Below are 168851 nucleotides of genomic sequence, written 5' to 3' on the forward strand. Positions count from 1 at the left end.
CCCCCCGCTTCCTGCCCGACCGCTGGCTTCCGATTCAGCGTCCGGTGTCCTGGGGCGTCAGCCGAGCCGCGCCTTCAGGTCGTCGAGCTCGACCCTCAGCGAGGCCGGCACGGTGTCGCCGAGCTTGGCGAACCACTCCTCGATCAGCGGGATCTCGGCCTTCCACTCCTCGGCGTCGACGGCGAGCGCGATGTCGAGCTCGTCGGCGGTCAGGTCGAGCCCGGACACATCCAGCGAGTCCGGCGTCGGGACCCGGCCGATCGGGGTCTCGACCGCGTCGGCCTGGCCCTCGATCCGGTCGATCACCCACTTCAGCACCCGGCCGTTCTCGCCGAAGCCGGGCCAGACGAACTTGCCCGCGTCGTCCTTGCGGAACCAGTTCACGTAGAAGATCTTCGGCAGCTGCGCCGCGTCGTGCTCCTTGCCGACGGTCAGCCAGTGGTCGAAGTACTTGCCCGCGTCGTAGCCGAGGAACGGCAGCATCGCCATCGGGTCCCGCCGTACGACGCCGACCTGGCCGACCGCGGCCGCAGTGGTCTCCGACGAGAGCGTCGCGCCCATGAAGACACCGTGCGCCCAGTCCCGGGACTCGGTCACCAGCGGCACCGTGGTGGCGCGGCGGCCGCCGAAGATGATCGCCGAGATCGGTACGCCGTTCGGGTCCTCGTACTCGTCGGCGAGGATCGGGCACTGCTTGATCGGGGTGCAGAACCGGCTGTTCGGGTGGCTGGACAGCTCGTCCGAGTCCGGCGTCCACTCCCGGCCCTTCCAGTCGGTCAGGTGGTTCGGCGGGGTCGGCGAGTAGCCCTCCCACCAGACGTCGCCGTCATCGGTGAGCGCGACGTTGGTGAAGACCGAGTTGCCCTTCTCGATCGTGCGCATCGCGTTCGGGTTCGTCTTCCAGCCGGTGCCGGGGGCCACGCCGAACAGGCCGAACTCCGGGTTCACGGCGTACAGCCGACCGTCCTTGCCGAACCGCATCCAGGCGATGTCGTCGCCGAGCGTCTCGACCTCCCAGCCCTCCAGGGTCGGGTCGAGCATCGCCAGGTTGGTCTTGCCGCACGCGCTCGGGAACGCGGCCGCGACGTAGTGAACCTTCTTGTCCGGCGAGATCAGCTTGAGGATCAGCATGTGCTCGGCCAGCCAGCCCTCGTCCCGCGCGATCGCCGACGCGATCCGCAGCGAGTAGCACTTCTTGCCCAGCAGCGAGTTGCCGCCGTACCCGGAACCGTACGACCAGATCGTCCGCTCCTCCGGGAACTGCACGATGTACTTCTCGTCGTTGCACGGCCACGGGACGTCTTTCTGACCGGGAGCGAGCGGAGCGCCGACCGAGTGCAGACAGGGCACGAAGAACGCGTCCGTGCCCAGCTTCTCCAGTACGGCGGAACCGGTGCGGGCCATGATCCGCATCGACGCGACCACGTACGCCGAGTCGGTGATCTCGACGCCGAACATCGGCTGGTCCGCGGTCAGCGGTCCCATGCAGAACGGGACGACGTACATCGTCCGGCCGCGCATCGAGCCGCGGTACAGCTCGGTCATCAGCGCCTTCATCTCGGCCGGCGCCATCCAGTTGTTGGTCGGGCCGGCGTCGGCCTCGTCGACCGAGCAGATGAACGTCCGCTGCTCGACCCGCGCCACGTCCGAGGGGTCGGTGCGCACCCAGAACGAGTTCGGCTTCTTCTCCTCGTTCAGCCGGACCATGGTGCCGGCCTCGATCAGCTCCGCGGTGAGTCCGGCGTACTCCTCGTCCGAGCCGTCCACCCAGTGGATCCGGTCGGGCTGCGTCAGTTCGGCGACCTCGGCGACCCAGGCCAGCAGGCCGGAGTGGCGGGTCGGGGCGTCGGTCAGGGGGTACGGCGCGGGGGCTGCGGCTGGGAGGGGGTCCGTGGTGGCTGCTGGGGTGGCGGTCTCGGTATGGGTCGGGCTGGCGGTTGTCGTCATCGGCGGCTCATTCCCTCTCGGCTGTCGGGCCCGGCGGCCGACCGATCCCTCGACACTGAGGGGGGTACGGCTCCGGCCGCCGGGGTCTCCGGCGGTTCGATTCAGCTGGCTGGCGGTGTGATCTCTCGCATACCAGTGCGTCCAGTGGACGTATACCAGTGTGCAAGTGGTACTACGGTACGCGAACGACCCGAGTGCTGAGAACCCCTAGAACGTGAACCCGGTCACAAAGTTTTGGCGACAATCGCTTTCCGGCGAACCTTGTGAAAATGAGAACGGCCCGCGCTGCTCGCGCGGGCCGTTCCTGCAGATCTTGCGGTGGATCAGCTGGTCTGCCGCCAGATGTCGTTCACAATGCGTTGCACGTCCGCTTCCTCGCCGGGCGCGCCGGTGACCGCTGAGCCGACCAGCCACCACTGGCCGCCGCTCACATAAGCCCTGGTCATCGTCACGGCATACGGCGTTGTCCGCACCGTCAGCCACGTCCGCGCGTCCTTCGCCGTCGTGGGTGCCGTCGCCTTGTAGACCTTCGCCCACTGCTTGTCGAACGCGGCCCGGTCGGCCCGGCAGGCGGCGAGGCTCGCGCACGGGTGCAAGGCGATCCGAGCGTCGAGCGAGTTCTTCAGTCCGCCGTTGGAGTAGTCGGACCGCGTCACGATCCGCCGGTAGACGACCGAGGTGGACTCGCGGAGGAACGTCACCTGCGGCGGCCGCGGCCAGCCGAGCGCGAACGGCAGCTCGGCCGTCGTGATCACCTGCAGGTCCGTGCCGGCGGCGTACGTGGCGCCGAACACGCCGGCGGATCCGTCCGGCCGCTTGTACGGCGCGGTGGTGATCTTCGGGATCGCGGGCAGCAGGACCGGCGACGGGTACGCCTCCGGGCTCACCGCGGCCTGGGGAGCGGCGTCGACCGGCTGGTCGGATTTCACCGAACTGCCGACGGCGGCGCCGATGGAGTAGGTGACCGTGAAGACGAGCAGCACGACGAAGGCGACGACCGCGTAGATCCAGCCACCGATCTTCCGCTTGTACTCGCGGGCGACCTCGATCGTGGACTGCGGTTGGGTGGTTGGTTGTGGGGCTTGCCCGGGCTCGGCGGTTGCTTGCGGGTGGTCGGCGTACGACGGGATCGTCGTGTCGGCCGTCGGCGTCGTGTCGGCCGTTGGCGGCCTGGCGCCGTACTGGCTGAGCTGGGCGCGGACCGCCCGCAGCGACTCGTCGTCGTTGCCGATGACACCGTCGAGTGGGTCGATCAGGCGTTCGGCGCCGGACTGGCCGGGGATCAGTTGCGTGACCGCGTACGGGCGGTCGGAGCTGAAGTTGGCCGCCCACAGTGGCGTCTCGAGCCGCGCGGGTTCGAGCGCGGCGCCGCGGCCGGCCCGGACAAGCCGGTCCCGCACGGTCGCGTCGCGCGCGCCGGCCTCGCTGAGCACCAGCGCGACGATCTCCATCCCGGTGAAGCTGCGGCCGTGCCAGAGCTCCGCCAGCGGGTGCTGCAACAGTCGCTGGTCGAACTGGTAGCCGGGGATCTCCGGCGTACTGTTGCTCACTTCGTCTCCCAGATCGCCCGGTCCGCGAGCGCGACAGCTGCCTTCTCCGCCGTGTCCGCATCGATCGGATTGGCCGTGTAGTCCACCTGTACGACAATGTCCGCGCGCTGGACGAGCGCGCGGACGACCCACGACTCACCGGCCACGCCGTTCGTGCTCCGGCTGGTCTTGGTCGGGTACGTGCTGTTCGGCAGCGCTTTCATCGGCGAACGGGTGAAGGTCTTCTTCGCGACCTGCTCGGGCGTGAACGGCGGAGTGCCGGCGCCGGCGTCCTGCCCGGGGCTCGGGGTGATCGTCACCTTCAGCGTCGCCGCGGAGTAGGCGGCGACCCTGGCGCGGCTGCTGCCCGCCTCGCAGGTGATCGACGTACTGCCACCCTGGACCAGCGTGACCGGCGCCGTACTGCTCGATGCCTTGGGCAACAGGCTGGACACGTCGCCGAGCCGCGCACACAGATCGGCCGGCATCGACCGCGCCGGCAGAATGTCCTCCGGCTGCACCGGCTCGCCGACAGCGAACCCGATCCCAGCCCCCGCGATCGCGGCCACACCACACCCGATCGCCGTACCGCGCACCAGTCGACTTGCCATGCCCGCGACCTTAACCACGCGGAGGTCCTCCCTTACCGGTCAGCTGACACCCGCCTCCGACGCACCCCAACCCCCACCCGGTTCCAGAGACTGTGGTCCACCCACGCGTCCGCTACGCGCGCTCCTACGTCGGCCGCTCCCACCACCCTGTTCGTGCGCGTGGCTCCTCCGTCGCCGCCCCGTGGTTGCCGCTCGCACGTCATCCCAGCCTGCCAAGGGGGGTGGATTCGCGGACTGGGCATGTCGAACCGCCCTGGTTGTGCGTGCTGCTGCACACGTTCACCGCGCGTGCCGCGGATGCTAGAGCCCCCACCCAGGAGCCGATTGGCACACACCCGCCCCCGCCATGTATCGTTACTCGACGTTGTCCAGCGCTCGTAGCTCAACGGATAGAGCATCTGACTACGGATCAGAAGGTTGGGGGTTCGAATCCCTCCGAGCGCGCAAACAAAACCCCAGGTCACGAGGTGGATGACCTGGGGTTTCGCTCTGTCCGGGGCTGTTTTTGCTAACGCCTCTGCTAACACGGCACCACCGCTGACGGGTCTCCCCCGTCGTCTTCGTCGTCCTGGTCCTCGTCGACGTGGTCAGCAGCAGCGGCGAACACATCAGCGATACCAGCCGCGTGGCGACGGATCACATGGGCGTACACCCGGAGCGTGATCGACGGATCAGCGTGCCCCAGCCGGTCCGCGACGACATGCACTGGGACACCCGCGACCAGGAGCAAGGTCGCGTGCACATGCCTCAGGTCGTGCAGCCAAGCATGCGGCAACGGGACCTCTGGAGCATCCTCGTCGTCGGCTGGCTCGTTGTAGGCCTTGATCGTCTTGGCCATGAGCTGGCTCACGGTGTCGGGGTAGATCGGCTGCCCGAACCCAGTCGTGAAGACGTGCCCGGTATCGACCCATGACTCCCGCCGATCCTCTGATCCGCCAACAGATCCACGACACAGTTCCGTCAACTGATGTGCGACAGGCTAGGCGCCTGGCGACCAACTGGGGCGGCCGGCCAACGCACGGATCTGCCGATGAGCGGTCGTGTCACTTCGGTCGCCCAGATTGACGCAATCTTTGTATCGAGGCTGCCGCGTGGCGGGAACGGTTCCTAGGCAGCGCCGACCTTCCTGGGCATCAGAACCAGCCGTACCCCGGTCACCAGCAGCCACACGAGCCAGGCGGCGTAGCCGAGTAGCCCCACGAACAGGATCGGCGAGCCGTCAGCGATCGCGAGGTTGGCCACCCCGGCGGCGATCAGCAGGCCTCCCCCGGCCACGCCGAGCACACGCTGCCACGGCGCCGCCAGCCGACTCGCATGCGCCGCCAGCGCAGCGCCGATGAAGGTGGTGCCGAGCGCCGGCAGCGCCAGAGCGAATGCTCCTGCATGCAGCTGCCAGACGAGCTTGAACAGCGGGCTCGGCTCGGCGAGCTCGCCGGCGGACAATACGACTCCGTTCCACAGAACCGCGTAGAGCGCGAAGACCGCCGCGAGAGTCGCGCCCGCAGCCACCGCGAGGCGCGACCAGTCGGCGCCCGCACCCCCGCGACGCCCGACCAGCCCGTGGAAACCGGTCACGAACACGAGCAGCAGCGGCAGGTTCAGCGCCTCTGAGCCGACCGCGATCGCGACCGCGCCGCGGTTCTCCGCGTGGAAGGCGAGCACCTTCTCGATCGGGTCGCCGAAGCCGGGCGCTCCGGCCCAGACCAGCACCGCATTCTGGATGACCAACGACGCTACCAACGCGATCGCCGCCGCGCCCACGACCCGCTCCCCGAACACCGGGGTCGGCGCCGTCAGCGAAACCTTGTTCACGGCCACAGCATGCGCTTGTGTAGCCGCAATCATCAACGGGGATCACCCCGATCTACGCCCTGGCCCACCCTGGCGCTGCTGTGGCGCTACTAAACGCTGACTCGGGAAACGCACTCATCTGCCGCGATCCGCGCATTCGGCTGTCGCACATCACCTGGCGGACGAGTGTCGCGGATCTGTCAACGGAGGACAAACTCCCGCCGATCCCTCTTGCCGAATTTGGCTCTTATGGATCAAGGCGCGCCTTCGGCGCGCGGCGCGGGCGTGCGCATGCGGCCTCCGGCCGTTCACCGCCCGCGCCCGCTCTCGGTGTCTTCCTCAGTACCAAGGGCATTGCCTCCGGCGGGGGGCCTCACGACTCCGGGATGACGGGTCGATTTGGCCGGCTAGGCGGAGTCGGGGCGGGTGCGTCTTCCCGTCTGCCGCTCAGCCCAGTCAGAGACCATCAGCAGCCACCAGAGGGTCAAGGTCGTTCGTCCAGCGGGGCGCTCCACCTTGACCCCTCTGGTGGCTGCTGATCGCGCTACGCGTGGGCTGAACGGCAGACGGGAAGACGCCAGGCAGGAGTTGTGCGCGGAGGTGCTTTGCTAACGGGCTTGCTAACAGCGGCCACGGATCGGAGCGGACACCCCTGGACAATCCACTAAACCGGTGTGTGTCGTCACGCGTGCTGTGGTCAACGATGGACGCCTCGAACTCGACTACGGATCAGAGGGTCGGGGGTTCGAATCCGTCCGAGCTCGCACGTCCGAGCTCGCAAACTGAAGGCCAGGCAGACCTGGCCTTTCATGTTCCGGGGACATGCGGCAAATGCGTCCGGTTGCTCCGCCACATCTCCGCAGATCCGATCACCAGCAGGGTGCGGATGCACAGTCACCGCCGCATCGCTGAGTTCGTCCGACTAGTGCCGCGTCAAGCAAGGTTCCGGAGTGACCACCACCCCGAAGCCCGCCGCGGCGGCCAGTTGCGGGGTTCACCCCTGATCTGGTCCCTTCACAACGGGAATACGGTGGGTAGAAGGGTGCAGCTGCGAGGTTCACCCCTGAAATTGACCCGGCGGAAGGCAAGTGCGGTAACGACCTCGACGTTTCTTGGCGAGGCACCAGCTCCGCTCGCGGGAGGTCGTGCGGTAGGTCATGTGCAGACCGGGTGCGTCACTGCGTGCAATGCGCCTTGCGCCAGCGGGGGCAGCCACGGGCCGCTCGGGAGTTCAGCCTTGCGTGCGTCGGTCATGCAGTCACCAAGTCGCGAGCAGGGACAAAGATGTTGGCCCGCGCCAGGTAGTCCGGAGTTTGCTCGATGATCTCGTCGCGCTCCAGGAACGGATGCTCGGGAACCCATGGATCCGAGAGAGCCTTCACCTTGCTCCATTCGGGTGGATCTTCGCCTGCGGCCTTGAATTCGTGCGCAGTCAGGACGGCGAGCAAGGTATCGAAGCTCGCGTGACCAGCCGTAGTTGGCGCTGCCTCCCAAGCAGCTTCGGATCCATCGTGACGCTGTAGCAGCAAGCACAGGTGGTCACGGCCCTGAAGCAGCATCCGCCACGCCCAATCCTCATCACTCGCTTCGCGAATAGCCATCGCGGTACCCGGGGCAGTCATGATCCGATACTCACGCGCTGCATGAAGGGCATGAGCAATCCGCTCAGCCCGCAGGAAGAACTGCGCCGTCGGCTTGGTCCTGCCAGAACGGTAGGTGGAGAAGCGGGAAGCAGAAGTGCCGAGGGCAGCGGCGAACGCAGCCTGAGACAGCCCGCTCTCCGCGAGGGCGCGGTTGAGCCGCTCACTGACCGCCTGACTCTCCTGGTCCATCGCGGCACTCCTAGATCCGTTAAGCCAATGCCGAGGAGTTCCCGCCGCGGGCGGAGCGATCGTGTCGCAGAGGTGGTGGCAGCGGTAGCTGGAGCCGGAGAGGAGGTCGGCCGACAGGGCGTGCACCTCGGGGTCGTTAAAGGGTACGGGCCACACCTGATCGGCGATAGTCCGGCTCAGCACACAACGAACCGGGACGGTTGCTCACTCTCCCCAAGGGGAGGATCTGGCGGCTAGTTCGAGGGTGGTTGTGCCGTTGGTGTGGCGTTCGCGGACGAGTTCTCCGGCGAGGGAGTAGCCGGGGGGCTGCGGCAGGGGATCGGGCGGCTTGTCGCACGATGGCGTCGGTCAAGGAGTGGACCATCGCGAGGCGCGGGTATGCGTGATGGATTTCCTTCTCCCGATCGGCGACGAGGTCTGTGTTGAGGCCGAAGTCGATGCTGATGCCTCCGCGGGTCAGGTATGCGAGCAATCCGCGGCGTTCGGCAATGCCGGGTGAGGTGTGGAGGGCGATCGCTTCCCATACTCGGTCTACGTCGGCTGTGTCGACTCCGTGATCGGTCAGCACGGCGGCGGCAAGGTCCGCGCCCTCCACCTCGAACCGCGTCTCGCCGGGCGCGAGGTCGCCGACCCCCAGGTCGTGCATAACGGTCGCCGCAAAGAGCAGATCATGGTCGTACGCGACGCCTTCGTGCTCGGCGAGGAGCTGGGCGAAGAAGAAGCTTCGCACGCTGTGATTCGCGATCGAGGCGCTCAGTGAGGACTGAACCGTGTGCAGCGCGGCGTCGGCCAGGGGCCCGGTCGGCAGTTCAAGAGTGACGGTCATGCCGCGACGCTATGAAGCAGCCCATCCGGCTCACCAGCCACCCAAAGGTCATCCATCGGAAGGATCGGGCCACGCGGCCGGCGGGGACAGACCGCTTGGCAACACTCCCTGTCGAAGGAGCTGGGGTCTCAGTCGAGGGGGTCGAACTCGTTGAGTTTCCAGGTTTGGTCGAACCAGGCTTGGAGGGGGCCGTAGAGCCTGAAGAGCTGGAACCAGGACTTGCCGGGGATTGTCTCGACCCAGTTCGACTCCTTGCCCGGTGGGGCGGTGGGGCCGAAGTACAGGTCGTAGGAGCCGTCGTCGTTGGCCTGGAGGGTGCCGGTGTTGCTGGCCAGGGCGGGCCAGATTGTGGAAGGCACCTGCAGCAGGGACCGGGTCTGGGTGTCGTAGACGTCGATGGCCCAGAAGTTCTTCGCCGGTGGGTTCGGGTCGATGTGGAGCCGGTAGGTCCGGGATCCGTCGAGGAGGTCGCCGTTGCTGTCGTGGATCGTGTAGGCGTAGGCGGAACCCGCACCGACCTGGGCGTGTGCCATCGCGGGAGTCACGACCGTGGCGAGGTAATGGAATTGGGTGCGCGCATCGAGGAGGCGGGCGCCGTTGCGGAGGAACTCGTAGCTCCCGCCGACGAACGCGACCTTCCACGACCCGTAAAGCAAGGCGTCGGGGTCACGAGGCGCATAGGCGAGAGTGCGCGCCAGCCCGGCGCCGATCCCAGCGGCCCGGGAGAGGATGGCGCGCATCCGGTCGTCGGGCGCGAACGGCTGACCGTGGACAAGACCGATGGCCGCGAGCTGTCCGGCGCGCTCCGCATCGAGCGCCTCGTCGGTTCCTCCTGCACGAGCTCGTCGAGCTCCTCGAAGAAGGAGAAGTCGTTGCCATGCACCGTGTTGAAGATCGCCTCCGCCAGGTTGACGAACTCGTTGTCGTCCGGCGCCGCGGCCTCCGAGAGCGGGTAGATCCGGGTCTGCTTCATGGCAGGGACGCCGCCGAGCGCGCGGAGTACGACCCAGTTGGTGTACGTCGGGCACCCGTAGGCGAAGTACCCGTCCGGGACCTCACCGTCGTACCCGGGTGGCAGGAACAGGTACTTCCCGCCCTGGCCCCGATCGGGACCGGCGATGCCCATGTCGGCGACGTAGCGGAACCAGAAGTCGTCGACGACACAGAGCGACTCCGCTGGCGCCTCGATCACGGTCGGGCCCCACGCCTTGAGGTTCAGGAACGTGGTTCCGTAGATGGTTTCGGTGTTCGGCGTCAGAAAGAGACTCCGGGAGTTGGCGCGAGGGTCGGTGAAGCCGATGATGCGTGCCGAGGTGACGCCTGCTGACCGCAGGCCACGACGCATCGCCACCAGGGAGGCGCCGGGGACCGCGTTGAGGAACACGTCGATGCCGCGCATCAGGTCGAGCGCGTCGTACGCCGTCGACACCGTGTCCAGTCGCGGCACCCCGTCGAAGAATTCGAGCCGGCCGAACGGCGAGTCCACCGTGGCGGCCGACGAGACCTGGGCGATCGCCGCGGCCATCTGCTCCGCCGACAACCCTGACCCGACTGGGCTCGTACTCATCATCGCGTGCCCCACTCGCAATCGACGCTCTTGATCAGCCAATCTCGCAAGGTGTCGACAGCGCCGTCCTCATCCGCGAGGGGTGAGCTCAAGGAGGAGTTAGCGCTGACGAGTCAGCACGTGCCCAAGGGATTCCAGATCGGGGGTTTCGTAGTGCACGTGCGTTTGGGGTGGGGTGGTCTTGGCCTTTCGGTTCACCCAGGCGACTGGGATGCCGAGGGCGTTGGCTCCCCGTACGTCGGCCGTCAGTGAGTCACCGACATGCAGTACTTGAGCCGGGCGCTAGCCCGAGAAGCTCTAGGGCTAGGTGGAAGGGTTCTGGGCGGGGTTTGTAGGCGCGCGTTTGAGCCGAAATACTCGATGGTGCCCTGAAGAGACCGTCGTTCCAGTTCCCGCTGGGTGGCGAAGGTTTGGCCCGCGGAGGTCGCGCACAGGTCGGAGAAGAGCGCCCACCAGTAGGCGCCGACCGCCTTGGGATCTGCGGGGTCGTTGGCTGTGGCGGACGCGTAGATCGTCTGGCGTACGGACGCGATGACGGGATCGTCCTCTTCCACAACGGTCCCGTAGAAATCCAGCAGAATCGCCTCCGGCCTGTCCACACCTGCATCCTTTCGCGTGCGATGCCGTCGTCACCACCGGGGCCTGGACTGAACCTCGAAGGGGGGAGCCGTCGTATTCAGGTTGGTTGCGGTGGGGGGAGATGTGTCTAGGCTCGTCGAGGGAGGGCGATGGTGCGGATTCGGTTGCTTGGGGGGTTCGGGGTCGATCGCGCAGGGCTGCCTGTCGACGGGCGAGCCTGGCGGCTGCGGAAGGCGCGGACGCTGGTGAAGATGCTGGCGTTGACGCGGAGTCAGCGGCTGCATCGCGACGTACTGCTCGAGGCGTTGTGGCCTGATCGGGCTCCGGTGTCCGCGGTGAACAATCTGCATCAGGCGCTGCACGTTGCGCGGCGGGTGCTTGCCGGCGATGAGCCGAGCAACGGGTTGCTCGAGTTGCGCGACGACTTCGTGGTGCTGCTCGCGGACGGGCTCGTCGAGGTCGACGTACGGACCTTCGAGAGGTTGGCCGCCCTCGGCCGGACCAGCGGTGATCTCGCCGACCTGCGCACCGCTGTCGCTGCGTACGCCGGTGACCTCCTCCCCGAGGATCGCTTCGAGGACTGGGCCGTCGGGCCGCGGGAGGAACTCCGGGCGAGCTTCTGCGACGTCCTCGTCGACCTCGCGGATGCGGCCGGCGACAGCGGGCACGACGTCGAGGCGCTGGATGCCCTGCAGCGCGCGCTCGCCATCGACCCGCGCCACGAGCGCGCCGTCCGGAGCCTGATGCGGCGACACGCGGCGATGGGCCGATCGTCGGAGGCACTGGCGCAGTACGAACGACTACGCCAAGAGCTGCGTACGACGTACGGCACCGATCCGGACCCGGAGACACAACGGGTCTACCGCGACCTCTTGACCGGCAGCATTGAGGTCGAGGAGCCACCAGCCCAGCCCCGCCATAACCTCGTTCCAGCGCTGACGAGCTTCGTCGGGCGCGAACGGGAGATCGCCGACGTCCACAAATTGCTGGAGCGAGGCCGCCTGGTCACGCTGACCGGGGTCGGCGGTGCCGGCAAGACCCGGCTGGCCGAGGAGGCCGCTCGCCGTCTGCTCGACGCGTACGCCGACGGGATCTGGATCGCCGACCTGGTACCGGTGGCGGACGCACGTCTCGTCCCCGACACGGTCGCCGCCGCACTGGGACTGGACCCCGCCGCAGGCTCGGACTCGTTGCGCACACTGATCACCCGCCTGGCCCCACGCAACCTGCTCCTCGTCCTCGACAGCTGTGAACACCTGCTCGCCGCCTGTGCGGGTCTCGCCAGCGCAGTACTGCGAAGTTGCCCCGGAGTCACCGTGCTCGCGACAAGCCGCGAACCCCTGCACACTCCAGGCGAGGTGACGTTCCGGGTGCCCTCACTCGAGCTCCCCGAGCCGGAGGATGCCGGCGACCTGGGCCGGCTAGGGACTCTGGCTTCGGTACGGCTTTTCGTCGACCGGGCGCAGGACGTCCGGCCCGGATTCGTCCTCGATCCGGACAACGCCGCGCCGATAGTGGAGATCTGCCGCCGTCTCGACGGCATCCCGCTCGCCCTGGAGCTGGCCGCCGCGCGCGCGTCGCACCTCGAGTCGGCGGAGATCGCCGAGCGGTTGAGCGAGGCACTCCCCCTGCTCGGCCGGCACGGTGAGATCACTCGGCATGCGACGTTGCGAGCCGCGCTCGAGTGGAGCCATGCCTTGCTGTCGGACGACGAACAGGTCCTGCTGAGGCGGCTCGCTGTCTTCGCCGGCAGCTTCTCGCTCCCGTCGGCCGAGCAAGTGTGCGCGGACGAGCGGATTCCCGCCGCGGACGTGCTGGACTGCCTCGGTCGGCTGGTCGACAAGTCCCTGTTGCTCGTCGACCACGACGGTCCTCGTTCCCGCTACCGCCTCCTGGAGACCATCCGGCAGTTCGCGCGGGAGCGGCTCGTCGCCGCGCACGAGGTCGAGCAGCTGGAGACAGCTCACTTCCAGCACTTCCTCGACTTGGCCTGCGACCAGGATCCGGAGCGGGCCAGCGTTACCGTCGAACGCCCGCAGTCGCTCGACCTCGACCACGACAACCTCCGCGCCGCGCTCGGATGGGCCGTCCGCCACGATCACCAACGGGCCTTGCTGCTCGGCGTGAACCTCTCGCAGTACTGGCTGGCGCGAGGTCATTTCGTCGAAGGAGCCGCCTGGCTCGAACGCATTCTCAAAGTGGCCGTCGCGCCGTCCCGGGATCGGGTTCGGGCGATCTTCGCACTGGCGGTCCTCGACGCCCGCAGCGGCCTGAGCGACCGACTCCCAGGGCTCGGCGACGAGGGTGTCGCCGTCGCCGAGCAGTCCGACGACCCGGCCGACATCGTGTCCGCTCGGGTACTGCGCGGCACTCTGCTACTCGGGAGCGGAGACCTCTACGAGATCGACCGGACCGCCACGGAAACGCTCGCCCAAGCTGACTCACTGGGAGCGGCACCCGTGGCCGCCGCCGCTCAGCAACTGGCCGCGATGGCCGCGTTGTTCCGTGAAGACGTCGAGACCGCACAGCAGCGATTCGCCCTATGCCTCGAGCGGCTGAGCCTGATCGACTCGAAGGCCGCCCCGTTCTTCCCTGCCGTGACCGCGTGTCTGCCGCTCGCGCCCGTCGACGGTTCGATGGTGCCGGTATTCGAGGAGACCTTCCTGCTCGGCCGCCGTGTCGGCGCCGTACGCGGTCGTGGTTATGCCTTATCGGCGTACGCCGATGCCCATCGGCTGGCGGGAGATCTGGACAGCGCGCTCGACGCCGTACGGCGTTCTGTCGCGGTGTTCGAGCGTGTCGACGACGCGGCGGGTCTCGGCCACGCGCTCAACCATCTGGGCTGCATCGAGCGCGACCAGGGACTGTTCGAGCAGGCCGAGAAGCATCTCCGCGACGCGCTGCGGATCCGGGAGCAACTGGGCGATCGTCGCGGCGGGAACCTGACCCTTGCCAACCTCGGGCTGCTGTCCGCGGCGGCCGGCGACCCCGCGGCCGGACGGCGGCTCACCCGTGAAGCCTTCGACCGCGGCGAGGCGGTCGACGATGTGCCCGGCGCGGCGGGCGCGCTGCTGAACCTCGTCGTCGTCGAGCTCTTCGCCGGCCAACGCCAAGCCGCGCGGGCGCTGGCCGAGCAGGCGGTGGAGGCCTTTCACCCGCAGGGCTATCTGCGAATCGAGGCGTGGGCGCGGCTCCTCGCCGCCGAACTCGCGCGCGACGACGGTGACACGGAGACGCTCTTCCGGCACGGCCAGATAGCGTCCGAGATCTTCGCGCGGCTGGGCTGCCGCATCGGTGCGGCGCGGGCTGCCGCCCTGCCACATCGCCCCTGACGGCCCGCGCCCGCACGAACGCTAAGTCACGCTAAGTCATTGCGAAGGCAGTCTTCCTAATGTCGTGTCCGTCCAGGGAAACCCCTGGTCACGACGAATCAGGAGCAGAGAATGACAACGACGCAAGCGCGGCAGGACACGCTCGGGGAGGCCACGCTCGGTGAACTGGCCGAGGGACTTCGTGGCGAGCTGGTCCGCCCGTCCGACCCGTCGTACGACGAGGCGCGGTCGATCTGGAACGCCGCGCATGACAAGAGACCCGCACTGATCGTGCGGTGTCGCGGGGTGGCCGACGTCATCCGGGCCGTGGAGTTCGCCCGGAGCGAGGGGTTGACGCTGGCCGTGCGGGGCGGGGGCCACAGCATCCCCGGCTTCTCGACCACGGACGGCGGCCTGGTGATCGACCTGTCGCCGATGAACGCGGTTCGGGTCGATCCGGACCGGCGCCGGATCGTTGCGCAAGGCGGCTGCGTCTGGGGGGACGTCGACGCCGAGGCACAGGCGTTCGGGCTGGCGGTCACCGGCGGGCTGGTGTCCACGACGGGCGTTGCGGGCTTCACGCTCGGGGGTGGCATCGGCTGGCTCGTCCGTCGGGCCGGACTCGCCTGCGACAACCTCGTCGGGGCCGACATCGTCACTGCGGACGGGCGATACCTGCACACGAGCGAGACCGAGAACCCGGAGCTCCTCTGGGCGTTGCGTGGCGGTGGCGGCAACTTCGGCGTCGTCACGTCGTTCGAGTTCAAGGCTCACGAGGTCGGCCCGACGGTCTTCGCCGGTCTCGTCTTCTACCCGGGCGACCAGGCGGCGAACGTCCTTCGCGGCTTCAGTACGGCGGCGGCCGGCGCACCCGACGACTTGTCGCTGGCCATCAACCTGACGACCGCACCGCCGTTGCCGTTCCTGCCGGAAGAGGTACACGGGAGGCCGATCGTCGCCGTACTCGGCATGTGGTCAGGGCAGACCGAGGAGGGCGATGCGGCGACCAAGCCGTTCCGCGAACTCGCGCCGGTCGTGGCCGACCTGTTCGGTCCGATGCCGTACGTCGCGATGCAGACGTTGCTGGATCCGCTGTTCCCGCGCGGGATGCGGAACTACTTCCGCTCGGCGTTCTTCGACGACCTCGGCGATGCCGCGACCGTCGACGCGATCGTCTCGGCGCACGCCCAGGTGCCGAACGGTGTGTCCGAGCTCCATGTCCACCACCTCGGGGGTGCGATGGGCAGGGTGCCGGCCGACGCCACCGCGTTCGGGACCCGTGACCGCGAGTTCATCCTCAACGTGGTCGCGCGGACTCCCGACGCGGATGGCTTCGACACCGCCGTCCAGTGGGCCCGGGCGTCCGGGGCCGCGCTCGGACCCAACTCGGCGTCGTACGTGAACTTCACCGGCGAGACGAACGAGGACATCGTCCGGGCGTCGTACCCGGCAGCGACCTACGAGCGGCTGGTCGCGGTGAAGAACACCTACGACCCGACCAACCTGTTCCAGCTCAACCAGAACATCCGTCCAACCACTCCGGAGCGGCACGCCTGACGCCTCTTCGGTAACACAAGCAGCAGAGGCCCAGATCGCTCACCAGCCGACCTGGGCCTCTGCCCTGCCTACCGGTCAGCAGGTTGTGGTGGTGGGTTGGTTGGCGAAGCGGGCGGTGGTCCAGGTGAGGATGTCGGGCATGGCGCCGTCGTCGATGCCTTGCACCCACGGGTAGGTGTCGTGCTCCAGGCCCGGGTAGGTCCGGTACTCCAGGCGCGTGCCGAGCCGGCACAGTGAAGCGACGATCTGATCGGTGACGCTCACCGGTACGACGGTGTCAGCGTCACCCTGGAGCAGCAGGACCGGTCCACCGAGCGGCAGGTGGCCGGTCGAGTTGGTCCGCAGATACCGCACAAAGGCGGGATCGGTCGCGTACGCCGGACTGACCAGTTGCGATCCGGTCAGATCGCCGTACGCCGCCGACACCGCACCAAGACATCCGATGGCAGTGATCCCCAGTCGGGAGTACGCCGCTGGAGTGAGCAGCCGGTCCGGTCGGATCCGCGGATCGCTGGTGTGCGCGCCCTGCGACAGCAAGGCCGCGAACGCGCCGTACCCAGGAGTGTCGACCACGTGGGCGGCGAGGGTCGGCAAGTCGGCGACCGGGGACGTGACGACAGTGCCGAGGTAGCCGGGCTGCGGTACGACGCGCTGCCGCTCAGCGACGGCCAGCCCGGCCCCGCCACCTTGCGAGTGTGCCCACAGGACCCACCGCGGGGAGAGATCCGGCCGGGCTCGCCGAGCGGCACGCTGAGCAAAGATGACGTCGTTGGACTCGGCCGTCTTGTTCACGATCTCCTGCCGACCGTCGGTACCCAGCCCGGCATAGTCCGGCGCGACGATCGCGAACCCACGCTCGACGAAGCGCAGCATCTGGTTCCCGTGGTAGAGGTCGCGCATCAGCGACGGCGCACAGTCCCGGCCGATCCCACTCGCGCCGTGTGCGTCCACCACGACCGGCCATCCCCCGGTCGGCGCCTTCCCTGCCGGGACGATGACAACAGCCGACGCAGCCACGTCGCGGCCGGCCGACGTCCGCGAGTGATACAGGATCCGGGTCGCCGGGACGGCGTAGTCAGCCGTCGCCTGTTCCCGGATCACCGCGCCCGCAGGGGCCCAGGGCAACGGAACCGGCGCATCGTAGAACGCCGTCCGCGGTACGGCGTTCTGCCGCTGCAGATCGAGTTGGCACTGGACATCGCAATCAGCCGCCCGAGCGGGCAAGGCCAGCCCGCCGACAGCCGTGGCCGCGGCGACCAGGGTGATGAGGTATCGCACGTCACTTCTCCAGAGAGCTGAGGCCGCCCCCATTGGGCGGGCCAACGCACCCCAGGACACGGACCACCTCGCCGCTGTGACCCGCCCAGCTCGTGATCTACCTCTCAGGAGCCGGCGAGGGCTGCCTCGATGGCGGCGACCAGGAGCTGCTCGTCGCCGGTTCGCCACTGGTGGGCGGCGGGGCAGCACCACTGGTCGGGTTCGGCCGACATGACGCAGCCCGCGAGCTTGACGCGTCCGGCCGAGGCCGCGCGCCGAGCCTTGGCGGTCGGCAGACCGTAGAGGATCGGCACTCCCCGATCCCCGCAGATCGGACAGGCTGGCGCAATCACAGCGACTCCCATACAGCCAAAGTACTCGCCGATCGATCCCGCCGAGGCGTTCGGCTGATGGTGGTCAAGTAGCTCCGCAGTACCCACCCAGGGGACCTTGATGGCCGGTGAGTACTGCGCAGCCGCCTAGTTGGCCTCTTTCGTAGCCCAGTAGTGCCATTGGGGGGACGCGACTGGGGAGCGGGTCAGGCCGTCCGGCCAGGTTGCCGGGAGGTCGTGACTTCGCGCCGCGTAGAGGATCACCTCCGATGCGATGCGGTCGCCGCGAACGGCGACACGGGCAGCGGTCTCGGCACGCATGTCGGTGAGGTAGTGGATCGCGGGCAGGAACTCGGCGCTCAGCCGTGGACTGAGCCGGCCGACAGGTTCGTCGTCCAGCCGGATCTCGACCACGATCCGGTGCCGGTCCTGGAAGCTGTCCTCCTCCTCGATCGCGTGCATGGTGGCGTACGCCCAGCACTCGCCTTCCGCCCGGAAGAACGGCGCCAGGACATCCGGGCGAACCTCACTGCCCGGTACGACGATGCCGCTGCCGGGCGGTAGCAGGTGATAGCTGCCGGGTGGCGGCAGATTCACCGGGACGAGCATGTGCGGCTGGCCGAGGGCCACCGCCACGCTGGCGTGGAACTCGGTGCCCTGGTCGCGCTTGCCGTCCCAGTCCGCCGGTTCCCACTCACTGACCCACAGGTGACAGGGCACCTGCGGTTGCAGGCCTTGTGCCACCAGTTCTGACAACACCGGGTGGTACCGGTGCGCGTCGTCCCTCGGCAGGTAGCCGACAACCTTCCCCTGCACCCGTACGGCGATCGATCGGGGGTCGAAACGGTTGTGCGGTTCCGGGACGAGGTCCGCATCGGTGTCCAGGTCTGCGCCGCGCGCCGGGATGGGGTCGGGAAACAGGCTTCGGATCGCCTGCTCGTGCGGCGTCTCCCGCACGACTTCCTGACCGCACCACAAGGCGTCGCCCCACAGACTGAACGGAATCAGTTCCATCCTGCCCTCCAGTCCTTCTGACCGGCTTTACTCGGCTCATCCCGTCCAGACCCCTGGCCGTTACACCGAGTGAGCGTATGAAAACTAGAATCCCCATCGAAGGGCCGTTTCACGCATCGTGCAAGAGTCTGATGCGCAAAGGATTTCCGCGCGTCCGCAGTGTGGACGCGGATCGTCTTGTGCTGCGAACGAAACTGCGAGGATCGTGCAAATGCACGGGAAGGAACGTCATGCAGGGCAGTAGTTCAGTCGCTCGATCCACCCCGCAATCCCTTGACGCGGAAGCCATCGAGGCGGCAGTCAAGCGACTCGACGGCGTCGCCGTACGGACGCCGTTGCAACGCAACCTCCGGCTCTCCGAACGGACCGGCGCGCAGGTCTGGCTGAAGCGCGAGGATCTGCAGATCGGCCGCTCCTACAAGCTCCGCGGCGCTTACAACCTGATCGCCCAGCTCGACGACGCGGCCAAGTCGGCCGGCGTCGTCTGCGCGAGTGCGGGCAACCACGGCCAGGGGCTGGCGTACTCGTGCCACATCCTCGGTGTCCAGGGCAAGGTCTACGTCCCGCGGACGACGCCGCGCCAGAAGCGGGACCGGATCGCGGCGCTCGGCGGCAAGCAGATCAAGGTGATCGTCACCGGCGACACGTACGACGACGCGGCCGCCGCGGCGCACGCGGAAGGCGAGGCCACCGGGGCGACGATGGTCCCGGCGTTCGACGACCTCAGAACCGTTGCAGGGCAAGGGACCGTAGCCGTCGAGCTGGTCGAGCAGCTCGGTCAGGCGCCCGACGTCCTGGTGGTTCCGGTCGGCGGTGGCGGGCTGGTGGCAGGTGTCGCGACCTGGCTGACTCAGCGGCATCCCGGCGTACGCATCGTCGGTGTCGAGCCGGCGGGCGCGGCGAGCATGGCCGCAGCGTTGGCCGTCGGTGAGCCGGTGACGTTGCCGCACCTGGACAGCTTCGTGGACGGCGCCGCCGTACGGCGGGTCGGTGAGGTGACGCTGCCGTTGGTCGAGCGGACCGGCGTCGAGATGATGTCGGTGCCCGAGGGTCTGGTGTGCTCGGAGATGCTCGAGCTCTACCAGACGGACGGTTTGATCGCCGAGCCGGCGGGCGCACTCGCGACAGGTGCCTTGGGCAACGGTCTGACCGTGCGACCCGGCGAGACCGTGGTCTGCCTACTGTCCGGTGGGAACAACGACGTCAGCCGGTACGGCGAGATCCTCGAGCGATCGCTCGTCCACGAAGGGCTGAAGCACTACTTCCTGGTGACGTTCCCGCAGGAGCCCGGCGCCCTCCGCCAGTTCCTCGACGAGGCCCTCGGCCCGGACGACGACATCACGCTCTTCGAATACGTCAAACGCAACAACCGCGAAACCGGCGTCGCCCTGGTCGGCATCGAGATCAGCCGGCCCGACGACCTCGAGGGTTTGCTGGCCCGCATGGACGCCGCACCGCTCGAGATCGAACGCATCCACCCGAACTCACCAGAATTCAGGTACCTGATCTGAGCAGCAGCCGACCACCTCAATGGTCAGCGGCTGCCAACAGCTCACACCAGGCCGCGGCGGGCGGCCCAGACTATGGCTTCGATGGCGGTGCTGAAGCCCAGGCGGTCGCAGACCAGGCGGGTACGGCGGCGGACGGTGCGTTCGGAGAGGTCGAGACGCCGGGCTACGCCGTCGACCGGGAGGCCGGTGGCGAGGAGGCGGAGGAGCTGCAGTTCGTCGTGGCTGATCTCGCGGGGTGGGACCCGGCGAGCGAGGGGGCGGAGTTCCTGGGGGAGGACGGTCATGCGGATCACCCTGTTCCGAACATCCGGGACTCGGCGGCGTCCCAGTCGGCCGGTTTGCCCTGCGGCTCGTAGCGCCGCAGGTGATGCGTGGACCGGACCAGCGCGCGCATCGCGCCCAAGTCCGGCAACGGCTCGCCCAGCGCGCGAGCCTGAACCAGAATGTTGCCCAGCGCCGAGGCCTCGACCGGCCCGGCGAGCACAGGCAAGCCACACGCGTCGGCGGTCAACTGGCAGAGCAGTTCGTTCTGCGAGCCGCCACCGATGACATGCAGTACGTCGACCTGCCGGTCCGCGATCGTCTGCGCCTGACGCAACGTCCGGCGGTAGGCGAGCGCGAGACTCTCCAGCACACACCGGACGAGGGCGGCGCGCGACGACGGCGGTTCCTGCCCGGCCGCCCGGCAGTGCTCCTCGATCCGCCGCGGCATGTTGCCGGGGGCAAGGAATTCCGCTGCGTCCGGATCGATCAGTACGGCGAACGGCGGCACCTCGGCCGCCTCACGCAGCAACCGCGGCAGTTTGGTGGTGCCCCAGACCCGCAGGCACTCCTGCAGGATCCACAGGCCCATCACGTTCCGCAGGAACCGGATCCGCCCGTCGACACCACCCTCGTGCGTGAAGTTGGCCGCCCGGGCCTCGTCCGTCAGCACCGGCTGGTCCAGCTCCAGCCCGACCAGCGACCAAGTGCCCGACGAGATGTACGCGAAGTGCTCGCCCTCCGCAGGCACAGCCACGACAGCCGAAGCCGTGTCATGCGACCCGACCGCGATCACCGGCGTCGCGGGATCGAGCCCAGTCTCCTCCGCCACCGCCGGCAACAACGTGCCGATCACATCCCCCGGCTCCCGCAACTGCGGCAGGACCCCCGGCGGCACCCCGACCCGCGCCGCCAGTTGCTCACTCCACTCCCGAGCGCGCACGTCGTACAACTGCGTGGTGGACGCGTTCGTCCGCTCGGCCCCGATCTCCCCGGTCAGCCAGTACCCGAGGAGGTCCGGGATCATCAGCAAGGTTTTTGCCTGGCTGAGGAAGGGCTCGACCACCAATTGGCAGATGGTGTTGAACGGTAGTTGCTGAAGGCCTGTGATGTCGTACAGATCGGCGGCCGGGACCGACGACAGGACGCGTTCCATCACGCCGTCGGTGCGGGCGTCGCGGTAGTGGACCGGGTTGCCCAGGAGGCGACCGGCGTTGTCGAGCAAGCCGTAGTCGACGGCCCACGAGTCGATCCCGACACCGTCCACCGGGCCGGTCGAGCGCAGGCCGTCGAGCATCGAGCGGTGGAGATGCAGGATGTCCCAGTGCAAGGTGTCCCGCACCCGGACCGGGCCGTTCCAGAAGCGATGGACCTCGGTCAGGTGGAGGCGGCCGTCGCCGACCGCGCCCAGCATCACCCGCCCGCTGGACGCGCCCAGATCGACTGCGGCAACACGCTTCATCGGGACACCTGGCGGACATCCAACTCGGTCATGCGACTCCTATCGCAGGAACGCGGCGGCCACGCCGGCATCGACAGGCACGTGCAGACCGGTCGTGTGGGTCAGCTCTCCACCAGTCAGCGCGAATACAGCGGCCGCCACGTGTTCCGGCAGCACCTCCCGCTTGAGCAGCGTCCGCTGCGCGTAGTACGCGCCGAGCTCCGACTCCGGTACGCCGTACACCGCGGCTCGCTGCGCACCCCAGCCCTTCGCGAAGATCCCGGAGCCCCGGACGACGCCGTCCGGGTTCACCCCGTTGACGCGTATCCCGTACCCGCCGAGCTCGGCCGCGAGCAGCCGGACCTGGTGTGCCTGGTCCGCCTTGGCCGCGCCGTACGCGACGTTGTTCGGGCCGGCGAACACCGAGTTCTTACTGGAGATGTAGACGATGTCGCCGCCGAGGCCCTGGTCGATCAGCACCTTCGCGGCCGCCCGGGACACCAGGAACGAGCCCTTCGCCATCACGTCGTGCTGCAGATCCCAGTCGTGCTCGGTGGTCTCCAGCAACGACTTCGAGATCGACAATCCGGCATTGTTGACAATCAGATCGACGCCGCCGAAGGCGAGTACGGCCTCGCGCAGGGCCGCCTCCACCGCCTCGCCCGACGAGACATCGGCGCCCACGGCAACGGCCACGTCGGACGACCCGATCTCCTTCGCCACCGCCTCGGCCGCGGCCAGATCCAGGTCCGCCACCACGACACAGGCGCCCTCGGCCGCCAGCCGCTGAGCGATCGCCTTCCCGATCCCCGACCCGCCACCGGTGACGAACGCGACCCGCGTCGCCAGCGGCTTCGCCTTGGGCATCCGCTGCAGCTTCGCCTCTTCCAGCGCCCAGTACTCGATCCGGAACTTCTCCCGCTCGTCGATCGGCGCGTACGTCGACACGGCCTCAGCGCCCCGCATCACGTCGATCGCGTTGACGTAGAACTCGCCGGCCACCCGCGCGGTCTGCTTGTCCTTGCCGAAACTGAACATCCCGACCCCGGGCACCAGCACGATCGCCGGATCCGCACCCCGCATCGCCGGGCTGTCGGGTTCCGCGTGCCGGTTGTAGTAGGCGGCGTAGTCCTCGCGATAGGCCGCGTGCAGCTCGCGGAGCCGCGCCACCGCATCCTCCAGCGGCGCCGTCGCAGGCAGGTCCAGCACCAACGGCCGGACCTTGGTGCGCAGGAAGTGATCCGGGCAGGAGGTGCCCAACGCGGCCAGCTCGGCCAGCTTCTCCCGCGCGGTGAACTCCAGAACGACCTCAGAGTCGGTGTAGTGACCGACCTGCGGCTTGTCGGTGGATGCCAGGCCCCGGATCACCGGGGAGAGGGCGGCAGCGCGCAGACGGCGCTCTTCCGGAGGTAGTGCCTCGAAGCCTTCGACCACAGCACCGAAGGGTTCGGCGACACCACGGTTGGCCAGGAAGGCTTCCGCCGTACGGATGATCTCCAGCGAGTTGGCCTCGCACTCCGCCGAGGTGTTGCCCCACGCGGTGATGCCGTGACCGCCGAGGACGCAGCCGATCGCCTCCGGGTTCTCCCGCTTGACGGTCGCAATGTCGAGACCGAGCTGGAATCCGGGCCGCCGCCAGGGCACCCAGACCACCCGCTCGCCGAAACACTCCGCGGTCAGCTTCTCGCCGTCGGCCGCGGTCGCCAGCGCGATCCCGGAGTCCGGGTGCAGGTGGTCGACATGCGGAGCGTCGACCAGACCGTGCATCGCGGTGTCGATCGACGGAGCCGCGCCGCCTTTGCCGTGCAGGCAATAGTCGAACGCGGCAACCATCTCGTCCTCGCGGTCGACGCCGGGGTACACGTCGACCAGCGAGTTCAGCCGGTCCAGCCGCAGTACGGCGAGACCCTTCGCCGTCAGCGTGCCGAGGTCGCCACCGGAACCCTTCACCCAGACCAGGTCGACGGGTTGCTGCGTCACCGGGTCGGTCGCCGTCCCCTTCGCCGACGTGTTCCCGCCGGCGTAGTTGGTGTTGCGCGGATCGGCACCGAGTCGGTTGCTCCGCGCAACAAGTTCGGCTGCAGTGTCGGTCATGGTTGTTCAGGCTCCCCATCCGGCTTGCTGACCGTCGGCGCGGTCCTTGACGATCTGTTCGTAATACCCGCTGCGCTGGTAGGCGGCGACCGGATTCGGATCCAGGCCCTGCGACTCGCGCAGGTCGGCGAGCAGCGGACGCACGTCGGTGTTGTAGGCATCCATCAGCGCGGCGTTGGCCTCGAGCACGTCACCCGATCGCTGGGCCGCGCGCAACGCGTCCCGGTCGACCAGCAGCGCCTTCGCGGTGGCCTCCTGGACGTTCATCACCGAGCGGATGATGGCCGGGATCTTCGCCTCGATGTTGTGGCACTGGTCGAGCATGAAGGCGATCCCGCGGTCCGGGTCGAGCGCGTCGCCACGGACGATCTCGTTCATGATCCGGAACAGCTGGAACGGGTCCGCCGCCCCGACCATCAGGTCGTCGTCGGCGTAGAACCGGCTGTTGAAGTCGAACGCGCCCAGCTTCTCGACCCGGAGCAGGAAGGCGACGATGAACTCGATGTTGGTGCCCGGCGCGTGGTGCCCGGTGTCGATGCAGACCGTTGCCTTCGGCCCCAGTTCGAGACAGTGCGCGTACGACGTACCCCAGTCCGGCACGTCCGTGGTGTAGAAGGCCGGCTCGAACAGCTTGTACTCCAGCAGCATCCGCTGGTCGTCGCCGAGCCGGTCGTACACCTCCTTCAGCGCGGTCGCGAGCCGGTCCTGCCGGTCCTGGATGTCGTCCTGGCCCGGGTAGTTGGTGCCGTCGGAGAACCACAGCTTCAAGTCCCTCGACCCGGTCGCGTCCATGATGTCGACACACTCGAGCAGGTGGTCGGTCGCCTTCCGCCGGACCGCGGGGTCCGGGTTGGTGACGCTGCCCAGCTTGTAGTCGTCGTCCTGGAAGACGTTGCTGTTGATCGCGCCGAGCCGGACACCCTGCTCCTTCGCGTACGCCGAGAGCCGCGCGTAGTCGTCCACCTTGTCCCACGGGATGTGCAGCGCGACGCTCGGCGCGACGCCGGTGTACTTGTGCACGACCGCGGCGTCGGCGATCTTCTCCTCCGGTGAGCGCGGCACCCCCGGCTGGCTGAACACCTTGAACCGGGTGCCGGAGTTCCCGAACGCCCACGAGGGCAGTTCGATCTCCTGGCGGCTGAGGGCGGCCTTCACGGCTTCGGTCGTCATGGTTCAGTCCCCTTCAATATCCAACGCAGTCAGGTGGAAGATCTCGGGCAGCAGCAGGAACGACTCGTCCGGCGGGCGGCCGTCAATACCGCTGAAGAACTCGGTCATCTGGGCTTGCCAGCGGGTGTTGACCTCGGTCGCCGCCATCGCCTTCTGCGCGGCCTCCAGGTCGGCGGACTCGACGTACCCGATCAGCAGGCCGTCGTCGCGGAGGAACAGCGAGTAGTTGTGCCAGCCGGAGTCCCGCAGCGCGGTCTGCATGTCCGGCCAGACGTTCCGGTGGCGTTCGACGTACTCGTCCAGGCGGTCGGGTCTGACCTGGAGGCAGAAGCAGTAGCGATTCACAAGGTCGGCCATAGTCACCTCCAACTCGGGGCGGCAGTAGCTGAAAGGTTTCAAGAGGACTGCACGAACGTAAGCGCGGGCCCCTCCAGCCGTCAAGACCTCGCCCACCTGTCGGCGTCCGATCCCGGACCGTTACTGCGGAAACCACCCGAGAACCAGGTAGGCTTCGCCAGCTAAGACGTTTCAAACCGGTCCGTCGCAGGACTCTTGATGCGGGGAGGACGAGCATGCCAGCAGACAGCGCGCCGGAGCAGACCTCCGGCCCCTCCCCTTCCTCCGCTCCCCCCTCCTCCGCAGGAGGAGGTCGGCGGCGGCGCGCCGCTAAGAGGCATGCGGCCGGCGTGAAGGCAGTCGCCGCGGCTGCGGGGGTTTCCCTCGGAACTGTTTCCAATGTGCTCAACCGGCCCGAGGTGGTCAGTCCGTTGACGCGGGCCAAGGTCGAGGCGGCGATGGCCTCGCTGGGGTTCGTGCGGAACGAGTCGGCGCGGCAGCTCCGCGCCGGCAGCAGCCGGATCCTCGCCTACCTGATGCTCGACGCCGGGAACCCGTTCTTCACCGACGTCGCGAAGGGCGTCGAGGAGGCGGCCCGCGCGGCCGGCCTGTCGGTCTTCCTGTGCAACAGCAACGAGGACGCCGACCGCGAGGCCGACTACCTCGACCTGCTCGAACAGCAACGCGTGCAGGGCATCCTGATCACCCCGATCGACCAGAACTCCTCCCGCCTGCGCAAACTCCCCGCCCGCGGTACGCCGGTGGTCGTGGTGGACCGCGCCATCGACGGCGGCGAGCACTGCTCGGTCGCGGTGAACGACGTACTCGGCGGTGAGCTCGCCATCGCCCACCTGCTCGAGCTCGGCCACGAACGGATCGCGTACGTCGGCGGCCCGAACACGATCGGCCAGGTCATCGACCGCCGCGACGGCGCCCGCAGTGCACTGCGCAAGGCCGGCAAACCACCGGAGAACCTGATCGAACTGACCACCGGCGCCCTCACCGTCGCCGAAGGCAGGGGCGCAGGGCAACGACTCGCCGGGCTCCCGGCGGCCCGCCGCCCGACCGCCGCGTTCTGCGCGAACGACCTGCTCGCCCTCGGCCTGCTGCAGCAGTGCGTCAGCCTCGGCCTGCGCGTTCCCGAGGACCTCGCCATCGTCGGGTACGACGACATCGAGTTCGCCGAGGCGGCCGCCGTACCGCTGACGTCGGTCCGTCAGCCGCGGCAGCTACTCGGCCGGACCGCCGCGGAGCTGCTGCTGGACGAGTCGTCCAACCCGGACCACGAACACCAGCGGGTCACGTTCACCCCCGAGCTCGTCGTACGGACCTCGACCCGGGGCACCCTCTGAGCCGCAGATCCACCGACCGGTGGGATGTGTGAGCTTGCGGCGGGTGGTCGACTCCACTGGTCGCGCTATGGTGGCGAGGCGAGTGGTCCACTGGGCGAGGTGAGACATGCGCGTCGCTGGCGGGGGTTTGGTGCGGCGATGGGGCGGCCGCGCTGTCGGCCTGGCGATTACCGGCGTCGGCCTGTACATCGTGGCGCCGAGCCTGCTGTCCCTCTTCGGAACCTGGCCACGCCTCGCGGACGTGGAACCCTGGTGGTTCCCGGTCCTCGCAGTACTGGAGGCCTGCAGCTTCGCCGCACTGTGGTGGCTCGCGAGACTGGCCTTGGCCCAGGAGGCCGGGGACGAGGGGTTACAACCGGTCCATGCGGGGTGGGGCACGATCGCGACGGCGCAACTGGCCGGGAACGCGGCCAGTAAGGTCGTCCCCGGCGGCGCGGCCACCGGCGGTGTCCTCCAAGCGAGGCTCTTGATCCAAGCCGGGCAGCCGGCGGCCGTCGTCGCGTCCGCCTTGACCGCTATCGGCTTGATCACCACCGGCGTGCTGTTGCTGTTGCCCGTGCTCACGGTGCCCGCCGTGCTGATCGGTCCACCGCCCGCTCGGCAGCTCGAGCTCGGCCTCCTGGTCTCGCTGATCATGGCGATCGTCATCGTCGGTCTCGGGCTCACAGCGCTCACCTGGGGCCGGTTCGTTGTGCTGGTCGGTCGTGCGGTCGGTCGCGTTATCCACATCGTCAAGCGCAGTGTGACCGCCGACAGTTGCGCCGCGCTGCTGGTCACGCAGCGGGACCGGGTCGCCGCTGCGTTCAAGGGTCATTGGTGGGTTGCGGCCTTCGCGGCGGCGGCGAACCGCATGTTCGACTACGCCGCGCTCGTGGCAGCGCTGGCGGCGCTCAATGCGCATGCCCGCCCCTCCATGGTGCTCCTGGCCTACGTCGTCGCCCAGGCCCTCGCACTGGTCCCGATCACACCGGGCGGCCTCGGCTTCGTCGACGCAGGTCTCACAGCGCTGCTCGTCCTGATCGGAATCAGCCCGGACACCGCACTCATCGGGACGCTCCTGTACCGGCTCGTCTCCTTCTGGCTGCCGATCCCGTTGGGCCTTCTGGCCTGGACGGGCTGGCGGATCCACCGGCATGTCACCGATCCGTCGAGATCAGAGGCGCCACCTTCCGGGGAAGACGCTTAGAGGTCAGGCGCCGTAGGCGGCGAGGAAGACCTCGGTGGCCTGATCGGCGAGCTTGTCGAGCTCGCCCGGGGCCGGGCGCTCCCGGGTGCCGGCGAACATCGCCCGGTTCATCGGCTTGTACATGACCAGCCCGGCGAACTGGTACGCCGCGAGCGTCGGGTCCTCGAGCTCACGCAGCAAGCCGCGTTCGGTCAGCCGGGTGAGCGCTTCGCCCAGCGCCTCCAGTGACTTCTCGAAACCGCTGGTGAACCAGGCTCCGCACACCTCGGGGAACCGATCGGCTTCGGCGATCACGAGCCGGCGCAACTGGAGGACGCTGGCTGCGGTGAGGCTGTCGAGCAGTCGGCGAGCCAGCGCCTGCAGGCCTTCACGCGCGTCCGCGGCGCCGTCGAGAGTCTCGGCGTACGCCTGGACCAGTCCGTCCATCAGCTGATCGCTGGTGCCGAGGACGATCTCGGCGAACAGGCGTTCCTTGTTCTCGAACTGCTTGTAGACGGTCTGCTTGGAGACGCCGGCCTTCGCGGCGACCTCGTCCATGCTCGCGCCGAGGTACCCGTGCTGGAGGAAGACCTCGGTCGCCGCGGCCAGGATCGCCCGGCGCTTGCGCGGCGTCCGGCCCTCGCCCTCGATCGTGACGGCCTGCTCCGGCTGCCAGACGGCGGCCCGCTGTCGATACTCCACGACGTCCTCCTCTGCGGTCACGGAAATCATACTAGACAGTCCAGTTCTTTTCTGAGTACTGTACGGTCCAGTTCCCACGACCACAGAGGAGAGGACGATGAGCACACTGAAGTCCGCCGACGGCACGACGATCGCCTTCGAGGCGTGGGGCGAGGGGCGGCCGCTGATCATGGTCGACGGCGCCACCGCCTACCGCGCGGTCAACCCGGCGAATGCCGAGGTGGCGAAGCTGCTGAGCGACGAGTTCCGGGTCTACGCCTACGACCGGCGCGGACGTGGTGAGAGCACCGACACCGCGCCGTACACGATCCAGCGGGAGATCGAGGATCTCGCCGCGCTGATCGAGGACGCCGGGCAGCCGGCCATCGTGTTCGGCTGGTCCTCCGGTTCACTCCTGGCCTTGGACGCGGCGGCGGCCGTGCTGCCGATCTCCGCCCTGGCCCTGTTCGAGCCGCCGGTGGTGGTCGACGACTCGCGTCCGCCGCTGCCGTCCGACTACGTCGAGCAACTCGACGCGTTCGTCGCGGCCGGTCAGCGGGACAAGGCGGCGGAGCTGTTCATGACAGCCGCGGCCGGGATGCCATCCGAGTTCGTTGCCGGGATCCGGCAGAGTCCGTACTGGGCGCCGGTCGAGGACGTCGCGCCCACGATCTCGTACGACGGCCGCATCATGGGGACCACGATGTCCGGCAACCCACTGCCCGCGGACCGCTGGGCGGCGATCGACGTACCCGTCCTGGTCATGCACGGCGACAAGACGGCGCCGTGGCTGATCTCGGGTGCGGAAGCGATGGCCGCTCACCTCCGGACCGCGACACTGAAGCCTGTCCCCGGTGAGAACCACAGCACGGAGCCGTCCGTACTCGCTCCCGCCCTGCGCCAGTTCGCACACGAGGTGTGACGGCGCGACCTGTCGTAAATCATCTGCGATCAGCGCTCCCGTTTGGCCTAGGGGTGGTGAGACGCTTTGGGGGTGGACAGGGATGGATTCTGGGGGCTGGTTGAGGATGCGCGCGGTGGGGTGGACGACACCGTGGCGGATCCGGACGGGGTTGCGGACGCGCTGACCAAGGTGCTGGGTGGGCTGGAGGCCGAGGAGATCGCGGGGTTCGGGGTCGAGCTCGCGCGGTTGCAGGTCGAGTCTTTCCGGTGGGATCTGTGGGCGGCGGCGTACCTGATCAACTCGGGGGCCTCGGAGGACGGGTTCGACTCGTTCCGGGGCTGGCTGGTCGCGCAGGGGCGGGAGGTCTGGGAGGCCGCGCTGGCCGAGCCGGACTCGCTCGCCGACGTGGTCGACGAGGACCGGCCGGAAGGCTTCGAGGGATTCGACGGTGAAGGCCTGCTGCATGTCGGCAGTCACGCGTACAAGAACGTGACCGGCGACGAGGCGGCGTACTGGAAGGCGGTCGACGCGGAGGCGCCGGACACGCCGGACCTGCCGGCCGGCAAGGAGATCGACTTCGACGACGAGGACGACCTGGAGACCCACCTGCCCCGGCTGGCCGCGCTCTACCTCGACGCGTAGCGGTTAGGCGGGCTCACCTGACAGGCGTTCAAGCGGGCTCGCCGGACAGGCGTTCGATGGCGGCGCGGAGCCGGCGTCGCCAGCCCGGCTGACCGGCGTCCTGGTCGGCCGCGGCCAGGCTGACCAGATGCTGCGCCATCTCGAACCCCTCCGTGGTGGTCTGTGGTTCCACGTCGGTCAGCGCGGCCTGCGGCTCGTCGTGGTCGAGCTCGATCCGCCGGCTCGTCCACCCGAACCCGTCCGGCACCAGCAACTCCGGCACGAGCGTCTCGTGGCTGAGCGAGGTCAGCTCCTCGTCCCCGTTCCCGATGCTGAAGATCGTCGTACCTCGGCGCCGTACGTCGCTGATCCGCTCGAGCAGCGTCTCCGCCGGATCCTCCTCGGCCACCACGAGCAGCGACTCGCCGCGGCCCGCGTCGCGCAACCGGTCCAGTCCGATCGCCAGGTGCGGCGGTGCGTCCGGCGGCGGCGCCCAGCGGACCAGCGACGGCCGGACGTCGTCGACCCCGGCCCGGTGCAGCTCGTCGTCCAGGTGCGCGGTCAGGTGCCACGGCTCGTCGTCGACCGGCCCGAAGAGCATCAGTCCACCGTTCCGGGTGGTGAACCGCCGCAGTGAGTGCGCGAACTCGGTCGTCCGGCTTCCCAGCTCAGTACCGGTCAGCATCTCCCGGAGGAGTGAGGCCCTGGTCAGATCCACGGCTCAAACCTGACACATGTCCGGGAGCACCGCGAGTCAGGTCAGCCGGTCCGCCTTCGACTGCAGGTAGTTGCGTTCCGGGACACTCGTCGTACGGCGGGCCGCCAGCAGGTAACTCTCGCGCGCGGCGGCCAGATCGCCCGACATCTCCAGCAGGTGCGCGCGGACCGCCTCCAGCCGGTGGTGATCGGTCATGCGATCGTCGGACTCGAGTGGTTCGAGTACGGCGAGACCCTCCTTCGGACCAACGGCCATGGCCACTGCGACCGCGTGATTGAGCTTCACCATCGGGTTGTCGACCATCTGCTCGAGTACGTCGTACAGCGCGACGATCTGCCGCCAGTCCGTGTCATCAGCCCGCTCGGCGGTGTCATGTACCGCGGCGATCGCGGCCTGCACCTGATACGGCCCCAACTGCGTACGGGACAGCGCATCCGTCACCAGCGCCTCACCCTCGACGATGACTGTCTTGTTCCACTTGGACCGGTCCTGCTCGGCCAGCGGGATCAGGGAACCTTCCGCACCGGTCCGAGCCGGCCGACGCGCATCGGTGAGCAGCATGAGCGCCAGCAATCCCGCCACCTCGCCGTCGTCGGGCAGCAGTTTGCGCACGCCCCGCACCAGCCGGATCGCCTCGGTGGTGAGCTCCGCACTGTGCAACGACGTACCGGACGAGGCGGTGTAGCCCTCGTTGAAGATCAGGTAGAGGACGTGCAGTACGGCGCCCATCCGCTCGTCCCGCTCCGCCTCGGGCGGCAGCTCGAACGTACTGCCCGCCTGCTTGATACTGCGCTTCGCCCGGCTGATCCGCTGCGCCATGGTTGCCTCTGGCACCAAGAACGCGGCCGCGATCTGCGCAGTGGTGAGACCGCCGACCGCGCGCAGCGTCAGCGCGATCTGCGAGGCCGGCGACAGCGCCGGGTGGCAGCACAGGAACAGTAGCGTCAGCGTGTCGTCCCGGCCGCCCGGATCGTCGATTTCCGGGCCTCCGGCAACGAATTCCTCGGGCGGGGCGAGCTGGGCCACGTTCTCCTCGCGCCGTCGGCGGGCCGACTCGCTGCGCAGCAGATCGGTCAGCCGGCGCGACCCGACCCGGATCAGCCAGCCGCGCGGGTTGTCCGGCACACCCTCACTCGGCCACTGCTGAGCCGCCGCGAGCAGCGCCTCCTGGACCGCTTCCTCGGCCAGGTCGAAGTGCCCGTAGTGCCGGACCAGCGCGCTCAGCACCTGCGGCGCCTGCTCACGCAGCAGCAGCTCGAAGTCGCCGGACTCGGACCGGCCGGCGGGGTCGCTCACATCTCCAGCCCGGACGCGTCCATCACCGGCCGCACTTCCACGGCGACGTACTCCGCGTCCGGCATCCGGGCCGCGTAGCCGATCGCCTGGTCGATGTCGTCGCACTCGACCAGGTAGAACCCGGCCAGGTGCTCCTTGGCCTCGGCGTACGGTCCGTCGGTGGTGGTTGCGGTGTCGTCACGCACCTGCACGGTCCGGGTGGTGATGGGATCCGCCAGTCCGGCCGCGCTGACCAGAAGGCCCTGCTCAGTGAGCTCACGCGACAGTGATTCGTGCGCCCGGGACAGACCCTCGCGTTGCTCGGCGGACAGGCTCGCCCAGCTCTCGGCGTTGCTGTAGATCAGCAGCATGTACTTCACAGGCACCATCCTGTCCCTCGCGGAGGCCGCTGTGACCCCCTGTCATCCAGTACGTCGGAACAGGGGTGCACAAGTTCGACAGTCCGAGATGTCGAAGTGGTCCCAGTGAACCCGACGTCTCCACCGAGTGACGCTCAGCCCGGGCGTCCCCGCCGTACTGGAGATGTCAGATGGTTACCGAATCGAAGCGCTGGTTCGCACTGGCGCTGCTCTGCCTGACCGGGTTCATGATCATCCTGGACGCGTCGATCGTGCTGGTCGCCGTACCGTCCATCGAGCGTGAGCTGACCTTCTCGACCGGTGGCGTGCAGTGGGTGCCGAGCGGCTATGCGCTGATGTTCGGCGGCCTGCTTCTACTCGGGGGCCGTATCTCCGACCTGCTGGGTAGGCGGCGGGTGTTCATCACCGGACTGCTGCTGTTCGCGGGGTCCTCGCTGCTCTGCGGGTTCGCGTGGAGCGGTGACGCACTGGTCCTCGCGCGGGGGCTGCAGGGCGCGGCGGCCGCCGTGCTGGCGCCGAGTGCGCTGTCGATCGTGATGACCACGTTCCCCGAGGGTCCGGATCGCAACAAGGCGCTCGGGATCTGGGGAGCGACCAGTGGTGTCGGCGGTACGGCGGGGTCCCTCATCGGAGGGCCCGTCACGGACGGACTTGGGTGGCAGTGGATCTTCTTCATCAACGTGCCGGTCTGCCTGCTGGTCGCCGCACTGGCTCCCGTTCTGCTGCTGGACAGCCGTGGAGCGGGCCGCCGCGGTTTCGACGTGGCCGGCGCTGTCACGGTGACCAGCGCGCTCATCGTGCTCGTGTACGCCGTCATCGAAGCGCCCGACTCGGCGATCGGGTGGACTGTCTTGCTGGTGCTGTTGTCGGTCGGTCTGTTCGGGCTGTTCGTGGTCGTGGAGAAGCGGTCCGCCGCACCTCTCGTACCGCTGCGGATCTTCCGCTCGCGCGCGCTGGTCGGCGGCAACCTCATCACGATCGCTTGGGGGCTGGCGGCGTTCGGGCTGAACTTCATCTACACGCAGTACGCCCAACTGGCGCTGGGCGTCTCCGCGATCCGCTACGGCCTCATGTCCGCCGTACTCGCGGCTGCCGCAGTAGTCGGCTCCATGGTCGGACAGCACCTCGTTACCCGAGTGGGGATGCGCAGGGTCGCGTTCGTCTCGCTAGTGCTCGCCGGGGTCGGCACCACCGTGATGACTCAGCTCACCGTGGACTCCGGGTATTTCGAGCTGGCCTTCTGGGGTCTGACGATCTTCGGCGCCGGACTGGGTGCCGGAACGGTCGCAGGGGCCATCGCCGCCCTCAGCGACGTGGCCGGCCCAGACTCCGGGATTGCCTCCGGTCTGCAGAACGCCAGCTTCCAGATCGGTGGTGCAGTAGGCATCGCCGTACTCTCCGCGGTCGCCACAGCCAGTACGACGGGCGCCACGGCGACCGCGCTCACCCACGGCTACCGAGTGGCGTTCATGGCGGTGTGGTTGTTCATCGCGCTGGGTCTGGCGGGCTGCGCACTCCTCCTCGATCGGAAGCGCTCACCGCGGCTCGAGCCAGTGGCGTCGTGACATCAAACGATTGTTGGAGATTCGGAGCCATGCGACTGGGGCACCGGAGTCCCGTGGCTGCCAGCGACCGCCCGGCAGCTCTTAGAAGGAGGCTCCATGCTCATCCTCGGTTTGATCCTGCTGATTCTGGGATTCTTGCTGAGTATTCCGATCCTGTGGACCATCGGCATCGTGTTGCTGGTGGTCGGAGCGGTGCTCTTCCTGCTCGGATCGACAGGCCGGGCCGTCGGCGGACGCCGGCACTGGTACTGATCCACCGCTAGTCCGACCTGACACCAGAACCCCGTGGGCCACTCCGGCCCGCGGGGTTCTGTCGGTCCGGGTCGCTACGGTGAGGCCCATGAAGTACGTCGTGATGATCTTCCGGAGCATCGATCGCACCTGGACCGACGAGGACCAGCAGGCGCTCGGCCGGCTGATGCGGCTCGAGAGCGAGCTCGCGGCCAGCGGCGAGCTGGTCAGTTCCGAGGGCCTGCTGCCGCCCGAGGAGGGCCGGATCGTGCAGATCCGCGACGGCGCGCAAGTCGTCACCGACGGGCCGTTCGGCGAGGCAAAGGAGCAGCTCGCGGGCTTCTACCTGGTCGACGTCGCCGACGACGCGCACGCCCAGGCGATCGCGGCCCGGGTCTCGGCCGCGGTCGGCGATCGGGTCGAGCTCCGCGGCACCCTGGTCTCAGCCTGAGTGCCACGGGAAGTCGGGCGAGCGCTTCCGGGCGAACGCCTCGATTCCCTCCGCGAGCTCACCGGAGGCGATCGTCTCCCGATACCGCGATCGGGCCGCGGCGTCCGCGTCCGCGCCGGCCAGCAGCGCGTTGACCGTCTCCTTGGCCGAGCGGATCGTCAGCTGCGAGCGCGACACCATCGTCTCCGCGAACGCCTCGGCCTCCGCCGCTGGGTCGTCGACGACACGATCCACCAGGCCTTTCAGCTCGGCCTGTTCCGCGGTCAGCAGGTCACCGCTGAAGAGCAGGTACTTCGTTGTCGCGGGACCGACGAGGTCCAGCAGCACCTTGATCGCGGCCGGCGGATAGACCACCCCGATCCGGGCCGGCGTCACCCCGAACGTCGCGTCCCGCGCGGCGAACCGGAAGTCGCAGTTCACCGCGATCTCGAGTCCGCCGCCGATGCAGTGGCCCCGCACCACCGCGATCGTCGGCTTCGGGAACTCCCGTAGCGCGGACTGCGCGCGCAGGTTGAAGGCGCGCAGCTCCGCCATCGGATCGGCCGGATCGTCGCCGGAGATCAGTTCGTGGATGTCCGCTCCGGCCGAGAAGCTCGGTCCTTCGCCGGTGACGAGCAGCACCTTCACCTGGTCGTCGGCGGCCAGCTCCGCGAGCAGTCCGGGCAGCGCCTCCCACATCGCGCGGGTCAACGCGTTCCGCTTCGCGACCCGATCGATCACCAGCCGGGCCACGACTCCACGCTCGACCCGCAACCCCAGCTCATTCACGCCCGCAGTCAACCAGGCAGCCACCCCTCCGCGCCGCCACCTGGATCACACAACCCCACCTTGTGCACCACATCCGCACGCCACGCCCCTCGCCGTACGGACGTGGTGCACCAAGTCGACGCGAGGTATCGGTCGACGTGCGACGGCCGGCGCGAGTGGGCCTGGGATCACGGACGCGCTGTGTCGACCAAGCGTTTGATCTCGGGGTGATCACATCCGGATAGCGGCCTGATCACGACTCAGCCGAGGCTGGTGGACGTTCGTAATGCGTTAAGACTGGGGGGCGATTCGAACCCGCGTCGCGATGTGTGCTTGACTCCTCCGGTCGATAACGTTTTGGTCTCGGCAGATTGGGTTTCCAGAAGTGACTGCAGGACGGCATAGACAGGCGCGGCACCGTCAACCTCGCCCGCAGGTGATCCGCCCAGGTATTGCAAAGGTGGCGATTCCCGGCGCAGCAGTGGCCCTGGTGGCCACCGGTTCGGCGGCCGCGCTCCCCGACCACCACGTCACCTTCGACCCGTCGATCGCCAGCTCGTCCCTGCAGCTGTCGCGCGACACCCAGGTCAGCCGGGACGCGCTGCGACCCCCGTTGAACGTCACCCCGTCGACAGCGGCTCCCAAGCCGAAGACGACCCCGGCGCCCAAGCATCTGAAGAAGCAGGCGCCGATCCCGAAGCCAACCTCGACGCCGACCCGCACCGCGACGCCGCCGAAGGCAACGGGCACGAAGTACACCACCACCGACGTGAACCTCTGGTCCCTCCCGCTGACCGGCGTGCTGCTGGACGTGTTGCCGAAGGGCACCAAGGTCTCCGTCACCGGCAAGGTCGACGGCATCTGGGCCGAGGTCGTCAGCGACAACAAGTCCCGCTGGGTGAAGGCGGTGTACCTGTCCGCCACCAAGCCGGTCGCAACCACCGCTGCCTCAGCCGGCGGAGCGATCTCCCAGGCCGCCTGCAAGGCCGGTTCCTCGGTGGAGAGCGGCTTGACCGAGGACGCGATCCGCGTCCACCGGGCGATCTGCGCCAAGTTCCCGGACATCACGTCGTACGGCGGTCTGCGCTCGGGTGACAGTGGTTCGGAGCACTCGAGCGGGCACGCACTGGACATCATGGTCAGCGGCTCGGAGGGCCAGGAGGTCGCCGACTGGCTGCACGCGAACTACAAGAAGCTCGGTGTCAGCCAGCTGATCTGGCAGCAGCACATCTGGACGGTCCAGCGCAGCAGCGAAGGCTGGCGCGCGATGGAGGACCGCGGCAGCACCACCGCGAACCACTACGACCACGTGCACGTCACCGTCTACGGCAACTCAGGCACGGTCTGAGCAAACCCCGAGACGCCCTGAGCTATCCGGTCCCCTGCCCTCCTGGGGACCGGGTCGCTTGTTCATGGCCGGATGTTCGCGTTGAGGTGGAAGAAGTTCGTCGGGTCGTAGGCCCGCTTGACCTCGCGCAGCCGACGCAGATCCTCCGGCGCGTACGCCGTGTCCGCGCGGCCGGGATCACCGAGGAAGTTCACGAACGTGCGACCCGAGTCCGGTAGCAGACCGTGCATCTCCCGGTCCACGATCAGCGAGTACGACGCTCCGCGGTGACCGACCGGTCCCGCGCCGGGACCCGGATGCGCCATCGCGCCACCCCAGTGCCTGATCTCGACGGTCGGCGCGTCCTCGTCGTCGAAGCCGGTGACCACGTCGATCACGTCGTCGGTCAGGGTGTCGAGGAAGTCGAGGTGCCGGGCGGGTGTGCCGCCCATCGCGGCGTCGCCGTACTCGATCGTGGTCAGCTCGCCGGCCAGCCTGGGACCGGCGACCGCGAACAGTGGCTTCAGCAGGTGCTCGGCCAGCTCGGCGGCACCGGCGTACAGGACCTTGATCGCGACGGCGCGCTGTTCGGTGCCGGGGACCCGGGTCAGGAGGACGGCGGTGCTGAGCTCGTTGGGGATCGTGGTGGTCCAGTCGCGGTAGCGGCGCAGGATCGCGGCCGCTCGGTCGATGCCGTAGTACACGATGCCGGCGTGGACCTGGCGGACCGGGTACAGCCGGAACTCGAGCGAGGTCACGATGCCGAAGTTGCCGGTGCCGCCGCGGATCGCCCAGAACAGGTCGGCGTGGCGCTCGGCGCTCGCCGTGACGAGGCGTCCGTCCGCGGTGACGACCTCGGCGCGGATCACGCTGTCGGCCGCGAACCCGTACTTCCGCGCGAGCCAGCCGACTCCGCCGCCGAGCGTGTACCCGGTGACGCCGACGTCGCGGTGCGAGCCCGACAGCGGCGCCAGGCCGAACTGACCGGCTGCGTCCAGGACCGCACCCCAGCGCGCGCCCGGCGCGACCTTGGCGATCCGACGCTCCGGGTCGACCAGTACGGACGTCATCGGCGTCGTCTTCAGCAGGATCCCGCCGTCGGCCGGAACGCGAGTCCCGTGACCCGTGGCCTGCACCGCGACCGGTACGCCGTACTCCCGTGCCGTCCGCACCGCCGCCTGCACGTCGGTCCGGCTGTAGGCCTCGGCGACCACCAGCGGCCGCGAGTCGACCGTCGGGATCACGGATTTCCGCTGCGCGTCGTACTCCGCCTCACCGGGCAGCCGGACGGCACCGTTGAACCCAGCCCCGAGCAGCCCCGCCACCACGTCACATGCACCCGGTGCAACCGCCTGCGTCGTCATCCGAACCCACTCCCTCACGTATCCGCTCCTGCCCATACGTCGAAGGAAAGAGGCCCCAATCGACACACCCCGGCAAACTTCTCCAGATGACTCACACTGTCGAGGTCACCGACGAGGTCCTCACGAAGCACTACGCCTCGTGGTCCCGCGACGAGCCGGGTCGCGAATGGGCCGCCCTCAACCTGCTCTCTCAGCACGCGCCGAGCTTGGCGCCGATCCCCCTGGACCGGTCCCAACCCGCTTCCCCTGGTCCGTGGTTCTCGATGTCGGTCCTCCCCGGCCAACCCCTCTCCGGGGCGCTCACCCCCAGCCAGCTCGATGCCTTGGGCGACGCCCTCACCACCCTGTGGTCGGTCGATCCCCACGACCTGCCCCCGATCGACACAGCAGCTCTGGTCGACCGCACGCGCACCGCGCTCGCGGTCCTCCGCACAGGCGCCGGTGTGATCGCTGGTGCGGCGACGGCCGCGGCGGTCTGGCTGGACAGCTTTGCCGGGTTCGACCTGCGCGACCCGGTGGTCGGCCATGGCGATCCGAACCTGGCCAACTACCTCTGGGACGGCAGCCGGATCCGCATCGTCGATTTCGAGGACGCGGGACTGGGTGACCGCACGGTCGAGCTCGCCAATCTCATCGAGCATCTGTCCGGACGCGCGACCGACTGGAGTTCCGTCGTACGACGCTTCGACGTCGATCGGGACCGCCTCCGCGAAGCCCGCTGCGTGTGGGCGGCGTTCTGGCTGACGCTGATCGGTCCGGGCGGACCCAGCGCCGACCGGAACCCGCCCGGTACGGCGGAGGCGCAAGCGCGACGGGTGCTCGGGCTGATCAGGCCGGGAGCGGGAGCTCCTTGAGCCGGTCGAGGTCGGCGAGGATGTCCATCTGGGTGATCTTGCCGTCGACGACCGTGACGCCCATGACGCCCATCAGGCGGCCGTTGACGACGGTGATCGCGCCGGGCGTGCCGTTGACCACGGCGACCTCCGTGTACGGCGCCATCCGGGTGAAGAGCAGCGCCTGCTCGACCACCGCCAGGGCACCGCGGACCAGCTTCGACACCGCCGGACCGGAGAAGTCCTCGGTCGCATCCCCGGCGTCGGCCCGCAGTACGACGTCCGGATCGAGCAGCGCGAGCAAAGCCTCGAAGTCACCGCTCCGCGACGCCGCCATGAACGCCTCCACGACCGCCCGCTGCCGCCCCGTGTCGCCGTCACTCACCGGCGCGCCCTGCACCCGCCGCCGGGCCCGGCTGGCCAGCTGCCGCGTCGCGGCCGGCGACTTGTCCACGATCATCGCGATCTCGTCGAAGCTCACCCCGAACATGTCATGCAGGACGAACGCCAGCCGCTCCGCCGGCGACAGCGTCTCCAGTACGACGAGCAGCGCCAGACCGACCGCATCCGCCTGCAGCGCCTCGTCCTCCGGCCCGACCTCCCGACTGACGATCGGGTCCGGGACGAACGTGTCCAGTGAATCCTCCCGCCGCGACTTGCGGCTCCGCAGCATGTCCAGGCAGACCCGCGAGACCACAGTGGTCAGCCACCCGGACAGATTGCCGACGTCACTCACGTCGGACCGGCTCAGCCGCAACCACGCCTCCTGTACGGCGTCCTCGGCCTCGGCGACCGACCCGAGCATCCGGTAGGCGACCGCGCGCAACTGCCCGCGGTTCTGCTCGAACTGGCGCGCTAGCTGATCGTGCTCGTCCACGGGTGCCTTCTCCTGGTCGCGGTCCATCACTACCTAGACGGATCGAAGCACCATGATGTGACAGCCGCCGGCATCGCCCATCATGGGGTCATGAGCGCGACCCGCGGTGACCTGGTGTTCGAGGACGACTTCGAAGCGTCCTCGCTCGACCAATCCGCCTGGTCGCCGTACTACCTGCCGCAGTGGAGTTCCCGTGCGGCGTCAGCTGCGACGTACCGGCTGAGTGACTCCTGTCTGACGCTCAGCATCCCGCCTGACCAGGGACTCTGGTGCTCCGGCGACCACAAACCGGATCTCCGGGTGTCCGGGATCCAATCCGGCAACTACTCCGGTCCGGTCGGCAGCACGATCGGTCAGCAGCCGTACCGAGAGGGTCTCGTCGTCCGCGAGGAGCAGGAAGCGTTCTGGGGCTGGACTCCGAACGGCGGGTACGTCGAACTGCGCGCACGCGCCGACATCAGTCCGCGCTCGATGGTGTCGTTGTGGATGGTCGGGCTCGAGGACCAGCCGGAGCGGTGCGGCGAGATCTGTGTGATGGAGGTGTTCGGCGACACGGTGGTCCCGGGCTCGGCGGCCGTCGGGATGGGCCTGAAGACCATCCGCAACCCGGCCGTGCCGCAGGACTTCGAGGCGGTCCGCCTCCCGTTGGACCTGGCCGACTTCCACACGTACGCCGTCCAGTGGGCCTCGGGTGAGGCGACGTTCTTCGTCGACGGCGCGCCGATCCGCAGTTGCTCAGGCGCCCCGTCGTACCCGGTGCAGTTGATGCTTGCGGTGTTCGACTTCCCCGAGCGGAGCGTCGGTGATGACGGCCGGCTCGTCCCCACCTTCACCGTCGACTACATCCGCGGATGGAACGTTGCGGAGCAGTTGGTCGCGTGACTACAGTTCTGACCATGTTCCTGCGCGCGGGTATGTGGTGGGCCGTCGACTAGACGGCTGCTTCCGCGCGTAACCCACCCGGCCGTCTCCTTCGAGGCGGCCGTTGTGATGTCTCCTCTTGGGCGGCCCAGCACCCTGAGGATTGCCGATGGCAACAACACTCCGGACCTGGTCCGGACTCATCTCCGCGCTCCTGGCCGGCTCCGACCTGACTGCGGCGGACACCGGTTGGGCGATGGACCAACTGGTGCTGGGAGACGCCTCACCGGCCCAGATCTCCGGCTTCCTGATCGCTCTGCGGGCGAAGGGGGAGACCGCCGACGAAATCGCCGGACTGGCCTCGGTACTGCGTTCGCACGCGACGCCGGTGCGGATCGCCGGACCGTTCGTGGACATCGTCGGGACGGGCGGTGATCGGACCGGTGCGGTCAATGTCTCCACCATGGCCGCGGTGGTGGCAGCATCCACCGGCGTCACCGTGGTCAAACACGGCGGTCGGGCTGCATCGTCATCAGCGGGCGGCTCTGCCGACTTGGTGGAGCACCTCGGCGTCTCACTCGACCTGTCGGCGTCTGACGCGGTTCGGGTGGCTGCCGAGGTCGGACTGACCTATCTGTTCGCCCCACGCTTCAACCCGGTCTTGCACCAGGTCGCGGTGGTACGCCGCGAGCTGGCAGTCCCCACCGCGTTCAACGTCCTGGCACCGTTGCTCAACCCCGCCGACCCGAAGCATCAACTAGTAGGCGTCGCCAACCCCCGCATGCTCCCGGTGATCGCACATGCGCTCGCCCAGCAAGGAAAATCCGCCCTCGTGGCCCGAGGTGACGACGGCCTCGACAAGCTGACCACCACCGGGCTTTCGCGGATGTGGGTGGTGTCTGGAGGCTCCGCTCGCGACACGGTCTTCGACCCGCGCTCACTGGGGCTGCGGCCGTCCTCACTGGCCGAGTTGCGTGGTGGCGACGCTGCCTTCAACGCCGGCGTGCTGCGCGGTCTGGTCGACGGTGAGCCCGGGCCGGTGCGGGACGTCGTACTGCTGAATGCTGCGGCTGCACTGGCCACCCTGGAGTTGGAAAACGGCCTGTTGCTTGAACAGTTGGCGGACTGTCTGGAGCGGTGCCGGCAGGCTGTGGACAGTGGCCGGGCCGCGGCGACACTGGAGCGCTGGGCCAGCCATTCGTTAGCGTGCAGGTGATGCGAGAGCTGTTGGACGCCGCACGCGCCGGTGACGAGCACGCCTTCGGACAGCTGGTTGAGCCGTGGCGTGGTGAGCTCCACGCGCACTGCTACCGGATGCTCGGATCCGATGCCGATGCGGAGGACGCCGTACAGGAGACGCTGGTCCGCGCGTGGAGCGGTCTCAGCGGATACGTGGACCGCGGCTCGATCCGGCCATGGCTCTACAAGATCGCCACGAACCGCTGCCTCACGCTGATCGAACGCCGCGGCCGCCGGGAGCTGCCTGTCGACGTGGACGGCTCAGCCGAGGTCCTGTGGCTGGAGCCGTACCCGATGAGTCGGCTGTCGTGGACTGCGTCGCTGAGCCCGGAAGCTCGGGTGCTGGCGTTGGAGTCCGTGGAGCTCGCGTTTGTGGCGTCACTACAACACCTGTCGGCGTTGCAGCGTGCGGTGCTGCTTCTGCGCGAGGTGCTGGCGTTCACTGCTCGTGAGGTGGCGGAACTCCTGGAGACGTCGGTTGCCGCAGTCAACAGTGCACTGCAACGAGCCCGGGCCGTAGTGAGCTCGGTGCCGAGCCAGCAGACCACGCTGCACGCGCTGGGGGAATCCGGTGAACGGGAGCTGGTCCGGCGGTACATGGCCGCGTGGGAGGCGCGTGACGTCGACGCGATCGTCGCGATGCTGGCAGAGGACGCGAAGTACTCGATGCCGCCGCTGCCGGAGTGGTTCGCCGGCCGCGCTGCGATCCGGTCGTTCTTGCTGGACGGGCCGTTGCAGTCGGAGTGGCGCTTCCTGCCGGCCCGTGCGAACGGTCAGCTCGCCTTCGGTACCTACCTGTGGGACGGCTCGCGCTATGTCCCGGGAGGGCTCGACGTGGTCGTGCTCCGCGGGACGGAGATCGCCGAGGTCGTCTCCTACCTGGAGGCGGACTTCCCGTCGTTCGGACTGCCGTCGTCGCTGCCGCGATGAGTTCGCGTCCGGCGCCGGGTTGTAGGGGTGACAGAGCCTCTAATGGATGGACCAGAGATGACTGACGAGCAGGAGATCCGCACGCTGATCGAGGACTGGGTCACTGCGGTGCACACCGGTGACCTGGCCACGGTCCTGGCCGACCACGCGCCGGACATCGTGATGTTCGACGTACCCCCGCCGTACGACGGAGTGCGCGGCCTGGACGCCTACCGCGAGACGTGGCCTGGTTTCTTCGAGTGGCAACGCTCTGGCGCGACGTTCGCCTTGGAGTCGCTGGAGGTGACAGCCGGCTCGGACGTCGCCTTCGCTTTCGCCCTACTCCGCTGCGGCACCCCGGACGAGAATCCTTCGCTGCGGCTGCGCCTCACCATCGGTCTCCGCAGGACCGACGACCGCTGGACCGTCACCCACGAACATCACTCGTTCCCCCACGACGACGTACCACCCGCCGTCGCCACCGCGGACATCCGCCGCATCCTCGACCGCTGGACCGCCGACACCGCGACCCGCGACCTCGACGCCCTGATGGACCCGATCGCGGAGGACGTCGTCTCCTACGAAGTCAACGGCAACTACACCGGCAAGGCAGCAGTCCGCGAAGTCTGCAAGTCCGGGCTGGAATCGACCACCGACCCCATCACCTTCACCACCCCCGACGCGGTGGTGAAAGCCTCCGGCACCCTCGCCATCGCCTGGGGCATTGACCACGTCACCACCGCCGGCGTCGACACCGAGTCCCGCTCCACCCGAGTCTTCACCCACACCCCCCAAGGCTGGCAACTGATCCACCAGCACCTGTCCTACCCGTCAACGAGCTAGCCGCAGGATGGTGTCGAGCACTTTGGCCGGGTCGCGGAGGCTTGGGAGGTGGTCGGCGCCGGGCATCCAGATGAACTCGGCGCCGGGGATCCGGGCGGCTGTCGCGCCGGCGACGGCGGCCAGGATAGGGCGGTCCTTGTCGCCGACCATGACCGCGGTCGGCACCTGAAGCTCGTGCAGGCGGTCGTAGACGGGCGGATCCTCCTTCAGATACTGCCGCTGCTCGAACCACGCCGGTACGGCGGACCGCAGCTGAGCGACCGCGGCGTCGTCATCCCCCGCCGCGGCCCACAACCGTAACCCGAGACGCACCATCCCGTCGACATCCCGAGCCTCCCTCAGAGCGTCGGCCTCGGCGTCGAGCTCCGGCTCGTCGGGCCAGGGGAACCCGGGCACTCCCGGACACAGCAGCGCCAGCCCGACGACCCGTTCGGGCTGCTTGAGCGCCAGTCCGAACGCCGTACCCCCGCCCATCGAGCACCCGGCCAGCTGCACGCGCTCCAGCCCGAGCTGATCCAATACGGCGACCAAGTCCCCGAGCAGCGAGAACTCGGTCGTCGGCGGTGCGGACCGGCCGTAACCGCGGACGTCGTACCGCACCACCCGGTGGCCGGTCAGCCCGGGCATCACGAGATCCCAGACGCGCGAGTCGCCGATCCCGGGGTGCAGCAACACCACAGGCACCCCGTCACCCGCCAGATGCTCTGCCCAGACCTCATCCCGACCGACCGGAATCCTCAGCTCCATACGTCCAGCCTGCCAGCCCGAAGCGCGCCAGGCAGTGCCAGACCCGCTTCAGCGCCTGCTCGTCGTACTCACCAGCCACGTCACCGATCACCCGCGGCGTCAGCACCCCACCGACCGCGATCCGCTCACCCAGCTCGACATACTGCGAACCGCGGAAGTCAGCGTGCTCCCGCAGTACGTCGACCGCGAGCCGGAGCCGCCGACGAGTGCACCCGACGACAGCGCCGCCACATGTTTCAGCGCCCGTTCCGTCAACCCCACGCGAGCTCCAAGCGGAGGATGCCGGTGCGCGTGTGCCAGTGCCGGCCAGCGCGCAGATGAGTCACGAATGCGCGCTGCAAGCTCGCGCCCGACACTCCGCAGGACCCCAGGAGACGCTCGGCGTCATCGGGAAGCCGCACGCCGTCAGGCAACCCACGCACCCAGGCCCGCGCCGCCCCGGTGAACCCCAACCGCTCCGCAGCATCGTCGACATCCACACCCATGTCCCTTCGCCATAGTTCGCCTTCAGTGGGCGGTGATGAGGCGGGCGGCGAGTGCTCCGTAGATGGTTCCGGTGATCTTGTTGAGGATCTGCCGGAAGATGCGGCTGCGGAGCAGAACCCCGCGTAGCCGGCCGGCCAGCAGTCCGATCTGCAGGTCGACCATGAGCCCGACGAGCAGCATCGTTCCACCCAGGACGAACAATTGGCGGGTCACGTTACCAACTGCCGGATCCACGAACTGGGGCAGAAAGACGACGTAGAACACAACAATCTTCGGATTGGCCAGGTTGTTGAGTGCCCCGCGGCCGAACAGGCTCCAGAACCGCTTTCCCTGTCGAACGGGTTCGGTGGCCACGGATTGCTGGCGCGCCCGGAATGCCTGAAGAGCAAGCCACAGCAGATACAGCCCGCCGATCACCTTGATCACCACCAACGCTTGTGGCGCTGCATTAAGCAGTGCAGCAAGCCCGAGTGCCGTCAGAGTCGTGTGGACCAGCATCCCAGCGGCCGCTCCGCAGGCCACCGCCACGCCGGCGCGGGCCCCGCCGGCGACTCCGTTGGCAAGGAGGAAGAGCATTCCGGGACCGGGGATCACCTGCATGACCAGCACGGCCACGAGAAAGCTACTGAACATCGCGATATTCATCGGACGGCTTCGTCCCTGGCGACGCGGTACCGCAAGTGAGTAGCGGCTCCCGCGACCGGCTTTCCGTCTGCGATCAGTTCGGCCCGTATCCCATCGAACAGCCGCGTGCCCTCCCCCATCAGCCGGGGGACGAGATGGATCCACACCTCGTCGAGCAGACCGGCCGTGATCAGCTGCCCACCGACGTCCGCACCCAGCACCACAACGTCCTTGTCCCCCGCGGCAGCTTTGGCACGCCGGGCCGCGGCCTCCAGCCCATCGAAGGCGAACGTCCCTCCGTTGTCGCCGAGAAGGTCCTCCCTGGTCCGGTGGGTGACGACGAAGCTCGGTACGCCGGGCCACGGCGTACCGCCCCACGGAGCCAGACCGAGGTCGAAAGTACGCCGTCCAATGATGGTGGCGCCAACCATCGCGTCCAGCTCCCGGCGGATGGCGCCGTCGATCTCGCCGTCCGGCCCCTCTCCGGAGAAAGCCCATTCGTGCAGCCGTTCGCCGCCGTCCCCCATCGGCTCCTCCGGCCGGATGTTCGGTCCGGCCGAGAATCCGTCCAGGGACATCGATACATCCATGAATACCTTGCTCATCTCGGGTTCCTTTCGCCTTGTCGGGCCTTCTGGCCCTGTTGTGAGAAAGTCGGAGCCCATTGACCCGACTTGACGACTGTGGCCGGGGCAACGCGAGACGGCGATACTTTTAGCCTGACCTAAAACACGCAGCGGAACGCCGGCGAGGAGGCTCGAGTGATCGAGTGGCGGCTACGACCCGAGGACGTGGCCCGGATCAGGTTCGCGTTCTCACCGCTGATGGAGTTGGTGTTCAGCACGGTCGCGCTGCGGGCGCCCGGCGAACATTCGCTGCACCTTTCCTGGGTGCGCGCAACCCGGCCCTTGGTCGCCGATCTCGACCTGACCGAGGTGTTCACGCTCGCTCCGGTGCGCGGATGGATTGCCGACTTCATTTCCTTCACACCATCCGAACCGCAGCCCGACATCGCCGGCGAGTTCGACCGAATCCGGCGTACCGAAGCGCAGCAAGTCATCACCGACATCGGCGACGTGGCGGACGTGCCCGAGGAACTGGCGGACCGGATCCGTGCGGACCCCGAGGCCGCGGCCCTCCGCATCGTCGACACGCTCCAGGCCTACTGGGATGTGGCGCTGGCCCGGCATTGGCCCAGCATCCTGCGACTTCTCGAGGCCGACGTGCTGTGGCGATCACAACGACTGGCCACCGGCGGCTTGCAAGCGCTGTTCGACGACCTGCACGAGACCGTCACCCTCGACGGCGACCGCTTGTCCGTAGCGGATCCCTACGACTGGAGCGGAGAGCTATCGGGGACCGGGCTGACCCTGGTGCCGCTCGCGATGGGATGGCCGTGGGTACGCACGATGACCGGTCGCTTGAAGCCGGGGTACGTCGGCGCGCGCTACCAACCGATGATCGCCTACCCGGTCCGCGGCGTCGCCACCCTGTGGGAGACCACTCCACCGCCCCCGCCCGACGCACTGGCCGCCCTGATCGGCCGAACCCGCGCCGGCATCCTGACCACGCTCGCCGAGCCCGCCACCACCACCGCACTCGCCCGCCGGCTGCGACTCACCCCCGGAGCCATCAGCCAGCACCTGTCGGTCCTGAACGCGAGCGGACTCGTCACCCGGACCCGAGTCGCAGGCACCGTCCTCTACCGCAGAACCACCCGAGGCGACGCCCTCACCGAGTAGCGCCGAGAGCTGAGACGCTCGGCGATTGGTGTCGTATCACCATTAGGGTTGGTGAGATGACGTCAAACGCTGAGGAGTACGCGCCGAGTCCGACCGCGTGGGTCCGGGAAGAGGTCGACAAGGTCACCGAGGCCGGGACCACCGACGTGATCGATGTGCGCGGCCTGAAGGTGGTGCTGCTGACCACACGCGGCGCGAAGTCGGGCAAGATCCGCAAGTCCCCGCTGATGCGCGTCGAGCACGACAGTGTGTACCTCGCCGTCGGGTCGAACAGCGGCGGCCCGAAGAATCCGGTCTGGTACTACAACCTCAAGGCCGACCCGAAGGCCACGGTGCAAGACGGCGAAGTCACCAAGGAGTACGTCGCCCGCGAGCTCGAGGGCGCCGAGTACGAGCTGTGGTGGGACCGGGCCGTCGCCGCGTTCCCCGGCTACGCCGACTACCAGACCATGACCCCCCGCAAGATCCCCCTCTTCGTCCTCGAGCCGCTCGAATAGCCCCTTCCACCTGCCCAGGACGTCTCGACACATCACAAGGCGGAGGGTGTGGGATTCGAACCCACGATGACGGTCACCCGCCATACCGGTTTTCAAGACCGGACAGCATCGGGCCACCGAAGACGCTCCTGACCAGCGCATATGTCCCACATGACATGCAGGAAGCGGGACATGCGGGCACGTATAGGGCAAACACCTTGGTTCGGGTCCGCTAGACCTTCGGCTCATGCTCTTCAGAATCGACAGCACGAGACCGGCCTCAGCGAGGTCGGCACCGCTCTTCGTCGCGTTGCACACTCCGCAGACAAGGCGCAGGACGTGGCCCCACGAGTCGGTTGTCCGGACCTCTGTCAACGGAGCGCCCCTCATTCCTCCCGAAAGATATTCAACAGGCCACCCCACTTGCCCATGTCTGGCGCCAAGAACGGCCAATCGCCGTAAGGGCAGTCCTCGGCGCCGCAGGTGCCGCCGAAGAGCGGCTGGACCCCGGCCCCTACGAGTTCGTCCGCCAATACTGATCTGCCGGGGACTGAACCGCAACCAGCGGCGGCAGCTCCGGCCGACGTCACCCAACGGCGTGCCGGACCGGATCTGGAGCGCCTCATCGCCGACCTGCGAGCGCTCAGCTGACCAGTTCATGAATACCTGGTAAACAAGTGGGTATGCCCCCGAGCGAGCAGCTGGAGATCGAGACCAAGTACGACGTCGGTGACGACACGAGTCTTCCGGCGCTGACCGAGCTGCCGGGAGTCGCGAAGGTGGCGCGACCGGTCAAGCTCAACCTGGAGGCGGTGTACTTCGACACCGCCGGCCTGGACCTGACCGCGAACAAGGTGACATTGCGCCGCCGGACCGGCGGCGAGGACGACGGCTGGCACGTGAAGTTCCCCGTGTCAGGCGGCGAGCGGCTGGAGGTCCATTACCCACTCGGGCGAGCGGTTCGCAAGGTGCCGGTCGCGATCGTCCGCTCGGTGCGGGTGCACGTCCGGGACCACGAGCTGATCCCCGTCGTGACGCTCAACACCAAGCGCACCGTGCATCGCCTCCTGGACGAGAACGGCAAGGTGCTCGCCGAGCTCGCCGACGACCGCGTCACCGCGACCGTCGAGGGTGGCGAGCCGCAGAGCTGGCGGGAGTGGGAGGTCGAGCTCGTCGGTGGGGACCAGGAGTTGCTGGCGGCCGCGGGCGAGGTACTGCGGTCCGCAGGCGCCAAGCCGGCCGCGGCCCCGAGCAAGCTCGCGCGGGCGCTGGGCGACCGGGTCCCGGTGGTTGACTCCTGGGAGCTGCCGAAGAAACCGAAGACCTCGGACGTGTTCCGCGCCTACGCCGGTGCCCAGCTGCAGGCGATCCGCGAGCGAGACCCCGAGGTACGGCGTGATGTCCCGGACTCGATCCACAAGTTCCGGGTGGCGACCCGGCGGCTGCGGTCCGCACTGGCGACGTACCGGCCGGTCGTGGACCGCGCGGCCGGGCACCTGATCCGGGCGGAGCTGAAGTGGCTGGCCGGCGAGCTCGGCGTGGCGCGGGACGCCGAGGTGCAGCGCGAGCACTTCGCCGAGGAGGTCGCGGAGCAGCCGGTCGAACTGGTGATGGGCCGCGTCGCCGGCCGGATCGACGACCATCTGCGCGCGGTTTACAAGGCCGGCCGAGCGGGTGCGCTGGCCGCGCTGGAGAGCGAGCGCTACTTCCGGCTGCTCGAGGCGCTGGACGAGCTGATCGCCAAGCCGCCGCTGACCGATGACGACCGCAAGGCCGCCAAGCAGCTCCCCGAGCTGCTCGACCACGACTGGCGCCGGATGAGCAAGGCCGTCCGTCGCGCCGAGTCGGCCGAGGACAGCGCCGAGCAGGATCATCAGCTCCACGAGGTGCGCAAGGCCGCCAAACGGCTCCGGTACGCCGCCGAGTCCGCCGCACCGGTCCTGGGTGACGAAGCCGCCGGGTTGGCCGCCCGGGCCGAAGAGGTCCAGGAAGTCCTCGGCGAACACCAGGACAGCGTCGTGTCTCGCGACCTCCTCCGCCAACTCGCGATCGAGGTCCACCTCGACGGCGGCAACTCCTTCACCTTCGGCCGTCTCCACGCCGCCGAGGAACTCCGCGGCATCCGCTCCCGCGACGCCTTCTTCGAACTCTGGCCCACCTTGCAGTCCGGCTGAACGACAGACGGACCCGGCAAAGGTGCCGGGCCCGTCTCTCGGGGTGGGGCTGTCAGGCAGGATCGCGTCGATTCCGCAGAGCCTGCCTGACAGGTCTAGTGCTGGACTGTTGCCGCTCACCTTGTGCGACACGAAGGTGATCGAGCGCATTCCACCCACGGCGACGTTGATCACCACGATCACCGCGACGATCGCAGCACCCACGTATGGCGGGGCGCCGGTGGCCGTTTGCACGGCCAGGCCGGCGCCATGCAGTTGGGGGAGCAGGTAGAGCGTGCCGATGCCGACGACCAGGCCGGAGCAGATCCGGCGGACCAGCGGGACTCGAAGCGGGTCTCGGCGAAGTCGGGCAGGGTGTAGGCGCCCGACCGGCGCAGCGGGGCCGCGACCAGGACGAGCAGCATCAGACAGCCGACGATGTAGCCGACCGAGACTGCGCGCGTCGACAGGAGCCGTCTCTGGCCGCCGTCGTGGTCAACGCCACCACGGGCGAGGTGGGCAGCGACTTCGGTGGCGACCCGGTGGCCGAACGTCTCCACCTGTACGCGCACTGGAACTGAGGTCCGGACTGCCAGCATCCCCCTAGCTGACCGCATCTGTGGCTTGTCGGTCCTGCCGAGCAGTCACCAATTCACAAGCCCAAACAGCATCACGCCACCGGTCGTGAGTCGTCGCGAAAGGGGGCGACCAGACCCGCGTACGCACCATGCCTCAGACCCTACGAAGCCGCTAACGCGACGAGCCAATCACTGCTCGATCGCAGCTTCGCCAGCTAGCGATTTGCGAACTTGGTCCTTGCGAGTGCGTACGACCTCACAAACGCGCCGAGCCGCAACGACGGGGTCCTCGTGTTCCCACACGCGTACGACCTCCCACCCAGCTTCACCTAAGGCCGCGTCGGCCCGTCGATCGCGTAGGACGTTGTGCACAAGCTTCTCTCGCCACCATTTGCTGTTCGACTTGGGTTTGAGCCCGTGGTCGGGACAGCTGTGCCAGAAACAGCCGTCGACGTACACCGCGACCCGGAGGCCAACAAAGGCAACGTCGACCTTCCAGCGGTGCTGTCGCAGGGGTCGGTAGTCGACCCTATAGCGGAGGCCCTGCCGATAGAGCTGCCGTCTAAGCGCCACCTCTGGCGCGGTGTCGCGCGTACGTTGGCGTCGGAACCGGTCACGAACCGCCGCGGACGATGGGGCAGGTGGCAGATCCACGGGGCAAGCCTTGCTTCTAACCTCGGATCAGGCAAGCTATGGGCGTGCCGGTACAGGATGACGAACGCGAGCGACAGCTTCTCCAGCTATTCAACTTGCATGTGCCGCCCGACCGCTCACGGGCAGACATCGACGCCTACTTGAAGATGGGCGACGAGCTGATCCCCTTCGAGCTGAAGTCGACCACGTCAGGCTCGGTGTCGACGGTGCGGGATTTCGGACCCGATCACATCATCAAGTGGAAGGATCAGCACTGGATCTTCGGTGTGTACTCGCCCGGCGGCGCAGAGCTCCTCTACTGCCTCTACGCATCGCCTGCAGACATGGCGCCGTGGATCCGGGACAAGGAAAATTACGTGCGCCCAGACGCCATCTTGGAACACTCCGCCTCACGTCTGGTAACCCATGGGGTGTTGGCCGAGATTCTCGGGGTGAAGGACAGTTACACGCTGGACGAGGCTAAATGGATCATGAAGCGCCAATGGTCGGCCAAGCAATACAAGGAAGCGCAAGACCTTCCTGGCGGGCTCTACTCGCCGGACAGGATGCTGGGCATCTTGCAGGCACGTTGCGCCTACGTAATCCGTCGCGGCGCGACCCTCAACAATCCTCACATCGAGAAGTCCTATTTCGATGGTTGGCCGAGAATCGTCGAGGATCACGCGGCGACTCTGCGTCAGATGGTTAGCGACTACTTGGCATCCAAGGCGGCTCCGACCGACGAGGCTACGGCGTAGGCCAACGGGGGCGGCACTGCGTTGCCGATCTGGCCAAGTGCCATGTACGTCGGTCCGACGAATGGCCAGTCCTCGGGGAAACCCTGCATCAGCGCCACGTCACGCACAGACAAGCGGAAGTGGCCGTTGGCCGCCGGGAAGATACGGGCCTTTTCCCTCGTGGCGGCGACGCCGTTCGGCCATATTTCTAGACGCTCGAATCGACGCTGTGCCGAAACACTGTTCAGAATCGACGTCGTATTCCTAGGCCCATTTAGAGTGCTCCGAATAGTGGGACTCAGATCATCGAACCCAATGTCAGGTAATCCGAGTGCTTGACGGATACCCATGCACGCCTGTAACTGACCGGCGTCCGATTCCGGCCAGCAATGCGTAGGGGCCGGCGGCTCGAACTTGGCGGCTGCACGTTTACTGCGGAAGCCAATGAAGAACACTCTCCGCCGAACCTGCGGGACGCCATAGTCCTGTGCCCTTAGCACCATTTGAAAGACTGTGTAGTCCTTCTCCAAGGGCTCGGTGATTTGCTCGCGCACATAAGCGGAGAACTTGGCGCCAGCGAGCGCCGGAACGTTCTCTGCTATGAAGGCGGTTGGCCGGGTGCCTTTGACGGCCCGGACGAACTCGGGCCACATGTCCCGAGGGTCGAGCTTCCCACGTTGCCGTCCGGCATGGGAGAAGGGCTGGCAGGGCGGCCCTCCGTGTAGAACGTCGACCTGGTCCCGCCAGTCCTGCCACCGGACACCGCGGACGTCTCCATCGTCGCCGCCGTACACGTCCCAGTCGGGCTTGGCCTTGACGAGGGTCGCGGCCGCATCTTCAAGGATCTCGAACGAGGCAACATGTCCAAACCCAGCCCGAGCGAAGCCGAGATCGAGGCCCCCTCCGCCACTAAAGAGGGAGAGGGTGTTTACCTCGCGTGCAGGCTGCTCAGGCATCAGCAACTCTGGGTCATAATTCGGCACGTTCACCTGATGTTTGGGCTCAGGTCCGTCACCCCTCAGGCCTGCTGACTTGGCATCGCGGGCCTGTCGAGCGCGGGCCCTGAAGACCTCCCGCTGCTCTTCCGTGAGCTCCCATGGCTCGTGTAATGGGTGCGTAGACGGGATGCGACTGGGGACGACTGCGGGACGCTCAGCCCTACTCACACACATCAGCTCCTACATCGCAACGCTTGGCTAGGGACACAGTATTGGAGGCGTCAGACGTTCTTGTTTATTTCGACTTGAGCCACGCGGACATGGTTGCTCGGAACTCCTTCTTGGGCCGGGCTCGACGAGGCACGCTCACGACATGGCGCTGGAATCTCACTGCTGGTGAGCTCCGAGAGCCGCCTCGATTCGGCTCCGGGCGAGGTCCTCCTGCCCGTCCAGACACTTGGCATAGACGCGCAAGAGCATCTCCAAACTGGATCAGGTCTTCAGAGCCGCCTCGATCCGCTTCCTGGCAACCTCCTCCTGACCGTCCAGGCACTTCGCATAGACCCGCAGGAGCACATCAACGCTGTGCCCTGCCCACTCGGCTACTCGCGGCGGCTCCACGCCGCTCGCCAGCCAGGTGGAGACAGCAGCGTGCCGAAGGTCGTATGGGCGCTTGGCGAGCGGAGATTGCCGGGCGACCTCGACACCGAATACGCGCTCCCGGACTTTGCGCCACATCGTCTGGTAGGTGACCGCCGGTAGCTCGCCTCCTCGTTCAGCCCAGAACAGCCGGCCATCGGTATCTGTGCCGCGCTCGACAAGGTGCCGATGCAGAATCTCGGTCAGTTCGGGAGGGCAAGGCACCGGCCGACTTTCACCCACAGCGCGGTGCTTGAGCTGCCGCTGATCCCGATCCTTCCCAGAGTCTGTCCACCGTGCACCCGCGTACGGGTTTGATTCTTCGATGTGCAGCACTCCCCACCCGGTCGCTGGTAGCGACAGGTTCGACTTCCGAAGGTCAACGGCTTCACCGGGTCGCAGCGCAGAGAAGTACATCACCGCAAAGAAAGCCACCATTCGCGGCCCGCTTCGTGGCATCTCACCGACCGCCTTCAGTAACGCCCTGGCTTGTGTGGGGTTGACGACTGATCGCGGATCGACGGCGCCGGTCGTCTGCTTCGGCGCTGACCACTTGATGGAGCCGATCGGATTGCGTTCGAGGAGCTTTAGTTCGACGGCATAGTCAAGGGCGTTCGACAGGACGGCGCGCTTTCTCGCGGTGACAGTGGCCGCCGCCGGCTTGCCGTCCAACCGGCTGGCCAGCGCATCGAGTGCCGCCCGAATCACTTCCGGCTTGCCGAGAGTCGAGACAGGTTTGCAGTTCTTCTCGACCCACACCAGAACGACCTTCACATCCTTCGGTAGTTCAGCGTTGCGCCGCGTCGTGTTGAATGCCCAGCCATGTAGTGCGGCACGGATTACCTTGTCGTCGGGCTTTCCCCGGCCGCCAGCGAGCATCGCGGCGGTCACTGACACCAACGCGTCGCTCGTGCTGCGTCGAGTCGTTGCGGCAGCCCTCGACCACTTCAGATCGACGTACTTGCAGGCGAAGGTGTACCAACTCACCTCGTCGCGGATTCTGGACTCAGAGACAGGCCGACCGGTGTCGAGGTCGAAAGCCTCACCATCGCGAACCGCGCTAACCAGCTTCGAACGATCGCTGTCTGCGAGGGTGCGCACCTGGAAGTTCTTCTTGAACGGCTGCCCTCCCACTCGCCAGCGGACGGTGTAGCTGAATTTGCCTTTGGCGAGCTTGTTCTTCTGGATTTTTGCGGAGATCCGCACGTCAAAGCTGGTCGCCATCAGGCCGCCTCCTCCCGGCTGTCGAGCCAGCTTTCGAGTTCAGTGCGGCGGACACGGATCTCGCCATTCGGCAGCTTGATGCAGCGCGGTCCGGTGCCCTTGGTGCGCCATTCGTAGAAGGTCGAGCGGGAGATGCCCAGGTCATCGCAAACCTCAGCGACGGTCATCCGGGTCCGGCCGGTAATCGGGGTGGTGGTCATCTGTGAATCTCCTTCGATCAGAGCATCGGTTCGGTCGGTTGGTGGGACAGGTGAGACAGGCTGGCGTGAGCGCTGTCCCACCTCTTCGGGGGTAAAACCGCAGGTCAGAGCGTTGCCAGGACAGGTGGGACAGGTGGGACACATCACGGCAGATCATCTGTCCCGTCCTCTGGGGGTGCGGCGTATCTGCCGTCGCCGACGCGGAGCAGGTGGCCGCGTTTCTCCATCCGTGCACAGGTGCGCCGTACGTTCTGAGCGTCAAGCTCGACAGCGTCAGCGATCTCTTTCGGGCTGGCGCCTTGGTGACCTCGGACGTAGCGCAGGATGGTTGCGCTTGTGTCGTGCACGGTGTGGTCGAGCGCGGGGCCGTCGAGCAGGGTCCAGGCCTGTGTCGTCGGGTCTTGGTGGAGTGCGCGCTTGGTTTCTTCTACGTCGCGGCCGGTGGTGGCCAAGGTGCCGTCGGCTTCGTAGCGTTCGCGTCTGAGGACGTGGACGGTGTCTGCGGCCCCGGCGATGCCGTTGGTGCCGGAGAGTTCTTCGAGGAAGTCTTCGGCGCCCATTTTGCGTACGTGGTGCACCAGGACCACGGCGACTTCGTATCGGTCGGCGATGGTCTTGGCGAGGCCGGTGGCGCGGTAGTCGTCGGCGTAGGCGTTGGACCCGGCGACCTGGCCGCGCACCTTGGCGAACACGTCGATAACGACCATGCGGGCAGTGGGGAAGTAGTCCAGCCATCCCGCGATGTCGGCGCTGCCACCCGCTCCCAGCGCCGGGCAGTCCGTGGCCAGGTGCAGCCCGGACGGTGCAGGCGCGCCGTCGAGGACGGTGCGGATGCGTCGCTGCAGTCGGCGCGGGTTGTCTTCCAGCGCGAGGTACAGCACGGGGCCTACGTCGCACTGGAGAGACCCAAGCGCGAGACCACCGGCGGCGACGGACAGCGCCCAGCACAAGGCGAGCCAGGACTTGCCGACTTTCGGCGCCCCCGCGAGCACCGAGAGTCCTTCGGGCACGATGCCGGGGATCGCCCACGCCGGTTCGGGAAACTCGGTGTCGAGCAGCCGATCAGCGGTCCAAGCGTCGGCGAACGGATGCAGCATCCGTACGTTGTCCTGGCCTGGCTGGACGGGGTTGGCGGTCATCAGGCAGCCACCGCCTGCCCGCCGGTGAGGTCGCCTACGTCGTAGCCGAGCGCTTCGGCGGTCGCGGCGATCAGGTCGCGCGCGGCGGGTGGGGTGACGGCGTTGCCGAGCTGGCGGACTCGTTCGCGCTTGTTGCCGAGCACGACATAGCCGGGGGTGAACGCCATCCCGGCAGCGATCTCGTGCGGCTCCAACATCCGGAACAGGCAGTCCTCGACGGCCGGGGTCGCGTACTCGAGGACCGACTGATGCCCCGCGGTCGTCAGGGTCCGCAGCGCCTCCCCGGCCGGGGTGCACATCTCGGCACCGCCGGTGTTGTGACGCATCACAAGGGCGAACCGGTCGCGGGTGGTGAAAGTGCCGTGCGGGTCGTTTGTCGTCCGGGCGGTCGCGTTGCCGTAGTACGGCATCAACAGGCCGTGGTGGTTGCCTGAGGCAGCGAACGTGTCGAACACCTGCCCGATGCCCTTGGCGGTGTTGTTGGCCCGCAGCGGCACAACGAGCGCTTCGGACTCGGTCGCGGTCCGGGTCCGCATCACGTCCATGACCCCGGTCGCGGCGTCGTTCCAGGTCCCCCCGGCGGGCACCAGCAGGGCGTTCTCGTTGCGCGTCGTCTGGGTCCGCAGTACTGCGGTGACGGGCATGGCCTGTTTGCCGTCGCGGCCTTCCATCGGCACGACCAGCGGCGCTCCCATCCGGGCTTGCCGTTCAAGCGCGTCGGCGATCCGCTGCATCGTCTTGTCGGCTAGTGGGCGGGTCTTGTCGCCGATCCGCTCACCGGGCAGGGTCCAGTCGATCGCGGATGCGGCGGGCAGCCAGCCCGGCTCGACCACGGTGTTGCGGCACGTGACGTGCGGGCAGCGCCACACGTACTGCGCGCGGTAGCGGCCCCACACCTTGTCGGGCTTCTTCCAGGCCTGCATCGCGCGGACCAGCTCGTCACATCCGGGGCAGTACGCCAGCGGCCGGGTCCAGCGGTTCAGGTCTGGGCAGCGGGTCTTCTTCAGGTGCGCCACGACGTACAGGCGGTCGCGGGATTGCGGCGCGGGCTGCCCGCCGGCCTGGGCGTGCATCGAGTTCAGGTAGACGACGTGCAGGCAGTAGCCGAGCGCGTCGAACCCTGCCCGCCACGACGGCCACAGCACCCACTTGGCCGCGTCCACGACGTTCTCCACGATCACGACCGGGTAGCGGTGGTACTCGGTGAACCGCAAAACGTCCCACATCGTCGCCCGCGACCGCTCGGCAGCCTCGTCCGGCAGCGTCTCGCCGAACAGGTCAGGCGTGGCGTCGATGTTGCGTTTGCGGGCCTTGGCGATCGAGTGGTTCGTACACTCCGGTGAGATCCACAGTCCCTGCGTGGACGGGTAGCGGCTCGGCTCGACCTGCGACAGGTCGGCGCAGTCGTGGTCGGTCGTCGGGTGGTTGGTGTTGTGGGTGTCCACTGCGAGCCGCCAATGGTTGGCGGCCATCCGCACGGTCACCCCGGGCACCTGGATCGCGCCGGTGCTCGATCCCCCGGCACCGCAGAACAGGTCGGTCCAGCTCATCGCGAAACTCATCAGGCAGCTACCTTCCGGGGTCGTTTCGCACCGGCACTCAGACCGGAGGTGATTGTCTTGTCGGCTTGGGTTTCGGTGTAGGCGCCTGCCGCGATCTGGGTGGCGGCAGCGGCCGTCAGCGCGGCGCGTATGTCGTCGGCGCTGAGCGCGCCTCCTGCGGCGAGCTGGCCCAGGTTCTGAGCCGCGATGAACAACGCCTTGTTCCGTTCGCCCTCAGGCGCCGTGGCGACGTGGCCGCATTCGGCCGCGATCGCACGATCGAGGTAGGTCGAGTGGCGGCCGGTGCGCAGCTGCACGGGCCCGGCCAGATTGACCGGGGTCGGCGATGGGGTGAGCAGGTGTGTGAGCCAGCCGGCCAGTGGCGCGGGCGTCTCGTCGTACACCAGGTCGTAGCGGTTGCCGTTGACAACCGTCCCGGCGGCCACGACATAGCCACCAGCCGCGCGGGTGTCGACTAGCCAGCCGAGTCCCCGGCCACGCTCACCGTCGGTGTTGCGCAGCTCGACCCCGGACGGAGCCTCGTAGTACAGGTGGAACCCACCACGCCCCGTTCGCACTGTGTAGGTGTCCAGGACCAGCCCTTGACCGGCTTCAGCGGCCACGGTGGCGAACACGTCGTATCCGTGGGTGATCCCCGGCAGGTTCCATCGTTCCGGCGGGGTCTGGCCGGGCTTGGGCTTGTCGAGATCGATCACGACCAGACCTGCGGGTCCGCAGGCGATTGCTACGCCGTGGCGGGCGTGACCGGGCCAGGTCCACCAGCGCGTCAGCCGGTCTTCGTCGGTGGTCGCGGCGCTCTCCCACGCGGGGATGGCGGGCACCTTCGCGCCGGGCGCGAGTGGGAACACCGGCCAGCCGCGCCGGGCCGCGTCGAGCGCTGTGGACAGGTTCGGGATCACGGTTCCTCCAAGTCGTGTGAGGGCGATGCGCGTCGGGTTCGGAGTGGTGTCGGCGGCCGGGCCGGTCAGGTGGTCCACGGCCCGGCCGCCGGGCTAGATGGGTCGGGCGGGGTCAGAAGGGCGGTTCGTCCATGCCCCGGCTCGCCCACGGGTCGCTCGCGCCGGCCCCGTCACCGGCGGGCGCTCCGGCGGTGACGGGCTGGCGGTTCGCGTTGGTGAACGGGTCGTCGGGATTCCCGCTGGTCTTGCTGGCGCGGGTGGTCTTTGTGACCTTGGCGGTCGCGAACGTGAGCGACGGGCCGATCTCGTCAACCTCCAGGTCGATCGAGGTCCGCTTGTCACCTTCGGGGGTCTCCCAGTTCGACTGCCGCAGCCGCCCGGTCGCGATGACGCGCTGGCCGCGCTGGAGAGATTCGGCGGCGTTCTCGGCGACCTGACGCCATGCGGTGGCCCGCAGGAACAGGGTGTCTCCGTCCACGTACTCCCCCGACGCCTTGTCGAAGCGGCGCGGGGTCGAGGCGATCGAGAACCGGGCCAGCGCGGCACCGGACGGGGTGAACCGGAGTTCGGGGTCATCGGTCAGGTTGCCGACGATGGTGATGATCGTTTCGTTGCTCATGGCTCCTACTTGCCTTCCGGTCGAGTGACGGTGCGGGGTTTGCGGGTGGTGTCGAGGGCGTCGAGCCAGGCCGTGACCACGGCCAGGACGTCGATCAGTTCGGCGCGGGTGCGGTGGCTCGGGCCGTCGTAGGTGAGGGTGTTGGCGATCTCGCCGACTTCCTCGACCAGGACCGGCAGCCAGCGCGGCGAGTCCGGCGACAGTGCCTCGATGCTGTTCGGGCCGTGCTTGGCGTGGGCCGCGGCCCGCGCCCGGTACGCCTCGGTCATCAGCTGGAGCGGCTGGTGGCCGGCGAATGCCGTGCGGGTGACGGTGGTGGTCATCGGTGCCACCACCGCACGCGCCCGGCGGCCTTCTCGAACCGCTGCCGGGCCTTGAGCGCGCCGGTGGTTTCGTTGTTGTCGGAGTAGCGGTTCAGGTCGGCCAGCGCGGCGTCGTACTGCTCGCGCGGGCTGAGCTTCTTCTTGGTCTTGGCCATGTCGGTCGGGTCCTCTCGGTATCGCGGGTTGGGCTAGATGGCGTTGCGTTTGGCGCGTTCGGCGTGGTTCCACAGGCGTCGCCCGATGCGGAGTCGGCGGCCGGTGCCTTTGCAGCGGGGGCAGTCGCGCCAGGCCTTGCCGTTGGGGGCGCGCAGCCTGCCGAGTCCCTTGCAGCGTCGGCATCCCCGGAATGGCCAGATGCGGCAGGTGACCAGGTACAGGAAGCTGATCGAGGCGCCGACGACGATCAGCAGGAACGCGCCACCGGCGGTGATCAACGCGGTCAGCGAGACCGCGTCCGGCACGAGGGGGTACAGGGCGGGTCTCACCGGCGACCCCCGCGCGAGTTGGCGGCCAGCGCGTCGCCGGTGAGCCGGTTCTCGCGGCGCCGGGTGCGGGCCAGCCGCTGGCAGTCGGCCTTGAACAGGTACGGGTCGGTGGCGTAGATCTGCGCCTGTCGGTAGGCCGTGGGTTCGGCCGCGCCGGCGGGGTTGTCGGCGATCCAGCAGACCCCGCGGGCACTGTCGCCCAGGTCGGTCGCGTCGGCCCCGGTGTCCCGGGCGGTGGGTCCCAGGACCCGGTCGGCGTGCTCGGGGTCGCGCAACCGGAGCGCGACCCGGGTTTCCATCGCGTCGATCAGGTCGATCGGCAGATAGCCCAGGTACGGGGAACGGACCCCCAGCACGAGACTGACACCGGCCGCGCGACCACGGATGGCTACCCGGACCAGTGCGTCGGTGAACGCCTGGCCGTCGTCGTCGCTGTGCACCCAGCGGATCGCGTCGCCGATCACGACGACGTGGCGCGCCAGCCCGGTCAGGTCCACGTCGATCCCGGCCGCGAGCAGCTTGCGAGGCAGCGCGGTCGGCAAGAGCCTGTGCAGCGCGGGGATGCTGGCGATGTGCAGCAGGTCGAGGCCGGCGGCGGCGATGTCGGCGTTCAGCTTGGCGAGCACCTTCGCGCGCCGGTCGATCTCTGCGGCCAGCTCGGTCAGGTCATCGATCACGACTCGCGCCGTCCGGCCGCCGTGGCCGGCGGTGGTGATGAAGCGGTGCGCCAAGCCCTGCATCGCGGCCAGTTCCCAGTACCCGTCCGGTTCGTAGATGTGGAAGCGGGTGGCGGGGAACCGGGCGTGGTGGAGCGCGACGGTGCGTACGGCGGTGGTGACCAGGGTGCGCGGGTCGCCCACGATCATGGTGTGGCCACGCGGGATGTGCACCGCCCGGCCGGTGGCGTCCACACCGATCGCCACGTCGTCGGTCGGGACGTGGCGCGGCCCGACCTTCGGCGGCAGGGTCCGGCCGAACGGCCCGAACCCGCTCATCGGTTGCGGAGAGTCACTATAGAGGCGATTAAGGATAGCGCGGACGGTGGTGGTGAGAGTGCGCATGAGCGGTCTCCTGTGGCCCTGTGCGGGTCGATCGGGGGTTGGGCTAGCACTAGCGGTTGCGAGGGGGGTCAAAGCGGCTCCTAGGGCCTGTTTTGGGCTGTTTTCGGCATGGCTTCGCGGACCCGTTAGACCCGGCGTTACCGCAGGTCACGGGTGGTTTCGGGTCGCTAGCGGAGGTGCTAGGTCTAGCGGGCCCAGGTGCTAGGAATCCCCGTGATTCCCCGGCCCCGCTAGGCCGTCGCGGGCGTCAGCCGAACGTGGCTGTTGTCAGGGAGTTGTCAGGGCGTTAGGCGCCCACCTCGCCCTCACCAGAGCCATCACGCTGTGTGACCTTTCTGGCTTGTTCGGCGGTGCGGGCCTTGGCCAGGTCGGCGCGGGCGAAGCCGCGCTTGTTGGCGCCCTTGCCGGACTCGTCGGTCAGCCACACCTGCGCGGTCGGGACGCTGTGCGGCTTGAGTGCCGCGGCCAGCTGGGTTGCGTCCCAGCCGCGGTACACCTCGGGTCGCAGGTCGCCCAGCCGGGCGCACACGGTCTCTGACCACACCTTGTCCTCGCCCGGGGCGAGCACGGCGGCGATGTCGTCCAGCAGCGAGAACTGCGGTCTCGCCTCGATGTCCGGGGTCTCGCCGGCCGCGTGCCCGGTGATGGTCCCGGCCTTCTCCCGCAGCGCGCGGGCGCGCTTGATGATCTGCTCAGCGGCGGGACCGTCGATGTAGTAGGACCGGGCCACCTGGTGGGCGTCGGCGTGACCCTTGAGGATGCCGATTCCCTTGTCCTTAAGGGTGAACGCGGCGGCGTTGAGCCCGTTCTTGTACGACGACGTGCCCAGGACCATGTCGTTCTCGGTCTGGCCCATCACCCGCAGGCAGTACCGGATACCCGCGTTCGCCGACACCCCGGTCGGCAGCGAGTCCTTGTCCGGGCGCTGCGTGGCCAGGACCAGCATGATCCCGAGGGCGGGACCCCGCTTGATGATGTCCAGGCACAAGTCCTCGGCTTCGGCGCCGTGGGTCTTGTCGGAGAACAGTTCCTGGCACTCATCGATCGCGACCACGATCGGGTACAGACCCAGGGACCGCTTCGCGGCGATCTCGGGCGTGACCTTGTTCTCCTTGCGCAGATCGACCGGGAGCCGCTTGAGAGCGTGGGCGCGGGACTCCAGTTCCTTGTGTACCTCGCGCAGTCCCGCCATCGTCGCGTCCAGGGACTTGTCGTCACCGGGACCGGAGTGGAACCGGTGCGCGACCTGCTCCAGCGCGTCCAGGTCGCCGGTGCCCTTCAGTTCGTAGACGTACATCTCGACGGTCGGGTCCAGCGCGGCGGCGAGCAGGACCACCCGCAGCGCGAACGTCTTGCCGAACCGCGGCATCGCACCGATCAGCATGTTGCCGAACATCAGCAACAGGTGGACCGGGCGGCCTCGCTGGTCGGTCGCGAACGGGAACGGCTCGAACATCGAGGCCTTGCCCGCCTTGGCCAGCGGCCACGCCACCGGCGGGGTCTTGGCCATGTCCTTGTCCCCCACCCACAAGATGAGGCGGCCCTCGTGCTGGTCCGGGTCCGGGTCGGGCCACACGCAGCCCAGCGGCCGGCGCAGCGCCGACGCGACCGCGGACCGCTTCTCCATGATGTCGGCCGCCGTCACGCCGTGCGGAAGGTCGATGTCGGCCCGCCATCCCGGACCGTCGCGGTGGATCGGGTTCGGGAACGTGATCCCGCGACCGGACTTGACCGCCGCGTTGAGCAGCGAGTTGTTCAGGCTGCCGAGTGCGCGGATGATCATGTCGCTGGTCAGTTCCGGGACCTTGCCCGTGACCACGGCACGACCGATCAGCGGCTTGTCGGCAGTCCCGCCCCGGACCCCCAGCCAGGACGCGGCACCCAGAGCGAGCAGGACCGCGACCGGGACCGGGGCGGCGAAACAGACCACCGCGAGTCCCGCCAGGACCGGGACCGCCGCACCCGCCGACAGCATCAGCCGTGCCTTCTGCCGCTCGGCGGTCCGCTGGGCCAGTTTCATGTGCTCGATCGCGTCGGCCTTGCGGACCGCCTCGGCCCGCAGCGGCCGGGTCTCGGCATCGGTGACCCAGCGGGTGTAGTCGCGCAGCACCCGCGCCCCGCCGCGCGGCACCCGCACCGCGACCCTGCCCGCATACAGCGGTGTCCGGGCCGCGTGGTACTTCGCCTTGTGCTTGGCCATCTCCTTGGCCCACGCGATGGCCGCCGTGCGGGTCGCGGCGTCGGTCAGCCACAGCGGCAGCACGTCGCGGCGGTTGTCGGTGCGGTCCCACGGGAAAAGCCCCGGGACCGTGCCCGGCGCCGGGTCCACCGGCAGCACCGCCGGGGCTTCCTCGCCGTCGTCATCGATCTCGTAGTCGGCAGGCCGCGCGGATGGGACCTCGCGGGCCACCACGTCCTGCACCCGCGGCTCGTCCTGCACCCGCTCGTCCCGTTCCGGCTCGTCCTGGTCCGGGCTGTGGTCGGGCGCGGGCACATCGCGGTGCAGCGGGACGACCTCACCCATGGCGGTGTGCTCGTTGTCGTCGTTGGGCCGCTCGTCGCGGTCCTGGTTTCTGCTGCCGATGAATCGCATCAGGCGGCCTCCTCGCTCGTCTCGTTTTCGCTGTCGGTCTGCGGGTTCTCGGTCGTCGCGGCCGGTGTGATGTCGGCCGCCGCGGTTGGGGTGTTCTCGGTCTTCCAGTCGCGTGCCCACCGGCGCCCCAACGACGGGTCAACATCGGCGACCCGGGCCAGCTCGCCGCCGCTCGGCTCCCGCCCGCCCGCCAGCTCGGCATCCCAGTGCGCGCGGGCCTTGTCCTTGCCGGTCGTCTTGCCGGTCCGCTTCCCGGCCGGGCGCTGTGCGGGCTTCCGCGCGGGCCGCCTGGTCGCCGGGTTCGGCTTCGGGGCGGGCGCCGGCGCAGTGGCCGCGGGTTCGACCGGCGCCGGGTTCGGCGACTCGAGTAGCGGGGTGGCCGGGTCGGTGAGCGGTTCGGTGGCCCGGGTGGGGTTGGCCAGCGCGGCGGCCTGTTCGGCGCGCAGAACGGCTTCGGTGAGCCGGTCGCGCAGCACCGGGCCGGTTTCGGCGGCGCAGTACACCAGCAGTGGCGGCACCGAGTGCAGCACGATCCCGGCCAGGTCGACCCTGTGCAACGACGCCCAGGTGTTCATCGCGTACGTCGCGGCGAACGCGAACCGCTTCGTCCGGCTGATCCACTTGCCAGCGTCGCGGACCTGGTAGCGGGCGGTGACCTGTTCGGCGCGAAGGACCGCGATCAGCACCAGCGACACCATCGGGTCCAGCAGCCAGGCCGCGAACCACGGCAGCGACAACACCGCCGCACCCTGGGCGGCGAACGCCTGGACGTTGACCATCGTGAACGCCAGACCAAGCACGATGCCCAGCCACATCAACACGTCCACCTGCTTGCGGATCGACTCGACCCGCAGCGCGACCACGTCAGGGTGAGTGGACAGCGCCCGGACCTGCGACGCGCTCGCAGCGGTCGCGCGCAACTTGTCCACCCCGGACGGCTTCGCGTTGCTGGGGGCAACCAGTGCCGTGCTCATCGCTGGTCCTCCTCGTGCTCGTCGGTGTCGGTGAGGTTGTAGCCCTGGGCGTTGATGGCCGACTGTGCGGCGGCCAGCAGTTCGGCACCGCCACGGGCACGCTCGGCGGCCTGCATTAGTGCCTCGTGGGCCATCGCGACGCTGGCGGCCGGGTCGCGGTTGCGGTCGTATACGTCGTACTCGGTCAGTGACACCCGCAGCCCTCTGGCAAGCTGTCCGGCCAACTGTGCAAGGCCGAACCCCATGGCTTGCAGGTTGCCGAGAACGTCGTAGGCCAGCGGGGCGGGGATCGTGCGGTAGGTGCCGTGGTTGAGGGCGCGGATCGCCTCGTAGGCATCGTCGGCGTGCTGGATCAGCTTCGCGTCGTTCATCGGTTGCTCCTGGTTCTGCGCGGGCATCAGGCCGTGTCCTCGAAGTCGGCTCGGTCGCAGGTCGAGTCAGCGCCGTCGCGGGCCGGCAGGATTGCCATCACCGGCACCGGGGCGCACGACTCGCAGACCGCGAACACCACACCGGCCACGTCCATTCGGCGGCGGGTCCGGCGCACCGCGCACGCCTCACAGCGGCGCTCGGTGCCCTCGGCAACCCGCATTACGAGGTCTCGTGCCGCGGTGACGTTGTAGCGCTTGCGGTTCATCAGCGTCTCCAGATCGGTTCGGGGTCAGGCCGCGTCCGGGGCGGCGCCGGCGCGGCGGGCTACCTCGTCTTTGCGAGCGTGGCTGGCGGCACGGTGCTCGATCGCGTCGGTGCTGTGAGGGATGAAGCGACCGGCGACGATCCCGCACACCGGCGGCCGGGTCGCCAGGAAGGCGTTGCACTGTTCGAACACCGGGCACGCGGTCCGGCACAGCCGCGCGGCCCGCGTGATGTCGGCAGCGCACGGGTTGTCGTCCGCGTCCCACGTGTGGGGGTCGGTCAGGCACGGCACCGTTACTCCGTCGTCGTAGGCGGCGCGGATCGCGGCGTGCAGCGTACGCTCGGCGCGAGCCTGGGCTTGGCTGTACTCGGGGCCGGGCAGGCCGACCAGGTCGAGGCTGCCGAACTCCTGCCGCACAACGGCCTTCACGTCGTCGCCGTCCGGGGCCGGACCCGGCTCAGGGGCGGGGACCGGCGGACCGGGCAGCACCCGAAGGTGTGGGCGGACAGTGGTGTTGGCGGTGTCGGTGGTGGTCATGCGGCGTCGCCTCCGGTCAGGTCGAACAGACCGAGTTGGTCTGTCGTGGGGTTCGTCGCTTCATCGCTGGCGGCCTCAGCGAGGCGCTTGGCGCCGGTCGCACAGGCAGGGCACATCGCGACCAGCTCGGCGCCGGTGACGGCCTTGGTCAGGGTCACGGTCGGGTCGCTCGGAACCACCGACAGGCGATGCTTCAGGCCGTGATCGACCGGGCAGCGGTGCTCGGACTTGGTGTGCGGCCTACCGCAGTCACCGGTGCACTCGCAGCGCCATCCGGCCTCGCCCAGTACGCGGGACCAGGTGTCGGCACCGACCAGCGGCGGCCAGAACGGGTCATGGATCGGGAACGTCATGCCGCCTCGCCCCCGAAGTCACCAGCGGCCACCAGGACGGCCGGGCGACGGAACGCGGCCAGCTCGATCACCGGGGCCAGCACCGCGGGCTGCGGTGCCGGGTGAGCCGTCGTCAGGTGAGAGTCGGCCGCAGCCAGAGCGGCATCGAAGGTGGCTTCCCGGCCCGTGCACGGCCACACCGCAGGCGAACACAGACAGGTCCACTCCCAGCGTCCAGTTCCGGCACGACGTACCTGGCAGGGACGGTCGATATGCAGCGCGGTCATGACTGCACCGCCTGACTTGCAGACCGGTCGGCGAACCTGATCGCCAACGTCGCCGCCAGGACCGACGACACAGAGCCGCCGATCGCCACCGCGAGGCCGGTGTGGTCGGTGTGGGCTGCGACCGCCATCGGGACGCCGGCCGCGAGCATCAGCGCGGGCAGGTACGACAGCAGCCGCTCGCCGTCCTCGGCGGCCCAGACGAACCGCCACGCGGTCTCGCCGATCTGCATCGTCACCACCAGCAGCGCCAGCAGCCGGAACACGGCGTGACGCGCGCCGAGGTCGATACCCGCGACCATGGCCAGCGGCAGTCCGGCGCATAGCGCGAACAGCACCGCCAGCACCCTGGCCACCACCGGGGCACCCATCACGCCACGCTCCTGCGAACGCGGCGCGCGGTTTCGGCGGTCTGGTCGTGGGACGCACGCGGCGGCGGGGACCAGCTCACGTCGGCCACGGTCACTCGGCCTGGGGTTCGAGCCGAACGCCTCGACGCGGCGCTGAGCCTCCAACCACGCCCGTGCATCCAGGCGGTACCGGCGAGCACCCCACGCACCCTGGCGAACCTCCCAGCCACGGGCGCGGTGCGAGGCGTCAGACGCGGCGTACAGCGCGTCGATCAGGCGGGCGAACACACCGCCGGCCCGGCTCACTGGCCACCGCCACGGTTGAACAGGGCGTCCCCGAGCTTGCCGATCGTGGTTCGCGTGCCGTTCGTGAAGTCCTGCGACGGCTGCTCCAACAGGCCACCGCTGTTCGCGATCGTGATGCCCAGCATCAGGGCAATCAGCGCGACCAGTCCGGCAACGAAGTTCTTCCAACACATCAAGACCAGCGCCGCCAGCAGCACAAGTCCAAAAATCGCCAGCTCCATCAGGTCCTCCGTCCGTCGAGCCCCATAGAGGGGTAGATTTGAATACTGACTGAGTCAGTACTCGATGTCAACGGGTACTGCTGTGGTGACACCGAGTGCTGTTGGGAACTGACTGCAAGACTGCCGTCCGCGTTACCCTCGTGACAGTGCGCACATGGGGGCGCAAATGTGCACACCCCCGACCCCGGCGAGAGGAGGGATCTTGAGGGAGGCTCAACCGAACGAGCGGTTGGCGAGCGTGATGCAAGAGGCCCGCGTCTCGAACAAGGCCCTAGCTCGCGCCATTCGGGAGCTGTCGACCCAGCGCCGACAGCCGCTGGGCACCGACCACACAGCGGTTAGCCGATGGCTCAGCGGCATGACTCCAAGGGGTGCAACGGCGGCCCTCGTCGCCGAAGTACTTGGAGCCAAGTTGGGTCGGAGGTTAGCGCCAGCAGACCTCGGTTTCGCTGGCAGTGTCGCTGTCGATCCCAATCTCGGAATCCAGTACGGAGAGCAGCCCCACGAGGCGGTGACTGCGCTCTCTGCACTTTGGCGAGCAGACCTGGACGAAGCGCGCAGCATTGTTGAGGCGCCTGCCAATTCAGGTGCGTGGTCTGAAGCCTCATTGAACTGGTTGCTTCGCAATGGCACCAATGCCTTGCCCCATCAGGAATCCGGACGCCAGATCGGCGCATCTGATGTTGCGGCGATTAGGGCAACGACAGAGGCCTTCTCACTACTCGACAACAACTTCGGCGGCGGCCATGCGCGACGCGCGCTAATTCAGTACCTGAGGTCGGATGCGGCCCGGATGCTCGTCGGGAAGTATTCCGAGCAAATAGGACGACACCTATTCGATGCCATTGCAGAGGCCACCCTATTGGCCGCTTGGATGTCATATGACGCGGGTATGCACGGCCTCGCTCAGCGGTACTTCATTCAGGCCCTGCGTTTGGCTCAGACGGCCGAGAATACGCTGCTTGCTAGCAGCATCCTGGACGCTATGAGCCATCAGGCAACTTTCCTCGGGCGCGGGAGGGAAGCTGCAAACCTGGCCCGGGCCGCGCGCAACGGCAGCCGGGGGCACGCGACGTCGACTCTGACCGCGCATTTCCATGCGATGGAAGCGAGGGCCTTGGCGATTGGCGGCGATGCGGTCGGCGCACAGCGCTCACTCGGCGAAGCGGTCCGCGTATTCGAGAAACGCCGACCCGGCGACGACCCCGAATGGATCAGCTACTTCAACGACGTGGAGCTAAGCGCAGAATTTAGTCACTGCTTTCGGGACCTACAGCGCTCGTCGGACGCCATCACATATGCCGAGCGGGGGATATCTGGAAGCTCAGCCCGCAGCGACTTTTTCGTGACGATGGTTCTCGCCGCCGGCCACCTGGACGGCGGTGGCAGAAATGCTGACATCGAGGAAGCCTGCCGGGTCGCTAAGTCTGCACTGGAGCTCGGGACACAGGTCCGATCGGCTCGGTGCGCTGAGTACGTGCGGCAGTTCCGATCAGCCCTGAAGCCGTTCGCCACGCACCGCGCCGTTGTTGAACTCAGAGAGGAAGCCGCAGAGCATCCTCTGTGGAATGCGTCTCAGAGCTAGAGCGGCTGCCAGTCACGACGGCTAGCCCCAGTCCTCAGAGCAGCGACTCGCTTAGCTAGCTCACCCGCGGCATGACCATCGGTTTCGGCGTTTCGGGCTAGCCAGGTGACCATCAGGAATTCCCTGGTGTCGCACAAAGTCTCATAACCTGACCAGCCACGTACGTCGTACCCGTACCGAGAAACAAACGAATCGTATTCCTCGCTTGTGTGCCAGCCGTAGCGCTCGAAGAACATCGCCGTTAGGATCAAATCCCATTCCCGAGCGCCAACAGCGAACCCATCCAGATCCGCTAACATCGCGGTCCCCTGGTCATCTACTAGAACATTTCCCACATTCGCGTCACCGTGTATCACGCCAAATGGCAACTCATAGTCCAGTTTGACGTAGGCATCGGATAGCTCTTGACAGCGATTCAGCAGGAACTGCTGATCCGCTAGACTCAGATGCTCTAGCACAGCAAGTCTTTCTTTCGCCCGATCGAATGGGTCATGGGCTGGAAGATCAAGATCTACAGGCGTCGACAATCCATGCAGTGCACGCAGCAAGTCTGCCAGGTCGCTCGTGGTTCCAAACCTAGTTTCGTCGGACGTGGATTCCCAGAACGTCACAACACGATCAGCGGTGATAATCGGCTGTTCAATGCTCAGCGCGCGAACAGCGGGCACAGCATGCTGGGCTAGCCAGCGCGACACGGCTACTTCCCGACGAGCGATGTCCTCCAGCTGATGACTCCGAGCCACCCGCGCGATGATCCCATTTCGGAGACGGTATATCGCATTCGAGCCGATCCGAATCAGCTCCGCGTCCGCGCAGTCGAATCTGGCAATTGCACATGCTTCCCGCAGAGTCACCTCAGCGCTGATCTCGTCGAGAGGCAATGACTTCGCTTTCACCACTACGCCGGCTCCATTCGTTGTCACTCCGACTGTTCGGCGCTCCCAGGCGCCGGCCGTCCGCCAATGCCTGGCCGCGGGCGGGCTTCGTGCCATTCAATGATCCGAGCAGGCTTCCAAATATGGGTCCTGCCGACCGTCATGTCAGGCTCTGGCATTTGGCCACGCAACCGATACGAACTCACTGTGCCAACCCGCAGCCCCAGATACGCGGCAACGTCACTCGTTGTCCACCACTCGGCATCTGGGTCCGGTCCTGACTCTGTCACGTCGCCCATTGTGTCGGACGGGGCTCCCCGAAGCCGAATACGGCAGGCCGCTTTCGAGACGCCCCAGGGCCAGACTCCGGCCTACTGCGAGGTTCGTGGCGGGTCAGTCGAGGGGCCGCAGTCGGTCCGCTGGGGACCAGTACCAGGCGTGGGGTTCGTTCCGCTTAATCCGGAATTCCAGTCCATACCAGCCGCTGGGTTCTCGCACCCACGGCGTACAGCAGTCCTTCTTCAGTGCGGCGGGCGATGATACGAATCTCTACCCGCCGGGGAGGATCGAGCCGTCGGACGTGGGCCGCCGGTCGCGGACCAGACTCGGTGTAGAAGATCGATAGCTCTGCCGCGTGTTTGACGGCGTCGGTCGGGTCGAGGCCCGTCACCACCCATGTGCCGTCGAGGTTGTCCCAGATCCCTCGATCGCGGTCAGCCAGCTCCACAGACCGATCCTCGAAGCGCATCGCTGTCACCTGTCGCTGTCACCTGCCGTTCGAACACATGTTCGCACGGCGCTGCAGTCACGACTAGCCGGGGGATAGGTCCGGACAGCTGTCCCATCTGTCCCAGCTGTCCCGGCAACGCTCTGACCTGCGGTTTTGTCGCTGATCGGGTGGGACACACCAGGTGTGGGCTGTCCCACCTGTCCCAGGTCCCAACGCTCACCAGTCTTGCCCCCCACCCCGACCCGGTATGTTCCAGCCCTCCCGACGACGCGAGGCCAGACAGAGAAGGCGCTACGTTCAGGTTTGGGCATTTGGGCGGGCAGTGGGCGCTGCCGGGAACAGTCGCCGATGTGTCCGGTGACTACGGCGTAGCACCACCGCGATCAAGTTTATGTGTCAAGGAAATCCCACTCTTCGCCTAGCACCCAGCGGAGGGCGGAGAGCTTGCCATTGACGAATCCCCACTCCCAGTCGCCCCAAGGACCCAGGTTCTCGCGACCGCGTCGGTCCTCAACCCTGAGCATCGCATCGCGCATCGCCTGTTCAATCTCGGGCTGTAGCGGCTCGCGTCTACCTTCCTCGACCCTCTCTTCCAAGATGAGCTTGCGGACGTACCAGACCTTGTCAAAGAACTCCTCCTCAGCGGCGAGAATCTCCGCTGTCGTTCGCATGTGCTCCGGAATGATGCCATGGGAGGCCATGAGTTCTGGATTGTCGATCAGCATTCGCTTTAGCTGAGGCTTCTCCCAGTGTCGAATGCGAAACGGTGGCCGCCGATTGCGTGTGTACTGGCTCAGCCAGTCCTTCGCGGGGTTAGAGAGATAGCCTGACGCGATCACTAACACAACCGCGGGTTTCTCAGCCTCGGCCCAGGTCAGCAGACCTTGGAGAGCCTCCGGAGGAACTCCGCGCTTGTAATGCTTGCAGTCCACGAACCACGTTTCTAGGTACGTGTGGCCATCCACGTCGTTGCGCTCAAGCTGTGCCACAAGATCGCGGCCGCGGTCGGCAGGACTGGCCTTCTTGTCGGTGCCCTTGCGCCAGTCGACGTTCACGAAGCCAAGCTCACCGAGGAGATCGAAGCAGAACTCCTCGAAGTCGGTCGGGTCGAGGTTGTCGAACGAGATCGAACCCACCGGTGAACTAGGTGCGGCTCCTTCATCTTCGAGGAACTGTGAGTCGGTCATGCTGGACATGCTGCCGCCGGTGCCATGGCAACGGTAGGTCCAGCACCACCCATTTCCCACTATCGCGGGGCTAGCTCTGGGCTGCTTGGACGATGTCGCCTATGGCACCCAAAGCCACGCCCGCGAGGATGAAGAGCCACCCCCAGATCTGCTCCACCAGGCCGCCAACCGCGATGTTCTCTGACTTACCTGCTACCTCCGTGATGCGCGCTTGCGTGCGGCGATCCAGCGCCGACACCGACTCAACTCGCGCCTCTCGCTCGTCCGCGATCGCCTCTTGGGCGTCTTGTCCAGTTGCATGGGCTCGTTGGAGCCGGCGGTGTACCTCTTCAGCGAACCCTTGCGGATCGTCCACGATCGAGGGGAGGGGGCCGAAGGACACCCTGCCAGTGGCCCGGGAGGTCATTCTCATTGAACTCATAGCCACGCCCTGGACGACTTTCGCCCTGCCCTTGATGTGCAGCACCTGGCGGCCCCATCGATCTGCAGCGGCAGCGGAACGACGAACTGCCAATAGCGACGACCGACGGAACGCAGAACCGAGGGTCTCATCGTGCACGAACTCTTTCCACGTTCGATCAAAACCATGAAAAGCGAGCGCGAGGCCGACTAACTCGAACAATCCAGCAAGGCAATATAGAACGATCACATGCACCAGCCTGCCTCACAGCAGCTGGTCCAACCAGAGCTTGCGGAACACTGTCCGGCTGTCCCGGCTGTCCCGGCAACTCTCTGACCTGCGGTTTTATCGTGGGTCAGCCGGGACACCTACCGAGCCAGGGTGTCCCGGCTGTCCCGGGCGTCGTACTACACGAACTCCTCGGGCACCATGCCTACATGAACACTGCGAACGCTGTCGGCCTCATACTGTCTGTCTGCGGCGGACGCTGGAACTGGTGGCCATCGCAATTGCTGGTCTCTCAGTTGCGCGCGCCTTCGGTCGGATTAACCACCGGGTAGAGCTGGTGCGTTCTACAGCAGCCGACCACCAGCGCGCGATCGCAACTCTGGCAGACAACGACACAGATGGCCGACGAGCTGCCGAAAACAGTCTGAAGGATGCTCGGCGACTGGCCGGCGTCGGGCCGGACACGTCCTGGGACGACATCGCCTACATGAAGACCTTGATCACTCACGCCATTGCAGAGGACGCTCGGTCTGGGCTCATCGCAACCGTCTGGTTGATCGGGCTTGGCGTCCTGCTGAGCACTGCAGGATCGGCTGTAAGCGCGTTCGGTTAGGCCGAGCGAGCCGACTCGGCTAGCGGCGGCGCTGTTACATGGCCGATGACCTTAGCCAGGGCCTCCGTGGATCCTCGGAAGCCAGCGGGCTGAACCGAACGAGTTCTTCGGGGTTGCGAAGCGCCTAGAGAATCCCAGCCGCAAGCGGTCCGCTACCCGGGACGCGGCCTCAGGAACGGTCAACGAACTCACTCCGAATTTGTCGTCAACGAATACGCGGACCGGACGATCCGGTTGAACCCACAAGTCCGATAGACCATCTAGGTCCGCCCGGGACGTGCGACGGTACGGCTCAAGGTTCCAGCGAGCGTTGGGCAGCGCGAACGCGATGGTTGGCACCACGTCATCCTTTGCGAATCGGGTGCGCGATGGGTTTGACGGATGCCTGTGGTAAAGGACAACCTCTTGACCAAGGTCGTCGGTTACCAGAGCGCTGAGTATGTTGAACTGTCGCCCATGTCGGAGGTCGTCGAACACGTCCTGGGAGAGTTCGTCCAGCATCCTGAGTTGGAGACCGGCCAACTCCAATTCGGAACGGAGTCGAGTCATGAAGTCGCCGAGGCAATTGCGATACCAATCAAAGTAGTTGTCGCCGCGACGCGCTACCAACTGGTCGAACAATTGCTTGAAGGTCTTCGGATGCTGCAGTTCGGCTACATAGCGCTCGATGGTCTCCAAAAAGAGACCAGTGAGGGGCATGATGTCACCGCCCTCGTCACTGTGCGCTAAAGCCGCGATGTATCGGCTCCTCTGCGAACGTGCCTTCACGATCGCCGGTGGCAGGCCGTCTTGGCCAAGCATCACGTTCGCGATCAGCCGGGCTACCCGACCGTTCCCATCCTGGAATGGGTGCACGTGCGTGAACCAGGCGTGCCCGACGGCCGCGCGCAGGACCGCAAGGTCATCGTCGACTGCCTGCTGACTCCAGTCCGCGAATTGTGACATCGCAAAGTCGATGTCGTAGGTCGGAAACGGGATGTGTTCAGCCCCGGCGATACGAGCGTCGAACTGTCGGTACCGACCGGCGAACCAAGAACCAGCCATGACGACGCCGTGCAGCGATCGAACATCCGACTGGGACAGGCCACGGACCGCGCCACCGATATAGCGCAGAGCCAGAACTCGGGCGGTCTCAAGGCCGACCGCTGCGAACACTCGTTCGTCCTGCCGGAGCAATTCCGGCAAGAGATTGACATTGAGGTCCCGGAGCACGTCCTGTCCCGCGGTCGACTCAATCGCCTCGACAGTGCCGGCCAGGTCAGGTCCCTCGAACTCAATACTGTTGCTCTCGAACACAGACCAGTAGCCGTGTGCACGGTCCATCTCGCGGACGAGTCCAATTCGGTGCGCCTGCTCAAGTGCGACACGCAGCCCGTCGCGGGCTTTGCGAAGCCGCATGCGCATCTCATCGAGCGAATCGTTTGCTTCGCTCGGCAACGAGTAGGGAGTGCCCTTCAGCACTGATACGTCGCTCACGGACTCCCCTCCGGTCAGTCGGTCAAGCCAGCGGGATCCGGTGGCCTTCCGAGGCGGGCCGTCCCATACCGTCAGGCTGGGCCAGGGTCCGCGAGGGTGACCTCACCGGATCTAGAAAGGAGTCTGACACGAAGCGGCTTCACCAGGCGGCCGCTATCCACAAGCCGCCTACCGAGTCGGCAGCCCGAAGGATTGGCGGGCGGCCTGCCGTTCGGAGAACGCATCGATTTCGGCGCGCGTCAGCGGCCGCAGGGCTGAAGCCGGCGCCCAGCGACCACCGTCGCTGGGATCCCGCTCAAGGTAGGTCACGAGGCCGTGCCAGCCGTCAGCCTCGCGTGCCCACATGTTCAACAAGGAGTCTCTGCCCGCCTGGCGGTCACATGCAGCTCCACGGGCGTAGGCGTGTCCAGATAGCGTGCACACGCGTCCGGCCGCTCGGCATCGCCCTCATACCGCAGGCTCAGGATGGCGGCATGCGAGCTCGCGGCTGGATCCGCCAGGCGCTGCGCTACCCATTGCCCGGCGAGGCTGTCCCAGACCCCGTGGCCGAACTGCGGTAGCGGCGCGTCAGTGTCGAACCTTTCCTCGTAGCGCATCCGAACCTCCCGATCGCTCATCTGTTTGAATCTAATGCTGTCGGAGATCGGCGATCGAGGGATCCTGGGCTGGCTCTTCGTCGCAACCCTGGTCACAGCCCGACGCCTAACGCTCTTCGCACACTTGCGGCATCGTCACCCCCGTATGTTCCAGCCATCCGACCGCGGGAGCGGCTGGAACATACGGGGATTTTGGTGCTGCCAAGTGCCCAAGGCGCGGGCACGTATAGGGCACGCTCCCGGCGGCGCGGGCACGTATAGGGCACGAATGGCCGGTCAGAACCGGTAGCGGCCGGATACACCCGGACACGCTCGGACAGTCGCCGGTGGCGCCTGTCGCCCACGTTTCCGCAGGTCAGAGGGTTGTTTCGAGAGTCTGGAGGCGGAGGGTGTGGGATTCGAACCCACGATGACGGTCACCCGCCATACCGGTTTTCAAGACCAGCGCACTCGGCCACTATGCGAACCCTCCAGGCGACGTGGTCGCCGATCGTCGAGGATAGCGCAGCCGGTCGGGCCGGAACTGGAGTGCGGGGGCGGGTGCCGGCCGGTAGGGTCTGGGCAGGCGGACGGGCCGCCTGGGGTACGGACGGAGGTGAGAGCAATGTCTCGGTCGTTCGAGGACATGGCACACACCGTCCGGTCGGCGCGCTGACCAGCAGCTGACCGGACCATCCGGCCGGTTGCCGAGCAGCCGACCGGGTCTACCGCCGGCGTAGCGCCGGCAGTTCCGGTTGTTCCGTCATGCCCTCTGGAGCTCTCGCATGCCTTCCTTCGGTACGTTCCTGCTGCCGTCCGATCTCGGATCCGACTTCCGCAAGATCTGGCCGGCCTCGATCATCTCCAACCTCGGCGACGGCGCCATGCTCGCCGCCGGCCCGTTGCTCGTCGCCTCGATCACGAGTGAACCGGCCGCGGTCGGCGCCGCCGCGTTCGTCCAGCAATTGCCCTGGCTGCTGTTCGCCCTGTTCAGCGGCGCCCTCGTCGACCGGCTCGATCGCCGGCTGATGATCGTTGCCGCCGACACCTTTCGCGCAGTGGTGCTCGCCGGACTCGGCGCCGCCGTACTGCTCGGGTCGTCGCCACTCTGGGCGATCTACCTGGCCCTGTTCTTGTTGGGTACGGCGGAAACCCTCGCCGACAACGCATCCGGCGCGTTGCTGGTGAGCGCCGTACCCAAGGCCCACCTCGGCAAGGCCAACGCGCGGCTGTTCGCCAGTGGGACCGTTCTGCAACAGCTTGGCGGCCCACCGCTCGGCGCACTGCTGTTCGCGGTCGGGGCCGGGGTCCCACTGGTCTTCGACGCAGTCACGTTCGCCGCCGCGGCCGCCCTGGTCGCGCGGGTCGCCGTACGGCCGCCACTGCCGGAGTCATCGGGTACGGCGATCTGGAGCGAAGTACGCGAGGGAGTGCGCTGGCTGTGGCACCACGCCGGCGTACGAACGCTCGCGTGCTCGATCCTGGTCATGAACATCACCTTCTGCGCGGCCTTCGCAACCTGGGTGCTGTTCGCCCGGGAGCGGCTCGGTCTGAGTGAGACGCAGTTCGGACTGCTCATGTCAGTCGGCGCAATCGGAGCCGTCTTCGGCATGCCGGCGTACCACCTGCTGGAGCCGCGTGTCGGCTCACTGACTCTGCTGCGCGCCGGTCTGGTGATCGAGACGACGGTCCATCTAGTACTCGCGCTCACCCGGAGCCCGTGGGTCGCAGCACTGACCATGGCTGTGTTTGGCGTCCATGCGGTGGTGTGGGGCATCGTGTCGACCACTGCACGGCAACTGGCGACACCAGAGCCGCTAATGGGCCGAGTGAACAGCGTCTACCTGCTGGCCTCAGTCGGTGGCGCCGCGATCGGTTCGGCGCTGGGCGGCGTACTGGCCCAGCGGTTCGGACTGGCCGCGCCGTTCGGCATAGCGTTCGTCGCAATGGTGCTGATGACGGCCGTCGCCTGGCGGCCGCTACGGCATGTCTCGGTACGGCGGGTGCCCGCAGCGGACTGAAATCCGCTGGAGGCTATCGGCAACCGCTTGCTATGTTCGTGGTCGCCGAGTCGATGCGATGGGAGCGCTGAGTCATGCCCGCAGCCACATCCCTCGGCCTCCCGAACGTCCGTGGGCGCCAACCGCTGCTGGTCGCGCTGGCCATCGACTCGTTCGGTGGCGGCTGCGCGGGTCCGCTCCTGCTCCTCTACTTCATCAAGGTCGCCGACATCCCGCTCGGAACAGCCGGACTGCTGCTGACCGTCGCGACGCTCTTCTCGATCACCGCACCGGCCGCAGTAGGGATGGTGATCGACAGAGTCGGGCCGCGGAACCTGGTGATCGGCGCTCAGTACGCGCAGGGCCTCGCGTTCACCGGCTTCTTCTTCGGGCGATCGGAGTGGTTGCTGTTTCTCTGCGCACTCGTCATGACGACCGGTCAGCGAACGTTCTGGTCGGCGATCTTCAGTCTGCTGGCGGACATCGCGGACGAGGGCGACCGCGACAGGTGGTTCGGTCTGGGCGGCATGATGCAGGCGGGAGGGTTCGCCCTCGGTGGACTGGCGGCCGGTGCCCTGCTGGCCATAGGCGGCGACGCGCCGTTCCTGGTCGCCATGGCAATCAACGCGGTGACCTTCTTCGTGGCCGGTCTGCTCCTGCTGCGGCTGCACCCGTCGCACCACAAAGAGGCCGCCAAGGACACCGGTCCAGCACCACTCCTGCGCAAGGACAAGCCGTTCCTGGTCCTCATCGGTGCCAACACCCTGCTGGCGCTGTGCATGATGACGATGGGTGTCGGACTACCCGTTTACATCGCTGAGGCACTGCCTGTGCCCAAGTGGCTGGTCGGCGTCCTGCTGGCCGCGACTTCCGTCGTACTGGCGACCGGTCAGACGCTCGTAGTACGGCACACCGAGCGGCGACGCCGTACCTATGTCATGGTCGTGGCCGGCGTGGCCTGGGCGGCGTGGGGCTTGCTGATGGCATCGCTGCTGCACATCCCTGACGGATTCGTGGTGCCCGTGCTAGTCCTGGCCACGGCGTGCTTCGCGTTCGGCGACGTACTGCACGCAGCGACCAACAACGCAGTGTCGGCGGCAGTGGCGCCGGTGGTCGGGCGCGGGAAGTACCTGTCCTACTGGCAGTACTCCTTCACCTTCGCCAGCGTTCTGGCTCCGGCCTTCTTCGCTCAGCTCTTCGAGCTCCATCACGAGCTGCCCTGGCTGGCGGTGTCCGTCGTCGCCCTCGTCGCCGGCGCTGCCATCTTCGCCCTCGACCGCGCGGTCCCCCACCTCGCAACCCAGCGCGCCTAGCTGCGCAGGTGGACGCAGACCGGAGCTAGCGTTGCGGTGTGATGCCGGAGTGGACCACTGTGGCGATCGTCGGCGGCGGGCCGGCCGGTCTGATGCTCGGCGCCCTCTTGGCCCGGCAGGGCGTGAGCGTCACCGTGCTCGAGAAGCACGCCGACTTCCTCCGCGACTTCCGCGGCGACACAGTGCACCCGTCGACCATCGAACTGATGCACGAACTCGGCTGGGCCGACGAATTCCTCGCCCTGCCGCATCGACGCATGGACCGAGTCACCATGGGCACGCCGGACGGCCCAGTGACCATCGCCGACTTCCGCCACCTCCCCGTCCGATCGCCGTACGTCGCGTTCATGCCCCAATGGGACTTTCTCAACTTCCTCGCCCGGAAGGCCTGTGAGTACGACGCCTTCCACCTACTCCGGCGTACCACCGCGACCGACCTGATCACCGTGGCCGGCCAGGTGATCGGCGTACGCGCGGAAACGGCAGCAGGCCCACTCAAGCTGCGTGCCGAACTAGTCGTGTCCGCGGAAGGCCGCGACTCCGTCCTGCGAGACATCGCCGGGTTGACGTCGGTCGCGGTAGCGCCGGGTGTCGACGTGTTCTGGTTCCGCGTCTCACGCCGTACCGATGAGTCGGTGCCGTTCTTCCAGAGTGGTCGCGGCGGATCACTGGTGGCCGTAGACCGCGGCACCTATTGGCAGTTGGCGTACGCATTCCCCAAGGGCCGAGCCGACGCCATCAGAGCCGACGGCATCCAGCCCTTCCGCGACCGCATCGCCGCACTCCTGCCGTTGCTAGCCAACCGCCTGGACGAGGTGAGGAGTTTCGACGACGTCCACCTGCTCAGCGTCCGAATGGACCGCCTGACGCAGTGGTACCGCCCAGGCCTCCTCTTCATCGGCGACGCCGCCCACGCCATGTCACCAGCCGGCGGAGTAGGCATCAACCTGGCAATCCAGGACGCCGTAGCCAGCGCCAACCTCCTCGCCCCCGCACTACACCGCGGCCGTGTCACCACCCACACCCTCCGCAGGATCCAACGCCGCCGCACCCTCCCGACGCTCGCAACCCAACGCTTCCAAGCCGCCGCCACGAAAGCCCTGTACGCCGCCTCCACGTCAGCCGATCGCACGACACCAAAGTTCCTCGGGGCAGTCCGGTCACTCCCACCCCTAACCCGCCTGACCGGCCGCTTCATCGGCCTAGGCATCCGCCCAGAACACGTGAAGTAGCCCTCCTCACCCCACCCCGCGCAGCCCCGCACGCGCGACCGCCGGGCGGCCAACTTGTCGGGGTATTTGACTCGTCAGGATGGATTGCATCTGATCGAACATCTGTTCTAATGTTTGCAGCGTTCGCGGTTCTCCACCCCGGATCGTCCGGTTGACCGAGCCTCCCACCTCCGATGTGGACGGCCGCCGGACGCCGCCGCCCGGGTTGTGAGGACCCGGGCAGTGGAGAATCCGCTCACCAACCGGGATACAGCTGAGGAAGATGAGGTGATGCTCAACGGAAGGACAGCTGATGCTGCTCGAAGACCGCGGCCGCCGACCGGTCGTGCCCGAATCCGCTTATGTCGCCCCATCGGCCGTGCTCTGTGGAGCCGTCGTGCTGGCCGAGGGCAGCAGAGTTCTGCACGGTGCGGTGCTGACGGCGGAGAACGGCGAGGTCCGTCTCGGTGAGAACAGTGTGGTGATGGAGAACGCCCTGGTACGCGGCCGGGCAGACCATCCCGCCCTGCTCGGCGACGCGGTCCTGGTAGGTCCCCATGCACACGTCAACGGCGCCACGGTCGAGGACGAAGTCTTCATCGCCACGGGCGCCGCGTTGTTCCCTGGTTCCGTCGCCGGCGCGGGCGCGGAGCTCCGGATCAACAGCGTGCTGCACGTGAACTCGCGCCTGGAACCGGGCACGGTCCTCCCGATCGGCTGGATCGCGGCCGGCAACCCAGCCCAGCTCTTCTCACCCGACCGGCACGAGGAGCTCTGGGAAATCCAACGCGACCTGGACTTCCCCGGCACCGTCTACGGCGTCCCCCGCGGCACCCCCATGCGCGACATCATGTCCCGCCAATCCACCTACTACGGCGCCCACAAATCCGACCATCCCATCGACCCGTAACCTCGCCGACAAAGCAGAAATCAATCAATCCGTCAGGTCGCGCAGTACCTTCACAAACGCATCGGTGACATCGGCCGGCCGTACGGCGATCCGCAGCCAATCCGGCCCGAGCCCGGGAAACGTATCGCCGCGCCGGATCGCAAACCCCTTGTCCCGCAGGGATTCCCGCAGTACGGCGCCCCCTTCGACATGCACGAGTACGAACGGTCCCCGCGCCACGCCGTACGTCGACAGCCCACTCACCGAACGAAGATTGTCAAGCAGATGGACACGTTGCCGATCGATGTCCAACGCCGCGTTTGTCGCCTCGGACAAGGCACGCTCGTTGCTGCAGGCAATCGCCGCCGAAAGTGCAGGAGTGGACACCGGCCAGTGCGGCTGGACGGCGGCCAGTTGCTCGATCAATCCGGGTGCCGCGAGGACGTACCCGATGCGCAGCCCCGCCAGTCCCCAGGTCTTGGTCAGGCTGCGGATCACCACGAGGCCCGGGATCGACGCGCCGGCGAGCGACTCGGGCTCGCCCGGTACGGCGTCGATGAACGCCTCGTCGACGACAAGGATCCGGTCGGGCCGCGCGAGTTCGCGCAGGTCGTCCGCCCGGTGGAGTACGGACGTCGGGTTGGTCGGATTGCCGATGACAACGAGATCGGCGTCGGCCGGCACCGCGCGTGGATCGAGCACGAACCCGTCTTTTGGCCGCAGGATCACCCGGTCGACCAGATGCCCGGCGGATCGCAACGCCGCCTCGGGTTCGGTGAACTGTGGATGAACCACCACCGCATGCCGCGGCCGGAACGCCCGTGCGATCAGCACGAACGCCTCGGCGGCCCCCGCGGTCAGCAGGACCCGATCCGGCGCTACGCCGTGCCGTACGGCGACCGCCGCCACCGCCGCGTCCTGCCGCGGGTACGACGCGAGGTCGCTCAGACTGCTCGTGATCTCGTCGACCAACCACGCCGGCGGTGTCCCCGCCCGCACGTTGACCGCGAGATCGACCAGCCCGTCGCCGACCTCGAGGTCGCCGTGATGCTCCAGATCAAACCCATCCAGCACCCCTGGAGGCTAACCGCTCGGCCGCGATCAGATACGGCCTAGTCCGCGCCTCGGGCGTCAGCGCGGGGTGACTGTGTAGCGGCGGTTCTGGAGCGAGGGGTTCCGCTTGCGTACGTCGGCCAGCCGCTCAGCCGAGACCTCCGCGACCGCATGCCCATCCGACTCGCCTACTGACACCACCGCGATGCCCTGTGGATCGATGACCTGGCTGAGGCCGCAGTACTTCTTCCCGTTCTGCGCGGCGGCCGCCACATAACAGGTGTTCTCCACAGCCCGCGCCGTAAGCAGAGTGGTCCAGTGGTGCTCCTTCAACGGGCCACGGACCCAGGCGGCTGGTACGACGAGCACCTGAGCGCCGGCGTCGACCAGAGCGCGGGACAGCTCGGGGAAGCGCAGGTCGTAGCAAGTCATCAGGCCCAGGGACATGCCGCCGACGCGAACTACCACCGGTGCGACATCACCCGCGGTCAGCTGATCCGATTCCTTGTAGCCGAACGCGTCGTACAGGTGGATCTTCCGGTAGGCGCCGAGCAGCGATCCGTCCGCACCGACCGCCAGAAGCGTGTTGTAGGGACGGTGCTGGTCGCAGCTGCGTTCGAACATGCCCGCCACGATCGCCACACCGTGTTCGAGCGCACACTTCCGCAGCGTGTCCACGAATTCCCCGTCCAAGGCCTCCGCGGCCTGGGCCACCGAGCCGCCTTCGACCGCGAAGTCGGACATCATCGCTTCCGGGAGGACGACGAGATCCGGCCGACCCTGGGCCGCGTCGGCGACGACGCGGGTCACCCGGTCGCGATTGGCGGCCTTGTCGTTGCTGCTGGCGGTCTGCACCACGGCGATCTTCACCCCTCCATGGTGCCGCAGATCCGGGCTTGAACCTCGCGCGACGTCAGGACCTAGTGCCTCGCCAAGAAACGTCGAGGTCGTTACCGCACTTGCCTTCCGCCCGGGTCAATTTCAGGGGTGAACCTCGCAGCTGCACCCTTCTACCCACCGCATCCCGGGGGTGAAGGGACCAGATCAGGGGTGAACCCCGCACCTGGCCGCCGGGTCCGGCTTCGGGGTGGTGGTCACTCCGGACTACCTCCCCAACCTGGCTTGACGCGGCACTAGTGTCGAGGGAGGGCGCAAGCGGCGAGAAGAGTTGGTCCAGAAGGACTGACCCGGCGAGACTGCTGTCGTGGAGTTCGACGCGGTGGTGCTTGCTGGGGGCGGGTCGACGCGGTTCGGCGGCGTGGACAAGGCGATGTTGGTGCTGGACGGAGTCACACTGCTCGATCGGGTGCTGACGGCAACTGCCGACGCGGTGTCGACCGTGGTGGTCGGCCCGGTCCGCACCACCTGCCGCCCGGTCGACTGGACTCTTGAGGATCCACCGTCCGGTGGTCCGGTGGCAGGGATCGCGGCCGGGCTGAGCCACGGCACCGCTCCGGTCGTTGTCCTGTTGAGCTGCGACCTCCCCTGGCTGACAAAGGACGACGTCGCTCAACTCGTATCCGGACTAGGCGACCACGACGGCTACGGCCTACGCGACACAGACGCCCGCGAGCAGCAACTCGCGGCCGTTTACCGCCGCGCCGCGCTGACCGACGCGATCACGCGGATCGGAGACCCTCGTGACAAGTCGGTACGGCGAACGCTCGCCGGCCTCGACCTCGCCTGGTCCGACCCGACCCGGGCCGGCGACGATGTCGACACCTGGGCAGACTTCGACGACTGAAAGACGACTGAAAACCGCTGGACGCGGCTCCTAGCGTGAGGCTGTGGATATCGCAGCGATGGTCGCCAAAGCCGGCCCGGACAGCGAGGTCGCCGAAGTCGTCCAGCGAACCGGTGGACAGCTGAGCACAGTCTTCGAGGTACGACGAACCAACGCCGACCCCCTGATCGTCAAGGTCTACGCACCCGAGTGGGCCTGGAAGCAGTCCAAGGAAGTACACGTCTACGGCCTGCTGGCCGACGATCTGGACGGCTCGATCCCACGGGTCGTCCACGCCGAGCCGGCCGGTGAACACGACGCCTTCACCATCCTGACCAAGCTCGATGGCATACCACTGTCCGAGACCGATCCGCCCGACTGGCGAGCGACGTACGTCGAACTCGGCCAACTGCTCGCCCGTGTCCACCGCATCCCGCAGCCGGCGTACGGATATGTCACCGACCGGATCCTCGATCCACTGCCGGACAACGACCAGTACATGCGGAGGCAGTTCACCAAGAAGCTCGACGAGTTCGCCGGGGATCCAGGATTGCACGAAGCAATCCGCGCGTACGTCGACGAGCACAGCGGACTGTTCGCCGCGAACCACGCCGCAGTCCTGTGCCACAACGACTTCCACGAGGGCAACATCCTCGTGGATCCGGAGACCTGGCGCGTCACCGGCTTCATCGACGTCGAGAACGTGATCGCGGCCGACCCACTCATCGACCTCGCGAAGACGGCGTCGTACTCGATCCGCGGCAACGCCGACAAGCTCACCGGTCTGATCGACGGGTACGGCGCGCTGCCGCAGGACTGGGAGGACCGGATCCTGCTGTACCGGGTCTACCACTCGCTCGAACTGTGGGACTGGTTCAAGTCCATCGGCGAGACCACTCATCTCGACAGCATCGCCGCCGAGCTTGCTGAGCTGGTGAATCGCTGAGGGTACGGTGTGCAGCATGCGAGCTGTCGTGTGTGAGGGTGCCGGCGGGATCGAGGTCCTGACGGTCGGCGAGATCGAGGATCCGCAGCCGGCCGTGGACGAGGTTGTCATCGACGTGGCCGCGGCCGGTGTGAACCGGGCCGATCTGATGCAGCGGCAGGGGTTCTATCCACCCCCGCCCGGCGCGCCGGGGACGATCGGGCTCGAGGTGTCCGGCACGATCTCCGCGGTCGGCGCGGACGTCGAGGGCTGGTCGGTCGGCGACGAGTGCTGCGCGCTGCTCGCGGGTGGTGGGTACGCCGAGAAGGTCGCCGTACCGGTGCCACAGGTGATGCCCGTGCCCGACGGGCTCGACCTGGTCAGTGCCGCCGCACTGCCAGAGGTGGTCGCGACGGTCTGGTCGAACGTGTTCATGACCGCGCACCTCAAGTCCGGCGAGACGCTGCTGGTGCACGGGGGTTCGTCCGGCATCGGCTCGATGGCGATCCAGCTCGGGGTCGCGCACGGCGCGCGGGTGCTGACCACGGTCGGCAGCAAGGACAAGATGGAGTTCTGCGCCCAGCTCGGCGCGGACGTCGCGATCAACTACAAGGAAGCCGAGTGGGCGTCGGTCGTCCAGGAGGCGACCGGCAACGCCGGGGCCGACGTGATCCTCGACATCGTGGGCGCGAAGTACCTGACCGACAACGTCAAGACCCTCGCGTACGACGGGCGCCTGGTGGTGATCGGGATGCAGGGCGGCACCAAGGGCGAACTGGACCTCGGCCGGCTGATGAGCCGCCGCGGCTCAATCACCGGCACCGGCCTCCGCGTCCGTTCGGTGGCGGAGAAGGGGCGCATCCTCGCCGAGGTCGTCGGCCACGTCTGGCCTCTGATCGCCGAGAAGAAGGTCCGCCCCATCATCCACGCCATCTACCCGCTGGCCGAGGTCGCCCGCGCCCACCAAGACCTCGAACAGTCCAATCACCTGGGCAAGATCCTGCTGACGCTCTAGCTCGTCGGCAGGTTGGTGGCCAGCCAGGCTGGGTCGGGCTCGACCAGTTGAATGACGTCGAGCCAGGTGCCTTCGGGGTCGCGGACGAAGAAGTGCCGCTGGCCGAAGACCTCGGTCACCGGCTCGGTCTCCAACCGAACACCGGCCTCGGTGAGCGCGGCGGCGATCTTGTCCACGTCGTCGACGATGAAGCCGAAGAAGCTCGTGCTCTCGGGGGCTATCAGAGCCCGGCCCGGCTGTTCCTGATCGGGATTCTCGCGGCGGCGACGGTGGTCACACTGCTCGGCGTGGCGATCTCGGTGTCGTTGTCGGCCGCCGAGGGCCGTGCGGATCTCGCGACCCTCGCCGCGATCGGTGCGCAACCGCGCCGGCGGCGGTCCCTGGCGGCGGCCCAGGCGTGGGTGCTCGGGCAGCTCGGTTGCGTGCTGGGCGTCGGCGTCGGCGCGCTCTACGGTTACACAGCCCACGCGGCCTTCGGATCACCGCATTTCATGGTGCCGTGGACCGAGATCGCAGGCATCGTGATCGTCGTACCGCTGTTCGCCGGGCTGCTGGCCTGGCTGATGACGCGATCGCGCCTGCCGATGGTCAGCCGGATCGACTAGCTCGTGCGGGCGATGTCCGGGTAGGCCACGGCGTACGGCGGTGTGCTGGTGACTCTCCACTGACCGCAGGCACACCGCTGGTATACGACCAGGCCTTCACTGACCTGATGGGAGGACACCGCACTCCAGCGGTGCCGATGGACGTCGAGGTCGGCTGTCATGGGATCCATCGTGATGTAATGCCATTATGCATCTCAACCCTTACGGCGCCGACGCGGTTCTGCTCGCGGTCAACCTGGTCACCCGGCCGGCGACCACCCCCGAGGAACTGGCCGAGCGCTGTGAGGAAAGCGGGGTCGAGAGCCGCCTGGTCCGTGAGCGACGCGTCACCGCCGCGGACCTGGCGGCCGTTCGCGTCGCGCTCGACGAGTGGCTCGCGGTCGTGGACGCGAAGGACGAGCAGACCCGCGTCGATCTGATCAACGCGATGCTGGCCAAGTACACCGAGCATCCGCGCCTGACCAACCACGCCGGCGACGGCTGGCACATGCACTACCGGCCCGACAAGGTCCCGGTCGGCCGGCTCGTCGCGACACTGATCAGCACGGGTACGGCGCTCCACCTGGCGGGCCGTGGCATCAGCCGGCTCGGCCGCTGCGCCGCGGAGGGCTGCGGCAAGGTGTACGCCGACCTTTCACGAACCGGCCGTCAGCGCTATTGCAGCCCCGCCTGCGCCAACCGGGATGCCGTCCGACGGCATCGCGCCCGCGCATCCTAGGGCCACCAGGCGGGTCGTAGGTTCAGTCGACCGGCCTAGGATGGGCAGATGACCGAGAGCAGCAACGAGGGCCAGGGAGTTCCGATGACCGGGGCGCGGACCGAGGACGGCAAGGTGCTGATCGTCGGGCCGGACGGAATGGCTGTCGAGGGGCCGCCGCGCTCCAACCGTGGCGACGACGACGAGCACGACGAACCGCGGTCGGTGACCGAACTGGTCGAGCAGCCGGCCAAGGTGATGCGGGTCGCGAACATGATCCGCAACCTGCTCGAGGAGGTGAAGTCCGCCCCTCTCGACGAGGCATCGCGGCAGCGGCTGAAGGCGATCCACGAGGCGTCCATCAAGGAGCTCGAGTCCGGCCTGGCGCCGGAGCTGGTCGAGGAGCTCGAGCGACTCAGCCTCGACTTCACCGACGACAGCACGCCGACCGACGCCGAGCTCCGGATCGCGCAGGCGCAGCTGGTCGGCTGGCTGGAAGGTTTGTTCCACGGCATCCAGACGGCGCTGTTCGCCCAGCAGATGGCGGCTCGCCAGCAGCTGGAGCAGATGCGGCGCGCACTGCCCGGTGGCCAGCAGCTGCCGCCCGAAGACGGCCCCAGCTTCCCGGGTGCGCCGCAGGCGGGCACCACCGACGGCCCGGGCAGCGGCGGGATGTATCTGTAAACGCCTTATTTCAAAGGCTGAAACAACTCTTCGAGGACGGCGGCGACGCCGTCCTCGTCGTTTGCCGGGCACACCACGTCGACGACGGCCAGTACCTCGGCATGCGCGTTGGCCACGCCGTACGACGTACCGGCCCAGGCGAGCATCGGCAGATCGTTGATCGAGTCGCCGAAGGCGATCGTCGCAGCGGCCGGGATCCCTTGTTCGGCAGCGAAATCGGCCAGCATCGCGGCCTTCGAGACACCGGTGGCGGAGATCTCCACCAACCCGTGACCACCGCTGTGACTCGCGGTCACCCGATCGCCCACCACCGGACCGATCCGGGCGAGCAGTTCGTCGGACTGCCAGCTCGGATGGCGGACCAGCAGCTTCGCAGCCGGCTCGGACAGCAGCACCTCGACAGCAGCGACCAGTGTGTCTTCGGGCTTCGGCCAGCGATTGAGGTAGTCCGGTTCCTGTCCGTAGCGGTTCGATCGCTCGATGGCGAACTGTACGTCGGGGATCTCCGACCGGATCGCCCGCGCGACGTCGAGCGCGACGCCCGGCTCGATCAACCGGGTCCGGATCGCCTTGCGGCGCACGACGTCGTACAGAATGGCGCCGTTGGCAACTATTGCGACACCGTGATCGCCGACCAGGTCGGACAGGTCGTGCAACCAGCGGGGTGGCCTGGCAGTGACCATCACGAAGACACTTCCGGCGCGCTGCGCGGCGAGCACCGCCGCGCGGGTACGCGCCGAGATGGTTCCGTCACTGCGGACAAGCGTTCCGTCGAGGTCGGTGGCGATCAGGCGAGGGAGTTCGGCGGCGGTCACACAGCTACCGTATCCAGCGGGCCCCACTACTCCTGCGACCACGTCCGGCGCAACCCATCTGACCACGGTTTCAGACGTTTCTGACCTTTCTGATTGAGCTTTTGACAACGTCATCAGACCGTTACGGCAGGATGCTGCAAAGGCAGCAAGTTCCCCTGCGCAGCGCAGGGAGCACATGATTTCATGCGGTGGTCTGGCGGGGAACCGTGGGCGATTCGGCCGCGTCGTAAGCCTGTTCTGGATCAGCGCGACTGATGCAGCCCCACCACCGGAAGCACACAGAAACGTCGAAGAACTGATGCGGAATTGGCTGCAACCAAAACCGCAGCAGCGGCGTCAACAGTTATGGATCGGTGCGTCCCGCGCCCGGGACGACACGGTGGGTCGGCAACAAAGTTCGCCGATCCATCAGCTAGTGGATTCGTATGGCCGAACGTCGTTCACCGTTCGTTCACTCGGGTCCTAATACTTGGGGAGCCTTGATGATCGTCAACAGCGCCCAATCTAGCGGGGCCGGGGGGCAGCAGCTCCCGAGCGGCTGTCGACACGGCTTCCATCAGGGAAGGGGCGATGACCGGCTGCATCGCCCGACCGGAGATTTTCCAGCACCGCCTGATGGAAGAGCCGCCGCCCGCGTCCGCCACCCGTCGCACCCGGGAGCGGTACGAACAGCTCGTCCGCGAGGCAAAGGCCTTGTGTGCCTCGTGCCCGTTGTTCACCGACTGCTTGTACAGCGCCGTTGCTGAGCACGACGTGAGCGGGTTCGTCGCCGGAACCACTGCCGCACAACGGCGTTCGATCCGCAACCTGCTCGACGTCGAGGTCCAGGCCGACGACTTCGACCAGCTCGCCGGGGCCCGTGGCACCCGCCGGCCGGTCAGCCACGAAGAGGTGCTGCGGCTGCGGACCCAGTACCCGAACGACAGCCTGGAGTCCCTGGCCATGCGGCTGGGTTGCTCGCTGTCGACGGTGAAGCGTCACCTGCGCCGCGCCCGCCGCGGGCAGAGCCCGGCCGCCAAGACGCCACGGCCGCGGCCGAAGGTCGGCGCCGTGCTCGACGCATTCGACACGGTCATCGACCACCAGCACAGCCAGCCACGCCGGACCGGCAGCAGCCGCGTCGCCTGATCCGATACTCGGCCCGCCAGCGGACTATCGGATACTGACAGCAAAGGCCCGGAATCCCTGAGTAGACAGGGGTTCCGGGCCTTTCGGTTGCTCTGGGCATCTGTCAAGACTTTCGGGGCTGATCGAAAGGCTTGCCCGCGGCAGGCCCTCGGGCGGATCGTCGATGCTGTGGGTCAGAACCAGCGGTTGAGTACGGCGGCGACGCCGTCGTCCTGCACCGACTTGGTCACCTCGTCGGCCGCGGCCTTGACCTCGTCCGGTGCGGACCCCATCGAGATGCCGCGACCGGCGTACGTCAGCATCTCGATGTCGTTGCGTCCGTCCCCGATCGCGACCAGGCCGGACGGATCGAGATCGTACTGCGCCAGCGCCACCTTCAGCCCGGTCGATTTGTCGACACCCTCGGGTGCGATGTCCAGCCACGCCGTCCAGCCGACGAAGTAGCTCACACCGTGCAGACCAAGGCGTTCCGCCAGGTGGACGAAGTCCGCTTCGGACTGCTCCGGGTCGCGGATGATCAACCGAGTCACGGGCTCCGGTGCGAGCTGGTCGTCGCTGACCACGCGGATCCTGGCCCCGACGCCGAGATCGCCCTCCGGGAAGGGCTCGGTGACCAGGTAGCTGCCGTCGTACTCCTCGACCGCCATCCGGGCGTTCGGCGCGTACTTGCGAACCGAGGCGATCACGGTCGTCGGATCGAAGGTCCGCTCGTCCACGACCTTCCCGTCCGGGAACCGCAGCGTGCGCGCACCGTTGCTACAGACAACGAATCCGCCGGCCGGCAGGCCGAACCGCTCGGCCACGGGCTTGGTGGTCGACCAGGCCCGGCCGGTCGCCAGGATCACCGGCACCTGGGCGGCAGTCCGGCGTACGGCGTCGACGACCGCGGGCGACAGCCCTTCGTCGTGGTCGATCAGCGTGCCATCGATGTCCAGGGCAACGGCCGTCGGCCGCGGGCCCTGTGTCATTTGGCAACCGGTTCGAGAACCTCGCGGCCGCCGACGTACGGGCGCAGTGCGGTTGGCACGCGGACCGAGCCGTCGGCCAGCTGGTGCGTCTCCAGGATGGCGACGATCCAGCGGGTGGTGGCCAGCGTGCCGTTCAGCGTCGCGACCGGCTGCGTCTTGCCGTCGGCGTCGCGGTGCCGGATGTTCAGCCGGCGGGCCTGGAAGTCCGTGCAGTTCGACGTCGAGGTGAGCTCGCGGTAGCGCCCCTGCGTCGGCACCCACGCCTCGCAGTCGAACTTCCGGTACGCCGAGACGCCGAGGTCACCGGTCGCGGTGTCGATCACCCGGTAGCACAGCTCCATCTTGTCGAGCATCTCCTTCTCCCAGCCGAGCAGCCGCTGGTGTTCGGCGTCCGCCTCGTCCAGGCTGCAGTAGGAGAACATCTCGACCTTGTCGAACTGGTGGACACGGATGATCCCGCGGGTGTCCTTCCCGTGCGACCCGGCCTCCTTGCGGTAGCAGGACGACCAGCCGGCGTACCGGATCGGGCCGCCGGACAGGTCGAGGATCTCGTCCATGTGGTAGCCGGCCAGGGCGACCTCCGACGTACCGGTCAGGTACAGCTCGGGGTCCTCGAGCCGGTAGACGTCGTCGTGCGCCGACAGGTAGCCGGTGCCGCCCATCACCTCGGGCTTGACCAATGTCGGCGTGATCATCGGGGTGAAGCCGTACTCGACCGCCTGCTGGATCGCCAGCTGCAGCATGCCGAGCTGGAGCAGCATGCCGGCGCCCTTGAGGAAGTAGAACCGCGAGCCGGAGATCTTCGCGCCGCGTTCCATGTCGATCGCGCCGAGCAGTTCGCCCAGCTCGAGGTGGTCGCGGGGCTCGAAGCCCTCGGCGGCGAAGTCGCGCGGCTTGCCGATCTCCTCGACCAGGACGAAGTCGTCCTCGCCGCCGACGGGGGCCTGGTCCGAGACCAGGTTCGGCAGGGCGCGGGAGAGGTCGTCGAAGCGGTTCCCGGCCTCGTTCGCGGCGGCTTCGTTGGCCTTCACCTCGGCGGCCAGCGCCTTGGTCCGCTCCAGCAGCGCGGTCCGCTCGTCGCCCTTGGCCTGGGCGACCTGCTTGCCGAGCGTCTTCTGCTCGGCCCGGAGCGCCTCGAAGGCGGAGATGGACGATCGACGCTCACTGTCGGCCACCAGGATCTGGTCGACCAGGTCCGTACTTTCGCCGCGCTTGGTCAGGGCCGCACGCACGATATCTGGGTTCTCACGGAGCAGTTTCGCGTCAATCACACCCTGAGGGTATCGGGGCGTGTCAGAACCGGCGAAGCCTATTCGGGATGATGTGGTGGCAGGACGCGATCATCGAGGGGGATCGGAGCGGGCCATGAACCACCATCCACCCAGTTCGCTAGGCCGTGCGCTGACGGTCGTCCTGGGTGCGCTGCCGTTCACCGTGATCACGCTGCTCGTCTTCAAGGACTGGCCTCCGCTGCAGCGCTGGGACCAGTCCGTCGCCGCCCGGGCCGCCGCGTACGGCGCCGGCCACGAGACCGTGATCGACTTCTGGCAGGTCGTCGGCGCGGTGGTTCTGCCCTGGACCTCACGGGCGGTGATCGTGGTGGTCGCGGCGTACCTGTGGCGCCGCCGGGCTCGCGTGCTGGCCTTCTGGCTGCTGGTGTCCGCCGGCGCGGAGCTCGTCCTGGTTCAGTCGGTCGAGTACATCTTCGAGCGGCCCCGGCCGGCCCAGATACTGGTCGAGAGCGACGGCTGGTCGTACGTCTCGGGCCACGCGACCGCTGCGTTCGTGATGGCGGGCGCGCTGGGCGTCGTTCTGCCGTCGGTCCGGGGCTGGCGGCGCCGGTTCCGCCTGCTGGTGATGCTGCCGGCGATCGCGGTGGTGTGGATCGCGTCCGCCGACCAGATCGCTCTGAACGCGCACTACGTGTCGGACGTGCTCGGTGGATGGGCGCTCGGCCTGGCGATCCTGACCGCCACGTCGATCGGATTCGGTCTCCGGCCCGGGTTGCGGCGACGGCGTCGTCGTACGCCCTCGGACGGCAGCGGTACGACGATCCCGCCCCGGGCGGCCGTGATCGTGAACCCGATCAAGGTCGGCGACGGCGTGGCGTTCCGGCGGAAGGTGACCCGGGCGCTGTCGGTTCGCGGGTACGACGACCCGCTGTGGCTGGAGACGCGCGAGGACGACGCCGGGAACGCGATGGCCAAGCGCGCGATCGAGAACGAGTCGGATCTGGTGCTGATCGCCGGCGGCGACGGTACGGTCCGCGTGGTCTGCGCGGCGCTGGCCTACACCGGGATCCCGGTCGGGGTGATCCCGGCCGGCACCGGCAACCTGCTGGCCCGGAACCTGCACATCCCGCTCGACCTGGACGACGCGCTGGAGCGGATCCTGGACGGCCGTGACCGCAGGATCGACCTGGTCAGTGTGCGCGGCGACGAACTGGACACCGACCGGTTCGCGGTGATGGCCGGGCTCGGGCTGGACGCGGCGATCATCTCCGATGCGCCTCCGCACCTCAAGAAGCAGATCGGCTGGACCGCCTACCTGGTGTCGGCGGCGAAGAACATCAACCATCCGTCGGTGCGGGTGAAGCTGACGATCGACGACGCGGAGCCGATCGAGCGGCGGGTGCGGACGGTCGTGATCGGGAACGTCGGCATGCTGCAGGCGAACATCCCGCTGCTGCCGGACGCGCGGCCGGACGACGGGCTGCTCGACGTCGTGGTGATCGCCCCACGCCGGGTGACGCAGTGGCCGATCGTCGTCTGGCGGCTGATGACGCGGACGAACCGGACGGACATGTATCTGGAGCGGTTCACCGGGCGGAGAGTGGAGATCACCGCCGCTGTCGACGTACAGCGCCAACTGGACGGGGACCCGATCGGGCCCGGGCGTTTCCTGTCCGCCGAGATCGAACCGGGCGCGCTGACCGCCCGAGTGCCCAAGCGTCGTTAGTCAGTCTGCTCGGATTCCTTGCGCAGGTTCTCGATCGCCTCTTCCTCCTCGGGCGACAGCTTGGCCTCGCTCGCGAACGCCCTGACCTCCTTGGCGTACGTGCGCGCATCGGCCCGGCTGTTGATCGACGTCAGGACGACCCCGTCGCCCTTGTCGTCCAGCAGTGCCATCGACCAGGACAACTTCCCGCCGGTGTCGCCGAACGCGTCGTACCGGACCACCGCCAGATGCTTCAGGGTCTCGCGCAGTTCGCCGCGGGTGACCTCGATCTCCTTGCCCAGCTTGCGGAGCTCGGACCTGACCGTCCCCGGCTTGGACTCCGGCTGTTGCGGCTCCGGCTCGGGTGCCGGGGCCGAGTCGACCTTGGCCGGCTTGGACGCACCGGACTGAGTTCGCAGGGCCTGGATGGCGAACACCAGGGCGAGCACCGCCACGAACAGGGCGGCGATCCCGAATGCACCGGCTAACGTCGAAGACACGCACTGCAGCCTAAGGCATCGGACGGTATGCCTGAGTATTCAGGCGGTTGCACAGCGTGTGCGTCTGGACCGGAGGAAGTGTTGTCCGCGCAGGCCACGTAGATTCTCGGCGTGACTCATTTGCCAGACCAAGGTCCCCAGCCGGGCGTCCACGACTTGGGATACGCCAGGCTCGACACCGATCGGCTGGAGCGGACCGGCGACGCCGAGGTGGTCTACGGCGCCGGTAAGACGCCCTCCCAGGTCGTCGAACTGCTGCGGACTCTGCACGCCACGCATCCCGATCACGCCGTACTGGCCACCCGGCTGACGGTCGAGGCCCAGGAGGCAGTTGCCGCCGCTCTGCCGGCCGCCGTGATCGATCCGGTCGGTCGTACGGCGGTCCTCGGTGAGCCGCCTGTCCTGCGCGGGACTGTCGCCGTGGTGTCGGCCGGTACGTCGGACGCCCCGGTGGCAGCCGAGGCGGCGACGACGGCTCGGGTCTTCGGCGCCGAGGTCGACCTGGTGACCGACGTGGGTGTCGCGGGGCTGCACCGGATCATGGGGGTGCGGGAGCGTCTCGACGCCGCGGACTGCCTGATCGTCGTCGCGGGCATGGAGGGTGCGCTGCCCAGCGTGGTCGGCGGACTCGTCGGCGTACCGTTGGTCGCAGTACCGACCTCAGTCGGATACGGCGCCTCGTTCGGTGGGCTGGCGGCTTTGCTCGGGATGCTCAACTCGTGTGCGCCCGGTGTGACAGTGGTGAACATCGACAACGGCTTCGGCGCCGGGGTCTTCGCCGCTCGCGTCGCCCGCCGTTCCGCACCTCACGAGTCCAAGGAGACCGAGTGAGAATCGCCTGGATCGACTGTTCGGCGGGTGCCTCGGGCGACATGCTGCTCGGGGCGTTCCTGGACGCGGGCGCTGATCTCGCGGTGGTCAACGCCGCGGTGGCCGCCGTCGACGCGTCCCTGTCGGTGACCGTCGCCCCGACGGCCCGGCACCAGATCGCCGCGACCAAGGCGACGGTCCAGGTCAACGGCACCCCGCACCCGGAGAACATCCCGGACGCCGGCCACGGACATGGTCACGGCCATGGAGATGAGGCTGGACACGGGCATGGGCACGAGGCTGGGGATGAGGCAGGACGCGGGCATCAGGTGACTCGGGCGTGGGCTGACGTTCGGCAACTGCTCGAGCAGGCCGCACTGAGCGACGCCGTTCGGGCCCGCGCCCTGGACACCTTCGCCCGGCTGGCCCGGGCCGAGGGTGCCGCGCACGGCGTGACACCCGACGAGGTGCACTTCCACGAGGTCGGCGCGCTCGACGCGATCGCGGACATCGTCGGCGTCGCGGCCGCGTCGATTTCGCTCGACCTCGACCGGATCGTGGTCTCGACCATCTCCCTCGGCGGCGGTGGCCAGGTTCGCGGTCAGCACGGCGGGATTCCGGTGCCCGGGCCCGCGGTCCTGGCCCTGCTGTCCGAGGCCGAAGCACCGGTCGTCGGCGGCGCAGCGCCGTACGAGATGACTACGCCGACCGGCGCGGCCCTGCTGGCCGCGATGGCGAACGAGTTCGGCCAGCTGCCGTCGATGCGGATCGAGCGGACCGGCGTCGGCGCGGGCGGCCGCGATCCGGTCGAGGTGCCGAACGTCGTCCGCGTGGTGGTGGGCGAGTCGGTCGAGCATCCGGCCACCGAACTCGTCTACGAGACCAACGTCGACGACCTCGACCCGCGGATCTGGCCGCAGGTCCTCGCCCGGCTGATGGAGGCCGGCGCGGCCGACGCGTGGCTGACACCGATCCTGATGAAGAAGGGACGGCCGGCCCACACGCTGTCGGTCCTCGTCGGCAGCGCGAACGCCGAGGTGGTCCGCTCGGTGATCCTGGCCGAGACGTCGGCGATCGGCCTGCGGGAGTTCAGCATTCGCAAGCACGCCGCGGATCGCGAGTTCGCCAGCGTCGACGTCGACGGCCAGCGCATCCACGTCAAGATCGCCCGGTACGGCGGCCAGGTGGTCAACGTCCAGCCCGAGTACGACGACGTGGCCGCAGCCGCGGCAGTCCTGAAGAAGCCCGTCAAAACCGTTCTGGCCAAGGCGATCGCCGCCGGCCACGACCTCTGGAGCTGACGCCGGCTAGTGGGCTTCGGCCTTCTCCTGGAGGGCTTTCTGTTTGCGGCGGGGCCAGTCGTACGGCCACCACTGCGCTCCGCCGCGGCGCGCCCAGACGATCAGGCCGATCAGGACCGCCAGCTCGACGGCCGGGCAGATCGTGTCGCGCAGCCGTGCGCTGAACCACTCGAGGGAGTCGGACAGGCTCGCGGCCACCTGGCGTGCGTTCGGATCCCGGCCGGGGACATAGGCGATCGCGAGCATCGTCGTCCGGATCACCATCAGCCCGTCCACCTTGGACGCGGCGACCGCGGCCAGCGCGACCCAGGCGATCAAGTCGTACCAGGGCAGTGAGTACATCGCGGTGAGGATCCACGCAATGGCGTAGATCGCGGTGTAACGGATCGCGGCCGGAGTCGGATCGTCCGGATGCGTCTGCGGCACGATCGACTTCGGAAAGACCTGCGTCAGCAGGATCGCGACCACGATCAGCCCAACCCACGCGAGGATCGCGAGGACCGTCCGGACCAGCCCGTTCGGCAGGAACAGGGTGAAGAAGCTCAGCAGGACCTTGTGTGGCGTGCCGGTCGAGATGAACGACGTCTGCGAGCGCGCCTGCTGGAACGCCTGCAGCCCGACGATCGCGTACAGACCACCCATCGCGAGCGCACCGCCGCCACAGAAGATCAGAGCCTTCCGCCGATCGGCCCGCAGCGACCACAGCATCGCGACCCCGACCAGTCCGATGGACAGCTTCGTGCAGCCGGCCACCCCAAGCAGGATGCCCGCCCAGAACACGTGCCGCCGGAACAGCACCAGCGCGATCACCGCGAACATCACCGCGATCGCGTCGTTGTGCGCGCCGGCCAGGACCGTCCACAGGATCAGCGGGTTCGCCAGGCCGAGCATGATCACGCGGCGGCGGTTCGGCAGGTTGGGGCCGACCAGCTTGAGCAGCAGCAGTCCGGTGACGATCAGGCTGATCGCGACGGACAACTGCAGCATCCACACGGTCAGCTGCATCGAGTCGCCGCCGATCAGCGACGCGATCCACTGGATCCAGGTCGCGATCGGGCCGTACACGCTCTTCGCGCCCTGCCAGGGCCGCTCGGTCGCCGCGATGACAGGGTCGTAGCCGAGCCGGATCGTGTCTGCCGGCGCGGTCGTGTACGGGTTGCCGCCGAGCGACATGATCCGCCCGTACGCCGCGTAGATCAGCACGTCGCCGGAGGCCATCGGCGGGACCAGGGTGATGGCCGCCGTCGTACCGATGCCTAGGGCAACCAATCGGTCGACCCGCGGGGACCAGCCGTGTTTCAGGGCCCTGGTGGCGAGGAAGACGCCGTACCCGCCGAGCAGGATGGCGACGTAGATCATCACCGTGACGAGCCAGTCGTTCGGCTTCGAGTTGAACCAGTACGACGGAAGCCAGGCGTGCCGGTTGGTCAGGGTCAGCACGACCACCGACGGACCGAGCAGGCCGGCCGCGACGATCAGCGCCGCACAGGCCAGGTAGAGCGCGACGGCGCGACGGCCGTAGCGGTTCGCCAACTGCGGATCGGCAGTGGGGGTGTCGGGCGTGTCGCCAGTGCTCATTGCACTGTCTTCCGCGGGAACAGGCTGCGCAGCGACGGGCCGCCGCCGTCCGCGGGCAGAGCGCTGCGCGCGGCGAGGGCACGACGGACGTGCAGGTATTGCTTCGCGCGATGGAGCTGCCCGCGCAGATCCGTCCCGGTGGCCCGGTGCCGGACCTCGATCGGAACCTCGAGAATGCGGAAACCCTTGCGGCCGAGATCGATGCTCAGCGCGGTCTCGACCCCGAACCCGGCGGCCAGCGGTACGGCGGAGTCGAACGCGGCCCGGGTCAGGCAGCGTTGCCCCGACAGTGGCTGCTCCGGAGCCCAGCCGGTCGCTTCCTCGATGCCGGCCCGGGCCAGCTTGACGACGAACCCGTGGCCGCCGGCCTTGGACCCGTCGGCGCGCAACTGCACCGGCAGCGTACCGATGGTCATGTCGGCTTGGCCGGTCTGGACCGGCTCGATCAGCGGCGCCGCCGCGGTCGCGGAGTCGGTCAGGTCGGCGTCGAGGAACAACAGGTGCCGCGGCCGGGCACCGTCGCGCTCCGCGGCCGCCGCCGCTCCGGTCTCCATCGCCGCTGCCTTCCCCCGGTTCCGCTCGTGCCGGACGACGACTGCTCCGGCCCGCTCGGCGGCTTGCCCCGTACCGTCGGCCGAGCCGTCGTCCACGACCACGACCAGGTCGACCCCGATGATCTTGTGCACCGCATCCACGGTCGCCGCGATCCGCGCCGCCTCGTCCTTCGCCGGGATCACACAGGCGACGGCACGCTGATAAGGCTCGGAAGGCAGATCATGACCGGACACAGCACGTCAGCCTAGTTCCTCCACAGCCGATCGACCTCGTCAGCGCCCACCCGCTGTGGATATCTCGTTCTTTCGAACGACCCTGTGGAAAACCGTCGGGGGTGGGCGCCGATCGCGGCATCTTCTCTGGCGACAGCTTTCATCGCCGATCGGAGGGGTTCGGATGACCAGTTCAGGTGCTTCAGGAGCGCACGCGGTCGAAGAGCAGGCACACAGCGCCCGACTCGGTCGGCGTCGAGTCGGCCAGTCGCCACGACGAGCCCGGCAGCCCGTCCTCGAACAGGCGGGCCCCGCCGCCGACCAGCTCGGGCGCGAGCGTGATGCTCAGCTGGTCGACCTCGTCGGCGGCCAGCAGCGCCTTGATCACGCTGCCGCTGGCCAGCACGATGATGTCCCCGCCCTCCTCGGCCCGCAGTTGCTTGACGACGTCGGCCGGGTCGGCGTCGACGACCCGCGAGTTCTGCCACGGCGCCTCGGTCAGCGTCGTCGAGAAGACGACCTTCTCCGTCTCGTTCATCCACTTGGACACCGCCCGGTCCTGCGGCGCCGCGTTCTCGTCGTCGGCCACCGCCGGCCAGAAGCCGCCGAAGCATTCGTAGTTCTTCCGGCCGAGCAGGATCGTGGTCGCCGGCGACGTCACCCGGATCATGTGATCGCGGGACGCCTCGGTGATCGCGTGCGGGACGATCCAGCTCATGTCGTAATCGCCACCGGCGCCGTTCACCCGTCCGTCGAGCGAGAGCGTGGTGTTGGCGGTCACCTTGCGGGTCATCTCGGTTCCTCTTCCGATCCGGTCGCCCTGATGGCGTCCTCACACCAGAAATCCTGTCGCCACACCCCGCCCCGAACATCTGCCACCTGGCCGATATCCCCGTCCGCCGGGCCGATCCACCTTCGTCACCCACTCCACCCTGGGCGATCCCGGCTCCATCGGCCACCACCTGGCGAGAAGTTGGCGGTTGGCGCATATTGTCGGACAATCAGACAGGTCGAGCGACATTCCGCCTACGCGCGGCGGGCTGCCGTAGCGTGGTTGGCACGACCGGACGAAAGGGCAGGCGCATGACCGAGGCTCGAGCAGTCGACAGGGCGTACGGCGTCGACAGTGAGGTCGGACCGCTGCGGACGGTGATGCTGCACCGCCCCGGGAACGAGCTCCGCCGGCTCACCCCGCGGAACAACGACAAACTGCTGTTCGACGGCATCCCGTGGGTCGGCCGGGCGCAGGAGGAGCACGACGCCTTCGCCCAGGCGCTGCGAGACCGCGACGTCGAGGTGCTGTACCTCGGCGAGCTGCTCACCGAGGCACTCACGGATCCGGAGGCGCGAGTACGAGCGGTGACCGGCACCACCGAGGACCTCCGGCTCGGCGACACCCTGCGCGACTACCTCCGGGCGTCGCTGGCCGGCCTGGACCCGGCACAGCTCGCCGAGGCTCTGATGGCCGGCGTCCGCAACGACGAAGTCCGCGTGGGCGGGCTGGTCACGTCGTTGCTGGCCCACGAGGACTTCCTGATCGACCCGCTGCCGAACCTGCTCTTCACCCGCGACTCCAGCGTCTGGATCCGGGACTCGGTCGCCGTAACCTCGCTCGCAATGCCGGCCCGGGCGCGCGAGACGCAGCTGACCGAGTTGATCTACGCGTTCCATCCGCGGTTCGCAGGCGCCGACAAGGTGTACGACCACCAGCTCGAGCACGTCGAGGGCGGTGATGTCCTCGCTCTTGGGCCTGGCGTACTCGCGGTCGGGGTCGGGGAGCGGACCACGCCGGCGGGTGTGGAGCGGCTGGCCCGGCGGGTGTTCGCGAAGGATCTGGCCCATACGGTGCTCGCGGTGCCGATCGCTCAGCAGCGGGCCACGATGCACCTCGACACCGTCTGCACGATGGTCGACGTCGACGCCGTACTGATGTACCCGAACATGGCCGAGGAGATGCGTGCGCTCGCGGTCACAACCGATGGCGATGAGCTGCACGTTGCGGAGCCCGAGCCGTTCCTGGTGGCGGCGGCGAAGGCACTCGGGATCGACACGCTCCGGCGGATCGACACCGGTCTGGACCCGGTCACCGCCGAACGCGAGCAGTGGGACGACGGGAACAACACCCTCGCGCTGGCGCCGCGCGTGTGCATCGCCTACGAGCGGACAGTGGAGACCAACGCGCGCCTGGAACAGTCCGGGATCGAGGTCATCCGCATCTCCGGCTCCGAGCTGGGCTCCGGCCGCGGCGGACCCCGCTGCATGTCATGCCCCGTCCTCCGCGCCTCACTCGGCGGCTCCTGACCTGCACCTGAACGTTTGCTCCACCACCCAAGTGAGCCCTACGACACGCGCAGTGAAATCGGGGCTTGTGGCCGACACCCATCCTGAGTACTCTTCATGGCTAGGCCCAGGCCCTGTTGCTCCCCCGTCAGCAGGACTTGGGCCGTCCACGTTCCTAGCCCGGCTCGCAGGTGCACACCCCCTCCCGGCCTAGACCACTCTCAGTAACTCCCCACCCGACTGCCCCAAGGCACCGGGTGTTCGTGTCGCCACCACGCCGACACCCACCACACCCACTCGGACCCCACCCGGCGCCCCCAGCCACCCCGTGCGCACGCGCCTCCACCACGCCCACCCCCGGCCCACCCGGCGCCCCCAGCCACCCCGTGTGCACGCGCCTCCACCACGCCCACCCCCGGCCCACCCGGCGCCCCCAGCCACCCCGTGTGCACGCGCCTCCACCACGCCCACCCCCGGCCCACCCGGCTCGCAAGCCGGTGCGGGAGTGCCTCCACCACGCCCACTCGGGGCCAAACCCACCCCACCTTCAGGCCGGCGCTAGTGGGAGCAGCCGGCGTGTGGTGGAGCAGCCGACGAGCTCCCGGGCGCGTGGTACGGCGAGTCGTGGATTGAGGTCTGTTGGAGGCGAGATTTCTCGCCGATTTTCACGACTCCACGACTCCACGCCTCTGGCGCGCATCGCCGGTGGCCGGGCGGGCGGGATCGGGCGGGCTGCTCGCATGTGGGCGGGGTCGGGGCGGGCGCTCGTACGTCGGCGGGATCGCGGGCGGGCGCTCGTACGTGGGCGGGGTTGGGGGGATCGTGCGTGGGCGGGGTTGGGGAGCAGTTGATGCGCGAACACCCGGGTGCTTGGGGCACCCGGGTGTTCGAGGTGGTGGAAGGCGCCGCCGGCGCCGGGGGTCAGCGGATGGTTAGTTGGCGGCTGGAGAGGCCGGCTCGGGCTGCGCGTTCCTCGGTGGTGAGGGGGGCCTCGGTGGTGAGGGCCTTCTCCAGGGCTACGGCGAAGTCGGCGGCGGGCTTTTCGACGTCGGCGGCTTCGGTGTCGGCGGGGAGTTCCCAGACGGGCGCGAGGACGCCGAGAGCGCGGAAGGAACCGATCAGGCGGCTGCCTTCGGTGAGGGCGGAGGAGCCGGCCGCGTGCAGGCGGGCAAGGGCGTCGAGCAGGGTGTCCTCGCTGTGGGGCATCACCCAGCGCAGGTACCGGCGGTCACCGATCTGCGTCCAGTACGCCGCCTCGACCGACTCCAGCCGTACGGTCGGGGCAGCGGCCGCGTTGGCCCGCTCCAGCCCCGCGGCGACCTCGCCGGTCGGGTCCTCGACGTTCTCGCCGACCCAGAAGTCGAAGCCTTCGTGCACCTTGACCTCGATCGGCTTCGAGGTGTCGATCAGGTCCTGCAGCCGTGGGCCGTCCGTCATCAGGTCGCCGAGCTGGATCGGGTTGCCCGGCTCGGTGTCCAGCGCGGCGGTGATCGCGTGGCCGAGGTCGCGGGACGGATCACCCGACGATGCGTGCGTCTGCAGGCCGATCCAGATCGTCTCGTCGTCACGGACCAGGCCCGGCATCGCCATCGGCAGCAGGGTGACCAGGTTGACCACCTTGCCCGCGTGGTCCCCGGTCAGCTCGATCTCCGCCGTGCCGGAGGGGACGATCTCGCGGAACGCGATCAGGTCACACTCCGACGGCAGTCCCTCGAACGGCCGCACCACGAAGGTGTCCGCCGCCTGCGCGCGGTCCTTGCCGTGGCACTGCTTGAACCGCTTGCCCGAACCACACGGGCACGGTTCCCGCGGCCCGACATCCACCAGGTCGGCCGGGTCGAGGGTGACGGTCGTCGTGTTCTTCGCGCGCTGCCGCGACTTCTTTCCCATAGGCGCAGTCTTGCAGCCCACCGCACCAGACAGCCAACCCGATCAGGTCAGGACGATCGCGCGGACGATCAGTTCGGGATGATCGCGTGGACGGTGCGGTGATTGGCGGCGGTGCGCACGTCCCAGCTCGACGTGAGCACGTCGACGATCCGCAGGCCGCGGCCGCCGACCGACTCGGGGTGGGTGTCGCTGATGGCCTGCGGTTCGGTGTCGCCACGGCCGTCGGTCACCTCGACGTGGATGCCCGCCTTGTCGATCCACCAGGCCGCGCGGACCTCGCCGGGGGGCAGCGCCGGGGCGTACCGGATCGCGTTGGACAGCAGTTCGGACAGCACCAATTGAGCGTCGTCAGAGAGGGTTTCGGCGACCCGGTACCGCTCCAGGTAAGCGGCCAGACGGCGGCGGGCATCCGCGACTGCGGATACTTTGTGCGGCAAGACGACGTCCACGATGCTGACGTCGGCAGGCAAGGTCGCTGAGGACAAGCAGGGTCTCCTCGATGATCGGATCAGCCACACTGACATCTGCCCACGTTGCCGCCCTGGAAAACCACCGCAGGTATTCCGTTACATAGTCACAGCGCACGCCACGCCTAAACCCCAAGAAACCGTGACGAAATCGACGGAAATGAACGTTGCAATAACCCCCCGCATTCACACAACTACGTATCTGGATCTGCGTGACACACGCCACACAACACACAGCCGATGTGTAACAAACTTCGTGTGCACCTGCGACGTCCTACCTCGTCACGCCGCCGGGGCGCGGCGTCAGGACTGACGGCGATCGCGGCGTCTCGGTGGGTAGGTGTACGTCGGAACCGGAGCCTTGGCGGGTTCCGCGAGGGTCTTCAGCGTGGCCTCGGGCCGGTCGGTGATGATCGCGTCGACCTCGATATCGCGGCAGTGCCGGACGTCCGCGTCGGCGTTGACGGTCCACACGTGGACCTGATGCCCGTGCTTGTGCGCGCGATCGACGTACTCGGGGTGTGCGGTGACGATCTCCAGGCTGGGACCGGCGTACGAGACCCCGGTCGGGAGGGAGCCGTCGCGGAAGCGCAGCGGAACGCGGTCCATCAGCAGGACCGTCCGCAGACCGGGCGCCAGCACCCGCATCCGGCGCAGGGACAGCCAGGAGAAGCTCATCACCCGGACCGGGGACTCCGTGCCGATCTTCGGATGCGCCCACCCGTAGCGGTCAAGGGCCTCGATCAGCCGGCGCTCGACCAGACCGGCGTACCGGGTCGGGTGCTTGGTCTCGATGGCCAGCTCGAGTGGTCGGCCGGCGTCCCGGACGGTGGCGAGGAGCTCGTCGAGGGTGAGCACCTTCCGCATGTCAGGACTCGGCAGCTCGGCCTCGTCGTCGAGCTCCGCCCACGGGTTCTTCCAGGAGCCCCAGTCGAACGCCTCGAGCTCCTCGAGACTCATCGTGGACAGCACGCCGCGACCGTTGGACGTGCGCTCGATGCGGCGGTCGTGGACACAGACCAGATATCCGTCGGCGGTGAGCCGAACGTCGCATTCGAGACCGTCTGCTCCCGCGTCGACCGCCCGGCGGTACGCCGCGAGCGTGTGTTCGGGACTGACATCACTAGCGCCACGATGGGCCACCACGCTTGGGCCGCTCCCACCGAGGAAGTTCTGTCCCATGTGGACAACTCTGTCACGCGCCCAAGTGAGGAAGTCACGGAGGCTCGCCGAATAATGGAAAACGGTTACTCGTCGCAGGCCCACGAGCGAGGATGGATCGCATGGAGATGCGCGCGATCGTACTGGACGGGCCCGGTGAGCCCGAGGGCATGCGGGTACGGCGGATCGCCGTACCCGAGCCTGAGACCGGGTGGGTGCGGATCAAGGTGGAGGCGTTCGGGCTGAACCGGTCCGAGTACCACCTGCGGGCCGGGCTGGCGACGAACGCGCGGTTCCCGGTGATCCCGGGGATCGAGGCGACCGGGACGGTGGACGCGGCGCCGGGCGGTGAGTTCGAGCCTGGGCAGCAGGTAGTGGCGATGATGGGCGGGATGGGCCGCCGGTTCGACGGTGGGTACGCCGAGTACACCGTCGTACCGGCGTCGTCCGTCATCCCGGTGACGACGGGCCTCGACTGGGCCACGCTCGGCGCGTTGCCGGAGATGCTGCAGACGGCACACGGTTCGCTGCACACCGGGCTGGCGATCGAGCCCGGGCAGACGCTGCTCGTGCGCGGCGGTACGTCGTCCGTCGGGGTGGCGGCCGCCGTACTGGCGAAGGAGCACGGGCTGACCGTGTTCTCGACGACGCGGAATCCGGACCGCGCACAGGTGTTGCGCGATCTCGGCGTCGATCACCCGATTGTTGACGATGGCAACGTTGCGGAGAAGGTCCGGGAAATCCTGCCCGGCGGGGTGAACGCGGCCCTCGAACTCGTCGGGACAAATGTCCTGCCGGACACCCTGAAGGCGATCGCGGTGCACGGCACAGTGTGTTTCACCGGAATGCTCAGCGACAACTGGACGGTCCCCGACTTCTACCCGATCGGCTATCTACCGAACGGGGTCCGGCTGACGGCGTACGGCGGCGAGAGCAGCGACCTGCCGCCCGCGGTCTTCCAGCGGTACGTCGATCTGGTGGCGGAGGGGAAGCTGCCGATCCGCATCGATCGGGTGTTCGGCATGGAGGAGATCGGCGAGGCGCACCGCATCATGCAGGACGGCAAAGCCGTTGGGAAGCTGGTGGTCCGGGTCAACTGAGCCGGGAGTGGTGCTGGGGCCTGCCACCTGACAGGCCCCAGCACCGGATCAAGCGGTGGCCTCCTGCAACGCGGCCCGGCTGGCGGGACGGGCCAGGCCGTAGTGGTCGCGCAACGTGGTGCCCGTGTACTCGGTCCGGAAGAGCCCGCGGGCCTGGAGGATCGGGATCACCTGGTCCACGAAGGTGCTGAGCCCGGACGGCAGGACGGGCGGCATGATGTTGAAGCCGTCGGCGGCGCCGGCCTCGAACCAGTCCTGGATGGCGTCCGCCACCTGTTCCGGCGTACCGCTGAAGGTACGGTGACCGCGGCCGCCGCCCAGCCGGCCGATCAGCTCGCGGACCGTCAGCTTCTCGCGCCGGGCCAGCGTGACGATCAGCGTGTACCGGCTCTTCGCGCCCTCGATCTCGTCCTCGTCGGGGAGATCGGCGGGCAGTTGCTCGTCGAACGGCAGGTCCTCCGGCTTGACCTTCAACGTCTTCGCCAGCGTCAGCCGGGCGTAGTCGGGCCGGATCAGCGAGTCCAGCTCACGCTCCAGCCGCTGCGCCTCCTCGACCGTCCCACCGATCACCGGCACGATCCCCGGCAGGATCTTGATCGTCGACGGATCACGCCCGAGCGCGGCCGTCCGTGCCTTCAGATCCTGGTAGAACGCCTGCGCGTCCTCGAGCGTCTGCTGCGCGGTGAAGACCGCCTCGGCGTACCGCGCCGCCAGGCCCTTGCCGTCCTCCGACGATCCGGCCTGCACGATCAGCGGATGCCCCTGCGGCGACCGCGGCAGGTTCAGCGGACCGCGCACCTGGAAGTACCGCCCGACATGGTCGATCGGCACCACGCGGTCGTTCACAGCCCACACGCCGGTCGACTTGTCCGCGATCGCCGCGTCGTCCTGCCACGAGTCCCACAGCTGGTAGGCGACCTCGAGGAACTCCGCCGCACGCTCGTACCGCTCCGCATGCGCCGGCTGGTCAGCCAGATTGAAGTTGCGAGCCGCGTCGGGACCGGCCGTGGTCACCACGTTCCACCCCGCCCGGCCGCCACTCACGTGGTCGACGCTGGCGAACCGGCGGGCCAGGTTGTACGGCTCGTTGTACGTCGTCGACGCGGTGGCGATCAGCCCGATCCGTGAGGTCACGGCGGCGAGCGCGGTCAACACCACAGTGGGCTCCAGCGATCCGGCCGGACGACGGCCCACGTCACCGAGGAGCACTGGCGAGTCCGCGAAGAACACCGAGTCGAAGAGACCTCGCTCCGCGATCCGCGCCAGCTCCTGATAGTGCTCCACGGACGTGTTCGCGAACGGGTTGCTCTCCGGTAACCGCCACGACGCCTCGTGATGCCCGGTGCTCATCAGGAACGCGTTCAGATGCAACTGCCTGCTCACAGCGAAACCCCCAATGCGTCGAGAAGCCGCGACCGGACCGCGGCGAATCCTGGATCGGCCGGACTGCGCGGCGTGCTCAGCGAGATCAGTTCCTCGGCGACGAGCTTGCCCTCGTCGAGCACGATCACCCGGTCGGCCAGCACGATCGCCTCGTCGACGTCGTGCGTGACCAGCAGTACGGCGGGCTGATGCGCGGCGCACAGCTTCCGGAGCAGCACATGCATCTTCAGCCGGGTCAGCGCGTCCAGCGCCCCGAACGGCTCGTCCGCGAGCAGCAACTCCGGCTCCCGCACCAGCGACCGCGCCAACGCGACCCTCTGCTGCTCACCACCGGACAACTCATTGGGCCACGCCTTCTCACGGCCGGCGAGCCCAACCTCCGACAGACTTTCCCGGCCCCGCGCAGCAGCCCCGGACAGCCCGAGTACGACATTCTCCAACACCCTTGCCCAGGGCAACAACCGGGAATCCTGGAAGACAACCGACACCTGCGCCGGTACGACGACCTCGCCCGAGCCGGCCACATCCGGGTCCAGCCCGGCCAGCGCCCGCAGCAACGTGCTCTTCCCGGACCCGCTCTTTCCCAGCAAGGCAACGAACTCACCCGGCGCGATGTCCAGGTCGACCCCGTCCAGTACGGCGCGATCGTCGTACCGGCGGACCAGATCCCGGACCTGGACGGCGGCAGTTAGGAGGCTAGGGTGCGGCGCCATGTCAGGGCCCTCCTCTGGATCAGGCGGACGGCCGCGTCGGACAGCAGGCCGAGGGTGCCGTACAGGACCAGGCCGACGATGATGATGTCGGTCTGTCCGTACGTCCGGGCCAGCTCCATCATGTAGCCGATACCGCTGGTGGAATTGATCTGCTCGACGACGACCAGCGACAGCCACGCGCCGGTGACCGCGAACCGCAGCCCGAGCAGGAACCCGGGCAGCGCGCCCGGCAGGACCACCCGCCGGATGAAGTCCCAGCGCGACAGCCCGACGGTCTGCGCGAGTTCGACGTACCGGCTGTCGATCGTTCGGAGGCCGTTGTGGGTGTGGATGTAGATCGGCACGAACACCCCGAGCAGGATGGTGACGACCTTCATCGACTCACCGATACCGAGCCAGAGGATCAGCAGCGGCAGCAACGCCAGCGACGGGATGGCTCGCTTGATCTGAATCGGACCGTCCAGCAGTGCCTCGCCGAGACGGGACAGTCCGGAGAGCAGCGCGAGTGCGACGCCCAGCACGATGCCGAGAGCGAGTCCGATCAGCGCGCGCTGGGTGGACGTCCACAGGTTCGACTGGAGGCGACCGTCGGCGATCAGGTCGCCGGCCGTGGTCACCACGGTCCACGGCGCGGACAGCACCCGCTGATCGATCCAGCCTGTCGCCGACCCGATGCTCCAGATCACCAGCAGCAGCACCGGTCCGATGGCCCCACCGAACCTGATCGGCTTGCCCAGTCCGAGGCGACGACGCCGTACGACGGGCGCGACCGAATCGGCTGTACGCAGTCCAGGTAGTGTCGTGGCACTCATTTGGTGGCTCCCTTGATCGCATCGGCCGCGACACTCTGGAACCGCAGGTCATAGAGGTCCTTGGCCTGGATCACCGGGTTGCCGGTCTCCTTGGCGAGCAACTCGATGGTCTCCTGCTGCCGCTGGATCGCGTCACTCCAGTCCGCGCTGATGTCCGGGTGACCGGCGTTGTCGACCAGCCACTGACCGTCGGACTCGGTGAGTCCCTGGTCCTTCACGTAGTACCCCTGGATCCACTCCTTGGGGTGTTTGTCGATCCAGTCCTGCGCGACGCCCCAGGCCGCGACGTACGCGCGGATCGCGGCCGCCTTCGCCGGGTTCTCGAGCGACTCGGTCACCACGTACAGGTGGCCGGCGTCGTCGCGGAGGCCGTGCGGGATCGTGGTCCCGCCGTCCTTTCCGTACTTGGCCAGGTAGCGCTTGATCTGGACGCCGCCGATCGGGGCGACGTCGACCTGCTTCGCGGCCAGGGCGTTCGTGTACACGTCGCCGGTGCTGGGTAGCTCGACCAGCTTCACATCGTCCTTTGTCAGGCCGGCCTTCTTGAGCACCTTGAGGACGAGCGCGCCCTGCGCCTGGCCCGGGCTGTACGCGATCTTCTTGCCCCGCAGGTCCGGCAGCGTCTTCACGTTCGCGCCGGGCGCGATCCCCAGCTGGTAGATCGGATGGTTGAGTGGGTCCTGGCGGAACTTGGAGGCGACGATCTTGACGTGCAGCCCGGTCCAGGTCGCGTGGATCGACGGGATCTCCGCGACCGAGCCGACGTCCAGCGCGTGTGCGCGGAACGCCTCGGTGGTCTGCGGACCGCCGCTCAGGTTGGCGAACTGGACGAACTTCGACACCTTGTCGAGCTGTCCGGACAGCTTCAGGGCCACCTCGGTGGCCGGGTCGCCGACGACGATCTTGGTGCCGTCCGGCACGGTGCTCGGCAGCGCGGCGTCGAGCGCGAGCTTCGCGCCGCCGTCGTTGCCGGCCTGGGCGGCGCCGCCGCAGCCGGTGACCAAGGCGGCAATCGCGGCGGCCGCGGCCAGAACCTTGTGGGTCTTAAGCATGATGTGCCTTCGAATGGGTCGTGACGTAGCGGCCGTCGTGGTACAGCAACGGGTCGTGCTCACGTCGTTCGGTATGGGTGGCGAGGCGGGCGACGACCAGGTGATGGTCGCCCACGGCGAAGCGGTGCTCGACCTGCGCGCGCAGGTAGCTGGGCGCCTCGTCGAGCACCGGTTCGCCGGTGTGCAGCCGGGACCAGCGGGTCGGCTCGGCGAAGCGGTCGATGCCACTGGTGGCGAACCGGCCGGCGATCGCCTGCTGGTCGGCGGACAGGAAGTTGATCACCAGGCTGTCGGCGGTGCTGACGGTCGGCCAGCTGGACGCGCTGGTGGCGATCGCGAACGACACCAGCGGTGGCAGCAGGCTGACCGAGACCAGTGAGGTCGCGGTGAACCCGGCCGGGCCGTGGCCGGCGTCCGCGGTGATCACCACGACACCGGCGGCGTGGCGACGGAACACGGACCGGAACACGTCGGCGTCGACGATCCGCTCCTCGAGGCGGTCCGGGACGACGGACAGCGGCGGACGATCGGACGGGTTGATCGCATGGACTGACATGTCTCTCCCTCGGATACGGGGGCAGGGACGACCGGCAGCGGGCAGCAGGAAGCACCACGACCGGGCGGGGTGTGGGAGGCGCAGGCTCAGACAGGCCTCGTACGGCGGGAGTCCGCCGGGGCAACGCGGGCAGCAGCGGTCACCGACAGGTGGCGCTCGCCGTCCGCAGAAGATCGATGACGCGACGGCGGGTGAGGAGTGTCGTCGTCATGTCAGCTACCTTCTCATCAATGTCTACTGGAGAACTAGACAATCTCGCGATCCGGGACAGCCGTCCGAAACTGACCATCCGCTGGGACGACACGCCGCCAGGTTGCCCTCACACTCCCGGCCGTGCCTGCGTTCTACTTGCGTGATGGCTCGGGAGAAGGTCGTACTGCCGCCGTTCCAGGCGCTGATCGACGCGCACTGGCGCGACGTGGCCCGGCTGGCGCGTGCGATGGCCGGGCCGGTGGACGGCGACGACGCGGCCCAACGCGCCTGGGAGAAGGCGTACGCCGCCTACCCCGACCTCACGTCGGCGAAGAACCTCCGCAGCTGGCTCCTCACCATCACGGCCCGGTGCGCGACCGACGTACACCGTGCACGCAAACCGCAGCGCCCCTTGGACGAGGCTGCACCGGTCGCCGTCGACGGCCCGGAGGCCGCGGACTGGCCGGACCCCGACCTCTGGCGCGCGGTCAACGAGCTGCCGGAGCGGCAACGCTTCGCGATCACGCTCAAATACGTCGGCGACCTGGACCACCACGGCGTGGCCGCCGCCCTCGACACCACGCCTGCCGCGTCGCGCCGACTCGTCAGCGACGCCCTCGCGGCACTGCGCAGCAAACTCGGAGTAAACGATGACTGACCTCGAGAGCCGGCTGACCCGGCTCACCACCCCAGACCTGACCCCACCGATCCTTCCGGACGCCGACGTCGCCTACACCCTGCACGACACCCCGATCGGCACGATGCTGCTCGCCGTCGCACACGGCCGGGTGGTGGCCAGCTCTTTCGGCGACGAGGAGACCATGACCACCCGTCTCGCCCGGGCGGTGTCCCCGCGCGTACTCCGCCAGCCCCGTGCGCTGGACGACGTACGACGGCAACTCGACGAATACCTGGACGGCCGTCGGCACGCCTTCGACCTGAAGGTCGATCTGGCACTGGCGACTCCGTTCCAGCGACTCGTGCTCACCGATCTGCCGAAGCACACCCGCTACGGCACGACGACGACGTACGGCGCGGTCGCCGGGGAGATCCACAAGCCCAAGGCGGCTCGGGCGGTGGGTACCGCACTCGGCGCGAACCCGGTCTGCGTCGTCCTGCCCTGCCACCGGGTGATCGGCTCGAACGGCGCGCTCACCGGGTACGCCGGCGGACTGGACGCGAAGCGTTTTTTGCTGAATCTCGAAGCAAAAGACTGAGTTTTCTTCAGCCGGCCAGGAAGCATTTACACTCGACAGCCAAAGGAGCAGATCCCCAGTGTGGAGTGGGGATCTGCTTCTTGTTTCCCTTACCTGCAAAGGCTGCTTCTGACGCGTCAGTCAGTGGCGGGCTGGTGGATCTCCAGAATGAGCCGGCGACGGCCGCCCCAGTCCCGCTTGTAGACCTTGTAGTCCTCGATTCCAGCCGCAGCGCAGAGCCGGCCGTAACTGATCTCGTCGTGGATGAAGTGCACGCTGCTGGTGCCGAAGTGCTCGGTGGTGACGATCCGGTGCTCCGGGCCCTGACGCATCCCGTTCGCGATCTCCGCCGCCGTCGCCGGTCCCCAGGCCGGGCCTTCGATGATCGCGATGCCGCCCGGCTTCAGCACCCGGGAGATCTCACAGATGGTGGACACCTGCTCGTCCTCGGCGAACAGCTCGTGGAACGCGGTCCACAGGCAGATCACCGCGTCGAACGCGTCCCACTTGTACGGCAGGTCCGTCATCGACCCGACCGCCCAGTCGATCGACAGCTCCTCCTCGGTCGCCTTCGCCCGGCCGGCCTCGATCAGGTTCGGCGAGATGTCCAGCGCGCGGACGACCTTGCCGGCCTTGCGCAGCGGCACCGCGATCCGGCCGTAGCCGCAGCACAGGTCGAGCACCGATTCGCGCCCGGCCAGCAGTTCCTCGACAGCCTTGACGGTCGCCGCGTCCCGCTCGGGCGTGGTCCGCGCGGCCAGGCCGTCGGCCCCGAGTTCGGCGTACTCGGCCCGGCTGCGCAGTGCGGAGTTCAGCATGGGCGCAAGTATCCCGGTTACTCCGGGTCAGTTGTCCAGCGGTCGGCGCCCTACCCGGCCGAGCACGACCGCAGCCAGCATCGAGACGACGATCGAGGTGACCGTCGCACCCAGCCAGGTCGGCACCGGCTGGTGGTTGAACACCCACTGCTGGACGTCGGTCCAGAACGGCGACCAACGGCTCACTGTGCCGGGGTTGACCACCTGGTAGGCGACGAATCCGATCAGCCACGCCACGGCCGGTTGCCACCGGAAGCGCGCCGTACCCGAGACGTCCCAGTTCATCTTGCTGACCAGGAAGAAGTCCGCGATCGCGGCCGCGAACAGTGGGACGAAGACCGAGCCGATCAGGAAGAGGAACTGCGTGTAGTTGCCTAGGTCAACCATCAGTGCGAGGCCGGTGGCGAGTACGCCGATCGCGACCGAGATCCAGCGCCGGTCGACGTGGCCGATCAGGTTGTGCGTTGCCATCGTGGTCGAGTAGACGTTCGCATACGCCTCGTCGACCTCGTCCACCAATAGGACCAACAGTGCGATCGCGCCGGCGGGCAGGACGACGAGCGCGGTGATCACGTCCTCGCTGTTGGTCTGCAAAGTCGCGACCGCGAACACACCGAGTGCGTAGTACGCGATCGCCGCCAGGCCGTAGCCGAGCGACGAGCCGGCGAACGCGGCCTTGTTGGTGCGCGAGTGCCGGGTGTAGTCGGCGGCCAGCGGGGCGAACGAGACCACGCCCGCGGCGGCCAGGTCGACGGCCGGCCAGAAGCCCAAGACGTTGTCCTGCGGCAGGTCGTGCACCGGCTTGCTGAGCACCTGCACGAACAGGTACACCGACGCGATCAGCACCAGCCAGACCATGAACTTCCGCAGCAGCTTCACACTGCCGAGCGGCCGGACCGCCATCGTCGTCGCGATCACCCCGGCCAGCAGGACGAACACCCAGCGCCAGCGCTCACTCGTCACCGCGACCGCGGCCTGCGAGATGATGATGATCTCCATCGTGGCCCAGCCGACGTTCTGCGCGATGTTCAGCACGGTCGGCGCCATCGAACCGCGTCGGCCGAACACACCGCGCAGGCACGTCATCGCCGGCGCCCCGGTCTGCGAACCGAACACCGCCGCCCCACCGAGCACCAACGCGCCGATCCCACAGCCGACGACGACCGCGAGCAGGCCCTGCCACAGCGAGCCCGTGGACGCCGCCACCAGCGCACCGGTGACCGGCCCGAACAAGGAGATGCCGAAGTTCCCCCAGAGGGCGAACTGGTCGAGGAATCCGAGCGTCCGCGGGGCGTCCGTGGTCAGGACGAGCGGCGCCTCGATATCGCTAGCAGGACGAACAGCAGTATTGGTCATGATGACCCGCTCCCTACGCCGGCATTACCCGGTCAGGTTCAGGCGGTCGGCGACCCAGCTGTCGCCCTCTCAGCCCGCGCGTACGGTGCGAGCTCCCGCAAAGGTTGTTAGCGCGTCAACGATAGCGCTTCACTCACTTTCGGGCAGGGTGGCGGCTCGCTGGATGAGAGCGGCCACCTCGGGACCGTTGGTCAGCACCGGCATGTGCGAGCCGGACTCCAGGGTGCGAGCCTCGCCGTGGCTCAGCTCCGCCAGCCGCTCGACCCACTCGGCCGGCGAGATCAGATCGTGCTTGCCGCGCACGATGACCACCGGCACCCGCACCTGGGTGATGATCGCGGCCAGGTCGTGGTGCCGGGCGGCTTCCGCGGCGCGGGCGATCGAGGAGAGCGTCGTACGCGCGTACTGCGGGGTGACAACCCGAATCAGGCGGGGTGCTTCCGGCACGGCCGACCCCAGCCAGCGGACCGTCCGGTCAACCCAGCTCGACATCCGGGCGTCTCCTGTCGGCGCCACGAGCACCAGCGCATGGACGAGCTCGGGGTCGATGATCGCGGTCTCGACCACGATCTGGCAGCTCGCCGAGTGTCCGACCAGGACCGACCGCTCGCGGATCTTGTCGGCCAGTGCCACGCCGAGCGCGCGTGGATGCAGATCTTCGCGGGCTCCGGCCGGTTCGCCGTACCCGGGAAGAGTGACGACGAGGTACGGCGTGGTCAGGTGCTCGACCGTTTTGGCGTACGACTCCGGCCCGAGACCGAGGCCCGGGACCAGGACGACGGGTGCGCTCACTCCCAGGGCGCTTTGACCGGCGGGCCCTGGACGACCGGGTTGCTGACCTCGGGCTTCAGCTCGCGGTACCCGATGGCCAGACCGGCCGCGAGGATCAGCAGACCGGTGCCGCCCCAGCCGTACGCCTTGGGCAGCCGGTCGATCGTCTCGTCGATGGCGCCCAGGCCGGTGGACAGGACGATGATCAGCCAGATCAGGATCGGGATCGCGGACACCGCGACCAGCAGGAGACCACCGAGCTCGACCGGGTCGGGCTGGCGCCCGGCCTTGCGGCGGGCGAGCACATCCCGGATCCACATCCCGAGCGCGACGCCGCCGACCACGATCAGCAGCAGCTGGCCGATGGTGTCGATCACGTCGGTGCGGAGCGGGTGGTTCAGCGGTGAGCCGGGAGCCTGGGAGATCTCGCGCAGGGCGACCCGCTGGACGGACACGACGAGCAGTCCGTAGACGGCCGCGATCAGTGCGGCCAGTCCGACCACCCGGGCGGCACGCGGGTCGCGGGGCGCGACCGGCTCCTCCCGTCCGTACGTCGGGAGCTCGTGCTGCTGCGGATGCGCCGCGGGACCGTAGGGGCTCCCGGGGCGGAAGTTCGGTGGCTGGGTGTACGTCGGGCCCTGGCTCTGCGGCGGACCGGCGTACTGCGGCTGGCTCTGTTGTTGATCGGGCCGGCCTTGTGGCTGGCCCGGCTGGCCTTGAGGTTGGCCGGGCTGGGAGCCGTAGGGCTGCGGCTGGGCGTAGGGGCCGGGCTGCGGGTCCGTGTATGGGCCCACGCCGTAGGTCCCACCGCCGTACGGCGTGGGACGGGCGTAGTGGTGCTCCTCACCGGACTGGTCGGGCTCGTCGCCCCGGCCGTACGTCGGGAAATCCTGTGACGACATCGCTGCTCCCTCCCCTCCGACTCAGCTTCTCACGAACGGATGCTTCGCTCAGGTCGCTTTGATCGTGGGCCAGGCGTTCGGCAGGCAGCCGGCCAGGCCCTTGGTCTGCTGCATCATCACCGGCGCGGGGGTCTTCGCCTTGGTGCAGGTCGAGTGGCCGTGGCCGAGCGCGTGCCCGACCTCGTGGTTGACCAGGTAGCTGCGGTACAGCGAGACGTCGCCGTTGTACGCCGGGATCGCGTACATCCACCGTTTGGCGTTCAGCACGACCCGGTCCTCGACCCGGCAGGACACCTCACCGCCGGTGTCGAGCGGCAGACAGAGCTTGTCGGTCAGCGCCGGCGTGGCCAGGATGATGCGCAGGTCGGCGTCGACCTTGTCGGTCCGCTCGAAGCTGACCGGGTGAACCGCCTGCCAGCCGCGTGGATCGGTCAGCGTCTTGTGGATGATCGCCGCAACCACGGCACCGTTGACCGACAGTCCCTGCTCGATCTCGACCCGATAGGTCAGCTTGTCCCGGACCCCGGTCGCCTTGTTGAACCCGGGCACCACGGCAAGCTTGCCGCTGGACACGGTGACATTCGGCTTCGCGCCCTTGGGCTGCCGCGTCAAACTCGGTGCCGGCCGCAACGGAGTGGTGAACTTCTGCGTAGGCGTCGGAACCGGCGTGGGCGTGCTGACCGGCACCTCGGTCACAGGCGCACTCACCCCGGACACCACATCAGCCGCCAGACTCCGCCGGTTGGCCACATCCGGATGCATCACCACCACAGTCCCCAGCACGGCCAACGCAGTCACCGAAAACCACTGCACCTTGTGGGACTTCCGCCGGCTGTGCCGCCCACCCCGCTGACGCACAGACGCGTCGCCGCGCTGGCCAGTCCGCCGGGTGGTCATGACAATCGACCCTACCGACTCACCGGTCCCCCACGATAGGTCAGTTTCGTAAACGACCGGCTAGGGCGTCACGACAAGCTTCCCGATGGCTTCGTTGCTTTCCATGTAGTGGTGAGCCTCAACAATCTCGTCCAGGCCGAAGACCCGGTCGACGTTGGGTCGATAGACGCCGGCCTCGATCTCATGCACGACCCGCTGCAGCACGGTCGCGCCCGCCTCGCCCTTCACGTTGTCGCTGTGGAAAGCCGTGAGCTTGGTCCCGGACGGAATCATCGCTATGGCTTCGAAGTCCGGGATCAACCACCCACTGAGCGAGCCCGCGACACACACCGTCCCGCCGCGACGGACCAGGTGCAGCGAGTCGACCGCAGTACTCGCTCCGACGAGGTCCAGAACATAGTCCGGACCCTCCGGCCAAACCGCGTGCATGGTCGCCAGCGATCCACCGCCGTCGACGAGTACGTGGTCGACACCGGCCGCAGTCAACGCCTCGACCTTGTCTTGCCGCCGGGTCGTCGCCGCGGTCTCGACACCGTAGCCGGACGCGATCGACGCGGCCGCCATCCCGACGGACGAGGTCCCGCCGCGGATCAGCAGCTTGCCGCCGGACTCGATCCCCAACGTGTCCAGTGAGCCATGTGCGGTCAGGTACGTCTCGGGAAGCGCGGCAAAGACGTCCCACGGCAATGCGGTGGTGACTGGCATCAGCAGGGAGTTCGGCAACAGTGCGTACTCCGCGTAGCCGCCGTCGAACTGCCGGCCCATCTCACCCATCACCGCCGCGACAGTCGTCCCATCCGGCAACCTGGGATCGGTCGAGGCCGCCACGACTCCCACACATTCGATCCCGAGCACCCGCGGGAACGTCACGCTCGGGGAGTGCCCCTGCCGGGTCCGGAGCTCCGACCGGTTCAAGCCCGCGCCCATCACCCGCACCAGACTCCAGCCCTCCCGGACTGCTGGCACCGGCAGCTCACGGATCTCCAGGACCTCCGGGCCACCCGCCCTGACACAGACCGCCGCGCGCATCGTCGTACTCATGCATTCACTGTCGCCAGCAGGCAGTGTGGCGGGCCACCGATAGAATGCCATCCGATGCCCGTTCGTCGCCAAGTCGCCCGATCCTCCCAGCTGTGGCCGTCCGGAGGCGTGCACCTCTGGCCGTCCGGGGGAACGAGCTCCGTGCAGTCCCATTCGCGCGGACATCTGGTGTACGCCGCCCGCGGCGTGCTCTCGGTGCACACAGATCGTGGCACCTCGATCGTGCCGGCCAATCGAGTCGCCTGGACTCCCGCTGGTTTCACGCACTACCACCGCGCCCACGGCAACACCGACATGCGGATCCTGTTCCTCCCGGCATCTCTGGCCCGGCTCGTACCAGCCCATCCCGCCGTGTTCACGGTCTCCGACCTCGCCCGCGAGATCCTGCTGAACCTCACCGGTCCACGCAACTACGACCCCGCCGTACCCGCCTACGACCGGGCCGCGCGCGCCCGCGTCCGCCGCGTCCTGGTCGACGAGCTCCACGAAGCACAGGAGCAGCCACTACACCTGCCGGAACCACAAGACGATCGACTGCAGGCGCTCGCCCAACTGCTGTACGACGACCCCGCGGACAACACCCCGCTTGCCGAGCTCGGCCGAACCATCGGAGCCAGCCCCCGCACCCTCAGCCGCCTCCTCCACAACGAACTCGGCATGACCTTCTACGAATGGCGCACCCAACTACGCATCCACCAGGCCCTCGTCCTCCTCGCCGACGGCCACAGCACCACCCACGTAGCCCACGCCTGCGGCTGGTCCAACCCCAGCACCTTCATCACCGCCTTCACCACCCTCCTAGGCACCACCCCAGGCCGCTACCAAACCAACCCCCGGCACCCCACCTAGGCGGTGCGGGTGCGGAGGAATTTGCCGAAGTGGGGGACGGTGAAGGCCACCGTGCCGCGTTCGGCGGAGAAGACCAGGCCTTTCTTGATGAGGCCGTCGCGGGCGGGGGAGAGGGATTGGGGTTTGCGGTTGAGGGTGCTGGCTACTTCGGCGGTGGGGACGGAGCCGTCGTCGACGCCGATGCCTAGTTCGGCCATGGCGCGCATGTACTCGCGTTCCGCGGGCGTCGCGCGTTCGTAGCGGGAGCCGAAGAAGCCGACGGTGAGTTCGGCGGAGGCCTCGGGGGCGGCGACCGCGACGTCCTTGATCGTGATCGGGGAGGTCGGGGCGTGGTCCCAGGTGGAGTGGGCGAAGGCCTGGACGAAGTAGGGGTACCCGTCGGTCTGGGCGTACAGCTCGTCCAGCGCCTCCTCATCGTACAGAACACCCTCGCTCTCCGCCGGCACCATCAGCGCCCGGTCGCACGCTTCCCGCGCCAACCGGTCCACGCGGATGTATCGGAAGAGCCGCTCGGAGTACGACTTGCTGGCGGACAGTACGGCGGGCAGATGCGGCAACCCGGCGCCCACGACGACCAACGGCGCACTCTGCTGCGAGATCTCGTGACAAGCGGCGCACAGCGCGGACAGGTCGTCCGCACTGATGTCCTGCATCTCGTCGATGAACAGCCCGACCCCCACCGACAGATCACCGGCCAGATCGGCCGCATCGGTGAAGAGCTCGATCAGGTCCATCTCGAGATCACCCGAATCGGCTCGCCCCTTCGCCGCGGCCACGTCGACCGGCGGGTGCCAGCGGATCCCCTTCCGGTCGTTCGCCGCCGTCCGCAGCGCGAAGGCCTTCAGTACGGCGCTGAACTGGTCGACCCGCTCGTCATCACGGTGCCGGTGTCCCAGCTCCCGCATCGCGGTGTGCAGCGCCTGCGCGATCGGCAGCCGGACGCTCTGGTCCGGCCGGGCCTCGATCTTCCCCGTGCCCCACGCGCGCTTGATGGCCTGGCTGCGCAAAGTGTTGAGCAGCACGGTCTTACCCACGCCACGGAGCCCGCTCAGGACCAGACTCCGCTCCGGCCTGCCTGCCGCGACCCGTTCGAGCACCACCTCGAACTGCCGCACCTCGGTGTCGCGTCCGGCCAGCTCAGGCGGCCGCTGACCGGCGCCGGGCGCATAGGGATTCCGGATCGGATCCATGCTGTCACTGTATGAGCCCGTCTAGCGTTTTCCTTAGATTTCGCTAGCCACCGCGAGAGCGTGTCGCGAGCCTTGTCTACGGCTTTCTAGTGAAAGAACTAGATTTCGATAGACGCGTCCAGAGAGCGCGTCAGCTGTCGGCACACTAGGGTGCGGCCATGGAGTGGGCTGGTCAGGCGGGCGCGTTGTACGAGCGCGTGCATCAGCAGTACGTCGGTGGTGCGCGCAAACTCGAGGCCCTGATCGACGAGCTGATCGGCGAAGAGGAAGGCATCAACTACCTGAGCGCGACCGCCCGCGCGAAGGATCCGGAGTCGTTCCTGGCGAAGGCGGCCAAACCGCATCCCGACGACCCGACCAGGCCGAAGTACGACGACCCGCTGAACCAGATCACCGACCTGGTGGCGGCCCGGGTGATCACGTTCCTGGTCGAGGCCGTGGACCGGGTGTGCGAGGTGATCGAGGCCGAGTTCGAGATCGTCGAGCACACCGACATGGGCGCGCACACCCGCGCGCAGGGGGTGTTCGGGTACGCGAGCAAGCACTACCTGGTCCGGCTGAACGCGCATCGCCGGGAGCTGCCGGAGTACGCCGTACTGAAGAACCTGACCATGGAGATCCAGGTCCGGACCGCGGTTCAGCACGCGTGGGCCGAGTTCGAGCACGACATCCGGTACAAGCTGGACATCCCGGCGGAGCGCAAGGCGGAGTTCGACCGGCGGTTCCTGCTGGCGGCGGCGTTGATGGAACTGGTCGACAACGAGTTCACCGAGATCGACCGGCTCTACCGCGAACTCGCGGCCGCCGAGCCGGACAAGACCCCGCGTGACCTCACCACGGCGACCCTGACGTCGTACCTGACCCGTCGCTACCCGGACGCGCCGCACGCCAAGACGAACCACTACGCCTGGATGCTCGGCATCCTCGGCCGGCTCGGCGTCGCCACCGAGGAGCAACTGACCGACCTCCTCACCGGCATCGACAGCGCCGCGGTGCAGGTAGCGATGACCCACCGCTTCCCCGCCGGCACGGTACGACGCCTCGACGACGACCTGCTCGCCGCCGAAGGAACGGCGTACGTCGAGCTGTTCCCCGACGAGGAGCGCCGGCAGAAGATCCTCCGCGGCCGGCTCAAAGCCCTCGGCCGCGCCGGACTCATCGAGCCCTGACGAGGTCCTCCGCAACAGCTTCCGCCGTACGACGGGCCCACTTGCCGGTCGTGATCAGTCCGAGCACGAGGACCAGGAAGCCGCAGCCCGCGATGATGTACCAGCACAGCACAGCGGCATCGACGAAGCCGGTCTCGAGCGGGCCGACCAGCCGAGCGGTCAGGACCGTGCCGGCGATCGCGACGCCGAGGGACGCGCCGACCTGGCGACTCGTGGAGGCGATCGCGGCCGCGACGCCGGCCTGGGAGAGCGGCATCCCGGAGACCGCGGCGTTCGTGATCGGCGCGTTCAGCATCCCGAAACCGAGGCCGAAGATCAGATAGCCGGCCAGCAGCACGACGGTCGAGGTGGTGAGGTCGAGCCGCGACAGCAGCAGCCCGGAGACCGTGAGCCCGATCCCGGCAACGACCAGCGGCAGCCGCGGTCCTCGATGTCCGACCAGCCAGCCGGACAGCGGCGCGAACACCACCGTCATCGCCGCCATCGGCAGCGTCAGCAAGCCGGCGTGCAACGCGGAGAACCCGCGCACCGACTGCAGATACAGCGAGTTCAGGAACAGGAACCCGGACAACGCCGAGAACCCGCAGACCGCGATCAGCGTCGCGCCCGAGAACGGCGCGCTCCGGAAGAACCGCGGCTCGAGCAGCGGTTCCTCCCGGCGACGCTCGTACAAGACCAGCGACACCAACGCCGCCACGCAGAGGACGAAGCACCCGATGATCAGCGCCGAGCCCCACCCGGCCGACTGCCCCTCGATGATCCCGTACACCAGGCTGCCGAGCACCACGACGACGAGCACCTGCCCGACCGGATCGATCGGCCGCGGCACCGCCGCCCTCGACTCGGGCACGAAGAACGCAGTCATCAGTACGGCGGCCACTGTGACCGGCACGTTGATCCAGAAGATGTACCGCCAGCCCGCCGCGTCGACGAGGGCACCACCGACCAACGGGCCGACCGCCAGGCTCAGCCCGACCACGCCGCCCCAGACCCCGATCGCCTGAGCGCGCTCACGCGGGTTGGTGAACGTGTTGGTGATGATCGACATCGCGACCGGGTTCAGCATCGATCCGCCGACCGCCTGCACCATCCGGAACACGATCAGCAGGTCGACGGTCGGCGCGAATCCGCACAGCAGCGACCCGATCCCGAAGATCACCAGCCCGGCCTGGAACGTCCGCCGCCGTCCGACCCGGTCCGCGGTCGAACCGGACACCAACAGCAGGCAGGCGATCACCAGCGTGTAGGCGTCGATGGTCCACTGCAGCTCGGTCACCGACGCGCCCAGCTCGACCCGGATGGACGGCAGCGCCAGGTTCACGATGGTGGAGTCCAGCCCGACGATGAACAGGCTGGAGCAACAGATGCCGAGAATCAACAGCCGCCGCCCTCGCGTCAGCTCCGCCACCCGGCTCCCTCCGATCATCTGTTGAAGACTTTACTACCGCCGCCGGAAACGATTCCCCCGGCGTCCGACCACTGGTGAAAAGGGTTGGCGGACTGTCGGCGGGCCCGCCTAGGCTTGATCCATACGCCTGGTCAGGTGCCTCTTTCTCAACCCTTCTACGCCTCTTGCGAGACGTCATGTCCCTGCGCCTCATTCCATTCGCCGACCCGGGTGTGCCGGACACCCGGTCGGGTCTCCGACTCATTCTCTGGCTGGAGCACCAGCAACTGCGCGGGCAGGCCCTCGCAGTGTTCTGGGGACTCCTGTATTTCGGCGGAATCGCCGCCGCTCCGGTCGCCGTCGGTCTCGCCGTCCAGGCGGTGATCGACCTGTCCTGGCCGAAGCTGATCCTGGCCGGCGTGCTGCTGCTCGCGTTCGGCGCGGCCAAGGCCGGTGCCGACTCGTTCTTCCACCGCGCCGTGGTGACCAACTGGATCAGTACGGCGTCGCGCCTGCAGCAACTGCTGTTCCGCAAGGCCGCGGAGCTGGGCTCGCTGCTGACCCGCCGGATCGCCGCCGGCGAGGTGGTCGCCGTGAGTAGCGGCGACGTCGAGAAGATCGGCTGGTTCGTCGAGGTGCTCGGCCGGTTCGCGGCCGCTCTGCTGACCTGCTTCGCCGTCGTGATCGGTCTGCTGTTCTACGAACCGTCGCTCGGTCTCGTGGTCGCCGTCGCCGTACCGGTGCTGGCGTTCTCGATCGTGCCGCTGATGGGTCCGGCCGAGCGTCGTGCGGACGCGCAGCGGGCCAAGGGCGGCCGGGCCACCGAGCTGGCCGCCGACACCGTCGCCGGTCTGCGTGTGCTGCGGGGTATCGGTGGTGAGCAGCTGTTCCTGGACCGCTACCGCACCGCATCGCAGGACTACCGGGCCAGTGCGGTCCGCAGTGCCCGGATGTGGTCGCTGATCGCGGCTCTCCAGGTGCTGCTGTTCGGGATCTTCCTGGTGGTCGTCGTGTGGCTGGGCGTCCGGCTGGTGATGTCCGGACAGATCTCGGTCGGCGAGCTCGTCACGACGTACGGGTTCGTCACCTTCATGCTGGTGCCGCTGCACACGTTCGAGGAGACAGCGAGCGCGTTCATCTTCTCGAAGGTGTCGGCCCGCCGGGCCGCGCGCGTGCTGTCGCTGCAGCGGACCGACGAGACCAAGGGCACTGGCGAGGCCCAGCTGCCCGACGGTGACCTGCTCGACCCGGTGTCCGGTCTGCACGTCCCGACCGGCAGCTTCACCGCGGTCGTCTGTGGCGACCCGGACGCGGGCGGCCGGCTGGCGGACCGTCTGGGTGGTCACAGCCCGACGGCCGAGGACGGCGAGGCCTCTGTGCTGCTCGACGGGGTCGCGCTGGACGACCTCCCGTTGGAGTCCGCGCGGACCGTCGTACTCGTGCAGGACAAGGACCCGGTGCTGCTGTCGGGGACGGTGCGCGAGCTGTTCGACGTGCCGGCGAGTGGCGCGGTCTCTCCGGAGATTGCGCTCGACGCAGCGCAGTGCACGGACATTCTCGACGTACTGCGGCAGACGCTGCCGGCCGGTGAGTCGGACGCGATGAAGGCCCTGCTGACCGAGCGTGGACGGTCCCTGTCCGGTGGGCAGCGGCAGCGGGTCGCTCTGGCCCGCTCGCTGTACGTCGACCCGCCGGTGCTGGTGCTGGACGAGCCGACCAGTGCGGTGGACGCGCACACCGAGGCCCGGATCGCCGACGGCCTGCGGCTGCTGCGCGCCGGCCGGACCACTGTGGTGTTTACCTCCAGCCCGCTGATGCTGGACCGCGCGGAGCGAGTGGTCTTCGTTCCGGAGGGCCGTGTCGACGCGGTCGGCACCCACCACGAGCTGGTGCTCACCAACCCGCGCTACCGCGCGGTTGTGACCCGTGAAGACGAACCAACCTTCGAGGAGTTGGCGTGAGGAGCCGGATTCTGAACTCGCTTCGCTCGTCCAGGAGCCCTCTGTACGACCCGGCGGCGCCGCAGGAAGCGGCCCGGCTGCCGGTGGCGGGCAGCGCGACCGTGCGCGCCTACCTGAAGACACTGTTCCGCCGGCACCGCCGCGCGTTCGGCTGGCTGACACTGGTGAACGCGGTGGCGGCGCTGAGCGGGATGGTCGGGCCCTGGCTGCTCGGCAACGTGGTGGAGAAGCTGTCGCAGGGCAGCACCGATGTTCAGCTGCCGTCCGTGGTGCTCGGGTTCGTCATCGCCCTGCTGGTGCAGACGGTGTTCGTCCGGCTCACCCGGCTGCGCGGCGCGGTGCTCGGCGAGGAGATGCTCGCCGACCTGCGTGAGGACTTCCTGGTCCGCGCGGTCGGGCTGCCGCCTGGTGTCCTGGAGCGGGCCGGCACCGGCGACCTGCTGTCCCGGATCACCACCGACATCGACCGGCTCTCGCACGCGATGCGGGACGCAGTGCCGCAGCTGACCATCGCGGTGATCTGGGGGTCGCTGCTGATCGGCGCGCTGATCGTGACCGCGCCCGTGTTGGCGGTGGCCGTGGTGATCGCGGCGCCCATCCTGATCATCGGTGGCCGCTGGTACTTCCGCCGCGCGCCATCGGGGTACCGGTCGGAAGCCGCCGGGTACGCCGCGGTGGCCTCGGGGCTGGCCGAGACCGTCGACGCCGGCCGGACCGTGGAGTCGCACCGGCTCGGCGACCGCCGGATCAAGCTGGGCGACACCCGCATCGGTCAGTGGGTCGCCTGGGAGCGGTACACGCTCTACCTGCGGATGATCCTGTTCCCGGTGATCAACATGACCCACACGGTCGCGCTGGCCGCCGTACTGGTCATCGGTGGCGGGTTCGCCATCCAGGGCTGGCTCACCGTCGGCGCACTCACCACTGGTGCGCTGTACGTCCAGATGCTGGTCGAGCCGGTCAACATGATGATCCGCTGGTACGACGAACTCCAGGTGGCGCAGGTGTCACTGGCCCGGCTGGTCGGGGTCCGTGAGATCGAAGCGGCCGCCGCCGAGGGAGACGCCGAGCCGGAGGGCCGGACTGTGCTGGCCGACGACGTGCGGTTCGGCTATCTGGAGGGCCGGGACGTGCTGCACGGTGTGACGCTGACTGTGCAGCCGGGCGCGCGGGTTGCGCTCGTAGGCCCTTCTGGAGCAGGGAAATCGACGCTGGGCCGGTTGCTGGCAGGCATCTACTCGCCACGGCTCGGTGACATCACCTTGGGTGGCGCCGCCCTGGACCAGATGTCGGCCGAGCAGGTCCGGAGTCACGTTGCTCTGGTCAACCAGGAGCACCACGTGTTCGTGGGCAGTGTCCGGGACAACCTGCGGTTGGCCCGGCCGGAGTCCACCGATGCCGACCTGTGGGCCGCGCTGCGCTCGGTCGACGCCGACGGATGGGTCGCCGGGTTCGACGACGGGCTGGACACCGAGGTGGGATCCGGTGGGATCTCGCTGACTCCGGCTCAGGCACAGCAGGTCGCCCTGGCCCGGCTGGTGCTGGCCGACCCGCACACGCTGGTCCTGGACGAGGCGACCTCGTTGATGGACCCGCGGGCCGCCCGGCACCTGGAGCGGTCGTTGGCCGGCGTGCTGGCCGGCCGGACCGTGGTGGCGATCGCGCACCGGTTGCACACCGCCCACGACGCGGACGTGATCGCGGTCGTGGAGGACGGCCGGATCGTCGAGCTGGGCGGACACGACGAACTGGTCGATGCCCAGGGCCCGTACGCGGCGCTCTGGCATTCCTGGCACGGCGAGCGCTGACGCGGCGCCGGGGGCAGACCGCAGGGGCTGCCCCCGGTGACCGCCACCCATGTGAGGATGGGACGGTGCTGACAACGCTGTTCTCGCTGACGTCCACGATGGCACTCGACGTGAACGACGAGGGACGCCTGCTCGTCCTCTACGACGGCACCGGCGTCCGCCAGGTCAACGAGATCGCTCCCGACGGGACGTGGCGAGCGCTCACTGACCTCGGCGACACCTGCCGCAGGGCGCGGTTCGTGCCCGGCAGCCGGCAGGTGGTCGTCGAGCACGACAGCGGCGGCGACGAACGTGGCCAGCTGTCGATACTCGACCTCGACGACCCCGGCCTGCCTACACTCACGCCACTCGTCCACGACCCGGCGTACAACCACCATCTGGTGGACGCCAAGCCCGACCGGATCCTGTTCACCACGAACCGGCGCAACGGCGTCGACTTCGACCTGGTCGGCCGCGACCTGTCGACCGGTACGGAGAAGGCCCTGTACGACGGCGGTGGCTGGGTGATGGCGGTCAGCCCTTCTCCGGATGACCAATGGGTCGTGCTGTCCCTGGCCAGCGCACCGGCGAACTCCATGCAGCTGCTGCTGGTCGACACGGCCACGCAGGCCGTCACCGAGCTGACCCCGGCCGACGCCCACAACGACCAGACGGCGGTCTCGTGGCTGCCGGACTCCAGCGCGTTCCTGGTATCGAGCAACGCAGACCGGGACCGGATGGCGGTACGCCGCTATGACCTGGCCGACGCTGTGTGGAGCGACGTACTCGTGGATGACGCCCGCGACCTGGCCGGCTGGGTCTCACCTGACGGCGAGCACCTGTTGGTCGGCGTACTGGAGGACGGCGAGGTTTCGCTGGCGCTGCACCGGCTGGACGGCTCGGCGACCGCGCCACTGGACCTGCCCTCGGGCGGCTGCGCCGCGTTGACGATGGCGACGCCGGATCCGCTCTGGTCCGCGGACGGCTCGTTCGCGGCGATCACCTACAACTCACCGGTCACGCCGCCCACGGTGTTCCGGTACACCCCGTCGACCGGCGAGGTCGTGGAGCTGCGGTCGCCGGGTCAGGCGGAGCCTCCGGCCGAGCTCGAGCACCCGGAGAGCCTGCGGGTGCCGTCGTTCGACGGGGAGCAGGTGCCGGTGTTCGTGTTCCGGCCGACCGGTCCGGACCTGGGTTCCACCGTGGTCCACGTGCACGGTGGTCCGGAGGGCGCGGCGATGCGCCTGTGGAGCCCGATCATCTCGTCGCTCGCCGCCGACGGCCACACGGTCGTCGTACCGAATGTCCGCGGCTCGGCGGGATACGGCAAGCGCTGGTACTCCCTCGACGATCGGGAGCTGCGGCTCGACTCGGTGAAGGACCTGGCCGCGATCCACAGCTGGCTCCCGACGATCGGCGCCGACCCGCAGCACGCCGCGTTGTGGGGTGGTTCGTACGGCGGCTACATGGTGCTGGCCGGGGTCGCGTTCCAGCCGGACCTGTGGGCGGCCGGTGTGGACATCGTCGGGATCGCCTCACTGGTGACCTTTCTGGAGAACACCTCGGACTACCGCCGGGCCATGCGGGAGCGCGAGTACGGCTATCTCGCGACCGACCGGGACTTCCTGGAGTCCGCGAGCCCACTGAGCCGGGTCGACGACATCCGGGCGCCGCTGTTCGTCATCCACGGCGCCAACGACCCACGGGTGCCGCTATCGGAGGCTGAGCAGATCACCGAGGCGCTGACCAAGCGCGACGTACCGTGCAAGCTCCTGGTCTACCCGGATGAGGGCCACGGCCTCGCCAAGCTGAAGAACCGGCTGGACGCCTACCCGCAGGCCTTCACCTTCCTGCGAGACCACTTGGGGTGAGTGTCCCCGCGGTCGCGTCCAGCCGCACGGGCAGTCCGAGCGGTACGGCGAGGTTCAACGCCTCATGCCCGATCGCCGCACCCTCCACGATCGGTACGCCGAGTGGCTCGAGCCGCTCGTGGACCACGTCGTCGATCGGATCGGCCGCTTCACTGAAGTCCCCGAGCACCACACCGGTGACCTCGTCGAACCACCCGGACCGCAGCAACTGGGTGAGCAACCGGTCCACCCGATACCCCTCCTCGTTGACGTCCTCCAGGACGACGACACCCGCCGGCGCCGCGTAGGTCGGCGTACCGAGGCTCGACGCCAGCAACGCCAGATTGCCGCCCCGCAGCCGCCCTTCGGCCACGCCATCGACCACCGTGCGGGCTCCAACAGGCGCGAGCAGGTCAGTCACACTCTCCGGCTCGAACAGCAACGCACGCAGCCGCTCCCGTCCCTCCGGAACACCCAACTGCTCCACTCCGGCGGCCATCGGTCCGTGGATCGTGACCAGGCCCCGGGCGTTCAGCGGCTCGTGCAGTGCGCTGATGTCGCTGAATCCGATGAACCACTTCGGCACCGCCGCCAACTCGTCGAAGTCGACGTACTCGAGCATCCGCTGCACGCCGTACCCACCCCGCGCACAGAACACCGCGGTGAAGCGGGAGTCCAGCCAGGCGGTCCGCAAGTCCTCGGCCCGGGCCTTGTCCTCCGCCGCGAGGTAGCTCAACCGCTCGTGCCCTGCCAGCACCGAAGGCATCACCTCGACCTCGAGCCCCCACCCCTTCAGGTGCTCGACCCCGATGTCGAGCCGTTGCGCATCCACCCGTCCGGACGGCGCCACCACAGCAACCCGATCACCACTCCGCAGCCGCTGCGGCACCACCACGTCAGTCACGCCGCAGAACGCTACCAATCGACCTTGATGGTGGTGGTCTTGGAGACTCCGTTGACGGTGACGCCGAGCTGGGCGGTGCCGGGACGGAGTGCGGTCAGCTGACCGGTCGCCGGGTCGTACGACGCGACCGCCCAGAACGGCGCGGTCCCGGCCGGGCCGATGTGGAGCTGCTGCGAGCCCCACCAGTCCGAGGAGACCGGGAACGCCACCGGGACCCGGCGGTTGTCCTGGACGACGGTCGCCGAGGCGGCTGCCGTCTGACCGCGCTGGAGGGACGCCGGAGCGGTGAGCTCGAGCGAGTCCACGTGCGGCCGTAGCTCGACCTGGAACCAGGACCGCTCGGGTGCCGACCACTTGCGCTCGCCGGCCGGGGCCGCGGTCGCCTTGGGGTCGATCCCGACCAGGGCCCAGCCGGTGAAGCCGCCGGCGTCCGGAGCAGCGGCCGGGCTCTTACCCGAGTTGCCGGTCAGCGGCAGCAGGACGCCGTCCGTCCGGGTGGCCGCGAACGTCCCGGCATGCGCCGCCATGTACGCCGCACCCTTGCCGGTCGAGGCCCGGAACCCGGCCAGCCACTGGACGATCATGGCGGCTTCCTTGCGGTCGCCGAGCTGCGAGTTCTGCGTCGGCGACGGATCGTCGATCGGGTGATGCGCCATCACCACCACGTTGCGGATCGTCTTGTTCGTCGCCGCGTCGTCCAGCTGCTTGCGCAGGTCGAGGATCTGGTCGAACCCGCCCGCCCGGAGCGATCCCAGCGACGAGTCGCGCAGGATGAACCGCGTGCCCTTGTGATCGAACGTGCTGGTCGGCGACCCGAACACCTTGGTCCACTCGGACAGGTCACCCGGCCCGTAGGTCTCGTGGTTGCCCGGCACGTAGTGCACCGGCACCTTGCCGGCGACCTCCTCGTCGATGATCTGCTTGGCCAGCGCGATGTCCGGCCCGAACGCGCGGTCGACGAAGTCGCCGTTGATGACCAGGAAGTCCGGGTTCTGCGCGAGCGCCTCGCGGATCGTCCGCCGGGCTTGCTTGACGTAGTCCGAGTTCGGGTCGTCGGAGGTGAACTGCGCGTCCGACATCACCGCGAACCGCCACCGGCCGCCGCCGGTCGCCGTCCCGTCGGTCACCACCATCGGGTCGATCACCTTCGCGGGCGGCTCCATCGTCACGGGCGGCGCGCTGCGCACGGTCAGGTCGTCGATGATGATCCGGCCCGAGTACTGCCGGGTCGGCACGGTCTCCACCACATAGATCCGCCAGAACCGCAGCGGCATCGTCAGCCCGGGCGGGATGTCGGCCTCGACGTACTTCCAGCCGGTCCAGTCGACCGCGGCCGCGAGGTTGAGCGTCTGGGCGGTGCCGCCGGCGGCGTCGTACGCGTTCGCCCGCAGCCACGCGCCCTTGCCGTCGCCGTACACCCATGCGCCGAGCTTCTGCGGCTGCCCCGGCAGCGTCTGCTGCGGAGTCTGCGAGAGGTACGCCGCCCGCGTCGCCGTACTGCCCGTGAGTGAGTAGTCGAGCGCGATCGCCTGGCCACCGTCATGACCCTCGGCCGCCGACCGCGACGCCGTCGCCGCCCCGACCGGTACGGCGTTCGCCGCCCACTTGCTCAGGTCGTCGACCTCGTCCACGACCGTACTGGCCAGCCCCGCCGTGACACTGAGCTGCGTCGACAGGTTGCCGACCGTTGCGGTGATCACGGTCGAGACCGCTTCGTTGCTCAGGGCATTCACGTCAAACCCGTTGCCGCGCGCAACCACATTCACGACCGCGGGGTCGTAGGTCAGCTTGACGTCGCGCGGTTCGATCCAGGTCGAGAAGCCGTCGGCGTCGTACCCGTCAACCTCGAAGAAGCCCTTGGCCGTTGCGTCGGACAACGACACCTGCCGGGTCGACGGCGCCAAGCGGGTCGGCGGACCGAGCACTGTCATCGGGAACCTTCCGTTCGCCGTACCGCGGGCTGCCGTGATCACCGCGTCGCCTGCCTTCCGACCGACCACCACACCATGCTGGTCGACCCGGACATTGCTCCCACCGAACCAGTACGGCGTACCCGTCGCCGGCGCGTACGTCTCGTCGTGACCGGTGGCGGTGAGGACCCGGCTGAGGCCGGTGAGGACGCGGGAGCTGCGGGAGATGTCGGTGTCCGGCTCCTCGGCCGCGGTGCCCACCGCCTCGACGCGGAAGCCCTTCAGCTTGCCGGAACCCTTCACCGGCAGCAGGCCGAGGCCGTTCGGGATCAGCCGCTCGCCACCGTCGGACGGGTCGTTCACGACCTGCGGCGCCGCCTTGCCGGGCGTCCGGGCCAGCATCGTCGACGAGCCGCCGCCGTCCAGGTTGAGCGCGTCGTCGGCCCCGAGGCCGATCATCAGCTGACCCATCTCCTTCAGCGACAGGCCGCGAGAGCCGGTCGCCCGGCCATCGACGGTGAGCAGGATCATCCGGCTGCCGTCGGCGTCGAACCCGATCGCGGTCCGCGGCGCGAGGTCGGCGTCCGGCACGTCGTCGGGAACCTTGCCGTCCTTCGCGAGCTGGGTGTTGCCGCTGATGCCGACCGCGACATCCGCCGCGTCGGGGCGCAGGCCGTATTGCACGTCGACCTTGTCGCCCACCTCGAACGCGGTCAGCGCGTCGGCGCCGGCCTCGCGGCCGATCAGCGCCTGCTCGTTCGCGGCCAGCGGGGTGGTGCCCGGAGTGGTGGCCGACGAGACGACCACACCGTCGCGAAGGATCACCTCGCGGACGGTCGGCAGGCCGTCCACGGTCCTGGTCCGGGCCGCGTCGCCCCACTCCGGGGTGTAGAGGCCGATGCCGCCTTCAGAGACGGCCGGCGAATTGAGGTTGGTCAACTCGAGCTTGCTCGCGTCGTCGTCGGTCGCCGTACCTTGCAGGAAGAGCTGGGCGATCGTGCCGAGTCCGTCCTTGCCGATCACCGCGGTGTCGTTGTGGCCGGCGGCCGGGGCGTTGATCAGCCGGCCGGACCGCTCGACCCCGACGCCGAGCGGCGCGGTGGTGTCGTTGATGTCGAAGAAGTCGCCGTTGACCCCGGCGATCGCGCCCTTGCGGGCCAGCTGTTGGCTCAGCGGCGTACCGCCGGAGACCTTGCCGGTGTTGACGTAGTCGACGGTGACGCCGTGCTTGTCCAGGTCGGTGGCGAGAATGTCGCCGCGCAACCAGCCGCGGGCGTCGAGGCGCTCGAAGGCGGTGTAGTTGACGCCGGGCGCGACCGGGCTGTCCTGCCGGCTGGTCACCAGCCCTTCGCCGGCCGGGGCGATCGCGAGGTCGGAGATGTCCGAGCTCGACGACGAAGGCCGCTGCGCCTCGACCGGCTGCGGGCCGGGCACAGGCTGCGCGAACGCCGGGTTCAGCGCGGCGCCGGCGAGCAGACCGCCGATGCCGAGCGTGGTGGCGAGTGGACGGAAGAGCGACACGACAGCCTCCCCAGCGTGGACGGACGCGGCCATCCGACGCTGTGCGCTCTACCGCCGCATGAGACACAGGTGTACGCCGGTCAACCGACCGGTGACAAAGTAACGCCTCCAGGGCCTGATCGGAAGGTTTTCTCCTCGAACGATCAGCGCCGGGTGACGAACCCGGTCTCGTACGCGACCACCACCGCCTGGACGCGATCGCGGACGCCAAGCTTGGTCAGGACCCGGGCGACGTGGGTCTTCACGGTCGTCTCGGCCACCACCAGCTCGGCCGCGATCTCCGCGTTCGACAGCCCGCGGGCGATGAGCCGCAGTACGTCGAGCTCGCGGTCGGTCAGCGCGGCCAGCTCCGGGGGCAGCTCTTGCGGCTGGACCGGCTCGACGAAGCGCTCGACCAGCCGCTGGGTGATCGCCGGCTCGATCAGCGAGTCGCCGGTGGCCGCGGCGCGCACAGCCGCGATCAGCCGCGTCGACGGGGAGTCCTTGAGCAGGAAGCCGGCCGCGCCGGCCCGCAACGCCCGGTAGATGTACTCGTTCTGGTCGAACGTGGTGAGGACGATGATCGTCGGCGCGTTCGGGTGCCGCCGGATCTCCTCGGTGGCCGACAGGCCGTCGAGTCCGGGCATCCGGATGTCCATCAGGATCACGTCGGGCTCGACCAGTTGGGCCTGCCGGATCGCCTCGGTTCCGGTGTCGGCCTCTGCCACCACCTCGATGTCGCCCTCGGCCTCCAGGATCACCCGGAAGCCGGTGCGAACCAGGGTCTGGTCGTCGGCGACGAGCACGCGGATCTTTTCGGGCACACCGAGATTGTGCCCGACCGTTCGGGCGGGTCATCCCTGCGGTGCGTGGGTCATCCCTGCGGAGGACAGCGGCGCCTGACAATCGTCCTCGCGCCAGACGTGGACGACGGATGCCGGGACCTACCGTCGCGGCATCAGGGTCAATCAGGGTGGCCCGGAACGAAGGGAAGACCAATGAACGGAATCTTCAGGGGAATCCGGCCGCTCGACTATGTCCTGGCCGGCCTCATGACCGCCGCCGGTGTGTTCATCATGCTCGAGAACGTCACGGCGTCGAGCTCGGACGGCCTGCCGCACCCCTTGTCGTCGACCTCGTGGCTGATGGTGCCGGCCTTCCTGCTCGTCACGCTGCCGATCCTGTGGCGTCGGCGCAATATCCTCGCGGTCGTCGCAGTCACCGCGGTCGCCACTCTCGCCCACGTGCTCGCGTTCGGCTGGATCACTCGCTGCGGCGTCGAGCTCCCGCTGGCGTTCGCCCTGGCGTACGCCGTCGCCCGGTTCGCCGGCTCCTGGCGGAACCAGGCGCTCGGCCTCGTCGGCATCGTCGTCACGCAGCTCGTCATGCTCGCCAGGGACGCGTCGATCGACACCATCGCGGGCGGTCTGGCGGTGGCGCTTCCGCTCACCGCGCTCTTCTACGGCATCGGCCTCTTCGTGCAGAATCGGGTCACCAGGCAGTCTGCGGGCGTCGCGCCGGTCACCGAGCGTTCGGCCGCCTGAGCGGGTCTGCTGCGAGTAGGAGTTTGCGATGGATGAGGTCTTCCGCGGCATCAAGGTCCGGGACTGGGTCCTGGCGGGAGGCCTCACCGCGCTCGGCGTCCTCCTGATGTGGGAGGACGTCCGGATGACCGGCGACCAGGTCCGTGCAGCCATCGCGGAGGGGTCGATGGTTCACCTGACGAGTTCTCGGTCGCCCTGGATGATCGTGGTGTTCCTGGGCGCCACGATTCCGGTGCTCTGGTGGCGGCGCAACATCATCGCCGTCACCACCACCGCCGTCGTGGTAATGGCGCTGCACGACGTCGTCTTCGGCTGGGTGACCCGCTGCGGCGCCGGTCTCCCGCTGGCCTTCGTACTGGCGTTCCTCGGGGCACTCGGGTCCGAGCGCACGACGGCGTGGATCGTCGGCGCACTCGGTGCCTTGCTGACCGTGCTCGTGTTGGTCGTGGACGCCACCACCGGTCCGAGCGCCATACTGCTGGCTCTACCGGTTCTGCTGGTTGTCTTCGGCGTCGGCCTGGCCGCCCGGCACCGAACCGCTTTGAACCGGGAGCTCGAGATTCGTGAAGCGGAGCTGCGTCAGTTGCGCGACGAGCGTGCCGCGCTCGACGTCGCGGACGACCGGGCGCGGCTGTCCCAGCAGCTCGATGGGTTGCTGCAAGAGCGGCTCAGTCAGCTGACGACGGCTGCTGAGTCCGCCGACAGCCTCCCGCCCGCCGAGGCGAAGGTCGTGCTCGAGTCCATCGAGTCGCGCAGCCGGCAGACCCTGGACGATATGCGTGAGATCGTCGGTCTGCTGCGCGGCGATGACGTTGCGCTGGCGCCCGTACCGACCGTCGCTCATCTCGACACGCTGCTCGCCCGGCTTCGCACCACACACTCGCGGCTGACCGTGACGGGAGACCCCCGAGTGCTGCCGGCAACGGTCGAGCTGTCGGCGTACCGGATCGTCGAGCACCTGATCACCGCGCTCGCCGACCATGCCGACGCCCCGATCGAGGTCGGGGTGAGATTCGAGACCGACGCCCTCGAGATCCGCGTGAACGGGCTGGTGGACAAGAGCGCGGACCTGAAGGCGGCCGTCGCCCGGGCCAGGGAGCGCGCCAAGCTGCTCGGTGGCTCGGTCGACGTGAAGGTCGCCCGTGGCCGGGCGGGCGCCGTGGCCCAGTTGCCCGTCCTCGGCTGATCCGAAGGGGCGGGCGTGCACAGACTCGAGCAGGTGGGGATCGTCGTCCTCGACGCCATCGTGGTCGCGCTGCCGACGGCGTTGCACGGCTGGCCGACCACGGTCGCGGGGAACGTGTTCACCGCCGTGCTGCTGGCGAGTGGACTCACGCTGCTGTGGTGGCGTGACCACCCTCGTCTGGTCGCCATCTCAGGTGGCGCGATGTGGCTGTTCCTCGCGCTGCTCGGCGACTACGGCTGGTTCCCCGACACCGCCTTCGCGATCATGGTGCTGCTTGCGACGGTGACAGCACTGGCCTGGTCCGGCCGGGCCGCCTGGGTGGCCGGGGGCGCGTTGGCGGCGTACCTGTTCGTGCTCTGGCTTGTCCTCGGCAGCACCAGTTGGGTCGCGTTGGGGATGTTCAGTGTGCCCGGCTTCTTCGCCGGCACCATCCTGCGGCTTCGCCAGGAGGCCGCGGACGAGCTTGCCCAGCGCGGCCGGGAGCTGGAGGAGGAGCGCGAACTCTTCGCCGAGCTGGCCGTCCGCCACGAGCGGGCGCGCATCGCGTCGGAGCTGCACGACATCGTCGGCCACGCGATCAGCGTCATGGTCATCCAGGCCGCGGCCGGGCAGCGACTGCTCGAACAGGATCCGGTCCGGGCCAAGCAGGCCTTCTCCGCCATCGCGGAGTCGGCGCGGCGGGGCCATGACGACCTGCAGCGGCTCGTCGAGCTGCTCGGCGGAACCGAGGTCGCCGAGCCGGATCTGTCCCTGATCGAGGAGGTGGTGACGCGGGCCGCTCGGGGTGGGCTGGACGTGTCCTGCCGGTTCGAGGGCGAACGCGACGGCTTGGCCGCCCCGACCGCCCATGTCGCCTTCCGTGTCGTCCAGGAGAGCTTGACGAACGCTCTCCGCTACGCACCGGGCGCCGCCGTACGCGTGCTGGTCAACGGGTCAGGTCGCGAGGTGACCGTGAGCATCGAGAACGACCACTCGATCCAGGAGCGGCCGGGTCTGGCCGGTACGGGTCGCGGGCTGGTCGGCCTGCGGGAACGGGTGCAGGAGCTGGGTGGCCGGCTGGTCACCGGACCGATCCCCGGCGGCGGGTGGCTGGTCGAGGCCACCCTGCCGGACGGTCGCCGCGGTGGCGATCGCGGGAGCTGACCGGCCGGCGCTCGGGTTCTGGATCGCCCTGGATGACCGGGCGGCCGCCGAACCCGACGCCGATGCCGGGAGTCGTCAGGAGGTGCTGACCGGGCGGCCCATGGTCTGCCAGGCGTGCATGCCACCGTCGAGGTTGATCGCCTCGCGGCCGAGCTGGTTCAGGAACTGGGTCGCCATCCCGGACCGGCCGCCGACCGCGCAGACGCAGAGCACCTTCTGGTCCAGCGGCACCTCGCCGACCCGCTCCTGCAGTTCCCCGAGCGGGATGTGGTTGGCACCCTCGATGTGCCCGCGGTCCCACTCGTCCGGCTCGCGCACATCGAGCACGAACGCCTCCGCCAGCAACACGTCGTCGAGATCGGCGACGACGACCGAGGGAATCTCCTGGTTCTGGAACATGCGACCAAGCATGTCAGATCAGCAGCCTCCCTCCGTAGGTTCCGCCGAGGAGGATGGGGAATGCGATTGCCCGCTGTGCGGGATATCGCATTGACACCGGCCGCCGGATTGCGGACCGTGGCTCGAAGGAGGCGCGGCCGTGGCACTGATACAGGGGATCCCGGGGGAATTCGAGCCGCAGCCCTGGGGCGAGGCAATTCTGCGGAGTCGCGAACTGCTGCTGCTCCGGATCGCCCGCCGGCCACCCGACCACGAGGTCCGCCTGCCCGGCCTGGCCACCACCCCGCTGCACGTCGTCGAGGACCGCACCGGCAAGGCTTTGACCTGGCGGCACGACGGCGACGACCTGATCGTCCGGCTGCCCGACTCAGGCGAACCGCCGCTCGTCCGGGTCGCCCTGCAGGGCAAGCTCCGCATCGTCCCGCCGGACACCGTCACCGCCAACGCCGACGGCGTCTGGGACGTCACCCCGACCGGCACCACGGCCCACCTGGTCGCCCGCCGCTCCGCGGACGTCGCCGTACGCTTCCTCGGCCCGATGGACCCGGACGCCCAGCAGCACATCCGGCTGGCCGGCCGGAGGTACGTCGTCTCCGGTCATCAACTGCTGCGGTCGACGATCGGCCCGTTCCCGATGCCGGCCCGACGCGTGCTTCCACTCCTTGTCCCCACCGGCGTACGACGGATGCTCGTCGCGCCGGTCGGCACCGTGCTGGCCTCGATCCACCCGGGGACCGCCGGCGAGCTCACCGTCCTGGTGACGAACTTCGGCCGCGGGCGGGCGCGTGGTGAGGTCGTGCTCCCGCTGCCGCCCGGGTGGACCGCCACCGACCGCGCGTGGACGTTCGACGATCTCGCCGCGGGCCGGTCGATCGGCTGGGCGACTCGCCTCGCCGGACCGCCAGGTGCCCACGAACTGCAGCTCCGCCTCGAGGCCGGCCGCCGCTCGGCGTCGTCACCATACGTCATCCACCTGTGACTGATTGAACTCTCGGCCCGCTCACCAAGAGTCATGGGTCGGACAGGACTAACGGCCCTGTTGGCGGTCACGGCAGAGTCTCAGCACCACCCACCCAACGCACAACAGGTACCGCAAAGCCCGCCGCCAGGTGGATATCCGCCGCCACCGAAGAAGACGCACAAGTTCCGGAACTTCGTCGTCTTCCCGTTTCTCGGGCTGATCGCCCTGATCGTCATCATGGCAGCCGCCGGCGGCGGGGGTGACAGCACGAACCCGAACACCGCGACCGGTGGCGAGGCGACCGGCACGGCGACCACCAAGCCGTCCGCCCAGCCGTCCACAACGGAGCAGTCCGAGCCCGAGGACCGCAACGCACCGCGGGTGGTGACTCCGGGCAAGGCGTTCGTGCTCGGCAACCACCGGCTGAACACCGGCTGGAAGCTCACCTACCAGGAGTACCTCGGGACACAGCTCGTCGGATCGTTGACCAACGTCGGCGACGACACCAGTACTGCCTTCTTCCACGTGAAGTTCCTGAAGGGCAGCACCGTGCTCGCCAATTTCCAGTGCGCGAGCGACGATCTCGAGGTCGGCCAGGCCGAGCAGATCGAGTGCTACAACTCGGTGACCAGCACCAAGCGCCTGACTGGCTGGGACAAGGTCACGGCCGAGGCCGACTTCTGACCGGCCGCCGGCGTTGGTGAAACTACTTGAGCAGCTTGGACAGGCGGCGGTCGGCCAGCGGCTTGCCGCCTGTCTGGCAGGTGGCGCAGTACTGCAGCGAGGAGTCGGCGAAGCTCACCTCGCGGACGATGTCACCGCAGACCGGGCACTTCTCGCCCTTGCGTCCGTGCACCCGCAGACCGGACTTCTTCTCCGACTTCAGATCCTGTACGGCGAGGCCGGCGGAGCGATCCACCGCGTCCTGGAGGGTCTCGCGCATCGCGTCGTACAGGGTCTTCAGCTCGTCCTCGGAGAGGTTGGAGGCCGGCTTGAACGGGCTCATCTTCGCGACGTGCAGGATCTCGTCGGAGTACGCGTTGCCGATGCCGGCGATGACCGACTGGTTCCGCAGGACGCCCTTCAGCTGGACCCGGCCCTCCCGCTTCAGGATGGCGCCGAAGTCCTCCAGCGACAGCGTGAACGGATCCGGCCCGAGCCGCGCGATCCCCGGCACCTCGGCCGGGTCGCGGACGACGTACACCGCGAGCTTCTTCTGCGTGCCCGCCTCGGTCAGGTCGAAACCGGAGCCGTCGTCCAGCACCGTCCGCAGCGCGATCGGGCCCTTCCCGGGCCGGATCAGCGTCGTCGACTGCTCCTCTTTCCACCGCAGCCATCCGGCCCGCGCCAGGTGGATCACCAGGTGCACGCCCTGCGCGGAGATGTCCAGGAACTTCCCGTGCCGCTGCACGTCGTCGATCAGCAACCCGACCAGCGCCGAGATCGGCGGATCGTAGGTTTTCAGCGCGCTGATCGCCGTGATGTCGGCGCGCACGAACGCCTGCCCGACGGCTCGCTCCCGCAGGAACCCCGCCAGCGACTCGACCTCCGGCAACTCAGGCACCACCCCAGTGTGCCAAAAGCCAGGGACACTTTCCCGGGTTTCTCCGGCGGATCACCTATGGAACTGGGTTGGGCCGGGCGGATACCGTCGGTGGCAACAGAGCAGGGAGGTCCCCCATGGGATTCGTGAAGACGCTGGTGAAGGGTGCCGTCGTCGCCAAGCTGGTGCAGGTCGCGCAGCGTGAGCTGAGCAAGCCGGAGAACCAGCAGAAGATCAAGGAAGCCTTCCAGAAGGTTCAGCAGAAGCGCGCTCACTGAGCGGGTTTGTGCGCCTGCAGGGTGTAGGTGGCGGCGAGACGATTCGGGTTCTCCGTCAGCCGCCACTCGCCCGCGGCGTCCTCGGTCATCAGGCCGGGCAGGGCGTTCCAGGGCGCACTGTCGTGCTCGGTGAGTGAGTCGAACGTCAGCCCGGCGCCCTGGACCGCGGTGATGATCTCGGCCAGGCCGTGGTTCCACTCGTGCGTCAGGTTCGCGGTGAACACCGCGTCGGTTGCGACGTACGTCCCGCCCTCGTCCCAGACGATCGGCTCGGGCGTCTCGAAGTACGGGTGCCTCAGCACGGGCTCCTCGAGGCCTTCACCGGCCAGCGCCCACAGCATCGGGTGGCCCTCGCGGACGAAAAGCCGCCCACCGGGCTCGAGCAGTCCGGCGACCGTGTCCGCCCAGCGCTGGATGTCGGGGAGCCAGCACAGCGCGCCGATCCCGGTGTAGACCAGGTCGTACGACGACGCGCCGAGCACCTCGACCGCGTCGTACACATCAGCCACGTGGAAGTCCGCGGTCAGCCCGAGTCGATCGGCCAGTGACTGCGCCTGCTCGACCGCGGGCGCCGAGAAGTCGAGTCCGCTCATCCGCGCCCCGAGCCGCGCGAGGGACACCGTGTCAGTGCCGATGTGGCACTGCAGATGCACCCCGCGCAGCCCGGCGATATCGCCCAGCCGGGGGACGTCGAACCGGACCACCCCGCTGAGGTACGACGGATCCTGCTCGAACGACGCCACCCGGTAGTCCGGCGACGCCACATGCGCCGGGACCCGCTCGTCCCAGCTGGCCCGATTCACGTCCCGGTAGTCGGTCACGGTTCGAACTGTCGCACACCGCGACCGCGGCCCAGAACAGATTTACTGGAACGCCGTGGTCCAGATCCGCGCCTTGTAGAACTGCGCCCCCGACCGGGTCCGGTCCGGCGAGGCGGAGAAGCGGACCGTCTTGTTCGCCCAGTCCCTCGGCTGCGTGCCGTCACCGCGGATCGACACGACCTCCCCAGAGGAATGCTTCACGTACGACTTCACCCGCGACTCCGACGAGATCTTCCGGGTCCGGAACGACCCGCCGTCGGTCAGCAGCTCGTACACACCCTTGGTCGACGTGATCAGCATCTTCTGGTGGTTGGTGTAGTCCGGCTGCAGGTCGTGGCCCAGGTTTCCACTGCCCAGGCTGAAGTGGGCGGCGTACTTGAGCCGGGTGTTCCGCTTGCTGCCCATCACGGCGTAGTGGCTGAACCGGTTCTTCCCCACCACCCAGAGCAGCTCGTACGTCGGGTCCCACAGCACGCCGTGCGCACCTGGGTAATCCACGGTCTGCACCTTGGCCAGACTGCCTAGGCTGCCGACACTGCTCGGCGCGTACAGCGTCAGCTTGCCGTCGGAGCTTGCCACGATCACCGAGCCGTTCCCCGGCACGCGCTCGATCGCGTGCGGATTCCCGCCCGGCGTCGCACTCCAGGCCACGTCGTTCAGCTCGGTGTTCTTCTCACTTCCGATGTTCACGATCCCGGCCTTGCCGCCGGACGCGGCCATCAGCGCGATCCAGCCCTGCGCCGCGGTCTCGCGGATCTTGACGTCGGACAGGTTCGACCAGGCTCCGCCGCCAGGGCTGAAGCTCCAGTGCACATTGGCGTCCGAGAACGCCTTGTTCTTGGGGAAGACGAGGACCTTGTTCTTGGTCTGCTCGGTAGTCGCGACGTAGTAGTTCGCTGCCACCGCCGCCTGTGCGTCCTGCTGCCCCAGTAGCGTGATCGCCGGCGCGCCTACGGCCGCCGCGGCCAGCCCCTGCAGGAACGTCCTCCGGTGCATTCAGATCCTCCTCAGGTTGGTAAGCCCTTTCAGTCGGTACTGACGCCACCGACGGTCCCGGGGTTCCCTCCCACAAGGAGACCGCCCGGGGCAGGAGCCCCGGGCGGTCTTGGTATGACTCAGGCCGCGTGGCGGCCGTGGTGGGTGGTGAGGCGAGCGCGACGGATCGCGGGCACGGTCCCCGCGGTCGAGGCGGGCTTGTGGTTGAAGGGCTCGGCTGCGCCACCGAGGGCGAGCAGGTCGAGCTTGGTCCGGGCCTTGTCGCGGTCGTCAGCGATCCAGGTGCCCTCCGCACCGGCGGTCAGACCGGTGGAGTGGCGCTTGTTGCTGATCTCCAGAGCCGCGATCACGGCCAGCACGAGTACTGCGAGAACGATGTATCCGGTCATGGCAGTAATCATGCTACCAACTAGATCCAGCCACCATTGGCACTATTGACATACTTCCACAAATTACTGCCATACTGGCTGCATGCTCCGAAAGATCGCGGTCGTCCTGATGGAGGACGTCGCCATGTTCGAGTTCGGCGTGGTGTCAGAGGTGTTCGGGATCGACCGGACCGACGACGGTGTGCCCGCGTTCGACTTCAAAGTGTGTTCGACCAAGCCCGGTGAGCCACTGCGGAGTAGCAGTCACTCCTCGGTGATCGCGCCGTACGGGCTGGAGGAGCTCGAGGACGCCGACCTGGTCGCACTGCCGGCGACGACCTGGCGGGAGGAGTACGACGAGCGCATCCTCGACGCACTCCGCCAGGCCGAGGCCCGCGGGGCGATCCTGCTGACGGTCTGCTCGGGCGCGTTCGTGCTCGCCAAGGCGGGTCTGCTGGACGGACGGCCGTGTACGACGCACTGGCGCTACGAGAAGCTGTTCCAGGAGCAGTTCCCCCTGGCCAAGCTGGACGCGGACGTGCTGTTCGTCGACGACGGCAACATCATCACGAGCGCCGGCACCGCGGCCGGCATCGACGCCTGCCTGCACCTGGTCCGCCGCGAGCTCGGCAGCGCGGTCGCGACCCGGATCGCCCGCCGGATGGTGGTCCCGCCGCAGCGCGACGGCGGCCAGCGGCAGTACGTCGAGGTCCCGGTGCCGGAGTCGTCCGGGGAGAGCCTGCAGCCGGTGCGCGACTGGATGGTCGACAACCTGACCATCGAGCACACCGTGCCCGCACTGGCCCGGCGGGCGCAGATGTCGGAGCGGACCTTCGCCCGGCGGTTCGTCGCCGAGACCGGGACGACCCCGGTGAAGTGGGTCACCACGCAGCGCGTCCTGCGCGCCCGCACGCTCCTCGAGCAGACCCGGATGGGTATCGAGCAGATCGCGACCGAGTCGGGATTCGGGACGGCGGCTCTGCTGCGGCATCACTTCCGTAGGGTGGTGGGCGTGCCACCACAGGACTATCGCCGTACGTTCCAGACCGCCAGCTGATGGTCGCCTACCGCACCGCCGTCGCGGCCGATGCCGACGACGTGATGAAATTCTGGGCCACCGCCGCTGAGGACTCACACCGCCCGCCGGACTCGGCCGACGCCGTCCTGCGGCTGATCGCACGCGATCCGGAGGCGCTGCTCCTTGCCGTCGACAACAATGTGGTCGTCGGCTCGATCATCGTCGGCTGGGACGGCTGGCGCTGTCATCTCTACCGCCTCGCCGTCGCGCCGACCCATCGCCGCCAGGGCATCGGCCGCGAACTGGTCGCGCGAGCCGAGGCCCGATTCACGGCGTACGGCGGGACCCGCGCCGACGCGATGGTCCTCGACGACAACCCCCAGGCCCACCGCGTCTGGTCAACCGCCGGGTATGCACCCCAGCCCGAATGGTCCCGCTGGGTCAAGCCGCTCCCGTGACCCACCACCACTCCCGACCTAGCGCCTCGCCGACGCACAGTTGAGGTTGTTACCGCACTTGGCTTTCCACGCGGGGCAATTTCCAGGGAGAACCTCGCAGCTGCACCCTTCGCCCTACCGCATACCCGGGGTGAAGGGACCAGATCAGGGGTGAACCCCGCACCTGGCCGCCGGGGCCGGCGGCCGAGCGCCGTTGCGCAACCCACATACTTGACATCGGATACCCGCGGTCTAATACTCGATTTCGAGTACTTGAGATCGGGGAGGGTGTCGTGGCGAAGCGAAAGGTGGGGAATCCCCTGGCGTTCGCCGTGCTCGGGAGTCTGGGCGAGCGGCCGATGCACCCGTACGAGATCTCGACGATGCTCCGGGCCCGCGGCAAGGACCAGAGCATCAAGGTGAACTACGGCTCGCTCTACTCCGTCGTCGGCGCCCTGGAGAAGCACGGCTTCATCGAGGCGCTGGAGACCGTCCGGGAGGGCAACCGCCCGGAGCGCACGGTGTACCAGATCACCACCGCCGGCCAGGCCGAGTTCTCCGACTGGCTGGCCGAGCTGATCGGGACGCCGACGCGCGAGTTCCACCCGCTCGAGGCCGGCCTGGCCTACCTGCCCGGCCTGCCACCCGACCGCGTGCTCGAACTCCTCGACCAGCGCCTGACCACGATCGACGGCGAGATCCAGGAGCTGACCGAGCTGCACGATCAGATGGACTCCGTGGAGTTCCCCCGCATCTTCTGGATCGAGTCCGAGTTCCGGCTGAAGCTGCTCGAGGCCGAGTCGGCGTACGTCCACCAGCTCGCCGCGGAGATCCGCTCGGACGCACTCGGCGGCTCCGCGTTCTGGCGTTTGGCCTGGAAACACTTCGAGGAGGACGGCATCACCCCGACCGAGCAACTGAAGGATCCGGTCAAGTACTTCGGCACGGACTTCGCCTGGATGAAGGCGATCCCGCCGGAAGGTCAGTAAATAAACGGCCCTCGACCACGGTGCGGCAACACCAGGGTCAAGGGCCGCGGTTCCTCGAGTCGGTCCGAAGACCTGGCACCCAAGGCGCAATCACAGGATAGGCCAGGCAGGACCGGCTCCCAGCACCCACAAAGGGAGTCACCTGATGGCTACGCATGCCCTCGAAGCGGTCGACCTGGTCAAGACGTATCCGGCCGGCCGGAAGAAACCACCGCTCCGCGCGCTCGACGGTCTCACGTTCAGCGTCCCCGACGGCGTCGTCCTCGGCCTGCTCGGCCCGAACGGCGCCGGCAAGTCCACCACGGTCAAGATCCTCACCACGCTCTCCCAGGCCGACTCCGGCCGGGCGCGCGTCGCGGGGTACGACGTTGTCGGCCGGCAGGAAGAGGTACGACGCTCGATCGGCTATGTATCGCAGAAGTCCAGCTCCGACCCGATGGCGACCGGCCTCGAGAACCTCGTCCTCAGCGGCCGGATCTACGGCCTGTCGCGGCCATCAGCGACGCGGCGCGCGACCGAGTTGCTGGAGCGGTTCGACCTGACCGAGGCCGGCGATCGCCAGGTCAAAACCTACTCCGGTGGCATGCAGCGCAAGCTCGACGTGGCGCTCGGCCTGGTCCACCGGCCGCGGGTACTGTTCCTCGACGAGCCGACCACCGGCCTCGACCCGGAGGCGCGCGCCGACCTGTGGAACGAGGTCGGCCGGCTGTCCGGCGACGAAGGCCTGACCGTGCTGCTCACCACGCACTACCTGGAGGAGGCGGACCGGCTGGCCGGTCAACTCGCCATCGTCGACCACGGCAAGATCGTTGCCGAGGGCACCCCGGAGGCCTTGAAGGCCGAGCTCCGGGGCGACTCGGTGCACGTCGAACTGGTCGATCCGGACCTCAACGGGAGTGTCCGCACGCTGCTCGGACAGCTGTCCGGCATCGGCACGATCGTTGTCGAGGGCAACGTGCTGCGACTCCGGGTCGACCACGGTGCGACCGCGGTTCCCGCCGTACTGGGAGCCCTTGAAGACAAGGCGATTCCGGTCACCGCGGTGACTGTTTCACGGCCGTCGCTGGATGATGTGTACCTGCGCTACACCGGCCGCTCGTTCCGGGAAGCCTCGGCGGAAAGGGAGGCCGCGTGATGGCCACTTTGACGGCAACGCGTCCGGTTGCGGCCCAGCGCCGTACCGGATTTCTTGCGCATACTCGCTTCATCACGGGCCGTTGGCTGCGGGCGTCGTACCGGCAGCCGGCATTGATCGCGTTCACGCTGATCCAGCCGGCGATCTGGCTGCTGCTGTTCGGCCAGCTCTTCAAGGGCGTGGTGAACATCCCGGGCTTCAGCGACTCGTCGTACATCGCCTTCCTCACGCCCGGCATCGTGATGATGACCGCGCTGATGACGAGCGGCTGGAACGGTACGACGTTCATCGCCGACATGGAGCGCGGGGTGATGGACCGGTTGCTCGCGTCGCCGGTCAGCCGGGGCGCGCTGATGGCCGGGCAGTTGATCAGCAACGCGACCACGACGCTGATCCAGACCATCCTGGTGTTCGCGATCGGCATCGCCGCCGGCGCGCGGTACCACGGCGGTGCGGCCGGCTACCTGGTGACGATCGGGGTGTCGGTGCTGGTCGGGATCGCGTTCGGCTCGCTGTCCAACGCGGTCGCGCTGCTGACCCGGCAGCAGGAGGCGCTGATCGGGATCTCGCAGTTCGTCTCGCTGCCGCTCACCTTCATGTCGTCGATCATGATCGACCCGGCGGTGGCGCCGCACTGGGTCAACGTGGCGGCTCGCTTCAACCCCGTCGACTGGGCCGCCATCGCCGCCCGCCAAGCCCTGGCCGCCGACCCGGACTGGTCGTCGGTAGTCCGGCACAGCGCCTACCTGCTCGCGTTCACCCTGGTCGTCGGCTGGGTCTCGACGCGCGCCTTCCGCACCTATCAGCGCTCGGTCTGAGCTTGGCCCCGGACCTGCACCACTCAACAATCGTCGTCTCGGCCTGATCCGAGCTGCCGACTGAGCGTAAGCCGCCGAGGTTGCGTGCAATTGATGAGTGGTGCAGGTCCGCTACCCGAGCGCTTCGGCGTACCAGGGCTTGATGACGTTGTCGATCAAGGCGAGGCGCTGGTCGAAGGGGATGAAGGCGGACTTCATCGCGTTGATGGCGAACCAGCGGAAGTCGTCGAGGCTGTAATCGAAGGCTTCCGCGAGCAACGCCAGCTCCCGGCTCATCGACGTACCACTCATCAACCGGTTGTCCGTGTTCACCGTGACCCGGAAGCGGAGCTTGGCGAGCACGCCGATCGGGTGGTCGGCGATCGACTCGGCCGCGCCGGTCTGCAGGTTGGAGCTCGGGCACATCTCCAGCGGGATCCGCTGGTCCCGGACGTACGCCGCGAGTCGCCCGAGCTCGGCCTTCTCACCGGCCTCGTCGTACGTGATGTCGTCGATGATCCGTACGCCGTGACCCAGCCGGTCGGCGCCACACCACTGGATCGCCTGCCAGATCGACGGCAGACCGAACGCCTCGCCGGCGTGGATGGTGAAGTGCGCGTTCTCGCGCTGCAGGTATTCGAACGCGTCCAGGTGCCGGGTGGGCGGGTACCCGGCCTCCGCACCGGCGATGTCGAACCCGACCACGCCCGCGTCGCGGTACGCGACCGCCAGCTCGGCGATCTCCATCGACCGGGCCTTGTGCCGCATCGCGGTCAGCAACTGCCGAGCCACGATCGGCCGCTCCGCGGTCGCCATCCCGTGCTCGAACCCTTCCCGGACCGCGTCCACCACCTGCTCGAGTGTCAACCCGGCAGTCAGATGCTGCTCCGGCGCGTATCGCACCTCGGCGTACACCACTCCATCCGCGGCCAGATCCTGCACACACTCACTGGCGACCCGCGTGATCGCCTCCGCGTTCTGCATCACCGCCACCGTGTGATCGAACGTCTCCAGATACCGCTCCAACGACCCCGAATCCGCCGACTCGACGAACCACTCCGCCAACTCCCCCGCATCCCCCCGCGGCAACCGATGCCCGATCTCCCGCGCCAACTCCACAACCGTCCCCGCCCGCAACCCACCATCCAAATGGTCATGCAACAAAGCCTTGGGCGCTGCCTTCAACTGCTCCGGGGTGATCATGCCGCCATCTTCGCAGTCGCCCACCAACCTCAAGCACATCTGCCGGAACAAGAAGCAGGTCGTCGTCGAGTACGCCTTGAAGGGGTTCAAGGCGCCCATCGGAGTGGCGGAGTGGACGAGCGCGATCAACAGGTCGTTGCCCGAGGAGTTCCAGTCCGCACTGCCGAGCGTTGCCGAGTTGGAGGCCGAACTTGCCTCCGGGGCGGAGGAGAACTGACCGACGGGCGCCCGCGGTCCGCAGGGCGATTCCCGGGTGGGAATTGAGGATGGGTGGGGGTGGACGCACCGTTGGGGGGGTGGAAACGATGAAGAGCTATCACATCCAGTACGGCGGCGGGCTCGAGAGTTTGCGGTTGCGCGAACACCCCGTGCCGGAGCCCGGGCCGACCGAGGTGCTGGTGCGGATCCGGGCGAACTCGCTCAGCTCACGCGAGCTGAACATCCTGCGCGGCCGCTATCCGCTTCCGGTGGCTGATGACATCATCGCGGCGTCCGACGGGGCCGGTGAGGTGGTCGCGGTGGGTGGCGAGGTCGACCGCTTCCAGGTCGGGGATCGGGTGATGGGCGTCGTGTTCCAGCGGTGGTTCGACGGGCGCTTCGACCTTGCTCGCGCCGACCAGCTGGGCGGGTCGCTCAACGGTCTGCTGACGGAGTACGCCGTACTCGACCAGGAAGGCGTCGTTCCGATCCCCGATCACCTCACGTACGAAGAGGCGGCGACGCTGCCGTGTGTGGCAGTCACCGCGTGGAACGCCCTGGTCGGCGGGCAGGGTCTGGTGCCTGGCGAGCAAGTCCTGACGCTGGGTTCGGGTGGTGTGTCTCTGTTCGCGGTGCAGTTTGCCAAGCTGCTCGGTGCTCGAGTGGTCGCGACCGCCGGCACCGATGAGAAGGCCGCGCGACTGACCGGACTTGGTGCCGACGCCGTGATTAACCACACCACCTCGCCTGACTGGGCGAAGCAGGTCCGTGAACTGACCGACGGTCGCGGCGTCGACCACCTGGTCGACGTGGCCGGCTGCGCGCTACTGCTACCGGCGGCGAGATCGCCTTCGTCGGCTCACTCAGCGGCGCCGACCCCATCGACGCCCGCCTTCTCTTCACATCCTCCGTGACCCTCCGCCCGATCGCCCTGGGCCACCGCGCCCACTTCCAGGCAATGAACAAGGCCATCGCCACAGCCGCCCTGCACCCAGTCATCGACCGGGTCTTCCCCTTCGATCAAACCCCCGCCGCCTTCGCCTACTACGCCAACGGCGGCGGCTTCGGCAAAATCGTCATCTCCCACACCGCCTGACCCTCACCCTCTCCAGCCGCCCCGCACCACACAGCACGAACGGGCGGAGATCCGCCGCGGTCCACGTGCCAGCGGTCACCCACGCCCCCGGCCTCGGCCGCAACTCGCCCAGCTCAACCCCGCGTCCAGTCCAACCCGCATCCGTGTTCCGGGTGGCCGGGTTGGGCGAGGCGGAGCCGCTGCGAGACGCCCGCCCGACCCGGCTCACGTCCACCCCGCGTCCTGTTCAGCCCAACCCGCATCCGCACACCCGATCCGGCCGACGTCCACCCCGCGGTCCGACTCGCATCCGCCCCGGGGCCTCCGTCCGCGCTGAGCCGAGAGCTGCTTGAGTCGGCTCGGTTCGCAGGGGTGGCGGGTGGTCAGACGGCGTGGATTCGGAAGACGGGGACGCCCGGGGCGATGTGGTGGAGGACCTCGTCGGGGGAGTTCTTGTCGACGTCGCCGCCGAAGAAGGTGCCGACCTCCCAGGCCCACTTCTTGAGGTAGAGCCGGAGCATCGGGGTCTTGTCGGCGTCGGCGATCTCCTCGGCGCGGAAGGTTTCGACCTTGCGGCCGAGTTGGAGGCGGGCCTCCTTGGTGGCGCGGAGGTTCTTCACCCACTGGGTGTGGCCGCGGGGGGCGACCAGGTAGCGCTCGCCGTCGAGGATCAGGAGGTTGACCGGCGTGCTGCGCCACTCGCCGGACTTGCGGCCGCGGACCGAGAGGACCCGGCTGCCCATCAGGCTCACGCCGAGCTTGGTCATGCGGGCGACGATCCGGTTGAAGACCCGCATGCTGCCCTCGGCCGCGGTGATCACGCGCTTGCTGTCGTAGGTCTGCTTGTACTCCGGCATCGTCGTGCCCCTTCTTCGCTTCGAGAGCGGTGCTCTCTGTTGAGATCAGTGAACACGGAAGCAGTGCTCCTTGTCAAGAGCACTGCTCTCGAATCTGTGGCAGACTGGGTTCATGAACGCTGGACGCACCGCACGCGAGAGAGCCAGGGCCGAGCTGACCGACGAGATCAAGGCGGTCGCCCGGCGGCAGCTCGCGACGGTCGGAGCGGAAGGGCTGTCGCTGCGGGCGGTCTCCCGGGAGCTCGGGATGGTGTCGTCGGCGCTCTACCGGTACTTCCCGAGCCGCGACGACTTGCTGACAGTGCTGATCATCGACGCGTACGACGCTCTCGGCGAAGCGGCCGAAGCAGCGGCGATCAAATCAGGAGCGTCGTTCGCAGTCGGCGGATCGACCCCGGACGCGGAGCCGCCGGACGGAGGGCTGGCGCCGGCCCCGGGGTCGTGGGATCCGTTGCAGACCTGGGTGGCTGTGTTCAGCGCCGTTCGGGACTGGGCTCGCTCGAATCCACAGCAGTACGCCCTGATCTACGGGTCGCCGGTGCTGGGCTATCAGGCACCGCAGACGACGGTTCAGCCCGCCATCCGAGTGCCCATCCTGATGCTCGGGATTCTCCAGCAAGCGCATGCGGAGGGCCGGCTTGCGCCGCTCGACGATGCTCCTGAGCCGGACGGCGTACTCGCCGGCCAAGTCGCCGTGCTGGTCGGGTTGGCGCCTGGTGTGCCACCCAGCGTGCTGCTCCGGATGGTGATCGTCTGGACGCAACTGTTCGGGATGATCAACTTCGAGTTGTTCGGTCAGCTGGTCGGATCGATGGACCCGGCGGACGAGTTCTTCGCCTCGGCGACCCGGCAGATGGCCGCGTTCGTCGGTGTCAGCTGACGACCTTCCTGCACGCCGCGGCGGCTGTCAGCTGAACGCCTTCGGAAGCGGAAGGACGACGGCGCGCGCGACCCGGCGGACGTAGTCTTCGCGCGGGATCGAGACCGCGCCGAGGGTGGCCAGGTGGTCGGTGACCCATTGGATGTCGAACACGCGCTCGGCGGCGTACTCGTCATCCAGCAGCTCGATCAGGCCGGCGACAGCAGCCTTCGAACCATCGGTCTTGTGATGGAACATCGACTCCCCGGCGAACAGCCCGCCGATCGACACGCCGTACAGACCGCCTGCGAGCTCGTCGCCGTCCCAGGCCTCGACCGAGTGCACCCAGCCGAGCCGGTGGAGTTCGGTGTACGACGCGATGATGTCCCGGTCGATCCAGGACCCGGGCCGGCGCGGATCGGCACACGCGCGGATGACCTGATCGAACGCCGTGTTCACCCGGATCTCGAACTTGCTCCGGGCCCGCCGCACCGACCGCGACGGCCGGTAGCCGGCCACCTCGATCACCCCGCGATCGACCGGCGACCACCACAGCAGCGAGGCTCCGTGGTCCGGCATCGGGAACAGACCCCGCCGGTACGCCGCCAGCACGGTCCCCGGCGCCAGGTCGGCACCACCCGCGACCACGTCGCTCGCCCCGGCAACCCCGACCGGCGGAAACTCCCACACAGAAGCAGCAGGCTCGACAGGCACACCCCCATCCTGGACCACACCCCACCACTCCACCGTCGAGGGGACATCCCGAGCTGGCGGGACCGCCCCGGCCCGAGGCGACACTCCGCGGTCGAGGGAACACTCCGCGGTCGGGGGGACACGCGAAGAGCTAGGGGACTCCCGGGGTTTCTCCCGAGTGGCGGGGTACCGGAAGCCACGTAGAGTTGAAGCACGCCCAGGCTTCCGGACGCGGGGGAGGGCGGGAAGGAGCACCGTGGCCGGAGTAGCCAGGTTCGTCGCCAGCAGTCTCGCCCCCGCCGCGCAGCGGTTCGCCCCGCAGGCCGCGGCGGGTGTGCTGCGCCAGATTCTCGAAGTCGCGATCGACGGGTACCAGCGGTTCCCCGGCGCCGAGAGGATCGCGGAGAGCAAGCTGGCCCGGTGCGGCGGCGACCCGCAGCTCGCCATCGACGCGGTGATCGACCAGCACATCCGGCTGGCCGGCGTCCAGGGCTTCGCCACCGGCCTCGGCGGCCTCATCACCCTCCCGGTCGCACTGCCCGCGAACCTGACCGGCATCGCGATCGTCCAGGCGCGGATGGTCGCCGCGATCGCGCACCTGCGCGGCTACGACCTGGACGACCCGCGCGTCCGCACCGCGGTCATCACCTGCCTGCTCGGTGAGGAGGGCATCGCCGACCGGCTGAAGAAGTCCAGTCTGGTGTCGTCGCCGATGGCGATCGCGACCGCGCCGGTGTTCGACCCGGAGCTGGATCGCCAGGTCTCCGGCGAGGTGGTCGGCGAACTGATCGCCCGGATCAGCGGCAAGAAGATGGCCCTCACCGTCACCCGCCGGGTTCCGCTGCTCGGCGGCGCGGTCGGCGGCTGCGTCGACGGCTGGTCGACGTACCGCGTCGGTCAGTACGCCGACAAGAGCCTGGTCCGCCGGATCCGGCGCCCGATCGAGCCGTGATCGCCGTACGCCGGAGCGCGCTGACGGCTGTGGAAGGGTGATCGCAGCGTGGTAGCGCCGTTCTGGGGGCCGATGCTGGACTGCCCGGACCCGCTGCCGCTGGCTGAGTTCTACCAGCGGGTGGCCGGCGGGGAGCTGGCGGTCGTCGACGAGGCGTTCGTGGAGCTGAGGTTCGACACGTTCAGCCTCGGCTTCCAGCGTGACCTCAACTACCGGGCGCCGACGTGGCCGGACCCGCGCGTACCGCAGCAGACCCACCTGGATTTCATGGCCGAGGATCTGGACGCGGAGCAGGCCCGAGTGATCGCGGCCGGTGGGACGCCGACTGCCTTCCAGCCGCAGCCGTCCGTCTTCCGCGTCTTCCTCGACCCGGCCGGTCACCCGTTCTGCCTGACCACGTGGCGTACGCCGAGTGGTCCACCCGAATCACGCTGACGCTTCGGCCCGCTCCAGGCTGCGCCGCGTCAACGGAAGACGAGTCCGGGTCTCCTCATCCGCAGGGGTCTCGATGAACAGGATCAGATCCGGATGCGCGGGCAACGCGAACTCGGTGACGGTGAAATGGAGCTCGCCCGCGGCCGGGTGGATCACGTGCCGCGGCCGCGGCGTGCAGGCGGCGACCTCGTGCCGTGACCACAGCTGGGCGAACTCAGGACTGAGCGCCTGCAGCCGCTCCAGGTCCGTCTCCCAGTCCGGGTCGCCGAGGTGTTCGCCGTACGCCGATCGCAGCCGGCCGACGAGGTACGGGAGCTCGGTGTCGTAGTTCAGCAACTGCTGCCGGGCGGTCGGCTCGGTGGCGATGCACCACAGCAGGTTCTTGTGGATGCAGGGCAGTTGGTGCCAGTCGTGGAAGAGGTCGCTGAACGCTGCGTTCGTACGGACGATGTCGAACCGGGTGTTGGTGATCACCGCGGGCAGCGGATCTAGTGCGTCGAGGATCTCGGCGAAGACGTTCTCGTTCGCGCACGCTGTCACCCGAGGTGGTCGCACCGGCGTCGCCTCGGCCAGGCGGTAGAGATGCTCACGCTCGATCGAGTTGAGCCGCAGCGTCGAGGCGACCGCATCCAGCACCTGACCGCTCGCGTTGATCGGTCGCCCCTGCTCGAGCCAGGTGTACCAGGTCACTCCGACCCCAGCGAGCTGAGCCAACTCCTCCCGCCGCAGTCCCGGCGTACGACGCCTCCCGCCGGCGGGCAGGCCGACATCCTCGGGGGACACCCGCGCACGCCGCGCCTTCAGGAATTCCCCGAGCTCAGCCCGGTGAGTACTCACGCCACCATCATGACGACCCCCACCGACAGATTTCAGCCGGCGAGAGCTTGCACCACTCGGCTAGGGGACGGCTTGCCCAGCTGCTCGGCCATCCAGACGCTGGTGGTGACGAGCTTCTCCAGGTCGACGCCGGTCTCGATGCCGAGGCCGTCGAGGTGCCAGAGGAGGTCTTCGGTGGCGAGGTTGCCGGTTGCGCTCTCGGCGTACGGGCAACCGCCGAGGCCGCCGGCGGAGCTGTCGACCGTCGTGACGCCTGCGCGGAATGCGGTGAGGGTGTTGGCGAGAGCCTGGCCGTAGGTGTCGTGGAAGTGCACAGCCAGCTTGTCGACCCCAACCCCGGCGGAGCCGAAGGCCGTGATCAGTGCGGTCACCTGGCCGGGCGTCGCGACGCCGATCGTGTCGCCGAGGGACAGCTCGTGGCAGCCGAGGTCGACCAGCCGCGCGCCGACCTTCACCACCTGATCGATCGGTACGTCGCCCTCCCACGGGTCGCCGTAACACATCGACACGTAGCCGCGGACCGTCAGCCCTTCGGCCAGTGCGCGCTGGATCGTTGGGGTGAACATCGCGAACTGGTCGTCGAGGGTTGAGTTCAGGTTCTTCGCCGCGAAGGTCTCGGTCGCGCTGGCGAAGATCGCGATCTCGTGGACACCGGCGGCGAGGGCACGGTCCAGGCCGCGTTCGTTCGGCACCAGAACCGGGGCTCGCACGCTTGCCGGCATGTCGAGCTGGTCGAGCAGTTCGGCGGCGTCCGCGAGCTGCGGGACCCACTTCGGGTGCACGAAGCTCGTCGTCTCGATCGTCGTCAGGCCGGCGTCGATCAGCCGCCGGATGAACTCGGCCTTCACCGCGACGTCGACGATGGCTGACTCGTTCTGCAGCCCGTCCCGTGGTCCGACCTCGTAGATCGTCACCCGGTCGGGCAGGCCGTCGGCCTTCACCAGTTGCGGTTTCCGCATCGTGCCGCCTCCGTGCGTCTGAGCCTGACACGGGATCTCCGCGACAATGGCTCGTGATGACAACTCTGGCTGACATTCTGCGCGGCATCGAACGTGGCGTCTTCCCCACCCCGGATCTCGGCGTCACCGTCGTACCGGCGCCGTCGCCGCGCGAGACCTGCGTCGTCGCGCTGACCGGGCACATCGTGATCGCCGCGGACGTCGACCCGGCCTGGGTCGCCGAACGCGTCCCGGCCGGCGACCTCTCCGCGCCGACCAATCCGCCGTTCCTCTCGGCCCTCGAGGAGTTCACCGGCCGCCGGGTGAACGCGATCGACGCGATGCTGCTCGCGCCCGCGCTCAAAGATCCGGCCGATCGCGTCGCGGCCACCACAGGTGTGACCGAACTCACCAATCACGACCACCCTCGCGTCGAGCGCGCGTGGCGCTACCGCGACGACGTCCGGGTGTACGGCGACGAGTACGGCGGACTCGTGCTCACCGGGCGAGGTCTGGCCGGCCGCCTCGAGTGTGCGATCGAAGTACCCGAGGAATCCCGCGGCAAAGGCCACGGACGCCGGCTCGCGTCAGCCGCTCGTGCGCTCATCCCGCCGGACGCACACATCTGGGCGCAGGTCACGCCAGGCAACGCGGCCTCGTTCCGGACGTTCTTGGCCGCGGGCTACAAACCCGTAGGCTCCGAAGCGCTGCTGGTCAAGTGACCGCTCCGTGAACACCCGGCGGATTGTTGCTGACGGCACCTAGTCCACACCTGTGGACAAACCTGGGGAAACCGGGCGTCACGCCGTACGGCGATGGTAGGTGTGCGGCTCGTCGGCGTAGAAGTTGCCGCGGTAGAGGCCGTGGATGATCTCGGCTTCGTAGCCGTCGAGTTCGGGCATGCCGAGGTCGCGGGCGATCTCGAGTTCGGCGTGGGCGTTGTACGGGATGCGGACGAACTGGATCGAGAACGGCGCCGGATCGGGTGAGTCCGGGACACCCTCGAGGATCGCGTAGACCGGGGTCGGATCCTCCAGGCTGTTGCCGACCGAGCCGATGTTGAACAAGGTCCGGCCGAGGTCGACCTCGTAGAACGGATCGTGGGTGTCGGCATACCCGACCACGGTCGGGACCGGGCCCTCTCCGGTGGCCGGCGTGTTCTCGAACATCCCGACGTACTCCGCCTCGTCGTGATCGAACCGGACCCGCCGGTGAACACTCGTCGACGACGCGTGGAAGAGCCGGATCTGGCGGCCGCTCAGCAGGAAGTCATGGCAGAACGGAAGCCCGCGCAGCCAGGCCCACTGGTCCTCTCGCAACTCCTTCTTCCACCACCGCAGGCCTTCGCTGTCGTGCTCGCGATCGGGATCCGGCAGGAAGTCGTCCCAGTTGCCGAGGATGTTCACCTCGCAGACCTCGCGACAGCGATCCACCACCGCCTGTCCGCGCGGCCCCTTCCCGACATAGTCGCCGAGATTGAAGATCCGCTCGATCCCCCGCCCCTCGATATCCGCGAGCACCGCCTCCAGCGCGGTCAGATTCCCGTGCACATCCGAAATCAACGCAATCCGCTCGAGACCCATGCGCCACATCCTTCCATCCCGCCGGGCTCCACCGACAACGAATTCCAGCCGTCGCAGGGCCTGTGGATAACTTCTGCGGCGATCGGCCGATCTTTGCCAGCCTTGTGTTCGTGAGGTTTCCAGCCGACAGATCGGGGAGCGGAATGAGTGAGAACGAAGACAAGTCACCCTTCGGGGCGGGGTTCGCCGCCGCGTGCATCGTGGTCGGAGCCGTGCTGGTCTGCGGCATCCTCCTCCTCGTCAGCGGGCCGAACCACTCCGACGCATCAACGGGTACGACGCACTCCTCGGCCGCCGGCGACCCGGGGGCACCCGTGAGCTCACCGACCGATGGTCAGACTGCCGGTGCTCGGCCTGCGACCCCGTCGAGCAACGGTTCGGGTCAGGCGGCCGCCGACGGTCGGAACGGCTGTGGCCCATCAGCTGGGGATCAAGCAGTCCCCACCAAGGCGCCGGTTGCCGACAGCTGGGAGGTCAGCCATCGGGTCGTCGTCCCACGGTCGACCGCCCACGGACCAACCAGGACCGACGCCGACGGCTTCCGGCGGTGCTTCGCCCATTCGCCGACCGGTGCGGTCTACGCCGCCTACAACGTCGTCGCCGCGCTCGCCGACCAACGGCAAGCGATCCCGACCGTTCAGAAGCTCATGGTCCCCGGGCCCAACACCGACGCACTGCTTCAAGAGCTACGGAGGGAGACGCCGACTGACGAGGCTGCCACCCAGCTGGCCGGCTTCCGGGTCCTGGACGCCGATCACGATCGGGTCACCATCATGCTCGCGGTCCCGGTCGAATCGGAGTACATCAGCCTCACCCTCACGCTGATCTGGTACGCCGGCGACTGGCGGGTCCAATCGCCATTGCCCGGCAACCCGGTCGGCGCGCCGTTCTCCCAACACCGTGATCTTGACGACTTCGTGGCTTGGAGTGGTGTCTGATGTGTGGACCGACGAATGTCGCCTGTCACATCGGCGAGGGATTCCAGGCGGTCGCCGCCAACGGTCTCAAGGCGCTGACGAAGGCCATCGGCGAGGCTGCGATGGAGGCCATGAACGGCGTGGCGACCTTCTGGATCAAGCAGCCGACCCCCACGCTGGTCGTCGGCGCCGACGGCAAGTCTCCCCAGAACAGCGAGATGGTGGCCTTCCTGCAGGGCAACGTCCTTGAGATCGCGGCGATCACCTTCGCGCTGGCGGTCCTGGTGGCCGGCATCCGGACCGCCTGGGAGCAGCGCGCGCAACCGCTCCAACAGTTGCTAAAGGCAACGCTTGTGTTCGTGGTCGTCAGCGCGGCGGGCGCGGCGACCCTGCAGCTGCTCTCCGAGTACTCGGACTGGTTCGCGGAGACGATCATCACGTCGGTGCTCCCCGAGGATTCGGCTCTCGGCCCCGCGATGGGCGGACTGGTGCTGCGAGGCAGTCTGGGTCCGATCACCGGCGACCAGACCGCCAGCCTGATGACGATGCTGATCGGGATGTTCGTCATCATCGGCGGCCTGGTCCAGGTCGTCCTGATGGTGATCCGGTCGGCGATGCTGATCCTGCTCGCGGGCACTTTTCCGCTCGCGGCCGCCGCGACCAACACCGAGATCGGCAAGGCCTGGTTCAAGAAGTACTGCGGCTGGGCGCTCGCCTTCGTCGCGTACAAGCCGGCCGCGGCACTCATCTACGCCGCCGCGATGAAGATGAACCAGATCGGAGTCGGGGGCTCCGGCAACACCTTCGTACAGACCGCCACCGGTCTGATGATGCTGTTCCTCGCGATCTTCGCCTTGCCGGCCCTGCTGCGCTTCATGGTCCCCGTGACGGCGGCGGTGGCCGGCGGTAGCGCAGGTATGGGCACGGCGGCCGCCGACCCCGGTGGCATGGCCACCGGTGCCATCAACATCGGTCGGTCGGCCATGGGACGGTTCGGTGGAGCGGGCGGCTCATCGGGTGGTGGAGGTGCGTCCGGGGCGATCGCGGCCGGCCCAGCAGGTGCGGGTCTGGCCGTAGCCGGTGCGGCTGTCAACGGGGGCAAGAAGCTGGCCGGTGGGGTGGCGGGTGCGGCCGCGCATTCGGCTGGTGAAGCAGGAGGCGGGTCGGTCACGCCGACCTCGTCGTTCGGTCCGATGTCCCGCGGCGGGTCCGGCGTGCGGTCATCGGGTTCGTCCGCCTCGCGGTCGTCGGGTTCGTCCGGTTCGAATGCGGCGAGCTCGAGGTCGAACTCCGGGACTTCCGCGTCTGCCACACCGGAGCGAACCCCCGAACCCGCGGGTCCGAACGGTGCCTGGTAGGTGTCGAACCGCACCGCACTAGACCGGATTTCTCCGCTGTTGATCGAGCAGTCCACAGGCCTTTCCGCACACGCCGGTGGCGCCGAGTTACGCTCAGGTGGTTTGCGGTTGGGGGTCGGTCTGTAGCCGAAAGGTCACCCCGTGTAGCGAAGTGACCTAGTCAGCTAATAGAGTCCGCGCATGACCATCGCGCCTTCGCTTTGCTCGCCCCTAGCGCTCGCCGATGCAGAACCCACTCGCGCCTCGGAACCTTGGGAAAGCGATGTGATCTCGGCCTATGGCCTGCTGCGTGAAGCAGCGGCCGAGCTGGATCATCTGATGCGCCACTCCCTGAAGCGCAGTGGACTGCAAATGGCAATGTTCGAACTGTTGCTGCGGCTCGCCCGCAGCCACGGGGAGAAGCAGCGTCTCACGTCCCTCGCCCGGGAGTTGACCGTCACCACCGGCGGCATCACCCGGCTGGTGGACCGCGCCGAGAATCTCGGCCTGGTGCGCCGGGAGCCGTGTCCCGACGACGCCCGCGGCTCGTTCGCGGTGCTGACCGAGGAGGGGAAGCGGCGGCTGCGCGAAGCACTGCCGGACCACCTCCTCGAGATCGACAGCCTCTGGATGTCCCAGCTGGCCGACGAGCGGGACCTCGTCCTCGGCAAGCTCCGCCGGGTCCGGGACAACGCCCGCCGCTGGCCGAACGGCCGCCCGGGCCTGGGGCCGATCTCACCCGACCGGATCTGAACCACAGCGACAACCTGAAAATCGGATACACAGCATTACCCGCTACTAACGGTTGGGGCGCTCGGCTGGTGTCGAGCGCCCCGGCGCGTAATGGTTGAGAGGTGAAGCAACCAACCGGCCAGGTGCGCACGGACACCCCCGACCGACGTACCGGCGGACCCGGAGACGGTGGCCCGCCAACTGGGCGAGAATTGAGCCGCTGGCGGCATGCGACGCGGTGGCGGGGCGCTGTCGCCGGCGTGCTTTCGGCGTTGGCCGGACTGGCGGCGGGGAGCGTGGCGGCGGGCCTGCTCGGCACCTCGCAGACACCCGTGGTCGCGATCGGGTCGGCGTTCATCGACCGGACACCGCCGTGGCTGAAGGATCTCGCCATCTCGTGGTTCGGCACCAACGACAAGAACGCGCTGCGGGTCGGCATCCTGATCGTCGTCCTGGCACTGGCCGCGACCGGCGGCGTTCTCGCCGTACGGCGCTATTGGGCCGGCGCACTGATCATCGTCGTACTGACCGGGGTGGCCGTGATCGCGGCGTTGACCCGGGCGGACTCGGGGCAGACCGGGTTCCTGCCGTCGGCAGTCGCCGGGATCACGGCGTTGCTCATCCTGCGGCTGTTCAGCAAGCGGCTCGAGCCACTGATCGACTTCCCCGATGACGGCGTCACCCGCCGGGGGTTCCTGCAGTTGTCGGCCGGGGTCGCACTCGGGTCGGCGGCAGTCGGTCTGCTGGGCCGAGTGGTCAGCGGAAATCGTGCGGCCGTCGCGGACGCGCGGAAGCGCCTGAAACTGCCCCAGCCGCCGACCCTCGCTCCACCGACCGGTGTGCAAGCCGACGGCGCCACCCCGTGGGCCACGCCGAACGACGACTTCTATCGCATCGACACCGCCCTCTCGGTGCCGCAGATCCTGCCGACGGACTGGAAGCTGCGCATCCACGGCATGGTCGACAACGAGATCCAGCTGACCTTCGACGACCTGCTGAAGCGCCAGGTGCTGCACAAGTGGGTGACGCTGACCTGTGTGAGCAACGAGGTCGGCGGTGACCTGATCGGCAACGCACTCTGGTCCGGCGTACTCCTCAAGGACCTCTTGCAGGAAGCCGGACCGTCCACGGACGCTGATGCGATCAAGTCGACATCGAAGGACGGATTCACCGCAGGTACGCCGCTCAGCACGCTGCTCGACGATCGGCAGGCGATGCTCGCGTTCGCGATGAACGGTCAGCCGCTGCCGGTCGAGCACGGTTTCCCGGTGCGGATCGTCGTACCCGGGCTGTATGGCTATGTGTCGGCGACGAAGTGGCTGGTGGACATCGAGGTGACCCGGTTCGACCAGTTCGAGGCGTACTGGACACCGCGTGGGTGGTCGGAGCTCGGCCCGATCAAGTTGTCGTCGCGGATCGACGTACCGTTCGGCAAGAAGGTGACCGCAGGTCCGGTGACCGTGGCCGGGGTCGCGTGGGACCAGCACGTCGGGGTGTCCAAGGTCGAGGTACGCGTCGATGGGGGCCCTTGGCAACAAGCGACGCTGGCGACGGACGCGTCGATCGACACCTGGCGGCAGTGGCACTGGACCTGGAATGCGCCGCATGGCACGCATCTGCTGCAGGTACGGGCCTTCGACGAGAAGGGCAACCCTCAGATCGAGGCGTCGGCTCCGCCCGCTCCGAACGGCTCGACCGGCCTGCACACCGTCAGCGTGAAGGTCGACTGACCGCGCCAGCTGGAACTTGCGCTCTAGGTGTTCATGAAGGCGGTGGTGCGGGAGAGCAGTTGGGTGGTGGTGGGTTGGTCGAAGTAGGTGATGAGGGCTTCGTAGGCGCCGGATTCGGCGGCGGAGGGGTCTACGACGTAGCCGTAGTAGCCGTCGGTGTAGCCGACGACGCGGGTGACGGGGTGGGTGCTGTCGGCTTGCAGGCAGGCGCCGTGGACGGCGAAGAGTTCGACGGGGAGGTTGACCCAGCAGACGTCGCCCATCGTCACGACGCTGATGGGCAGCTCGAGGGAGTCCGGTAACGGGACGGCTGCCATCCGCGCTTGGCCGCGGGCGCCGTCGAGCCGGGTCTGGGCGATCCGGCCGGAGGGATCGTCTTGGCCATTGGCCCGGCCCTCGGCCGCGACGACGAGTCGGGCGGCCTCGGCGGCCGACGGGATCTCGCGCACCTTGAGGTCCAGCGTCGTACGGCGAATTGCCGGTGCCGACTGTGGGAGCGCCAGGCCAGGCCCGGCCAGCGCTTCGCGGACCCGTGAGGCGAGCAGACCGCCGAGCCGGGCGACCTCGGCGGCCCCGCGCCCCTGCCGAGTGAAGCGGGGACTCACATCACCGGCGGCACCCTGCAGGAACCCGACCACCGCGGGAGCGAGCGCGGCGCGGGCAGCGCCCGGCCAGTCGGCGGAATACCGCAGGTTTTCCGGACCATAGGTGGTCGGATGGCAGGCGAAGTCCAGCAGAACCGCCTCGAGTGAGCCCCCTGGCGAGTGGATCGCGAGGATGCCGGCGGTGTTGTCGTGCGGACCGCTCCGACGGTGCCGATTGGTCCCGACACCGATCACCTCGACCGACCGCCACGACGCCGTCACCGGCCGGCGCGCGAGACACACCGCGCGGACCGTGGACGTCAACGCGTCGACCAGATCCCACTCGCGCTCGGCCGGGATGACCGGATGGATCTCGCCGGTCCAACCGGACGGACCGGAATGCGTGTGCGAAGCGGACACCACCACATGCGACGCCGGGATACCCGCCGCTGCGCCGGCCGCGACAGCCAGCTCGGTAGTCAGGTCCTTGCCGACGGCAATCGCGTCCAGCGTCAGCCACAGCACACCGGGCTCGTCCGCCGTACTCAGCCAGATGATCGTGGCCCGGAGTGGATCCGCGGTTCCGGTCGCGAGGTCGGTGCGGGCGGCGTAGCCGTCCAGCCGGTGGCCCGGTGGCGGGGTGACATCCAGGGATGTCGCGGCCAAGAGGAGTTCGGTCACGTCGGGCTCCAGCGTTCATACCGGCTTTGATCTGGCAGGGGCAGGCGAGTCGGTGTTGTGTACCAAGACAACCAGGTATTCGTTCCACGTGCCCAGACACGGAGCGGACTACCGCCGCGCGGGAATCGCGCTGACCAGGCGGGCGGTGATGTCCGTGGGGTCGGTGATCGCGTGGCCGACGACGACGGCGTACGCGCCCGCGTCGCAGACGGCACGGACGTCCTCGGTGGTGCGGATCCGGCCCTCGGCAACGACCGGGCAGTCCAACCTCGCTGCGAGCCGGCGGACCAGTTCGACATCAGGTCCGGTCGGCGTAGGACCCGTGGTGTAGCCCGACAGAGTGGTCGCGACCAGGTCGGCGCCCGCGTCCCGGGCGGCCACGCCGGCGTCGAGGCTGTCCACGTCCGCCAGCACAGGTACGCCGAGTTCGTCATGGATCCGGCGGATCTGCCGATCGAGCGGCTGTCCGTCGGGCCGCGGCCGGAGTGTGCCGTCGAGCGCGACGATGTCGGTGCCGGCCGCGACGACGCCGGCCGCGGCCTCGTACGTCGGGGTGATGAACACACCGACCGGGTTGCCGAGCTTGTGCAGACCGATGATCGGCAGGCTGGTCACGGCCCGGATCGCGGCGATGTCGGCCGGCCCGTTGGCCCGGATCGCACCGGCTCCACCGGCCTCGGCAGCCTGGGCCATCAGCGACATCGCGGCCGGGGAGTCGAGCGGGTTCCCGGGTGCTGCCTGGCAGGACACCACCATGGTGCCGGGGGCGAGAGCTGTCATCGACGGTGCGTCACGATCAGGTCGGCGTACGTTCCGACCGGCCCGGTCGCCAACCGCTCCGCGCCGTCGAGCGAGTTGCCGACGGCCGGGGTCAGCTGCGCTCTGGGCGACAACGCCGTACGGACCGGAGTCAGTAGCTGCTCGCCTGCGCCGTCGAAGAGCCCGCCGACACACGCAACCGGAACAGGGCCTTCGCCGGCCAGTTGCGCCACGGCCGCACTGACAGTCTCGGCGATGTCGCCGGCCGCGCGTACGACGAGATCGTGCGCGACCGGATCACCCTCGGCGGCACACCGCAGCACCTCGGGAGCGAAGCGGGCGACATCGTCGACCAGCGTCGAGGACCGGTAGAGAGTGACCGGATCGAGGGCGGTGTCCGCGAGCTTGGTCACCGGGCCGCGGCCGTCACGGGAACGCTGGACCGCGACCAGGCCGGCGCGGCCGATCGCGAACGCGCTCCCCGCGTCGCCGAACAGGTACCCATGCCCGTCGAGCTTGCGCCAGGTGCCGTCCCGGTCCACCGCGAGGCAGACCAATCCGGTGCCTGCGGCAACCACCACGCCGTACCCGTCGGGCAGGGCGCCGGCGTGCGCGGTCACCATGTCCTGGGCCAGTCGCACCTCGTCGGCATCGAGCAGTGCGCCGACCTCCGCGGCGAACGCCTCCGCCGCGCCGGGTGCGGGCGGGTACCCGGTCAGGCCCAGAGCAACCACCTCGACCGGCCCGTTGACACCTGCCTCGGCCGCGGCGTCGCTGATGGCCGCCAGCATGCGTCGGGGAGCGTCCGGGCCGTGGGTGTACCCGGGCCCTCTGCCGGTACGGCGCGACGGGAGGGCTCGGAGTCTGAGGGCGGACTGTCCGCTGTCGATCGCAATGCGGGTCACCGGTTCACTCTTTCCCACGAAGCGCGGCCGGTAAAGCACCTCGGGCAGACCACTCGGGCGGATCGCACCGAACACTGTGGCAGGCTGGCAGGAATCCTCGGGAGGGATCAGGTATGCGCTTCGGACTCAAGGTCAACCCGGCAGGCTGGGACGACGCGTCGTCCTGGGCGGGCATCGCGGAAGACGCCGGCTTCGACGGGCTGTGGACCGGCGACAACCTGCGCAACCCGCGCGATCCCGCCATCGCGGTGCACGACGGGCCGACCATCATCGCCGGCTGGGCCGCGACCACGCGACGGATCCGGGTCGGCCTGCTGATCGCGAACCTGGTGTTCCGGCACCCGACCGTCCTGGCCAAGCAGGCGACCACGCTCGATCACGTGTCGGGCGGCCGGTTCGATCTCGGCATCGGCTCCGGCGTCTGGCCGACCGACCACGGCATGGCCGGTACGCCGATCTGGACCGCGCGGGAGCGGACCGAGCGGCTGGCCGAGTTCGTGGCGATCGTCGACCGGCTGTTGTCGGGAGACGTGGCCGATCACGCCGGGCCGTACTACCCGTACTCACTGGCCGCGATGACACCTGGGACGGTGCAGGAACGGCTGCCGCTGATCATCGCGGCCAACGCGCCCCGCGCCCTCGCGATCGTCGCGGCGCACGGCGACGGGTGGGTGACGTTCCCGGGTGCGGCGACCGAGGAGGAGTTCTACGCGAAGTCCGTCGAGCGCGTGCGGGCCCTGGACGCGGCCCTCGACGGCCGGAGGATCCGGCGACTCCTGCTCGCCTACGGGCAGATCGATCCGTGGGCGTCGGAGGACGGGTTCGCCCGGCTGGTCGAGCGCTATCAGGGCATCGGCTTCGACGAACTGGTCGTCTACGCGCCGAAGGACCACGAGCGCGCCGTCTTCGACAAGGTGGCGAACCGGCTCGACCACTACCGCTAGTCCTCGATGTTGGACATGACGTGCTTGATGCGGGTGTAGTCCTCGAGGCCGTACATGGACAGGTCCTTGCCGTAACCGGAGTGCTTGAAGCCGCCGTGCGGCATCTCGGCGACGATCGGGATGTGGGTGTTGATCCAGACGCAGCCGAAGTCGAGGCGTCGGGCCATCCGCAGCGCGCGGCTGTGGTCGCGGGTGAAGACCGAAGAGGCCAGGCCGTACTCGACCCCGTTGGCCCAGCGCAGCGCCTCGTCCTCGTCGGTGAATCGCTGGACCGTGATCACCGGGCCGAAGATCTCCTGCTGGATCGCGTCGTCGTTCTGCCGGAGTCCTGAGACAACGGTCGGCGCGTAGAAGTAGCCGCGTTCGCCGACGGCCGCGCCACCGGTGCGGACGGTCGCGTGGTCGGGCAGGTTGTGGATGAAGTCGCTGACCCGGTGCAACTGGGCTTCGTTGTTCAGTGCGCCGTACGCCGCGTCCGGATCGTCGGGCTGGCCGGTGTGGGTGTGGTTGGCCCGCTCGGTCAGGGCGTCGACGAAGTCGTCGTGGATGCCTGGACCGGCCAGCACCCGGGTCGCGGCCGTGCAGTCCTGGCCCGCGTTGAAGTAGCCCGCGTCAGCGATTGCCTGCGCAGCCTTCGCCAGGTCGGCGTCGTCGAAGACGACCACCGGCGCCTTGCCACCGAGCTCGAGGTGGGTGCGCTTGAGCTGCCGGGCCGCGGCCGACGCGACCTCCATCCCGGCCCGGACCGAACCGGTGATCGCGACCAACTGCGGGATCTCGTGGTCGACCAGCGCGCGCCCGGTGTCGCGGTCGCCGCAGACCACGTTGAGCACCCCTGGCGGCAGGAACTCGTTGCACAGCTCGGCGAGCAGCACGGTCGACGCCGGTGTGGTGTCGCTCGGTTTCAGCACCACCGTGTTCCCGGCGGCCAGGGCGGGCGCGATCTTCCAGATCGCCATCATCAGCGGGTAGTTCCACGGCGTCACCTGACCGACGACACCGATCGGCTCCCGCCGGATCCAGGACGTGTGACCGGCCATGTACTCGCCCGCCGATCTGCCCTCCAGCACCCGGGCCGCGCCGGCGAAGAACCGCAGCTGATCCACACACGGCGGCACCTCGTCGGTGGCCGTGATGGACAGCGGCTTGCCCGTGTTCCGGCTCTCCACCGCGATGAACTCGTCCGCCCGCCGCTCCATCGCGTCCGCGATCCGCAGCAACGCCAACTGCCGCTCGGCCGGCGTCGTGTCCCGCCAGGTCTCGAAAGCCCGCGCGGCCGCGGTCATCGCCTGGTCGACATCCTCCGGTCCGGACAACGGCGCCCGCGTGTAGACGTCACCGGTCGCCGGCGCGATCACGCCGTACGTCGCGCCACTCAGCGCGCCCACCGGCTTGCCGTCGACGATGTTGGTGAGGGTCTGGTCCATGACGGTCCTATCTGCTCGATTCTTCGCCGAAGACGCACTCGCCCTCAACGTAGGTGGCCCGCACCCGGGCTTGCGCGATCTCGTCCGGCGGTCCGGCGAACGGGTCGCGGTCGAGAATCGCCAGGTCCGCCAGCGCCCCGGCCTCGATCCGGCCGGTCTCGTCGGCGTGGTTCACCCACGCGCTGCCCGAGGTGTACGCCGCCAGCGCGGCAGCCAGGTCCAGCGCCTGCTCGGGGAGGAATGCGTCGGCCGCGCGGTCGTCCCTGCGATTCACCGCGACGTGTACGGCGGCCAACGGGTACGGGCTCGATACCGGCCAGTCCGATCCGGCGGCGAGCCGGGCACCCGACCGGGCCAGGGCACCGAACGGGTACTGCCGAGCCGTCCGCTCCGGCCCGAGGAACGGAATGGTCAGGTCGACCATCTGCGGTTCGTACACCGCCCACAGCGCCTGCAGGTTCGCGGCCACCCCCAGCTTCGCGAACCGGCCGACGTCATCGGGATGAATCACCTGCAGATGAGCGATGTGGTGTCGTAAGTCGCCGTCGCCGTTCTCGGTCAGCGCCGTCTCGAACGCATCGAGCGCCTCCCGGACCGCCCGGTCGCCGATCGCGTGCACGTGAACCTGGAACCCTTCCGCGTCGAGCCGCGTGACGTGCTGCCGCAACTCGGCCGGATCCACGAACGACAGGCCGGCGTTGGCGGTCCGGCAACCACAGCCGTCGAAGTACGGCTCGAGCATCCCGGCCGTGAAGTTCTCCGCCACACCGTCCTGCATGATCTTCACGCTGCCGGCCCGGAACCGCGGGTAGTTCAGGGAGTCTCGCCGTACGACGAGGTCCGGGATCTGGTCGGCGCCACGGTCCCGCTGCCACCACAGCGCGCCGACGACCCGTGCCGTCAGGCGGCCTTCACGGGCGAGTTCGACGTACGCCGGAGTCGCGTCACCCATGTTCGCGTAGGCACCGAGGATCGCGTCCTGCCAGCCGGTGATGCCGAGGGAGTGCAGATACGCCTGCGCGTCCATCAGGGCCGCGACCAGCTCGACGTGCGTGGTCGGCGGGAGCAGCCGGCCGACCAGGTCCATCGCACCCTCGTGCAGGGTGCCGGTCGGCGATCCGTCCGGGCCGCGCTCGATCCGGCCGTCGGGCGGGTCCGGCGTACGCGCGTCGATCCCGGCCAGCGCGAGCGCCCGGGAGTTGGCCCAGGCGCCGTGGTGGTCCGCGTTCACCAGGAAGGCCGGACGTTCGCCGGTGACTGGGTCGAGGTCGGCCGCGGCCGGCGCGGCGCTCGGGAAGTCGGGCTGGTGCCAGCCGCCGCCGAGGATCCACGGGACGTCCGGGTGCTGTACGGCGTACCGCGCGATCGTCTCCTGGTACGCCGCCAGCCCGGAGACGGGCGCGAGATCGCAGCGGGCGCGTTGGAGACCGCCCTGCACTGGGTGGATGTGGGCGTCAACGAATCCGGGGAGCAACAAGCCGCCGGCCAGGTCGATCACCGTGGTGTGCGCACCACGCAGCTCGCCGAGGTCGGGACCGATCGCGGCAATCCGGCCGGAGCGGACCGCGATGGCCAGGCCGGGCCGGTACCGCAGCCCGTCGAAGACCGAGCCGTTGACGAACAGCGTGTCCACCCCGCCGACCTCCCGCTGTGCTTGGTATTGCGACCCCATCGACTGATTCCGCATCAGATGCCGATCTGAACTGCCGACATCGACACACTATCGGCTCGCTGGGAACGAAATCACTTGCCCGAACGCATTTTTCCAGGCACGATGGGCGGGCAACGGCCAGCCTGAGACGAGGGAACCACCATGTCGTCCGACACGCTCGACGACGCCGACTTCGCCCACCTGCAGCAGTCGGCTCGCGATCACCTGTGGATGCACTTCACCCGCTTGTCGAGCTACCAGACCGGCGAGGTGCCGGTCATCGTCCGCGGTGACGGCGCCTACATCTACGACGCCCGCGGCAAGCGCTACCTGGACGGTCTGGCCGGACTGTTCGTCAGCCAACTGGGCCACGGGCGGACCGAGCTCGCCGAGGCGGCGGCCAAGCAGGCCTCCGAGCTGGCGTTCTTCCCGCTCTGGTCGTACGCGCATCCCAAGTCGATCGAGCTGGCCGAGCGGGTCGCGGGCTATGCGCCGGGGGACCTCAACCGGGTCTTCTTCACCAGCGGCGGCGGCGAGGCCGTCGAGACCGCCTGGAAACTGGCCAAGCAGTACTTCAAGCTGACGGGCAAGCCCGGTAAGCACAAGGTGATCAGTCGTACGATCGCCTACCACGGCACCTCTCAGGGTGCACTGTCCATCACCGGGCTGCCGGAGCTGAAGGCGCCGTTCGAGCCTTTGGTGCCTTCGACCTTCCGGGTCCCGAACACGAACATCTACCGCGCCCCGATCCACGGCGACGACCCGGCCGCGTTCGGCCGTTGGGCCGCCGACCAGATCGCGGTCGCGATCGAGAACGAGGGCGCCGACACCGTCGCCGCCGTCTTCCTCGAACCGGTGCAGAACGCGGGCGGTTGCTTCCCGCCACCACCCGGGTACTTCGAGCGGGTCCGCGAGATCTGCGACGAGTACGACGTACTGCTCGTCAGCGACGAGGTGATCTGCGCGTTCGGCCGGCTCGGGCACATGTTCGGCGCCGAGCGGTACGGCTACCAGCCGGACATGATCACCTGCGCGAAGGGCATCACCTCCGGCTATTCACCGCTCGGTGCGATGATCGCGACCGACCGGCTGATCGAGCCGTTCCTGCACGGCGACACCACGTTCGCCCATGGCTACACCTTCGGTGGCCACCCTGTATCCGCCGCGGTCGCGCTGACCAATCTGGACATCTTCGAGCGCGAAGGCATCAACGAGCACGTCCGGAGCCGGGAGGGGGATTTCCGGGCGACACTCGAGAAGCTGCTTGACCTGCCCTTGGTCGGCGACGTCCGCGGTGCTGGGTACTTCTACGGGATCGAACTGGTCAAGGACAAGGCGACCAAGGAGACGTTCGACGACGACGAGTCGGAACGCCTGCTCCGCGGCTTCCTCTCCAAAGCCCTCTTCGACGCCGGCCTCTACTGCCGTGCCGACGACCGTGGCGACCCCGTCATCCAGCTCTCTCCACCCCTGATCTGCGACCAGCCCCACTTCGACGAAATGGAACAGATCATCCGAGCCGTCCTCATCGAGGCCGAGTCAAAGCTGTAAGGGTCGTCGGACCACCTCTCAGGGGTTTCTACACCTCCTGGGGGCGTGAACACGAAATAACGGCTCTTCTGCTCCATGTGTGAGTGGTGGCCGGGCCTGCCATGTCGTGGTCGGCGGGCCGACCCGGGTCCGGTGACCTCGGACAGGTAGTGGGGACATCGGACACGGCACAGCCTGTCCGAGGCGCCCAGGCGGTGTCCCATCCCGGGGACCGGTAACGGTCCCACCACCGGCAGGACGAACCCGGCCAGTCACCGCACTTGCCCGCCGGTGCCGGCTGGTCGGGCGCGGACGGTTGGCAGCCCGGGCGTGTGGACGGTGGCGTGCGGGAGTGCGGACGGTGGCCGGGGGTGGGCAGCTCGACAGGACGTCTCGGCCCTGGCCTCTGCCGGGGCGGGCGGGGCCAGGCGTGAATGCCTTGTCGGACGAGCACCCTGGACCGACACGTCCTGTCCAGCTTGCACACCCCCAGCCGACCTCGCCCACACATCCAGGAGAAGAGCCGAAATAGCCTGTGCTGACCCACCAGGTCCTGTCCTGGCCCCGCCATCGGGCCGGCCGCAGCCGGCAAATCTGACTGCGGGTACATCTTCTGCGGCTGGTTTTCGGCCGGATGTCGCGTTCAGCGCGTGCCGATCGTCAGAGAGCTGAGGGCAGACAGCCTGGCTGCGGAGGAGGCGGAGAGTGCCGTGCCGGATGACGACAAGAAGCGAGCAGCGCACCGGGCTCTGGTGGATCGAGTCCTGAGCGGAGAGGGCAGGGCATCTGCGGACCAGCGAGCACGTGCCTTCAGGAACGACGGGCTGGCCTCGCCGTTGGATGCCCTGATCGCCAAGGTCGCCGACAGGCCCGCGCAGGTCACCGACGAGGACCTGGCTGCGGCCAAGGCGTCGGGCTGCACCGAGGATCAGCTTTTCGAGCTCGTGGTCTGTGCCGCGGTCGGCCAGGCTGCCCGGCAGTACGAAGCCGGACTGGCCGCCCTCGCCGAAGCGACCGGTCAACGGGAGGCCTGATCATGCGTCTCGGCATCCTCAACCACGGTTACGGGCCAGGCACCAAGATGCTCTTCGCCGTTATCCGGCTGTTCTCCCGGCACCCGGTACCGGACGCCGCCAAGCTGGTCTTCTACCGGCCCGACTTCTACGGCGCCCGAGCCAAGGAGTTCACCCACGAGGCGATGCGCGGACCATCCGCCTGGTCGGTCGGCGACCGCGAACTGATGGCGGCCTACGTGTCCAAGGTGAACGACTCCGCGTTCTGCATCAGCGCCCACACCGCAACCGCCTCCCAGGCCTACCAGGACGGCCCGCGAGTCGCGGCGGTCCTGGCCGACCCGGACTCGCCTCCCGTCGAGGAGCCACTCCGCTCAACGTTGCGGATGCTGGGCAAGCTGACCCGCGAGGGAAAGGTCGACGCCGAAGACATGCGCGAAGTACTGACCGCCGGCGCCACACCCCAGCAGATCGAGGACGCACTAGCCGTCTGCGCTGCCTTCAACACCACCGACCGCCTGGCCGACACCTTCGCCTTCGAACTACTCACGCCCGAAGGCTTCAACGCCGGAGCCAAGTACCTCCTCAAACGCGGCTACCGGTAACCACCGAAGGGGAGTTGCGCGTAGTCCATTGGGCGACCGTATAACGGCGTCTGTAGCTGGCTCTGCGAGGCGGTACGCGTACCGACGAACGGGTAGTGGTGCTGGCGTCGAGCGGCCGATGGTCCTCCGCCCGCCTGACTGGTGGCTGCGGCCGGCACTACTACCCGCTCGTCGGTACACACACCCGCACGTCGAGGCAAGGCGAAGCAGCCCAAGCGGAGCCGGGTCGTATTGGCTAGTAGCGTGTCGCTACTTAGTTCTGGGGGTCTGGTTGGGAGGTTTGGGATCGGCAGATCTTCCT

At 68.3% G+C, this 168851-nt stretch carries 175 protein-coding genes, 3 tRNA genes and 1 riboswitch; of the genes, 72 read left to right on the forward strand and 106 right to left on the reverse strand.

What is annotated here, in order from left to right; genetic code table 11:
* Nucleotides 1-57: 57 nt before the first annotated feature.
* From ACXC9Q_RS18410 to ACXC9Q_RS18420, 3 genes are all read right to left on the reverse strand, one after another.
* A complete protein-coding gene (locus ACXC9Q_RS18410) occupies nucleotides 58-1947 on the reverse strand; it encodes a phosphoenolpyruvate carboxykinase (GTP) (RefSeq protein WP_457057801.1) in 1890 nt (629 codons plus the stop codon).
* A gap of 323 nt (nucleotides 1948-2270) precedes the next feature.
* Nucleotides 2271-3497 (reverse strand): hypothetical protein, encoded by a 1227-nt coding sequence (locus ACXC9Q_RS18415; protein WP_457057802.1) that lies wholly within the window; start codon nucleotides 3495-3497, stop codon nucleotides 2271-2273.
* A complete protein-coding gene (locus ACXC9Q_RS18420; protein WP_457057803.1) occupies nucleotides 3494-4087 on the reverse strand; it encodes a hypothetical protein in 594 nt (197 codons plus the stop codon). Before ACXC9Q_RS18420 ends, ACXC9Q_RS18415 begins: the two co-directional genes overlap by 4 nt.
* Before the next feature lie 371 nt (nucleotides 4088-4458).
* Between ACXC9Q_RS18420 and ACXC9Q_RS18425 the strand changes: the two genes are divergently transcribed.
* Nucleotides 4459-4531 (forward strand) — tRNA-Arg (locus tag ACXC9Q_RS18425).
* 76 nt (nucleotides 4532-4607) lie between these two features.
* On the opposite strand, the gene ACXC9Q_RS18430 is transcribed toward ACXC9Q_RS18425, so the two are convergent.
* The 8 genes from ACXC9Q_RS18430 to ACXC9Q_RS18465 form a co-directional block, all read right to left on the reverse strand.
* Complete coding sequence (locus ACXC9Q_RS18430; protein WP_457057804.1) at nucleotides 4608-5051, reverse strand: tyrosine-type recombinase/integrase; 444 nt, start codon at nucleotides 5049-5051, stop codon at nucleotides 4608-4610.
* Between the two features lie 143 nt (nucleotides 5052-5194).
* Nucleotides 5195-5899: a hypothetical protein gene (locus ACXC9Q_RS18435; protein WP_457057805.1), complete on the reverse strand. Its 705-nt coding sequence runs from the start codon at nucleotides 5897-5899 to the stop codon at nucleotides 5195-5197.
* 1229 nt (nucleotides 5900-7128) lie between these two features.
* Nucleotides 7129-7710, reverse strand: coding sequence for a helix-turn-helix domain-containing protein (locus ACXC9Q_RS18440; protein ID WP_457057806.1), 582 nt, complete (start codon nucleotides 7708-7710; stop codon nucleotides 7129-7131).
* A 136-nt stretch (nucleotides 7711-7846) separates the two neighbouring features.
* Nucleotides 7847-8536 (reverse strand): HD domain-containing protein, encoded by a 690-nt coding sequence (locus ACXC9Q_RS18445; protein ID WP_457057807.1) that lies wholly within the window; start codon nucleotides 8534-8536, stop codon nucleotides 7847-7849.
* Nucleotides 8537-8664: 128 nt separating this feature from the next.
* The gene (locus tag ACXC9Q_RS18450; RefSeq protein ID WP_457057808.1) at nucleotides 8665-9069 is read right to left on the reverse strand and encodes a DUF1214 domain-containing protein; all 405 of its coding nucleotides are present in this window, start codon (nucleotides 9067-9069) and stop codon (nucleotides 8665-8667) included.
* An 8-nt stretch (nucleotides 9070-9077) separates the two neighbouring features.
* Nucleotides 9078-10103, reverse strand: coding sequence for a DUF1254 domain-containing protein (locus ACXC9Q_RS18455; RefSeq protein WP_457057809.1), 1026 nt, complete (start codon nucleotides 10101-10103; stop codon nucleotides 9078-9080).
* A 99-nt stretch (nucleotides 10104-10202) separates the two neighbouring features.
* Nucleotides 10203-10370, reverse strand: coding sequence for an HAD family hydrolase (locus ACXC9Q_RS18460; protein WP_457057966.1), 168 nt, complete (start codon nucleotides 10368-10370; stop codon nucleotides 10203-10205).
* Nucleotides 10349-10702, reverse strand: coding sequence for a hypothetical protein (locus ACXC9Q_RS18465; RefSeq protein WP_457057810.1), 354 nt, complete (start codon nucleotides 10700-10702; stop codon nucleotides 10349-10351). Before ACXC9Q_RS18465 ends, ACXC9Q_RS18460 begins: the two co-directional genes overlap by 22 nt.
* Nucleotides 10703-10831: 129 nt before the next feature.
* On the opposite strand from ACXC9Q_RS18465, the gene ACXC9Q_RS18470 reads away from it, so the two are divergent.
* Together ACXC9Q_RS18470 and ACXC9Q_RS18475 are read left to right on the forward strand one after the other, a co-directional pair.
* Nucleotides 10832-14014: a BTAD domain-containing putative transcriptional regulator gene (locus ACXC9Q_RS18470; RefSeq protein WP_457057811.1), complete on the forward strand. Its 3183-nt coding sequence runs from the start codon at nucleotides 10832-10834 to the stop codon at nucleotides 14012-14014.
* Between the two features lie 111 nt (nucleotides 14015-14125).
* Nucleotides 14126-15550 (forward strand): FAD-binding oxidoreductase, encoded by a 1425-nt coding sequence (locus tag ACXC9Q_RS18475; RefSeq protein ID WP_457057812.1) that lies wholly within the window; start codon nucleotides 14126-14128, stop codon nucleotides 15548-15550.
* 75 nt (nucleotides 15551-15625) lie between these two features.
* On the opposite strand, the gene ACXC9Q_RS18480 is transcribed toward ACXC9Q_RS18475, so the two are convergent.
* The 3 genes from ACXC9Q_RS18480 to ACXC9Q_RS18490 form a co-directional block, all read right to left on the reverse strand.
* The gene (locus tag ACXC9Q_RS18480) at nucleotides 15626-16828 is read right to left on the reverse strand and encodes a lipase family protein (RefSeq protein WP_457057813.1); all 1203 of its coding nucleotides are present in this window, start codon (nucleotides 16826-16828) and stop codon (nucleotides 15626-15628) included.
* 104 nt (nucleotides 16829-16932) lie between these two features.
* Complete coding sequence (locus ACXC9Q_RS18485; protein ID WP_457057814.1) at nucleotides 16933-17121, reverse strand: hypothetical protein; 189 nt, start codon at nucleotides 17119-17121, stop codon at nucleotides 16933-16935.
* A 165-nt stretch (nucleotides 17122-17286) separates the two neighbouring features.
* Nucleotides 17287-18153, reverse strand: a complete 867-nt coding sequence (locus tag ACXC9Q_RS18490) for an HIRAN domain-containing protein (protein WP_457057815.1) — start codon at nucleotides 18151-18153, stop codon at nucleotides 17287-17289.
* Nucleotides 18154-18383: 230 nt separating this feature from the next.
* On the opposite strand from ACXC9Q_RS18490, the gene ilvA reads away from it, so the two are divergent.
* Complete coding sequence (gene ilvA / locus ACXC9Q_RS18495) at nucleotides 18384-19664, forward strand: threonine ammonia-lyase IlvA (protein ID WP_457057816.1); 1281 nt, start codon at nucleotides 18384-18386, stop codon at nucleotides 19662-19664.
* A 41-nt stretch (nucleotides 19665-19705) separates the two neighbouring features.
* Here ilvA and ACXC9Q_RS18500 read toward each other — a convergent pair whose 3' ends face one another.
* From ACXC9Q_RS18500 to ACXC9Q_RS18520, 5 genes are read right to left on the reverse strand one after another with little or no spacing between them, the layout of a single operon-like run.
* A complete protein-coding gene (locus tag ACXC9Q_RS18500) occupies nucleotides 19706-19948 on the reverse strand; it encodes a LuxR C-terminal-related transcriptional regulator (protein WP_457057817.1) in 243 nt (80 codons plus the stop codon).
* 5 nt (nucleotides 19949-19953) lie between these two features.
* Nucleotides 19954-21387, reverse strand: a complete 1434-nt coding sequence (locus tag ACXC9Q_RS18505; protein WP_457057818.1) for a rhamnulokinase — start codon at nucleotides 21385-21387, stop codon at nucleotides 19954-19956.
* A 39-nt stretch (nucleotides 21388-21426) separates the two neighbouring features.
* Nucleotides 21427-23460, reverse strand: coding sequence for a bifunctional aldolase/short-chain dehydrogenase (locus ACXC9Q_RS18510; protein WP_457057819.1), 2034 nt, complete (start codon nucleotides 23458-23460; stop codon nucleotides 21427-21429).
* 6 nt (nucleotides 23461-23466) lie between these two features.
* A complete protein-coding gene (rhaI, locus tag ACXC9Q_RS18515; RefSeq protein ID WP_457057820.1) occupies nucleotides 23467-24630 on the reverse strand; it encodes an L-rhamnose isomerase in 1164 nt (387 codons plus the stop codon).
* A 3-nt stretch (nucleotides 24631-24633) separates the two neighbouring features.
* Nucleotides 24634-24987, reverse strand: coding sequence for an L-rhamnose mutarotase (locus ACXC9Q_RS18520; RefSeq protein ID WP_457057821.1), 354 nt, complete (start codon nucleotides 24985-24987; stop codon nucleotides 24634-24636).
* Nucleotides 24988-25316: 329 nt separating this feature from the next.
* Here ACXC9Q_RS18520 and ACXC9Q_RS18525 point away from each other — a divergent pair, with 329 nt between their 5' ends.
* Nucleotides 25317-26318 carry a LacI family DNA-binding transcriptional regulator gene (locus tag ACXC9Q_RS18525; RefSeq protein ID WP_457057822.1) on the forward strand — a complete coding sequence of 334 codons (1002 nt, stop codon included), beginning with the start codon at nucleotides 25317-25319 and terminating at the stop codon, nucleotides 26316-26318.
* A gap of 106 nt (nucleotides 26319-26424) precedes the next feature.
* Nucleotides 26425-27504 (forward strand): lysylphosphatidylglycerol synthase transmembrane domain-containing protein, encoded by a 1080-nt coding sequence (locus tag ACXC9Q_RS18530; protein ID WP_457057823.1) that lies wholly within the window; start codon nucleotides 26425-26427, stop codon nucleotides 27502-27504.
* Nucleotides 27505-27507: 3 nt separating this feature from the next.
* Here ACXC9Q_RS18530 and ACXC9Q_RS18535 read toward each other — a convergent pair whose 3' ends face one another.
* Nucleotides 27508-28206 carry a TetR/AcrR family transcriptional regulator gene (locus tag ACXC9Q_RS18535; protein ID WP_329483384.1) on the reverse strand — a complete coding sequence of 233 codons (699 nt, stop codon included), beginning with the start codon at nucleotides 28204-28206 and terminating at the stop codon, nucleotides 27508-27510.
* A 76-nt stretch (nucleotides 28207-28282) separates the two neighbouring features.
* On the opposite strand from ACXC9Q_RS18535, the gene ACXC9Q_RS18540 reads away from it, so the two are divergent.
* Together ACXC9Q_RS18540 and ACXC9Q_RS18545 are read left to right on the forward strand one after the other, a co-directional pair.
* Nucleotides 28283-29086 carry an alpha/beta fold hydrolase gene (locus ACXC9Q_RS18540; protein WP_457057824.1) on the forward strand — a complete coding sequence of 268 codons (804 nt, stop codon included), beginning with the start codon at nucleotides 28283-28285 and terminating at the stop codon, nucleotides 29084-29086.
* Between the two features lie 72 nt (nucleotides 29087-29158).
* Entirely contained in the window at nucleotides 29159-29710 is a 552-nt protein-coding gene (locus ACXC9Q_RS18545) for a DUF4240 domain-containing protein (RefSeq protein ID WP_457057825.1), read from the forward strand.
* A 28-nt stretch (nucleotides 29711-29738) separates the two neighbouring features.
* Here ACXC9Q_RS18545 and ACXC9Q_RS18550 read toward each other — a convergent pair whose 3' ends face one another.
* Genes ACXC9Q_RS18550 through ACXC9Q_RS18560 form a run of 3 tightly spaced genes read right to left on the reverse strand, consistent with a single transcriptional unit; the run spans nucleotide 29739 to nucleotide 32053 of the window.
* On the reverse strand, nucleotides 29739-30407 hold the full coding sequence (locus tag ACXC9Q_RS18550) for a hypothetical protein (protein ID WP_457057826.1): 669 nt from the start codon (nucleotides 30405-30407) through the stop codon (nucleotides 29739-29741).
* 36 nt (nucleotides 30408-30443) lie between these two features.
* Nucleotides 30444-31703 (reverse strand): RNA polymerase sigma factor, encoded by a 1260-nt coding sequence (locus ACXC9Q_RS18555; protein ID WP_457057827.1) that lies wholly within the window; start codon nucleotides 31701-31703, stop codon nucleotides 30444-30446.
* Nucleotides 31700-32053, reverse strand: a complete 354-nt coding sequence (locus ACXC9Q_RS18560) for a YciI family protein (RefSeq protein ID WP_328526901.1) — start codon at nucleotides 32051-32053, stop codon at nucleotides 31700-31702. The genes ACXC9Q_RS18555 and ACXC9Q_RS18560 overlap by 4 nt, the downstream gene beginning before the upstream one ends.
* Nucleotides 32054-32232: 179 nt before the next feature.
* On the opposite strand from ACXC9Q_RS18560, the gene ACXC9Q_RS18565 reads away from it, so the two are divergent.
* From ACXC9Q_RS18565 to ACXC9Q_RS18575, 3 genes are all read left to right on the forward strand, one after another.
* Nucleotides 32233-33627, forward strand: coding sequence for an MFS transporter (locus ACXC9Q_RS18565; protein WP_457057828.1), 1395 nt, complete (start codon nucleotides 32233-32235; stop codon nucleotides 33625-33627).
* Between the two features lie 96 nt (nucleotides 33628-33723).
* Nucleotides 33724-33879, forward strand: a complete 156-nt coding sequence (locus ACXC9Q_RS18570) for a DUF6131 family protein (RefSeq protein ID WP_166679556.1) — start codon at nucleotides 33724-33726, stop codon at nucleotides 33877-33879.
* Between the two features lie 88 nt (nucleotides 33880-33967).
* On the forward strand, nucleotides 33968-34309 hold the full coding sequence (locus tag ACXC9Q_RS18575; protein ID WP_457057829.1) for a YciI family protein: 342 nt from the start codon (nucleotides 33968-33970) through the stop codon (nucleotides 34307-34309).
* Here ACXC9Q_RS18575 and ACXC9Q_RS18580 read toward each other — a convergent pair.
* Complete coding sequence (locus ACXC9Q_RS18580; protein ID WP_457057830.1) at nucleotides 34301-35077, reverse strand: enoyl-CoA hydratase/isomerase family protein; 777 nt, start codon at nucleotides 35075-35077, stop codon at nucleotides 34301-34303. The two genes, ACXC9Q_RS18575 and ACXC9Q_RS18580, sit on opposite strands and share 9 nt — an antisense overlap.
* Before the next feature lie 439 nt (nucleotides 35078-35516).
* On the opposite strand from ACXC9Q_RS18580, the gene ACXC9Q_RS18585 reads away from it, so the two are divergent.
* On the forward strand, nucleotides 35517-36404 hold the full coding sequence (locus ACXC9Q_RS18585; RefSeq protein WP_457057831.1) for an SH3 domain-containing protein: 888 nt from the start codon (nucleotides 35517-35519) through the stop codon (nucleotides 36402-36404).
* Between the two features lie 62 nt (nucleotides 36405-36466).
* Here the strand turns inward: ACXC9Q_RS18585 and ACXC9Q_RS18590 are convergent, their stop codons facing one another.
* Nucleotides 36467-37747, reverse strand: a complete 1281-nt coding sequence (locus tag ACXC9Q_RS18590; RefSeq protein WP_457057832.1) for an FAD-binding oxidoreductase — start codon at nucleotides 37745-37747, stop codon at nucleotides 36467-36469.
* An 86-nt stretch (nucleotides 37748-37833) separates the two neighbouring features.
* Between ACXC9Q_RS18590 and ACXC9Q_RS18595 the strand changes: the two genes are divergently transcribed.
* The gene (locus ACXC9Q_RS18595) at nucleotides 37834-38601 is read left to right on the forward strand and encodes a phosphotransferase family protein (protein WP_457057833.1); all 768 of its coding nucleotides are present in this window, start codon (nucleotides 37834-37836) and stop codon (nucleotides 38599-38601) included.
* On the opposite strand, the gene sigJ is transcribed toward ACXC9Q_RS18595, so the two are convergent.
* A complete protein-coding gene (gene sigJ / locus ACXC9Q_RS18600) occupies nucleotides 38576-39457 on the reverse strand; it encodes an RNA polymerase sigma factor SigJ (RefSeq protein WP_457057834.1) in 882 nt (293 codons plus the stop codon). The two genes, ACXC9Q_RS18595 and sigJ, sit on opposite strands and share 26 nt — an antisense overlap.
* Nucleotides 39458-39547: 90 nt before the next feature.
* Here sigJ and ACXC9Q_RS18605 point away from each other — a divergent pair, with 90 nt between their 5' ends.
* The 4 genes from ACXC9Q_RS18605 (at nucleotide 39548) to ACXC9Q_RS18620 (ending at nucleotide 43309) form a co-directional block, all read left to right on the forward strand.
* A complete protein-coding gene (locus ACXC9Q_RS18605) occupies nucleotides 39548-40339 on the forward strand; it encodes a glycoside hydrolase family 16 protein (protein WP_457057835.1) in 792 nt (263 codons plus the stop codon).
* A gap of 148 nt (nucleotides 40340-40487) precedes the next feature.
* On the forward strand, nucleotides 40488-41534 hold the full coding sequence (gene trpD, locus ACXC9Q_RS18610) for an anthranilate phosphoribosyltransferase (RefSeq protein WP_457057836.1): 1047 nt from the start codon (nucleotides 40488-40490) through the stop codon (nucleotides 41532-41534).
* Nucleotides 41534-42487 (forward strand): sigma-70 family RNA polymerase sigma factor, encoded by a 954-nt coding sequence (locus ACXC9Q_RS18615; protein ID WP_457057837.1) that lies wholly within the window; start codon nucleotides 41534-41536, stop codon nucleotides 42485-42487. The genes trpD and ACXC9Q_RS18615 overlap by 1 nt, the downstream gene beginning before the upstream one ends.
* A 57-nt stretch (nucleotides 42488-42544) precedes the next feature.
* A complete protein-coding gene (locus tag ACXC9Q_RS18620) occupies nucleotides 42545-43309 on the forward strand; it encodes a YybH family protein (RefSeq protein ID WP_457057838.1) in 765 nt (254 codons plus the stop codon).
* On the opposite strand, the gene ACXC9Q_RS18625 is transcribed toward ACXC9Q_RS18620, so the two are convergent.
* The 4 genes from ACXC9Q_RS18625 to ACXC9Q_RS18640 form a co-directional block, all read right to left on the reverse strand.
* Complete coding sequence (locus tag ACXC9Q_RS18625) at nucleotides 43298-44056, reverse strand: alpha/beta fold hydrolase (RefSeq protein ID WP_457057839.1); 759 nt, start codon at nucleotides 44054-44056, stop codon at nucleotides 43298-43300. The two genes, ACXC9Q_RS18620 and ACXC9Q_RS18625, sit on opposite strands and share 12 nt — an antisense overlap.
* 251 nt (nucleotides 44057-44307) lie before the next feature.
* The gene (locus ACXC9Q_RS18630) at nucleotides 44308-44535 is read right to left on the reverse strand and encodes a hypothetical protein (protein WP_457057840.1); all 228 of its coding nucleotides are present in this window, start codon (nucleotides 44533-44535) and stop codon (nucleotides 44308-44310) included.
* 28 nt (nucleotides 44536-44563) lie between these two features.
* On the reverse strand, nucleotides 44564-45187 hold the full coding sequence (locus ACXC9Q_RS18635) for a LysE family translocator (RefSeq protein WP_457057841.1): 624 nt from the start codon (nucleotides 45185-45187) through the stop codon (nucleotides 44564-44566).
* Nucleotides 45184-45771 carry a dihydrofolate reductase family protein gene (locus ACXC9Q_RS18640; RefSeq protein ID WP_457057842.1) on the reverse strand — a complete coding sequence of 196 codons (588 nt, stop codon included), beginning with the start codon at nucleotides 45769-45771 and terminating at the stop codon, nucleotides 45184-45186. The genes ACXC9Q_RS18635 and ACXC9Q_RS18640 overlap by 4 nt, the downstream gene beginning before the upstream one ends.
* 156 nt (nucleotides 45772-45927) lie before the next feature.
* On the opposite strand from ACXC9Q_RS18640, the gene ACXC9Q_RS18645 reads away from it, so the two are divergent.
* Nucleotides 45928-46908, forward strand: coding sequence for a DUF5937 family protein (locus tag ACXC9Q_RS18645; RefSeq protein ID WP_457057843.1), 981 nt, complete (start codon nucleotides 45928-45930; stop codon nucleotides 46906-46908).
* Between the two features lie 56 nt (nucleotides 46909-46964).
* Nucleotides 46965-47405 (forward strand): nitroreductase family deazaflavin-dependent oxidoreductase, encoded by a 441-nt coding sequence (locus tag ACXC9Q_RS18650; RefSeq protein WP_457057844.1) that lies wholly within the window; start codon nucleotides 46965-46967, stop codon nucleotides 47403-47405.
* A 40-nt stretch (nucleotides 47406-47445) separates the two neighbouring features.
* Here the strand turns inward: ACXC9Q_RS18650 and ACXC9Q_RS18655 are convergent.
* A tRNA-Ser gene (locus ACXC9Q_RS18655) sits at nucleotides 47446-47534 on the reverse strand.
* A gap of 533 nt (nucleotides 47535-48067) precedes the next feature.
* On the opposite strand from ACXC9Q_RS18655, the gene ACXC9Q_RS18660 reads away from it, so the two are divergent.
* Complete coding sequence (locus ACXC9Q_RS18660) at nucleotides 48068-49558, forward strand: CYTH and CHAD domain-containing protein (protein ID WP_457057845.1); 1491 nt, start codon at nucleotides 48068-48070, stop codon at nucleotides 49556-49558.
* Between the two features lie 179 nt (nucleotides 49559-49737).
* Here the strand turns inward: ACXC9Q_RS18660 and ACXC9Q_RS18665 are convergent, their stop codons facing one another.
* Nucleotides 49738-50109, reverse strand: a complete 372-nt coding sequence (locus ACXC9Q_RS18665; RefSeq protein WP_457057846.1) for a sodium:solute symporter family transporter — start codon at nucleotides 50107-50109, stop codon at nucleotides 49738-49740.
* A 195-nt stretch (nucleotides 50110-50304) separates the two neighbouring features.
* On the reverse strand, nucleotides 50305-50769 hold the full coding sequence (gene vsr, locus ACXC9Q_RS18670) for a DNA mismatch endonuclease Vsr (protein ID WP_457057847.1): 465 nt from the start codon (nucleotides 50767-50769) through the stop codon (nucleotides 50305-50307).
* Between the two features lie 44 nt (nucleotides 50770-50813).
* Here vsr and ACXC9Q_RS18675 point away from each other — a divergent pair, with 44 nt between their 5' ends.
* Nucleotides 50814-51506 (forward strand): hypothetical protein, encoded by a 693-nt coding sequence (locus ACXC9Q_RS18675; RefSeq protein WP_457057848.1) that lies wholly within the window; start codon nucleotides 50814-50816, stop codon nucleotides 51504-51506.
* Here the strand turns inward: ACXC9Q_RS18675 and ACXC9Q_RS18680 are convergent.
* From ACXC9Q_RS18680 to ACXC9Q_RS18775, 20 genes are all read right to left on the reverse strand, one after another.
* Complete coding sequence (locus ACXC9Q_RS18680; protein ID WP_457057849.1) at nucleotides 51461-52468, reverse strand: DNA cytosine methyltransferase; 1008 nt, start codon at nucleotides 52466-52468, stop codon at nucleotides 51461-51463. The two genes, ACXC9Q_RS18675 and ACXC9Q_RS18680, sit on opposite strands and share 46 nt — an antisense overlap.
* 447 nt (nucleotides 52469-52915) lie before the next feature.
* Entirely contained in the window at nucleotides 52916-54286 is a 1371-nt protein-coding gene (locus ACXC9Q_RS18685) for a tyrosine-type recombinase/integrase (RefSeq protein WP_457057850.1), read from the reverse strand.
* Nucleotides 54286-54486, reverse strand: coding sequence for a helix-turn-helix transcriptional regulator (locus tag ACXC9Q_RS18690; protein ID WP_457057851.1), 201 nt, complete (start codon nucleotides 54484-54486; stop codon nucleotides 54286-54288). The genes ACXC9Q_RS18685 and ACXC9Q_RS18690 overlap by 1 nt, the downstream gene beginning before the upstream one ends.
* Before the next feature lie 143 nt (nucleotides 54487-54629).
* The gene (locus ACXC9Q_RS18695) at nucleotides 54630-55625 is read right to left on the reverse strand and encodes an AAA family ATPase (RefSeq protein ID WP_457057852.1); all 996 of its coding nucleotides are present in this window, start codon (nucleotides 55623-55625) and stop codon (nucleotides 54630-54632) included.
* Nucleotides 55625-57187: a DNA cytosine methyltransferase gene (locus ACXC9Q_RS18700; protein ID WP_457057853.1), complete on the reverse strand. Its 1563-nt coding sequence runs from the start codon at nucleotides 57185-57187 to the stop codon at nucleotides 55625-55627. Before ACXC9Q_RS18700 ends, ACXC9Q_RS18695 begins: the two co-directional genes overlap by 1 nt.
* Nucleotides 57187-58086 carry a bifunctional DNA primase/polymerase gene (locus ACXC9Q_RS18705; RefSeq protein WP_457057854.1) on the reverse strand — a complete coding sequence of 300 codons (900 nt, stop codon included), beginning with the start codon at nucleotides 58084-58086 and terminating at the stop codon, nucleotides 57187-57189. The genes ACXC9Q_RS18700 and ACXC9Q_RS18705 overlap by 1 nt, the downstream gene beginning before the upstream one ends.
* A gap of 112 nt (nucleotides 58087-58198) precedes the next feature.
* On the reverse strand, nucleotides 58199-58705 hold the full coding sequence (locus ACXC9Q_RS18710; RefSeq protein WP_457057855.1) for a single-stranded DNA-binding protein: 507 nt from the start codon (nucleotides 58703-58705) through the stop codon (nucleotides 58199-58201).
* A gap of 5 nt (nucleotides 58706-58710) precedes the next feature.
* Nucleotides 58711-59028, reverse strand: coding sequence for a hypothetical protein (locus ACXC9Q_RS18715; protein ID WP_457057856.1), 318 nt, complete (start codon nucleotides 59026-59028; stop codon nucleotides 58711-58713).
* The gene (locus tag ACXC9Q_RS18720; RefSeq protein WP_457057858.1) at nucleotides 59025-59183 is read right to left on the reverse strand and encodes a hypothetical protein; all 159 of its coding nucleotides are present in this window, start codon (nucleotides 59181-59183) and stop codon (nucleotides 59025-59027) included. The genes ACXC9Q_RS18715 and ACXC9Q_RS18720 overlap by 4 nt, the downstream gene beginning before the upstream one ends.
* Nucleotides 59184-59216: 33 nt before the next feature.
* A complete protein-coding gene (locus ACXC9Q_RS18725) occupies nucleotides 59217-59513 on the reverse strand; it encodes a hypothetical protein (protein ID WP_457057859.1) in 297 nt (98 codons plus the stop codon).
* Entirely contained in the window at nucleotides 59510-60508 is a 999-nt protein-coding gene (locus tag ACXC9Q_RS18730; protein WP_457057860.1) for a hypothetical protein, read from the reverse strand. Before ACXC9Q_RS18730 ends, ACXC9Q_RS18725 begins: the two co-directional genes overlap by 4 nt.
* A 352-nt stretch (nucleotides 60509-60860) precedes the next feature.
* Nucleotides 60861-63167, reverse strand: a complete 2307-nt coding sequence (locus ACXC9Q_RS18735; RefSeq protein WP_457057861.1) for an FtsK/SpoIIIE domain-containing protein — start codon at nucleotides 63165-63167, stop codon at nucleotides 60861-60863.
* Nucleotides 63167-64141 carry a hypothetical protein gene (locus tag ACXC9Q_RS18740; RefSeq protein WP_457057862.1) on the reverse strand — a complete coding sequence of 325 codons (975 nt, stop codon included), beginning with the start codon at nucleotides 64139-64141 and terminating at the stop codon, nucleotides 63167-63169. The genes ACXC9Q_RS18735 and ACXC9Q_RS18740 overlap by 1 nt, the downstream gene beginning before the upstream one ends.
* On the reverse strand, nucleotides 64138-64512 hold the full coding sequence (locus ACXC9Q_RS18745) for a hypothetical protein (protein WP_457057863.1): 375 nt from the start codon (nucleotides 64510-64512) through the stop codon (nucleotides 64138-64140). Before ACXC9Q_RS18745 ends, ACXC9Q_RS18740 begins: the two co-directional genes overlap by 4 nt.
* A gap of 26 nt (nucleotides 64513-64538) precedes the next feature.
* Nucleotides 64539-64778 carry a hypothetical protein gene (locus ACXC9Q_RS18750; protein WP_457057864.1) on the reverse strand — a complete coding sequence of 80 codons (240 nt, stop codon included), beginning with the start codon at nucleotides 64776-64778 and terminating at the stop codon, nucleotides 64539-64541.
* A gap of 24 nt (nucleotides 64779-64802) precedes the next feature.
* Nucleotides 64803-65315, reverse strand: coding sequence for a hypothetical protein (locus ACXC9Q_RS18755; RefSeq protein WP_457057865.1), 513 nt, complete (start codon nucleotides 65313-65315; stop codon nucleotides 64803-64805).
* Nucleotides 65312-65668 carry a hypothetical protein gene (locus ACXC9Q_RS18760; RefSeq protein WP_457057866.1) on the reverse strand — a complete coding sequence of 119 codons (357 nt, stop codon included), beginning with the start codon at nucleotides 65666-65668 and terminating at the stop codon, nucleotides 65312-65314. Before ACXC9Q_RS18760 ends, ACXC9Q_RS18755 begins: the two co-directional genes overlap by 4 nt.
* Nucleotides 65665-65934, reverse strand: coding sequence for a hypothetical protein (locus ACXC9Q_RS18765; RefSeq protein ID WP_457057867.1), 270 nt, complete (start codon nucleotides 65932-65934; stop codon nucleotides 65665-65667). The genes ACXC9Q_RS18760 and ACXC9Q_RS18765 overlap by 4 nt, the downstream gene beginning before the upstream one ends.
* The gene (locus tag ACXC9Q_RS18770) at nucleotides 65931-66587 is read right to left on the reverse strand and encodes a hypothetical protein (protein WP_457057868.1); all 657 of its coding nucleotides are present in this window, start codon (nucleotides 66585-66587) and stop codon (nucleotides 65931-65933) included. Before ACXC9Q_RS18770 ends, ACXC9Q_RS18765 begins: the two co-directional genes overlap by 4 nt.
* On the reverse strand, nucleotides 66584-66808 hold the full coding sequence (locus ACXC9Q_RS18775) for a hypothetical protein (RefSeq protein ID WP_457057869.1): 225 nt from the start codon (nucleotides 66806-66808) through the stop codon (nucleotides 66584-66586). Before ACXC9Q_RS18775 ends, ACXC9Q_RS18770 begins: the two co-directional genes overlap by 4 nt.
* A gap of 202 nt (nucleotides 66809-67010) precedes the next feature.
* Here ACXC9Q_RS18775 and ACXC9Q_RS18780 point away from each other — a divergent pair, with 202 nt between their 5' ends.
* Nucleotides 67011-68393 (forward strand): hypothetical protein, encoded by a 1383-nt coding sequence (locus ACXC9Q_RS18780; RefSeq protein WP_457057870.1) that lies wholly within the window; start codon nucleotides 67011-67013, stop codon nucleotides 68391-68393.
* Here the strand turns inward: ACXC9Q_RS18780 and ACXC9Q_RS18785 are convergent.
* The 4 genes from ACXC9Q_RS18785 to ACXC9Q_RS18800 all read right to left on the reverse strand — a co-directional run bounded on the left by ACXC9Q_RS18785 (nucleotide 68390) and on the right by ACXC9Q_RS18800 (nucleotide 71840).
* Nucleotides 68390-69292, reverse strand: coding sequence for a phosphotransferase family protein (locus ACXC9Q_RS18785; RefSeq protein WP_457057872.1), 903 nt, complete (start codon nucleotides 69290-69292; stop codon nucleotides 68390-68392). The two genes, ACXC9Q_RS18780 and ACXC9Q_RS18785, sit on opposite strands and share 4 nt — an antisense overlap.
* A 430-nt stretch (nucleotides 69293-69722) precedes the next feature.
* A complete protein-coding gene (locus ACXC9Q_RS18790) occupies nucleotides 69723-70016 on the reverse strand; it encodes a hypothetical protein (protein ID WP_457057873.1) in 294 nt (97 codons plus the stop codon).
* A 371-nt stretch (nucleotides 70017-70387) separates the two neighbouring features.
* On the reverse strand, nucleotides 70388-71185 hold the full coding sequence (locus ACXC9Q_RS18795; protein WP_457057874.1) for a restriction endonuclease: 798 nt from the start codon (nucleotides 71183-71185) through the stop codon (nucleotides 70388-70390).
* A 70-nt stretch (nucleotides 71186-71255) separates the two neighbouring features.
* Complete coding sequence (locus ACXC9Q_RS18800) at nucleotides 71256-71840, reverse strand: hypothetical protein (protein ID WP_457057875.1); 585 nt, start codon at nucleotides 71838-71840, stop codon at nucleotides 71256-71258.
* Between the two features lie 241 nt (nucleotides 71841-72081).
* On the opposite strand from ACXC9Q_RS18800, the gene ACXC9Q_RS18805 reads away from it, so the two are divergent.
* Complete coding sequence (locus tag ACXC9Q_RS18805) at nucleotides 72082-72426, forward strand: hypothetical protein (RefSeq protein WP_457057876.1); 345 nt, start codon at nucleotides 72082-72084, stop codon at nucleotides 72424-72426.
* Nucleotides 72427-72477: 51 nt separating this feature from the next.
* Here ACXC9Q_RS18805 and ACXC9Q_RS18810 read toward each other — a convergent pair whose 3' ends face one another.
* From ACXC9Q_RS18810 to ACXC9Q_RS18820, 3 genes are all read right to left on the reverse strand, one after another.
* Nucleotides 72478-73902: a Fic family protein gene (locus ACXC9Q_RS18810; protein WP_457057877.1), complete on the reverse strand. Its 1425-nt coding sequence runs from the start codon at nucleotides 73900-73902 to the stop codon at nucleotides 72478-72480.
* A gap of 347 nt (nucleotides 73903-74249) precedes the next feature.
* Nucleotides 74250-74519, reverse strand: a complete 270-nt coding sequence (locus ACXC9Q_RS18815; RefSeq protein ID WP_457057878.1) for a hypothetical protein — start codon at nucleotides 74517-74519, stop codon at nucleotides 74250-74252.
* A gap of 362 nt (nucleotides 74520-74881) precedes the next feature.
* Nucleotides 74882-74970: transfer RNA gene (locus ACXC9Q_RS18820), tRNA-Ser, on the reverse strand.
* A gap of 292 nt (nucleotides 74971-75262) precedes the next feature.
* On the opposite strand from ACXC9Q_RS18820, the gene ACXC9Q_RS18825 reads away from it, so the two are divergent.
* From ACXC9Q_RS18825 to ACXC9Q_RS18840, 4 genes are all read left to right on the forward strand, one after another.
* A complete protein-coding gene (locus ACXC9Q_RS18825; protein WP_457057879.1) occupies nucleotides 75263-76498 on the forward strand; it encodes an MFS transporter in 1236 nt (411 codons plus the stop codon).
* A gap of 74 nt (nucleotides 76499-76572) precedes the next feature.
* Nucleotides 76573-77790: an MFS transporter gene (locus tag ACXC9Q_RS18830; protein WP_457057880.1), complete on the forward strand. Its 1218-nt coding sequence runs from the start codon at nucleotides 76573-76575 to the stop codon at nucleotides 77788-77790.
* A 41-nt stretch (nucleotides 77791-77831) separates the two neighbouring features.
* The gene (locus ACXC9Q_RS18835; RefSeq protein WP_457057967.1) at nucleotides 77832-79022 is read left to right on the forward strand and encodes an FAD-dependent oxidoreductase; all 1191 of its coding nucleotides are present in this window, start codon (nucleotides 77832-77834) and stop codon (nucleotides 79020-79022) included.
* A 292-nt stretch (nucleotides 79023-79314) separates the two neighbouring features.
* Complete coding sequence (locus ACXC9Q_RS18840) at nucleotides 79315-79911, forward strand: gamma carbonic anhydrase family protein (protein ID WP_457057881.1); 597 nt, start codon at nucleotides 79315-79317, stop codon at nucleotides 79909-79911.
* Nucleotides 79912-79935: 24 nt separating this feature from the next.
* Here ACXC9Q_RS18840 and cobC read toward each other — a convergent pair whose 3' ends face one another.
* Nucleotides 79936-80964, reverse strand: a complete 1029-nt coding sequence (cobC, locus tag ACXC9Q_RS18845; protein ID WP_457057882.1) for an Rv2231c family pyridoxal phosphate-dependent protein CobC — start codon at nucleotides 80962-80964, stop codon at nucleotides 79936-79938.
* A gap of 57 nt (nucleotides 80965-81021) precedes the next feature.
* On the reverse strand, nucleotides 81022-81813 hold the full coding sequence (locus ACXC9Q_RS18850; RefSeq protein WP_457057883.1) for a carbon-nitrogen hydrolase family protein: 792 nt from the start codon (nucleotides 81811-81813) through the stop codon (nucleotides 81022-81024).
* 334 nt (nucleotides 81814-82147) lie between these two features.
* On the opposite strand from ACXC9Q_RS18850, the gene mobA reads away from it, so the two are divergent.
* Genes mobA through ACXC9Q_RS18865 form a run of 3 tightly spaced genes read left to right on the forward strand, consistent with a single transcriptional unit; the run spans nucleotide 82148 to nucleotide 84606 of the window.
* Nucleotides 82148-82687: a molybdenum cofactor guanylyltransferase gene (gene mobA / locus ACXC9Q_RS18855; RefSeq protein WP_457057884.1), complete on the forward strand. Its 540-nt coding sequence runs from the start codon at nucleotides 82148-82150 to the stop codon at nucleotides 82685-82687.
* A gap of 43 nt (nucleotides 82688-82730) precedes the next feature.
* Nucleotides 82731-83612, forward strand: a complete 882-nt coding sequence (locus ACXC9Q_RS18860) for a phosphotransferase family protein (RefSeq protein ID WP_457057885.1) — start codon at nucleotides 82731-82733, stop codon at nucleotides 83610-83612.
* A 16-nt stretch (nucleotides 83613-83628) separates the two neighbouring features.
* Nucleotides 83629-84606 (forward strand): NAD(P)H-quinone oxidoreductase, encoded by a 978-nt coding sequence (locus ACXC9Q_RS18865; protein ID WP_457057886.1) that lies wholly within the window; start codon nucleotides 83629-83631, stop codon nucleotides 84604-84606.
* Here ACXC9Q_RS18865 and ACXC9Q_RS18870 read toward each other — a convergent pair.
* Nucleotides 84603-84968: a VOC family protein gene (locus ACXC9Q_RS18870; RefSeq protein WP_457057969.1), complete on the reverse strand. Its 366-nt coding sequence runs from the start codon at nucleotides 84966-84968 to the stop codon at nucleotides 84603-84605. The genes ACXC9Q_RS18865 and ACXC9Q_RS18870 overlap by 4 nt on opposite strands.
* Here ACXC9Q_RS18870 and ACXC9Q_RS18875 point away from each other — a divergent pair.
* Nucleotides 84858-85211, forward strand: coding sequence for an FtsX-like permease family protein (locus ACXC9Q_RS18875; RefSeq protein WP_457057970.1), 354 nt, complete (start codon nucleotides 84858-84860; stop codon nucleotides 85209-85211). The genes ACXC9Q_RS18870 and ACXC9Q_RS18875 overlap by 111 nt on opposite strands.
* Here the strand turns inward: ACXC9Q_RS18875 and ACXC9Q_RS18880 are convergent.
* Nucleotides 85208-85372 (reverse strand): hypothetical protein, encoded by a 165-nt coding sequence (locus tag ACXC9Q_RS18880; protein ID WP_457057887.1) that lies wholly within the window; start codon nucleotides 85370-85372, stop codon nucleotides 85208-85210. The two genes, ACXC9Q_RS18875 and ACXC9Q_RS18880, sit on opposite strands and share 4 nt — an antisense overlap.
* A 26-nt stretch (nucleotides 85373-85398) precedes the next feature.
* Here ACXC9Q_RS18880 and ACXC9Q_RS18885 point away from each other — a divergent pair, with 26 nt between their 5' ends.
* Nucleotides 85399-85929: a CGNR zinc finger domain-containing protein gene (locus ACXC9Q_RS18885; protein WP_457057888.1), complete on the forward strand. Its 531-nt coding sequence runs from the start codon at nucleotides 85399-85401 to the stop codon at nucleotides 85927-85929.
* Between the two features lie 48 nt (nucleotides 85930-85977).
* Entirely contained in the window at nucleotides 85978-86592 is a 615-nt protein-coding gene (locus tag ACXC9Q_RS18890; RefSeq protein WP_457057889.1) for a bacterial proteasome activator family protein, read from the forward strand.
* Between the two features lie 5 nt (nucleotides 86593-86597).
* Here the strand turns inward: ACXC9Q_RS18890 and ACXC9Q_RS18895 are convergent, their stop codons facing one another.
* Complete coding sequence (locus tag ACXC9Q_RS18895) at nucleotides 86598-87407, reverse strand: HAD family hydrolase (protein ID WP_457057890.1); 810 nt, start codon at nucleotides 87405-87407, stop codon at nucleotides 86598-86600.
* Nucleotides 87408-87977: 570 nt separating this feature from the next.
* Here ACXC9Q_RS18895 and ACXC9Q_RS18900 point away from each other — a divergent pair.
* Nucleotides 87978-88535 (forward strand): WhiB family transcriptional regulator, encoded by a 558-nt coding sequence (locus tag ACXC9Q_RS18900; RefSeq protein WP_457057891.1) that lies wholly within the window; start codon nucleotides 87978-87980, stop codon nucleotides 88533-88535.
* A gap of 173 nt (nucleotides 88536-88708) precedes the next feature.
* Here the strand turns inward: ACXC9Q_RS18900 and ACXC9Q_RS18905 are convergent, their stop codons facing one another.
* Nucleotides 88709-89503: an HAD family hydrolase gene (locus ACXC9Q_RS18905; RefSeq protein ID WP_457057892.1), complete on the reverse strand. Its 795-nt coding sequence runs from the start codon at nucleotides 89501-89503 to the stop codon at nucleotides 88709-88711.
* The gene (gene serS / locus ACXC9Q_RS18910) at nucleotides 89500-90774 is read right to left on the reverse strand and encodes a serine--tRNA ligase (RefSeq protein WP_457057893.1); all 1275 of its coding nucleotides are present in this window, start codon (nucleotides 90772-90774) and stop codon (nucleotides 89500-89502) included. Before serS ends, ACXC9Q_RS18905 begins: the two co-directional genes overlap by 4 nt.
* 94 nt (nucleotides 90775-90868) lie before the next feature.
* On the opposite strand from serS, the gene ACXC9Q_RS18915 reads away from it, so the two are divergent.
* Nucleotides 90869-92461 (forward strand): diacylglycerol kinase family protein, encoded by a 1593-nt coding sequence (locus tag ACXC9Q_RS18915; RefSeq protein WP_457057894.1) that lies wholly within the window; start codon nucleotides 90869-90871, stop codon nucleotides 92459-92461.
* Here the strand turns inward: ACXC9Q_RS18915 and ACXC9Q_RS18920 are convergent.
* Nucleotides 92458-92940, reverse strand: a complete 483-nt coding sequence (locus tag ACXC9Q_RS18920; RefSeq protein ID WP_457057895.1) for a DUF4446 family protein — start codon at nucleotides 92938-92940, stop codon at nucleotides 92458-92460. The two genes, ACXC9Q_RS18915 and ACXC9Q_RS18920, sit on opposite strands and share 4 nt — an antisense overlap.
* 111 nt (nucleotides 92941-93051) lie before the next feature.
* On the opposite strand from ACXC9Q_RS18920, the gene larB reads away from it, so the two are divergent.
* Both larB and larC read left to right on the forward strand, forming a co-directional pair.
* Nucleotides 93052-93771, forward strand: coding sequence for a nickel pincer cofactor biosynthesis protein LarB (gene larB, locus ACXC9Q_RS18925; protein WP_457057896.1), 720 nt, complete (start codon nucleotides 93052-93054; stop codon nucleotides 93769-93771).
* Nucleotides 93768-95051, forward strand: a complete 1284-nt coding sequence (larC, locus tag ACXC9Q_RS18930) for a nickel pincer cofactor biosynthesis protein LarC (protein ID WP_457057897.1) — start codon at nucleotides 93768-93770, stop codon at nucleotides 95049-95051. Before larB ends, larC begins: the two co-directional genes overlap by 4 nt.
* Nucleotides 95052-95057: 6 nt before the next feature.
* Here larC and mptB read toward each other — a convergent pair whose 3' ends face one another.
* The 3 genes from mptB to ACXC9Q_RS18945 form a co-directional block, all read right to left on the reverse strand.
* Nucleotides 95058-96629, reverse strand: coding sequence for a polyprenol phosphomannose-dependent alpha 1,6 mannosyltransferase MptB (gene mptB / locus ACXC9Q_RS18935; RefSeq protein ID WP_457057898.1), 1572 nt, complete (start codon nucleotides 96627-96629; stop codon nucleotides 95058-95060).
* A complete protein-coding gene (locus ACXC9Q_RS18940) occupies nucleotides 96626-97417 on the reverse strand; it encodes a glycosyltransferase family 2 protein (RefSeq protein WP_457057899.1) in 792 nt (263 codons plus the stop codon). The genes mptB and ACXC9Q_RS18940 overlap by 4 nt, the downstream gene beginning before the upstream one ends.
* Nucleotides 97418-97598: 181 nt before the next feature.
* Complete coding sequence (locus tag ACXC9Q_RS18945) at nucleotides 97599-98189, reverse strand: dihydrofolate reductase family protein (RefSeq protein WP_457057900.1); 591 nt, start codon at nucleotides 98187-98189, stop codon at nucleotides 97599-97601.
* Nucleotides 98190-98479: 290 nt separating this feature from the next.
* Between ACXC9Q_RS18945 and ACXC9Q_RS18950 the strand changes: the two genes are divergently transcribed.
* The gene (locus ACXC9Q_RS18950; protein ID WP_457057901.1) at nucleotides 98480-99697 is read left to right on the forward strand and encodes an arginine deiminase; all 1218 of its coding nucleotides are present in this window, start codon (nucleotides 98480-98482) and stop codon (nucleotides 99695-99697) included.
* Between the two features lie 900 nt (nucleotides 99698-100597).
* On the opposite strand, the gene ACXC9Q_RS18955 is transcribed toward ACXC9Q_RS18950, so the two are convergent.
* The 3 genes from ACXC9Q_RS18955 to ACXC9Q_RS18965 all read right to left on the reverse strand — a co-directional run bounded on the left by ACXC9Q_RS18955 (nucleotide 100598) and on the right by ACXC9Q_RS18965 (nucleotide 103215).
* Nucleotides 100598-101566: a DUF5926 family protein gene (locus tag ACXC9Q_RS18955; RefSeq protein ID WP_457057902.1), complete on the reverse strand. Its 969-nt coding sequence runs from the start codon at nucleotides 101564-101566 to the stop codon at nucleotides 100598-100600.
* Between the two features lie 68 nt (nucleotides 101567-101634).
* Nucleotides 101635-102051 carry an ATP-binding protein gene (locus ACXC9Q_RS18960; protein WP_457057903.1) on the reverse strand — a complete coding sequence of 139 codons (417 nt, stop codon included), beginning with the start codon at nucleotides 102049-102051 and terminating at the stop codon, nucleotides 101635-101637.
* 285 nt (nucleotides 102052-102336) lie between these two features.
* The gene (locus ACXC9Q_RS18965; RefSeq protein ID WP_457057904.1) at nucleotides 102337-103215 is read right to left on the reverse strand and encodes a glycerophosphodiester phosphodiesterase; all 879 of its coding nucleotides are present in this window, start codon (nucleotides 103213-103215) and stop codon (nucleotides 102337-102339) included.
* Between the two features lie 101 nt (nucleotides 103216-103316).
* On the opposite strand from ACXC9Q_RS18965, the gene ACXC9Q_RS18970 reads away from it, so the two are divergent.
* Nucleotides 103317-104294, forward strand: a complete 978-nt coding sequence (locus tag ACXC9Q_RS18970; protein ID WP_457057905.1) for a zinc-binding alcohol dehydrogenase family protein — start codon at nucleotides 103317-103319, stop codon at nucleotides 104292-104294.
* A 48-nt stretch (nucleotides 104295-104342) separates the two neighbouring features.
* On the opposite strand, the gene ACXC9Q_RS18975 is transcribed toward ACXC9Q_RS18970, so the two are convergent.
* Genes ACXC9Q_RS18975 through ACXC9Q_RS18995 form a run of 5 tightly spaced genes read right to left on the reverse strand, consistent with a single transcriptional unit; the run spans nucleotide 104343 to nucleotide 108810 of the window.
* Nucleotides 104343-105677 (reverse strand): LLM class flavin-dependent oxidoreductase, encoded by a 1335-nt coding sequence (locus ACXC9Q_RS18975; RefSeq protein ID WP_457057906.1) that lies wholly within the window; start codon nucleotides 105675-105677, stop codon nucleotides 104343-104345.
* Nucleotides 105674-106390 (reverse strand): ABC transporter ATP-binding protein, encoded by a 717-nt coding sequence (locus tag ACXC9Q_RS18980; RefSeq protein ID WP_457057907.1) that lies wholly within the window; start codon nucleotides 106388-106390, stop codon nucleotides 105674-105676. Before ACXC9Q_RS18980 ends, ACXC9Q_RS18975 begins: the two co-directional genes overlap by 4 nt.
* Nucleotides 106366-107202, reverse strand: a complete 837-nt coding sequence (locus ACXC9Q_RS18985; RefSeq protein WP_457057908.1) for an ABC transporter permease — start codon at nucleotides 107200-107202, stop codon at nucleotides 106366-106368. The genes ACXC9Q_RS18980 and ACXC9Q_RS18985 overlap by 25 nt, the downstream gene beginning before the upstream one ends.
* A complete protein-coding gene (locus ACXC9Q_RS18990; RefSeq protein WP_457057909.1) occupies nucleotides 107199-108254 on the reverse strand; it encodes an ABC transporter substrate-binding protein in 1056 nt (351 codons plus the stop codon). The genes ACXC9Q_RS18985 and ACXC9Q_RS18990 overlap by 4 nt, the downstream gene beginning before the upstream one ends.
* Complete coding sequence (locus tag ACXC9Q_RS18995) at nucleotides 108247-108810, reverse strand: flavin reductase family protein (protein ID WP_457057910.1); 564 nt, start codon at nucleotides 108808-108810, stop codon at nucleotides 108247-108249. The genes ACXC9Q_RS18990 and ACXC9Q_RS18995 overlap by 8 nt, the downstream gene beginning before the upstream one ends.
* A gap of 355 nt (nucleotides 108811-109165) precedes the next feature.
* Here ACXC9Q_RS18995 and ACXC9Q_RS19000 point away from each other — a divergent pair, with 355 nt between their 5' ends.
* Together ACXC9Q_RS19000 and ACXC9Q_RS19005 are read left to right on the forward strand one after the other, a co-directional pair.
* A complete protein-coding gene (locus ACXC9Q_RS19000; RefSeq protein ID WP_329483321.1) occupies nucleotides 109166-109660 on the forward strand; it encodes an RNA polymerase sigma factor in 495 nt (164 codons plus the stop codon).
* The gene (locus ACXC9Q_RS19005; protein ID WP_329483320.1) at nucleotides 109653-110219 is read left to right on the forward strand and encodes a methylated-DNA--[protein]-cysteine S-methyltransferase; all 567 of its coding nucleotides are present in this window, start codon (nucleotides 109653-109655) and stop codon (nucleotides 110217-110219) included. Before ACXC9Q_RS19000 ends, ACXC9Q_RS19005 begins: the two co-directional genes overlap by 8 nt.
* A 116-nt stretch (nucleotides 110220-110335) precedes the next feature.
* On the opposite strand, the gene ACXC9Q_RS19010 is transcribed toward ACXC9Q_RS19005, so the two are convergent.
* The 6 genes from ACXC9Q_RS19010 to ACXC9Q_RS19035 form a co-directional block, all read right to left on the reverse strand.
* On the reverse strand, nucleotides 110336-111016 hold the full coding sequence (locus tag ACXC9Q_RS19010; protein WP_457057911.1) for a class I SAM-dependent methyltransferase: 681 nt from the start codon (nucleotides 111014-111016) through the stop codon (nucleotides 110336-110338).
* A 27-nt stretch (nucleotides 111017-111043) separates the two neighbouring features.
* Complete coding sequence (locus ACXC9Q_RS19015) at nucleotides 111044-112372, reverse strand: purine-cytosine permease family protein (RefSeq protein WP_457057912.1); 1329 nt, start codon at nucleotides 112370-112372, stop codon at nucleotides 111044-111046.
* A riboswitch (TPP riboswitch) is annotated at nucleotides 112366-112481 on the reverse strand. Its footprint overlaps the gene before it by 7 nt.
* Before the next feature lie 20 nt (nucleotides 112482-112501).
* Nucleotides 112502-113164 (reverse strand): alpha/beta fold hydrolase, encoded by a 663-nt coding sequence (locus ACXC9Q_RS19020; protein ID WP_457057913.1) that lies wholly within the window; start codon nucleotides 113162-113164, stop codon nucleotides 112502-112504.
* Nucleotides 113161-114045: a hypothetical protein gene (locus tag ACXC9Q_RS19025; protein WP_457057914.1), complete on the reverse strand. Its 885-nt coding sequence runs from the start codon at nucleotides 114043-114045 to the stop codon at nucleotides 113161-113163. The genes ACXC9Q_RS19020 and ACXC9Q_RS19025 overlap by 4 nt, the downstream gene beginning before the upstream one ends.
* A 48-nt stretch (nucleotides 114046-114093) precedes the next feature.
* Complete coding sequence (locus ACXC9Q_RS19030) at nucleotides 114094-114942, reverse strand: DUF3152 domain-containing protein (protein WP_457057915.1); 849 nt, start codon at nucleotides 114940-114942, stop codon at nucleotides 114094-114096.
* A 60-nt stretch (nucleotides 114943-115002) separates the two neighbouring features.
* Nucleotides 115003-115983 (reverse strand): zinc-binding dehydrogenase, encoded by a 981-nt coding sequence (locus tag ACXC9Q_RS19035; RefSeq protein ID WP_457057916.1) that lies wholly within the window; start codon nucleotides 115981-115983, stop codon nucleotides 115003-115005.
* Nucleotides 115984-116124: 141 nt separating this feature from the next.
* On the opposite strand from ACXC9Q_RS19035, the gene ACXC9Q_RS19040 reads away from it, so the two are divergent.
* The gene (locus ACXC9Q_RS19040) at nucleotides 116125-116832 is read left to right on the forward strand and encodes an AraC family transcriptional regulator (protein WP_457057917.1); all 708 of its coding nucleotides are present in this window, start codon (nucleotides 116125-116127) and stop codon (nucleotides 116830-116832) included.
* Here ACXC9Q_RS19040 and ACXC9Q_RS19045 read toward each other — a convergent pair.
* Nucleotides 116829-118022: an ATP-binding protein gene (locus tag ACXC9Q_RS19045; RefSeq protein ID WP_328525032.1), complete on the reverse strand. Its 1194-nt coding sequence runs from the start codon at nucleotides 118020-118022 to the stop codon at nucleotides 116829-116831. The genes ACXC9Q_RS19040 and ACXC9Q_RS19045 overlap by 4 nt on opposite strands.
* A 158-nt stretch (nucleotides 118023-118180) precedes the next feature.
* Between ACXC9Q_RS19045 and ACXC9Q_RS19050 the strand changes: the two genes are divergently transcribed.
* Nucleotides 118181-119191, forward strand: a complete 1011-nt coding sequence (locus tag ACXC9Q_RS19050; protein ID WP_457057918.1) for a GTP pyrophosphokinase — start codon at nucleotides 118181-118183, stop codon at nucleotides 119189-119191.
* Here the strand turns inward: ACXC9Q_RS19050 and ACXC9Q_RS19055 are convergent.
* The gene (locus ACXC9Q_RS19055; RefSeq protein WP_457057919.1) at nucleotides 119178-120617 is read right to left on the reverse strand and encodes an MFS transporter; all 1440 of its coding nucleotides are present in this window, start codon (nucleotides 120615-120617) and stop codon (nucleotides 119178-119180) included. The genes ACXC9Q_RS19050 and ACXC9Q_RS19055 overlap by 14 nt on opposite strands.
* 158 nt (nucleotides 120618-120775) lie before the next feature.
* Here ACXC9Q_RS19055 and ACXC9Q_RS19060 point away from each other — a divergent pair, with 158 nt between their 5' ends.
* The 3 genes from ACXC9Q_RS19060 to ACXC9Q_RS19070 all read left to right on the forward strand — a co-directional run bounded on the left by ACXC9Q_RS19060 (nucleotide 120776) and on the right by ACXC9Q_RS19070 (nucleotide 126197).
* On the forward strand, nucleotides 120776-122539 hold the full coding sequence (locus ACXC9Q_RS19060; protein WP_457057920.1) for an ABC transporter transmembrane domain-containing protein: 1764 nt from the start codon (nucleotides 120776-120778) through the stop codon (nucleotides 122537-122539).
* Nucleotides 122536-124347, forward strand: a complete 1812-nt coding sequence (locus tag ACXC9Q_RS19065; RefSeq protein ID WP_457057921.1) for an ABC transporter ATP-binding protein — start codon at nucleotides 122536-122538, stop codon at nucleotides 124345-124347. The genes ACXC9Q_RS19060 and ACXC9Q_RS19065 overlap by 4 nt, the downstream gene beginning before the upstream one ends.
* Before the next feature lie 65 nt (nucleotides 124348-124412).
* Nucleotides 124413-126197 (forward strand): alpha/beta fold hydrolase, encoded by a 1785-nt coding sequence (locus tag ACXC9Q_RS19070; protein WP_457057922.1) that lies wholly within the window; start codon nucleotides 124413-124415, stop codon nucleotides 126195-126197.
* Here ACXC9Q_RS19070 and ACXC9Q_RS19075 read toward each other — a convergent pair.
* The 3 genes from ACXC9Q_RS19075 to ACXC9Q_RS19085 all read right to left on the reverse strand — a co-directional run bounded on the left by ACXC9Q_RS19075 (nucleotide 126169) and on the right by ACXC9Q_RS19085 (nucleotide 131314).
* On the reverse strand, nucleotides 126169-127080 hold the full coding sequence (locus ACXC9Q_RS19075; RefSeq protein WP_457057923.1) for a S66 peptidase family protein: 912 nt from the start codon (nucleotides 127078-127080) through the stop codon (nucleotides 126169-126171). The two genes, ACXC9Q_RS19070 and ACXC9Q_RS19075, sit on opposite strands and share 29 nt — an antisense overlap.
* Before the next feature lie 11 nt (nucleotides 127081-127091).
* Nucleotides 127092-130511 carry a phosphodiester glycosidase family protein gene (locus tag ACXC9Q_RS19080; RefSeq protein ID WP_457057924.1) on the reverse strand — a complete coding sequence of 1140 codons (3420 nt, stop codon included), beginning with the start codon at nucleotides 130509-130511 and terminating at the stop codon, nucleotides 127092-127094.
* Between the two features lie 143 nt (nucleotides 130512-130654).
* Nucleotides 130655-131314, reverse strand: a complete 660-nt coding sequence (locus ACXC9Q_RS19085; protein ID WP_457057925.1) for a response regulator — start codon at nucleotides 131312-131314, stop codon at nucleotides 130655-130657.
* Nucleotides 131315-131488: 174 nt separating this feature from the next.
* Here ACXC9Q_RS19085 and ACXC9Q_RS19090 point away from each other — a divergent pair, with 174 nt between their 5' ends.
* The 3 genes from ACXC9Q_RS19090 to ACXC9Q_RS19100 are packed head-to-tail and all read left to right on the forward strand — an operon-like array spanning nucleotide 131489 to nucleotide 134363.
* Complete coding sequence (locus ACXC9Q_RS19090) at nucleotides 131489-132034, forward strand: hypothetical protein (RefSeq protein WP_457057926.1); 546 nt, start codon at nucleotides 131489-131491, stop codon at nucleotides 132032-132034.
* Between the two features lie 28 nt (nucleotides 132035-132062).
* Nucleotides 132063-133220, forward strand: coding sequence for a sensor histidine kinase (locus ACXC9Q_RS19095; protein WP_457057927.1), 1158 nt, complete (start codon nucleotides 132063-132065; stop codon nucleotides 133218-133220).
* 15 nt (nucleotides 133221-133235) lie between these two features.
* Complete coding sequence (locus tag ACXC9Q_RS19100; RefSeq protein ID WP_457057928.1) at nucleotides 133236-134363, forward strand: sensor histidine kinase; 1128 nt, start codon at nucleotides 133236-133238, stop codon at nucleotides 134361-134363.
* Nucleotides 134364-134438: 75 nt separating this feature from the next.
* On the opposite strand, the gene ACXC9Q_RS19105 is transcribed toward ACXC9Q_RS19100, so the two are convergent.
* The gene (locus ACXC9Q_RS19105; protein ID WP_457057929.1) at nucleotides 134439-134762 is read right to left on the reverse strand and encodes a rhodanese-like domain-containing protein; all 324 of its coding nucleotides are present in this window, start codon (nucleotides 134760-134762) and stop codon (nucleotides 134439-134441) included.
* A gap of 139 nt (nucleotides 134763-134901) precedes the next feature.
* On the opposite strand from ACXC9Q_RS19105, the gene ACXC9Q_RS19110 reads away from it, so the two are divergent.
* Together ACXC9Q_RS19110 and ACXC9Q_RS19115 are read left to right on the forward strand one after the other, a co-directional pair.
* Nucleotides 134902-135741: a hypothetical protein gene (locus ACXC9Q_RS19110; RefSeq protein ID WP_457057930.1), complete on the forward strand. Its 840-nt coding sequence runs from the start codon at nucleotides 134902-134904 to the stop codon at nucleotides 135739-135741.
* Nucleotides 135742-135801: 60 nt separating this feature from the next.
* The gene (locus ACXC9Q_RS19115; protein ID WP_457057931.1) at nucleotides 135802-136407 is read left to right on the forward strand and encodes a hypothetical protein; all 606 of its coding nucleotides are present in this window, start codon (nucleotides 135802-135804) and stop codon (nucleotides 136405-136407) included.
* A 22-nt stretch (nucleotides 136408-136429) separates the two neighbouring features.
* Here the strand turns inward: ACXC9Q_RS19115 and ACXC9Q_RS19120 are convergent, their stop codons facing one another.
* On the reverse strand, nucleotides 136430-137287 hold the full coding sequence (locus tag ACXC9Q_RS19120; protein ID WP_457057932.1) for an Fpg/Nei family DNA glycosylase: 858 nt from the start codon (nucleotides 137285-137287) through the stop codon (nucleotides 136430-136432).
* A gap of 116 nt (nucleotides 137288-137403) precedes the next feature.
* Here ACXC9Q_RS19120 and ACXC9Q_RS19125 point away from each other — a divergent pair, with 116 nt between their 5' ends.
* Nucleotides 137404-137544: a hypothetical protein gene (locus tag ACXC9Q_RS19125; RefSeq protein ID WP_328525017.1), complete on the forward strand. Its 141-nt coding sequence runs from the start codon at nucleotides 137404-137406 to the stop codon at nucleotides 137542-137544.
* On the opposite strand, the gene ACXC9Q_RS19130 is transcribed toward ACXC9Q_RS19125, so the two are convergent.
* The 3 genes from ACXC9Q_RS19130 to ACXC9Q_RS19140 all read right to left on the reverse strand — a co-directional run bounded on the left by ACXC9Q_RS19130 (nucleotide 137538) and on the right by ACXC9Q_RS19140 (nucleotide 139750).
* On the reverse strand, nucleotides 137538-138365 hold the full coding sequence (locus tag ACXC9Q_RS19130) for a class I SAM-dependent methyltransferase (protein WP_457057933.1): 828 nt from the start codon (nucleotides 138363-138365) through the stop codon (nucleotides 137538-137540). The genes ACXC9Q_RS19125 and ACXC9Q_RS19130 overlap by 7 nt on opposite strands.
* A 42-nt stretch (nucleotides 138366-138407) precedes the next feature.
* Nucleotides 138408-139361: a DUF6528 family protein gene (locus ACXC9Q_RS19135; protein WP_457057934.1), complete on the reverse strand. Its 954-nt coding sequence runs from the start codon at nucleotides 139359-139361 to the stop codon at nucleotides 138408-138410.
* 119 nt (nucleotides 139362-139480) lie between these two features.
* Nucleotides 139481-139750 carry a hypothetical protein gene (locus ACXC9Q_RS19140; RefSeq protein WP_457057936.1) on the reverse strand — a complete coding sequence of 90 codons (270 nt, stop codon included), beginning with the start codon at nucleotides 139748-139750 and terminating at the stop codon, nucleotides 139481-139483.
* Nucleotides 139751-139832: 82 nt separating this feature from the next.
* Here ACXC9Q_RS19140 and ACXC9Q_RS19145 point away from each other — a divergent pair, with 82 nt between their 5' ends.
* The 5 genes from ACXC9Q_RS19145 to ACXC9Q_RS19165 all read left to right on the forward strand — a co-directional run bounded on the left by ACXC9Q_RS19145 (nucleotide 139833) and on the right by ACXC9Q_RS19165 (nucleotide 144126).
* Entirely contained in the window at nucleotides 139833-140786 is a 954-nt protein-coding gene (locus ACXC9Q_RS19145) for a GlxA family transcriptional regulator (RefSeq protein ID WP_457057937.1), read from the forward strand.
* Nucleotides 140786-141205, forward strand: a complete 420-nt coding sequence (locus ACXC9Q_RS19150) for a GNAT family N-acetyltransferase (protein WP_457057938.1) — start codon at nucleotides 140786-140788, stop codon at nucleotides 141203-141205. The genes ACXC9Q_RS19145 and ACXC9Q_RS19150 overlap by 1 nt, the downstream gene beginning before the upstream one ends.
* 272 nt (nucleotides 141206-141477) lie before the next feature.
* The gene (locus ACXC9Q_RS19155) at nucleotides 141478-142173 is read left to right on the forward strand and encodes a PadR family transcriptional regulator (protein WP_457057939.1); all 696 of its coding nucleotides are present in this window, start codon (nucleotides 141478-141480) and stop codon (nucleotides 142171-142173) included.
* A 145-nt stretch (nucleotides 142174-142318) separates the two neighbouring features.
* A complete protein-coding gene (locus ACXC9Q_RS19160) occupies nucleotides 142319-143308 on the forward strand; it encodes an ATP-binding cassette domain-containing protein (protein ID WP_457057940.1) in 990 nt (329 codons plus the stop codon).
* Nucleotides 143308-144126: an ABC transporter permease gene (locus ACXC9Q_RS19165; protein ID WP_457057941.1), complete on the forward strand. Its 819-nt coding sequence runs from the start codon at nucleotides 143308-143310 to the stop codon at nucleotides 144124-144126. Before ACXC9Q_RS19160 ends, ACXC9Q_RS19165 begins: the two co-directional genes overlap by 1 nt.
* Before the next feature lie 111 nt (nucleotides 144127-144237).
* Here the strand turns inward: ACXC9Q_RS19165 and ACXC9Q_RS19170 are convergent, their stop codons facing one another.
* Entirely contained in the window at nucleotides 144238-145308 is a 1071-nt protein-coding gene (locus ACXC9Q_RS19170; RefSeq protein ID WP_457057942.1) for an adenosine deaminase, read from the reverse strand.
* Between ACXC9Q_RS19170 and ACXC9Q_RS19175 the strand changes: the two genes are divergently transcribed.
* The 3 genes from ACXC9Q_RS19175 (at nucleotide 145307) to ACXC9Q_RS19185 (ending at nucleotide 146602) form a co-directional block, all read left to right on the forward strand.
* On the forward strand, nucleotides 145307-145525 hold the full coding sequence (locus ACXC9Q_RS19175; protein ID WP_457057943.1) for a PDDEXK nuclease domain-containing protein: 219 nt from the start codon (nucleotides 145307-145309) through the stop codon (nucleotides 145523-145525). The genes ACXC9Q_RS19170 and ACXC9Q_RS19175 overlap by 2 nt on opposite strands.
* A gap of 88 nt (nucleotides 145526-145613) precedes the next feature.
* Nucleotides 145614-146420, forward strand: coding sequence for a zinc-dependent alcohol dehydrogenase family protein (locus tag ACXC9Q_RS19180; RefSeq protein ID WP_457057944.1), 807 nt, complete (start codon nucleotides 145614-145616; stop codon nucleotides 146418-146420).
* Complete coding sequence (locus ACXC9Q_RS19185; RefSeq protein ID WP_457057971.1) at nucleotides 146387-146602, forward strand: zinc-binding dehydrogenase; 216 nt, start codon at nucleotides 146387-146389, stop codon at nucleotides 146600-146602. Before ACXC9Q_RS19180 ends, ACXC9Q_RS19185 begins: the two co-directional genes overlap by 34 nt.
* A gap of 362 nt (nucleotides 146603-146964) precedes the next feature.
* On the opposite strand, the gene ACXC9Q_RS19190 is transcribed toward ACXC9Q_RS19185, so the two are convergent.
* Complete coding sequence (locus ACXC9Q_RS19190) at nucleotides 146965-147438, reverse strand: nitroreductase family deazaflavin-dependent oxidoreductase (protein WP_457057945.1); 474 nt, start codon at nucleotides 147436-147438, stop codon at nucleotides 146965-146967.
* Between the two features lie 112 nt (nucleotides 147439-147550).
* Here ACXC9Q_RS19190 and ACXC9Q_RS19195 point away from each other — a divergent pair, with 112 nt between their 5' ends.
* Nucleotides 147551-148318, forward strand: coding sequence for a TetR/AcrR family transcriptional regulator (locus tag ACXC9Q_RS19195; protein ID WP_457057946.1), 768 nt, complete (start codon nucleotides 147551-147553; stop codon nucleotides 148316-148318).
* 27 nt (nucleotides 148319-148345) lie between these two features.
* On the opposite strand, the gene aat is transcribed toward ACXC9Q_RS19195, so the two are convergent.
* Nucleotides 148346-149011, reverse strand: a complete 666-nt coding sequence (gene aat / locus ACXC9Q_RS19200; RefSeq protein ID WP_457057947.1) for a leucyl/phenylalanyl-tRNA--protein transferase — start codon at nucleotides 149009-149011, stop codon at nucleotides 148346-148348.
* Nucleotides 149012-149246: 235 nt separating this feature from the next.
* On the opposite strand from aat, the gene ACXC9Q_RS19205 reads away from it, so the two are divergent.
* Both ACXC9Q_RS19205 and ACXC9Q_RS19210 read left to right on the forward strand, forming a co-directional pair.
* Nucleotides 149247-149942 carry an EcsC family protein gene (locus ACXC9Q_RS19205; protein WP_457057948.1) on the forward strand — a complete coding sequence of 232 codons (696 nt, stop codon included), beginning with the start codon at nucleotides 149247-149249 and terminating at the stop codon, nucleotides 149940-149942.
* A gap of 48 nt (nucleotides 149943-149990) precedes the next feature.
* Nucleotides 149991-150377 (forward strand): VOC family protein, encoded by a 387-nt coding sequence (locus tag ACXC9Q_RS19210; protein WP_457057949.1) that lies wholly within the window; start codon nucleotides 149991-149993, stop codon nucleotides 150375-150377.
* Here the strand turns inward: ACXC9Q_RS19210 and ACXC9Q_RS19215 are convergent.
* On the reverse strand, nucleotides 150369-151214 hold the full coding sequence (locus ACXC9Q_RS19215; RefSeq protein WP_457057950.1) for a helix-turn-helix transcriptional regulator: 846 nt from the start codon (nucleotides 151212-151214) through the stop codon (nucleotides 150369-150371). The genes ACXC9Q_RS19210 and ACXC9Q_RS19215 overlap by 9 nt on opposite strands.
* Before the next feature lie 32 nt (nucleotides 151215-151246).
* A complete protein-coding gene (locus ACXC9Q_RS19220; RefSeq protein ID WP_457057951.1) occupies nucleotides 151247-152173 on the reverse strand; it encodes a hydroxymethylglutaryl-CoA lyase in 927 nt (308 codons plus the stop codon).
* Nucleotides 152174-152229: 56 nt separating this feature from the next.
* On the opposite strand from ACXC9Q_RS19220, the gene ACXC9Q_RS19225 reads away from it, so the two are divergent.
* Complete coding sequence (locus ACXC9Q_RS19225; RefSeq protein WP_457057952.1) at nucleotides 152230-152874, forward strand: GNAT family N-acetyltransferase; 645 nt, start codon at nucleotides 152230-152232, stop codon at nucleotides 152872-152874.
* 78 nt (nucleotides 152875-152952) lie between these two features.
* Here the strand turns inward: ACXC9Q_RS19225 and ACXC9Q_RS19230 are convergent, their stop codons facing one another.
* Nucleotides 152953-153735, reverse strand: a complete 783-nt coding sequence (locus ACXC9Q_RS19230; RefSeq protein ID WP_457057953.1) for a metallophosphoesterase family protein — start codon at nucleotides 153733-153735, stop codon at nucleotides 152953-152955.
* A 143-nt stretch (nucleotides 153736-153878) separates the two neighbouring features.
* On the opposite strand from ACXC9Q_RS19230, the gene ACXC9Q_RS19235 reads away from it, so the two are divergent.
* From ACXC9Q_RS19235 to ACXC9Q_RS19250, 4 genes are all read left to right on the forward strand, one after another.
* The gene (locus tag ACXC9Q_RS19235) at nucleotides 153879-154673 is read left to right on the forward strand and encodes a hypothetical protein (RefSeq protein WP_457057954.1); all 795 of its coding nucleotides are present in this window, start codon (nucleotides 153879-153881) and stop codon (nucleotides 154671-154673) included.
* A complete protein-coding gene (locus tag ACXC9Q_RS19240) occupies nucleotides 154673-156010 on the forward strand; it encodes a hypothetical protein (RefSeq protein WP_457057955.1) in 1338 nt (445 codons plus the stop codon). The genes ACXC9Q_RS19235 and ACXC9Q_RS19240 overlap by 1 nt, the downstream gene beginning before the upstream one ends.
* A 264-nt stretch (nucleotides 156011-156274) precedes the next feature.
* Entirely contained in the window at nucleotides 156275-156742 is a 468-nt protein-coding gene (locus tag ACXC9Q_RS19245) for a MarR family winged helix-turn-helix transcriptional regulator (protein WP_329483275.1), read from the forward strand.
* A gap of 239 nt (nucleotides 156743-156981) precedes the next feature.
* Nucleotides 156982-158451 carry a molybdopterin-dependent oxidoreductase gene (locus ACXC9Q_RS19250; RefSeq protein ID WP_457057956.1) on the forward strand — a complete coding sequence of 490 codons (1470 nt, stop codon included), beginning with the start codon at nucleotides 156982-156984 and terminating at the stop codon, nucleotides 158449-158451.
* Between the two features lie 23 nt (nucleotides 158452-158474).
* Here ACXC9Q_RS19250 and ACXC9Q_RS19255 read toward each other — a convergent pair whose 3' ends face one another.
* The 3 genes from ACXC9Q_RS19255 to ACXC9Q_RS19265 all read right to left on the reverse strand — a co-directional run bounded on the left by ACXC9Q_RS19255 (nucleotide 158475) and on the right by ACXC9Q_RS19265 (nucleotide 161380).
* Nucleotides 158475-159716 (reverse strand): hypothetical protein, encoded by a 1242-nt coding sequence (locus ACXC9Q_RS19255; RefSeq protein ID WP_457057957.1) that lies wholly within the window; start codon nucleotides 159714-159716, stop codon nucleotides 158475-158477.
* Nucleotides 159717-159824: 108 nt separating this feature from the next.
* Nucleotides 159825-160496 carry an N-acetylmannosamine-6-phosphate 2-epimerase gene (locus ACXC9Q_RS19260; RefSeq protein WP_457057958.1) on the reverse strand — a complete coding sequence of 224 codons (672 nt, stop codon included), beginning with the start codon at nucleotides 160494-160496 and terminating at the stop codon, nucleotides 159825-159827.
* On the reverse strand, nucleotides 160493-161380 hold the full coding sequence (locus ACXC9Q_RS19265; protein ID WP_457057959.1) for an N-acetylglucosamine kinase: 888 nt from the start codon (nucleotides 161378-161380) through the stop codon (nucleotides 160493-160495). Before ACXC9Q_RS19265 ends, ACXC9Q_RS19260 begins: the two co-directional genes overlap by 4 nt.
* 113 nt (nucleotides 161381-161493) lie before the next feature.
* Here ACXC9Q_RS19265 and ACXC9Q_RS19270 point away from each other — a divergent pair, with 113 nt between their 5' ends.
* Nucleotides 161494-162324 carry an LLM class flavin-dependent oxidoreductase gene (locus ACXC9Q_RS19270; RefSeq protein ID WP_457057960.1) on the forward strand — a complete coding sequence of 277 codons (831 nt, stop codon included), beginning with the start codon at nucleotides 161494-161496 and terminating at the stop codon, nucleotides 162322-162324.
* On the opposite strand, the gene ACXC9Q_RS19275 is transcribed toward ACXC9Q_RS19270, so the two are convergent.
* Together ACXC9Q_RS19275 and ACXC9Q_RS19280 are read right to left on the reverse strand one after the other, a co-directional pair.
* Complete coding sequence (locus ACXC9Q_RS19275; protein ID WP_457057961.1) at nucleotides 162321-163751, reverse strand: gamma-aminobutyraldehyde dehydrogenase; 1431 nt, start codon at nucleotides 163749-163751, stop codon at nucleotides 162321-162323. The two genes, ACXC9Q_RS19270 and ACXC9Q_RS19275, sit on opposite strands and share 4 nt — an antisense overlap.
* 7 nt (nucleotides 163752-163758) lie before the next feature.
* A complete protein-coding gene (locus ACXC9Q_RS19280; RefSeq protein ID WP_457057962.1) occupies nucleotides 163759-165423 on the reverse strand; it encodes an amidohydrolase in 1665 nt (554 codons plus the stop codon).
* A 141-nt stretch (nucleotides 165424-165564) separates the two neighbouring features.
* On the opposite strand from ACXC9Q_RS19280, the gene ACXC9Q_RS19285 reads away from it, so the two are divergent.
* From ACXC9Q_RS19285 to ACXC9Q_RS19295, 3 genes are all read left to right on the forward strand, one after another.
* On the forward strand, nucleotides 165565-166953 hold the full coding sequence (locus tag ACXC9Q_RS19285) for an aspartate aminotransferase family protein (protein ID WP_457057963.1): 1389 nt from the start codon (nucleotides 165565-165567) through the stop codon (nucleotides 166951-166953).
* 629 nt (nucleotides 166954-167582) lie between these two features.
* Nucleotides 167583-167966 carry a hypothetical protein gene (locus tag ACXC9Q_RS19290; RefSeq protein ID WP_457057964.1) on the forward strand — a complete coding sequence of 128 codons (384 nt, stop codon included), beginning with the start codon at nucleotides 167583-167585 and terminating at the stop codon, nucleotides 167964-167966.
* A 2-nt stretch (nucleotides 167967-167968) separates the two neighbouring features.
* Nucleotides 167969-168550, forward strand: coding sequence for a carboxymuconolactone decarboxylase family protein (locus tag ACXC9Q_RS19295; protein ID WP_457057965.1), 582 nt, complete (start codon nucleotides 167969-167971; stop codon nucleotides 168548-168550).
* Nucleotides 168551-168851 lie beyond the last annotated feature (301 nt).

Source organism: Kribbella sp. CWNU-51, from assembly GCF_054073265.1.

What these genes read in the sequence shown, in the direction of transcription:
- trpD (WP_457057836.1), top strand. Translation starts at nt 40,488, where the DNA reads ATGGCAACAACACTCCGGACCTGGTCCGGACTCATCTCCGCGCTCCTG.
- ACXC9Q_RS18710 (WP_457057855.1), bottom strand. Translation starts at nt 58,705, where the DNA reads ATGAGCAACGAAACGATCATCACCATCGTCGGCAACCTGACCGATGAC.
- ACXC9Q_RS18970 (WP_457057905.1), top strand. Translation starts at nt 103,317, where the DNA reads ATGGAGATGCGCGCGATCGTACTGGACGGGCCCGGTGAGCCCGAGGGC.
- ACXC9Q_RS18905 (WP_457057892.1), bottom strand. Translation starts at nt 89,503, where the DNA reads ATGACACAGGGCCCGCGGCCGACGGCCGTTGCCCTGGACATCGATGGC.
- ACXC9Q_RS19000 (WP_329483321.1), top strand. Translation starts at nt 109,166, where the DNA reads ATGGCTCGGGAGAAGGTCGTACTGCCGCCGTTCCAGGCGCTGATCGAC.
- ACXC9Q_RS19195 (WP_457057946.1), top strand. Translation starts at nt 147,551, where the DNA reads ATGAACGCTGGACGCACCGCACGCGAGAGAGCCAGGGCCGAGCTGACC.
- ACXC9Q_RS18420 (WP_457057803.1), bottom strand. Translation starts at nt 4,087, where the DNA reads ATGGCAAGTCGACTGGTGCGCGGTACGGCGATCGGGTGTGGTGTGGCC.
- ACXC9Q_RS19285 (WP_457057963.1), top strand. Translation starts at nt 165,565, where the DNA reads ATGTCGTCCGACACGCTCGACGACGCCGACTTCGCCCACCTGCAGCAG.
- ACXC9Q_RS19295 (WP_457057965.1), top strand. Translation starts at nt 167,969, where the DNA reads ATGCGTCTCGGCATCCTCAACCACGGTTACGGGCCAGGCACCAAGATG.
- ACXC9Q_RS18440 (WP_457057806.1), bottom strand. Translation starts at nt 7,710, where the DNA reads ATGGACCAGGAGAGTCAGGCGGTCAGTGAGCGGCTCAACCGCGCCCTC.
- ACXC9Q_RS18685 (WP_457057850.1), bottom strand. Translation starts at nt 54,286, where the DNA reads ATGGCGACCAGCTTTGACGTGCGGATCTCCGCAAAAATCCAGAAGAAC.
- ACXC9Q_RS18990 (WP_457057909.1), bottom strand. Translation starts at nt 108,254, where the DNA reads ATGCTTAAGACCCACAAGGTTCTGGCCGCGGCCGCCGCGATTGCCGCC.
- ACXC9Q_RS19090 (WP_457057926.1), top strand. Translation starts at nt 131,489, where the DNA reads ATGAACGGAATCTTCAGGGGAATCCGGCCGCTCGACTATGTCCTGGCC.
- ACXC9Q_RS19175 (WP_457057943.1), top strand. Translation starts at nt 145,307, where the DNA reads ATGCCGCCATCTTCGCAGTCGCCCACCAACCTCAAGCACATCTGCCGG.
- ACXC9Q_RS18650 (WP_457057844.1), top strand. Translation starts at nt 46,965, where the DNA reads ATGACGTCAAACGCTGAGGAGTACGCGCCGAGTCCGACCGCGTGGGTC.
- ACXC9Q_RS18475 (WP_457057812.1), top strand. Translation starts at nt 14,126, where the DNA reads ATGACAACGACGCAAGCGCGGCAGGACACGCTCGGGGAGGCCACGCTC.
- ACXC9Q_RS19180 (WP_457057944.1), top strand. Translation starts at nt 145,614, where the DNA reads ATGAAGAGCTATCACATCCAGTACGGCGGCGGGCTCGAGAGTTTGCGG.
- ACXC9Q_RS18615 (WP_457057837.1), top strand. Translation starts at nt 41,534, where the DNA reads ATGCGAGAGCTGTTGGACGCCGCACGCGCCGGTGACGAGCACGCCTTC.
- ACXC9Q_RS19280 (WP_457057962.1), bottom strand. Translation starts at nt 165,423, where the DNA reads ATGGGGTCGCAATACCAAGCACAGCGGGAGGTCGGCGGGGTGGACACG.
- ACXC9Q_RS18470 (WP_457057811.1), top strand. Translation starts at nt 10,832, where the DNA reads ATGGTGCGGATTCGGTTGCTTGGGGGGTTCGGGGTCGATCGCGCAGGG.
- ACXC9Q_RS19165 (WP_457057941.1), top strand. Translation starts at nt 143,308, where the DNA reads ATGGCCACTTTGACGGCAACGCGTCCGGTTGCGGCCCAGCGCCGTACC.
- ACXC9Q_RS18500 (WP_457057817.1), bottom strand. Translation starts at nt 19,948, where the DNA reads ATGACCGTCCTCCCCCAGGAACTCCGCCCCCTCGCTCGCCGGGTCCCA.
- ACXC9Q_RS18815 (WP_457057878.1), bottom strand. Translation starts at nt 74,519, where the DNA reads ATGAGCGATCGGGAGGTTCGGATGCGCTACGAGGAAAGGTTCGACACT.
- ACXC9Q_RS18755 (WP_457057865.1), bottom strand. Translation starts at nt 65,315, where the DNA reads ATGACCACCACCGACACCGCCAACACCACTGTCCGCCCACACCTTCGG.
- ACXC9Q_RS18720 (WP_457057858.1), bottom strand. Translation starts at nt 59,183, where the DNA reads ATGGCCAAGACCAAGAAGAAGCTCAGCCCGCGCGAGCAGTACGACGCC.
- ACXC9Q_RS18625 (WP_457057839.1), bottom strand. Translation starts at nt 44,056, where the DNA reads ATGGAGCTGAGGATTCCGGTCGGTCGGGATGAGGTCTGGGCAGAGCAT.
- ACXC9Q_RS18455 (WP_457057809.1), bottom strand. Translation starts at nt 10,103, where the DNA reads ATGAGTACGAGCCCAGTCGGGTCAGGGTTGTCGGCGGAGCAGATGGCC.
- ACXC9Q_RS18995 (WP_457057910.1), bottom strand. Translation starts at nt 108,810, where the DNA reads ATGTCAGTCCATGCGATCAACCCGTCCGATCGTCCGCCGCTGTCCGTC.
- ACXC9Q_RS18695 (WP_457057852.1), bottom strand. Translation starts at nt 55,625, where the DNA reads ATGACCGCCAACCCCGTCCAGCCAGGCCAGGACAACGTACGGATGCTG.
- ACXC9Q_RS18750 (WP_457057864.1), bottom strand. Translation starts at nt 64,778, where the DNA reads ATGAACCGCAAGCGCTACAACGTCACCGCGGCACGAGACCTCGTAATG.
- ACXC9Q_RS18590 (WP_457057832.1), bottom strand. Translation starts at nt 37,747, where the DNA reads ATGACGACGCAGGCGGTTGCACCGGGTGCATGTGACGTGGTGGCGGGG.
- ACXC9Q_RS19270 (WP_457057960.1), top strand. Translation starts at nt 161,494, where the DNA reads ATGCGCTTCGGACTCAAGGTCAACCCGGCAGGCTGGGACGACGCGTCG.
- ACXC9Q_RS19095 (WP_457057927.1), top strand. Translation starts at nt 132,063, where the DNA reads ATGGATGAGGTCTTCCGCGGCATCAAGGTCCGGGACTGGGTCCTGGCG.
- ACXC9Q_RS18715 (WP_457057856.1), bottom strand. Translation starts at nt 59,028, where the DNA reads ATGACCACCACCGTCACCCGCACGGCATTCGCCGGCCACCAGCCGCTC.
- ACXC9Q_RS18410 (WP_457057801.1), bottom strand. Translation starts at nt 1,947, where the DNA reads ATGACGACAACCGCCAGCCCGACCCATACCGAGACCGCCACCCCAGCA.
- ACXC9Q_RS19140 (WP_457057936.1), bottom strand. Translation starts at nt 139,750, where the DNA reads ATGACCGGATACATCGTTCTCGCAGTACTCGTGCTGGCCGTGATCGCG.
- ACXC9Q_RS18840 (WP_457057881.1), top strand. Translation starts at nt 79,315, where the DNA reads ATGCTGCTCGAAGACCGCGGCCGCCGACCGGTCGTGCCCGAATCCGCT.
- ACXC9Q_RS18700 (WP_457057853.1), bottom strand. Translation starts at nt 57,187, where the DNA reads ATGAGTTTCGCGATGAGCTGGACCGACCTGTTCTGCGGTGCCGGGGGA.
- ACXC9Q_RS18595 (WP_457057833.1), top strand. Translation starts at nt 37,834, where the DNA reads ATGACTCACACTGTCGAGGTCACCGACGAGGTCCTCACGAAGCACTAC.
- ACXC9Q_RS18825 (WP_457057879.1), top strand. Translation starts at nt 75,263, where the DNA reads ATGCCTTCCTTCGGTACGTTCCTGCTGCCGTCCGATCTCGGATCCGAC.
- ACXC9Q_RS19230 (WP_457057953.1), bottom strand. Translation starts at nt 153,735, where the DNA reads ATGGGTCTCGAGCGGATTGCGTTGATTTCGGATGTGCACGGGAATCTG.
- ilvA (WP_457057816.1), top strand. Translation starts at nt 18,384, where the DNA reads ATGCAGGGCAGTAGTTCAGTCGCTCGATCCACCCCGCAATCCCTTGAC.
- ACXC9Q_RS18915 (WP_457057894.1), top strand. Translation starts at nt 90,869, where the DNA reads ATGAACCACCATCCACCCAGTTCGCTAGGCCGTGCGCTGACGGTCGTC.
- ACXC9Q_RS18745 (WP_457057863.1), bottom strand. Translation starts at nt 64,512, where the DNA reads ATGAACGACGCGAAGCTGATCCAGCACGCCGACGATGCCTACGAGGCG.
- ACXC9Q_RS18540 (WP_457057824.1), top strand. Translation starts at nt 28,283, where the DNA reads ATGAGCACACTGAAGTCCGCCGACGGCACGACGATCGCCTTCGAGGCG.
- ACXC9Q_RS18835 (WP_457057967.1), top strand. Translation starts at nt 77,832, where the DNA reads ATGCCGGAGTGGACCACTGTGGCGATCGTCGGCGGCGGGCCGGCCGGT.
- ACXC9Q_RS19170 (WP_457057942.1), bottom strand. Translation starts at nt 145,308, where the DNA reads ATGATCACCCCGGAGCAGTTGAAGGCAGCGCCCAAGGCTTTGTTGCAT.
- ACXC9Q_RS18965 (WP_457057904.1), bottom strand. Translation starts at nt 103,215, where the DNA reads ATGGGACAGAACTTCCTCGGTGGGAGCGGCCCAAGCGTGGTGGCCCAT.
- ACXC9Q_RS18790 (WP_457057873.1), bottom strand. Translation starts at nt 70,016, where the DNA reads ATGCGCTTCGAGGATCGGTCTGTGGAGCTGGCTGACCGCGATCGAGGG.
- ACXC9Q_RS18945 (WP_457057900.1), bottom strand. Translation starts at nt 98,189, where the DNA reads ATGACCCGCAAGGTGACCGCCAACACCACGCTCTCGCTCGACGGACGG.
- ACXC9Q_RS19225 (WP_457057952.1), top strand. Translation starts at nt 152,230, where the DNA reads ATGACAACTCTGGCTGACATTCTGCGCGGCATCGAACGTGGCGTCTTC.
- ACXC9Q_RS19030 (WP_457057915.1), bottom strand. Translation starts at nt 114,942, where the DNA reads ATGACCACCCGGCGGACTGGCCAGCGCGGCGACGCGTCTGTGCGTCAG.
- ACXC9Q_RS18980 (WP_457057907.1), bottom strand. Translation starts at nt 106,390, where the DNA reads ATGGCGCCGCACCCTAGCCTCCTAACTGCCGCCGTCCAGGTCCGGGAT.
- ACXC9Q_RS18505 (WP_457057818.1), bottom strand. Translation starts at nt 21,387, where the DNA reads ATGAAGCGTGTTGCCGCAGTCGATCTGGGCGCGTCCAGCGGGCGGGTG.
- ACXC9Q_RS19025 (WP_457057914.1), bottom strand. Translation starts at nt 114,045, where the DNA reads ATGTCGTCACAGGATTTCCCGACGTACGGCCGGGGCGACGAGCCCGAC.
- ACXC9Q_RS19035 (WP_457057916.1), bottom strand. Translation starts at nt 115,983, where the DNA reads ATGAGTACGACGATGCGCGCGGCGGTCTGTGTCAGGGCGGGTGGCCCG.
- ACXC9Q_RS19240 (WP_457057955.1), top strand. Translation starts at nt 154,673, where the DNA reads ATGTGTGGACCGACGAATGTCGCCTGTCACATCGGCGAGGGATTCCAG.
- ACXC9Q_RS18955 (WP_457057902.1), bottom strand. Translation starts at nt 101,566, where the DNA reads ATGGGAAAGAAGTCGCGGCAGCGCGCGAAGAACACGACGACCGTCACC.
- ACXC9Q_RS18640 (WP_457057842.1), bottom strand. Translation starts at nt 45,771, where the DNA reads ATGAGCAAGGTATTCATGGATGTATCGATGTCCCTGGACGGATTCTCG.
- ACXC9Q_RS18635 (WP_457057841.1), bottom strand. Translation starts at nt 45,187, where the DNA reads ATGAATATCGCGATGTTCAGTAGCTTTCTCGTGGCCGTGCTGGTCATG.
- ACXC9Q_RS19055 (WP_457057919.1), bottom strand. Translation starts at nt 120,617, where the DNA reads ATGATCGGAGGGAGCCGGGTGGCGGAGCTGACGCGAGGGCGGCGGCTG.
- mptB (WP_457057898.1), bottom strand. Translation starts at nt 96,629, where the DNA reads ATGAGCACTGGCGACACGCCCGACACCCCCACTGCCGATCCGCAGTTG.
- ACXC9Q_RS18950 (WP_457057901.1), top strand. Translation starts at nt 98,480, where the DNA reads ATGACCGAGGCTCGAGCAGTCGACAGGGCGTACGGCGTCGACAGTGAG.
- ACXC9Q_RS18880 (WP_457057887.1), bottom strand. Translation starts at nt 85,372, where the DNA reads ATGACAGCCGACCTCGACGTCCATCGGCACCGCTGGAGTGCGGTGTCC.
- ACXC9Q_RS18575 (WP_457057829.1), top strand. Translation starts at nt 33,968, where the DNA reads ATGAAGTACGTCGTGATGATCTTCCGGAGCATCGATCGCACCTGGACC.
- ACXC9Q_RS19160 (WP_457057940.1), top strand. Translation starts at nt 142,319, where the DNA reads ATGGCTACGCATGCCCTCGAAGCGGTCGACCTGGTCAAGACGTATCCG.
- ACXC9Q_RS18985 (WP_457057908.1), bottom strand. Translation starts at nt 107,202, where the DNA reads ATGAGTGCCACGACACTACCTGGACTGCGTACAGCCGATTCGGTCGCG.
- ACXC9Q_RS18450 (WP_457057808.1), bottom strand. Translation starts at nt 9,069, where the DNA reads ATGGCACACGCCCAGGTCGGTGCGGGTTCCGCCTACGCCTACACGATC.
- ACXC9Q_RS19235 (WP_457057954.1), top strand. Translation starts at nt 153,879, where the DNA reads ATGAGTGAGAACGAAGACAAGTCACCCTTCGGGGCGGGGTTCGCCGCC.
- ACXC9Q_RS18690 (WP_457057851.1), bottom strand. Translation starts at nt 54,486, where the DNA reads ATGACCACCACCCCGATTACCGGCCGGACCCGGATGACCGTCGCTGAG.
- ACXC9Q_RS19045 (WP_328525032.1), bottom strand. Translation starts at nt 118,022, where the DNA reads ATGGATCCGATCCGGAATCCCTATGCGCCCGGCGCCGGTCAGCGGCCG.
- ACXC9Q_RS18830 (WP_457057880.1), top strand. Translation starts at nt 76,573, where the DNA reads ATGCCCGCAGCCACATCCCTCGGCCTCCCGAACGTCCGTGGGCGCCAA.
- ACXC9Q_RS18865 (WP_457057886.1), top strand. Translation starts at nt 83,629, where the DNA reads ATGCGAGCTGTCGTGTGTGAGGGTGCCGGCGGGATCGAGGTCCTGACG.
- ACXC9Q_RS19220 (WP_457057951.1), bottom strand. Translation starts at nt 152,173, where the DNA reads ATGCGGAAACCGCAACTGGTGAAGGCCGACGGCCTGCCCGACCGGGTG.
- ACXC9Q_RS18660 (WP_457057845.1), top strand. Translation starts at nt 48,068, where the DNA reads ATGCCCCCGAGCGAGCAGCTGGAGATCGAGACCAAGTACGACGTCGGT.
- ACXC9Q_RS19060 (WP_457057920.1), top strand. Translation starts at nt 120,776, where the DNA reads ATGTCCCTGCGCCTCATTCCATTCGCCGACCCGGGTGTGCCGGACACC.
- ACXC9Q_RS19145 (WP_457057937.1), top strand. Translation starts at nt 139,833, where the DNA reads ATGCTCCGAAAGATCGCGGTCGTCCTGATGGAGGACGTCGCCATGTTC.
- ACXC9Q_RS18735 (WP_457057861.1), bottom strand. Translation starts at nt 63,167, where the DNA reads ATGCGATTCATCGGCAGCAGAAACCAGGACCGCGACGAGCGGCCCAAC.
- ACXC9Q_RS18765 (WP_457057867.1), bottom strand. Translation starts at nt 65,934, where the DNA reads ATGACCGCGCTGCATATCGACCGTCCCTGCCAGGTACGTCGTGCCGGA.
- ACXC9Q_RS18490 (WP_457057815.1), bottom strand. Translation starts at nt 18,153, where the DNA reads ATGGAACTGATTCCGTTCAGTCTGTGGGGCGACGCCTTGTGGTGCGGT.
- ACXC9Q_RS19010 (WP_457057911.1), bottom strand. Translation starts at nt 111,016, where the DNA reads ATGCTGAACTCCGCACTGCGCAGCCGGGCCGAGTACGCCGAACTCGGG.
- ACXC9Q_RS18510 (WP_457057819.1), bottom strand. Translation starts at nt 23,460, where the DNA reads ATGACCGACACTGCAGCCGAACTTGTTGCGCGGAGCAACCGACTCGGT.
- ACXC9Q_RS18775 (WP_457057869.1), bottom strand. Translation starts at nt 66,808, where the DNA reads ATGGAGCTGGCGATTTTTGGACTTGTGCTGCTGGCGGCGCTGGTCTTG.
- ACXC9Q_RS18605 (WP_457057835.1), top strand. Translation starts at nt 39,548, where the DNA reads ATGAGCGCGACCCGCGGTGACCTGGTGTTCGAGGACGACTTCGAAGCG.
- ACXC9Q_RS18900 (WP_457057891.1), top strand. Translation starts at nt 87,978, where the DNA reads ATGACCGGCTGCATCGCCCGACCGGAGATTTTCCAGCACCGCCTGATG.
- ACXC9Q_RS18530 (WP_457057823.1), top strand. Translation starts at nt 26,425, where the DNA reads ATGCGCGTCGCTGGCGGGGGTTTGGTGCGGCGATGGGGCGGCCGCGCT.
- ACXC9Q_RS18560 (WP_328526901.1), bottom strand. Translation starts at nt 32,053, where the DNA reads ATGCTGCTGATCTACAGCAACGCCGAGAGCTGGGCGAGCCTGTCCGCC.
- ACXC9Q_RS18740 (WP_457057862.1), bottom strand. Translation starts at nt 64,141, where the DNA reads ATGAGCACGGCACTGGTTGCCCCCAGCAACGCGAAGCCGTCCGGGGTG.
- ACXC9Q_RS18565 (WP_457057828.1), top strand. Translation starts at nt 32,233, where the DNA reads ATGGTTACCGAATCGAAGCGCTGGTTCGCACTGGCGCTGCTCTGCCTG.
- ACXC9Q_RS19190 (WP_457057945.1), bottom strand. Translation starts at nt 147,438, where the DNA reads ATGCCGGAGTACAAGCAGACCTACGACAGCAAGCGCGTGATCACCGCG.
- ACXC9Q_RS18885 (WP_457057888.1), top strand. Translation starts at nt 85,399, where the DNA reads ATGCATCTCAACCCTTACGGCGCCGACGCGGTTCTGCTCGCGGTCAAC.
- ACXC9Q_RS18795 (WP_457057874.1), bottom strand. Translation starts at nt 71,185, where the DNA reads ATGACCGACTCACAGTTCCTCGAAGATGAAGGAGCCGCACCTAGTTCA.
- ACXC9Q_RS19005 (WP_329483320.1), top strand. Translation starts at nt 109,653, where the DNA reads ATGACTGACCTCGAGAGCCGGCTGACCCGGCTCACCACCCCAGACCTG.
- ACXC9Q_RS19015 (WP_457057912.1), bottom strand. Translation starts at nt 112,372, where the DNA reads ATGACCAATACTGCTGTTCGTCCTGCTAGCGATATCGAGGCGCCGCTC.
- ACXC9Q_RS18570 (WP_166679556.1), top strand. Translation starts at nt 33,724, where the DNA reads ATGCTCATCCTCGGTTTGATCCTGCTGATTCTGGGATTCTTGCTGAGT.
- ACXC9Q_RS18520 (WP_457057821.1), bottom strand. Translation starts at nt 24,987, where the DNA reads ATGGCCGACCTTGTGAATCGCTACTGCTTCTGCCTCCAGGTCAGACCC.
- ACXC9Q_RS19150 (WP_457057938.1), top strand. Translation starts at nt 140,786, where the DNA reads ATGGTCGCCTACCGCACCGCCGTCGCGGCCGATGCCGACGACGTGATG.
- rhaI (WP_457057820.1), bottom strand. Translation starts at nt 24,630, where the DNA reads ATGACGACCGAAGCCGTGAAGGCCGCCCTCAGCCGCCAGGAGATCGAA.
- ACXC9Q_RS19050 (WP_457057918.1), top strand. Translation starts at nt 118,181, where the DNA reads ATGGAGTGGGCTGGTCAGGCGGGCGCGTTGTACGAGCGCGTGCATCAG.
- ACXC9Q_RS19105 (WP_457057929.1), bottom strand. Translation starts at nt 134,762, where the DNA reads ATGTTCCAGAACCAGGAGATTCCCTCGGTCGTCGTCGCCGATCTCGAC.
- ACXC9Q_RS18890 (WP_457057889.1), top strand. Translation starts at nt 85,978, where the DNA reads ATGACCGAGAGCAGCAACGAGGGCCAGGGAGTTCCGATGACCGGGGCG.
- ACXC9Q_RS19260 (WP_457057958.1), bottom strand. Translation starts at nt 160,496, where the DNA reads ATGACAGCTCTCGCCCCCGGCACCATGGTGGTGTCCTGCCAGGCAGCA.
- ACXC9Q_RS19135 (WP_457057934.1), bottom strand. Translation starts at nt 139,361, where the DNA reads ATGCACCGGAGGACGTTCCTGCAGGGGCTGGCCGCGGCGGCCGTAGGC.
- ACXC9Q_RS19275 (WP_457057961.1), bottom strand. Translation starts at nt 163,751, where the DNA reads ATGGACCAGACCCTCACCAACATCGTCGACGGCAAGCCGGTGGGCGCG.
- ACXC9Q_RS18730 (WP_457057860.1), bottom strand. Translation starts at nt 60,508, where the DNA reads ATGAGCGGGTTCGGGCCGTTCGGCCGGACCCTGCCGCCGAAGGTCGGG.
- ACXC9Q_RS19125 (WP_328525017.1), top strand. Translation starts at nt 137,404, where the DNA reads ATGGGATTCGTGAAGACGCTGGTGAAGGGTGCCGTCGTCGCCAAGCTG.
- ACXC9Q_RS18760 (WP_457057866.1), bottom strand. Translation starts at nt 65,668, where the DNA reads ATGACGTTCCCGATCCATGACCCGTTCTGGCCGCCGCTGGTCGGTGCC.
- ACXC9Q_RS18620 (WP_457057838.1), top strand. Translation starts at nt 42,545, where the DNA reads ATGACTGACGAGCAGGAGATCCGCACGCTGATCGAGGACTGGGTCACT.
- ACXC9Q_RS18445 (WP_457057807.1), bottom strand. Translation starts at nt 8,536, where the DNA reads ATGACCGTCACTCTTGAACTGCCGACCGGGCCCCTGGCCGACGCCGCG.